This is a genomic window from Bacillus sp. CH_48 (assembly GCF_038008465.1).
In the GTDB taxonomy this organism is placed as follows: domain Bacteria; phylum Bacillota; class Bacilli; order Bacillales; family Bacillaceae_G; genus Bacillus_A; species Bacillus_A thuringiensis_S.
Genome location: NZ_JBBOZF010000001.1, coordinates 1,570,172 through 1,800,857 on the forward strand (window position 1 = coordinate 1,570,172; position 230,686 = coordinate 1,800,857).

Below are 230,686 nucleotides of genomic sequence, written 5' to 3' on the forward strand. Positions count from 1 at the left end.
CGCGCATTTCTTTAGACCATGTTTCTGTTACAATGGCCATTCCGATTCCGAATTCACCACCAACTCCCATTCCAACTAAAAAGCGAAGAATTAATAATTGCCAGTAGTCTGTTGCGAAATAAATGAGTGCGGTTGCTAGTGAAAACAGTAAGATTGTGAAGGCCATTGTACGAATACGGCCAAATAAATCAGCAATAAATCCAAATAAATAAGAACCAATTAACATCCCTATTGTGGTAGCTAATGTTAAGTTTCCACCTTCAACAGGACTTAAGTGAAACTCTTTTAAAATATAGACAAGTACGAAAGATAATAGCAACATATCTAAACCTTCTGCTGCATATCCTAGCGCAGAACCAAATAATGTTTTATACCTTTTCGCTTTCGTCTCCTCTGTTGTTTGTTGTACATCAGTAGTGACGTTCATTATTACTCCTCCTTATTTTCTACAGTCGCTATGGAAGAATAACAAAAGGCCTTCTCACCTGATATGATGAGAAGGCCAAAAAAGCATACGTATCCCCAAAAAAGAACATACGTATATTGTATTCCGACTTCCTTCTCAACCTCACGGGGTTGGGTTAAAGGACTGTATTATATTACTTTATTTTTAGCACTCTTCTATTGGATTGTCAAATAAAGAGGAAGTTATTATGTGTGAAATATTTCAAAAAACATTTCGTTCTTCTTGACGTCGGCTTCATTATTTTCCCATAATAAAACTAACTAAATAAAAAGGAATGAATCAAAGATGCTAAATTTAGTACTCATGATGATTGAACGAGTCGGACTTATAGTTATTTTAGGATTTTTACTCTCTCATATTAAAACTTTCAGGCGCCTCCTTCATAAACAGGATGGCTATGTAGATAAGCTTAAGCTTATTTGTATTTTTTCGGTATTTACAATTGTAAGCAATTACACTGGGATTGAAATAGCGGGAAATACAATTATGAATGAAAATTGGTTACAAGGTGTTTCTTCGTCAAGTACAATTGCGAATACGCGTATTATGGGTGTTGGTATTAGCGGCTTACTTGGTGGCCCTATCGTAGGGATTGGAGTAGGGTTTATTGCTGGTATTCATCGTTATATGCTTGGTGGTACGACAGCGCTAAGTTGCGCAATCTCTTCTATTTTAGCGGGGATTATAACTGGTTATATCGGATATATTTTCAAAAAATATAACCGTACAATTACTCCTAAGTTTTCAGCAGTTTTAAGTATTTTTATCGTATCTTTAGAAATGCTTATGATTTTATTAATTATAGAGGATGGAATTAGCGTTGTGAAAACAATAGCGATACCGATGATTCTTGTAAATAGTTTTGGAAGTTTTATTTTACTTTCTATGATACAAGCTATTTTGCGTCAGGAGGAGAATGCAAAAGCACTTCAGACTCATAAAGTATTGCGTATTGCTGATAAAACGTTACCGTATTTTCGTCAAGGCTTAACAGAAGAATCGTGTAAGCATGTGGCACAAATTATTCACCGCTTTACAGGAACAGATGCGGTATCTTTAACAGATACAGAGAAAATATTAGCACACGTTGGATTAGCATCAGATCACCATATTCCTTCACATAGTTTAATAACTGGTTTATCAAAAGAAGTTTTACATACAGGGCAAATAATGAAGGCGAAATCACGTGAGGTTATTAATTGCCAACATGAAGGCTGTCCCTTACAAGCCGCTATTGTTATTCCACTAACTTCACATGGAAATACGATAGGGACATTAAAACTGTATTTCAAAAATTCTAACCAGTTAAGTCGCGTTGAAGAAGAATTAGCAGAAGGGTTAGCAAAAATATTCTCCACGCAGTTAGAGTTAGGAGAAGCTGAGTTGCAAAGTAAATTACTTCAAGATGCGGAGATAAAAGCATTACAAGCGCAAATTAACCCGCACTTTTTATTTAATGCGATTAATACAGTATCAGCTTTATGCCGAACAGATGTAGAAAAAGCAAGGAAGTTATTATTACAGCTTAGCGTGTATTTCCGTTGTAATTTGCAAGGAGCACGTCAGTTATTGATTCCACTGGAACAAGAATTAAACCATGTACAGGCATACTTATCACTAGAACAAGCAAGGTTCCCAAATAAGTATGAGGTAAAGATGTATATTGAGGATGAGCTAAAGACAACTTTAGTACCACCATTTGTTCTTCAACTATTGGTTGAAAATGCATTGCGACATGCTTTTCCGAAGAAGCAACCAGTGTGTGAAGTGGAAGTGCATGTTTTTGAAAAAGAGGGTATGGTTCACTTTGAAGTAAAAGATAATGGACAGGGAATTGAGGAAGAACGTTTAGAACAATTAGGAAAGATGGTAGTTTCTTCAAAGAAAGGGACTGGAACAGCTTTATATAATATTAATGAACGTCTTATTGGGTTATTTGGGAAAAAAACGATGCTTCATATCGAAAGTGAATTAAATAAAGGGACGGAGATTACCTTTATTATTCCAAAAAAAGTAGGGGAGGAAGAGCCAGGTGTTAAAAGTATTAGTAGTTGACGATGAAATGTTAGCACGTGATGAACTAAAGTATTTATTAGAGAGAACGAAAGAAGTTGAGATAGTTGGTGAGGCTGATTGTGTGGAAGACGCATTAGAAGAACTAATGCAATGTAGACCAGATATTGTATTTTTAGATATTCAATTATCCGATGATAACGGATTTGAAATCGCGAATATATTAAAGAAGATGAAAAATCCACCTGCAATTGTATTTGCTACTGCCTATGATCAATATGCGTTGCAAGCATTTGAAGTAGATGCGTTAGACTACATTTTAAAACCATTTGATGAAGAGCGTATTGTGCAAACATTAAAGAAGTATAAAAAACAAAAACAAGCGCAAATAGAAACGAAGCACGAAATAAAGGGGACAGATGTAACAGCAGAGATGCATAAATTAGCATTACCAATTGAAGAATCAATCGTACTTGTGAATATTGAAGATATTATATATGTAGGGCTTGTAGATGGGAAAGTAACAGTAAAAACAATGAGGGAAACATATGTAACACATGATACACTTGTAATTTTAGAGAAGAAGTTACCACAAGCAAACTTCATGCGCGTCCATCGTAGCTTTATTGCAAATATTAATCATATTACTGAAATTCAGCCATGGTTCAATTCTACTTATAATTTAATCATGAAAGAAGGATCGAAAGTACCTGTTAGCCGTACATATGCCAAAGAACTCAAGAAGCTGCTTCGTATTTAAGAAGCAGCTTTTGTATTTCATCCTTTTATATTTGTAACTGATTCTGTATATTTGACGTTCTGTTATGTAAACGCTTACCTCGTTACTTACATCTTATACAATAAAGGTACCAAATCGAAAGAGGTGGCCAAAATGAGTACGAAAAAAGTATACAGTTTCTTATCACAAGCATTCATATTCTCAGCTATTATGTTAATTTCTAATATTATTGCAACACATTTACCAATTCCGATGCCTTCATCGGTAATCGGGTTAGTTATTTTATTTAGTCTATTATGTTTAAAAGTTATTAAATTGGAGCAAGTTGAATCACTTGGAACAGCTTTAACAGGTATTATCGGATTCCTTTTCGTCCCATCAGGTATTTCAGTTATTAATTCTCTTGGTGTAATGGGACAATATTTTGTACAAATTTTAACTGTAATTGTTGTAGCAACAGTTATTTTACTAGCTGTAACAGGATTATTTGCACAATTTATTTTAGGAAAAGATGAAAAAGAAACAGAAGATACAAAAGAATTGAAAGTAGTAAATAAAGGACGCAAGCACGGAAAGGTTGCGTAACCATTGCATTTATATATTGTTAGGAGGTAATGAATATGGCAAGCACAATGACTCCATATTTCGGAATCGTCGTTTCATTAATCGCATACGGGATCGGAACGTTATTATTCAAGCATTCAAAAGGATTCTTCTTATTTACACCATTATTTGTAGCGATGGTATTAGGGATTGTCTTTCTAAAGGTAGGTAACTTTACTTTTGAAGAATATAATACTGGCGGAAAAATGATTAGTTTCTTCTTAGAACCAGCAACAATTGCATTCGCTATCCCACTATACAAGCAAGTGGATAAGTTGAAAAAATATTGGTGGCAAATTTTATCGGCTATCGTGGTGGGATCTATTTGCTCAGTAATTGTCGTGTTCATTGTTGCAAAAGCAATCGGTTTAGATACAGCAGTAATGAATTCAATGCTACCACAAGCAGCAACAACAGCAATTGCGTTACCAATCTCAGAAAGTATTGGTGGTATTCCAGCAATTACATCGTTTGCAGTTATTTTCAACGCAGTTATCGTATACGCATTAGGGGCATTATTCTTAAAAACATTTAGAGTTAAGCATCCGATTGCAAAAGGTTTAGCACTTGGAACAGCGGGCCATGCATTAGGAGTTGCAGTAGGAATTGAAATGGGTGAGGTAGAGGCAGCGATGGCAAGTATTGCTGTAACGGTAGTTGGGGTTGTAACAGTAGTTGTCATCCCAATGTTTATGCCATTCATTGGATAGTAAAACTTACTTAAAAAATAAGAAAAGCAAGCTATTTGTAGGACAGATTTCTACTGATAGCTTGCTTTTTATGTTACAGTAGTGGTAAGACCTATTTAAAAAAATGTAAGTTTCCTTAAATCTTCATTAATACTATGTAGAATACGTTTTGAATTAGGTCATTGTATTGTAAAATAAGAAGTAATCTACTATATACCTGTTAAGATAGGCATATAATGAGTTTATAAAAATCTTAATATGAATGAATAATTTAAAAGTAGAAAAGAGAGAAATCTACTTATTAACGTTTTAGTTTATAGGACAGGAGAGAGTATTCGTCGATTATGCAAATAAAAAACCTGTTTCAAAGCAAAGGATTTCAGAGGTTACTCGTATTAGTAATACTTGCTCTCGTGTTATACGGGCTGCAAAGTATGTTGAATTTAATATTAATTACGTTTATTCTCACGTATTTAATGGATCGATTCCAAAAGTTTATTTCCCGCAAATTAGATCATTTCATGCCTATTAATCGAAAAATTATTATAGCATTTCTATATGTAATGTTAATTGGTGGAATTGCTATTACGCTATTTAAATATTTACCAGTATTAACGATACAAATTTCACAATTGATTTACCAATTCAATGTATTTTTAAGAAACCCACCAGATAGTGAACTAATTAAGTATGCAGTTAATGCTGTCAATCATATGGAGCTTTCTAAATATGTAGGACAAGGCGTAGACATTTTGTATAAATCGATTACGAATGTTGGTAAATTTGGCCTTCAAGTTTTACTTTCTTTAATTTTGAGTTTGTTTTTCTTACTAGAAAAATCTCGTATTGTTGGTTTTACTGTAAAGTTTAAAGAAAGCAGGCTTGCAATTTTCTATACTGAAATTGAGTACTTCGGAAAGAAATTTGCACGTTCATTTGGAAAGGTAATCGAAGCACAATTTTTAATTGCTGTTGTTAACTGTGTTCTTTCAGTTATCGCATTATGGATATTAGGATTCCCACAATTATTAGGTTTAGCGTTAATGATTTTCTTGCTTGGCTTAATTCCAGTAGCGGGGGTTATCATTTCGTTATTCCCACTTTGTATGATTGCTTACAATATTGGCGGTATTATGTACGTTGTTTATATTTTAGTTATCGTAACAGTTATTCATGCGCTTGAAAGTTACGTATTAAATCCGAAGTTTATGTCGCAAAAAACAAATTTACCGATTTTCTATACTTTTATGGTATTAATTTTCTCAGAGCACTTCTTAGGTGTATGGGGACTGATTATCGGTATTCCAATTTTCATTTTCTTATTAGATGTCTTAGATGTGACAAGTGATGAAATGGAGAAGGATGTTGGAACAAAATAAAGTGAAGTAGAGAAAAAGCATCGATGTTCGATGCTTTTTCTTTTATAACATTATGTTTCTTATGCCATACTGTAAGGAGAATATAGAATAGGGGTGAAGTAATGGCTGTAAATGAAAAGGTAGAATTGGCTACATTTGCTGGAGGGTGTTTTTGGTGTATGGTTTCTCCATTTGAAGAGATGGAGGGAATTATACAGGTTGTTTCAGGTTATACAGGCGGTCATAAAGAGGACCCAACGTATAAAGAAGTGTGCTCGGAAACAACAGGACATTATGAAGCGGTACAAATTACATTTGATGCAAATAAAATGCCGTATGAGGAATTGTTAAATATATATTGGAGACAAATTGATCCGACCGATATTGGGGGACAATTCCATGACCGCGGACAGTCTTATGAAACGGTGATTTTTTATCATAATGAAGAACAACATAAAAAAGCAGAAGCTTCAAAAGAAGAGCTTGAGCAGAGTGGGCGCTTTTCGAAACCAATTGCGACAAAAATACTACCAGCAGCTACATTTTATCCAGCTGAAGAATATCACCAAGGATATCATAAGAAAAACACATTCCGCTATGAGTTATATCGTAAAGGCTCAGGACGAGATGCTTTTATTAAGGAACATTGGCCAAAGGATAATGCTCATTTAAAAGAAAAACTCAATGAGATGCAGTTTTATGTAACACAGGAAAATGGTACAGAACCACCATTTCGAAATGAGTATTGGAACCATAAAGAGGAAGGTCTTTATGTAGATATCGTTTCAGGTGAGCCGTTGTTTACTTCTCTAGATAAATTTGATAGTGGATGTGGATGGCCTAGTTTTACAAAACCAGTTATGTCAGCAAGTGTGAAAGAAAAGATGGATGTGAGTCATAATATGACACGTACAGAAGTGAGAAGTAAAGAGGGAGATTCGCATCTTGGGCATGTATTTCCAGACGGTCCAGGACCGAATGGGCTTCGTTACTGCATTAATTCCGCAGCTCTTAGATTTATTCCAAAAGAGGAATTAGAGAAAGAAGGTTATGGCGATTTCTTAATCTTGTTTGGAAATAAAAAATAACCTCGCAGTTAGCGAGGTTATTTTTTTGCTATTTTGTTTTTTTCTTTTTAAATTTGCTTAATACTTCATAAACAATTGGAACAATAAGAAGTGTTAATAACGTTGAACTTGTTAATCCACCAATTACTGTTACACCAAGTCCTTTAGAAATTAAGCCGCTACCTTCAAATCCTAATGCAAGCGGGATAAGAGCTCCGATTGTTGCAATTGCAGTCATTAAAATTGGACGCAAGCGTGTTGCACCAGCTTCTAATAAAGCTTCACGTGTTGATAAACCTTCATTTTCTTGATGAATAACGCGGTCGATAAGCACGATTGCGTTTGTTACAACGATACCGATTAACATAAGCGCCCCAATCATTGCAGATACACTTAATGTTTCACCAGAGATTAATAAGGCAACAAGGGCCCCAATAATTGTGAATGGTAGCGAGAATAAAATTGCGAATGGTGCAAGGGCACCGCCAAATGTAACGACAAGAACGAAGTATACAATGGCAATCGCAGCTAACATCGCTAGGCCAAGTTGCTTGAATGATTCTTGAATATCTTTAGTAACACCGCCCATAGAAACATCTACCCCAGAAGGAAGATCCATTTTATCTACTTCTTTTTGTACTGCAGTAGATGCTTTTGAAACGTCATCAGATATTAATTTGGCACTAACCTCTGCATAAACACGTCCATCTCGGTGTGTTACTGTATTCGATGTTTCACCTTCTTTTACAGTCATAACATCTTTCACAGCTACTTCATTACCAAGTGGTGTTGTAATTTTGCGATTTGTTAAGTCATCGATTGTTTCATAATTTTGTTTTTCAGCTTCTACATATACATTGATATCTTTACCGTCTTTTTTAATTGTTGTCAGAACAGGGCGATCGTGTTGATTAGAAAGTCCCATTCCAATTTGAGCAGCCGTTAAGCCCATTTTACTTAGCTTTTCTTGATCTGCGACTAAAGTGTACTCTGCATATGTTTTTGCAATACTAGAATCTATATCTTTTAAGTCTTTATTTTTCTTCATGATATTTTGAATATCTTTTACGACAGGCTTAATGTCTTCTGAGCTATCTCCGTAAACGTATAGTTTAATTTCGTTACTACCGCCACTTGCTCCGAAGTCTTGGTTTTTCCATTCGCCTTTGCCAGACATCTTCTGTAAATCTTTAACGACTTGTTCTTTCTCTTTTTCAAAGTTTTTCGTGTCGTTATCATATTGAACGAAGAACATAGCTTGATTTGTTTGACCAGGGCTCATTGGGTTCTCTCCACCTAATGAGAACTGAATTGTTTTCACGTCTTTATTATCTTGGAAGTGCTTTTCAGCTTTCGTTGCAATTTTTTCAACGTCTTCCAATGTTTGACCTGGTTCAGGTTTGTATGTTGCGATAATCATTTTTTCTTCTTCAGAAGGTAAGAAACTTACACCGATAACTGGCACAAGTGCGAGACTACCAACTAATAGAAGGACAGCGATACTTGATGTAATAATTTTGTGATTTAAAGCCCATGCAAGTATGCGTTTATACCCATTTGCTAATTTACTTGGTTTTTCTTCATGATGTACTTCTTTTTCTCTCATACTCTCTTTCTTAAATAAAGAGTGAGCTAACATCGGTACGATTGTAACAGCTACTAGTAATGATGCTAATAAAGCGAAGACAATAGTTAAGGCGAATGGTAAGAACATTTCACCAATCATACCTTTTACAAGTCCTAGCGGTAAGAATACAGCGATTGTCACAATGGTAGAAGACATAATCGGAATAAACATTTCTTTCGTAGCTTCACGAATTAAATCTCTTCCGCGCAATTTCTCTTCTGATAACGACATACGTCGGTAAATATTTTCAATAACAACAATTGAGTCATCAACAACACGGCCTATAGCAACTGTCATTGCTCCAAGCGTCATAATGTTAAGCGTAATATCCATTTGCTTTATGACTAAAACAGCAATTAATAACGAAAGTGGTATTGAAACGACAGAGATTAACGTTGTTCGAATATTTCGTAGGAACAGCATAATAATAACAATCGCAAAGATAGCACCGAAAATTGCTTTGCTTAGCATTGTTTCAACTGACTTTTCAATAGGTGCACCTTGGTCGAATGTTGAAATGATCTCTAAATCTTTATATTTTTTCTCAAGATCTTTTACTTTATCTTTTACTGCATTTACAACATCAACTGTATTTGCATCAGAGGCCTTCACAATTTGAATTCCAATTGCTTCTTTTCCATTTGTTCGAGAAATGGATTCTGCTTTCCCAACTTCTTTAATTTCAGCAATTTCGTCTAATGTAACTGTTGGAATTCCGTTCATAGCAGCTGGATTCATTTGCGGCGTTTGTGCACCAGCGCCAGCATTTTGACTACCTTGACCGTTAGGTGATGAAGGTATAGCTGGGATTTTGAGTTCTTTTAATGCTTTAATCGTTGTAATATTGCCATCTACAACAACTGATTTTTCCGTGTCTTTAAACGTGTATAGGCCAAGTGGTAAAGATACATCCGATCCTTTAATTACATTTTTTACAGTATCTTCACTTAGTCCTAGTTCTTTCATTTTATCTTTCTTGAAGACGAGCTGTACTTCATCTACTTGTTGACCTGCAATTTGAACAGATGCAACACCATCAAGTCCTTTTAAGCCCGGTACAATATTTTTCTCTACATTTTCAGTTAAGGTAGCTAAAGATTCATTCTTGCTTGCTACGCTTAACGAAATAACAGGAAAAGCATTGAAGTTTACTCGTGAAACCTTAGGGTCTTTAACACCGTCAGGGAGCTTTACATTTGTGAGAGCTTCTTTAATTTCTGTTTCTGCTTTTTCCATATTTTTATCAAAATCGTATTCTACTTGAATAGAAGATGCGTTTTGAAAAGATGATGAGCTAACAACGTTAACACCACTTAAATTTTGTAGTTGTTCTTCCATCGGCTTTGAAACTTTATCGGCTACTTCTTCTGGTGTAGCACCAGGATAGACCGTAGTTACTGTCACAATCGGTGTTGTAATATCGGGAATTGTTTCCAGCTTCATATTGAGGCCAGAGTAAATTCCCGCAATAGTAACAATAATGGTTAGTAGCCAAACTGCGAACTTATTTTTTAACGAGAAATTGATGATTTTGTTCATGTTTGCGCTCCCTTTGTATTATATTGACCAACTGGTCAGTCTAATACATAATATAACTGACCAGTTGGTCAATCGTCAATAAAAAGAGATGGTATAATAAATCCATAATAAGATGCGAGATTAAATTTAGGAGAGAAGATATGAAAGAAAAAGAGCGTTTAATTATAGAATCGGCTATGAAGTTATTTGCTACTAAGGGTGTAAATGCGACATCAGTGCAGGAAATTGTGACAGCTAGTGGTATATCTAAGGGAGCTTTTTACTTATATTTTAAATCAAAAGATGAGCTTTTATTAGCGACACTTCGATATTATTATGACAAAATTCAAAAGAAAATGCTGGATATTGAGCAAGAGTCTTTGTTACCACGTGAAAAATTTGCAAAACAATTACATTGTCAGTTTAATGATATACAAAAGCATAAAGAGTTTATTATTATGCATGCGAGAGAAAATGCGATTCCGTTTAATAAAGAAGTGGAAGAATTTATGATGCGGATGAAGTTAGAGTCTCATGCATTTTATCGAAATAGTTTATTGTCCATTTATGGTGAAAAGATTATGCCATATTTATTGGATTTAGTAATTATGGTGGAAGGCATATGCCGTGGGTATTTAGAATTAATTATTTTACAAGCAACAGAAATTGATTTATCTTACGTCTCTGCTTTTATTTTAAAAAGAGTAGATAATTTAGTAGATGGCTTGGTAGAATCTTCGGAAGAACCTATTTTACACGAAGAAAAGCTTGGAGAATTTCTTTGTAAATCAGAGCTCATTAAGGAACAGGTTAAAGAGCATTTTTTAAAAGAAATTATTGGATTTAAGCGTACTCTAGCTGATCAATTAGAGGACGATGAGCTGCTAGTAACATTAGATGTTTTAGAGGCGGAAATGCGATTGCTTAATCCAAGAATTCCGGTAATTAGAGGTATGTTAGCAAATTTAGAGGTTTATCCGGAATTAAAAGAATTTCGCTTACGCCTTATAGGATACTACAATATAAAAAATTCTTAATAAAAAACTCCTTGTCTACACAAGGAGTTTTTTATTAAAGATTACTTACTATTTTGAGACCATTTTTCTACATCCCAAACCTTTGTGATCCAATCTTCATAGAATTCCGGTTCGTGACATACAAGGAGAATTGTTCCTTTATATGCTTTCATAGCCTTCTTAAGTTCTTCTTTTGCTGTAACATCAAGATGGTTTGTCGGCTCATCAAATAGTAGCCAGTTACTTTCTTCACCCATTAGCTTACATAAACGAACCTTTGCTTGTTCTCCACCACTTAATTGACTTAATGGACGAGAAATATGTTCATTTTTTAATCCGCATTTTGCTAACATCGCACGAATTTGATGCTGGTCTAGGCCAGGGAATGTATTCCATACATCATCAATTGGTGTTATATTATCAGCTTTAACTTCTTGCTCAAAGTATGCAGGCTCTAAGAAGTCACCAAGACTTGTTTTACCGTTTAAAGGTTTAATTTTACCTAAGATTGTTTTTAGTAGCGTTGATTTACCAACACCATTACATCCAACAATAGCAATTTTTTCACCACGCTCAATTGTCATTGATAACTTTGGTAGTAGCGGATGTGTATATCCGATTTCTACATTTTCACCTTCAAAGACGAAGCGACTACTTGCACGACTTTCTTTAAATGAGAATTCAGGTTTGATTGCTGTTTCCGGACGATCAATAAGTTCCATGCGATCAAGTTGTTTTTGACGACTCTTTGCACGACCTGTCGTTGAATAACGAGCCTTGTTCTTTGAAATGAAGTCTTCTTGCTTTTTGATAAACTCGCGCTGCTTTTCATAAGCGTTTATATGTTGATTTTTATTGATTTCTGCTAGTTCTAGGAATTTTTCATATGTCGCTGTATAGCGTGTCATTTTTGTGAATTCTAGATGGAAAATAACATCAACACATTTGTTCATAAATTCCGTATCATGAGAAATCAATAAGAATGCATGTGGGTATTCTTTTAAATAAGTTGTTAACCAATGAATATGTTCAACGTCTAAATAGTTAGTAGGTTCATCAAGCAATAACACTTCTGGTTGTTCAAGTAATAGCTTTGCAAGCAATACTTTTGTACGTTGTCCACCACTTAGTGCTGAAACATCACGATCTAAACCAATAGCATCAATTCCAAGACCACGTGCAGCCTCTTCAATTTTCATATCTAGTAAATAGAAACCACCTGCTTCAAGTGCATCTTGTATTTCTGCCATTTGCTCAAGAAGTTCTTCTAGTTCTTCTGGTGTAGCAGTTCCCATTTTTTCTGTAACTTCATTTAAAGCTGTTTCCTTTTCGAATAACGGTAAAAATGCATCCGCTAGTACGTCACGAATTGTACGTCCAGGCGTTAAAACCGTATGCTGATCTAAGTAACCGTAATGTGTGCCTGGTGTCCATTCTACACGACCTTCGTCATGAATAAGCTGACCAGTAATGATATTCATAAATGTTGATTTACCAACACCGTTTGCACCAACTAATCCAACGTGCTCACCTGCTAATAATCGCATAGATACATCTTTAAATAATGTACGATCGCCAAATGTATGTCCTAATTTTTCAACTGTTAATAAGCTCATAGTATCCTCCGTCCAACTTGAAATAGTACCTTGAATCATGATACTAAATTCTTTCATATAATGCCATCATTTCAAAATGTATATTTTTTCAAAAAAAGGGTTGCATTAATTTTCTGAAAATATATAATATAATTGAACAGTGGTTAATTATATGTGTGAGGTATGAAATATGTCGCCAAGGAAAGCAGTTAAACAAGAACTAACAAGAGAAATGATTATGAATGTAGCTAGGGAGCTATTTATAGCACAAGGATATCAACATACTTCAATGCGCAAAATTGCAACAGAACTTGGATATAGCCATGGTTCGATTTATTATCATTTTAAAAACAAAGCAGAGCTATTTTACGCAATGGTGGAACAGGATTTTCAATTATTAAACAAAAAGTTAGATGAAATTTGTAATCAAAAGTTATCGAGAGAAGAGCAACTAAGAGCAGTTTTATTCGGTTTTATTGAATTTGGTCTAAGAAATCAGAGTCATTATGAAATTATGTTTTTAATTAAAGATGCCGAATTAAAAGAGTGTTTGGCAAATAGTCCTAATGTTAGTTATGAAAAATTTGCGAAGGTTATTTCTTTTTTATGTGATGGGGAATTAAATGCGATGATAATATGGTCTGTTTTTTTATCATTACATGGATTTGTAGCACATTATTGCAGAAGTGGCCAAACGTTTGAAGAACTACAAGGTTTGGCTAAGGTACATGTAGAGTTTATTTCAAAATCGCTTCTTATGTAAGTGATTTTCTTTTTAATATTAATTGAACAGTGGTTAATTAATTTAGGAGGGGATTTATAATGAAAAAGGCTTTAGTATTAGGTGCTTCTGGTTCAATGGGTTATGCAATTGTAAACGAATTATGTGGCCGAGGGATTCATGTGGTTGCTTTTGCAAGAAATAAGGAGAGATTAGGTGCATTATTTTCTGGGAACAAACATGTAGAAGTTGTAGCCGGCGATGTATTTGTAAAAGAGGATATAATGAATGCTGCTAAAGATGTTGATATTATATTTCATGTTGTAAATATTCCGTATTCAGATTGGGAGAAACAGCAAGAGAAATTATTAATAAACATATTAGAGGTATCGAAACATTACGGTATCAAACTAGGGATAGTTGATAATATTTATGCGTATGGAAGGCAAGGGGAAGGGCTTGTAAAAGAAGAGGCTAAAAAAAGACCACACACAAAGAAAGGGAAGATTCGTTTACAACTTGAAGAGATGGCAAAACAAGCTAATGTACGAATGTTTATTGCTCATTTCCCAGACTTTTATGGTCCAAATGCAGAAAGCACACTTGTTCATCATACATTAAAGGGAATACTTGCAAATAAAATGTCTAGCTTTGTTGGAGATAAAAAGATTGCCCGTGAATATATTTTTACACCAGATGGTGCAAAAGCAATGGTTGAATTAGCTTTACATGATGAGGCCTATGGACAAAATTGGAACATACCAGGTTATGGTGTTATTACAGGTGAGGAAATGATTCAACACATACGGGAATTAACGGGATATACGAAACGAGTAATAACTGTAAAAAGAGGAATGATCCAGTTTATTGGTTTGTTTGATAAGCAGATGAAAGAATTTATGGAAATGCTATATTTGACGGAAAAACCAGTTGTATTAAGCGGGGAGAAATATGAGAGGTATATCGGGGATATACCAAAAACTTCGTATTATAATGGGCTAAAAGAAATGATTATATCTATGCAAAAAAAGGGTGTGTAAATGTTAGTATATAAAAAAGTTACTTCTACCTACAGAAGTAACTTTTTTGTTATGCCTTTTGTTTAACTTCACTAACTTTCTTTTCAGCTACAATAAAATGCGGTCTACGTTTTGTTTCATAATAAATACGACCGATATATTCACCAATAACACCTAGGAATATGAGTTGAATACCGCCAATAAATAGTATAGCGGAAATGAGAGTAAAGTAACCAGGAACTTCCACACCACCAAGGATAATTTGAACGAACGTAGTGATTACATATAAAAGTCCAAAAATGGTTGTTAGTAATCCAAGATATATAGATAGGCGTAACGGTTTATTATTGAATGAAATTACACCATCAATTCCGTAATTTAATAATTTCGAGAAGGTCCATTTACTTTCTCCATCAGAACGTAATACATTTTCATATTCAATAATTAATTCGTTATAACCAATCCAAGAGAATAAGCCCTTTGAAAATCGGTTGTACTCACTTAAGGATACTAATGAATCCACTGCTCTTCGACTTAAAAGTCTAAAGTCACCAATACCATCTACTAATTCAATATCTACAAACTTATTCATCACCTTATAGTAAAGACGAGAGACGAAAGAGCGAACGGGTGAATCACCAGTTCTTGTCCTTTTTGCAATGACTTGGTCGTAGCCATCGTTATATCCTTCTAACAGTTCTTTTATTAACGTAGGAGGGTGTTGTAAGTCAGCATCCATAATAACGATTGCATCGCCTGTAGCGTATTTTAAGCCAGCTAACATTGCAGCTTCTTTTCCGAAGTTTCGACTAAACGATATATAGTGTACTGATGAATCTGAACTAGCTAAATCACGTAAAATATTTAATGTATCATCTTTACTACCATCATTAACAAAAACAAATTCATAATCGGTAGTTAATTTATGAATTTCAAGAGAAGTCTCTGAATAAAAGGCTCGAAGCACCTTTTCTTCATTGTAGCATGGTACTACTATTGAAAGGGTCATGTTAGGACCTCCTTAGGTGTAATTTTAAACTGGGCATGAAGTAAAAGTGAAGCAATGATCTTCAACTTTTACTTCACTTTACTTTAATAACTTTTTTTAAAACGATTTTTTAATTTTGAATATCTTTTCGGATCTCCAAGAACTAGAAGCGAGATGCAAATGATAAATGAAATGATAGAAATAACGAGACCCATTTTGAAATAAGGTGTGACGTATTTCATTTCAACTATATGTTGCCCTTTGGAAATAGGAACGCCAATAAAGGCGGAATTAGCCTTCGTAAATTCTGTTTCTTTACCGTCAACTTTTATTGACCATCCTTTACTATACGGTACCGATAAATATAGCAATCCATCCTTAGTAGAATTAATATCACCTTTTAAGGAGTTACCTTCATAGTAAATATTTTGTAGACTATTTTCTTTTAAAGTATTTACTTTTTTCGGGATAGTCTGATAGTTAGTACTGTTGATTTGTAAGTCTTTCAACTCATATTGACCAGGAGTAGGAATAGAAATGATTAGCTCGGTTGGCTTCGCATCTTTTCCTAAGTTGTAAACAAATCTTTCTAAAGGATAAGCATAAGCTCCATCTTCATTACCTTTTATCATAGATTTGTCATTCACGGTAACCCCAAATGATTCCTTGTTTATATTTCTAATTTTAATTTCAACAAGAAGATCACCTAACATATCGTTATTATCAATAGGTACTATTATACGCCCATTTTCATGAACAGTGAGTATATCTTTCTCTTTCTCTATATTTTCCCACTTCATTTTATTTGGATTAATCTTAATTTGTTTTGAATCTAGCTGTTTTGTATTAAATTGTTTTAGTGGAAGACTTCCAACATCATTTACAACTACAGCATCTAATAAAAGTTGATCTTTCTCGGCAAAATTAAGTTTTGAAAATTCTTCATCACTTATTCCAGCTTCGTATACATAGCCTAATGGTAGTGCAAATTCATTTTTATAAATGTTGTAAGGACCTACTTGTTGTAAATGCTTATAGCCATAAGGAATTTCGGTTTTATTAGCACCGTCACTTAGTACATAATATTTTACCCCTAGCATGTTCTCAAGGAATAATCGTTTATCTAACTGGAAGAACATAGATGGGCTATCATATCCTTGGAAAACATTGTACTTATTCTTCATAAAGTCATGAATATGATAATTGACTAAGCTTTGATAAGTACTTGTACCATGATAACCTTGCAACATAGGCGTATTTTTATAATTATTGTTTGGATTGATAATTCGATAAAAATCTTTATCTTGATTTTGTATATAACGAATTGCTTCAATTTCATCCTTATTATCAAGACCTGGTCCATGTAATGATTCTTTTGTCACGCCTGCTTGATTAAAGTGTTTACTAAGAGCAAAATCTGAATAGAAGTAATTAATAAATATTACATTGACGAGTACATTTAATACAATGAAACATTGTAGGGCTACTTTTGATAAATAGCGCCATAGTAATATTGTAATAATGGATAATACAGTAGTGCAAATTAAAATTTTATCAATCGTTTGTAGCGGCTGTGCGTTTATATTTACTTTTCTATAGAATGCGTAAATAAATAGTGCTGTTGCCAGCAAAGGACCTATTAAAGAATTGACCTTCTTTTTGTGAAGCAGCATCCAATCTAAAATGTAGGCGACAGTTTGCGCAACCACAAATGCAAATAAGTAAAACCATCTGTATTGCATAGCAGAAAAGCCATTAAATATGGAATACGTATATGGAAGCATATATAGCACTAACATAAACCCAGTAAAGAGTAATTTATTTGTGACAAGTTTATTGCGTATTAGAAGCGCGCTAGTAATAAGGAAGAGGATGAAAACAGGGAATGCAAGCTGATAATCCTCTGTATTATTAATGAAAAAGATACTTTCCATTAAGTTTTTATAAAACGTATCTTCAAAAAATAACGGTATAGTAAATTTTGTAGCGAGTCGATCGGAACTAAATACACCATTTACAGATGGTATAAAGCAAACAGCAGATAAACCTAGTGATAAAGCATATAGAAAAGCAATTCTAATATAATAAATTATAAATGTTTTAATTGTTTTGTTCTGCTGTGTAGCGAAATATTGGAAAAAGGCATAAATATAGATAAAAATACTAGTAATGAAAGCGAAATAGAAATTTGATGCAAGCATAAGTGCTGTTGCAAACAGGAATAATCCCTTTTTTCGCTCTAAAATATATTTATCTAATCCCCATATTACTAAAGGTAAAAACACTATAGCATCTGCCATGAAATCCCATAATAAAGAATGGCGAATGAAAGTTACACATCCTCCATATATAATGGCAGAAATGAGAGAAGAAAAAATAGTTTTATTGTGATAACGTAAAGAACCATACATGAATAACATAGCTAATGTACTTTTTAAAATGCTCATATATAGTTTCATCTCAAAGATTTGGTCAAAATTTAGTTTAGGAAGTAGAAGCGTAAGCCAGAAAAATGGTGCTGTACTATAGTAATAACTAAATTCTCCGAATAAATCCCCACCTAAGCCATAATCCCAAGACCAAAATAAATTTCCATCTTTAAATGCGTGTTGTAAAAGGAATGTAAAGAAACTGAATTGTGATAATGCATCTCCCGTACTAGAAAATACACTGTCTGATTTTAGGAAAAAGTAATGAAAAGCAAATGCACATATTATTAATAATGGAATAATAATAAGTGTGCTTTTAGTGAAAAATGTTCTTTTATTTACTTCTGAAGTCATTAAATAAATAAGCCTCCTTAAATGCAATTGCCACATTCTTCACCTCTGGATATCGTTTTATGATGAAGAAAAACTATGTATGAATCGGCGATTTTTAATAGTATTAATAAAGTGTTCATTTGTGCAATTTGTGGAAAATTTAGGGCGTGAATAGTTAATATTTACATGAAGAATTAACTATGAATTACCTTAATAATAGGTGTTAGACATCTAGTGCTGTTCGTTTCCAAGTATAATCATTCCAGAAAGGCAAGTCAATTTAAGATATAGATTGAAAAAGGGCTCATTTTCTAAGTGAAGAAGATAAAAATAAAAACTTCAAATTTGATTTGAAGTTTTTATTTTTATTTATTTTCGAGCCAGCTTTTTATTTATAAATCCTAAAATCAATACGCGTATTTGTGGATCGATTGCAAGACCGATAATACCGTATAATATACCAGTAATTGTTAAAGCAACTAGTGGCGGTAAGGCAATTAATATTGTGCGGTATAAAATATAGCTGATTATAAAGGCTAAGGTATTGAATATAATCCCTTTAAATAGTAACGAGAAGCCTTTACGAACAAATAGAGTGAATCCGATTAGTAACGTAATCTCGGTAAGGATAGCAGCAATAGCGGCTCCCATCATTCCGAACTGACTACCTAAGGCGATGTAACTTATAACGGCAACAGCTAGTCCGATTCCCATTGTTGTTGCACGTTTCCATTGTTGACCAATGGTCGTTAAATTATCAGCAAGTGGGTAGTTAATAGATTGTAGAATGACCATAAAGGCTAAAATGGCAAGAGCATCACCAGCTGGCGCATATTCTTCACCTAATAAAGTAACAATCCAAAAGCTTGGATTAGCGATAAATGGAATGGAGATTCCCATTCCTAAGAAAGACATCAGTTTTAATTCAAACTGAGATAGTTTTCTATGTTCATCAATATTTTTTTCATTTCCAAACGCAAATAACTTTGGATAGAAGGCTGCTGCAATTACACCAGGTATTTGATAAAGGACTGCAGGTATTTTCGATGCAGCTCCAAAGAATCCAACTTGCTCATATGTCGAAACTTTTTCTAATATAATAGGGCCTAACTGCGGTAAAAGCATAATGATAATGCCATTGATTGTGAAAATCAGCAGTTGATCTAAAATCCCTTTGTCCCAGCCCTTATGAACTGTCGTATGGCGGAGTACCATTATGAAGGCAATGACTCCTGTTACAAGACTAGATATCCCGTACATGGCAGCGACTGTCATAAGTGACCATTTCAATGACATTCCTAGTAGAAGCGCAGCAGCGGCTGTTACACCTTGTAGTACAGAAATAATCGCTGTAAATTGCATACGTTCTGTTACTTGGAAATAAGCCATTCCAACGCCTTGTAAAGTTGCTCCAAACATTGTTGGTAATACAACCCAATATACCATGGCGCGTAAGTAGGCATCCGTATAGAAGAACTGAGCAAAAATAGCGAAGAGTACAGAAATTACGACAGCTAATACGAAACGAATGCGTAAATAACTACTGATTAGTACGCTAATATTTGCATCCTTTCTCGTTCCTTCACGCATAAACGTATGTGTCAAACCCGCATCTGTGAAATAACAAATAACAGCGGAAACTGCTAATGCAGTTGTAAACATTCCATACTCACCGGGAGACACGTATCTTGCAAAGAGAATCGTCGCGATAGCAAGTACAAATCGAACAGTAATATTTCCTACAAATAGGTAGGAGGCATTTTTAAGAATCTTATTTGTTTTCATGGGAAAAAACCTTTCTATTCTTTAGGACCTTTTTTGTCTGTCCTATTTGTAAATTTGATTTGTTTACGGAAAGAGAGGTGAGTACTATATTTTCAGTTTAAGAAAACAGAAATTTAATTCGTACAAACCAAAGCATTGCATATAGTTTTTTACTACGCTTTCCGTTTTTTGAATAGATTTTACGGCAATATTTCTTTATATCTTTTTTGATTAATTGAACTTGGGCATTATTTAATTGAGAGTTTTCTTTAATGTATATACAAGCATTATTGATAACCGTATAAGGGAATAAATAAGTCTCAAGAATCTCAATAAGTGACTGAGGGTCTTTCGTAATGAAGTCTTGAGATTTATTATGTACCCAGTCTTTCATACGATTGAATACTTCCAGTTCTTTAGTTGTTTTTAATTCGTAATCTTTATATTTAGAAGAAAGATTTCCTTCTGATAAGATTCTATAATATGTTAAATATTCATCGACATAGCATACATTTGTCACACTCATTAGTTTAAATAAAAACTCCAAGTCTTCTCCCCAGCTACATCCTGGTGTAAAACGGATATTATGATTCATTGCGATAGAGCGTTTGAAAATCCAAGTACTTGTTTGAGCAACAACTTGGTGTGTTAAGAATGCTTTTGCCATATCACCTTTAATAAAGTTTGTTGTATGCTCAATCTTTTCGCCTGTTTCTTCGTAGAAATTCATATAACCACAATAGCACGCGTCCATGTTGTTTTTATGCATACTCTCGATTTGTTTCTCAATTTTAGTTGGATGCCATAAGTCGTCACTATCAAGGAAAGCGACGTATTCTCCGCTAGCATTTTCAATCCCTGTATTACGAGCTACTGAAACACCTTGGTTTTTTTGGTGAACGTACTTTACTTGACCCGGATATTTTTCTGCAAGGTTTTTTACGATAGAAGGTGATTGATCTTTACTTCCATCATCTACAATTACAATTTCAATGTTTTTATATGTTTGATCCAGTATCGAATGCATCGTTTCTTCAATATATTTTTCTGTGTTATACAGGGGTATGACAACAGAAACAAGTTGTTTTTGTTCCATCATAGAATTTTTATCTCCTCAAATTTTTTATGTCTTGCACCATATATACAAGCCTTTTGAAAGGAAGAAGATTACAAGAACATCTGTATCAGTTTAACGCATATAAACTTTGTAAATCAACTTTCTATTATTGTACTTTGTATAAAAAGTATTTATTATAGAATATATTGTCTTGTAAAAATATAGAAATATAATTTGAAAATTATGTATTTGAAGGGAGAAGATGAGATGTTAAGGCGATTTACTCGCAAATCTAATGTAATCCTTTTAGGGATTATTATGATAGTCGGTTTTGCGCTTCGTTTTGCAACTTTACAAACACATGGTGCAGATTTGACTCTAGCTAGCGATGATCTAGGTTATCAAAAAACGGCAACTATTTTATTGGAAACAGGAATGTTAACATATCATGAGCCGGATAAACCAACTATTCATATTATGCCAGGTTTTCCAGCGTTTTTAGCTACTGTATTTTACTTTTTTGGAAATGGCAATGAAGGCCTTTTTGTAGCTAAATTAATTATTATCCTATTAGGGGTACTTAGTATTTTACTAACTTATAAGATTGGTACTTATTTATTGAATCCCGCTGCAGGATTAATAGGTGCTTTCTTATTAGCTGTGTATCCTCCAGAGATTGTTGTGGAAAATTTAACTTTAACTGAAGGACCGTTTCTATTCTTTTCATTAGGATTATTATATTGGAGTTTAAAATTAGCTGATACTCATAAAACGAAACATTTCCTAATTGTATTAATTTTCTACTTTTTAGCATTGTACTTACGCGTACAAGTTGCTTTATATCCAATACCATTATTTATATATCTCTTAATGAAGCGCTATCCATTCCGCATTATGATGAAGCAAGCGATTATAAGTGTAGGAATAGGACTTATCGTACTTGGACCATGGTGGGCCCGCAATTATATTCAATTTGATAAGTTTATTCCACTAACTGCTGGGGCAGGGAATCCGTTATTACTGGGAACGTATCAAGGGAAAGGTTACCCAGAAGGTAAGAATATGGCAGAACTTGAAGTAGAATTACACGCAAAGTACCCTAACCTAGAAGCACATGAATTTATGGAATTAGAAGAAAAAATAGCGAAAGATAAAATGAAAGAATGGTGGAACAGAGATAGGAATTCCATGATAGAGAGTTATTTAATCTTGAAGCCAGAAATTATGTGGAAAAAACCGTATTATTCTATAGAGCATAATATTGAAGTATTCAATGTTTCTGCAAAGGATATGAATGAAATACATAATTTTATTAAGACGATGTTTTTAATATGTACAATACTTTCATTTATCTTCCTTTTAAAAAGGTGGAGAGAGACTACATTTTTATGGTCAATCCTTTTACTGCAAACAGCTTTAACTTGTTTTTATGCCGCATATGAAAGATATGCATTACCATTAATTCCATTTTTATTTATTATAATTGGAGTAGGAACTGTAGCAACGGTTATGAAAATTAGTAAATTATTAATTAGAAACAAATAGTTTGCAATGAAAAAGTACCTTGATTCGTAGAAGAATTAAGGTACTTTTTTTGTATAATATAATATTTGAATGTAAAAAAATTATTCGCTATCTGTTTTAGTTTGCGTTCCTTTTAATTTTTGCTTTAATAATGCATAATCTTGCGTTAATGTTACAAGTTGATGGTGTAGCTTAGAAATTTTTCTTGTTAGGTCAAAAATTAAGATGAAACAGAATAATAATCCAAATAAGAATAAGATGGATGGTGGATATTCTACTTTTAATAGTTTTCCAATCCAATTTATAATTTTATCAGTAGAACTTAAAATAGCCATTGCAACACAAACAAAAATCCACAAAATAGCATATTTTGTTTCTAAAGCCCCGCGACGAATAGAATTAATAATTAAGAAGAATAATAACAAAATAAAGATGAATGAAAAGGTAATTATATGCATTCACTATCAACCTTTCACGATTTTTTGCATCAATATAGCAAGGCTTACTTTAATCATGTAATATGCAGATTTAAGAGGTGTGATGGAAGATTGTCCACCTTGTCGCTCTTGCATATTTACAGATATCTCATTAATGCGAAGTTTTTTCTTTTTTAAATGAATAAGAACTTCTGGTTCTGGATAATCTTTTGGATAATTGTGTGCAAAAATTGTAATTACTTCTCGATTGATAGCACGATATCCAGAAGTTGGATCCATAAATGTTTGTTTCGTTAACACTTTCAGTAGGGCAGTAAAATAAAAAATACCGATTCTTCTTGAAATACTACCTTTATAAGCTGTTTTTTCTGTAAAACGTGAACCTAGCACCATATCGCATTGGCCTTCAGCAATAGGCTGTATAATTTTGTATAAATCATCCGGATTATGTTGTCCATCAGCATCGAACTGAATTGCAATATCATATCCATTCTCATATGCGTATTTATAGCCAGTTTGTACAGCTGAACCGATGCCCAGATTATATGGTAGATTAATAAGATGAACAGGGAAATTTTTTACGATTTGAGCTGTTTTATCTTGTGAGCCATCATTAATAACGCAAATGCTTAACGCTGTAAAATGTTGTTTTAGTTCTAGTAATCTTGTTAATGTATCTGCAATTGCTTCTTCCTCATTATAGGCTGGAATAATAATCAAAGTTTTTGGTATTGAAATTGGTACCTCGATAGACATTACCGCACCACCCCTTACATATTTAACTATATTATGGTTATTTATAAACAACTTTACTTAATATACCATTAAAAGTATAAGAAAATAAAGGAAAAACTGATGGGTGATTTTAGGAGGAAGCCACTGATACAAAGGCAAGCGATAGTATTTTTTATAATAAAAAATACATGCAAGGAAGGACCTGTGCATGTATGATGAGAAGATTATGTTAAATATTCCAAGGCTTACTTAAAGTTAAAACTTCAGCCATCTCTTTACTTTTTAAACGTCCCTTTTTTCGGTTTTCCGCGCGTTCTAAACCGGTTGTGTGTAACCAATGTTCTTCCTGAGTTTCAGGGAGTACTTGTGGTACGGACGAAGGTTTTCCATCTTTTATCGCCACAAATGTAATGAAGCAAGTAGCAGCAATTCTACGCTCGCCTGCTAATAAATTTTCTGCGATTACTTTTACGAAAACTTCCATTGAAGATTTCCCTGTATAACATACAAATGCTTCATAACAAACAGAATCAGCTTGGTGAATTGGAGTTAAAAAATCAACTGAATCAATAGATGCTGTTACGCAATGTTTACGACTATGTCTTGCAGCCGCAATTGAAGCAATACTATCAATTTCTGCTAATAATTTCCCTCCAAAAAGTGTTTGGTGATTATTTAAATCGTTAGGAAAAACACGTGTTGTCTTAATTGCTTTAGATTCTCGCATGAATTTCTTTTCCATATATTCAGCCCCTATAGTCTGTTTTCAATCAGAATAATATGTGTAAGCGGAGTACTCATATTAGATATTTAATGAAGTAAAGTGTATTCCAAAAGAGAATGATTTAAACTTCTGTATTTGTATTCATATAACTGAAAGAAAATTTATTTTATCTAAAATGTAGTGTAAAAGAGGATTCGCTTACATTGCAAGTAAAAAAGTAATGACTATGTATTTATCATAGAAATTCCCTATCAGCCATGTACCCATTCATGATAGAATCGTTTTGTTATGAATGGAAATAGAGGTGCAATGGACATATGAATCATATACAAACAAATTTTTCATCTTTCTTCAATAAAATTACGATCGGTGCGATGCTCGCATTTTTTGTTTATAGTTGTTGGGCAGCATTTGAGACAAGTAAGCAATTTTTTGGAGGAAGTACAACAAGTGTAACAATCATACTGGCAATTTTCGTCATACTCATTTTGTTAGTGGCATCAATCCTACAATATCGTTTTACAGATAAACAATTTCTTATTTTTCTTATAAGTATATCTATAGTTGTGAGATTTAGTATGCTGTTATTTGTAGATGCTCCAATAATTGGTGATATGAAAGTGATGTATGAGTCTGCAAAGCAGATTGCAATTGGTAATAATATAGGGACTGTAACTCATTTGCCTTTTATTATATATGAGTCAGTAATTATTCGTATATTTGGTGATACATTATTCGCTTTACAACTATTTAATGTGTTATTTTGCGCAGGAACCGCATTTTTTATTTATCGTATTGCGGCAATGGTTTTTGGAGAAGAATGCGGGCGTATTGCTTCTATATTTTATGCTCTGTATATTCCAAATATATTCATGAGTTCCGTATCAACTCCTGAGTCACTTGCAATATTTTTATTTTATTTTGCTTGTTACATACTTTTATATAACGGATTAGATCATCCTTATATGTGGTTGTTTTCAGCGATTTTATTTGCATTTAGTAATATGATTTTCCCAATGGGATTATTTCTTCCTATTTTTATCACGGTATATATATTATTAATTGAAGTGTTTCAATCAGCAACGAAACAAAAAGTGTTACTAAAGATGATAGGGATACTTATTCTATTTTATAGTGCTCATTTTAGTGTGAATTATGGAATTAAGACAATGGGACTGTCACAATATACGATTGCGAATGAGACGTATGTTCAATCTGTCTTAATTGGAAAAACGCAACATGAGGAAAAAATATCGAAAAATCAAAGTGTAACAGAGCATATTGATCAAAAGTTAAAAGAGATTGAGGGAGAAAGATTTAAACTTTTAGAACCGATGATAAATCAGTTTTCAGAGGAGGGGATAAATTCTATTCTTTTCAAATGTGAAAAACTGATATATATAGCCGTAACATTGTTTATGACTATAGCTCTATTACACTTCCTAATTAAGAAACAACAAAATGAGGGATATATGTTGTTCTTATTTTTAATTAGTGGCTACGTATTGTTAAAGCTCTTCCAAGTAGATATGGCATATTACAATGTAATTATGCCGGCATTGTTTATTTTGCAGAGCTTTGGTGTTTATATGAGTTATGTGTATTGTCAAAAAATATTTTTCAGAAAGTAAAAAGAATCCATTCTGGATTCTTTTTTTGATGGAAGATGAAATTTAGTAGTCAGTGCAGATGAAAAGTATGCCTGACCTGAATTTTGTCTTATCGATTTAGTTCTAGTTGCAAATTATCGGCTGTTAGAGCCATTTGTGAGGAATCATCTTGAATTCCTTTCATGACTTGTGAAATAGCTTGTAGCTCATGTTCAATTTTCTTATTCTGTTCTTTTGAGTTAGACATATCTTTTACAATTTCTTGGAAGTATCGATCTGTTGCCGACATACTATCCGTTCCTTCCGATACGAGAGAGCTAATTTGTTTCACGGAAGACGAGACACGGGTAATTTGTTCATTTGTTTTTTCGACGAGCTTTGTAACGTTAAATATCGATTCTTTCGTTTGCTCTGATAATTTTCGGATTTCACCAGCAACAACAGAAAACCCCTTCCCAAATTCTCCAGCACGTGCAGACTCGATAGCAGCATTTAGTGCGAGTAAATTTGTTTGCTCCGCGATCGATTTAACGATATCTATGATTTCGTTAATTTTGTTAGAAATATCGAGAAGTTCATGAGTATCTGTAATAATCGTTTCCATATTCATTTGAATAGATCCCATTCGTTTGTTTTGCTGGTTTAATTGTTCTTTCCCTTTATTCGCTTTTTCTTCAGATGTTGTAGCTAATGATGTACCTGTTTTAGCAATCTCTACAATAGTTTCAGACTTAGCGGTTAGTTTTTGAATAGAAGAGCTTGTCTTTTCAGATACAGCAGCTAGTTCTGTTGCGATATGCGTAATTGTCATAGCAGTTAGTTCTTTTTCTTTCTCATGCTCTTTTTGCATTCTTTCATATTCAGATTCATAAGCTGCAAGAACAAGTTCTTGTTCAAGAGTGAATAATTTATTTATGACATTTATAGAATAGGAAAAATCATCGATTGTTGTTATTTTTGTTTGCAAAATCTTCATAATAGAGCGGAATAATTCTTGATAAGCAGCAGTATACCATTTTCGATGTAAGCCAATTTGTACATGTCGTTTGGCAATCCTAACACGCTGTTCAATAAAATCTTCATGCATATTGCCGCTGAATAATTCTTTAATATGTGTTTTTAAAGTTTGCTTTAGTTTTGGAATAGAGCTGTAACGTTCAATAATAGTAATTAAATTAGGTTGTTTTGTAATGTTGGCATAGAATTTTTCAGTAATCCAATCAATTTCTGCATAAATAAAAGGCTGTAGTACTTTTACAACTTGTAAATCTTCTTTTGAAATGTGTAGCATATCCATTTGAATTTTCAGTTCAGAATTAGTAGGTACATTAAAAGTTATTTGTTGGTCCTTACTTAATTCGATTATACTGGTGTTTGTTTTATTAATATTTTTTTTGAAAACCCCAAGCATCATTCTTCCCCCTGTGTATAAAACGTTTTCAATTTTAAAACTAATATAGAGTAATTATATATGCTTATATATAATTACTCTATATTAGTTCGTAGAATAGTATATAAATTAAGAGAATTCTAGATAGAATTCTCTTAATGGCCTTTATTAATTTTAGCATGTGTTTTAAAGAAAACAGGGAAATGCACATTATATATTACAGTGACGACACGAATAACGAATGTTACTAATAAACAAACATAGAAAGCTAATACGTGCGCGCCCATAGCGTGTGTGATTAGGAAGCTAATTGCTCCTAAGATAGAAGCGATTGCGTAAATCTCTTTTCGGAATACGTAAGGGATATCTTGAGCACAAATGTCACGCAAAATACCGCCTCCAATACCTGTAATGACTCCCATTGAAACAACTAGAAATGAGGCGTCAACATGATGTGACATTGCCGCATTTGCACCAATAGCTGTAAAAACGCCTAAGCCAACAGCATCAGAAAGCATAATAACGACTTGAAGTTTATTGATGCGCTCAAAAAACATACAAGTAAATAATGCTGATAATACACTTACGAAAAAGTAAATGGGTTTTACAAATGCGACAGGGGGCAGGTTACCAATCATGATATCACGAATAATACCGCCGCCGAGCGCAGTAGCTACAGCTAAACAAAGGACACCAAATAAATCTAAATCTTTTTTTAAACCAACTAATGTACCAGAAATGGCAGCGGCGATAATGCCAAGAAACGTAAATATATCGATTAATAACATGGCCTTAATCCCTTCCTCTTAAAGATGTTCCAGAGAAAAAATATACACTAAAGTATTGGAAATAACAATTACTTTTCGTTACATGTAGAAAAACGGATAAAATACATAAAGAAAGCGTTTGAAAATGTTTAGGGGAAAACGAAGCAAGGTTAATTTTTAGTTGTAGGGTAGCCGAGTGAATGTCATTTTTTAACCGTTAAATTTTATATATTAATAAAAGGATTAATAAATGTTTACTATAATGCTGATAATAAGTGAAAGAGTGTTAGATAGTTTTTATAGAGATAGGGAAGGATAGCTAAAGGATAATATTTTCTAGTTACTACTTACGATGGATTGGCTAGTTTCGGTATAAAAATAGTTCTCAATTTAAATATGAGTTATGTTATAATTGCTAGGTGTGTTTTAACGATAATAAATTATGATTAAAAGATAATGTTAAGATTTTGTATGGAGGTCTTGGAATGTTAGCAAATCAAGCTAGGGTTAGATTTGAGCATTTTTTGCTCTTTTTTATTATTTTACAGCCTGTTTTAGATTTATTAACGTCTCTTAGCATCACTTTATTAAAGTCAAATGCTACCGTTGGAATTTTAGTAAGATTCCTTATTATGGCTGTTGGTGGTATTTACATTTTAATTCAGGCAAAAGAGAAGGAAAATAGAAAGTTTTTAATTTATCTTATATTATTAGCCGGAGTTTTAGGGGTAGGATTTATTAATAATAAACTAGTTAAGGATCCTATTGTACTTAGTGAAGAAGTTAAATTCGTTGCGAAAGCATTATATATATATATTATGCTGGGGTCATACATTTTAGCTTTAAAATCATTGAAAAAGACAGTTAATATTAGTGATAAGGTTCGAAATAGTATTGTATATTCTACATTAATCATTAATGCAATTATGGTTATTTCTATTTCAACATCTACTGACTTTGGTAGTTATGAATGGATGAAGGTTGGTTCTCGAGGTTGGTTCTATGCAGGGAATGAACTAGGTTCAATCTTAGCTATTATTTTCCCTATTGTGGTACTATATTCTATTCAAAAAACAAAAAACGTGAAGCACGTTTTATATTGGATTCCATCAATTTTAATGATTTATTCTTTAATTCAAGTTGGTACGAAAGTAGGAATGGGTTCAATTGGTGTTACGTTAGCGGCAGCAATCGGAATCATTGTACTACAATTATTATTTGATAGAAAAAACCCGAATAAAAAAGCTCTTGCGCTTAACGCGGTAATTGCTATTATCCTATTAGCCGGTGTAGTTGGGACGTTTAAACAAACACCATTAGCGCAAAATATGGGTATTCACAATAACTATTTAACAGAGCAAAATGTAGCACAACAAGATCAAAAAGAACAAGAAATTAAAGATAAGCTGAAAAAAGAACAAGAACTTAAAGAAAAAGAAGAAAAGCACCATAAGGCTGAAAAACCAGAAGAAAAAGCGAAGATAGAAGTAGAAGTTAAGAAAGAACTTGAGAAAGAGCAAAAGAAAGAAAATCAAGAAAACCTTATTTTCAGTGGACGTCAAGTATATGAAGAAAGACATAAGCAGTTCTTTAAAGAAGCGCCAGTGTCACAAAAGTTATTAGGAATGGGTTATGCAGGTAACTTTAAATACAATGAACAAAAGCAACCAGATCCAAAATTAATTGAAATGGACTTCCATGATTGGTTTTATGATTTCGGGATTATTGGCTTTGTATTACTAATGATTCCATTTATTTATTACGGGCTAAGAATTCTACTAGCATTTGCTAAGAGATTTAAGGACATATTTAATATAAAATATGGAATGATTTCAGCAAGCTTATTGTTAGCGTTAGGTATTGCTTATATTGCAGGACATATTTTAACAGCACCAGGAGTTGGGATTTACTTTGTAGTGGTGCTAGCTTATCTAATAGTAGACCTAGAAATTGAATGATAAAAATAAAAGCTAACTTTTGTTAGCTTTTATTTTTTAGTACAGTAAAATAAAAATAGCTGGAAACGTAGCAAGGATTTAAAGGAGGAAAAAACATGAGAATATTGCATATGAATGCAGGAGCAGAAGATGGGGGAGGGAAAACACATATTATTTCACTTCTCGATCAGTTTCCAACTGGTGAAGTAGAATTAGCAGTATTTGAAGATGGAATTGTTGCGAAGGAAGCAAGGGAATTAGGGATAAAAGTCCATGTGTTTTCACAAAAATCGCGCTATGATTTATCCATTTTAAAGAATATAAGTGAATTTATTAATAAAGAAAAATTTGATGTAGTTCATACGCATGGTCCTAGGGCTAATTTCTATGTTTCTTTAATGAAAAAGAGAATAAAGGCAAAATGGGTAACGACTATTCATAGTGATCCATTTCAAGACTTTACTAAACAGGGCTTAAAAGGTTGGATTTTTACGAAATTAAATTTGAAAGCCTTAAAAAATATAGACTTATTTTTCGTAGTAACAAATAGATTGAAAAAAAGCCTGGCAGCATTAGGGATTTCAAATGAAAAGATGCATGTTATTTATAATGGAATTGAATACGATAAGGAAAAAGCAGAAGGCTATAATAAAAAAGAAATGTTCAATATTGCTGAAGATGTATTTACGGCAATCCAAGTAGCGCGATTACATCCTGTCAAAGGACATGAAGTTTTATTCGATGCGTTACAACAAACAAAATTGGAGAAAATTAAAGTATTATTAGTTGGCGATGGCCCATTAGAAGAAAATCTAAAGTCATTAGCTACTGAAAAAGGGATTAACGATAAAGTAGAGTTTTTAGGACATCGTCAAGATGTAAAACAATTATTTGCGTCGTCACATGTAAATTTATTAACTTCTCATAGTGAAGGGTTCCCACTAGTTTTATTAGAAGCGGCAAATCAACGCGTACCATCAATTGTGACTAGGGCTGGAGAAATTGAACCATTAATCGTAGATGAAACTTACGGATGGATTGTGCCAACAGATGATGGAAAGGCATTAGCATTAGCTTTAGAAGAAGCGTATGATAAGTGGAAAACTGGAGAATTAGCAGCAATGGGTAAACATATTTATGAGCATGCTACTATGAATTTCTCACTTCAAAAACTATATGAAGATACAAAGGAAACATATAAGCAATTAATAGCGAAAAACTTGTAATGATAGAGAGGATAGTTAACTATGGCAGTACAAACAGTTGATATTCTAGGCGTTCCTTTTTCTACAATGACAATGGATGAAACGGTCCAATATTTAAAAGAACAACTAGAAGCGGAGCGAACTCATACGTTTCAGGTAGTAACAGCAAACCCTGAAATTGTTATGTGCGCAAAAAAGGATGAAAAGTTCTATCAAACATTATTGAATACAGATTTAATTACACCTGATGGTATTGGGGTTGTAAAGGCAAGCGGCATGCTTGGTACACCTTTAAAAGAACGTGTAGCAGGTTTTGATTTAATGTGTAATTTACTTGCGAAGTTATCAGAAGATAGTAAACCAGTATCTGTTTTCTTATTAGGTGCAAAGCCGCATGTTGTACAAGCTGCAGCAGATCATTTAACAAAGACATATTCAGCTGTATCCATCGCCGGTACACAAGATGGTTATTTCAAACAAGAAGACGAAGAGAATATTATTTCTCGCATTCAAGAAGCAAAACCAGATTTATTACTTGTTGCACTCGGTTTCCCGAGACAAGAGAACTTTATCCAAAACAATAAGCATCGTTTAGAAACGAAAATGGCTGTTGGAGTGGGTGGAAGTTTAGACGTATGGGCTGGAGAGGTAAAACGTGCACCAAAATGGATTCAAGCGATTCATTTAGAGTGGTTTTATAGATTATGCAGTAATCCAACACGCTGGCGTCGTCAGTTAGTATTAGCGGAATTTTTAAAAGAAGTAATGCGTTCGAAAAAGTAGCGAAATATCGCTACTTTTTTTTATTTATTCATTTTTAATGAAGTGAAACTTTAATCAGTGAGTCATCCCTACTGATTATTAGCCCTCACCAATCGGGATAGACGTTTTACTTTTTGGGAATGATGAAGGAGAATTTTTTACACAAAAGTATTTTACTTATACAATTCACACATGTAAAATGATGTGTAAAGACACCTGTGTGAGGAGGACTTCTAGTGGGCAAGGTAAAAGAAATTTCGAAGCGCAAACTACTTGGTATAGCTGGACTTGGATGGCTATTTGATGCAATGGATGTTGGAATGCTTTCATTTGTAATGGTAGCCTTGCAAAAGGATTGGGGATTAACGAGCCAGGAAATGGGCTGGATAGGCAGTATTAACTCAATCGGTATGGCAGTAGGAGCGCTTATTTTTGGGATACTATCAGATAGAATAGGCCGAAAATCAGTCTTTATTATTACATTATTATTATTTTCTATCGGTAGTGGTTTAACTGCATTAACAACGACACTCGCGATGTTTCTCGTTTTACGCTTTTTAATTGGTATGGGGCTTGGCGGAGAGCTTCCGGTTGCCTCTACACTAGTATCAGAGAGTGTTGAAGCGCATGAGCGTGGGAAAATTGTTGTGTTATTAGAAAGTTTTTGGGCAGGTGGATGGCTAATTGCAGCCCTTATCTCGTATTTTGTTATTCCTAAATATGGTTGGGAAATTGCGATGGTATTGAGTGCAGTTCCAGCACTATATGCTTTATATTTAAGATGGAATTTACCGGATTCCCCAAGGTTCCAAAAAGTTGAAAAAAGACCATCTGTTATTGAAAATATAAAATCAGTTTGGTCTGGGGAATATCGTAAAGCAACAATTATGCTATGGATTCTATGGTTTTGTGTTGTCTTTTCTTATTATGGAATGTTCCTTTGGTTACCGAGTGTAATGGTGCTAAAAGGATTTAGTTTAATAAAAAGTTTCCAATACGTACTTATTATGACATTAGCTCAACTTCCAGGATATTTCACCGCTGCTTGGTTTATTGAACGTCTCGGTCGTAAATTTGTGTTGGTTACGTATTTAATCGGGACAGCTTGCAGTGCCTATTTGTTTGGGGTTGCGGATTCATTAACAGTATTAATCGTGGCAGGTATGTTACTATCCTTCTTTAACTTAGGTGCTTGGGGAGCATTATACGCCTATACACCTGAACAGTATCCGACGGTTATTCGTGGTACTGGTGCAGGAATGGCAGCAGCATTTGGGCGTATTGGTGGTATTCTTGGCCCACTATTAGTGGGGTATTTAGTTGCCTCAGAAGCTTCACTATCACTAATATTTACGATTTTCTGCGGATCAATTTTAATTGGTGTATTCGCTGTAGTAATACTTGGACAGGAAACGAAGCAACGAGAATTAGTATAAAGTGAAATTTTAAACGTAGCCCTGACCGTTTATTACCCTACACTACTCCGCTCTTTCTAGGCAGTTAATGTAGGATAAAGGGGGAGAGGAAACCGAAGTGGTTTCCTTTTTTCTGTTTTTTTAGATAAATAATGGTATAGTAAGAAAAAGGGATTATTTCTTATAAAAGCGAATGTATACAGCAGGACATATGGACAAAGAATTAGGTGGTTGAAGAAATGAAAATTTTACTGATCATGGAAGAGGCAGAAGAGAGAAGAGAGTTAGCTGAAAATTTCACTGAAAATATGAGAAATGTAGAATGTTTTGAAGCAAAGACAGGAACAGAATCTTTATTTATGATGAAAAAACATATACCAGACTTTGTTTTTTTAAGTTCCAAATTACTAGATGGTACTGGTTTTGAATATGCAAGTTTATTACGAGAAATAAATTGCTATACAAAATTTATTTTTGTAGGTGAAAACATAGAGGAATCTATTACAGCTTTTCGTTTCCAAGCATTTTATTATTTATTACGACCATTTCGTGAAGAAGATTTACAATTTCTTTTATATAAAATAGGTAAAGAACAAGGTGAGAAAGCAAAGAGTTATTTGCGGAAACTACCGATAGAAAGTCAAGAGGGTATACGATATATTCTTCCAGAAGATATCGTATATGTAAGTAAAAATAAAGAAAATAAAACTGTTTCAATTTACACAACGAATAATCAGTATATTTCAACATATACACTTCAGGAATTAGAAAATAAGCTAAATGCATATGATTTTTTACGTGTGCATAAAAGCTATTTAATTAATATGTCATATGTAAAAGAACTGAAACCTTATTATAATGGCACGTATAATTTGTATTTAGATAGGTATGATGAGCAACCGATTCCAGTCAGTCGTAATTATGTAAAACGCCTTCGAAATAACATTGAATTATAGTAGGTAATGAGAGTATTTTAACATGATAAACTGAAAATCCTTCATGATAGGGAGGATTCAAGTTAAATATTCAGAAAATTTAGTACAATCTCCACTAAGAAATAGTATTGGGGGAATTGTATGTGAAGACATTGAAATCGATCTTACTTTGGGGCGTTATTACAGCAGTAGGAGCAGGGGCTTTTGGGGTAATAGCTTTATCACAAGGTGAAACCATTAATGCTGTATGGCTCTTAGTAGCTGCTGTATGTGTATATGCAGTTGCTTATCGCTTTTATAGTAGATTTATAGCGAGAAAGGTTTTTAATTTAGATGATAATCGTCAAACACCAGCCCATACATTAAACGATGGGAAAGACTATGTTCCAACAAATAAGTGGGTATTGTTTGGACATCACTTTGCAGCGATTGCTGGGGCGGGACCTTTAGTAGGACCGATTTTAGCAGCACAAATGGGATATCTACCAGGGACCATTTGGATTATTGTTGGGGTAGTTGTTGCGGGGGCTGTCCAAGATTTTGTCATTTTATTTGCTTCGATGAGACGTAATGGTAAATCGTTAGGAGAAATGATTAAGGATGAGATTGGGCCTGTTACAGGACTAATTGCAATGATAGGTATTTTAGGAATTATGATTATTTTATTAGCAGTATTAGCGTTAGTCGTAGTAAAGGCACTGATTGGAAGTCCTTGGGGAATGTTTACGATAGCAGCAACGATTCCCATCGCTATTTTAATGGGAGTTTACATGCGCTATATTAGGCCTGGTCGTGTTGGAGAAGGGTCAGTAATTGGTATTATCCTACTTATTTTATCTCTTATTGGAGGACAGTATGTAGCAGAAAATCCAACACTTGCAAGTATGTTCACATTTAGTGGCGAAACAATTGCTATTATGCTTATTGTATATGGATTTATTGCATCTGCATTACCAGTTTGGATGTTATTAGCACCACGTGATTATTTAAGTACATTTTTAAAAGTTGGAACAATTGTTGGATTGGCGATTGGTATTTTAATTGTAGCACCTGATTTACAAATGCCAGCAGTTTCGCAATTTATTGATGGAACAGGTCCTGTTTTCTCCGGTAATTTATTCCCGTTCTTATTTATTACGATTGCCTGTGGTGCAGTCTCTGGATTCCATGCTCTTGTTTCATCAGGTACGACGCCAAAAATGATTGAACAAGAGGGACATGCACAGCCAATTGGTTACGGAGCAATGTTAATGGAGTCGTTTGTAGCTGCGATGGCAATGATTGCAGCTTGTGTATTAACACCAGGAACTTATTTTGCGATTAATAGTCCGGCAGCACTTATTGGTACGGATGTATCGCAGGCAGCTCAAGTTATTTCTTCATGGGGATTTGCTATTACACCAAATGAACTAAAAGAACTTGCTGTAAATGTTGGAGAGCAAACAATTTTATCACGTACAGGTGGCGCACCAACGTTAGCGATAGGTATGGCATATATTTTCTCACAAGTAATAGGTGGAACGGCGATGATGGCATTCTGGTATCATTTTGCTATTCTCTTTGAAGCCCTATTTATTTTAACAACGATTGACGCAGGAACGCGTGTAGGACGATTTATGATTCAAGATATTTTAGGGCATGTATATAAGCCGTTTGCGAAAACAGATTCTACATTAGCGAATGTAATAGCTACAACGTTATGTGTATTAGGATGGGGTTATTTTTTGTACCAAGGGGTAGTAGATCCGCTTGGTGGAATTAATACATTATGGCCACTTTTCGGTATTGCAAATCAAATGTTAGCAGGTATTGCATTATTACTTGGAACGACAATTTTGTTCAAAATGGGGAAAAAGGCATATGTTTGGGTGACACTTATTCCAACTGTTGGATTGCTTATTGTAACGATGACGGCGGGTTATCAAAAGCTATTTCATGAAAACCCTAAAATAGGATTTCTATCTCATGCAAAGGTGTTCCAGGGAGCATTAGATGAGGGGAAAGTGTTAGCACCAGCTAAAAATGTTGCTCAAATGAAGCAAATTATTTTCAATGATTATATTGATGCAGCGCTTTGCGGGATTTTTATGATAGTTGTAATCGCTGTATTAATTTCTGCAATTCGAATTTGGATTCAAGTATTAAGAAATAAGCCGATGCTGCTAAAAGAGGCAGCATATATTTCTAGAGATGAAAGTGAGTCGAGGAACTATTATGCTTAAACGACTACGGAAAGTATGGGGGGAAAGAAAACGCTTTATTAGTTTGCTCGTTGGGGTACCAAGTTATGAAGTATATGTGGAGCATATGAAAAAGCATCATCCTGAAGAAGAGGTTGTATGTCAAAAGCAATTTTTTGCTGAGGCACAAGAAGCAAGATTTAATGCAAAGGGTGGAAAAATATCACGCTGTTGTTAATGAAGAAGGGCGAGTTTTCGCCCTTTTTATTTTTTTTGCTGTTTCACGTGGAACAGCAAAAAATAAACAAAAAACTTTGGGAATTATAGGGATTTCGTATACAATAAAGTGGGGAAGGGGATAGATGGAAAAGTAGGGAGATTATTTTATGTTAAGGGACTTATTTGTAAATACAACAATTATTCTTTCCTTTATTTTTGTTGGAGGTCAGCTTTTAAGAGATAGGCCGTTAAAAGAAGAGTTTTCTCTTTGGCAGAAATGTGTAGTAGGTATTCTTACTGGAATATTAGGTATATTACTAATGTATTTCGGTGTTCATGTTGGTACCATCCTATTGGATTTGCGCTACTTAGCTGTTATTTTAGCTGTTATAATTGGAGGCCCGATAGCGAGTACTATAGCTGTTAGTATGATTTTAGTAACTAGGTTATTATTTATGGATTATTCATTAGCTTCTCAAGTAGCTTTTTATACAATTATTGCGATAGGAGTAGGTAGTATCTTTATTTCGCGTCTAAATATCTCTCTAGGAGAAAAGTGGGCATGGTTACATACATATATTTTATCTATTCTAATCCCCTCACTATATATATGGTTAATTAAAGATATTAACATAGTAGGATTATATTTAATTTCTAGTATTATTACAGGCTACATAACATTCATAAGTGCAAATTACGTTTTACAATCCAATGAGTTATTCCAAACGATGAAGCAATACGCAACGGTAGACGCATTGACAGGTCTAGGAAACGTAAGACAGTTTGATTTAGAGATGAATCGTCATATTAGTAATAAGAACATGAAAAATGATTCGCTTTGTTTACTACTTATAGATATTGACCACTTTAAGTATGTAAATGATACGTACGGGCATCCTGCAGGGGACGAAGTGTTAAAACAAGTAGGATGTATTTTACGAGAAACTTCACAATTTCCAGATTTGGCTTTTCGAAAGGGTGGAGAGGAGTTTGCGCTTTTGATACCGAATAAGGGATTAGCTTACGGAATTCGTATGGGCGAGCAAATTCGTATAGCTGTTGAAAGTCACCCATTTCAATTGTTAGATGGAACAAAAATAAAAATTACGGTTTCGGTAGGGGTTTCAGAGTATGAAGGGTCATCAGAGCAATTTATTCAAGCGGCGGATGATGCGTTATACTACTCGAAACGAAATGGTAGAAATAAGGTCAGCTCTGCATCTTAAAGATAAGATGACCAGAAGACATAAAGCTTATAAAAAACACTCACAGAGGCAATGTATGAACCTTGTGAGTGTTTTTATTTATATATTAGACAAGTTCTTTTGATACAACGAATTTACGATATGCACCATGGTGAGTTGGACCTACGTATTCGTTAATTTTGAATGAGTAACGAATAGCAGCTGTGATGAATTCTTTAGCAGTTTTTACTGCTTCTTTCACAGGTTTTCCTTTTGCAAGTTCTGCTGTAATTGCAGCAGAATATGTACAACCTGCACCGTGTGTATTGGTTGTATCGATTTTTTCTGATTCTAGAAGATCGAATGTTTCTCCATCATATAGGACGTCGATTGCAGTTTCCGTACCAAGTTTGCTTCCACCTTTAATTAGTACGTATTTGGCACCTAAAGCGTGGATTTTCTTCGCTGCTTCTTTCATGTCCTCAAGAGAATTAATTTTCACACCGCTTAATTGGTAAGCTTCAAATAAGTTTGGTGTTACAACTAATGCCTTTGGCACAAGAACGTCACGTAAGCAATCGTTCGTTTCAGGATGTAATGCTTCATCTGCACCTTTACATACCATAACAGGGTCAACTACTACATTTTTGAAATTGTGCTTTTCGATTGTTTCTGCAACCATTTCAATAATTTCTACTGATCCAAGCATACCTGTTTTTAAAGCGTCTACGCCAACACCTTCAATTGTTGTTTCTAATTGTGGTTTTAATGTAGAAGCTGGGATTGGAAATACGTTATGTGCCCAACCGTTATGTGGATCCATCGTTACGATTGTTGTAAGAGATGTCATTCCGTATACGCCAAGTTCTTGGAATGTTTTTAAATCTGCTTGTATACCAGCACCGCCACTTGTGTCAGAACCAGCGATAGTAAGTGCTTTATTTAATGTCATTATGAAAGCCCCCTCAAGTGATATAATGAAAACTATGTTTTCACCATTATATCAATGTTACGAATAAGTACAAAGTGAAAAGTAGATGATTTATTTTAAGAGCTATTTAAAATCTTGTATGCAGGAGACTGATTATGTTTCGAGATAATCGTACAAATGAATTAGTTATATTAAAGGAAATTGCAGAAACATTAAATACATCAAATGATACATATCATGTATTGCAAGCAGTACTAGAAAAATTGCTCAGTGTAACAGGTTTAACGACAGGCTGGATTTTTCTTGCGGATGAAAATGGGAAGTATACGAAGGTGATCGATTACCAGTTACCAGAGGCACTTAAATATGAAAATAAACGCCCGATGTGTGAAGGTGAGTGTTGGTGTTTACGCGGCTTCGTAGATGGGAAATTAGAGAGAGCCGTTAATATTATTGAATGTAAAAGAATTAATAATGCAATTGAATATAATTGGGGAGATACAGAAGGAATTCTTCATCATGCTACGGTTCCTTTAAAGGCTGGAGGAGAGAAATTTGGTGTTTTAAATGTAGCTAGCCCAGGTAAAACACATTTTTCGGAAGAAGAATTAGTATTGCTCCAATCAGTTGCTTTCCAAATCGGGACGGCTTTAAAGCGAACAAAATTATATGAAAATGAAAAGCGAAGAGCACATTACTATGTGAAATTGGAGCGGTTTATTCAAGCTTTAAAAACGATTCATAAGTTTAATGTATTATCTGAAAAGGTGGTAAATCACGTAGGTGAAGTATTTCAGTGGAATCAAGTGGCGTTTTTTATTAGGGAAGAAATAGAGTTATCTTTGCGAGCTTCTTATGGGCAGGAAGAGTTACAAGAGGATGTAAAAGAAGCGGCAAAGAAGGCGTTAGAACAAGGTGAGCTAGCTCTATTAAAACGTGTAAATGGAGTTGTTATTGCTACGCCAATACATATTCAAAATCATATATTTGGTGTTTTATGTGTTAGTTTAAATAATGGAGAATTTGATGTTAATACAATAGATATAATTCAAGCGTTATCGAATCACGTTTCATTAATAATAGAGAATCTAAGATTAAACGAACAGCGCCGTGAACTCGTACGACTGGAAGAAAGAAACCGATTAGCAAGGGATTTACATGATTCTGTTTCGCAAAAATTATTTTCATTAACCTTTATGACAAAAGGGGCTGAGGCCGTTTTAAAAGGTCAAAATGAAAAGGTTGACCAATCTTTGCATGAGATGCGGGAACTAGCGCAAGGAGCTTTAAAGGAAATGAGAACATTAATTTGGCAGCTTCGTCCGGCAGGATTAGAAAAAGGTTTATTACCAGCTTTAAAGCAGTACGGTGAAAACTTGGGACTGAAAATTCGGGAACAAGTTACAGGTGTTCGTGATTTACCGCGTGTAGTAGAGGAAGCGTTATGGAGAATTGGACAAGAAGCTTTGAATAACGTAAGTAAACATGCGAATGTCAGAGAATCAACGATTTATTTCAAAGTGACAGAGAAGAATGTATCATTAGAAATAGTCGATCAAGGAAACGGCTTTGTAGAAAAGGATATAAAAGAGAAGAAATCACTCGGCATGACTACGATGCGTGAAAGAGTAGAATTAGTTGGTGGAACAATTAAAATTGTAAGTAGTAAGAAGCGAACGAGCGTAAAAGTAAATGTACCATTATGATGTGAAAATGAGGGAAGTTTGTGAAAATAAAAGTATTGTTAGTCGATGATCATACAGTCGTTTTAAAAGGATTAGCATTTTTCTTAAGTACACAGGAAGATTTAACGTTAGTTGGAGAAGCAAATAATGGGAAAGAAGCGTTAGTGAAAGTAGGGGAGACGAATCCAGATGTTGTATTAATGGATTTATATATGCCCGAAATGGATGGTGTCGAGGCGACGGCGTGCATCAAAAAAGAATATCCGAATGTGAAAGTAATTGTATTAACTAGCTTTTCTGATCAGGCGCATGTTTTACCAGCGTTAAGGGCGGGGGCAAGTGGGTATATTTTAAAAGATGTAGAACCGGATCAGCTTGTTGAAGCTATTCGAAGCGCATATAAAGGTAATATTCAATTACATCCGGATATAGCAAATACTCTTCTCTCTCAAACACTACCTGTGGAAGAAAAGGAAGAAGAACCTTCTATTCAAGTGGATGTGCTAACGGCGAGAGAAAATGAAGTGCTGCAGCTATTAGCGAAAGGGATGAGTAATAAAGAGATCGCTTCTGTTTTAGTTATTACAGAAAAAACAGTAAAAGCTCATGTAAGTAGTATTTTGAGTAAGTTGAATTTATCTGATCGCACGCAAGCGGCGTTATATGCAGTGAAAAATGGAATTGTATAAGACAAAAGTCGTAAGACCTAGTTCGCCTTTAGAAGGTGGACTTTTTTTATGGAAAAATACGTCTATGTGAGGACGAAAATGTATTGATATAAAGATAAAATATGTTTGTAAGCAACAAAACAACAATTACAAGGGATACCTTTTTTGAAAGCATATAACAACATAAGAGTGAGTACTAGGAGGAAGAAATAATGGCAACAGTTTTATTTGTTAAAGCAAACAACCGTCCAGCGGAACAAGCAGTTAGTGTAAAATTATATGAGGCATTTTTAGCGAACTATAAAGAAGCACACCCAAATGATACAGTAGTAGAACTTGATTTATATAAAGAAGAATTACCATATGTAGGTGTAGACATGATCAATGGTACATTTAAGGCAGGTAAAGGATTTGATTTAACAGAAGAAGAGGCAAAAGCAGTAGCAGTTGCTGATAAGTATTTAAATCAATTTCTAGAAGCTGATAAAATTGTTTTCGGCTTCCCATTATGGAACTTAACGATTCCAGCAGTGTTACACACATATATTGATTATTTAAACCGTGCTGGTAAAACGTTCAAATATACACCAGAAGGTCCAGTTGGTTTAATTGGAGATAAGAAGATTGCATTATTAAACGCGCGCGGCGGCGTATATTCAGAAGGTCCAGCAGCTGAGGTAGAAATGGCTGTTAAATATGTAGCAAGCATGATGGGCTTCTTCGGTGCAACAAACATGGAAACAGTAGTTATTGAAGGACATAACCAATTCCCAGATAAAGCAGAAGAAATCATTGCTGCAGGTCTTGAAGAAGCAGCTAAAGTAGCAAGTAAATTTTAATTTAAATTATAATCGTCACTCAAAGAAACAGCATTAACGTTTATGTTAATGCTGTTTCTTTATATTTTCAGCTCGTCAGCAAGCTTTTCTAATGTATTTCGATCTTGTATATAATATGTTCGGCCTTCTTTTTTTAAATAATTTTGTTGGCAAAATTGGTTTAATACATATAAAAGATGACGATAGCTGACATTTAAGTATTCTGCAGCCTCAGTATGCTTTTCTATATAACAATTATTTTGTTCTGTTAATAAAATAAAAGCAGCTAATCGATTTTCGAAAGGATAACTATAGTTTTTTGCGTAATTTTCAGTGCGAGTAATTGTCTTTTCTCCAATAAATTTGCATAAGTGCTGTAAAAACGTTGCATCTTGTAATAAAAGTTGCTGACAATCTTTAAGAGGAAGTGCTAAACAAACACAATCTTCTAGTACTTCAACGGACTTGGTGATATTTTCTACTCCTATTAATCCTAATTCCCCGATAAAAGATGGTGCTTGAATAAAATTAATTAATGAAACTTTCCCGTTTTTATGATTCATATATATTTTTGCTTTCCCAGAAATTAAGTAATAGAGATAAGGGAGGGCGTTTCCTTCGCTACATATCATCTCTTTCGTTTGAAAAGAATGCAGCTCTACATATGGCAAGACATGAAATGAAAATAGGGTATGGAATTGATGGATTCGCATGTATTGATAAATTTCTTCTTCATTTTTGCTGATTTTCATATTTTCACCCCTATTTATAGTATGAGATATCTCCTATTATCTTTACAAGAAGGAATGATACGATTTATGTAAATTTGTTTTTGTAGAAAAGAGAGTGTGATGAATTTATGAAAAAATATAAAACATTGCTATTTGATGTAGATGATACATTATTAGATTTCCAAAAGGCTGAAAAAGTAGCTTTACAGGTGCTTTTTGAAGAGAAGGGAATCCCTTTAACAGAGGAGATAGGGGCTCGTTATAAAAAAATAAATAAAGGTCTTTGGAATGCTTTTGAAAAAGGTGAACTATCACGTAATGAAGTTGTAAATAAACGATTCTCTATGTTGTTTAAAGAGTATGGAGAAGAAGTAGACGGTATATTATTCGAAAATAATTATCGTAGCTACTTAGAAGAAGGAAATCAACTCATGCAAGGTGCGTTTGAATTTATAAATCAAATTCAAGGGGAGTATGAGTTGTATATAGTGACAAATGGTGTTTCTAAGACGCAAGATAAACGTTTGCGTAATGCAGGGTTACATTCATTATTTAAAGATGTTTTTGTTTCGGAAGATACAGGTTTTCAAAAGCCGATGAAAGAGTATTTTGATTATGTTTTTGAACGGATTCCTAACTTTGCACCTGAAGAAGGGCTGATTATTGGGGATTCATTAAGTGCCGATATTAAAGGTGGATATGTAGCGGGAATTGATACTTGTTGGTTTAATCCAGAAAGGAAATTAAATGATAGTGGGATTATACCGACATATGAAGTGCATAATTTTGAAGAATTATACGCTCTATTAAAACAGTTTGTTTAATGAAAATAGATGATTGGGGTTTATTTTACATGAATCATTTTTTCTAAAGGTCTTTTTCGAGTTAGTATGGAATATATTTCTTTTGTTGCTTTATATGAAATTGTTAATATTTATTTTAGAACATTCAGAAAAACTGTTTGACATTAGGAAATTATTGCTATAAAATCAACGGTAATTGCATAGTCTTATCAAGAAAAGGTGGAGGGACAGGCCCGATGAAACCTTGGCAACAGCCGTATAACGGAATTGTGCCAAATCCTGCAGGTAGTAATCCTGAGAGATAAGAAAGAGCCTTTAGAGCGTGTTTTCAAACTGCTCCTTTCTTGTTTTCAGGAAAGGGGCAGTTTTTTATTTTGTATAAAAGAAAGGAGAATGAGAGATGGGAGAATCATGGGGAAAAGGAACGATTTGTGTGCAAGGTGGCTATACGCCAAAGAATGGTGAACCACGTGTTTTACCACTTTATCAAAGTACAACGTATAAATACGATACTTCGGATGATTTAGCAGCCCTATTTAACTTAGAGGCAGAAGGATATATTTATACGCGTATTGGAAACCCTACTCTAGCTGCATTTGAGCAGAAGTTATCAGATTTAGAAGGCGGGGTAGGAGCTGTTGCAACGGCTTCTGGGCAAGCGGCTATTATGCTCGCAGTTTTAAATATTTGTAGTAGTGGAGACCATTTACTTTGCTCTTCAACTGTTTACGGGGGAACGTTTAATTTATTTGGGGTGAGTTTACGTAAGCTTGGCATTGATGTTACGTTCTTTAATCCCAATTTAACGGCAGATGAAATTGCGGCACTTGCTAACGATAAGACGAAGCTCATTTATGCAGAATCATTAGGAAATCCAGCGATGAACGTTTTGAATTTTAAAGAATTTTCAGATGCAGCGAAAGAGTTAGAAGTGCCTTTTATCGTGGATAATACATTAGCAACTCCTTATTTATGCCAAGCATTTGAGCACGGAGCAAATATTATCGTTCATTCTACGACGAAATATATTGATGGTCATGCAAGCTCTTTAGGCGGCATTGTCATTGACGGAGGGAACTTTGATTGGACAAATGGGAAATATCCTGAACTTGTTGAACCGGATCCAAGTTATCACGGCGTAAGTTACGTTCAAAATTTTGGTGCAGCAGCTTATATTGTGAAGGCGCGTGTTCAATTATTAAGGGACTACGGAAACTGTATGAGCCCATTCAATGCGTATATTAGCAATATCGGCTTAGAAACGCTGCATTTAAGAATGGAGCGTCATAGTGAAAATGCTCTCGTAGTTGCTAAGTGGCTTGCTAACCATGAACGTATTGAATGGGTGAATTATCCTGGATTAGATAGCAATGAAAATTACTCGTTAGCACAAACGTATTTGAAAAAAGGTGCTAGTGGTGTTTTAACATTCGGCATTAAGGGCGGATTAGAAGCGGCGAAAGAATTTATCGCAAATGTAAAACTAGCAACTCTTGTAACGCATGTAGCGGATGCACGAACTTGCGTTATACATCCTGCTAGCACAACGCATAGACAATTAAGTGCTGAAGATCAGCGTCTAGCTGGCGTTACATCAGATTTAATTCGTTTATCTGTTGGCATAGAAGATGTTTCTGATATTATTGCAGATTTAGAAGCGGCGCTAGTCGGAGGCAAAGAACATGCCGATCATAATTGATAAAGATTTACCAGCTCGCAAAGTGTTGCAGAAGGAAAATATATTTGTAATGACGAAGGAGCGAGCAGAAACACAAGATATTCGGGCATTGAAAATTGCTATCTTAAATTTAATGCCTACAAAGCAAGAAACAGAAGCGCAATTACTTCGTTTAATTGGCAACACACCGTTGCAATTAGATGTTCATTTGCTTCATATGGAATCACATTTCTCTCGCAATGTAGCGCAGGACCATTTAATGAGCTTTTATAAAACATTTCGTGATATTGAAAATGAAAAATTTGACGGGCTCATTATAACAGGAGCACCAGTTGAAACTCTTTCTTTTGAAGAGGTAGATTATTGGGAAGAGCTTAAACGTATTATGGAGTATTCAAAAACGAATGTAACATCTACGCTCCATATTTGCTGGGGGGCACAGGCTGGCTTGTATTATCATTATGGTGTTCCAAAGTATCCTCTTAAGGAAAAAATGTTCGGTGTATTTGAACATGAAGTTTGCGAGCAACATGTGAAATTGTTACAAGGGTTTGATGAATTGTTTTTTGCTCCCCATTCTCGTCATACAGAAGTACGAGAGAGTGATATTAGAGAGGTGACAGACTTAACATTATTAGCAAATTCTGAGGAAGCGGGTGTTCACCTGGTCATTGGGCAAGAAGGAAGGCAAGTGTTTGCCCTTGGGCATAGTGAATATAGTTGTGATACGTTAAAGCAAGAATACGAACGAGATCGTGACAAGGGATTAAATATTGATGTGCCAAAAAACTATTTTAAACATAATAATCCAGATGAAAAGCCCCTTGTTAGGTGGAGGAGTCATGGGAATTTATTGTTTTCTAATTGGTTGAATTATTACGTGTATCAAGAAACCCCTTATATATTGTAAAGAAAGATTGTGTAACACGTGGCAACGTTTTCCTTGTAAAGATTAACCTTTATTTTTCCGAATGTTCGAAATACATTGTTTTTCAGATTTTTTATTCATATAATTTCATCTAAACACAATTTTTGAGGGGTGGACAGTACTATGAAAGAAATTCAAGTTGGTTTATTAGGTCTTGGGACAGTTGGGAGTGGTGTAGTTCGTATTATTACGGATCATCAAGAAAGACTCATACACCAAGTAGGTTGTCCAGTGAAGGTAACGAAAGTATTAGTGCAAAACATTGAGAAAGAGAGAGAAGTAGAGGTACCTTCTACTCTATTAACACAAGATGCAAATGAAATTTTAGATAATCCAAATATTGATGTTGTCATCGAAGTAATGGGTGGCATTGATGATGCAAAATTATATATTTTACAAGCTTTAAAAAGCGGAAAGCATGTTGTAACTGCAAATAAAGACTTAATGGCATTACATGGAGCTGAATTATTAGCGACAGCAAAAGATAATAAAACTGATCTCTTCTATGAAGCGAGTGTGGCAGGGGGAATTCCAATTCTACGCAGTATTGTAGAAGGACTCTCTTCAGATCTTATTACGAAAGTCATGGGAATTGTAAATGGAACGACAAATTTTATTTTGACGAAAATGTCAGACGAAGGGAGAGCATATAACGACGTGTTAAAAGAAGCCCAACAACTTGGATTTGCAGAAGCAGATCCAACATCAGATGTAGAAGGTTTAGATGCAGCAAGAAAAATGACGATTTTAGCTACTCTCGGTTTCTCTACAAATGTAGAGCTTGGAGATGTGAACGTAAAAGGAATTACCTCTATTACAGAGGAAGATATTGAATACAGTAAGAGCTTAGGTTATACAATTAAATTAATCGGTCTTGCAAAACGAGATGGTGAAAAATTGGAGGTTACGGTTGAACCAACTTTACTTCCAAATACACACCCTCTTGCGGCAGTACAAAATGAATATAACGCTGTGTATGTGTACGGTGAAGCAGTTGGGGAAACGATGTTTTATGGACCAGGGGCAGGAAGTTTACCGACAGCGACAGCTGTTGTTTCGGATTTAGTTGCTGTAATGCAAAATATTAGATTAGGGGTAACAGGAAATAGTGCTGTAGTCCCACAGTATCAAAAAGTATTAAAAGAGCCAGACGAAATAGTCGTGAAAAAGTTTTTAAGACTGCATGTAAAAGACGAAATTGGTGTATTTGCAAAAATTACTTCATTGTTCTCTGAGCGCGGAGTTAGCTTTGAGAAAATTATTCAAATGCCGCTTGAAGAGAAAGGAAAGGCTGAAATTGTAATTGTAACGCATCGTGCGTCTCTTGCTGATTATGATTATATTCTACATACGTTGCAAGGGTATGAAGAAATAGATTGTTTGAAAGCGAACTATCGAATTGAAGGGGATGCTAAGTAGTATCTCTTACCATAAAACAGAAAGAGCCTATTAAGCAGCTTGCTTAATAGGTTCTTTTCTATTTAAAATCTGTGTACCAACTTGAATAAATGCTTGGATAATCCAGCCTGTTGTAAAGGATAAGATGATGGTTCCAAAATAGATAGGTCCATCTAATAAAAAGCTTAAAGTTAAAAATAAAAAGGCTAATGAAATCTCTGTTCTTTTAAACGTCCATTTTTTCTTCTCAGCAACGGTTAAAACGAAAGCTTCTTGAGGCGCTGCGCAAAGGTTTGTAGAGACGTAAAGACCAATTCCAGCTCCAACGAATAGATTTCCGCAAATAAGTGTTATATATTTTGGAAGAGAGCGGATAGCGTCCATAATAGTTATAATGGAACCAATCCAATCAACAAAAAGAGAAATAAGAACCATCGTTACAATTGTACCGATTGTAATTTGTTTTTTATTCCAAAAGAGTACGATAAGTGTAAAGGCAAAGTTAATCATGAAAATCCAAAAACCAATACTTATCCCAAAATTTTGATATAGTGCAATAAAGAAGGAATCATAAGGGCTAAGTCCAAAGGAAGTAATTGTCGTCATCATATTAATACCGATGGCAAGAATGAGTAAACCGCCAATGAAAAATATATATTCTAATTTGAATCGAAGCATAGTTGTATATCCTTTCTAAATGTATTTGCTAGGAAAGGATATATTGTGGAAAGCTTACCAGGTCAAGAGAGAATTTTTGTGAGAAGGGGAAAGTGAGATGACAAATATAAGAAAGATTGCTGAACTTGCTGGAGTATCTGTTTCAACTGTTTCACGTGTACTAAATAATCATCCGTACGTAAATGAACAGAAACGAAAAGAAATTTTAGCGATTATAGAAGAATTAAATTACACGCAAAACGTGAATGCAATTCATTTAGTGAAAGGAAAAACGAATGTAATTGGCGTTTTATTGCCACACGTAAATGATCAATATTATAGCGCTATTATTGAGGGGATATCAAAAGAAACGGCAAAGAATAATTATAATATGATGCTTTGCCAGACAAATTATAGCGAAGAAAGAGAACTAGAAATTTTAAATATGTTAAAAATGAAAAAGCTTGATGGGGTTATTATTTGTTCTCGGGCAAATAGTAAGGAGAAGCTTGAAGAATATACGAAATTCGGCCCGATTGTTATGTGTGAAGAAATAGATTCAAAATGCATTTCAAGTGTCCATATTGATTACTACAAAGTATTTTCACGTGGGATGAAAAGCTTAATAGATGCCGGTCATACAAGTATTGGATATTGTATTGGAAGAAGTAATAGCGTTAATAGCCAAAGACGAAAGAGGGCGTATGAAGATTCGCTTCAAAAGAGTATCGTAACACCGTTAGAGACCTGGAAATTTGAGGGGTGTTTTACAGTGGAAGATGGACGCAATGTAATTAGAGAATGGGCTCATATGTCAGTAAAACCGACGGCGTTCCTTGTATCTTGTAACCATATTGCAGCGGGGATGGTTACAGAAGCAAAAAAACAAGGAATTCGTATTCCAGAGGATATTACGATTATTGGGTGTGATGATCAAGAGGTGGCAGATATATTGGGTATAACGACGATTTCGCATTCTAGTAAAAACGTTGGATTGAAAGCGTTTGAATTATTATATGAAAAGATTAATGAAGAGAAATTAGATGTGAAGCATATAGAGTTATTACCAGAGTTAGTAGATAGAGAAACGACATAATTGAGAAGGTGTGAAAATCGCTTTTCAAAATTTCGTTTGGTATAATTATGGACAATCTATGAGGGCTAAAAGGGGTTTTGATATGAGATCAAAAGTAGTAAAAGTAATTCTACTCATTACAATTGCATCTTTCTGTTTATTTGCATATGGCTTTGTTTCAGGTGTAAATGATGTATTAAATCCGAAAGCTTCAAATTTAATTAAAAAGACCGATGTAGTGGCAAAAGAGAAAAAGAAAACGGGAACGTTACAAATCGTTAGTTTAGGTGATTCATTAACGCGTGGCGTTGGTGATAAAGAAGGAATTGGCTATGTTGGGCGAATGAAAGAGGATTTACAAAAAGATTATAAGCAAAAAATTGCATTAACAAATTTAGCAGTTAGTGGTGCAAAAATGCCCGATTTATTAAAACAAATTGAAAGTAATGGCGCTCAATATTCAATTAAGCAAGCAGATGTAATCGTGTTAACGATTGGTGGGAATGATTTGTTCCCAGGCTGGGAATCGCTTGGGAAGATAGATTTAGATACGTATCGTCCTGACACAGAAACGTTTCAAAATGAAGCAAAGAAAATTATAGAAGAAATTCGTAAATTAAATACAGATAGTCCAATTTTTTGGCTTGGTTTATACAATCCTTTTGAAGATGTAGAAGATTTAAAAGGGTCTTCAAACATTGTTGTGGACTGGAATGCATCTTTAGAGAAGTTAGCGCTAAACGATAAAAATGTGTATATTACACCGACATTTGATTTATTCCAAAACCGCGGAAAAGATTTATTATACTCTGATCATTTTCATCCGAACGAAGTAGGTTATACGTATATGGCAGAACGTTTAGTTCAAAATGTTGTAAGTAAATTAAAACTAGAACAAGGAGGGGTAAAATGACGACGATACTTTCCGTACGAGACTTGAAGAAGGTAATTGGAAAGAAGACTCTTGTAGAGGACATTTCCTTTGATGTAAAGCAAGGAGAAGTGTTCGGGTTCTTAGGACCAAATGGTGCTGGAAAGACGACTACCATTCGAATGTTAGTCGGATTGATTACGGCGACAGAAGGTACGATTTCTATCGGTGGTTATTCGATTAAGGACAATTTCAGAGAGGCGATGCGTCAAATTGGGAGTATCGTTGAAAACCCAGAGTTGTATACATATTTAACAGGATGGGAAAATTTAAAGCAATTTGCTCGTATGTTAGGTGATATATCAGATGAACGTATTATTGAAATTGCTGAAATGGTTCATTTAGATGAAAGAATTCATGACAAGGTAAAAACGTACTCACTTGGTATGAAACAACGCCTTGGAATTGCGCAGGCGCTCCTTGGGAATCCAAAATTGCTCATATTAGATGAGCCAACGAATGGTTTAGATCCAGCAGGGATTAGAGAACTTAGGGAATTTATACATAAGCTTGTAAAAGAAGAAAATATGAGCGTGTTTATTTCAAGTCACTTGCTAAGTGAAGTGCAAATGATATGCGATCGCGTTGCTATTATTCATAAAGGAAAGATGATAACAGTTGCCAAGGTTGAAGAATTAATTAAAACAGCAAGTGATCGTGTAGAATGGATTGTTACACCAATTTCTAAGGCGAAAGATATGTTAGAAGCAGCCGAAGAAGTAAGAGAAGTGAGTGTAGAAGGCGAGCGATTATTATGCCGCATGGATATTGCATCTATAAGTAGTTGGAATAAACACTTGGTAGAAAATGAAATAGATGTACATAGTGTTAAGGAGCTTGTATTTACGCTAGAAGATTTATTTATTGAACTCACAAGGGGTGAGCAGCATGCGTGAATTTGCGAATCTAGTTTTAAATGAATCAGAAAAGATTTACCGTAAGAAACGTATTTTTGTTGTTATGCTTATTTTAGCAATCTTAATCCCGCTTTTTGTGTATGCGCAGTATCGCGAAATAGAAACGACACAAAAAAGACTCGGTACAACTGATTGGAAGGTTTCATTGCAACAGCAAATTGTTGATTCTCAGAACCGGTTGAATAATTCTAGATTGCCAGAAGAATGGCGTGATTGGTTAAAGGTAAGAGTTGAACAACAACAATATTATTTAGATCATGATATTAATCCGATGGCGCCAGGTGCACCGACTTTTGTCAGAGCATTTATTGAACAAGGAATTACATTGTTTATTCCGCTTCTCGTAATGATTGTCGCCATTGATATCGTTTCTGGAGAACGAAGTGATGGGACGATGAAGATGTTACTTACGCGGCCGATTCGGCGCTGGAAAATACTCCTTAGTAAATACGTGACGATGTTATTTTTCATTTCGCTCATACTGCTCCTTGTAGGTTTGTTTGCTTACATATTATCAGGGCTTGTATTTGGATACTTGGGATGGAATTTACCTGTTTTAACAGGATTCGTCATTGATAAGGAAACGTTAAATACGAACTTTGTGCACCTTATTCCGCAGTGGCAATACATCTTAATGGCGTATGGACTAGCCTGGTTTGTTGCTATCGTTGTCGGAACTATATCATTTATGGTCTCTGTTTTAATTCGTAATACACCAGCTGGTATGGGCGTTATGCTAGCTGCATTAATTGCAGGCGGTATCTTAAGCTCATTCGCAACATCTTGGGAAGGCGCGAAATATATTTTTAGCGTGAATTTATCATTAACGGATTATTTATCAGGAAAATTACCTGCATTACAAGGCTTATCAATGGGATTTTCTTTGATGAATTTAACTGTTTGGGCAGTTGTTTCTCTTATTATTTCGTTCTTAGTATTTACAAAACAGGATATGTTGAATTAATTGGACAGGAAGTGAAAGCATGGAAAATGTTTTAAGAAATGATTGGGGACCATTACTGGCACCAGAATTTGAGAAAGAGTATTATCTTACTCTATCCAGTTTTTTGACAGAAGAATACAGCACGCATGTTGTTTATCCGAAGGTGGAAGATATTTTTAACGCTCTTCAGTATACAAGTTATGAAAATACAAAGGTTGTTATTTTAGGACAAGATCCGTATCATGGACCGAATCAAGCGCATGGTTTAAGCTTTTCTGTACAACCTGGTGTTAAAACACCACCATCATTGTTAAACATGTATAAAGAGCTTCGAGATGAATATGGTTATGAAATTCCGAATAACGGTTATTTAGTAAAATGGGCGGAGCAAGGAGTATTACTACTAAATACCGTATTAACAGTTCGTCAAAGTGAAGCAAATTCTCATAAGGGAAAAGGATGGGAGCACTTCACAGATCGTGTGATTCAACTGTTGAATGAACGTGAAAAGCCAGTTATTTTCATATTGTGGGGGCGCCATGCGCAGGCGAAGAAGAAGTTAATTACGAATCCGAATCATCATATTATCGAGTCTGTACATCCAAGTCCATTATCAGCAAGACGTGGTTTCTTTGGTAGTAAGCCATACTCTAAAGTAAATACGATTTTAGCTAATATGGGCGAAAGAGAAATTGATTGGGAAATTCCAAATTTATAAATAGAAAAGGTAGTTAACAGTCGTTAACTACCTTTTTATTATTATTGCTCGTTCTTTAATTTTGCATCTAGTACAAAAGTACCAAATGGGATAACTGATGAAACGAATGCTCCAAGTGCCCATAAAATTGATTTACGGTGTACGATTGTTACTTGAATTACTGCAAAGATGAATAGAATAAATAGAACACCATGAGCCATGCCTGTAATTTTAACAGCTGTTGCAAATCCTGCGAAATATTTCAATGGCATTGCTACAAATAATAGTAATAGGAAAGAAATACCCTCAACTAGTCCAATTGCTCTTAATCGTCCGATTGGTGTAGATAACATAAAGTAGCCTCCTTTAACGTATGCTTGTATATAGTAAATTTGTATTCTTTTTCAAAATAAAATAGTCTATTTTGTTTCATTATATACAAAAAGAAAGTTTACACTACGAGAATAGTGCAAAGTTCAAAATATAGTCACAAAAGCATGAGAATTTAAATAAAAACCTATTTGAAGTATTTGACTTCAAATAGGTTTTGTGAATGAAAATATTAAACAAGTACATCCGTTTTTAAAACAAATTTCTCTACAACTTTTGCAACACCATCGTTCATATTTGTATCTGTTACGTAATTTGCAATTTCTTTAATATCATCAGGTGCATTGCCCATTGCAACGCCAAGACCAGCAAATTCAATCATTGCTTGGTCGTTATAGCTATCGCCCATTGCGATAACTTCTTCACGCTTAATGCCAAGCTTTTGAATCAGTTTGTTTAAGCTCGTTCCTTTTGTAACACCGGCTTCAGTAAATTCTAAGAAGAATGGTTTCGAACGCATCACGCTTAATTGGCCTTCTAGTTGTTTTTGTAGTTTCTTTTCAACTTCAACAAGGCGTTCAGCTTCTTTATTCATTAATACTTTTACTACAGGCTCTTTAACTGCGGCTTTAAAGTCATCTACTACAACAATTGGCATACCAGTAATATCGCCCTCAATTTCAGTATAAGGATTATTTTCTTCCGTTACGATATCATCGCCCATATAAGTATGAATCCATACATCTTCAGTTTTACTAATTTCAAATAGGTTGTGAACGATTTCAGGAGATAGTGTACTACTAAAGATTTCTTCGTTTGTTTTACAGTTAATAATTTTTGCGCCATTAAAAGATAGAATGAAACTGCCGTATTCTTCTAAGCGAAGTTCTTTGGCTACATTGCGCATACCAAACGTTGGACGTCCAGAAGCAAGTACAACCTTTACCCCTTGCTCTTGTGCAGTCATTAACGCTTCTTTCGTACGAGGTGAAATAGTATGGTCATCACGTAATAAAGTATCATCTAAATCTAAAACAATCATTTTATAAGTCATATAGAAAATTCCTTTCTTTAATTGAAATCAAAATACATGTTCATGAAGATGTTGAGGAATAATAGTAAGACATCAAACCTCTTTGAAAAGAAGTAGATAAATCATTATGAGTGTGTTGCTCATAATATCGGTTAATAATCATTGGGGATGGATAAAACCCCAATGATTCAAGTTTGATTTTATCGTAACAACTCTAAAGGTAGAGTGCAATAATGGAAGTTTTCCAATTTACGATATTTGTTTTGCTGTGGAACGAGAAAATAGTATTTCTAGCAAAATGGCCATTACAGATCCAAGAACGAGACCGTTACTTAAAAACGATGCTAGAAATGGTGGAAGTGTGGAATATGCTCCTGCTGGAACAAACATAACTCCGACTCCTGTGAAGATTGAAAGACCGGCTACTTTAAATAATCGTTCTTTATCCTGGACAGTTTCGTATTCTCGAAAGGCAAGGCCAATCATGCTTGCGAATACAGGATAAATAGCGGCATAACCAACTGCAACAGGGATTGCTGCAAAGAATGAAGTGATCTTTGGAAATATACTAACGACAATAATAAAGCTTGACCCTAATATAAACGGGAGACGTTTATAAATATTAGTCGTTGCAATAAAACCTGCTGATCCAGAAATAGCGACAGGCCCAATAGCTGAAAATAGGCCGCCTAGCAATTGGTTGATTCCTGTTATAATGCCAGCTTGTTTAAAACGATCTGGTGCTGCATTCTTTTCATACTTAGAGACAATCCTTTGCACAACACGAATACTTGCTAACATATTTGTTAGAAGTAATAGTGTAACGAAAACGACCGTAATTGCCATGTTCCATTCAATACGAGGCATTCCGAAAACAAATAGAGACGGAAAACGGATTATATCTGTCACAGGCGTTACTGGATTTGATAACCCGAAGCATGCGAATAATATCCAGCCGCATACGATACTGAAAAGAACAGAATATTGTCCAATAATAGGTAGCTTCATGATGAAAAAGGATAGTAAAATAACAATGAGTGAAAGAATAAATACGTTAGGTTGTACTTCTGTATGTTTTCCATCAAGGCCAAACATTCCCTTTAAGAAGGAGCCACTAAGCTGCGCAACAAGAAGAAATAAATATGTTCCAATGACTGTCGGTGTAAAATAGCGAACGAGTTTATCAATAAGTCCAAAAGCGCTAAGAATAATACAAATAATACCGCTTAATAGGAAAGCATATTGAAGAACTTTAAGTGTCTCATTGTTTGATCCAAATAATACGACGCCTAAACTTGCGTAAAGGGAGAAAATTCCCCACCAAAGTCCAGCAGGACCTTCTTGAATAGGAAGTTTATGCCCAAATATAGCTTGCAAGAGACCAGCAAAGCCTAGAACAAATAATGTTCTTTGTACGAATGCGATAGCTTCAGCGCCATCAAGACCATAACTAGTTGCGACACTAATTGGTACAATAAGGCTTCCAGCTAAAATAAATAGTGCCCATTGTAAGGCGGAAAGAAATGTCTTCATTATATCAACCTCTTTCATAGATTCCGTATCTAGTATATACGTATTTTATTTCCACTGGCAAAGATTGTAGATAGAGAAAAGAGTTGAAATACGGTATGAATGCACGTAAGCAATTATGGATCGCAGTTATATGTATGACTTTTGTTGTAATTCTAGGAACGATAGGATTTATGACAATTGAAGAGATTAGTTTGTTTCAAGCATTTTGGATGACGATGATTACTGTATTGACTGTTGGATACGGAGATGCTGTTCCTGTAACGCAAGCGGGGAAAGTATTTGCGCTCCTTATTATTCCTGTTGGCGTAGGTATTGTTACGTATGCAATTGGGGTAGTGGCAGCTATGATTATTGAAGGGAATTTATTTCATGCAGTGCGGAGGAAGAAGATGGATAAACAAATAGCGCAGTTGAAAAATCATATTATAGTATGTGGTTGCGGTAGAGTGGGGCTTCAAGTTGTACATGAATTGCAAGAAAAGAAAATTCCATTTGTTGTTGTCGATAAAGATGAAAGTGTATTAGAGAAGGGAAAGCTTTTGTATATACATGGAGATGCGACGGAGGATCAAGTTTTACATCATGCTGGAATTTCAAAAGCGGCTGGTTTAGTTGCTATCGTAGCAAATGATGCTGAAAATGTATTTATTACATTAACAGCAAGAGGATTAAACGATGCAATTAAAATTGTGGCGAGATCTGAAAAGCCAGAAACTGAAGAGAAATTAAGGCGTGCGGGTGCAAATAAAGTTATTAATCCATCCAGTATGGCAGGAATTCATATTGCAAAAGGTATTGCGAATCCATTAACAGTTCATTATATTGATACAGTGCTGTATGGGATAGAACAGTCATTTGTCATTGAAGAAATTTTAGTTGGAAAAGATTCAATATTAGTTGGTAAATCGTTACTAGAGAGTGATGTGAGGAATCAGTTTGATGTAACGATATTAGCGATTTTGAGAAATGGGGATATTATACATAATCCAACGGGGCAGGAAAAACTGCAAGAACATGATATGATAATAGTATTTGGTTTAGTAGAGAAGCTGAAGCAATTTGAGAAAGAACTACAAAGTACGAGGTGATAAGGAATGCAAATATCGAGCGATAAGATTTTAAATAAAATGGCGAATGAAATTGCAAAGGCAAAAAGTAGTGAAGGACAAAAATCAAAAGATCATTTATTAGTTGTGCGTGCTTTATGCGATTTACTATTAGATGAACAGGTTGAATCTTCTACGTATAGGGAGCCGCAAATTCAATCGCAAGTAATTGGATCGCAGCCTATAAAGACAGTTCAACCAGTTATGCCAGTTTCTGGAGAACCTGTGTATATTAAAGAAGAAGGTGCAAATGGTAATTCTTTATTTGATTTTTAAGGATTAAATCGTTTGGCTTATATGAAAAAATTGCTTATGATAAAAGTAAAAAAGGGGAATTAAGATGAAAATTTTCTTTTTACTAGGTTGTATTGCAGCGGGGCTATCTGTTGCGTTAGGAGCCTTTGGAGCACACGGTTTAGAAAATAAAATTTCTGCGAAAATGTTAGAAGTTTGGAAAACAGGTGTTACATATCAAATGTTTCATGCAGGTGGACTATTCGTAGTTGCTTTATTGATGGATAAGGTTCAATCATCACTTTTAACTACTGCTGGTTGGCTTATGGTAGCTGGGATTATTATGTTTTCAGGCAGTTTGTATGCATTAAGTACGACAGGTATTAAGTTCTTTGGCCCAATTACGCCTCTTGGTGGCGTAGCGTTTATTGTAGCATGGATTTTAGTCGGAACTGCAGTTGTAAAAGGTTTATAAAAAAACAAAAGCTGGCATATGCCAGCTTTTTTTATGGTCTTGGAGCATAAGTTGCTTGTTGACTAGGTAAGTACGTAATTTCTTCGGGGAATTCCACATAATCTAAGTAAATCATTAATAGTAAAAAACGTTTCCCTGATTGTGGCTCACTAATTACAATATGATCGCGACCAGCTGCTTCGATAATACCTGTATACGATTGGGTACCGAGTGAGCTACCACGTTCATAAGTCATTACAACCGTAGCTTGCTTACCCTTGTTTAAACGAAGGATATTTTCAATATAGGATTGTTCTAATGGTAACATGCCTTGAGAAACGGCATATTGAGCTTGCGCCGCTTGTTGTTGCATTGCTTGCTGTTGTTGTGGAGTCATTTGCTGCGGTTGTACATAAGTTCCAGATGGTTGATAAAATCCAGTTCCGTAATACGGGTTTTGTTGCTGTGCCATTCAAAAATCCCTCCTTATTATCAATCCTTAATATACGCTAGGACAATCTTCGCCAGATGGCTGGAAGAAGCAGTGCTTTTTGAAGCGACCAGAGTTTTGTTGATTATACCAAGTTGACGGACAAGGGCCTTCAGGTCTAAAAAACCATAAGGAAAAATTTGCAGGCCAAAAGCGTTGTCCCTGAATCGTTCGCCTTGCTAAAGCAATATCTTGTTCCCTTGCACGTTGATAAAAATACCCTTTTTGTGTTGCCTCAAAACCACCAGGATTTTGATACACCATTTGACGTAAATTACGTATTTTTTTAAAATCTAAACAATTTCCACGGACACGATTTACCCCAACGTTCCCGACCATCAACATCCCCTGTTGTCCTTCTCCTTCGGCTTCAGCACGCATCAGTCTAGCTAATAACTTTACATCTTCTTCGTTATAAGCAATAACGCCCATTATGTGTCACCTCTCTTTTTGGAATACCTTGTGGAAAGAGGTTTATCCCGCATTAACGGGCAGTAAGACTCCCACCTTAAAATTGGGCTGGAGCAAAGAAGGTGGGTGGGAGATCAAACTGCCCGTAAAAGCCCGATTAGTTCAACTAATAATCAGTGGGAATGAACAAAACCCCCACTGATTAAAGTTTCACTTTATCTCTAGATGAAGTGTGTAACAATTACTAGTTCATACGTATGAGGAAAAGGACTCAGATATGACAACCAAACGAAGTTTTACATGGAGAGAAGAAAATAAAAAAAGCTAGCGTGAGCTAGCTTTTCATCATTATTAAAATACTTTAGACCATAAGTTTGAGAAGAAATCTCCAATAGAGCGCATTGATAATACAAACCAATTTGCTTTTTCAACTTCTTCTGTCGTTTTTGCAGTAGCTTTCATACTTTTACTACCGTCTAAGAAACCATATTTATCAGTTGATTCTAAAGTAATTGAGCCTACTTTGGTATCTTTCTTAACAGGAGCAACTAAATGTCCATCTTCAGCAAGGGATTTATCTAATTCAGTCCCAATTTTATAAGGCTCTTTGCTACCTTTTTTCGCAATTACTGTTATTTCTTTTTCGGGTGCAACAGTTACTTGGTCTTCTTTCCCTTTTACTACAGAGATTGTATTGTTTTTATTAACTTTTAATTTTTGTTTTTCAAAGTTATTAAATCCATGTTCGATTAATTCACGAGATTCTGTGAAGCGTTCATCCATTGATTTTGTTTTAATAATAACCGAGATAAGACGAACATCACCACGTTTCGCTGTAATAGTGAACCCATATCCAGCGGTATCAGAACTACCAGTTTTTAAACCGTCCGTTCCATCATAAGAGAAGGCAGCGCCTGGTAACATCCAGTTCCAGTTTTCCATACGAATTGGTTTTGGATGATTGTCTGGGAAGTTTCTAAATCTTTGTTTTGTATCCTCTAGCATTTCTGGATACTTTGTAATAATCGTTTTTGCAAGAATACCCATATCGCGAGCTGACATGGAGTTTTCTCCGGTCGGATCTGTTCCTTCAGGATGTTTTCCTTTTAAATCAGCATTATTTAACCCGGTAGAGTTTACAAATTTATATTTCTTTAACCCTAGCTTTTTTGCATGTTCATTTGCAAGATTTAAGAAGTTTTTCTCACTTCCTGCAAGAAGTTCTGCTAAAGCAATACTAGATCCATTTGCAGAGAATATAACAATAGAATGATATAATTCTCTTACAGTATATTGACGTCCTTTTTCGAACGGTACATTAGAGAATTCATTATTACGAGAGACTTCATAAGCGTAATCAGAAATATTTACTTTCGTATCCCAAGTGATTTTTCCTTCTTTAATTGCTTCTAAAACAGCGTAAACAACAATTAATTTTGACATACTAGCAATAGCTAGCAATTCATCTGGATTTTGCTCGTGAAGTATTTTTCCTGTATCTGCATCAAATAAAAGTGCAGCAGCAGCCTCAATATGTATTTTTTCTTCCGCATGGGATGTTGTTACTCCTAAGGAAGAAATTGACAATACAAGCAATAGTAAAATAGACAAGATTTTTTTCATATAGATTATCACCTTCGCATCGTTATTTAGCATATAGCTCGTATCATTTTAGCATAAATTTGGATATAGAAAGGTTACAATTTTGTAAGGTATTTGAAAGAGATTTGTCGATTTTTGTTCAAATTTGCGGAGAAAAGCAGTTTTTTGAGGAGAAATATGGAGGGTAATAAAAAAAGGAACGAATTTCGTTCCTTTTTTTACGATTTTATATGTGTAAAAATTTCTCTACCTTGTCGTCTGGTAAAATGTTTCCAACGAAAAATGTTCCGAATTCACCATAACGAGCACTTACTTCATCGAAGCGCATTTCATATATAAGTTTTTTAAATTGAAGAACATCGTCAGCGAATAATGTTACGCCCCACTCAAAATCGTCGAATCCAACTGACCCTGAAATAACTTGGCGTACTTTACCTGCGTATTGACGACCAATTTTACTATGACTGTACATCATTTTTTTACGCTCTTCCATAGGAAGCATGTACCAGTTGTCATCACCTTGGCGACGCTTATCCATTGGATAGAAGCAAATGTGATTTGCTTTTGGTAGTTCTGGATATAGGCGAGCTAAGATTTGTGGGTTTTGATATGGATCTTCATCAGCTGGAAGGTAGTTGCTTAGTTCAACAACAGATACGTAAGAGTATGCAGGAACCATATATTCAGCTAATGTTGTTTTATTCAATTCGGTCTCAATTTCATTTAACTCTTCCATTGTTGGACGTAAAATCATAAGCATAATATCAGCTTTTTGGCCAACAACTGTATACATTGCATGACTACCTTTTTTCGCAGTAGATACTTCGTTCCATTTTTCAACGACATTTAAAAATTCAGACACAGCTTGTCCGCGTTCGTCGCTAGATAATGTTTTCCATGCAGCCCAATCAATAGAACGTAAATCATGTAAACAATACCAGCCATCTAACGTTGTTGTTGTTTCACTCATTCTATTCACCTCAGTTAATGATAGTTTTACACGTTAACTATAGCATATATAGTTTTAAAATCATCTATATAAAGCTTTGGCGCATAAAATTGTCACATTTAAATTTACTTGAAAATAGGAGGAGATAAGGATTAAAGGGGATTTATTTTTAGGCTGAATTTTATGAAAATATAATCATTTTCATTTTATCTATTTTTTGGGAGCTATAAGTTTAAAATATAGAAGAAAAGCAGTATTCTTAAAGATAGAGTTTTTTTAACATATGTAGGAGGGTTTATTCGTGAGCAACTTATTTACAACAGTAAAAGAAAAAGTTCAAGGAAAAGGCATTTCTATCGTACTTCCTGAAGGAACTGATGAAAGAATTTTAGGCGCTGCAGAGCGTTTAGCAAAAGAAGAGTTAGTAAAACCAATCTTAGTTGGTAATAAGGAAGAAATTAGCGCAAAAGCTGCTAGCATGAATTTAACATTAGCAGGCGTTGATATTTATGACCCAGCTACATATGAAGAAATGGATGCAATGGTAGCATCTTTCGTTGAACGCCGTAAAGGTAAAGCAACTGAAGAAGACGCTCGCAAAATCCTTAAAGACGAAAACTACTTCGGTACAATGCTTGTATACATGGGCAAAGCACACGGTTTAGTAAGTGGTGCAGCTCACTCTACAGCTGATACAGTTCGTCCAGCACTTCAAATCATTAAAACAAAACCAGGCGTTACAAAAACTTCTGGCGTATTCATCATGGTACGTGAAGAAGAGAAATATGTATTCGCTGATTGCGCAATTAACATTGCACCAAACAGCCAAGATTTAGCTGAAATTGGTATCGAGAGTGCAAAAACTGCTGAATTATTCGGTATTGACCCACGCGTTGCTATGTTAAGCTTCTCTACAAAAGGTTCTGCGAAATCTCCAGAAACAGAAAAAGTTGTAGAAGCAACTCGCATTGCAAAAGAAATGGCTCCTGAATTAACTTTAGATGGAGAATTCCAATTCGATGCTGCATTCGTACCATCTGTAGCTGAGAAAAAAGCTCCAGGTTCTACAATTAAAGGTGATGCTAACGTATTCGTATTCCCAAGCTTAGAAGCTGGTAATATCGGTTACAAAATCGCTCAACGTTTAGGTAACTTCGAAGCAGTGGGACCAATCTTACAAGGTTTAAACATGCCTGTAAATGACCTATCTCGTGGATGTAACGAAGAAGAAGTGTACAAGTTAGCTTTAATTACAGCAGCTCAAGCACTTTAATTCTATAATGAATTGAAATAAAGACCGTCGCTATAATAGCGACGGTCTTTATTTTTCTAAGCCAAGTGCTTTATTGTTACGATCAATAATCCGTTGTAAATTCGTCTCATATAAAGGTATTTCATCTATTGTTAATTGAGATGGTGTTAACTTCGGAGCGAATTGCTGCAATGTTTTTAAAAGGCGCATCATTAAATCTTGTACTGTAATGGTTTCGCCAAGTAATTCTGAAAGTGAAGCCATCGTACTCGGTACAATTTCAGGATACGTAAAGCGTGTTTCTTCTCCTTGAATGGCTAGGTTATAGAAATCACGAACGAGTGCGGCACGCTCAGAGCCACTTCCTGTAGCACAAAGATAAATTTGGACAGCGACACCCCCGCGAATACGGCGCTGTGAAATGCCAGCGAATTTTTGATCGCGAATACTTAAGTCATAGCTACCAGGACAGTAAGAACCTACAATTTCTTTTGCCTCGATATTAACGTCGTAATCCTTTAACATCTCCTTAATTAAATGCCACATCGTATCGTATCCAAGATCAATATCGATACCTTTTTCTGTTTCTTGGAATAAAAGTGATACGTTTAAAACACCTTCATCAAGCACGACTGCAAGCCCGCCAGAATTACGAACAATAACATTGAAGTTGTTCTTTTTTAACAAGGAAATGCCTTCTTCTAAGTGTGGTAGGCGTGAATCTTGAATGCCAAGAACAATTGTATTGTGATGAACCCAAGAACGCATTGTTGCAGCTGATTGACCATTTCCAATGCTTGTGCACAGTGTGTCATCCATTGCGAATGACTGCAATGCATGGAATGTTGGTCCCAAACTAGATTGATCTACAATACGCCACTCTGGCTGAGATAAAATGGAACGGGAATTGCTCATATAACTAACCCCTTATCTTTAAAATGACAATCTCTATTATAGCAAAAAAATGAAGAATAGAGTTTTCTCATATATAAAGGGGAAGTTTAGATGTGAAAGAATAAAAAGGATGCATTATATGCATCCTTTTTATTCTGCAATTTTTTCTAAATTACCGTTTCGATCCATTCGGAAAGATGTTTGAGAACGTTCTTCGTCATCCATGACTGCCAACTTACGAGCTCGGTTCATAATGTTCATAAGTGTTTCGTAATCTTCTTGTACAGTATGAGATTGCTTTTCTAATTTTTCTAGTTTCTTTTCTAGTTCTTCATTTCGAAGGATTTGTGCTTTAATTTCTTGTTTCAATCTCGTATTCTCGTTTTCAAGAGCTGTTACTTTTATATTTGAGGATCCAACTGTTTGTAAGAAATAAATAACATCTTGCATTGTCATAGAGCTTTTTGCAACAGGAACGGTAGATTCTTGATATGGAATAGCTTCTTTATATTGTACAATTGATTCCTCTTGTACGAATTCTTCATAATCAGTTATCGAATCTGAAGCTGGTGGTGTATAAAGTAAACGTTTTTTCGCTTGCTCACCGCTTGCAGCGCGCATTTTATCTTTACGATGTTTTTTTGCTAGTTGAAGAGCTTGTTCATAGCTATAGCGAACGACAGCATTCCAGCGGAAACCACAAGCAGCGGATGTACGATTTAACTGATCCCCTACTTCCTCAAATGCATTTAATTGCGTACTTCCTTCTCGAACATGACGAAGTACCGTTTCAGCAAGTAATAAATCATCCTCATCTGTCCAAGCATCTTGTCTTACTTTCATAGATTCAACTCCCTTTCTTTTTATGAACTTCCTATTTTTATAATGGGCAAAAAAATAAACTTTTATACAAAGCTTTTAAAAATATGGTAGATTTCGATGAAAGGTAAAAATTTTCCCATGAATGGTGAGCGCTTCTGTAGGAGAGCATATAAATATGTAGCATTATGTAGAGAATAGGCCCTGTAGGGAAACTTGCAACGAGCTTCAAAGAACGGTAAAATACCATTTAGTGTTTATTTTTAAATGTACTTGAGAAAAGTTTAAAATAGAGGAAGTGTTATATAATGGGAAACGAATTTCGCGTGTGCGATGACTGTCAGGCAACGAACGTTAAAACGTTAGTTCCGAAGTTAAAAAAAGTAGATTCATGTGCAACGATTGAAGTTGGATGTCAGTCTTACTGTGGTCCTGGTCGTAAAAAATCATTCGCATTTGTAAATAACCGTCCAGTTGCGGCTCCAACAGAAGATGAGTTAATCGTAAAAATTGAAGCAAAGTTAAATAAGTAAGAAAAAGAAGAGTGAAAAGATTACTCTTCTTTTTTATGCCCATAAGAGGAACGATTTATTCTGCGAAAGTGCTCTTGTGTGGACGAACGTTTTCTAAAGGATGGATATAACTTTTGTATTAAAGTTCTAATTTATATAAATTTGTATTTCAAAATAATGGTTGACAGTCTTTTAAAGCGATAGGTAGAATAGAAGTGTCTGATTCTGAGAATCATTATCAGGAAAATAACAATTCACCTAATTTTTTTATTACTATTTGAGAATAAATTTCATTTTAATAAATATATGTTGTTGGTTAGGATGGTTGAGGGATGGAAGCGAGCGCAAGCAGTATAGAACAGCAAGAAGAGAATGTTAAAGAGATTAAGAGCAGACCGCTCATTGCTTCTATTATTTTAGTAGCGGGTACAGTTTTGTTAGCTTTAAGCATGGCAGTTTCTATTTCTTTTGGGGCTGCAGATATTAGTTTAAAGACTGTATGGCAAGCTGTATTTCAGTTTGATGGATCTATTACACATCATAACGTAATTCAAGAGCTTCGCATGCCTAGAGCAATAGGGGGCGTAGTTGCAGGTGCCTTTTTAGCGGTATCAGGAGCAATTATGCAAGGCATGACGCGAAATCCACTTGCTTCACCATCGTTAATGGGGATTACAGATGGTGCAGTATTTGGAATTGCAATTATGTATGCATTTTTTCCTAATTCACCTTATTTGATGTTTGTTATTGCATCTTTTATTGGAGCTGCGTTTGGTGCAAGCATTGTATATGGAATTGGGTCTTCTTCACCAGGTGGATTAACACCTGTGAAATTAGCTTTAGCAGGTGCAGCTATTAGTGCTCTATTAGGGGCAATTTCATCTGGAATTGCATTGTATTTTAATCTTGCTCAAGAGGTGAGCATGTGGAATGCAGGCGGAGTTGCTGGAGTGAAATGGCAAAGTATTAATATGTTAGTGCCAATTGGCCTTGTTTGTCTTTTTATCGCAATTATGATGTCGAGATATATTACAATTTTGAGCTTCGGTGAAGAAATTGCGATTGGACTTGGTCAAAATACGACATTAATTAAATTTATCGGAACAGTACTTGTTCTTGTTTTAACGGGTTCCGCAGTTTCCATGGCAGGATCAGTTGGATTTGTTGGTCTTGTAATCCCGCATATGACTCGTTTCCTTGTAGGCTCGGACTATAGATGGGTTATTCCATGTTCTGCGGTCTTAGGCGGGCTGTTAATTGAATGTGCAGATATGTTATCTCGCGTTATTAACCCGCCATTTGAAACGCCAATTGGAGCAATTACAGCGCTAATTGGGGTTCCATTCTTCCTCTACTTAGCACGTAATGAAGGGAGAGGAAAGATGTGAGGACGAGTGTCTTAACAAAAAAGAACATTTCTATATTAACGATTTTAGTAGGACTAATCGTTTCTATATTTCTTATTAGTTTAAATACAGGAACTTTTAAAATACCGCCAATGGACGTATTAAAGTCATTGGTTGGAATAGGGGCTGAAGATCAGTCTGTTATTTTATTTGAATTCCGCATGCCGCGTATGGTGATTGCTATACTAGTCGGATCTGCTTTAGCGATGTCAGGTGCGATTTTGCAAGGATTATCACGAAATCCACTTGCTGATCCAGGTATTATCGGTATTAACGCTGGAGCGGGATTAACAGTTGTTATATTCGTCTACTTTTTCTTTGGAAAAGTTGGGACTGGTACATTTTTATCTGTATTTATCCTTCCATTCTTCGCGTTGGTTGGTGCAATATTAGCGGCGGTTATTATTTATTTACTAGCATGGAAAGACGGCGTTTCATCAACGAGATTAATACTAGTTGGTATCGCTGTTGCAGCCGGGTTTGGTGCTGTTAGTTTAATTTTTTCTATGAAGATGACATCTAACGATTTTCGTTTTGCTACGATTTGGTTAGCAGGAAGTCTATGGGGCACAGATTGGAAGTTCGTGCTAAGTGTACTTCCATGGATGGTTATTTTCTTGCCACTTGCTATTAGTAAGGCGCACATATTAAATGTAATGAACCTAGGCGATTCTACAGCAGTTGGTCTTGGTTTAAATGTAGAAAAGGAAAGACGTAAATTATTATTTATTGCAGTTTGCTTAGCTGGTGCATCTGTCGCTGTTGCCGGAGGAATTGGTTTTATCGGTTTAATGGCTCCGCATTTAGCGAGGCACCTTGTTGGTGGTAAACATCAAATTATGCTGCCTACTGCTGCACTAATAGGGACGTTTTTACTCTTATTCGCAGACGTAATTTCAAGAAGCGTGTTAACAACTTCAGAAATACCGGTCGGTCTTGTTATTTCTGTAATTGGTGCACCATATTTCATATACTTACTTATGAGGACAAAATAAAGGGAGGCTTTTTGTATGGCAACTTTAGCAGTTGATGCGGTATCTGTTGGCTATAATGAAGGGTTAATTATTGATGGATTAACAGTTGAAATTCCGGAAGGGAAAATTACAACAATTATTGGACCAAATGGTTGTGGGAAGTCCACATTATTAAAAACGGCTTCTCGTATTTTGAAGGCGAAAAAAGGTACTGTTTATCTTGACGGAAAAGCAATCGAGAAACAACCAACAAAAGAAATCGCAAAGAAAATGGCGATTTTACCACAGACTGCAGAAGTGCCAACTGGCCTTACTGTGTTTGAACTTGTTTCATATGGACGTTTTCCTCATCAAAAAGGATTTGGAACGTTGAAAGAAGAGGATTATCGTTACATTCATTGGGCACTTGAAGTGACGGGAATGACAGAATTCGCAAATCGTTCAGCAGAGGCGTTATCAGGCGGGCAACGTCAACGTGTATGGATTGCGATGGCCCTTGCACAAGGAACAGAATTACTTGTATTGGATGAACCAACAACGTACTTAGATATGGCTCATCAATTAGAAGTATTAAACTTATTGAAAAAATTAAATGAAGAAGAAGGTAGAACGATTGTTATGGTTATCCATGACTTAAACCACGCTTCTCGTTTCTCAGATCATATGATTGCATTAAAAGCAGGTAAGTTAATGAAACAAGGAACGCCAGATGAAGTTATGACAAGTGAAACACTTCGCAGTGTATTTGAGATTGAAGCTCAAATCGTTCCTTGTCCAGTAAACTGTAAGCCAATTTGTTTAACATATGATTTAGCGATGATTAGTAATCAATTGCGTAAAAAAGCATAAGTAGAACCCCCTCGTGAAGAGGGGGGACTTCTAATGGACGTTGAGCTTCTTATATAAGAATGGGAAGTTGAACGCCCGTTAGAAGGGGTTATTAACAACAATTAATAAATATATATAAATTAATTAATTGTTATATTTGTTTCTTATAGTTCATTGTAACTTATAAGATAAATACAGCTAGAAGGAGTGGGAACATGAAGAATTTTAAAATGGCACTATTAGCAATGGTACTAGTTGTGACTTCTGTACTATTTGCAGCTTGTTCTAACAAAGAAGAAGAAAAGAAAGCAGATGCAAAGACTGAAGAGCGCACTGTAAAACATGCAAAAGGGGAAATTAAAATTCCTGCAAATCCAAAGAAAATTGCTGACCTTAGTGGTTCAACAGAAGAATTATTAATTTTCGGTATGAAACCGGTTATTACTGCTAATACATCTCAAGAAAAAATTGATGCACATATTGAAAAGAAACTAAAAGACGTTAAACCAGTTGGTTCTGCTTGGGGCGATAAAATTAACATCGAAGCAGTAGCTGCTGCAAAACCAGATTTAATTCTTGTAAATAATCGTCAAGAAAAGATTTATGATCAATTATCTAAAATTGCACCAACAGTTATGTTAAACACTCCATTAGATCAATGGCGTCCAAAATTCCAAGAAGTAGGTCAAATCTTCGGTAAAGAAAAAGAAACAAAAGAATGGTTCAAAAAGTATGATGAAAAAGCAAGCAAATTACATGACAAAATCGTCGCTAAAACTGGTGAAGCAACATTTATGAAAATGGCTGCATATCCAAATGCTTTCCGCGTATACGGTGACTACGGTTACGGTAGCGTAATCTTTAATGATTTAAAACTACCAGCAGTTAAAGGTACACCAACTGATAAACCGTTAGTACAAGTACAAAAAGAAGCTTTAATCGACTACAACCCAGATTACTTATTCGTATTTACAACTGGTGACGGTTCTCAGCGCTTAAAAGAATTCCAAGAAGAATCAATTTGGAAAAACATGAACGCTGTTAAAAACAACCACGTATTTACAATTAAAAATGAAGACTTAAACAAAGGTTACTTCCCATTAGGGAAAGATATGATCTTAGACGAAGTTGCTGAATTCGTTTTAGGTAAATAATGTATAAAGGAAATCACTTTTACTTCGGTAAAGGTGATTTTTTCTTTTTATAAAGGGAATTAATACAGTCTTTCATTTCTTTCTGTTTCTCATTTCGTTTATAATATAAAGTAAGAATGTAGTAAAGAAAGGGGGATGTCGGAAAGTGGTATATTTAAACGACAAACTCAGCGAAACAAAAGTGTTTAAAGACCCAGTACATAAATATGTGCACGTGCGTGATCGTGTTATTTGGGATTTAATCGGAACGAAAGAATTTCAACGCTTGCGCCGTATTAAGCAGCTTGGAACGACATTTTTTACATTTCACGGTGCAGAGCATAGTCGCTTTACTCATTCGTTAGGTGTATACGAAATTATTCGTCGTATGATTGATGATGTGTTTGATGGCAGACCAAATTGGAATGCTGAAGATAGATTGTTATGTTTATGTGCGGCATTACTTCATGATGTCGGCCACGGCCCATTTTCTCACTCGTTTGAAAAAGTATTTTCATTAGATCATGAGAAATTTACGCAAAAGATTATCGTTGGCAATACGGAGATTAATGATGTATTAAGTCGTGTTGATAAGGAGTTTCCACAAAAGGTAGCAGATGTAATTGCAAAAACGTCTACTAATAAATTAGCGATTAGTATGATTTCGAGTCAAATTGATGCGGATCGTATGGATTATTTATTAAGAGATGCTTATTTTACAGGCGTAAAGTACGGAAACTTCGATATGGAACGTATACTGCGTGTAATGCGTCCGTATGGGAATCAAGTAGTCATTAAAAATAGTGGTATGCATGCTGTTGAGCATTACATTATGAGTCGTTATCAAATGTATTGGCAAGTATATTTCCATCCGGTAACGCGAAGTGCAGAAGTTATTTTAACGAAGATTTTACACCGTGCGAAATCACTGCACGAGAAGTATTACACATTTAAAAATCATCCTGTTCATTTCTATTCTTTATTTGAAGAAGAAGTAACAGTAGAGGATTATTTAAAGTTAGACGAGAACGTTATGTATTACTACTTCCAAGTATGGCAGGAAGAAGAAGATCCAATTTTAAGCGATTTATGTCGCCGTTTTATGAATCGAAATCTATTTAAATATGTAGAGTTTACAGATAAACACGGTTTAGATAATTGGATGGAGTTAAGTAGTTTATTTAAAAAGATTGGACTTGATCCGGAGTATTATTTAGTAGTTGATTCAACATCGGACTTACCGTATGACTTTTATCGTGCAGGAGAAGAAGAAGAGCGTCTGCCAATCCTGCTTCTTATGCCAAACGGAGAGCTTAGAGAGCTTTCACGTGAATCGGATATTGTTGAGGCGATTACAGGTAAGAAAAGAACGGATCAAAAGTTATTCTATCCACATGATTTAATCTATGAAGATGGAAGAAAAGGAAAATATAAAGAGAGAATTATTGAGTTGTTAGAAGGAAAGAAATAAGAAGCAGCTAATGGCTACTTCTTATGAAAAAACTTGAAATTATTTGTCGCTTAAGCGTTTTCCGCCAACTGCATAATGGTTTTTAGACATTTCTTCGATGAAAACAACGATGTTTTCTTCAGGAGCACCAGTTGTTTCGCTTACTGCTGCTGTTACTTTCTCAGCAAGAGCTTTCTTTTGTTCTTCTGTGCGTCCTTCTAGCATTTTCACTGTTACGTATGGCATGTACAATCGCTCCTTTTATGTAAGTTACACTCTTATTATAGCGGATTATGGGGAAGAACAATCGAAAAAACAAATAATTTCTTTTTTTGACATATGGAAGAGGAGATGAAGTATGGATCAGTTATTTAGATATCCATTGCACGAAATTCCGTTGGTAGCAATGGCGATTATTATTGCATTATCCGTTCATGAATTTGCACATGCATATGTTGCATATAAATTTGGGGACGATACAGCAAAGAGACAAGGGCGTTTAACGTTATCACCGATGGCTCATTTAGACCCTATCGGTTTGATTGCAGTATTAATTCTTGGATTCGGTTGGGCAAGACCGGTTCCTGTTAACCCATATAACTTTAAAAGACCGCGTCTTGCAGGCATATTAGTTTCAATTGCAGGGCCGATTAGTAACTTAATTTTAAGTGCAATTGGTTTAATTATTTGGTATAGCTTATTAAAATTTGGTGTATTATACTCAATTCCATCTGCAGTAGCAGATACGTTAGCTCAATTTTTCCAGATTTTTATTATGCTGAATATCGTTTTACTTGTATTTAACTTATTACCGATCCCACCACTTGATGGGTATCGCGTAGTGGAAGATTTAGCACCAGCAAATATTCGCGCGAAAATGACACAGTATGAAAAATACGGGGCAATTGCGTTATTAATTCTCGTTATTACACCGCTTAGTAATTACACAATTCAACCTATTTTTCAGGTAGTTATTCCGCATGTATTTGTATTTTTAGATAGCATCATTGCGCCTATTTTTGGCCTTTTATAATTTTTAAGTGAGGAGGATTTTACATATGACAGAGAAAAAGAAAAAAATCGGTTTTAATATCGTGAAAAATGATTCAACAGATGGACATGGTGGATTTGGTGTTGGGGCATTAAGCTTAGAAAACATTTCACCTGTATTTGTTGATGTACTAGAGAAGACTGCATTCGTTGATATCGGTGCGATGCATGCGCGTAGTACAGTAGAAAAAGGTATTAAGTTTTTAACAAATAAAGATGAAGTTCCAAACGGAAAACCATTTTGGCTTGTTTGGGTAACGATTGAAAGAACTGCGACAGGTGCGTATTACGCAGGTGTAACAGCTTGTGAAATGACAGTTGACCGTGAGATTCGCCGCGGATATAAATCACTTCCAGAACACGTAAACAAAATGGATAAATCAATGAAGCGTCACATTATGGTTGACCATATGGATGAATCATCTAAAAAAGTACTTGGTACGTTCTTGAAAGAACATAATGAAGCGATTTGGAACGAATCTGGTGAAGAATTGCGCCGTGCATTATTAAGTGAATAAAAAATAGCTGACGGATGCCCGTCAGCTATTTTTTTTACCAAGGAAGATATTTTTTCCACCAACTTGTTTTTTTCTTTTCTTCAGTCGTTTTTTCAAATTCTTCTTTATCATCGACGTGATCCATACAATATTCAGTCGGTTCGGTACCTTTAGCGAAGTACATTTTCACAGAAATAGGACAATTTTTTGTAGCAATTTTACCGTTCTCTGGGTTGATATTAACCGCTACGACGTCACCTGGTTGTTTAAATTCTTTTTTTGGCTGTCCATCTAAGCCTTTCTCCATCGTATCAGTCCATATTTTCTTTGCATATCCTTGTTCTGCTACGTTTGAAATAGATTTAGGTTGATCGTATCCGACCCATACACCAGTTACGATTTGCGGAGTAAATCCGATCATCCAACTATCCGTTTCAGTAGAACCAGATTTTCCGGCATATGTTCTTGATAATTTTGATAACATCGATTGGCCAGTTACAGCAGCATAACTGCTTAGTTTCTTATTAAACATACCAGTCATCATTTCTTCCATTACAAACGCTTTGCTCTTGTCGAGAACTTGTTTACTCTCTAAATGAGCATCGTATAATATATTTCCTTCATGATCCATAATGCGGCGAATGAAAGTAGGTTTTACTTCTTTTCCACCGTTTGCGAACATGCTATAAGCGTTGACCATTTCAATTGGTTTTACTGGTGATGTACCGAGAGCTAGAGAAGGCACATCTTTTAATGCACTTGTAATTCCAAATTGTTTCGCTGTTTTTGCAAGCGCGTCATCTCCTAAAAATAAATTCGTTTTCACAGCATATATGTTATCAGAGACTGCGAGAGCTTGTGCCATCGTTACGAAATCATCGGCATAATAATCTTTATAGTTCTTCGGTTTATACTTTGAAACACCGTCACCTAAGGTGAATACAGTATATTCGCTTTTTAAGCGCGTAGCAGGTGTGAATCCTCGTTCTAATGCCGCATAATATAGAAATGGCTTAAATGTAGAACCAGGCTGACGGATGGCTTGTGTAGCCCTGTTAAATTGACTCGTAGTATAATCAGTTCCGCCAACAAGAGCAGCCACTTCACCTGTCGTTGGATTCATAGAGACGAGAGCAGTTTGTATGTTTGTTGTGTCAGGTATATGATCTTTTACAGCTTGTTCTGCTACAGCTTGTAGTTTAGGGTCTAGCGTTGTATAAATTCGCAAGCCACCTCGTTGTAAAGCTTGTTCGTCTAATCCAACATCACGAAGAAGTGAAGCTTGTACAGCATCTTGGAAATATGGTGCGACCTCTGCTACTTTTTTCGTATCTAATGAGGCAAAAGTTAGTGGCTCTTTCTTCGCTAAGGCTGCTTGTTGCTTCGTAATATATCCTTGTTCTACCATTTCATCTAATATGAGGGCTTGTCGTCCTTTAGCACGATCCTCTTTCAAAAAGGGAGAATAGACACTTGGTCCTTTTGGGATACCTGCGAGCATACTAGCTTCTGCTAATGTTAACTCTTTTGCTGTTTTATCGAAATATAGACGGGACGCAGCTTCGATGCCATAAGCGCCATGTCCGTAATAAATTGTATTTAAATATCCTTCTAAAATATGATTTTTATTATAGTTTACTTCAAGGCGGACAGTGTACATTGCCTCTAATAATTTCCGTTTCCACGTTTTATCATGATCTAAATACAGATTACGCGCGTATTGTTGTGTAATTGTACTAGCTCCTTGTACCTTTGCCATTGCTTTTAAATCAGCAACAATTGCACCTGCAATCCGTTTTAAATCGAAGCCGTGATGTTTATAAAATCTTTGATCTTCAATAGAAAGGGTCGCTTCTTTTACATAAGGTGAAATTTCATTAAGAGAGACATTGTAACGTTTTTGAATTTCGTTACTTTGTCCAATAACGGTATCATCGTTTGCGTAAAAGACGCTTGTTTGCGGGACCGCAACAGGAGGAGGTCCCATAATTTTTGCAACTATAATAATAACAAAAAAAGAAAAAACGAAGAAAAGGACGCAAGAAAACATTGCGGTGAAGAAAAGACGTTTATATTTTTTAAGTTTTGGATTCATAGTTTGATCCATCTTTTTTCAGCCCCTCATTAATACAAGCGTTATTGTATTAGTATTGAGGGTTTTCGTTTATTTTAAACAATGAAATTTCGAAAATAAAAAAGCCCCTTCCATTAAGAAAGGAGCTCAAAGGCACGTGCTGGCCAATCGGTAATGATGACATCTACACCATAATCAATCATAGTTTGTAAATCTTTGTATTCGTTAATTGTATATGGACGGAAAACATATCCTTGCTCTTGTGCTAACTGCACAAATTCTTTCGTTAATAGCTGGAAGTTTGGATGTAATCCACTTGCTTCTCTATGTTTTGCTTCGGCAATTGGATCAGCAATCGGTGTATCATATAAAATTGCTCTTGGAATTTCAGGAGCAATTTCTGCTAATAATGAAACAGAGTCATGGTTAAATGATGAAAATACAATTTGATTTGAAAGATGATATTCACGCACAAGTGCAACAACTTTTTCCTCAATATTTGGGTAATGAATAACATCTGTTTTTAATTCAATATTTAGTTGTAAGTTCGTTGTGGAAAGCCAAATGAAAACCTCGCGCAACGTTGGAATTTTTGCTTCTTGGAAAGAAGGGGCTTTATGGCTACCAGCGTCCAATGATTGTAATTCCTCTACCGTTTTTTCAGAAACAAGTCCAACGTCATTTGTTGTACGATCGACGGTTTCATCGTGAATTACGACAAGTTCACCATCTTTTGATAGGTGGACATCGAGTTCAATTCCGTGAGCGCCAATGCGTTCAGCTTCTTGGAAGGCAATCATCGTATTTTCGGGATGTGTTCCTTTTACTCCGCGGTGAGCAAAAATAAGTGGTTTACTCATATGAAAATCTCCTTATTATCTCTTTTCTTTCATTATGAAACTGCTTTAGGGAAAATACAATTGAATATGACAAACATTTACAAAAGTCTAACAGTTGCAGAAAAGTTAACGTTAACGTAAAATGTAATAATTGAGTGAAGGGAGGAATAAACATGTATAAAATTGATGAAGTAACAAAGCAAGTCGGTTTAACAAAACGTACACTTCGTTATTATGAGGAAATTGGTTTAATTCATCCCCCAGAACGTAGTGAGGGGAATATTCGTCTGTATACGGATGAGGATATTGCCAGAATTAAAAGAATTGTAGAAGCGAAAGAAGTGCTAGGAATCACACTTCAAGAAATGCAACATTTCTTATCACTAAAAGAAAGAATGGAGCAAAGAAGAAATAGCGAGAACCCTCGTGATCGTGAAGTGATTCAAGAAATTAAAGATATGCTTGAAAAACAAGTGCAAACGTTAGACGAAAAAATGGAGCAAATGCAACGTGTAAAGGCAGAACTCGAAGATAGTTTACATCGTGCAGTAACATTTTTAGAGAGCACAAAAGGAGAGTAATCAAAATGGAGAGCAAACAAAAACTAGGGAGATTGATTACAGTGGTAGCTACCTTTCTTGCCTTTTCGGGTATAGGGGTAGTTGACCCAATCTTGCCGATTATTGCTGAGAAAATTGGTGCAACGCATTGGCAAGTTGAAATGTTATTTACCGCTTATATTTTAACGATGGCAATCATGATGTTACCAGCTGGTATATTTGCATCGAGATTTGGTGATAAACGAATGATGACAATCGGTCTTGCGATTGTGACTGTATTTGCGTTTATATGCGGTATATCGCAAACGATTGCTCAATTATCTCTTTTCCGTGCTGGATGGGGATTAGGAAATGCGATGTTTTTTGCGACAGCAATGACACTGTTAATAGCATTAAGTAAAGAAGTTCATGAAGCAGTAGGATTATACGAAGCAGCTATCGGCTTAGGTATGGCTGGGGGGCCGTTATTGGGTGGAATACTAGGTGGACATTCTTGGCGTTATCCGTTTTTCGCGACGAGTATTTTAATTTTCTTAGCATTTATTTTAGTATTCTTTTTTGTAAAAGAACCAGAGCGAAAGGTGAAGCGTAAGGCTGCTGGCGTAGGGGAATTACTTAACTTGGTGAAGTATAAACCATTTATGCAAGGTGCTATTTCAGGGATGCTATACTACTACGGATTTTTTGTTGTGTTAGCATATTCACCACTTATTATGCATTTATCAGCTATTCAATTAGGCTTTGTATTTTGCGGATGGGGACTGGCGTTAGCTTACGGTTCTGCAATTTTAGCACATAAGCTAGAAGGGAAATATGAACCAAAAACATTATTGAAGGGGAGTTTACTCGTATTTGCGATTTTCTTAATTGCACTATTCTTTGTGAAAATTATGTGGTTACAAATTACTCTTATCGTTTTATCAGGATTGGCATCTGGCTTAAACAATGCATTATATACAAGTTATGTAATGGATATTTCACCTTATGAAAGATCTGTTACGTCAGGTGTTTATAACTTTGTTCGTTGGTTAGGTGGTGCGATTGCTCCAATTTTATCAGGAGTTATCGGGCACACAGTTTCACCACAAAGCCCATTTTTAGTTGGGGGAATTGTTGTGTTAGTTGGTTGTATTATGATCTTAATTCCAATTCGTAAACCAGTAGAACTAGAGACGAAAACCCTTTCTTAAGAAAGGGTTTTCTTTATACACATATGTTAGAACCCTCTGACTAAAATATATTTTCGGTATTTTTGTACTTTTAACTATACATTTTGGATGTTTTGTTTTATTTTTGTTAGGGGACATTAATGATGTCCCTATTATAAATTTGCATTGAAAGGCGTGATTGTACGATGGAACTATGGTTCACTGAAAAACAAACAAAACATTTTGGGATTACGGCGCGTATTAACCGCACATTACATACGGAGCAAACAGAATTCCAGAAACTTGATATGGTTGAAACGGAAGAGTTCGGAAACATGCTTATTTTAGACGGCATGGTTATGACAACAGAAAAGGACGAGTTCGTTTATCACGAAATGGTAGCGCACGTACCTTTATTTACACATCCAAACCCTGAAAACGTATTAGTTGTTGGCGGCGGCGATGGCGGTGTTATTCGCGAAGTGTTAAAACACCCAAGTGTAAAGAAAGCAACTCTTGTTGAAATCGATGGAAAAGTAATTGAGTACTCTAAACAATACTTACCATCAATTGCAGGCGCATTAGATAATGAGCGTGTAGAAGTAAAAGTAGGAGACGGTTTCCTACACATCGCAGAAAGCGAAAATGAATACGACGTAATTATGGTAGATTCTACTGAGCCAGTAGGCCCAGCAGTAAACTTATTTACGAAAGGTTTCTACGCTGGAATCTCTAAAGCGTTAAAAGAAGATGGTATTTTCGTTGCACAAACGGACAACCCTTGGTTCACACCAGAACTAATTACAACTGTGTTTAAAGACGTAAAAGAGATTTTCCCAATTACTCGTTTATACACAGCGAACATCCCAACTTACCCAAGTGGTCTTTGGACGTTCACAATTGGATCTAAAAAACATGATCCATTAGAAGTAAGTGAAGAGCGTTTCCACGAAATCGAAACGAAATACTACACAAAAGAATTACACAATGCAGCATTCGCATTACCGAAATTTGTTGGCGATTTAATTAAGTAAGAAATCGAGTTTGAACAAATAAAGTGTAGGTAGCTCATTTAAGGTGTTTGTCCAGAAGACTTGAACATGCTAGCTACTTACACTCCTGTAAAGAAAATCGTCTTCTTATTGTTAAAAAAGAAGACACCGGTAAATCGAGAAAGAGGAGCAGTTCGCTCCAAATTTGAGAAATAATGAAAGGTTGGGATACCTTAAGTTCCACATAAGGAGGAAAAGAATATGCGTTTTGATGAAGCTTATTCAGGTAAAGTATTTATTAAAAGTCATCCAAGTTTTGAAGAGTCAAAGGTAGTTATTTACGGGATGCCTATGGATTGGACAGTAAGTTACCGTCCAGGTTCTCGCTTTGGTCCTGCACGTATTCGTGAAGTATCAATCGGTCTTGAAGAATATAGCCCATATTTAGATCGTGAATTAGAAGAGGTAAAATATTTTGATGCGGGTGATATCCCATTACCATTCGGAAACGCACAACGCAGTTTAGACATGATTGAAGAGTATGTATCAAAACTTTTAGATGCCGATAAGTTTCCACTAGGTCTCGGCGGTGAGCACCTAGTGTCTTGGCCAATTTTTAAGGCAATGGCAAAAAAATATCCGGATTTAGCAATCATCCACATGGATGCTCATACTGATTTACGTGAATCGTATGAAGGGGAGCCTTTATCCCACTCTACACCAATTCGTAAAGTGTGTGATTTAATTGGTCCGGAAAACGTATATTCTTTCGGAATTCGTTCTGGAATGAAGGAAGAATTTGAATGGGCGAAAGAAGTAGGTATGAACTTATATAAATTTGACGTATTAGAACCGTTAAAAGAAGTATTACCGAAACTTGCTGGACGCCCAGTCTATGTCACAATCGACATTGATGTATTAGACCCAGCTCACGCTCCAGGAACAGGAACGTTAGAAGCTGGCGGTATTACATCTAAAGAATTATTAGATTCCATCGTAGCAATTGCAAATTCAAATATAAATGTAGTTGGAGCAGACTTAGTAGAAGTAGCTCCGGTCTACGACCATAGTGATCAAACACCAGTCGCAGCAAGCAAATTCGTGCGGGAAATGCTGCTCGGTTGGGTGAAGTAAAAGTGAAGCCGACTGTTTAGACCCGGTGAATAAGGTTCTTCCCTGCAAAAGGTGCTTTTTACCTTTTAGCAGGGAAGGTTCTTAGACGCAAGGGTCTAGGAGGCGTAACTGGATAGAAATAAAAGCGGAAGCGGCTCGCTCAGAATGTGTCGGTAAGTCGATATATAAAAAAATCGTCGATATAATCTTATTTACCATGGCAAGACATGAAAAAAAGAGTTATTCTCAAAAGGTGAGAATAACTCTTTTTCTTATGCAACTTTCTCTTCCGAATTAACGCCGCGAATTTCATCAGCAGAGCGGATCGGATATTTGCGGAACACAATAGATCCGATGTATCCGATAATAGTGGTAACGATTCCACATAGTACAGCAGCAATCGTTACTTTTATAACGTCATTAAATCCGAATAGGACGAGAAGACCTGGAATTGGTGATGCTGTTCCTGGTGCATTATTAACAAGCTGGAATAGCGATGTAATAATACCGGCAAGTGCACCGCCAACGAAATTTGTCATATAAATTGGAATTGGATTTGCTGAGACAACATCGGCTTGTGTTAAAGGCTCGATTGCTACAGCAATTGTATCTTTCTTTGAACAAATTTTTAATCGTTTAAAGAAAATAAAGTTCATCGGGGCTGAAGCTGCTACGGCAAGACTACCAATTGCCATTGGTAAACCTGTTAATCCAAGCATTGCAGTTAGTGCCATAGAACTCAGTGGAGAGGTAGAAATAACTGTTATTAATCCACCAAGCATAATACCCATAATGATAGGACTTTCTGTAGTTGCAACTGATATCATAGAACCGATTTTACCAAGTGTTGCGTTAACGAGCGGATCCATAAGCATTGCCATTCCACGTGAGATTGGTGCAGCGATAAATAGGATTGCTAAAAATTCCACACCAGCCGGTAATTTCTTTTCGAGAAATTTCACGACGAAGGCACAAACGTATCCGGCGAAAAATCCTGGTAAAATACCGAATCCACTAGTAGCGATACCAATTAAAACAGCGTATACGGGGGAAACACCGATTGCTAATGCGACTAAAATCGCTGCTGCAACACCGCTCATACTACCAGAAGCTTCTCCTACTGATTGTAAAAAGTCATTGTGAAACATTTCTCCACCTATATAACGGTGAAATGCTTCAATAAGAAAACTTGCGATTGCTGCATTAGCTAAAGCACCCATCGCCTTCATTCCGTAAGGCGCACGGTAACTGAAAAGTGTAAATAGACAAAGTACAACAAGTAATAGTGCTAAACCTTGCAAGATAGCCATTTGAAAACTGTCTCCTTTGATTTTTGTAATAAAAATTCGTATCATTCAATAATAATATAAAAGTGTATGAAACGGAAAAATTTTTTCTTGGGAACTTGCTGTAAGAAAAAATCCCTTACAATAATGTAAGGATTGTGTAAGACTTTTAGATAGAGTATAGTATGCTCTTTTCCGTATAATACAAGTATAGATATAATACTAGTGAGAAAGAAGTGCAAACAGGAGGCGCATGTATGAAATTGGTAATTAAAGTTTTAGCTGTATTCGCCATCATTTTAGGGGGAACAGCATATTATTTAAACACAAAAACAGAAGGTGTACATGCTTTTGTAGACAACTTCTTTTCAAATAAAGAAATACAAGATTATTATGCGGTTGTAGATAAAGGTGAGAAAAAAGACGGTGAATATTTGTATACATTTAAAGGGTATACAGAGGACGGAAAGCAACAAATTATTAAAAGAATGGTAAATCGTGAATTGCATGCAGGTGCTTTTATAAAAATTTATGCAAAAGGTATGCAAGGAAAAGGATGGGCTGAAATAACGAAAGAGTCAATCCCGCAAAAAGCGTTGCAAAAAATAGAAAAATCATAAAAGGAGCGAATCGTTCGCTCCTTTTTTAGTGCGTTAAAATAGTGATAGATGTATTTTCTTTGTTAGAAATGATTTTGGCATGTCCACCAATTGGAAAAGTAAAAATTGGAGTTGTATGTCCAAAATTTGCATTTGCAATAATAGGAATATGTGCAAGTTCAGGTTTTGAAGCAATCATTTCTTGAATGTCCGCTATCGTACATTCTGCTTCTTTTTGCATTCTTCCTATTACAATACCTGTTATATGTTCAAAATTAGGTTGCTGCATAAGGGAATGTAGATAGCGATCAAAAGTTTTAAGTGTCGATTTTCCTGTTAAACTGTCTTCTTCAAGGAATAAAATTTTGCCCTTTAAGTTTGGCATATATGGTGTGCCTTGTAGTAAATTAAGTGTGCTCATATTGCCACCGATAATTTCTCCTGTCGCTTCCCCCTTTTGAATTGGAACATACCCTTCATTTTTAATAAATTCTCGATTTTCCTGATCCATATACCAAGAATCATCGCTCCACGTTTCCGCTGGAATGATTTCAATAGGCTCATTAGCGGTTAAGCATTGTAAAAAGTAATCAGCCGTGTAATGGAGTCCTTTTTCCATTCCAAATGAAGAGAAGTGGGGACCTGAATATGTAACGAGACCCGTTTTTGCGTAAATTGCATTATTTAAGGCAGTAATATCAGAATAACCACAGAAAAATTTTGGGTTTTCACGAATTAAATCAAAATCGAGATATTTCAATAAACCATTCGAGTTGTATCCGCCAAGTGTAGTTAAAATAGCTTTTACATTAGGGTCTCTAAATGCTTCATGGAGGTCTTGGACGCGGGAAGAAATAGAAGAGGAAGCAAATCGATCTATCTCATCGGCATATTTTGAGAATGTCACTTGAAAGCCCATGTCAGTTAATCTTTTTATAGCAAGTTTTCTATTTTCATTTGAAACAATAATTAAACTACAGGATGGTGAAATCACGCGTATTTCATCACCCTTTTTTAACTTTGTTGGTATCAATGAATTCACCTCTATAATTAAAAGAATATTTAGATTTAAAAAATATTTTATCATATGAAATAAAGTAGAAGGGAATTATTTTTTGAAATGGAGTTTTCCTGATTTTTCAGCAGACAGACAGCGTCTTTTTTTGATATGATAGGAAAAGTGATTTATTATAAGTAGTATTTAATATCTATAACATTTGAAAGGTGTGCAAGACGTGAAGAAACAACTTGCAGGCTTGCCGGTACACGTTCATTTCGTAACAGAAATCCGTGAAGGGGCGAGGAAGGAAACCGTTGCTTTTGAAGCAAATGGTCAATACTATGTAAAAGGTCAAGGTACATATGTAACATTCCAGGAGCCGAACGAACAAGGCGAAGTGAAAACAATTATTAAAATTCAAGATGAACAAGTTCTCATTATGCGTTCAGGTGCTATTTCTATGCGTCAGACGCATGTGAAAGGTGAATGGACAACGGGTACGTATACGAGTGAACTTGGTACGTTTGCACTGCAAACGAAAACTGATAACGTTCTTTTTAAATGGTCGGATGAAAAGAAAAAAGGACAACTCTTCTTAACGTACGCATTGCTTCTAAGTGAACAAGAAGCTGGCAGATATACAATTACAATTAATTTGAAGGAGGCAAAATAATGAATTCCTTAGAACAGGTAAAAGGATTGATTAAAGAAGAAATTCAAGCTGCTGTATTAAAGGCAGAATTAGCGACAGAAGAACAGATTCCAAACGTTGTATTAGAATCTCCAAAAGATAAAACAAATGGTGACTTCTCTACAAACATGGCAATGCAACTTGCACGCGTTGCGAAAAAAGCACCTCGTATGATTGCAGAAGAACTAGTTGCAAACTTCGATAAAGCAAAAGCTTCTATTGAAAAAATCGAAATCGCTGGTCCTGGTTTTATTAACTTCTATATGGATAATAGCTACTTAACAGATTTAATTCCAACAATCGTAAACGCTGGTGAAGCTTACGGTGAAACGAACACTGGTAAAGGTGAAAAAGTACAAGTTGAGTTCGTATCTGCGAATCCAACAGGTGACCTTCACTTAGGACATGCACGTGGTGCGGCAGTGGGTGACACTTTATGTAACGTATTAGCAAAAGCAGGATACGATGTATCTCGTGAGTACTACATTAATGATGCCGGTAACCAAATTCATAATTTAGCTCTTTCTGTTGAAGCTCGTTACATGCAAGCTTTAGGTTTAGATAAAGAAATGCCAGAAGACGGTTACCATGGTGCGGATATCATTGGAATCGGTAAACGTTTAGCTGAAGAGTTTGGCGATCGTTACGCAAAAGCTGATGCTGAAGAAAGCTATGAATTCTACCGTTCATACGGTTTGAAATATGAGTTAGCAAAACTTCAAAAAGACTTAGAGAGCTTCCGTGTTAAATTTGATGTATGGTTCTCAGAAACATCATTATACAAAAACGGAAAAATCGATGCTGCACTTACTGTATTAAAAGAGCGTGACGAAATCTTTGAAGAAGGCGGAGCAACTTGGTTCCGTTCAATGACTTACGGTGATGACAAAAACCGTGTATTAATTAAAAATGACGGTTCTTACACATACTTAACGCCAGATATTGCTTACCATCGCGATAAATTAGAGCGTGGTTTCGATAAGCTAATCAACATTTGGGGTGCTGACCACCACGGTTACATTCCTCGTATGAAAGCTGCTATTCAAGCGCTAGGTTACGATAAAGAAACACTTGAAGTAGAAATCATCCAAATGGTACAACTATACCAAAATGGTGAAAAAATGAAAATGAGTAAGCGTACAGGTAAAGCAGTTACACTTCGTGAGCTTATGGAAGAAGTAGGCGTGGACGCAATGCGATACTTCTTCGCAATGCGTAGTGGTGATTCTCATTTGGACTTCGATATGGACTTAGCTGTATCAAAATCTAATGAAAACCCAGTATACTATGCACAATATGCTCATGCTCGTGTATGCAGTATCCTTCGTCAAGGTGAAGAGTTAGGATTAGCTGCAGATGGAGATGTGAATTACAAACTTGTTACTTCTGAGAAAGAAGTAGAGTTACTGAAAAAGCTTGGTGAATTCCCAGCTGTAGTTGCGGATGCAGCACAAAAACGTCTGCCACACCGCATTACAAGCTATGCATTTGAATTAGCAGCAGCATTACACAGCTTCTACAATGCAGAAAAAGTATTAAACCAAGATAACTTAGAATTAAGTAAAGCTCGTTACGAGTTAATGAAAGCAGTACGCACTACGCTTCAAAATGCATTAGCAATCGTAGGAGTATCTGCACCAGAAAAAATGTAATGAAGAAAAGCGGAGCCGACTGTTTAGTCCCGAAGGCTAAGGTTCTTTCCCACAGAAGATGCATTTTATCTTCTCGTGGGGAAGGTTCTTAGACAGAAGGGGCTAGGAGGCAGAGCTGGACATAAAGAAAAGCGGAAGCGGCTCGTTCAGAATAGGAGGGGGATGGAGCTCCTGACAGAGAGGCGTACTTTGCCTCGGAGGAAGGCGCGAAGCCACCGAGTATTCTAGCCGCTGGAGCTAGACAATAAAGAAAAGCGGAAGCGGACTTTCGTTTTTAAATAAAAGGCAATCACATGATGTTGTGATTGCCTTTTTGTATGGAGATAATAAAAAAATAAAATTTTATCAAACAAAAGGATAATTTGCGTCGTCTTATATAAATGACAGGAGGCTTATGATGGAAGAAAAGGTAGAAGAATTAATTGATATATATAAGCAGCAAATATATTCCTTATGCTATAAGTTAGCGAAAACGAAAGAAGATGCGGAAGATATTTTTCAAGAGACGTGGATAAAGGTTTTTTCATCAAGGCATCAACTTTCCTATGTGGATAATTATAAAAAATGGATTGCTACAATTTGTGTTCGTACGTTTTATGATTTTTATCGTAAGAAAAAAAGGTGGAAAGATCGAATATTGGATTTGTTTCATAAAGAAGATGGTGGAGAAATAGATTTCGCAGATGAAGTAAATATATCAGAAGAATGTATTCAAAAAGTGGAAGCGGAAATGATACGGGAAGTTATACAGTTATTGAATGAAAAGTATAAAACTGTGCTCGTACTCTACTATTATGAACAATATTCTTATAAAGAAATTAGTGAAATATTAAATATACCGATTGGTACAGTGAAATACCGCCTTAATTATGCGAAGAAGCAAATTCGAGAACATTTGGAGGGGTTCGTTTATGACGGAAGATAAGTTTGATCAGAAGATAAAAAGTAGCTTAGCGGGAGAGATGGTTCCTAACGAAGAGCTAATAAACCATACGAAACAGAGCGTGCGAAATGCTCGAAAATTAGAAAAGAGATGGGTTGTTTTCATTCATGCTATTTGGATGATTGTATTAACAGTCACCCTAGAGCAGTTTGTTAGTCATTTGGATCATAAAATATCTGTCATTATAACGATAGTTATTATGATGCACATATACATTCCTATATATGTTGTCATACAGGCATTTTTAAAGAAGGAGTATAAATTACATGATAGGGTTCGCTAATCCATTTGTAGTATTTGAGATAGCTGGGATTACAATGTTTTTGGCTTTTATAGCACTTTTAGTATGTGTAGCATCATGGGTATATACAGATGCGAAAACGCGTGGAATAAGTAAGTGGTGGAGTGTTATAGCGATTATATTGCCATTTTTTATTGGAGTTTTGTTATATATGACACGCAGAAATAGCCGGAAAGTAGAAGGAGAATATACGATGAAGAGTATGAAAAAGCAAAAGGTAACATTAGTTGTTATATTTGCAAGTGCGATGTTTGTATTACTTAGCGGCTTTGCTTTCGTTCAAACGTTAGATGATATGTGGAGAGCTGGTGATATATATTTAGAAAATGAAAAGAAAGGGGAGACAAGTTACGAGGCAAAATTCTCATCATGGGATATTGCTGGGAAAGATATTGAACTTGAGTATGCAAAAGATACAGAAGTAACATTTTCTTATGAAACAGATGCAAAGCGTGGTAACTTATGCTTTAGCTTGTATGAAAGACAAGGAGAAGGGATAAAGGAATTAAAGGAGATTTGTGAATCGAAAAAAGGTACTTTTAAAGCTACATTAAAAGCAAATGAAAAGTATGTATTCAATATAAGTGGTTTAATGGTGAAAGATGGTTTTGTAAAAGTGAATTGGGAAGCAAAATAAAGGGCCCCTGAGAAAGGCCCCTTATTTTATTGGATTGTATAAGTAACAGAAAAACTAACAGGACTATAGTAAACGTAAGGTGCATGAAATTGAACATACATATTTCCATCTGTTTTTGCAGTGAAAATTCGGCCGTAACCATCAGAATAACGCCCAATAAGGTTATGATTTGAGTCATAAACACTGTAACTAGGAGTTTTGCTGTTAGGATGAATTGTTAGTTCTTGTCCTTTTTGAAGGAAAATAGGTTCTTGTTCAGAACTACCTCCAGTTTGCAAAGAATAAAATTTTGTAAAGCTTTGTTCTTGAGCGGCAGCAGCGACTTTTGTTTCAGGAATAAACGCGGTAGCTCCGGTAATTCCTGCTAAAGTTAACGCACCTACTAAAATCATTTTTTTCATAATAGAAAAAGCCTCCTTATTAGTTGTAATCGGTATTGTTACAGTTAATATTGTATACGATAATGAGTAGGATAAAATATGCTTTTATGCATATATATTTTTTCTCAATAAAAGACCACTGATTTTTATCAGTGGTCTTTTATTGATTAAGCAGCTTTCTGCTCAGTTTGAGTAATAGGTTTTTGAAGCGAGTTATAAACTCCTGTTCCGATAACGTCTAATGCCATTTTCATTCGTTCAGGTGAAATGTTTTCTAATACGTTATCTTGGGGTGTATGGTATACCTTCTCGATATGATAGATTAATGGATTCCAACTATCGACACCCATCCAAATAAATAGAGCAGCAGGAATACCAGCTTCAGCAAACGGTACGTGATCACTGGAGCCAAATTTCCCTTGAAGAACGAGGTCATTATTTAATTGTTTACCTGCTTGCAAGGCAGCATCTGTTACAAAGTTTGTAGAGCCATCAGGTGTCATAGCGTATAAATTCTTTGCTTTATCATAATTTGTTGCAACCATATCAGCATTAAAGACGCCTAAAATACGATCACGTTCTTTTTGGGATAGACTATTAACGTAATAATCCGAACCAAGTAATCCAGTTTCTTCAGAACCAAAGGTAATAAAGCGAATTTCTTTATCAGTTTCTACATTTTGAAAAGCACGAGCTAGTTCTAATACTAATCCAGTTCCAGAAGCATTATCATTTGCGCCAGGTGCTCCAACAACACTATCATAGTGCGAGCTTACAACGACTGCTTTTTCATTACCCGTACTCTTTTTTGGTTTCTTTTTTGCGATAACATTTAGAGATGTTAATTTAGATTCATGTCTCGCTTTTAGGGAAAGAATTGTTGTCTCTTTTTTAGCGATTTCTTCTTTAAATGCATTTCCTTGCGCATAAGCAAGACCAAAGACAGGGATAGATTGCTTTTTCGTTAGGCGGGGATTGAAGGTTTGTCCATAATTTCCGCGTCCGCCAATTAAACTGTATAAAAGAACACCTTTTGCACCTTTGCTAACAGCATTTTCAACTTGTTTATTATAATCTGTAACTGTCGTTCCTCTTTCAAATAAAACAATTTTACCGTTTACTTCATTTGGAATATCTTCTAATTTTGTCCCACCTTGAACAAAGATAAGGGGAGCTGTAATAGCTTCTGTAGATATTAGTGCATTAGGAGCAGCACCAGCTTGCCAATTACGTTTTGTTGATAGTGGTGATTCAATGAATCCAACGTATTGATCGGGCACCTGAAATGGCTGATATTCTACGTCATAACCCATTGATTTAAGCTGCATACCAATGTAACGAGAAGCCCATTCTTCGGATTTTGTTCCACCGGGTCGAGGCCCAATTGTTTCAGATAAGAAACGAACATGTTCAATGGCGCGGTTTGGATCAATTTGTTTTGTAATAGATGGAGTTTGTGGAACTTCTGAAGTGGAATCCGCTTTTGCTTGCCCAATTGGAGCTAAGCTAACAGCAAGTGATATAGCAAGCAAAGAGCTTACTATTTTTTGTTTCAATGATTTGCTCATTTTTTCCTCTCCTATTCTTCTATTCTCTCTGACTGACAAAAGAAGACGGATAATGACTTTATTTTACCTTTGCGTCTTTTGTTTTTCAATATTCTGACATTGAGAAATAAAAACAATATATGCATATTTGCATATTTTTGAGGGAGATATGTATGCTATCATTTTAAACGAAGGTTCGCTTTCTACTCTGAAAGCCCCTACATTGCATGAATCTAGTGTACCCAAACTTTAGATTATGTAGAGGAATGGAACCACTGTAGGGTTTCATTCCTCATGTTTGAATCAGTTGATGGTAATTATGTTTCCGCATTTCATAATTATTATCAGTGATATATGTAAGGCATCCATATGAAAATACGAGGCTGTTCAAAGGTTTTCCGTACTTTTGGGCAGCCTCACCCCGTTAAAAGGACGATACTTTATGTATCGTCCTTTTTGTATAAAAAAACACCCAATCAATTGAGAGATTGATTGGGTGTGAAAAAATTATTAATAATTTTTTTTGCGTTTTTTAGCTAAAATACTTAATAATCCAGCTAGTAGAAGAACGATACCTACTGTTTGTGTAGGATCTTCTTTATGACCTGTATTTGGAAGGTGCTTATCCGTATTTCGATCATCTTGCTGTTTGTTATCTGTTTCATTCGATGTTTCTTCGGAAGTTCCGTTTTCGTGTTTCTCAGATGTTTCAGTGCCTTTGTTTTCTTCTTTATTTGGCGGAGTAACGGGCTTGTCATCTCCACCTGAAGAAGATTCAATCTTTTTATTTGAAACTGTAATTTGTAGTGGCGTAGCTTGGGCTTTATCAATTGTAAAGTTTATTGGTGATGCATCTAATTGATAGCCTTTAGGAGCCTTTGTTTCTACTAATTGATAATTACCAGGTTTCAAATCATTTATGATTACTTTTCCTTGTTGATCTGTTTTTAAACCTTCTCGGATGACGTTTCCATCTTGGTCTAAAATATTGAAAATGGCACCTTCAAGTGTTCCATGGTGATCAATATCAACTTTAGTTAACTCAATTGAACCTGTTGTTAAACTATTTAAAGCTGTAACAGAGGTAACCTGAGTTTGTCCTTTCGTAATTGTGAAAGGAATTGGTTTAACGTTTAAATCATAGCCAGTTGGAGCTTTCATTTCAATGAACTGATAGTCTCCCGGACGCAAATCAGAAACAGAAATCTTACCATCTTTATCAGTAGTTAAATCAGAACGAACATCCTTGCCGTCCGTATCCACAATTTTAAAGATAGCCCCTTCAAGAATAGTGCCGTCGATGTCATCAACTTTAGTTAATTCAACAGCACCTTTCGTTAAGCTGTTAGTAGCAGTAACAGAAGTTTTAGCAGTTTGACTCTTTTCAACAGTAAACTTGATAGGATTTTGATTTAAGTCGTAATGCTTAGGAGCTTTCATTTCAATGAACTGATAGTCACCCGGACGTAAATCAGAAACAGAAATCTTACCATCTTTATCAGTAGCTAAATCAGAACGAACATCCTTGCCATCCATATCCACAATTTTAAAGATAGCCCCTTCAAGAGTAGTGCCGTCGATGTCATCGACCTTAATTAATTCAACTGCACCTTTCGTTAAGCTATTCGTAGCAGTAACAGAGGTGATTTTTTCTTGGCCTTTTTTAACTGTGAACTTAATAGGTATTTCGTTTAAGTCATAGTGTTCAGGAGCTTTTGTTTCGATAAACTCATAGTCTCCTGGTGGTAATTCATCCACAACTAAACGGCCGTTTTTATCAGTAGTTAAATCGGTACGGACGTCGTGTCCATCCTTGTTAACAATTTTAAATACTGCCCCTTCAAGTGTTGTGTTTTTCTTGGCATCATCCACTTTAATTAACTCCACACTACCTTTCGTTAAGCTATTAATAGCTGTAACGAAGACATGCTTTGTTTGACTTCTTTCGATTGTGAACTTAATTGGTTCTTCATTTAGGTCGTAATGTTTAGGAGCTTTCGTTTCGATAAACTCATAGTCTCCTGGTTGTAAGTTTTTAGCGATGATTTTACCATCTTTATTCGTAACTAAATTCGTGCGAATGTCGTTACCATTCATATCAGTAATTTTAAATACAGCACCTTCTAGCATTTCTTTCTTATCTATAGAGTCAACTTTCGTTAATTCCACGCCACCTTTTGTTAGGCCATTCTTGGCAGTAACAGAAACGTGAGTTAGTTGACTTTTCTCGATAGTGAAATCGATAGGTGTTTTATTTAAATCGTAATGCTTCGGAGCTTTCGTTTCAATGAATTGATAGTCTCCTGGGCGTAAGTTCGTAGCAGTAATTTTACCATCTTTATCAGTAGTTAAATCAGTGCGAACAATTTTACCTTTCGCATCGATGATGTTAAACACTGCATCAGAAAGTTTTGTATCTGGATTTATATCATCCACTTTTATTAATTCTACAGCACCCTCAGTTAAGCTATTTGTAGCAGTAACTTGGAGCTTTTCTTTTTGGCTTTTCTTAATTGTAAACTTAATAGGTGTACTATCTAATTTATAGTGTTCAGGAGCCTTCGTTTCAATAAATTGATAGTCCCCAGGACGTAAATCAGAAACAGAAATTTTTCCATGTACATCTGTTGTAAGCTCAGTGCGAATGTCATTACCATTCATATCAGTAATTTTAAATATCGCATCTTTAAGAGCGGTACCATCAACATCATCCACTTTAGAAAGCTCCACAGTGCCTTTCGTTAAGCTATTTGTAGCTGTAACAGAGACAGGCTCAGCTTGGCTCTGTGTGATTGTGAATGGAATTGGCTCTTTGTTTAAATCGTAGTGTTTCGGAGCCGTTGTCTCGATGAATTGATAATCACCAGGACGTAGGTCAGAAACGCTAATTTTACCTTGTTGATTCGTAACAAGATCTTTGCGAATTACAGTACCATTCATATCTGCAATTTTAAATACTGCGCCTTCAAGAGTAGTGCCATCAACGTCATCTACTTTAGAAAGTTCCACGCCGCCTTTTGTTAAACTATTTTTCATAGTAACGGTAGCGATATCTTTTTGGCTTTTTTCAATTGTAAATATAATTGGTTTTTTGTCTAAATCATAGTGTTCAGGAGCCGTTGTTTCAACGAATTGATACGTACCAGGACGTAAGTTTTCGACAACGATTTTACCTTCACTGTTTGTTTTTAAATCTGTTTTAAGTACCTTGCCATTTTGATCTAGTAAATTAAATACCGCATCGGCAAGTTTTGTTTGATCGTTTAAATCATCAACTTTAAGTAATTCGATACTACCTTGTTTTAAGCTATTTGTAGCAGTTAAAGAAATAGATTTCTTCTGTCCTTTTTCAATAGTGAATTTGATTGGTGTTTCATCTAAAACGTAATCCTTAGGAGCTTTCGTTTCGATGAATTGGTAATCACCAGGACGTAGGTCGTTAATTTCGATTAGTCCTTGTTCATTTGTAACAAGGTCTTTATGAACTACATCACCGTTCATATTAACAATTTTAAATACTGCATCTTTAAGAACAGTGGCATCAACATCATCTACTTTAGAAAGTTTAACAGCACCCTTTGTTAAAGCATTTGTAGCAGTGACATGAAGAGCTTCAGTTTGGCTCTTTTTAATTGTAAATACGATAGGTTTTTTATCTAAAACGTAATGTTCAGGAGCAATTGTTTCAACGAATTGATACGTACCAGGACGTAGATTTTCAACAACAATTTTACCTTCATCATTTGTTTTTAAGCCTTCTTCAACTAGCTCTCCGTCTGCATCTAATAAATCAAATACGGCGTTAGCAAGTTTTGTATTTATATCAATATCGTCAATCTTTGTTAGTTCAACGCTACCTTTTTTCAAAGCATTTTTACCTGTAACATTGATCTCTTTCGTTTGACTTCTTTCAATTGTAAACGGAATTTGTGTTTCTTCTAATACATAGTGCTCAGGAGCTTTTGTTTCAATGAACTGATAGTCTCCAGGGCGTAAATCAGAAACAGAAATTTTTCCGTTTTTATCTGTAACAAGATTCGTATGAACTTCCTTACCGTTCATATCAACAATCTTAAAGATTGCACCTTCGAGCATCGTACGATCGATGTCATCGATTTTTGTTAATGTTACTGCACCTTTCTTTAAACTGTTAGTAGCAGTAACAGTAATATTCTCTTTTTGACTTTTTTCGATAGTGAACGGAATAGGCTCTTTGCTTAAGGTATAGTCTTTTGGAGCTTTTACTTCAACAAATTGATAGTCTCCAGGACGTAAATCAGAAGCAGTAATTTTACCGTTTTTATCAGTCGTTAAACCTTTGCGAATTACCTTTTTAGTATCATGAGCGTCAACGATTATAAATTCTCCACCTTCAAGAGTAGTGCCATCAACATCATCAACTTTTGTTAAAGTGACGCCACCTGTAAGTAAACTGTTTTTTACAGTAACAGGGATAGGAAGATCTTCCTTACTACCTTTTTTAATTGTGAACTTAATAGGTGTTTGATCTAATTTATAATGTTCAGGAGCTTTCACTTCAATAAATTGATAATCGCCTGGTGCTAAATCAGGGATGACTAATACTCCGTGTGCATCTGTTATTAAATCTTTCATAATTTCTTTGCCAGTTGCGTCTTGTAATGTGAATACAGCGCCAGCAAGAGCTTTCGCGCTCTCCACGTCATCTTCTTTAATTAATTTGACCTTTCCTTTCGTCAAACTATTTTTGAAAGTAATAGGGATGAGTTTTTGTTGACTCTTTTCAATTATAAATTCAATTGGTTCTTCATTTACATCGTAATAAGTAGGAGCCTTCGTCTCGATTAGCTTATAATTACCCGGACGTAAGTCTTGTACTACTAATTTACCGTCTTTATCAGTAGTAAGTTCCGTACGAACATCCTCACCTTTGTCATTAACAATTTTAAATACTGCACCTTCAAGGGTTTCCTTAGCATTTACAGAATCAACTTTTGTTAATTCAATACCACCTTTTGTTAAGCTGTTAGTAGCTGTAACGTTAATAGCAGTCGCTTGGCTCTCCTTAATTGTAAATTCAATAGGTGTTTTATTTAAGGCATAATGCTCAGGAGCTTTCATTTCGATAAATTTATAGTTACCTGGACGTAAACCAGTAGCAATAATTTTACCTTCCTGATTCGTAACTAATTCTGTACGGACATCTTCATTTTTATTATTAACGATTTTGAATACGGCACCTATAAGTGCAGTGCCATCAGTATCATCGAGTTTTGTTAGTTCAACATCGCCTGGTAGTAGACCATTTTCAGCTGTAATAACAATCGGTGTTTTTTGACCTTTCTCAATTGTAAATTCAATTGGTGTTGATCGCAGTTCATAATGTTCAGGAGCTTTTGTTTCAATAAATTTGTATTTGCCTGGACGTAAGTCAGAAGCTTTAACAGTTCCGTTTGTGTCGGTAGTTAATTCTGTACGAACGTCTTCGTTCTTATCATTCACGATTTTGAACATAGCTCCAGCAAGAGGAGTCTTTTTATCAAATTCGTCGACTTTTAATAGCTCAACAGCACCTGTAGTTAAACTGTTTTTTGCAGTAATTGAGATAATGCTTGTTTGACTTTTCTCGATTGTAAACGGAATTGGTTCTTTATTTAAGTCATAGTATTTAGGTGGTGTTGTCTCAATAAATTGATAATCACCAGGATCTAAATCTTTAACGGTCAAAGTTCCATCTTTTTCTGTTTTTAAGTTTGTACGGACATCTTCATTTTTGTCGTTAACAATTTTGAATACCGCACCTTCAAGGGTAGTGCCATCAGTATCATCCACTTTTGTTAACGTAATGTCACCTTTAATTAAAGCGTTTTTTGCTGTAACAGAAGCGACTGTAGTTTGGCTTTTTTCTATTTCAAATAGAATAGGCGTTTTGTCTAATTCATAATGCTCAGGAGCTTTTGTTTCGACAAATTGGTATTTACCCGGACGTAAATCTTTTGCTTCTATTTGTCCATGTTCATTTGTTGTTAATTTTTCATATCCAGGAATATTTTTTCCGTTGCGATCTTGAACAGTAAACTCTGCCCCTGCTAAAGTTTTATTATAATTATCCACTTTTGTTAAAAGAGCAGATCCTTTAGTTAAACTATTTGTCGCAGTTAGATTTACTACTGTTGTTTGATCTATAGAGATAGTAAACGGAATAAGTTTGCTATCTAATTGATAATGCTCAGGAGCCTTCGTTTCTTGTAAGTAGTAAGTTCCTGGTTTTAGTTTATCTATAATAATTTGTCCGTTATTATTTGTTGTTAATTCTTTGTGTTCTGGAATTACTTTTTTATCTTTATCCAGTAGTGTGAAAATAGCGCCTTGTAGTGTTGCATTTTTGTTCAGGTCATCAGATTTTGTTAAAACTACTTTCCCGACAAATTTCTTATTTGCAAGTTTATATGTTGTAGTCTCTTGTGTACCAAGTTCAACAATTTTCCCTTGTTTTAAATCCCAGCTAATTACATAGCCTTCAGGAGCCTTTGTTTCTTTTAATAAATATTTATCACGTTTTAAATTATTAAATTTAGCGATACCGTCTTTGTCTGTTGTAATTTTACGGATAACAGTTTTACCTGTACGATCGTATAAAGTAAATTCTGCCCCAGCTAATAGTACGTTCTTATTGTCGTTATCTACCTTTATAATTTCAAGGTTTCCACGACCTTTGGTAGCAGATCCTCCACCTGAACCAGAAGACATTCTCACTTCAATTGTTTCAGTAGTTTCTGTGTTTTTAACTGTCAACTTATTGCCTGTGATTTTCGCTTTATTACTTACTTTTTCTTTATCGTCTGCATTAATAAGTGAGCGATATTCTAAAATATAAGCTCGATCAATTTTTTTCAAGAAGGCAATTTCGAAATGTTGCTTTCCGGTAGTATTGTCTGTTGTTATTTTGAGTTTATAGTCTGTTCCTTCTTTTAATTCGTTTACTTTATCTTTTGTTAAATTTCCATATGGATCAACAGTTGTAGGATATAAGTGGAATGAATCTTCCACAATTACCTGATTTTCGGTTGGGTCATCTGTTACAACCGCATCCGCAATGGTTGATTGGCTTTCGTTAATTGCGATACTCCAATTAATATAGTTGTCGTCTTGCACAGCTTTTTTAGTAACGAAGCTGCCACCTTTATTTACTTGAGTATCACCTGTAAGGGTGTTAACAATTTTAGAGCCATCTTTTAAATCTGCCTCGTTTTTGTAAGTGCCTTGGATAAGTTCACCATCAAGGCTTGTTTTAAAGATAATATAGTAAGGTGAATTAATTGATTGTTTGAAATGAACCTTTAGGGTGTTTTTATTTTTCTCTGTAGGTTCTTCAAGTTCATATTTCTCAGTTGGTACAGCATTACCAGGTTGTGCATTATCAGGATTTCCATTTAAAATCATATCGCGTACTTCAATGGATCCAGGAACTAATTTTTGTTTATCTTGTATTACGTCTATAACAGAAGGATCTTTAATCTCAACATTATTATAGTTAAAGCCTATTATCCAAGTAATTTCCTTCGTTTGAGCGTTATAAGAACCGTACTTATAACCATTTGCCTTTGTGAAAGTATCAGGATCGAAATTAGCTTCAACTTTATTTGATTGTGGCTTAGAATCCGTATCTATCCAAGATAGGTTACCTGTATTTTTAAATGAAGTTTTACCACTTTCTAGCTTTGTATAATCAAAGTCTGTCGTATATTTTACAACTAATGTCTTTGTCATATTAGACTGATATGTACCTATAAGAGTAATTTTGAAGCCTTTATCTGTTGCATCTAAAACATAGTCAGTCCCAGCTTGAAGGGTATAATTTCCATCTTTAATTTCTAGTTTTTTATCTTTTAATTGTAATCCACCATGATCAAAGGTGTCCGTAATGATCGCGTTGTTTAATGGGTAGTTGTTATTATTTACTATAATTGTCCAAGTTGTTGTTTTGTCTTTATAATTTGTTTCAGCTTTATTATTAGATTTAATAATATTTTGCTGCTTGAAGCTAGCTTCATTTTCTTTACTTGAATCATTATCAGCTGTAACTTTATTTTTTACTTTTCCATCTTCTATAACTTTATTAGTTGGCTTGGTTTTATAGGTAATCACATAAGCACTATTAATATCATCGTTAAACTGTAAATCGAATCCATTCTTCTTGTTATTTACAGTGTAATTATTCACAGCGTCACCTGTTACAAGCGTTCCCTTTTCATTATATGAAGCGTTTTTCACAACAATAGAATTTGCATCTAGTTCGTGTGTATCGTCAAAAATATCTTTTAAAATCGCGTCTGCTTTTTTGATCTCTCTTTGATCACCATTGTAAGTAATTGTCCACTCAATTGTTTGCGTCTTTGGATCATATTTACTTGTTTTATTTAAGTGTGTACCACGAGAAACCGTTACAGTAGAGCTTGCGTTTTGTTGCTTTTGATTATCACTCGTTATCGTAACGTTATTTCGAAAACTTTTAATATTTTCATCAGTAATTTTTGTGGCATATTCGATTTGATATGCTTTATTGATAGAATCTTTAAAAGCAATCTCCAATTTTGAGCCATCTGATGAAATAATATTGTAATCTGTTGGCTCAGCTTTTGCACCACGCATTACATTTCCATTAACATCAACTTCTAAATAATAAACTTTAATAGAATCTTTATTTAAGCTTGTACCCTGTGGGATGTTATCTTTAAAAACAGCATTTTTAAGGGTTTCTTTCGTTTTGTTCATCTCTACTTTCCAATTAATTTCATTTGTATTAATTGGTCTATCAGGTACCCCTTTTTTATTCGTAGCTGTTTGTACATTAGGCTTAAAGTCAACTGTAATAGAAACATCCTTATCTTTAATTGGGAAAGGAATTTCTTGTGTTGTTGTACCTTTAATTTCAGCTTTATTAAATTCTGTCTTTAATTGTAGGTTACCAGCAACATCTGGATGCTCTTCAACATAATCGTTGAATGTCATCGTGACTTTTCCGTCTTTTGTAACAGTAAAATTACCAATTTGATTGTTTTCACTATCATATAAAGGACTGTTAATTGTATTGTAAATCTTAAAATGTTTAGGAAGATCAAAAATATAGTAATCTCCGCTTTTCACATTCATTGATTTTAAAAGCTCCCATGTAAACTCAATATTGGCAGGGGAATCTGTGCTTGGACGGTTATCCTCTGTAAATGGTTTTCCGTCTTTATCCGTCAACTTTACACCGGTTAAAATGTTTGTTGTTATTTGCTTTGGACCTGAATTTGTATTCTCAACAGGGCTGCTTGCTAGCTTATGTTCTGGATTGCCAGTAGCAATTTTAGCTACTGGGTTTTGTTCCGGATTATCGGTAACAGGTTTAGTTGCTGGGTTTTGTTCCAGATTATCGGTAACAGGTTTAGTTGCTGGGTTCTGTTCCGGATTATCGGTAACAGGTTTAGTTGCTGGGTTTTGTTCCGGATTATCAGTAACAGGTTTAGTTGCTGGATCTTGCTCCGGATTGTCAGTAACAGTTTTAGTTGTTGGATCTTGCTCCGGATTGTCAGTAACAGGTTTAGCTACTGGATCTTGCACTTGTTTATTAGTATCCTGTTTGGTGCCATCTTCTTTAGAGTCTTCTACCTGAACAGGAACTGATATAGGTTGAACGATTGTTCCTAAAGGAAAAGCGATTTGAACTGATTTTTCTCCAGTTTTTAAAGTTGAGTTAAACACGGTATCAACTTTAATTTTTCCTTTAGCGTCTTTCAAATTTTCTACTTGATCATTAAATATCAATTTTAATTTATTATCTTTAGCTGTTATAAAATATTGACCAATATTTTTTTGATCTGTGACTAAATCCCCTTGCAAATCTTTAGATACTTTTAATGCAAGTGGTATTTGGACTACTGCTGTATCATTTGCATGTGCAACTTGTTGATCCTTTATTGACCAAGCGTATTCTACTTGAATGGTTGATCCTATCTTTATTAAGTTGTTAGGATTTTTTGCTTCGTCAATAATATGATTCGTTGCATCTTTCATTTCAACAGTGTCAAATAAGGAATCTCCTGTTAAGGTTTCCGCTTTTACTTGATTGTATGGAAAACTAGCAAGCTGCGAAAATAGTACGAATACAATTAAACATACATTGAAAAGTTTTTTCATTTTTCCTCCTCTGAACATTCATTTGTCCATTGGGGACTTATTCCACATGAACAAATGGAATATTAAAAGTATTTGTTATAAGCTATTTGTTTTTGCTATCCCTCCGTTTCTATACGCGTTCTCAGACAAACTGGGTTATGTTCAAAGTAATATTATTTAACGTAAAACAAAATGTATATTTACACAGTTATTTGGAAATATACACAATTCGACAAAAAATGTCGAAAAAAATACTGATATAAAGAATGATATCAGACCTTTATATGTGAGATAGTTTTCATGTATATCTAGTAAAAAAGAATGGTTATAAAGGTAAGTTTTACGATACATACTAACCAAGGTAGTGTATCCCCTTGTGAAGGCTTATTTTTGCCTTAAAGTTATGTGGAAATAAAAATCTAGATAGGGTTGTTTTTGGTCAGAATGAAGACAATATGTACTTTGAAAATAGTCATCTATTTTGTCTAAAGAGAGTTGTACGATTAGTGGACCGAAGTTGAAAGACGATAGTTTCTTACATTGTTAGAGGAATATAAGGATTACAGAATATTCGACTAACCCGTTACTACGGTCATTTTTGAGACTGTTTAAACAATAAAAAAGAAGGTATTTTCCTCCTTAGCTACAATATCTTTTTAGTAAAGATAAGCTTAAGTAACCTCCGCTAAAGATTATATACTTAAATGATAAAGAGTTCAACAATAGTTCACATATTTTCCCAAAATTAAAAAACGGCTGTTTTATGTGGAATAAATCTACAAAACAGCCGTTTTTTTATATTAGATTTCTGTTAAGATTATTGGTTCGCCGCGTGTTACGACAACGGTATGTTCACATTGTGCAACAAGACTTTTATCAGGTGTAATGAATGTCCAACCGTCGTCACCACGCTCAATAATATGATCAGCTTTCATAGATATGAACGGTTCTACAGCGATAACAAGACCGTCTTTTAGAAGCGTATTATCCATTGGATCATAGTAGCTTAAAATGTGATTTGGTGCTTCATGTAAGCTAAGACCAATGCCGTGACCAGTTAAGTTTTGAATAACATTGTATCCACTTTTATGTGCGAAGTTTGAAACAGCACGACCAATTTGATTTTGTTTTGAGCCAGCTTTAACCTTTTTCATTGCTGCCCAAAATGCATCAACCGCTGCTTGGCAAAGCTTTTCTTTTGCCTCGTCTTCTCCAAGTACAAATGAAATACCTGTATCAGCATAATAGCCATCAAGTGCAGCAGATACATCGACGTTTACTAAATCGCCTTCTTTTAATACACGATCTCCTGGAATACCATGAGCAACTTCTTCATTTACACTAATGCAAGTTACACCTGGAAAATCATATTCTTTTTCAGGTGCAGAAATAGCACCATGCTCATCTAATACTTTTTTACCGATCAAATCAAGCTCTTTCGTTGTCATACCTGGCTTCGCTTGTTTTTTCATTTCTTCACGTGCAAGCGCAACGATGCGGCCGATTTTTCGTAAGCCTTCTAAATCTTGTTCATTACGAATAATCATGAAAACCACTGTCCTTCCTCGAATATATATCTTATCCGATTGTATCATGTTTATTTTCGTCCTGCTACTTGCTTGCGGTATGCGGGCTGATTCCTCTCACAAGGAATATATGACAATTGTCATATCGATGTCATGACGTATCATACTGTTTCCTAAGTTTTCCAGGTAATACAATGTAAATATAAGAAACAGTGGGGGTGGAGAGATGGAAAAGATTATTGAAGTAAATGGTGTTTCTAAAACATTTAAACATAAAAACGCAGTAAATAACGTTTCATTTCACGTGGATAAAGGAGAAATAGTAGCATTACTTGGACCAAATGGTGCGGGGAAGACGACGATAATTTCGATGATGCTTGGATTAAAAGATCCTACAGAAGGTACGGTTTCTATATTTGGAAAGAGTCCAAAGCAGAGAGGCGTTCGTAATAATCTTGGGGCAATGTTACAAGAAGTAAGTGTGATTGATAGCATTACAGTGGAAGAGGCAATAGAGCTATTCCGCAGTTATTATAAGAATCCTGTAGCGAAAGAAACGTTACTGCAGTTATCAAATTTAGAATCAGAGCGAAAGCAAAGATGTGAGAAATTATCAGGTGGGCAAAAAAGAAGGTTAAACTTTGCGCTTGCACTTGCGGGAAATCCGGATTTGTTATTTTTAGATGAGCCGACAGTCGGAATGGATATTACGTCTCGAAGAACGTTTTGGGAAACGATTCGAAAGTTAGCAAGTGAAGGGAAAACAATTATTTTAACGACGCATTATTTAGAAGAAGCAGATGCTTTAGCAAATCGTATCTTATTATTTGCGAACGGAAAGATTATCGCAGATGGTACACCAGACGAAATGAAAGCAACGATTTCGAGAAAAACAATCACATTTTATTCGAAGGAAAGCATTCCTACAAAATTACTAAAGGAATTACCAAATGTAACAGAAGTAAAGTCAAACGAAGGACGCTTCATTTTAACAACGGAGGATACGGATGCAACTTTAAAAGCCATTTATCAAAGGAGTTTACCTGTAACAGATGTTTCAGTTGAACGTGGAAGCCTTGATGAGGCATTTGAACAGTTTGTCGCAAATCAGAAGGGGGAAATCGCATGAGAGCGTTATGGATGCAATGCAAAATAGAAATTTTACGTACATTCCGCAATAAATTATTTGTTTTTTTCTCATTATTAATGCCTGTTATGTTTTACTACATTTTTACAAATGTTGTTCAAGTACCACAAAACGGAGATGCGTGGAAAGCACACTATTTAATTTCGATGGCAACTTTCAGCATTGTAGGGACTGCACTCTTTAGTTTCGGTGTGAGACTTTCTCAGGAAAGAGGGCAAGGATGGACACATCTTCTAAAAATTACACCGCTTCCAGAGGGAGCATATTTAACAGCAAAAATTATCGCTCAAACAGTAGTAAATGCTTTTTCAATATTAGTTATCTTTATTGCAGGGATACTAATTAATCATGTTGAGTTAACGGTAGGGCAATGGATTGGTGCGGGGTTATGGTTATTGTTAGGGGTAACACCATTTTTAGCATTAGGAACAGTAATAGGTTCCATTAAGAAGGCGGACGCAGCTGCTGGCTTAGCAAATATTTTAAATATGAGTTTAGCTATAGTTGGCGGGTTATGGATGCCGATTGAAGTATTCCCCAAAATATTAAGAACGATTGGTGAGTGGACACCGACATACCATTTCGGAAGTGGTGCGTGGGATATTGTAGCTGGAAAATCAATTGGATGGGAAAATATCGCGGTATTAGGAGGTTATTTCCTTATATTTGTTGTAGTATCAATATATATAAGAAAAAGACAGGAAGCGGTATAAATGATAGAGAAAAAGAGGATTGAGGTTTTTCCGAAACATATGGGGTTCTTTCCGTATATGTGGTTTGTTTATCTATTATTTCCAATTTATCACTTAGCGCAGGCATCAGGATGGAAGCTTGTAATAGGAAGCGGTATGTTGATAATTTTTATCGTCACATACCGTCAGCTTTATTTTGTTCAGAGAACGTTTGTTTTTTGGGCTTGTATTCAAATGGTACTCATCTTTTTATTTGCTTTATTTTATAATCCTTTTATGATATTTTTTGGCTTTTTCACAGCAAGTGCGATGGGATTTGCGCCAAATAAGAAAGTATTTCGAGTGCTGTTATGTTCGTTAGTTATAATGCTTGGAGCATTTTTATTTGTAAATATGAATCAACTAACAACTACAAGTTTAGTAAATATCGTTCCGATGTTTATTTTAATGCTTCTTACGCCATTTGGTATGCGCAATTTTAATCAGAAAAAGATGTTAAAGAACCAACTGAATGAAGCAAACGAGCAAATTAAAGACTTAGTAAAGCGTGAAGAACGGCAGCGGATTGCGAGAGATCTTCATGACACATTAGGGCATACGTTATCTCTTATTACTTTGAAAAGCCAGCTTGTAGAGAAGTTAATTGTGAAAAATCCAGAGCGTGCAAGTGTGGAAGCGAAGGAAATTACACAAACGTCTCGTACAGCCTTAAAGCAGCTGAGAGAATTAATTTCTGATATGCGTATGATTACGGTAGAAGAAGAGCTAGAGCAAATAAAGGCAATCTTACAAGCAGCTAATATTGAATTAGAAGTGAGGCAAGAAGCAAGCTCGAGCTCGTTATCACCAATTGAACAAAATATTGTCGGGATGTGTTTACGTGAGGCCGTTACAAATGTTGTAAAACATAGTAAGGCAAAGCGGTGTGCAGTTTCTGTATTAGAATCGCAAGGTGAGCTGATTTTGAAAGTAGAAGATAACGGAATTGGTTTAACAGATCAAAATCATGATGGAAATGGTATCCGCGGCATGAAAGAACGAATTGCTCTTATTGATGGATTTGTTGAACTAGGTACAATCAATCCAGGGACGTTGTTAACAGTAAAAGTTCCAGTTGTTATTAGAACAGGAAAAGATGAGGTGAGGGCATGATTCGAATTATTATTGCAGAAGATCAACGGATGCTTCGTGGTGCATTAGGTGCCTTACTTGATCTAGAAGATGATATCGAAGTAATTGGGCAAGCGGCAAACGGGGAAGAGGCGCTAAAATTAATTGAATCGTTAAAACCGGATATCAGTATTATGGATATTGAAATGCCAATTCAAAGTGGATTAGATGTTGCTGAAGCGTTAAAGAAAGAAAAATCACCATGTAAAGTTATGATTTTAACAACATTTGCACGGCCGGGATATTTTGAAAGAGCAATGAAAGCTGGCGTGCACGGCTATTTATTAAAAGATAGCCCAAGTGAAGATTTAGCAGCAGCAATTCGTAATGTAATGAAGGGGAAACGAGAGGTCTCCCAAGAGTTAATGTTCGGTCTATGGCAGGAGCAAAATCCGTTGTCAGATCGCGAAAAGGAAGTATTGTTGCTTGCGAAAGAAGGAAAGACGGCAAACGAAATTGCGAAGGCACTTTATCTTTCACCGGGTACAGTACGTAATTATATTTCTGAAGTATTAACGAAGCTCGATGCGAAAAATAGAATTGAGGCAATTACAATTGCGGAAGAAAAGGGTTGGATATAAGAAGAAGTTTACCTAAGAGGAGTAAACTTCTTCTTCTTTGTTATTGTACTTCTATTACCTTATTTACTTTTTGTAACGACTTGTAACCATGTGCTTCAAATGCCTTTGCAAATTCATTTGATACGGCAGTGCCATATAAATCTTTTGCAGCTTGTACGATGTGAGATTGAAGTGATTCAAAGTCTTCAGCGGAAGTTGCATAATTTTGCAATGCACGCATAACAACTTTGCTTACTTTTTCATTGCCTTGTTTTTGAACAGCAACACCGTTATATGTTTTACCTTCAGCTAATTGATATAATACGTGACTGATAATACCAGAATTCACGTGTGATTCTTGATTATTACCATCATTATAGAAATCTTTTAAATTTGTATATAATTTATGACCGCCGTCACCAATTTCCCTTGGGATATCACGAATTGTTAGGCCACCTAATGTATCGCCCATAATCCAGTTTCCTTTATCTTTCTTTACGTAATATTCGATTTGTGTACCCCAGAAATCCGCTAATCCCTCGTTTAGTGCAGATGTTTCAGCGCTTGGATATCTCACGACTTTATTTTTCGTCGTGCCACTGAATACAGCATGTCCAAATTCATGAGCTGTTACATCAAGAGCTGATGTTAGTTTGCCGTCTAAACCATCACCAAATACCATTTGGTTCCAAGCGGGATGCCAAAATGCATTTACATAGTCTTCTTTTATACCATCACTAACTTCAGTAGAATCAAAACCGTGTACACTAGCAACAACTTTTGAATCTTTATTATCGTAACTTTTTAGATTATGTTCTTTCTTAAAGTAATCATAAATATCACTCATGTTCTTCATAGCGCCCGCGGCTTCTTTATCTGCAAAATTAGGAGTGCTACTTGAAATTAGTGTCCCTGGATAACCAGCTTGACTATATCCCCCGAGGGAATCGGCGTAGTTTGCATTATAAATATAAATACCATTTCCGCGTGATAAATCCGCTAAATAAAATTTCCCATCAGTTCCTTTGGCAATATTGAAAGAGATGTTTTCTTGAAGTGCATTTTTCCCAGTTCCTTGCTCACTTGCAGTGGATAATCTAGGTGATGTTACTTGATTTATAGTCTTATTCTCTTTGTTTTTAATGAATTTTTCTTGGAAAAGTACTTCGCCAGTTTTTAGATCAACGATAGCATTGCCATTTATAATTTGTTCATTGTTTTCATAAGTAAATGTAATAACAGTTGCGAATGTATAATAGCCATCTTTTTTCTTATAAACAACGGTTTCGCTAGAGAATTCTGTCTCAACCGCATCACTTGGAATTTGAACTATATCGCGTAATTTAGATTTCACTTCATTTTTCGACAAAAAATTTGTTATAGTAAGATTAGGTTGTTGATTTAAATTTTGAACAACTTTACCACTAACAGTTGTGATCACTCCATTTTTATCTACTTTTACAATGAGATCTTGGCCATATACTTTATAGTTTTTATATGTTTGTGCAAGGCGAACTTCGGTTTGATTTTCTTTGGTTTCTTTATTTGTAGGTTGGAAATCTACATTTTTTTCAGTAGTGACTTGTTCTTGTTGAGCTTTAGCCCCATCTACCTCACCTTTTAAATACTTTTTAGCAATATTTTCTTTCGTATCATTTTGAGGTTGTGTTAATTTCCCGATTGTTAAACCAGGCTGAGCAATTTCAACTTTGACTGCACTTTTGTCTAATTCTTGAGCATGAATAGCTTCTGTTGATAAAGGGTAAAGAAGACCGAATGTAACGAAAGCACTGGCAAGTTTTCTATAATTCATCTATAACACTCCTAATCTATTATTGTATGTGAGATGAATTGTATGAAAAATTTGCCGAATTTTATATATATTATGCATTATTTCATATCAAAAATTGTCGAATGCACATTATTGTAGTGGTATGACAACTTAAAAAATTAGATTGTTATAATGGGATGGTGAGTAAGTATGCAAGCAGAGAAATTAGGAAGTGAAATTAAAAAAATTAGAGTGTTAAGAGGACTAACACAAAAACAGTTATCCGAGAACATATGTCATCAATCGGAAGTAAGCAGAATTGAATCGGGTGCAGTATACCCAAGTATGGATATATTGCAAGGTATTGCAGCGAAATTACAAATTCCCATTATTCATTTTTATGAGGTACTCATTTATTCGGATATTGAAAGAAAAAAACAGTTTAAAGATCAAGTCATTATGCTTTGTAAGCAAAAAAGATATAAAGAAATTTATAATAAAGTATGGAATGAGCTGAAAAAGGAAGAATATCATCCTGAATTCCAGCAATTTCTTCAATGGCAATATTATGTAGCTGCTTACGTGTTGAAAAAAGTTGATTACGAATATTGTATTTTAGAATTAAAGAAATTGCTCAATCAACAATTGACAGGAATTGATGTATATCAGAATCTTTATATTGAAAACGCAATTGCAAACATTTATGCTGAAAATGGCTATTTGAAGAAGGGTATTGATTTATTTGAACAAATATTAAAACAATTAGAGGCATTGCATGATAATGAAGAATTTGACGTGAAGGTAAGGTATAATCATGCAAAAGCATTATACTTAGATAGTCGATATGAAGAATCACTTTATCAAGTAAATAAAGCGATTGAAATATCATGCCGAATTAATAGTATGGCATTAATTGGACAGCTATATTATCAAAGAGGTGAATGCCTAAGGAAGTTGGAGTATGAAGAGGCAGAGATTGAAGATGCATATAAGAAGGCAAGTTTCTTTTTTGATATATTAGAAATGCATGCATATAAAGAAGCGCTCGTAAATAAAATCAGCAGATAAACAACCTAAAAAGTGGATATGCATAATTGCATACAATGTGAATAAATTTTCATGATATATTAAAAGTAAAAAATGTGGGTGATGGAATATGAAGAAATTACTTATTGGTAGTTTATTAACGTTAGCAATGGCATGGGGTATTTCATTAGGTGATACAACATTAGAGAAAAGTCAAATAATTTCTCATAATGATCAAGAGGTACAAGTAGCTGCAGATTTACCTTTTGAGTTTTAAAAAACAACCGCCTTATTTAGACGGTTGTTTTTTTATGGAGTAACATCCAAACGTCTTTACTAGAAACAGGTTTGCTAATAAAGAATCCTTGAATGTGATCACAATTTTGTCTATGTAAAAATTCCCATTCTTCTTCCGTTTCTACACCTTCTGCAATCACTTCTAAATTTAGTTCTTTTGATAGTGTAATAATGGAAGAGACAATTGCTTCTTCTAAAGGACTATTTGTAATTCCACAAATAAACTCTCGAGCAATTTTTAATGTGTTGATTGGATATTTTGTTAAATAAGCTAAAGAACTATAACCAGTTCCAAAGTCATCGATTGAAATTTGAATGCCGAGATTTTGAAGCTGTTCTAGTTTTGCAACTACAGATTGATTTTGATTAATTGCGATGCTTTCCGTAATTTCAATATCTAGTGCTTCTGGTTTCAGTTCTGTTTCTTCTAACACCTTTGAAATAGTTGGGATTAAATCAGCATGGTTAAATTGAACAACAGATAAATTCACACCAACTTTTAAGTGAGAAAAACCTTGATTATGCCATCTTTTTGCCTCTAAACAGGCAGTACGTAAAATCCAATTACCAAGTTCAATAATAAAACCAGTTTCCTCTGCTAGAGGAATAAATTGGGCAGGAGATACGATACCGAGTTTTGGATGCTTCCAACGTATTAATGCTTCAAAACCGATAATTTCTTTTGTTTTTGTGCTTACTTGTGGTTGGTATTCAAGGAAAAATTCATTTTGTTGTAATGCTTTTGAAAGTTCACCTTCTAAGAATTGAATTTCATTTTGAGCGATACTCATTTCTTTTGAGAAGAAAACAAATCTGTTTTTTCCATTTGCCTTCGCACGGTACATAGCCATATCAGCATTTTTCATTAACTCATTTACATCAGTTCCATAATCAGGATACATCGCAATTCCGATACTCGGTGTAATAGAGAGTTCTTCGCCTTGAATGAAGAATGGTTTGTTTAAAATAGTTAAAATCTGTTCAGCTATAAAAATTGCACTTTTTTCTGAGTACATTTCTGGTAATAGAATGGTAAACTCATCTCCACCTTGGCGAGCGACGACATCTTTTGAACGCAAGCAACCGCGTAGTCTGTTTGCTACTTCAATTAATAATAAATCTCCGACGTCATGACCAAGTCTATCGTTAATTTTTTTAAATCGATCTAAATCAAGGAACATGACGGCGACATCATTTGCGTTAGTTTGGGCTGTATTCAAAATGGCTTTTAAATCTTTTTCGAACTTTCGGCGATTTGGTAATCCAGTAAGTGCATCGTGAAAGGCTAAATGTTCTACTTGTTTTTGTTTTTCATATAAAGTGGTAATATCACGCGCTATCCCAAACATTCCGACCACTTCTTTGTTTATAAAAGTAGGGATAAGTGTAATATGGAGATAATAATAATAGCCTTCTTGTTCTTTTGTACGAACTTCTAACGTTTGTGGCTTACCTTCCTTTGTAATTTGTAAAGCCTTCTTAAGTAGTTCGTGGTCTTTTGAATCAATGAAGTGTACCAGAGAATAGCTTGCCACTTCGCAATAATAGGCAGTAAATAAGCTTTCGCATGCCTTATTAGATTGTTGAAAAATGCCATTCATATTTAAAGAGAAAACGGCATCGGGATGATCTTCGAATAAAGATTTATAGCGTTGTTCACTTTTTGATAATGCAAATGCACCTTCTTCAACTTCGCCCTCTAGTTGTGTAGTCAACTGTTCATATGTATGGATTAGTGCTTGATTATCTTTCCACATGTAAAGTTGCCGCAAGAATAACAAAATAAGTGATAACACGAGGCCGATTAACATGAATTTATCATCCCAAGGTTGAATGATAATAAAAGAAAAAGTAATAATTATACTAAAATAAGGTAGTATAAAACGTATATAATCGAATCGATAATATTTTGCTTTCGTTTCATGCTGCATTGGTTTATCCAAAATATATAGTATGGAAGAAAGTCCAATTAATAAAATAGAAGCAGTGTGTATTAAATAATTAATTTCAGCGGAAGTTTTCATCCCAAAATTCAATTGAAACAGATGAATATAACCGTATACGAGTATAATAGTGAAACCGATAATTAATGCGATTCTACTAGAAGAATATTGTTCTCTTCTATATAGGCTAATAACGGCGTAAATTACTAATGATTGTGCAATAAAATACCCAATTAAAATCCAAGTGTCCTTTGTTAACATGCGGAAGCTTGAAATATCTAAGATAAAAGTTAAGGTGAAATAAATGTTCATAATAATAATAAAGATGCTATCGAATGAGAATTGAGAAAGTCCCTTAATAGAGTAATTTTTTATAAACTTTATAGCAAATCCAACAAAGAGCAAAATATATTGTATGATAAAAAAAGGTAATGCTTTATATGAAAATATAGATTGATTATGCATGGAAATCGAACTAAGAAATAGGGTTATCTCCATAACTAATCCACATAGGCAAGTGCATAGTAATAAAATCCAAAATAGTTTATCACTGCGTTTCATTTTTTTAATAGCTTTATATAAACAGTGGCAAGAAAAAAGTGCAGCAAAACAGAATAAGAAAAGAATCCCAATTTCCTTTATATGCGACTCATTTGGAATAAAGAGTATCCAAAGAGCAAATATAGATATGTATATTATGACAAATTGTACATACTTTTTTTGATTAATCATATTATGACTCCGTTTCAATAAAGTTGAATCTCGGGGGAATGCTAATTTAAATAATAGCATATAAAATAGGATGTTTTTTACTATAAAAATTACTTTTTTGAAAAAATGGTGCAAAGTTACAATTTACCACTGTAACATTGCACCACTTATTCTTTTAATGCCTCTTATAGCAGAAAGTTCATCTATTAATCGGAATAGTGCTAAGTCTTTTTGTTTACTTTCAATCATAATATCGAAATTATGATTGTTTTTTTTTGCAACGTGTAAGAAGGGCTTAATAAACTCTAAATCGATATATTCAGCATGAGCCCTAAATTCTTTTTCCGATCTTGGGGAGGAAATGTGAACTTTAGGAGAGATATTTGTATGTGACCAAGTTTCAAAAATTGCAGGAAGCAACTCTTCTAGTGGTTCCTCGCAAAGATTGGCCATATGATGATGATAATCAAATACAAATGGGATATTTTCTTTTTGGCAAATTGATAAAGTTTCAGAAGTTGTATACGTTTTATCATCGTTTTCAAGGGTCATTTGTTTTTTTATATGTGCAGGAAGTTTTTTTATGTTTTCATGGAAGCGCTCAATTGCCTTTTCTTTATTTCCATAGGCTCCACCTACATGAATATTAATGTAAGAAGAATCTGCAATGCCTATAGCATCCAATATTTTATAATGATAAGTCATATCCGTAATAGCGTTAGTAGTAATATGTGGCTTGTCACTTGTAAATAAAGTAAATTGATTTGGATGAAAACTTATTCGTAAATTGTGTTCTTTAATTAAAGCCCCTATTTTACGCCAAAGTGGTGTGAATACCCCAATATAGTCAAACTCGACTTCGGGATGTGTTGCAAGTGGGACGATGGAAGACGATAGGCGATATAGCGGGATTTCATGCGCTATATTGTAATGAAGGATACGTATTGTGTGCTCTAAATTTTTCCTTATAACATGGTACAATTTGTCTTCTCGCTCTTGTTTGCTGAGTTTCTTAAAGCTTGTAAACGTCATTGTTTTGGCAGGAGAACAGTCCCAGAGTGCCATTGCATGTGAGACATATCCAAACCGCATAATCATATGAGATACACCTCTTTTATTCATTGTCTTTCCTATAAAAAGAAAGCAAGCATTGTTCCAATCCATTCTTTTCCTCTATCGATAAGAGAAGGTGGGTTTACATCGCTATAGGAAAGTACGGATGCATTCTCTAGATCTTCATGGAATTTATTTTTTACTGTTCGAATGAAATGTTTATTATATAACAGGCAGTTTATTTCATGGTTAATATATAAACTTCTCATATCAAAGTTTGCTGTTCCAATATCACAAATATCATCATCCACTATAATAATTTTGGCGTGAAAAAAACCTTGTTGAAATGCGTAAATATTGCAACCAGCCTGTATTAATTTTCGGCAGTACGGGAATTTTGCTTCTCGAACGAGAGGGTGATCAGCTTTTTCTGGAACGAGAATTGTGATTTGAACCCCTCTCTCTCTTGCTTTTAATAAGGCATTCATAATTTTTTTTCCAGGAATGAAATATGGTGTACCAATACAGATTTCTTTTTTTGCTCCGTTAATTAAATGTAAAAAAGTATGCTGTAAATAAGCACCATCAGTCGGAATAAATTGATGCATTATGGTACCTGGGTTTTGTTTTGGAAAATAAAGAGAAACATCCAATAAATTCTGTTTCGTATCATCAAACCAGTCATGCAAAAATTGCTTTTGTAAATCTTGAACCCCTTCTCCTGTAAGACGTAAATGATAGTCTCGCCATAATCCTAAATATTCATTATGCCCTAGATACTCTTCGCCGATATTAAAGCCCCCGATATAGCCAGTTTTCCCATCAATCACTGTAATTTTTCTATGATTTCTTTGATTGGCAGAAAAGAAAAGTAGAGGGAATTTTATCTTATGACAAAATGAAAAAGATACACCATGTTTTCGCAGGGAGCGAATAGCTTCGTTTGATAAATAATGGCTGCCAAATCGATCAAGTAAAAGTCGTACTTCAATTCCTTCCTGAGCCTTATCAATCAGCAACTTTAAAAATTCACGACTGATTTTATCGTTTTTTACAATGAAGAATAAAATATGAATGTGGTGCTGTGCTTGTTTTATATCAGTAAATAAGGCGTCATACAAATCTTTCCCGTATGTATAAAGGTGAAAATCACTTTGACGTAAAGGGAAAGTGCGAGAGCTTACCCGCTTTAAATGAAGAAGTCTCCCGTATGAAAGGTCAATTGTAATCCAAAGAGCAACGGATATTAACAAAAGAGATAAGTAGAGCATCAGTGAATTCCCTCCTTCGCATTCTTTTCACCTTCAGTGTGTTACAAATGATACGGGTAGCGCGGTTGTTATTATAAATTTCATCAGAGGATAGTATGTTGCACTGATTAAAGTTTCACTTTATCCCGCTTTAACGGGCAGTAAGCTTCCTACTTCAAAAACTGATGAATAAGTAGAAGTTAGTTTGGAAATCAACTGCCCGTAAAAGCCCGATTGGTTCAACTAATAATCAGTGGGGGATGAACCACCCCTATTGATTAAAGTTTCACTTTATCCCGCTTTAACGGGCAGTAAGCTTCCTGCTTCAAAAATTGATGAATAAGTAGAAATTAGTTTGGAAATCAACTGCCCGTAAAAGCCCGATTGGTTCAACTAATAATCAGTGGGGGATGAACCACCCCTACAGATTAAAGTTTCACTTTATAGTTTCACCGAAATAAACAGCTTTATGAAAAAATGTGTTGTTCTATAACAAAAAACTGTTGACTGAATGCTCACTCATTATATAATGGGGGTAGGGGATATAATTCAGAAAATTATATATTTTTGAAGATTCTAAAAAGAAAGAGGGCTTACAAAGAGAGGGGTAGCATAAAAATGAATAGCTTACTGATCATTAATTGGCTGGCTGCCATTGCTGTTATTGCTTATGCAGGATATTTGTTTGTATATCTTATACGGACGAGAATAGCCTACATACAATTAGGAAAAAAAATTGAATTTGACCGTCGTTTTAAAGAGCGTTGGGATCTTCTTAAGGTCAATGTTTTCGGTCAGAAAAAGCTGCTGAAAGATAAGAAAAGCGGCATCATTCACGTTATGTTCTTTTACGGATTTATTCTTGTCCAATTTGGAGCAATTGACTTCGTTTGGAAAGGACTCGCACCAGGATCACATCTTCCACTTGGACCACTATACCCTGCATTTACATTCTTCCAGGAAATTGTCACACTTGTTATTTTAATTGCAGTATTTTGGGCTTTTCATAGACGTTATGTAGAAAAGCTTGTTCGTTTAAAACGTAACTTCAAATCAGGTCTTGTTCTTATCTTTATCGGTGGTTTAATGATCTCTGTGCTACTTGGTAACGGTATGGGACTTATATGGCATGGCGAGGAGCTTTCATGGAGTGAACCAATTGCTTCTGCAATCGCTTACGTTTTTAGCGGGATAAATGAAACCGTAGCCATTTCAGTGTTCTATTTCTCTTGGTGGGTGCATTTACTAATTTTGTTAACGTTTTTAGTGTATGTTCCACAATCAAAACATGCGCATTTAATTGCGGGACCAGCTAATGTATTTTTCGGTCGTATTTCAAATCCAGGGAAGCTTGAAAAGATTGATTTTGAAGATGAAACACAAGAAACATTTGGTGTTGGTAAAATTGAAGACTTTAGACAAAATCAACTTATTGACTTATACGCTTGTGTAGAGTGTGGCCGTTGTACAAATATGTGTCCAGCAACAGGCACAGGAAAAATGTTATCGCCGATGGACTTAATATTAAAACTTCGCGATCATTTAACTGATAAAGGGGCTGCGGTAACATCAAAGGCACCGTGGGTTCCAGTAGTTGCCTTCAATAATACACAAGGAAATCAGTTAGCGATGATGGCAGCTGGAAAAGGACAACAAGAATCAGCGGCTACAACGCTCGCTTACGATCCGAGTTTAATCGGAGATGTTATTACAGAAGAAGAGATTTGGGCATGTACAACGTGTCGTAACTGTGAAGATCAATGTCCAGTTATGAATGAGCATGTTGACAAAATTATTGATTTACGTCGATATCTCGTTTTAACAGAAGGAAAAATGGACGCGGAAGCACAACGCGCGATGACAAACATCGAGCGTCAAGGAAATCCGTGGGGTCTGAACCGTAAAGAGCGTGAAACATGGCGCCAAGGTGATGACGAAGTAATAGTTCCAACTGTAAAAGAAAAATCAAAAGCTGGTGAGGAATTCGAGTATTTATTCTGGGTTGGTTCAATGGGATCATACGACAACCGTAGTCAGAAGATTGCAATATCATTTGCGAAGTTAATGAACGAAGCAGGCATTTCATTCGCAATTCTCGGTAATAAAGAAAAGAATTCTGGAGATACACCACGTCGCCTCGGAAATGAATTTGTATTCCAAGAGATGGCGACAAAGAATATCGAAGAATTTGAAAAGGCAGGAGTGAAGAAAATCGTTACGATTGATCCTCATGCTTATAACACATTTAAAAATGAGTATCCGGACTTTGGCTTGCAAGCAGAAGTCTATCATCATACAGAATTGTTAGCCCAGTGGGTGAAAGAAGGGCGCTTAAAGCCTGTTCATGCTATTGAAGAAACAGTTACGTACCATGATTCCTGTTATTTAGGAAGATACAACGAAGTGTACGAAGCGCCACGTGATATTTTGAAAGCGATTCCTGGAGTGAATCTTGTAGAAATGGCACGTAACCGTGAGACTGGAATGTGTTGTGGCGCAGGTGGTGGCTTAATGTGGATGGAAGAAACAACAGGCTCTCGTATTAACGTTGCTCGTACAGAACAAGCATTAGCTGTACAGCCATCCATTATCGGTACAGGTTGTCCATATTGCTTAACGATGATCAGTGATGGCACGAAAGCGAAAGAGGTAGAAGAAAAAGTTCAAACTCTTGATGTGACAGAGATTTTAGAACGATCTGTTATCGGACAGAAAAAAGAAGCGATGTAGTTTATAAGAATGTATACAACTTTAGAAAGAGGTGCAATGATTGCACCTCTTCTCAACGTAGGGATACCGAGCGAGCGCTCAGTGTTAAAAAATGAAATGGGGGAAAGAAACATGAGTAAAACAGTTATTTTAAGTGCTGCAAGAACACCAGTTGGAAAATTCGGAGGATCTTTAAAAGATGTAAAAGCGACGGAACTTGGAGGAATTGCAATTAAAGCAGCGCTTGAAAGAGCAAATGTTGCAGCTAGTGATGTTGAAGAAGTTATATTTGGAACGGTTATTCAAGGTGGACAGGGACAAATTCCATCGCGCCAAGCTGCAAGGGCTGCAGGAATCCCTTGGGAAGTGCAGACGGAAACAGTCAATAAAGTTTGTGCATCAGGCCTTCGTGCGGTTACGTTAGCGGATCAGATTATTCGTACTGGCGATCAATCACTGATTGTAGCTGGTGGTATGGAGTCGATGAGTAACAGTCCTTACATTTTACGCGGAGCAAGATGGGGATACAGAATGGGCAACAACGAAGTTATTGATTTAAACGTTGCTGACGGTTTAACATGCGCATTTTCAGGTACACACATGGGTGTTTATGGCGGAGAAGTTGCGAAGGAAGATGGAATTTCTCGCGAAGCGCAAGATGAATGGGCATATCGTAGCCATCAGCGTGCGGTTTCAGCGCATAAAGAAGGACGTTTTGAAGAGGAGATCGTTCCAGTAACGATCCCGCAAAGAAAAGGCGATTCTATTGTCGTTGCAAAGGATGAGGCGCCACGTGAAGATACAACGATTGAAAAGTTAGCAAAGTTAAAACCTGTATTTGATAAGACAGCGGCGGTGACAGCGGGTAATGCGCCAGGCTTGAACGATGGTGGTGCCGCACTTGTATTAATGAGCGAAGACAGAGCGAAGCAAGAAGGAAGAAAGCCATTAGCGACAATTTTGGCGCATACAGCAATTGCAGTGGAATCTAAAGATTTCCCAAGAACGCCAGGTTATGCAATTAACGCATTGCTTGAAAAAACAGGCAAGACAATTGAAGATATCGATTTATTCGAGATTAATGAAGCATTTGCAGCGGTAGCAATTGCAAGTACAGAAATCGCAGGAATTGATCCAGAAAAATTGAATGTAAATGGCGGCGCAGTAGCGATGGGACATCCAATTGGAGCAAGCGGAGCGCGCATTATCGTTACACTAATCCATGCGCTTAAGCAGCGCGGCGGCGGAATTGGAATTGCTTCGATTTGTAGCGGTGGCGGTCAAGGGGACGCAGTGATGATTGAAGTTCACTAATTAAAGTTCGAGGGTATAAAATTTATTAACAATTAAGGGGGAAGAAAAAATGGGTGTACAAAACATTGTTGTAATTGGTGCAGGGCAAATGGGATCAGGAATTGCACAAGTATGTGCAATGGCAGGATATGACGTGAAGGTACAAGATTTAAAACAAGAGCAATTAGATAGAGGTTTGGTTATCATTACGAAAAACTTAGCGCGCCAAGTAGAAAAAGGACGCATGAAGGAAGAAGAGAAGGAAGCGACATTAAATCGTCTTACAGTAACGCTTGATTTAGATTGTGTGAAAGAAGCGGATCTTATTATTGAAGCAGCTGTTGAGAAAATGGATATTAAAAAGAAAATCTTTGCGAATCTAGATGAAATTGCTCCAGAACACGCAATTTTAGCGACGAATACGTCATCTCTGCCAATTACAGAAATTGCAGCGGTAACGAAGCGTCCGGAAAAAGTAATCGGTATGCACTTTATGAATCCAGTTCCAGTTATGAAGCTTGTTGAGATTATTCGTGGTTTGGCTACAGATGATGCGGTATATGAAGCAATTGAAGATATTACGAAAAAAATTGGGAAAGTACCAGTTGAAGTAAATGATTTCCCAGGTTTTGTATCAAACCGCATTTTGTTACCGATGATTAACGAAGCAATTTATACGTTATATGAAGGTGTAGCGACGAAAGAAGCAATTGATGAAGTAATGAAGCTGGGTATGAACCATCCGATGGGGCCTTTGACGCTCGCTGATTTTATCGGTTTAGATACGTGTTTATACATTATGGAAGTGTTGCATGAAGGATTAGGAGATAGTAAATATCGCCCATGTCCGTTATTACGTAAGTATGTGAATGCAGGATGGTTAGGTCGTAAAACAGGTCGTGGATTCTACGTTTACGAATAAATTCCCCCTTTGTTACAAAATAGTGGTCTTACCAAATTGTTAAAAGGATATATAGCAAATGGAGGCGGAGTATATGAACTTTCGTTTTAATGAAGAGCAGCAAATGATGAGGAAAATGGTTCGGGATTTTGCACAGAAGGAAATAGCTCCCTTTGTTCCTAGTATGGAACAAGGGGTGTTCCCAAAAGAGGTTTTACAAAAGATGGGTAATCTTGGATTAATGGGGATTCCAGCGCCTGCAAAATACGGCGGGGCAGAAATGGATTTTATTTCTTACATTCTAGCAATTGAGGAAATCTCAAAGGTAAGTGCAACAGTTGGTGTAATTTTAGCTGTACATACGTCAGTTGGAATGAATCCGATTTTATATTTCGGAACAGAAGAACAGAAGAAAAAATATGTTTCTAAACTTGCAACCGGGGAATATTTAGGCGCATTTGCTTTAACAGAGCCAAATGCAGGATCGGATGCAGGGAGTTTGAAATCAAGAGCTGTAAAAAAAGGCGATCATTATATTATTAATGGATCGAAAGTGTTTATTACAAATGGTGGTGAAGCAAGTACGTACATTGTATTCGCTTCTACAAATCCAGATGCAGGAAAAAGTGGTATTTCTGCATTTATAGTAGAGAAAGATACACCTGGTTTAATCATCGGAAAAGATGAACATAAGATGGGGCTTCTCGGTTCTCGTACGGTACAACTTACTTTTGAAGATATGAAAGTGCCAGCTGAGAATTTACTTGGGGAAGAAGGACAAGGATTCAAGGTGGCAATGGCGAATTTAGATGTTGGGCGAATTGGAATCGGTGCACAGGCGTTAGGAATTGCTGAAGCGGCGCTTGCATGTGCGATTGATTATGCAAAAGAACGAGAGCAATTTGGGAAACCAATTGCGGCGCAGCAAGGGATTGGCTTCAAGCTTGCAGATATGGCAACAAGTGTCGAAGCAGCAAGGTTACTCGTATATAGAGCGGCGTCTCTTAGGGCGCAAGGATTACCATGCGGTAAAGAAGCATCTATTGCGAAATTATTTGCTTCTAAGACAGCGGTTGAAGTCGCGATTGAAGCGGTGCAAGTATTTGGTGGTTACGGTTATACGAAAGACTATCCAGTAGAACGATTTTTCCGTGATGCGAAAATCACGCAAATATATGAAGGAACAAGTGAAATACAGAAACTTGTTATTAGCCGTGCTTTATAAAAGGGCGAGGGGGAGACGGAGATGCATTTTAAACTATCAGAAGAACATGAAATGATAAGAAAAATGGTTCGAGATTTTGCTAAAAATGAAGTAGCACCAACAGCAGCTGAGCGTGATGAGGAAGAGAGATTTGATCGAGAGTTATTTGATCAAATGGCAGAGCTTGGTTTAACCGGTATTCCGTGGCCTGAAGAATACGGCGGAATTGGAAGCGATTACTTAGCGTACGTAATTGCTATTGAAGAATTATCTCGAGTTTGTGCTTCAACAGGTGTAACACTATCTGCACATACTTCACTTGCGGGATGGCCAATTTTTAAATTTGGGACAGAAGAACAAAAGCAAAAGTTTTTACGACCGATGGCTGAAGGGAAGAAAATTGGTGCATACGGCTTAACGGAGCCAGGATCTGGATCGGATGCTGGTGGAATGAAGACAATCGCAAAGAGAGATGGCGACCATTATATTTTAAATGGATCAAAAATTTTCATTACAAATGGCGGTATTGCTGATATTTATGTTGTTTTTGCGCTAACTGATCCTGAATCGAAGCAGCGCGGTACGAGTGCATTTATTGTAGAAAGTGATACACCGGGATTTTCAGTTGGGAAGAAGGAGAGCAAGCTAGGGATTCGCTCTTCACCAACGACTGAAATTATGTTTGAAGATTGCCGTATTCCTGTAGAGAATCTACTTGGAGAAGAGGGGCAAGGATTTAAAGTTGCGATGCAAACATTAGATGGAGGTCGTAACGGTATTGCGGCGCAAGCTGTTGGTATTGCACAAGGGGCTTTAGATGCTTCTGTAGAATATGCAAGGGAGCGCCATCAATTTGGAAAGCCAATTGCGGCGCAGCAAGGGATTGGCTTTAAACTTGCGGATATGGCAACAGATGTAGAAGCGGCACGCCTTTTAACATATCAAGCGGCTTGGCTTGAATCAGAAGGGCTTCCGTATGGAAAAGAATCAGCGATGTCAAAAGTATTTGCGGGGGATACAGCGATGAAGGTGACGACTGAAGCGGTGCAAGTATTTGGTGGTTACGGTTATACGAAAGATTATCCAGTAGAGCGTTATATGCGAGATGCAAAGATTACACAAATATATGAAGGAACACAAGAGATTCAGAGGCTTGTAATTTCTCGTATGTTAACGAAGTAGGAACGAAAGCGTAGGTATTTTCCTACGCTTTTTCCTTCCAAAAAATAATAGAGAGAGGTGAAGGTAATGGTTAAACATAATGTACATGCATCGGTGAAAGATGAAAAATTAGTTGCGTTAAGACGTGAACAAATGATTAAAGGTGCGGTGCAACTGTTTAAACAAAAAGGATTTCCGCGTACAACAACGAGAGAGATTGCAAAAGCGGCGGGATTTAGTATAGGGACACTTTATGAGTACATTCGTACAAAAGATGATGTTTTGTATTTAGTTTGTGATAGTATATATGAACATGTAAAAGAACGATTAGAGGAAGTAGTATGTACAGAAAAAGGGAGTATAGAAAGTTTAAAGATAGCGATAACGAATTACTTTAAAGTGATGGACGAATTACAAGAAGAAGTATTAATTATGTATCAAGAAGTACGTTTTTTACCGAAAGAATCTCTCCCATATGTATTAGAAAAAGAGTTTCAAATGGTAGGAATGTTTGAGGATATTTTAGAACAGTGTACGGAAAATGGAACGTTTATATTAAATAAAAAAGAAATACAGCTTCTTGCACATAATATTTTTATACAAGGACAAATGTGGGGGTTTAGACGCTGGGCGCTGCAAAAACTGTATACGCTTGAAGAATATACAGAAATGCAAATTAGGTATGTGTTGCAAGGTGCCCATATGCTTCCGAAATAAGGAACAGACAAATTATTAATTTTATTACCATATAAAAGTTTCCCGTTTTTTTTGTAGCATATTTGTGCGACTTTTGTTTATAATGAATAGTATGGATTTTTTTAAGCAGACCGTTATATATAAGGTTATATTTGATGAAAGGAAGTGCCGCATAAGTGAATTTTAAGCAATATTCACCAGAAGAGCTAAAAGAATGTTCAATGATTGAAGTTGTACATAGCGTTTTAGGGGATAAAAGACAAGCAACGACATTCAACGAGTTGGTTCAAGAAATCGCTCAAGTGCTGGGACTATCTCAAGAGCAAGTTAATGCGAAACTCGCACAATTTTATACAGACTTAAACATCGATGGACGTTTCATTAATTTAGGAGAAAATCGTTGGGGACTACGCAGCTGGTACCCATATGAGCAAATTGATGAAGAAATCTTACCGCAGCCAAAACCGAAGAAGAAACGTAAAGTTGAAGAAGACGGTTTTGACGACTACATTGAAGAAGATGAAGATGACTTTGACGATGCAGACGGAAATGCAGACGAAGAAGATGATGTAGAAGATTTGGACAAGGTTCTTGAAGAAGAAGACGGAGATGACGACGATCTTGATGATTTAGAAGAAGATGAAGAAGACGACTTCGCTGAAGAAGAACTTGAGTATGATGAAACTGAAGAAGAAGAGGAAGAACTGTAGTTCTTGACTTTTCATTATCGTCCATGTAGAATCATTTTTGGGCTCTTTAAAAAAGGACGATAATACTTTTAAAGTGTAAATATAAAAGAAAATTGCTCCCTACTTATTACTTTATGTGATGAGGGGAGCAATTTTCTTTTTTGTTTTTTGTTTAGAAAATAAAAAGAGTCTAACAATAAGATGGATACAGTGTTATCTACATACGTTGCGCTTTGCAACGGTGATTATATAACAGCAAAATAGAAGGGAGCTTTTTCATGACTAAGTATATTTTTGTAACAGGCGGTGTAGTATCGTCTTTAGGAAAAGGTATTACAGCAGCATCTCTTGGAAGACTTTTAAAAAATCGTGGTTTAAATGTAACGATTCAAAAGTTTGATCCATACATTAACGTAGACCCAGGGACTATGAGCCCATACCAACACGGTGAGGTATTCGTAACAGATGATGGCGCAGAAACTGACTTAGACCTTGGTCACTATGAGCGTTTTATCGACATTAACTTAAACAAATACAGCAACGTAACAACAGGTAAAATTTACTCTTCAGTTCTTCAAAAAGAGCGTCGCGGTGAATATTTAGGAGGAACAGTTCAAGTTATTCCTCACATTACTAACGAAATTAAAGAGCGCGTATATCGTTCTGGCCGTGAAACAAATGCGGATGTTGTTATTACAGAAATCGGCGGAACTGTTGGTGATATCGAGTCTCTACCATTCTTAGAAGCAATCCGTCAAATTAAGAGCGACATCGGTCGTGACAATGTAATGTACATTCACTGTACGTTAATCCCGTACTTAAAAGCAGCGGGTGAAATGAAAACAAAACCAACACAACATAGTGTTAAAGAACTTCGTAGCTTAGGTATTCAACCAAATATTATCGTTGTTCGTACAGAACTTCCTGTTTCTCAAGATATGAAAGACAAGCTTGCATTATTCTGTGACATCGATACAAAAGCAGTTATCGAAGCTCGCGATGCAGATACTTTATATGCGGTTCCATTATCTCTTCAAGAACAAAACATGGACCAAATCGTTTGTGATCACTTAAAATTAGACAATCCAGCTGCAGATATGACAGAGTGGACTGCGCTAGTTAACAAGGTACGTAACCTTTCTAAGAAAACAAAAATCGCTCTTGTTGGTAAATATGTAGAACTTCAAGATGCATATATTTCTGTTGTAGAAGCACTTCGTCATGCTGGTTACTCATTCGATACAGATGTAGAAGTAAAATGGGTAAATGCTGAGCACGTAACAGCAGAAAATGTACAAGAATTAGTAGGAGACACAGATGGTATCCTTGTACCAGGTGGCTTCGGCGATCGTGGTGTAGAAGGTAAAATCGTTGCGATTCAATATGCTCGTGAAAACAAAGTTCCATTCTTAGGAATTTGCTTAGGTATGCAACTTGCATCAATCGAATTCGCACGTAATGTATTAGGTTTAGAAGGTGCTAACTCTTCTGAAATTAACCCTGATACACCATACGCAATCATTGACCTATTACCAGAACAAAAAGATGTAGAGGACCTAGGTGGTACACTTCGTCTTGGTCTATACCCATGTAAGCTTTCTGAAGAAACAAATGCTTACAATGCTTATAATGAGCCGGTTGTATATGAGCGTCATCGTCATCGTTATGAGTTCAACAACCAGTTCCGTCCGGATATGGAAAAAGAAGGATTCGTATTCTCTGGTACAAGCCCAGACGGTCGTCTAGTTGAAATCATTGAATTAAAAGACCACCCTTGGTTCGTAGCAGCACAGTTCCACCCAGAACTTGTTTCTCGTCCAAACCGTCCACAACCATTGTTCCATGACTTCGTAAGAGCTTCTATTACGAATAAAGAGAGCAAGTAATAAAAAAAGCGCCGTCACTTTAAAGTGACGGCGCTTTTTTTTAATATTCGTTTAACATTTCATCGATTGTAAATTTGATTCCGTGATAAGCAAATAAAGCTACTATTAAGCTTGGGAACCCGTAGCGATTACCTTCATCGTCTGGAATAAGGCCTTTTAACAGTTTTGTATCAATATGTACGTCTGTATATTGTTCCAGTGATTTCGTACCTTCTTGAAGAGCAGAAATGCCGACAATAGAGTGTCCCTCTTCTTGTAGTTTTTTTGCAATTTCTACAACTGCTTCATCTGTTGAAAAACGGCTAATAAGAAGTACACGATCCGCAGAGGTTACTTCTGCTTCTTTACCATTTTCAAATAAGCGTTTTGCTTGCTTCATTGGTTCAGCACCGAATAGTGCTTCGGTAACAACACCATCCATTTCATTTGTACCATATAAATAAATGAAACCATCGCCAATTAGTGCTTGAGCAAGTAAACGAGCGCTATCTTCTATATTCATTTCTTCTTTTTGAGAAACTCTGGAGAAATAACCACTTAATTGAGTTGAAAAAATTTTTAACATAATGTTACTCCCTTCGTACGTGTTTGCCGGCTTTCATTATAGTTTATTTTTTTAGAAAGGTGAAATCGTAGGGTAGCATAACAAAATAGGAAACGGTAAAATAAGAAAGAATAGGAAGGAATTTGCCAAAGAATAGCGAAAATAAATCGTTAAGATATAAGAAGCTTTAAATCTTGTACTTACACAGAAAGGTTGGGAATTATGGAAGGTAAAATTTTAATCGTTGATGATCAATATGGGATTCGTGTGTTATTACATGAAGTGTTCCAAAAAGAAGGTTATCAGACATTCCAAGCAGCGAATGGATTTCAAGCTTTAGATATCGTGAAAAAAGATAATCCGGATTTAGTAGTATTAGATATGAAAATTCCAGGCATGGATGGTATAGAGATTTTAAAGCATGTAAAAGAAATTGATGAGAGTATTAAAGTCATTTTAATGACTGCTTATGGAGAGCTTGATATGATCCAAGAAGCAAAAGATTTAGGTGCTTTAATGCATTTTGCTAAACCATTTGATATTGATGAAATTCGTCAAGCTGTGAGAAATGAGCTCGCTGTAGAGGCGTAAAAATGAATTTTTTATAAAAAATATGGAAAAAAGCGTTTACATGGACTATTGTGCAGGTGAATACGGTTGAGTTTTTGAGTACAAGTTGTTATCCTATTGAGTGTAGAAAAAAGTCCGGTATGTAGATATACATATTTTACCTTATTCTGGTCATACTACCAGCGATAAGAACTTATCGGATACAAAAAACGTTTTTTAGGAGGATTCACCATGCCTTTAGTTTCTATGAAAGAAATGCTAAACAAAGCACTAGAAGGAAAATACGCAGTTGGTCAATTCAACATGAACAACTTAGAGTGGACTCAAGCTATCTTAGCTGCTGCGGAAGAAGAAAAATCTCCTGTAATCCTAGGTGTATCTGAGGGTGCAGCTCGTCATATGACTGGTTTCAAAACAGTTGTAGCTATGGTTAAAGCTTTAATCGAAGAAATGAACATCACTGTTCCTGTAGCGATTCACCTTGACCATGGTTCAAGCTTCGAAAAATGTAAAGAAGCAATTGATGCAGGTTTCACATCTGTAATGATCGACGCTTCTCACCACCCATTCGAAGAAAACGTTGAAACTACTAAACAAGTAGTAGAATACGCACACGCTCGTAACGTATCTGTTGAAGCTGAGCTTGGAACAGTTGGCGGACAAGAAGACGACGTAATCGCTGAAGGCGTAATTTACGCTGATCCAGCAGAGTGTAAGCACCTTGTTGAAGCAACAGGTATCGATTGCCTAGCTCCAGCTTTAGGTTCTGTACACGGTCCTTACAAAGGTGAGCCTAACTTAGGATTCGCTGAAATGGAACAAGTTCGTGACTTCACTGGCGTACCTTTAGTATTACACGGTGGTACTGGTATCCCAACTGCTGATATCGTAAAAGCTATCTCTTTAGGTACTTCAAAAATCAACGTAAACACTGAGAACCAAATCGAGTTTACAAAAGCTGTTCGTGAAGTATTAAACAAAGACCAAGAAGTTTACGATCCTCGTAAATTTATCGGACCTGGCCGCGACGCTATTAAAGCAACTGTTGCTGGTAAAATGCGTGAGTTCGGTTCTAACGGTAAAGCGTAAGAATAAAATTCCGTTTTGGAAACCGTCTAGTCTTTTAGACGGTTTCCTTTCGTTGTATAATGAAAGCGTGAACAAGTCGAAAGATTTTATCATTTTTGGTTTTTAAATAGAAAATAATGTGCATAGTCCTATTAATAAATGTGATAACGTATCTAAATTGATAAAGTGAATTCGATGAATAGTTGATCTTTATCTATTCGTGCTACAGGAGAAATGAAGATAATGGTTTCCTATTTATCCCGCATTAAAGGGCAGTAAGACCCCCACCTCAAAATTTAGTGGAAGCAAAGAAGTTAGGTGGGGGTCAACTGCCCGTAAAAGCCCGATTGGTTCAACTAATAACCAGTGGGGGATAAACACCCCCGACTAATTAAAGTTTCACTTTATTGAGTTTTGGGATGGAAAGAGTAATTGAGATTCTTAAGGGGAGCTTTCTATAAAAATATAGAAAGTAAATACATTCACAAGAAGGGAGCTCAATATGGAAAAATTGCTAATTGAAGGCGGAAGAGCTTTAAATGGAACAATTCGAGTAAGCGGTGCAAAGAACAGTGCCGTTGCATTAATTCCAGCGACAATTTTAGCAGATACTCCAGTAACTATTGGTGGTGTCCCTAATATTTCGGACGTGAAAATGTTAGGAGACTTACTAGAGGAAATTGGAGGGAAAGTAACTTATGGACAGGAGGAAGAGATGGTAGTCGATCCTTCTAACATGGTTGCAATGCCTTTGCCAAATGGAAAAGTGAAAAAGTTGCGCGCTTCTTATTATTTAATGGGTGCGATGCTTGGCCGTTTTAAAAAAGCTGTTATTGGGCTTCCGGGTGGATGTCATTTAGGACCGAGGCCAATTGATCAGCATATTAAAGGGTTTGAAGCGCTGGGTGCACATGTTACAAATGAACAAGGTGCCATCTATTTAAGGGCAGATGAACTACATGGAGCACGTATTTATTTAGATGTTGTTAGTGTGGGAGCTACGATTAATATTATGCTAGCAGCTGTACGAGCGAAAGGTAGAACTGTTATTGAAAATGCAGCGAAAGAGCCCGAGATTATTGATGTAGCTACATTGTTAACAAGCATGGGAGCACGTATTAAAGGTGCTGGTACAGATGTAATCCGAATAGATGGTGTGGACTCTTTACATGGTTGTCACCATACTATCATCCCAGATCGTATCGAAGCTGGTACGTATATGATTCTAGGAGCTGCATCAGGAGGAGAAGTAACGGTTGATAACGTTATTCCTCAGCACTTAGAATCAGTTACTGCAAAGCTAAGAGAAGCTGGTGTTCAAGTTGAAACGAACGATGATCAAATTACGGTGAACGGTAATAGAAAGTTAAAAGTAGTTGATATCAAAACGCTTGTATATCCAGGTTTTCCAACAGATTTACAACAGCCGTTTACGACGCTTTTAACAAAAGCGCACGGGACGGGAGTTGTAACAGATACAATTTACGGTGCCCGTTTCAAACACATTGATGAATTACGTCGTATGAATGCTCAAATTAAAGTAGAAGGTCGTTCGGCAATTGTAACTGGTCCTGTGTTACTGCAAGGTGCAAAAGTGAAGGCGAGTGATTTACGAGCGGGAGCGGCACTTGTTATTGCAGGGTTAATGGCAGATGGAATTACAGAAGTAACAGGACTTGAGCATATTGATCGAGGTTATGAGAATATAGTGGACAAGCTTAAAGGGCTTGGAGCAAACATTTGGCGAGAACAAATGACAAAACAAGAAATTGAAGAGATGAAGAACGCATAAGTGATACTTCCGCAAGGGGGAAGCGAAGCATCACTACTTGCGGAAGTACACTTTATAGAAAAACACGGTTCACAAAATACGGCAGAAATATAAAGACTTAAAGGAGAGGGATTATTGTGGAAAGAAGTTTATCTATGGAGTTAGTACGTGTAACAGAGGCTGCAGCATTATCATCAGCGCGTTGGATGGGGCGCGGGAAAAAAGATGAAGCAGACGGTGCAGCAACATCAGCTATGCGTGATGTATTTGATACAATTCCGATGAAAGGTACAGTTGTAATTGGTGAAGGTGAGATGGATGAAGCACCAATGCTATATATCGGAGAGAAATTAGGTACAGGATATGGACCACGTGTAGACGTTGCAGTTGATCCTTTAGAAGGGACAAACATCGTAGCAGCTGGTGGCTGGAATGCTCTTGCTGTTATTGCAATTGCAGACCATGGTAATTTGTTACATGCTCCTGACATGTACATGGATAAAATCGCGGTTGGCCCAGAAGCAGTTGGGGCGGTCGACATTGATGCGCCTATTATTGATAACTTACGTGCAGTTGCGAAAGCGAAAAATAAAGATATTGAAGATGTTGTAGCGACAGTTTTAAATCGCCCACGTCATCAAGAAATTATCGAAGAAATTCGTAAAGCTGGTGCTCGTATTAAATTAATTAATGATGGAGATGTAGCTGGAGCGATTAATACAGCGTTTGATCGTACAGGTGTAGATATTTTATTTGGATCTGGTGGAGCACCTGAAGGTGTATTAGCAGCAGTTGCTTTAAAATGTTTAGGTGGAGAAATTCACGGAAAACTATTGCCACAAAACGAAGCTGAATTAGCGCGTTGTAAAAAAATGGGCATAGAAGACATTAATCGTATCCTTCGTATGGAGGACTTAGTAAAAGGTGACGATGCAATCTTTGCAGCAACAGGTGTAACAGATGGAGAACTATTACGCGGTGTTCAATTTAAAGGTAGCGTAGGAACAACGCAATCTCTTGTTATGCGTGCGAAATCAGGCACAGTTCGCTTCGTAGATGGTCGTCATAGCTTAAATAAAAAACCGAACTTGGTTATTAAGTAAAAGGTGGAAGCGGCTCGCTCAGAATCGCAGGACATTGGAACTCTCGACCTTGAAGCGCTCTTTGCTTCGAGTGAGAGAGTGAAATGACCGGAGATTCTAGCCGCTGGAACTGGATTTAAGTAAAAAGCGTAAGCAGCTTGCTCAGAAGGGGAAGGCATTGGAACTCCTGACGAAGAGGCGTTTTGTGCCTCGCAGGAAGGGGTGAAATGACTGACCCTTCTAGCCACCGGAGCTGGATTAAATAAAAAGCGTAAGCGGCTCGTTCAGAAAGGTTAAAATGGTCGATCTTTTTAACTATCGGAGCTGGAACTAAACTAAATAAGAAGCGAAGACAAATTTTCTTGTCTTCGCTTCTTGTATTTGTGTTCCAACGTATTGATTAAAACTAGATAAAAGGGTTACAATAGTGAATATTACCCTACTTGAACTTATTGCCTTTCATTATTAATTATTTGCCTTCCGTATTTTTCCCTTTACCCATGAAAAAAGAGAATAACGTTAAAGTGTGGTGTCTGAATGAATTTGTCAATTGCAGCATTAGAAAACATGAAATTAAAAGAGTTATACGAGCTTGCGAAAGAATTTAAGATTTCGTATTATAGCAAGTTAACGAAAAAAGAGTTAATCTTTTCTATTTTGAAAGCTCGAGCAGAAAAAGAAGGTTTCTTTTTCATGGAAGGCGTATTAGAAATTATTCAATCAGAAGGATTTGGATTCCTACGTCCTATCAACTATTCTCCAAGCTCAGAAGATATTTATATCTCAGCTTCGCAAATTCGTCGTTTCGATTTACGTAATGGAGACAAAGTTTCTGGTAAAGTACGACCTCCGAAAGAAAATGAACGCTATTTTGGGTTATTACAAGTTGAAGCTGTAAACGGAGATGATCCAGATTCAGCAAAAGAGCGTGTGCATTTCCCTGCATTAACACCATTATACCCAGATCGCCAAATGAAATTGGAAACGGAACCGAAAAAGTTACCGACACGTATCATGGATTTAATCGCACCAGTTGGATTTGGACAACGTGGTTTAATTGTTGCGCCTCCAAAGGCTGGTAAAACAAGTCTATTAAAAGAAATTGCACACAGTGTTACAACAAATCATCCAGAAGCAGAATTAATTGTTCTTTTAATTGATGAGCGTCCAGAGGAAGTAACAGACATTGAACGTTCTGTTAAGGGTGACGTTGTAAGTTCTACTTTTGATGAAGTACCAGAAAATCATATTAAAGTAGCTGAACTTGTGTTAGAACGTGCAATGCGTCTTGTAGAGCACAAAAAAGATGTTATCATTTTAATGGATAGTATTACCCGTTTAGCGCGAGCTTACAACCTCGTTATTCCGCCAAGTGGTAGAACATTATCGGGTGGTATCGACCCAGCGGCTTTCCATAGACCGAAGCGTTTCTTTGGAGCTGCACGTAATATTGAAGAAGGCGGTAGCTTAACGATTTTAGCAACAGCCCTTGTTGATACAGGATCTCGTATGGACGATGTTATTTACGAGGAATTTAAAGGAACTGGAAATATGGAACTTCACTTAGATCGTTCGTTAGCTGAACGTCGTATCTTCCCAGCGATTGATATTCGTCGTTCTGGTACACGTAAAGAAGATCTATTAATTCCAAAAGAGCATTTAGACAAGTTATGGGGCATTCGTAAAACAATGCGTGATACACCAGACTTTGTTGAAAGTTTCTTACGTAAGCTTCGTCAAACGAAGACAAACGAAGAATTTTTACAAAACATTGTTGCAGACTCTAAAAGGTATGTAACAACTAAGTAAAGGGAAAAGATTGGGACTCGCTTATTTTATAGTAAGCGAGTTTTCTTATGCCTTTTAGGTGATATTAAAGAGAGAAATAAGTGGGAGAACCTTAGCTGGTCAGAGCTGAGCGAGCCCAAGCCACTTTAAATTTCAAAAGACAAAAACAGGTAGTTGCAAAATGAAGTTAGCCTTGTTATAATTTCATCATATGTGTTTCATCAATATAGTTGTGTATGCAGCTGAAGATGAAAAACTCTGTTTCGAAAATGATTCAGGGCGGAAGGAGATGAAAAGAATGAAAGCAGGAATTCACCCAGATTACAAGAAAGTTGTATTCATGGACACAAACACAGGCTTCAAATTCTTAAGCGGGTCTACTAAAGGCTCTAGCGAAACTGTTGAGTGGGAAGATGGTAACACTTATCCATTACTAAAAGTTGAGATCAGTTCTGATTCTCACCCATTCTACACTGGACGTCAGAAGTTTGCTACTGCAGACGGACGCGTTGATCGCTTCAATAAGAAATACGGTATCAAGTAATAAAAACATAAAACAGGCAAGTGTATGTATTCGCTTGTCTGTTTTTTTTGTGAAAATATTATACCTTTACCCTACTTTTAACTAAAAAGTAGATGAAAGGAGAGCTTCATGTACTTAATAAATCAAAATGGCTGGATTGAAGTGATTTGCGGTAGTATGTTTTCTGGTAAATCAGAAGAGTTAATCCGCCGTGTGCGCCGTACGCAATTTGCAAAACAACATGCAATTGTATTTAAACCATGTATTGATAATCGCTATAGTGAAGAAGACGTTGTATCACATAACGGATTAAAGGTAAAAGCAGTTCCTGTTTCAGCTTCAAAAGATATATTTGAACATATCACTGAAGATATGGATGTAATTGCAATCGATGAGGTACAATTCTTTGATGGGGACATTGTGGAAGTGGTGCAAGTATTGGCAAATCGTGGCTATCGTGTCATTGTAGCTGGTTTAGACCAAGATTTCCGTGGTCTACCATTTGGACAAGTTCCTCAGCTGATGGCAATTGCTGAACATGTAACAAAGCTACAAGCAGTATGTTCTGCATGTGGATCTCCGGCAAGTCGTACACAACGATTAATTGATGGAGAACCAGCGGCATTTGATGATCCGATTATTTTAGTTGGGGCTTCAGAATCGTATGAACCACGATGTCGTCATTGTCATGCAGTTCCTACAAACAAAGACAAGTAAAACTCGCTGCGCAAGGCGGGTTTTTTTCAGAATGGAGAGTGTGGGTGGTGTGAGCCACTTATGCTTTTAAATATTATCTAGCTCCAGCGGCTAGAATCTCCGGCCATTTCACTCTCTCGCTTGAAGCAAAAAGCGCTTCAAGGTCGAGAGCTCCAATGGCCTGCGATTCTGAGCAAGCCGCTTACGCTTTTAAATATAATTTGCGTTTTTTTGAGTAAGTACCATATACTATTTGTATTAGATACTAGGATGTAGAGGTGAATGATGTGTTAGATCGTTTGCAAGCTGTAGAAAATCGTTATGAGAAGTTAAATGAATTGTTAAGTGACCCAGAGGTTATTAGCGATACAAATAAGCTTCGTGAATATTCAAAGGAACAGTCTGATATACAGGAAACGGTAGAGGTGTATCGTGAGTATAAGGATGTTCGTGAGCAATTAAAAGATGCGAAAGCAATGTTAGAAGAGAAGTTAGACGCAGAAATGCGTGACATGGTAAAAGAAGAGGTTTCTGAGTTAGAATCACAAGAAAAAACGTTATCAGAACGTCTGAAAATTTTACTAGTTCCAAAGGACCCTAATGATGATAAGAACGTTATCGTTGAGGTTCGTGGGGCTGCTGGTGGCGACGAGGCCGCTTTATTTGCTGGTGACTTATACCGCATGTATAGCCGTTATGCTGAGGTTCAAGGTTGGAAAACAGAAATTATCGAGGCTAGCTATACAGAGTTAGGTGGATATAAAGAGATTATCTTTATGATTAACGGTAAAGGTGCTTTCGCGAAGCTGAAATTCGAGAATGGTGCTCACCGTGTACAACGTGTTCCTGAAACGGAATCTGGTGGACGTATTCATACATCTACAGCAACTGTAGCTGTATTACCAGAGGCAGAAGAAGTAGAAATCGACATTCACGAGAAAGATGTTCGTGTTGATACATTTGCTTCTAGTGGTCCTGGTGGACAAAGTGTTAATACAACGATGTCAGCGGTACGTTTAACACATTTACCGACTGGTGTAGTTGTATCTTGTCAGGATGAGAAATCACAAATTAAGAATAAAGAAAAAGCGATGAAAGTATTACGCGCACGTGTTTATGATAAGTTTAGACAAGAAGCACAAGCTGAATATGATCAAAACCGTAAACAAGCTGTTGGTACGGGCGATCGTTCAGAGCGTATTCGTACGTATAACTTCCCGCAAAACCGTGTTACAGACCATCGAATCGGTTTAACGATTCAAAAGCTAGATCAAATCTTACAAGGTAAGTTAGATGATTTCATCAATGCCTTAGTGATGGAAGATCAGGCTCAAAGGATGGAGGCAGCTGAGTAATGCGTGTCTATGAAGCCCTGAAATGGGCTTCTTCTTTTTTACAGGAAAATGGACGAGATGAAAATGCGGGAGAAATTGTCCTTTGTCATGTATTAAAGATGAACAGAACAGGATTACTTATGAATATGCGTGAAGAAATAAATGAGGAACAAGAGGCAAGCTTTACGGAGTTTATCCACAAGCATGTAGAAGGTATTCCTATTCAATATATGATTGGTTATGAAATGTTTTATGGCCGGTCGTTCTTTGTGAATGAAGAAGTATTAATACCAAGACCGGAAACAGAAGAGCTTATAGTAGGAGTATTAGAAAGAATTGAGCGCCATTTTGGCGACAAGGAACTACATGTAGCAGATATAGGCACAGGTAGTGGAGCGATTTCTATTACGCTTGCTTTAGAAAATAAAAATCTCCACGTGTATACAGTAGATATTGCACAAGAGTCGATTGAAGTTGCAAAAGAAAATGCAAAAGCTTTAGGTGCAGAAGTAACGTTCTATCACGGTGATTTATTGTCACCATTTCATAAAACGGGTCAAAAGCTAGATGTTGTTGTTTCAAATCCTCCATATATACCGGAAGAGGATTGGCGTGGTCTTTCTCCTGTTGTGAAAGAGCATGAGCCGAAGAGAGCGCTTGTTGGTGGAGAAGACGGATTAGATTTTTATCGCCGTTTTATGGAAGAATTGCCGAATGTGTTGCAGGAGAAAGCAATTGTAGCGTTTGAAATTGGAGTAGGACAAGGTGAGGATGTAAAAAGATTGTTACAACAAGCTTTTCCACATGCCCATGTTGAGGTTGTTTTTGATATTAACGGAAAAGACCGTATGGTATTTGCAGAGATGGAGTAAGGTTCACACCTTACTCCATTTTTTTGTGGGAAAATTCATATAGATTTTGAATTTAATAGTTTAGAAATATGAAAGTCTGTCCACACTGTTTGTAGAGGGGACGGTGGAGGAAATGAAAAAACAAGTTATTGCTTATCTTCTTATATTATTAATTGGTGCACAGTTACTTGTGCAGTTTGGATATATGAAAGCTGATGCAAAAGGGCCTTCAGTTATTCCGAAAGAGGCCGTTCGATTACGAATTTTAGCAAATAGTGATTCAGATAAAGACCAGGCATTAAAGCGTAAAGTGCGTGATGAAGTAAAAGCACAAATTGATGGATGGGTAGCGGATTTAACTTCATTTGAAGAGGCGCGCAAAGTAATTCAAAGTCATATTCCAGAAATCGAGAAAACGGTGGAAAATACGTTAAAAAGAGAAGGAAGTAAAGAATCATTTCAAGTGAAATTTAGTAAGAATGTAAAGTTTCCTACAAAGGTATATGGGAATTTTATTTATCCAGCAGGAGAATATGAAGCGGTATTGATTACAATTGGAGAAGGTGAAGGGGCGAACTGGTGGTGTGTATTATTTCCACCAATGTGTTTCTTAGATTTTTCGAGTGGGACAGCTGTAAGAAAAGAAGAGCACGTTGTGAAGGCGGAATCTCCTGAAGAGGAGCAGGTGAAACAACTAGATGAGGAAGTAGTAAATACAGAAGAGAAGAAAGTGGATAAGGTTAAAGAAACGAAAGTTGTAAAACAGGAAGTAGTAAAAGAAGTAACAGCTTCTGAAAAGAAAGTAGTAAAAAATGAAACAAAAGTCGAAGAGCAGCCTGTAAGTAAAGAAGAAACAAAAACGGTGGAAAAAGTGGAGAAACCTGTGGAGAAAAAACAAGAAAAGCAAAATGAGTATGTAAAAGTAGAAGAGGAAGAAAAAAAGCCAGAAGTTAAATTGTTTATTGTAGAAGCTTTTACATCTTTATTCTCTAAATAGTACTATTAATAAATCCCTCCTCATATATAAAAATGAGGAGGGATTTATTATGAAGAAAGTGTATTTTGCTACGAAAGCAGATGTGGAAAGATTACATTCTTTTTTCGGACAAGCTAATAAAAAAGATGATAAAATAAATGAGTTGTACGCACAATTTATGATTTTGGAAGAGGCGGAAGAAATAAGAGCTGTAATTGGTTATGAACAAAGTGGGGAAGATGTACTTATTCGTTCTTGTTTATTCACACCTCATGTGGATAAACAGACTTTCTTATATTTTTTTGAAATGTTTTTGCAGTATATGAAAGAAAAAAGTGTTCAACAATTGTACTTACTAACAAACCATCCACAATCTGTACCGATCTTTCAGTTCTTTGACTTTTTTACTATAGAAAAGGATGAGGTTCCAGAGGGTATTCAACAGTTAGAACATTTTTGTAAAAATATAAAAGAGCAGAATGCAATAATACTAAATTGTCAGCTATTCACAAAGTTATCCACGGATTAATTGGGTTTATCCACATTTTGTGGATAAACCTTGTTTGTCTTTTGGATAAATCTCATAGTAAACTAAAAATAGACAAGTATTTAAGGGTAGAAAAGGACGTGGAAAAAAATGCATACAAATATGTGGGTTGTGGATAATGTTGTGGAAAGAAAAAAATATTATCCACAGTTACAAGAAGCAGCAAAATTATTAAGAGAAAATGAGGCGGTTGCTTTCCCTACGGAAACAGTATATGGGTTAGGTGCAAATGCGATGGATGATGAAGCAATCGCGAAAATTTTCGAAGCGAAAGGAAGACCGAGTGATAATCCACTCATTGTCCACATAGGTACAAAATCTCAGTTAGATGGGATTGTGAAAGAAATCCCACCAGTTGCAGAGAAGTTAATGGCGCATTTTTGGCCAGGACCATTAACAATTATTTTGCCGAGAAAAGAAGGGATTTCAGAGAGGGTGACGGCGGGACTTAATACGGTTGGGGTAAGAATGCCTGATCATCCAGTTGCACTTGCTCTTATTGAAGAGGCGAATGTACCTGTTGCGGCACCAAGTGCGAATCGTTCAGGGCGTCCAAGTCCAACACTAGCTTCTCACGTATATGAAGATTTGAATGGGAAGATTGCAGGTATTGTTGATGGTGGTGCAACTGGAGTAGGCGTTGAATCAACTGTAATTGATTGTACAAGCACGGTTCCAACAATATTACGTCCAGGTGGGATTACGAAAGAACAATTAGAAGCGGTGATAGGTACCGTTTCTTTAGATCCAGCTTTAAAGGATGAGAAGGAAAAACCGAAATCACCTGGAATGAAATACACACATTATGCGCCGAAAGCACCACTTAGTATTGTTGAGGGCTCGCGTGAGTTTATTCAGCAACTTGTGGATGAGAAAAAGGAAGAAGGATTTAAAGTAGGCGTATTAACGACGGAAGAGTATCAGCATGTATATAACGCAGATGTTATATTGTCTTGTGGTGTTAGAAGTGACTTAGCTAGCGTTGCGACTAAATTATATGATGTACTTAGAACATTTGATGCAAGTGAAGTGGATGTTATTTTTAGTGAGTCGTTCCCTAATGAAGGAATAGGAAATGCTATTATGAATCGTTTAACAAAAGCGGCAGGACATCATATTATTATTGAATGATAAGGTAAGGTTAGCAAACAGAATATTTCTCCTTGGATAAGCATATTGTGAAGTAGCACGTCCAAGGAGGGGCATGAATGACGTTTGAACAGCTAATACCTTTAATAATTATGGCATTCGCCTTAGGGATGGATGCGTTCTCGGTGAGTCTTGGTATGGGGATGATGCCCCTAAAGTTAAGACAAATCCTGTATATTGGTATGACGATAGGGATATTTCATATTATTATGCCATTTATAGGGATGGTACTAGGTCGTTTTTTATCAGAGAAGTATGGAGATATTGCACATTTTGCGGGTGCTATTTTATTAATCGGACTAGGTTTTTATATCGTATATTCGACCATTTTACAAAATGGAGAGACTAGAACTGTCCCTATTGGAATTAGCTTATTCGTATTTGCATTTGGCGTTAGTATAGATAGTTTCTCAGTAGGGCTTAGTCTTGGTATTTATGGGGCACAAACAATCATTACGATATTACTTTTTGGATTTGTTAGCATGTTGTTAGCGTGGATTGGTTTATTAATTGGTAGACATGCGAAAGATATGCTCGGTACATATGGCGAGATAGTAGGTGGCATCATTCTAGTTGGATTTGGATTATATATCCTTTTTCCTATATAATTTTATGTAGGAGGGAATTATGAACAAGCTATTGGGATGGTATGTTAAGTTTTTAACCTTCTTTCCTCGATGGCTAAGAAGGCTTATAATTTGGGGTATTATTTTGCAAATTGCAATTTTAGGTTGGATTAAGTTAATTCGCGAATAGTAAGATAGCTCCTTTCTGTGCATAGTTTTGTTTGTACTATATTGATTGCGCTAAAAAATTACACATATAGAAAGGATGAGATGAATGACAAGATTGAAGCAAGTTTTTGGTATTATTATTAGTTTTTTTGTTTTTTGGTTTAGTATGCTCGGTGTACAAATGTTTGCTGAGTTTTTAGATATTGAGTCATTGAAATTTGTTGCGGGAAAGACTGAGGCGGCGCGTGCTTTTTACTCTCCGTACCCGTTTTTAATTGTTTTTCTTATTACACTGCTTTCCCTATACTTCTTCGTAATTAAGCTAGGGAAACCGAAAAAAGAAAAACTGCCTACTTTAGAGGAAAAGAAGGAAGAATTACAATGATAAAAATCCCCTGCTAAAAAGCAGGGGATTTTTATGTTTGAGTGATGGCAGGAATCGATTCTGAACGAGCCGCTTCCGCTTTTAGATATATATCCAGCTCCAGCGGCTAGAATGGTCGGTGGCTTCGCGTCTTCCTATGAGGCAAAAAGCGCCTCTGCGTCAGAAGCTCCATCCCCCTCTCATTCTGAGCGAGCCGCTTCTGCTTTTAAACTGGCCTAACCAGTTCAAATTGTTCTCCTAATTTTGCATAGTTGTGTCCTGCTAGGCGGCTTATTGGTTTGAGTCCTTCTGCGTGAATGCGCCCTTTTTCATATAGATGCTCGGCAACGTGGAAACGAACGACGCGTCCAATTAGTAGATCACAAGCTGGTGAGTCTTCTGTTCCACCAAGTGGAATTGCACGTTCTAATATACATTCCATTCGAATATTTGCTTCTTTTACACCTGGAACAGAGATGACTTCACTTTCAATTGGTGTTAGTTTTGCTAGTTCAATTTCACTTTCATTTGGCGGGAGATTAGCTGCTGTTTCGTTAATTGCTGCTACATATGATTCGTCAGAAATATGTACGACAAATTCACCTTTTTCAATTGCGTTTCGGGAAGTGTCCTTTCTTTCTCCGGCTTTTCGTTGTACAGAAACAGAGATAAGTGGTGGATTAGCAGCGACAATATTGAAATAACTATATGGTGCGCCGTTTAATACACCGTCTTTTGTTACAGAAGTAACGAATGCGACAGGGCGAGGGATGATACTTCCAGTAAGTAATTTGTAATTATCTTTTTCAGTTTGTTCATTTGGATTAATGGATAACATGCTTGTAATCCCCTTTCTAAATATGAATACTTATTGTTTGTTTACAAGATATCGGTGAGAAAATCCTGCTGGAAATAATATTTTGTTTCATAAAAAGAACTTACTTCAATTGTAATGAAGTAAGTTCTTTTTCAAGAATCTCAAGATTGAGATGAAAATTAAAGTAAAACGTATGCGCCAGGTCCGATTAAAGCTACACCAACAGCAACAGCGATTAACATTAAATTATATTCATATCCGTTTTGTGTCACCCAGTAACCATTTTTCCCGTGAACAGTGAAGATAGCCATTAACATTGTTCCAACGATAAATAATGAGCCAACTATAATGAAAATACCTGATGCGAATAAGAAACCACCTAGTAATTCAGTTGCACCAGCCATAAATGCCATAAATACACCAGGACGTAAACCGATTGATTCCATCCAGCCACCTGTTCCTTTTAAACCGTAACCGCCGAACCAACCAAATAATTTCTGAGCACCATGACCCATGAATGTAATTCCTATAATAAGACGAATAATAAGAAGACCGAAATCCATCATTTTTAAAAACCTCCTAAAAGTTATCAACTTACCTTATGTAAGTAATAATAAAATAGTTACTTACTTTAGTCAAGCAGATTTTGAAAAAAGTTTGAATTAAATTTTACAAATTAACAACAAAAAACAAAATGTAGTAAAGACCTCTAGACAAGTTGGGCAAAAAAAGAGAAAATATAAATAGAAGTTAACTTCTTATTGTTATTCAGACAATCAGAATTGACTGGAATTTTGTGAAGCGCTACAATAAGAGTCTATTAGTAATGACGTAATTTATTTCGAAAGCGTTTTTACAGTATAATATTCGAAGTATGAAGTCTTACATGTATCCCGAGCTTTACTAGGGATTGCCCTATAAACTTTTAGGTAAATTATAAGGAGGACTATCCTATGTTTAAAAAATTATTTGGTCTTGGTTCAAAAACAAATGAAGAAACAATCGTAGCTCCATTAACTGGAGCAGTGAAAAATATTGAAGAAGTACCAGATCCAGTATTCGCTGGTCGTATGATGGGTGACGGTGTTGCAATCGATCCTACTGAAGGTGTAGTTGTATCTCCAGTTGATGGTGAAATCGTACAATTATTCCACACAAAACATGCTATCGGAATTAAAGCGAAAAACGGCACAGAAATTTTAATCCACGTTGGATTAGAAACTGTAAAAATGGAAGGCGAAGGTTTCGAAGCTCACGTTTCTGAAGGCCAAGCTGTAAAAGCTGGAGATAAATTAATCTCATTCGACTTAGAATTAATCCGTGAAAAAGCGAAAAGCACAATTACTCCAATCGTTATTACAAACACAGATGCAGCTGAGTCTATTAAGACAACTGTAGGCGTAACAGCTACAAAAGGTTCAACAGAAGTAATGAAAGTTACAATGAAATAATTGCTGTATAAGAGGAATCCGTTTCGTATGAAATGGATTCCTTATTTTTGTTGCATATTCAGTAGGTATGTTAAAATACTCTGGGCACTTGGAAATAGGGTTTCACATATATGTGGATAAGGCGCATTTTTCTTAGAAAAAATATAAGAGAACTGCGCTTTTTGTATATTCACATTTCTTTTGTTCTATTCTAATGTAAGTTATGATGAGTGGTAAGAAATCGAATATAGGGGTGGGGTTGGATGAAACGAGTGTTATTTGTTTGTACTGGCAATACATGTCGTAGTCCGATGGCTGAGGCGTTGCTTCGTCATCACGGAGGAGATAGGTTTGAAGTGCAATCTGCCGGTGTTTTCGCCTATCCTGGGAGCGATGCATCGGTATATGCGAAGGAAGCTTTAGCTGAAAAAGGGATTTCAATTAATCATGCCGCGCAGCAAGTAAACGAAACTTTGCTTGATTGGGCTGATATTGTCGTAACGATGACAGAAAATCATAAACACATTGTACTTGGGCATTATCCGAGTGTTGAAAAGAAATTGAATACGTTATATGGATTAACTGAAGGTATAGGTAAGGACATTTCAGATCCATTTGGAGGCTCGCTTTCTATTTATAAAAAAACGTTAGATGAGATGGAAAAACTTGTACAAACTTTACTGAAAAAACATTCAGTAGGTTGATGTTTCGTGTATAATACGATATTGGAGATCACTTCGTCCTATTGAGGTAGCGAGTGTGAAATGAAGATAATTGATTGAAACTTTGGAGGGGTAAAAATGAAAGTAGTAATAGCATCTGATCACGGCGGTATGAATATCCGCAAAGAACTTGTAAGTTTATTAGAAGAGTTAAATATTGAATATATTGATTTAGGTTGTGAATGTGAAGCTGGTTCTGTTGATTACCCTGACTTTGCGTTTCCGGCAGCTGAAATGGTAGCAAACGGTGAAGTAGATCGTGGTATTTTAGTTTGTGGGACAGGCATTGGTATGTCAATCGCAGCAAACAAAGTAAATGGTATCCGTTGTGCGTTAGTTCATGATACTTTCAGTGCGAAAGCAACGAGAGAGCATAATGACACTAACATGCTAGCAATGGGCGAGCGTGTAATTGGTGCTGGTCTAGCGCGTGATATCGCAAAAATCTGGTTAACAACTGACTATGAAGGTGGTCGTCACGAAAACCGCGTAGGAAAAATTAAAACATACGAAACAAAGTAATAGATTCTAACTATTGGTAGTGTGAAATATAATTTGGTGAACCAACCTGTGAAAGGAAGAGGCGTAATGACAGAAATCGTAAAAGTAAGAGAACAGCTACAAATGTCGCTTTCTGATTTCCAAGAACAAGCTTCATTACAAAGCGGTCAAATTTTTGTAGTGGGTTGTAGCACGAGCGAAGTGCTAGGCGAAAGAATTGGAACATCAGGAACGATGGAAGTAGCAGAGGCGATTTTTTCTGAGTTAAAACAATTTCAAGAGCGAACAGGTATTGAATTAGCGTTTCAATGTTGTGAGCATTTAAACCGTGCTTTAGTAGTTGAGAGAGAAGTAGCGATAAAATATCAATTTGAAATTGTAACAGTTACGCCTGTTAGATCAGCAGGTGGTGCATTGGGGACATATGCGTATCACAATTTGAAAGATCCGGTAGTAGTTGAGTTTATTAAAGCAGATGCAGGAATGGATATTGGTGATACATTTATTGGTATGCATTTAAAACATGTAGCTGTTCCGGTTCGTACAAGTGTGAAGGCAATTGGAAGTGCGCATGTAACGATGGCCAAAACACGTGGAAAACTAATTGGCGGAGCACGTGCTGTTTACGCGGTGACGGAAGAGACTACCACTTGCCGTTAAATATGAGAAATTAGGAAGTCATATAGTAGCTGTTTATCATAAGATAAAAGGTATGTTGTCTGACTTTATAGTAGAAGAAAGAAAAGACCGATTTTCGGTCTTTTTTTTCTTTTATGATATAGAAAGTCATGTTAGAATGTAGTTGAAAACATGAAGGTTCGAAAGAATTACAACCTGAATTTTCGTTTTTTCTGAATAAATGAGAAAAAACTGTTGGGAATCGATGTAATTCGTTCAGAAAAGGGGGATTTTGGTGGATCATTTAAAACGTCAAGATGAAAAGGTATTTGCTGCAATTGAGGCAGAACTAGGAAGACAGCGTTCAAAGATTGAGTTAATTGCTTCGGAAAACTTTGTAAGTGAAGCGGTAATGGAGGCGCAAGGTTCTGTTTTAACAAATAAGTATGCTGAAGGATATCCTGGAAAACGTTACTATGGTGGCTGTGAACACGTAGACGTAGTAGAAGATATCGCACGTGATCGCGTAAAAGAAATTTTTGGCGCAGAGCACGTAAACGTTCAACCACACTCTGGTGCACAAGCGAACATGGCAGTATACTTCACAATTTTAGAGCAAGGCGATACAGTACTTGGTATGAATTTATCTCATGGTGGTCACTTAACACACGGAAGCCCTGTTAACTTCAGTGGAGTACAATATAATTTCGTAGAATATGGCGTGGATGCTGACTCTCACCGTATTAATTACGATGATGTATTAGCAAAAGCGAAAGAACATAAACCAAAATTAATCGTTGCAGGTGCAAGTGCATACCCTCGTGTTATCGATTTCAAACGATTCCGTGAGATTGCAGATGAAGTGGGTGCATACTTAATGGTGGATATGGCACATATCGCTGGTTTAGTAGCTGCTGGCTTACATCCAAATCCAGTACCACATGCACATTTCGTTACAACGACAACACATAAAACGTTACGTGGTCCGCGCGGTGGTATGATTTTATGTGAAGAGAAGTTTGCAAAACAAATTGATAAATCAATCTTCCCTGGTATTCAAGGTGGTCCACTTATGCACGTAATCGCTGCAAAAGCTGTTGCGTTTGGTGAGACACTTCAAGAGGATTTCAAAACGTATGCACAAAATATCATTAACAATGCGAACCGCTTAGCTGAAGGTCTTCAAAAAGAAGGACTTACACTTGTTTCTGGCGGAACAGACAATCACTTAATCTTGATTGATGTTCGTAACCTAGAAATCACAGGTAAAGTAGCAGAGCACGTATTAGATGAAGTTGGTATTACAGTGAACAAAAATACAATTCCATTTGAAACAGCAAGCCCATTTGTAACAAGTGGTGTACGTATCGGTACAGCAGCTGTAACATCTCGTGGTTTCGGTTTAGAAGAAATGGATGAAATTGCGTCACTTATTGCTTATACATTAAAAAATCATGAAAATGAAGCTGCATTAGAAGAAGCACGTAAGCGTGTAGAAGCGTTAACGAGCAAATTCTCAATGTATCCAAATCTATAATAGATTGAAGAAGACTGCTGAAACGTAATTGTTTTGGCAGTCTTTTTTGTGGACATATATTATTTTTAAAGTATGTATACAAATGATGAATAAATTTTGGCGATATAATGAAGGATACAGCTCCCATAATTGGTAAAGATACTAGATAGATTCATCGTAAAATCATGATTTTGCCAAATTTGCCCTTGAATATTAGTAGCGTTTTCTTTACAATCGTAAATAGTGTAAAAAAGCGTGCAAACGCATGAATATCATCTAAAGGAGAGATTCACATGGGAAAACTGTATGTATTTGATCACCCGTTAATTCAACATAAGATTACATATATTCGCGATAAGAATACAGGTACGAAAGATTTTCGTGAATTAGTGGACGAAGTAGCAAGCTTAATGGCTTTCGAAATTACTCGCGACCTTCCGCTTAAGGATATTGAAATTGAAACGCCTGTAAGCAAAGCGACAACAAAAGTGATCGCTGGTAAAAAACTTGGTTTAATTCCGATTTTACGTGCAGGTTTAGGAATGGTTGATGGAATTCTGAAATTAATTCCAGCAGCAAAAGTAGGACACGTTGGTTTATACCGTGACCCTAAAACATTGCAACCGGTAGAATACTATGTGAAACTTCCAACGGATGTAGAAGAGCGTGACTTTATCGTACTAGATCCGATGCTAGCAACAGGTGGTTCTGCGGCTGAAGCAATTAACTCTCTGAAAAAGCGCGGTGCGAAACAAATTAAATTAATGTGTATCGTTGCAGCTCCAGAAGGGGTAAAAGTAGTACAAGAAGAACATCCCGATGTTGATATTTATGTAGCAGCATTAGATGAGAAATTAAATGACCACGGATATGTAGTACCAGGTCTTGGTGATGCTGGTGACCGTTTATTCGGAACGAAGTAAGACAACTGACGAGCAGGGGAGATTCCCCTGCTCGTTTTTTTTTGCTGTAAGCAAGTAGGGGAGGGGAGAGGATAAATATACATCGTATATACAACATAAGTTGCATACACATCACATATAATATAGAAGTCTTACGTCTGAGGAACACTATATTATGGAAGAAAAGCGTTATATCTCGAAAATATAATAGTGACAAACTTGTGAACATTTCCTTCTATTATAAAGAGAAAACTGTTAGAAATTGCATATATGTAACCAGTATTTAGAAGGGGAACGTTTTCATTTTTGGGAGGAAATGCCTAATACTCAAATTTTTAGATTTTTTACGATTTCTCGTTGACACTGTTAATACCCTATTGTATGCTAACAACGGGGATAGATGGTAGGGCTTTCAGTGACAAAAATACATCTATTCCGTGACGAAAATGTAAACTTTTTGTTTTGTATAGGATTTATGCAAAAAAATGAGTTATTATTAACACATCGTGAATGAGGGTTACATATTGGAGGGATGAATCCTTGCAAAAAAACGATCGCAGCCATATAAAAGCATATGCTTTAATGTCAGGAATTCTTGCTCAATTAGTCGGTTCTATACTTGTTGGAATCTTTGGTGGGCAGTGGATTGATAATAAGGTTGGAACGTTTCCATTGTTTCTTATTATAGGGTTATTACTCGGGTTAGGAACAGGGGTATACGCAATGATTCGACTCATTCGACATTACTATTCGGGAGAGCAATGATGATAGACGTACATGGACTTGTCCAAAGACAAAAGAAATATATGTACTACTTGCTTGCGCTTCTAGTGCTAGGATGGGGATTTACCTCTTACAAGGATGTATTTCTTGGGCTGATTATCGGAACGATTTTCAGTTTTCTTAGTTTGCGCATCATTGCACGTAGAACAGACAAGCTGTTAGATCGCGTAACAAATGGAGAAAACGTGAAGTTTAAGGCGACAGCTGTAAGTACATATTCAAGATTCGCCACGATTGGGTTATTAATTTTATTTGCAGCCAAATATCAAGAGTTAATTGCGATGTGGGGCTTAGGTGTAGGATTGCTGACAGGATACCTTGTCATGATCATAGATTTTCTTTATTTAGAGTATAAGAGCAGGGAAGAGAGGTGAATTACTAGTGGAACACGGTAAATTAGTTGAATTTCTAGGTTTAACGTTCGATTTGTCATCAGTTATGATGGTTACTGTAGCAGCAGTTATTGTTTTCTTAATCGCTGTTATCGGAACTCGCAGCTTAGCCCTTCGCCCAACCGGGATGCAAAACTTCATGGAATGGGTGTTTGACTTCGTGAAAGGGATTATCAATAGTACGATGGACTGGAAAACAGGTGGACGTTTCTTAACGCTTGGCGTTACGCTTATCATGTTTATCATCGTATCGAACTTCCTTGGTTTACCATTCATGTATTCAGCAACTGAAGCTGGCGAACATATTGCATGGTGGAGGTCACCAACGTCTGATCCAGCAGTTACATTAACATTAGCCGTGATGGTAGTTACCCTCACCCATTATTATGGAATTAAGATGAAGGGTACGAAAGAGTATGTTAAAGGTTATTTCCAACCTATGAAATTCTTATTCCCATTAAAGGTTATTGAGGAGTTTGCTAACACATTAACGTTAGGTCTTCGTTTATTCGGTAACATTTATGCAGGTGAGATCTTATTAGGATTACTTGCTAAGTTAGGCGGGGCATCATTCCTTGGAGCATTAGGTGCGCTTGTACCGATGTTAGCATGGATGGGATTCAGTGTATTCGTTGGATCAATCCAAGCATTTATTTTCGTTATGTTAACGATGGTTTATATGGCTCATAAAGTAAGTCATGACCATTAATATAATTTAAGTAAGAAAAAATTTATTTTTTTATAATACAAAGGAGGACAAATTAAATGAGTTTAGGTGTAATCGCAGCTGCAATTGCAATTGGTTTATCAGCATTAGGTGCAGGTATTGGTAACGGTCTTATCGTATCACGTACAATCGAAGGTGTTGCTCGTCAACCAGAATTAAAAGGCGCACTTCAAACAATTATGTTCATCGGGGTTGCTTTAGTTGAGGCACTTCCAATCATCGGTGTAGTTATTGCATTCATCGTAATGAACAAATAAGGGAGACTCCCCTTACATAGATGGCGAAGAGTGTTTTTCCGAACTTTCTTCGCCATTGCTTTATGAACGAAACGTATGTCTTTTTTTTTCATATGATCAATTTAGATATTTTGAAGGGAGTGAATCCTTGTGCCAACTTTATTATTAGGAGCTGCCATTCCATTTGGAACGATTGCTTATACATTGTTCATTTTCTTAATTCTATTAGTAATGCTACGCAAATTTGCGTGGGGTCCTTTAATGGGAATTATGAAAGAACGTGAAGAGCATGTTACTAATGAAATCGACGCTGCAGAAAGAAGTAACGCTGAAGCGAAGAAGTTAGTAGAAGAACAACGTGAAATGTTAAAACAATCGCGTGTTGAAGCACAAGAGTTAATCGAAAGAGCGAAAAAACAAGCTGTAGATCAAAAAGATGTGATTGTTGCTGCTGCGAAAGAAGAAGCAGAATCAATTAAAGCATCTGCTGTACAAGAAATTCAACGCGAAAAAGAGCAAGCAATTGCTGCTTTACAAGAACAAGTCGCTTCTTTATCTGTTCAAATTGCTTCTAAAGTAATTGAAAAAGAATTAAAAGAAGAAGATCAAGTTAAGTTAATTCGCGATTATATTAAAGAAGTAGGAGAAGCGCGATGAGCAATGGGATTGTAGCAAAACGTTATGCTGTCGCTCTTTTTAAAATTGCAAAAGAAAAACACGTATTAGAAATGTTTGAAGAAGAATTACGCCTTGTACAAAACGTTTATGTAAAGAACGGGGAACTACATAGCTTTTTAACGCAACCAAACATTTCAAAAGAGCAGAAGAAAACGTTTCTTGCAAACGTATTCGGATCTGTTTCTGAATCAATTTTAAATACGTTATATATTTTAATTGATAACAAGCGTATTGATATCTTACCTGAAATTGCAGATGAATATGTTGTTCTTGCTAATGAAGAACGTAACGTAGCGGATGCAACTGTATATTCTATTCGTCTTCTATCTGAAGAAGAGAAGCTTAACATTGCAGAAGCATTTGCAAAGAGAACGGGAAAAGATGCAATTCGCGTGAAAAATGTTGTAGATGAAGATTTACTAGGCGGAATTAAAGTACGTATTGGAAATCGCATTTATGACGGAAGTTTACAAGGAAAATTAGCACGTATTCAGCGTGAATTAATGAAGAATAGATAGGGGTGAAGCACATGAGCATCAGAGCTGAAGAAATTAGCGCACTGATAAAGCAACAAATCGAGAACTATCAGTCTGAAATCGAAGTTAGTGATGTTGGTACAGTTATCCAAGTTGGTGACGGTATTGCGCGTGCTCATGGTCTTGATAACGTTATGGCTGGTGAACTTGTAGAGTTCTCTAACGGCGTTATGGGACTAGCACAAAACTTAGAGGAAAACAACGTAGGTATTATCATTTTAGGACCTTACACAGAAATCCGTGAAGGTGACGAAGTTCGTCGTACTGGTCGCATCATGCAAGTACCAGTAGGAAAAGAACTAATTGGTCGTGTTGTAAACCCATTAGGTCAACCAGTTGATGGTTTAGGCCCAATCAATACAACAAACACTCGTCCAATCGAAAGTCCAGCACCAGGTGTAATGGATCGTAAATCTGTTCATGAGCCACTTCAAACAGGTATTAAAGCGATCGATGCTCTTGTACCAATTGGCCGTGGTCAACGTGAGTTAATCATCGGTGACCGTCAAACTGGTAAAACAGCAGTTGCACTTGATACAATCATTAACCAAAAAGATGAAGATATGATTTGTATCTATGTAGCTATCGGACAAAAAGAATCAACTGTACGTAACGTAGTAGAAACACTACGTAAGCACGGTGCATTAGAGTACACAATCGTTGTAACTGCATCTGCTTCTCAACCAGCTCCATTATTATACTTAGCTCCTTATGCTGGTGTAACAATGGGTGAAGAGTTCATGTACAATGGTAAACACGTATTAGTAGTATATGATGACTTATCAAAACAAGCAGCGGCTTACCGTGAGCTGTCATTACTATTACGTCGTCCTCCAGGTCGTGAAGCTTATCCAGGGGATGTATTCTACTTACATTCTCGCTTATTAGAGCGTGCAGCAAAATTAAGTGATGCAAGAGGCGGCGGTTCTTTAACTGCACTACCTTTCATCGAAACACAGGCAGGGGACGTATCAGCTTACATCCCAACAAACGTAATTTCTATTACGGATGGACAAATCTTCTTACAATCTGACCTATTCTTCTCTGGCGTACGTCCAGCGATCGATGCGGGTACTTCTGTATCTCGTGTTGGTGGATCTGCTCAGATTAAAGCAATGAGTAAAGTATCAGGTACACTTCGTCTTGACCTTGCATCTTACCGTGAGTTAGAAGCGTTCGCTCAGTTCGGCTCTGACCTTGATAAAGCAACTCAAGCGAAACTAAACCGTGGTGCTCGTACTGTTGAGGTATTAAAACAAGGATTACACAAACCGTTACGTGTAGAGAAACAAGTTATCATTCTTTACGCTTTAACACGTGGATTCCTAGATGATATCCCAGTAGTAGATATCACTCGTTTCGAAGAAGAATTCCATGCTTGGTTAGATTCTAATGCGACTGACTTATTAGAAGAAATCCGCACAACTAAGAAACTTGCGGATGACGACAAATTTGCAGCAGCAATTAACGGATTTAAAAAAGTATTCGTAGCTTCTGAGTAATAAAAGCGGAAGCGGCTCGTCCTGAATGTGAGGGGGAAGAAGTGAAGCCACCGAACATTCAAGCCGCTGGAGCTAGATAATAATATATATAGGCATCTCAATCTTTGAGATTGCTGACGGTTATGTAAAGGAAAAGAGTAGGTGCACCTATTCTTTTCCTTCAATCATGAGCAAGAATATCTTGCAACGTAGATTAGGAAGAGGATTCTTACTAATCGTGCCAACTTCCGGAAAAAAGGTGGTGAAAACCTGTGGCATCTTTACGCGATATAAAAGCGAAGATTACCTCGACAAAGAAAACGAGTCAAATTACGAAAGCGATGGAGATGGTATCTGCATCTAAGTTAAACCGTGCAGAACAAAATGCTAAATCTTTCGTTCCGTATATGGAAAAGATTCAAGAAGTAGTAGCGAGCATTGCGCAAGGAAGTAAAGGAATTAATCATCCGATGCTAAATGCGCGTCCTGTAAAGCGTACAGGATATATCGTTATTACATCTGATCGCGGACTAGCAGGTGGTTATAACAGTAACGTATTACGTACAGTGAGTAACGTAATTCGTGAACGTCATAATATGGATTCAAACCAATATTCAATTATTGTGCTTGGACGACTAGGACGTGATTATTTAAAACGTCGCGGCTTTAACATCATTGATGAAGTAGTTGGATTATCTGACCACCCATCATTTACTGATATTAAAGATCTTGCTTCTCGAGCAATTGCGATGTTTGCAGATGGTGCTTATGATGAGCTGTATATTTACTACAACCATTACGTAAGTAAAATTTCACAAGAAGTAACGGAAAATAAAATTTTACCGCTTACTGATGTGGCGTCTGATAAACCGACGACAGCTTATGAATTCGAACCTTCTGAAGAAGAGATTTTAAAAGTACTATTGCCACAATACGCAGAAAGCTTAGTGTACGGTGCATTACTAGATGGTAAAGCAAGTGAGCACGCAGCGCGTATGACAGCAATGAAGAGTGCTACAGACAACGCAATGGAAGTTATCGATTCACTTACACTTTCATTCAACCGTGCGCGTCAGGCAGCGATTACGCAAGAAATTACGGAAATCGTTGGTGGAGCAGCAGCGTTAGAATAGTATTAAAAAGCGTAGGCGGTTCGTTCAGAATGAGAGGGAGATGGAGCTTTTGACGTAGAGGCGATTTGTGCCTCGTAGGAAAAAGCGAAGCCACCGAACATTCTAACCGCCGGAGCTAGATTCAATAAAAAGCGTAGGTGACTTGCTCAGAAGGGAAGGGCATTGGAACTCCTGACAAAGAGGCGTTCTTTGCCTCGTAGGAAGGGGTGAAATGACCGACCCTTCTAGCCACCGGAGCTAGATTCAATAAAAAGCGGAAGCGGCTCTTTCAAAAGAGTCGCGTAAGCTAAACTAATAAAAAATTAAAAGCCAACTTCTCTTAGAAAGCTGGCTAATTAAAAGAAAGCTAGGAGGGAACCCGATGAATAAAGGGCGCGTTACGCAAATCATGGGTCCGGTTGTAGACGTTAAGTTTGATGGCGGAAAGCTACCAGAAATCTACAACGCCCTTACGGTAAAACAAAGCAACGAAAACGGAAGCATGAACTTAACATTTGAAGTTGCACTTCATTTAGGTGATGATACAGTTCGTACAGTTGCGATGTCTTCCACAGATGGACTTGTTCGTGGCACAGAAGTAGAAGATACTGGTAAAGCAATTTCTGTACCAGTTGGTGATGTAACACTTGGACGTGTATTCAACGTATTAGGTGATGCAATTGACTTAGATGGTGAACTTCCTGCGGATGTACACCGTGATCCAATTCACCGTCAAGCACCTGCATTCGAAGAATTATCTACTAAAGTAGAAATTCTTGAAACTGGTATTAAAGTAGTAGACTTACTTGCTCCTTACATTAAGGGTGGTAAGATCGGCCTATTCGGTGGTGCCGGTGTAGGTAAAACAGTATTAATTCAGGAATTAATTAACAACATCGCACAAGAGCACGGTGGTATCTCTGTATTCGCTGGTGTAGGTGAGCGTACTCGTGAGGGTAATGACTTATACCACGAAATGAGCGATTCTGGCGTAATCAAGAAAACTGCGATGGTATTCGGACAAATGAACGAGCCACCTGGAGCACGTCAACGTGTTGCATTAACAGGTTTAACAATGGCTGAGCATTTCCGTGATGAGCAAGGACAAGACGTACTTCTGTTCATCGATAACATCTTCCGTTTCACGCAAGCGGGTTCTGAAGTATCTGCCCTTCTTGGTCGTATGCCATCTGCGGTAGGTTACCAACCAACACTTGCAACAGAAATGGGTCAATTACAAGAGCGTATTACATCTACAAATAAAGGGTCTATCACGTCTATCCAAGCGGTATATGTACCAGCCGATGACTATACTGACCCAGCACCAGCTACAACGTTCGCTCACTTAGATGCAACAACAAACTTAGAGCGTCGTTTAACACAAATGGGTATTTACCCAGCCGTAGATCCATTAGCATCTACATCTCGTGCACTGTCTCCAGAAATCGTAGGAGAAGAACATTATGAAGTAGCTCGTCAAGTACAACAAACTTTACAACGTTATAAAGAACTTCAAGATATCATCGCTATCTTAGGTATGGATGAGTTATCTGAAGAAGATAAGTTAGTTGTACATCGTGCTCGTCGTATTCAATTCTTCTTATCTCAAAACTTCCACGTAGCTGAGCAGTTTACAGGTCAAAAAGGTTCTTACGTACCTGTAAAAAATACAGTTAGTGGTTTCAAAGAAATTCTAGAAGGAAAATATGATGACCTTCCAGAAGATGCATTCCGCTTAGTAGGTGGCATTGAAGAAGTTATTGAAAACGCGAAGAAAATGATGGCGTAAGGCCTTAGGAGGGACGAAGTATGAAGACATTTCCAGTCAGTATTGTAACTCCTGATGGACCGGTTTACGAAAAAGAAGTAGAAATGGTAAGTGTAAAAGCAGAGAGTGGGGAAATGGGGATCTTACCAGGTCACATTCCAACTGTTGCACCATTAAAAATTAGTGCAGTTCGTCTGAAAAATGGTGGACACACTGATTATGTAGCAGTAAGCGGTGGCTTTATCGAAGTTCGTCCAGATAAAGTGACTGTATTATCATCATCTGCTGAAGAAGCAAACCATATCGATATCCATCGTGCAAATGAAGCGAAGCGTCGCGCTGAGCAACGTATGCAAGATAAACAAGCACATGTTGACTTTAAACGTGCAGAAATGGCCTTGCAACGTGCCGTGAACCGTTTAAACGTTTCTGATATGAAGTAAAAAAAATCCGTAAGGGCCCTTGCCTTTACGGATTTTTTTGTCTATTTTATGGAGAATTTTACAAAACTGGTATAATTATATTGATGCTTGTATAAGTAGAAGTGTACAACAATTTATATTTTATTAAGGGGATGAATCAATGATTGGTGAAATGAAACGAGAAGCATTGTACTCTTTAAAGGGAAAATGGGGACTAGGTGTTGGGTCAACAATTTTATATTTTATTTTAAGTTATGTCGTTTCGATGGCTGCAATGCTTATACTATTAATTCCAGGAATTATTATATTTCTCTCAGTTGTAAGTTTAACTGGATCATTTGAAGAGGAAACGATGTCAATTGGAGCAGGTATTACCTTTGGGATTTTTTATTGCATTATGATAATTTTGAGTAACGCATCGTATGGGATTACATCATATGGTTATACAAATGTATTTTTACAGATTAGTAAACGAGAAGATGCTAAAGTAGATCACTTATTTGAAGGATTTCGCGGTTTTAAAAGAATGATGAAAACAATGTGGGCAATGCTTGCAATTTTGTTATATACAGGTACATGGATTCCGATGCTGTTAATAGGCTTATTTGCATTGTTAGGTGAAGAAGGGAATACGTCATTTGCAATAGCTTTCTTCGTGCTATTAGCGATTTCAATTGTTGGTATGATTGTGATGTATTTTTCTTATGCGCTGACGTACTATGTAATGATTGAAAATCCAGAATATAGTGTTTCGCAGGCGATGAAGGAATGTAAGAATCTTATGAAGGGGCATAAGTTAGATTTGTTTCTTTTATGGCTGAGCTTCATAGGATGGGCTATTTTAGCGCTTCTTACTTTTGGAATAGGCTTTCTTTGGCTTAGTCCGTATATGAGTACAACGACAGCACACTTTTATCGCTACATCTCAAAAGGTGAATTGCAATAGAAACATGCTATACTAATAGAATTATTGTGTATAGGAGGCTAAATATGATTAGTGATCTAAAAGGAGAAGCACTAGATTCATTAGAAGGGAAATGGGGATTAGCAGTCGGAGCCACATTACTTATTTCTGTTATAATGATCACTTTTAACTTTATTGTTGATTTTTCGTTTACACAAATTTTGGGTTGGGAAGATATGAAAAACTCCATGATAGTAGATATTATTACAACTTTTATGGTAGGTCCATTAACGTTAGGTGGCTATTATTTAGCGCTACATATAATTCGAGAAAAAGACGCGCGTATTGGGCATATATTTAGATGGTTTACAGCAGGAAGTAAGTTTATAAAGTCATTTTTATTATATATAGTAGTGAACATTTATATTTTCTTATGGTTTTTATTATTTATTATTCCAGGCATCATTAAATCATTCTCTTATGCGATGACGTACTTTATAATAAATGATCATCCTGAGTATTCCATAAATCAAGCTATTACAGAAAGCCGTCGTATGATGGATGGGCATAAGATGGAGTATTTCATTTTATGTTTAAGTTTTATCGGTTGGTTTATATTGAGTTGTATTACGTTAGGGATTGGATTCTTATGGTTAATTCCATATTTCTACACAACATCTGCGGCTTTTTACGAAGAAATCGCAGAAGAATATTATGAGAAAAAAATTTAGCACTATAAAACCCCCAGTATGAATTATTTGTTCATACTGGGGGTTTTTTGTAGAAACTTTATAAATTGATTACTAGTAAGTGGTTTACTGAAATAGTAACCTTGCATATATTTACAGTTATGTTTTTGCAGAAAATTAAGCTGTTTTTCGGTTTCAATTCCTTCGGCAACGACTGAAAGATTTAAAGTATTTGCGAGGGAAAGGATTGTAGAAACGATGGCTCGTTCTTCAGGACGATGATCGGCTAATTGTGTGAATTCTCTCGGTACTTTTAATGTGTCGATTGGAAAAATTGATAAATAAGCAAGAGAAGAATACCCAGTACCGAAGTCATCAATGGAAGTTTGGATACCGTATTCTTTTAATTGCTTCAGTCTTAATAACGTTTCTTTCTCGTCAATCATTGCAATTCTTTCTGTTAACTCAAGTGTGACATATTTTGGGTCGACGCTTATGTTGTTTAATATTTGTGAAATGTTTTCGATTAATTGATCTTGCCGGAACTCTTTTGCGGATAAATTAACACTTATTTTTAAATTTTGGTAGCCAAGGATATGCCATATTTTTAATTGGAGACAAGCTTCTTGTAATACCCAATGTCCAAGTGGGACTACTTGTGGCGTCTCTTCTACAATTGGAATAAACTCACATGGTGAAATATCACCTAATAGTGGGTGTTTCCAACGTATTAAAGCTTCAGCGCCGATGATTTTATTTGTTGTCGTATCAATTTGTGGTTGATAGACGAGATGAAATTCTTTGTTTACTAAAGCAATTGGCAGATCTTTTTCAATTCGAGCTTTTCGTTCCATTTTTTTATATAGTTCTTTCGTGTAAAGAGAGCTACCGTTTTTTCCTTTATTTTTTGCTTCGTACATGGCCATATCAGCATGCTGCAAAATGGATAGCGGATCTTCACCTGCTTCAGGATATATTGCAATTCCGATACTCGGTGAGATTTGTAAATGTTGATTTTCGATTTCAAATGGCTCATTCATGGCCGCTACAATTATATCAGCCATTTTTTGGACATCTGGCTTTTTTTTGTAATTTTCGATAAGGATTGTGAACTCATCTCCAGCTAGCCGCGCGAGTTTCATATTTGATGTTGATATTCTTTCGAGCCTTTTTGCTACTGCGATGAGCAATAGGTCTCCTACTCGATGACCGAGGGTATCATTAATAACTTTAAAACGGTCTAGGTCGAGAAACATAACAGCAAAAGGCTTTTTCGATATTTTTGCTCGTGCAATTGCCTGTTCCAAATGTTGATGAAATGCACGACGATTTGCAAGCTCTGTTAAAGTATCATGGTATGCTAGAAAATTAATCTGTTCTTGCTGTTGTTTGCTTTCCGTAATATCTTTAATCATTAAATAAACCCCAGAAATTTTCTCTTTTAAAAAGATCGGTACGGCGGTAACGTGCAAGTAGTAAATATCTCTGTTTTTATGATACGCCCGTATTTCTAAAGAGATAGAATGTCCCTTTTTTACACGATGAAAGGAATTAATCATTTCTTCTAAATCTTCTTCGTATATGAGTGAATAGTAAGGCTGGTTTAATAATTCATTCGTTTGATAACCGAGTAAAGTAGTACCAGCGTTATTTACTTTGAGAAAATTGCCGTATAAATCTAATGTGAAGATTGGATCTGGATGATGCTCGTATAAAGATTTAAACATTTGTTGATTATGATAGAGTTCATTTTTCTGTTCTACTAAATCTTCTGTACGTAGTTTAATTTGTTTCTCGAGTTCTGAGTTGAATTGCATTTGAGCTAGCAATAATATTTTATTTTGTTTTCGAACTAAACTATGACGTATGAGAACGAAAGAGAAAGTTATTATAAGACCAATTACTATAATAGGCCCAAAGACGTATTCAACTAATATAAAAAGAATAAGTGTTATTACTGAAATATAAGGCAATGATAATCGGATTGATTCACCAATTTTAGGTGTTAGTAGTACTTGCTCTTGTTTTTCAGGTTCTTTTGTATGGAGAATACAGGCGATTGCTACTAGTACTAAGGTTACTTGATAGAAAGGAGTAACTGTAAACATAGAATACTCTGGTATGAAGTATTTTATATAAGCATAAATCGCATCTGTAGTAGCATATAAAATTAAAGCACTGCTAAGAAGCGCACCAACCTTTTTAGGTAATAAGGATAGTGGTTTGAATAAAAGATTGATTCCTATTAAGAGAAAGAGTAAATCAACCATTGGATAGGTAAGTTGAACAAATATGTCGATATAGGATGTTGTAAAAACGTGAATGGTTCGTTCAATAAGTAAGTAGTAACTTAAAGTAAATTGGGCTGTAACGATAATACAAATATCACATAGCATAAAAAGTTTTTCTAATAAATCTCGGTTATAAATGATTTCGTATAGAAAGGCAAATGCAAAAGTAACTAAAAAAAGTAAGTAAAAAAGGTCAGATGGATCAACGAACGTATAGAAGTCCTTTACAATTAAACGCTGATAGGCAACGACTATATCACCGATAAAATAAGAGAGAGCTCCAACAGATAATATAATCCAAAATAAACGAGATAGCCCTTCTTTCATGTTTGAAAAGTAAAGTATATAACTACAAGCGATAATATCAATTAATAGGGTACTCATTCCGATTAATAGCTGAAAAGGAAATGAATATTCATATAGAAAAAGCATCGCTACGTAGTGAATCGTTATAGACAGCAATACAATGCTTATAAGAATACTTACATGTGTTTGTTTTTTCATTTATATCACCTACGGTTTCTTGAAAAGCGTATATAAGTTTTATATTTATTTTGCACAGTTATAGCGAGTTGTAAAAATAGATTTTAATAATTCTTGTTTCTGTCTCCCAACATATCGACATAGGAATTTGAAGTTTGTTATAATGATTAGAATAGTTGCATTATTTAGAAAAATTTAAAAATAATAATTACTGCAACTAGGACATATTGTTTACTATGTGAACTTGTTCTTAATTTAGGGGGGAGGGTTTCACAATGGCAAGTGTATATGAAAATAGTTATATGATCGTTTTGATTTTCTTGCTATTAGGTATATTGCTGCCGGTAGTGGCTCTTACATTAGGAAGGATGCTGCGCCCAAATAAGCCAAGTGCAGCAAAGGCGACGACGTATGAGAGTGGAATTGAGCCGTTTCATGATGCAAATATTCGGTTTCATGCTCGTTATTATATTTTCGCTTTATTGTTTGTGATCTTTGATGTAGAAACTTTATTTTTATATCCTTGGGCTGTTGCGTATGACAAGCTAGGTTTATTTGCATTAATTGAAATGCTCATCTTTGTTGTAATGTTGCTAGTTGGATTAGCGTATGCTTGGAAAAAGAAGGTGTTACAATGGTTATAAATTTTGAGGAATTACATCCAAATGAGCGAGCAGAATTAGAACGAAATATCTTTTTTTCTACATTGGAGCAGTTGAAAGGATGGGCGAGGAGCAATTCTTTATGGCCGATGACATTCGGACTGGCGTGCTGTGCAATTGAAATGATGGGAGTAGGCTCATCACATTACGATTTAGATCGATTTGGGTCATTTTTTCGGACTTCACCAAGACAATCGGACGTCATGATTGTATCGGGAACAGTAACGAAGAAGATGGCTCCTATTGTTCGGCGCTTATATGATCAAATGCCCGAACCGAAATGGGTTATTGCGATGGGATCTTGTGCGACAGCAGGTGGTCCGTATGTAAATTCATATGCTGTTGTGAAAGGTGTAGACCAAATCGTACCAGTTGATGTGTATATTCCTGGTTGTCCCCCAAATCCGGCTGCTTTAATTTATGGAATTAATAAATTAAAAGAAAAAATTCGTTACGAAGCAAAGACCGGGAAGCAGGTGACGAATAAATGAGTAATCCAAACAAAGACTTAGAGGATCTGAAAAAAGAAGCAGCTAGGCGTGCAAAAGAAGAAGCGAGAAAACGCCTTGTAGCGAAACACGAGGCGGAAATAAGTGAGCTTGAGGCAGAAAATCAAGAAAAAGAGAAAGCGCTACCAAAAAATAATGATATTACTATAGAAGAAGCAAAACGACGTGCAGAAGCAAAAGCAAAAGCGGCGGCGTTAGCGAAGCAGAAAAGAGAAGGAACAGAAGAAGTAACGGAAGAAGAAAAAGCGAAAGCGAAGGCAAAGGCAGCGGCAGCAGCAAAAGCAAAAGCGGCGGCGTTAGCGAAGCAGAAAAGAGAAGGAACAGAAGAAGTAACGGAAGAAGAAAAAGCGAAGGCAAAGGCGGTGGCAGCAGCCAAGGCAAAAGCGGCAGCATTAGCGAAGCAGAAAGCTTCGCAAGGTGATGGGGATTCGGGAGATGAAAAGGCAAAGGCAATTGCAGCAGCAAAAGCGAAAGCAGCAGCGGCTGCAAGAGCGAAGACAAAGGGAGCTGAAGGTAAGAAAGAGGATGAGCCGAAGCGGGAAGAAACGTCCGTAAATCAGCCGTATTTAAATCAGTATGTTGAGGCTATTAGGGAGAAGGTAGGAGAGGGTGCATTAGTAGATTCCTACATTAATAAACTGTCAAAGGATGTGCCGACTCTTGTGGTGGATCAAGAAAAATATTATGAAGTGATGGAGTCACTGCGATTCCATGAAGGACTTGCTTTTGATTATATGTCAGAGCTACATGCGACGGATTTTGTGACACATATGGAAGTATATGTTCATTTGTTTTCATATGGTAAGAAACAATCGGTAGCGGTGAAGGTAAAGCTAGACCGGGAAGAACCGCAAGTTGAATCTGTGACAGCGCTTTGGAAAGGGGCTGACTGGCCGGAGCGAGAAGCATACGATTTGCTCGGCATTATATTTAAAGGGCATCCGAATTTAACGCGTATTTTAATGCCAGATGATTGGGTAGGACATCCGCTTAGAAAAGACTATGAACCGTATGATGTGGAGGTGTAGCTATGATCCGTACGGAAGAGATGCTTTTGAATGTAGGACCTCAGCATCCGAGTACACATGGTGTGTTCAGGCTCGTAATTAAGATTGACGGGGAAATTATTAGAGAAGCTACACCGGTTATTGGGTATTTGCATCGCGGGACGGAAAAAATCGCTGAGAGCTTACAGTATACGCAAATTATCCCTTATACAGATCGAATGGACTATTTATCAGCCATGACGAATAATTACGTCATTTGCCATGCTGTAGAGACGATGATGGGGCTTGAAATTCCGGAGCGTGCCGAATACTTGCGAGTACTTGCGATGGAGCTAGGGAGAATTGCAAGCCATCTCGTTTGGTGGGGGACGAATCTTCTTGATATAGGAGCGGTCAGCCCGTTTTTGTACGCGTTTCGTGAACGAGAGATGATTATAAATTTATTAAATGAATTATGCGGGGCACGGCTTACTTTTAACTATATGAGAGTTGGCGGTGTGAAGTGGGATGCGCCAGATGGTTGGATTGAAAAGGTGGAAGAGTTTGTTCCGTATATGAGAGAGCAATTGGCAGGTTATCATGATCTTGTTAGCGGTAATGAGATTTTCTTAAATCGTGTGAAAGGCGTTGGTATATATAGCGCGGAAGAAGCGATCTCGTATTCTTTAAGCGGAGCAAATTTGCGGTGCACTGGAGTAAACTGGGATCTTCGCAAAGACGAGCCGTATTCGATTTATGATCGTTTTGATTTTGATATTCCTGTTGGAAGCGTGGGAGATGCTTGGGATCGCTACGTTTGCCGAATGCAAGAAATCGAGGAGTCTTTAAAGATTGTTGAGCAAGCAGTTCAGCAGTTCCCAAAAGATGGAGCAGTGCTGGCAAAAGTACCGAAAATTATTAAGGCACCTAAGGGAGAAGCGTTTGTACGTATCGAATCGCCGCGCGGAGAGATTGGTTGTTACATCGCTAGTGACGGAAAGAAAGAGCCGTACCGTTTGAAGTTTCGTAGGCCATCTTTTTATAACTTGCAAATTTTACCGAAGTTATTGAAAGGTGAAAACATCGCTAATTTAATTACGATTTTAGGTGGAGTTGATATTGTACTTGGGGAGGTTGATGGCTAATGATTGAGACGCTCTTACAATCACCTTCAAGCTGGACGAATTTCTTCATTTTTTTCGGATTAGCGGTGCTTCTACTATTTGCAGTCCTTGGCTTCGTTACATATGGAATTTTGGCAGAACGGAAAGTGATGGGATTTATGCAAGGGCGGATTGGACCAAACCAGGTTGGAGGCCGATTCGGTTTACTGCAAACGGTAGCTGATGTTTTAAAACTATTATTGAAAGAAGATAGTATTCCGAAAGCAGCAGATAAACCACTGTTTATATTAGCACCTGTCATTGCATTTGCGCCAGCATTTATGGTGCTGGCAGTTATACCGTTCACTGATAAATTTCAATTTGCCGATATTGGAGTCGGGCTACTTTATTATATCGCTGTTTCCGGTATTACGACGATAGGTGTTGTAACTGGGGGATGGGCATCGAATAATAAATATTCCCTTTTAGGAGGGATGCGTGCGGCGGCGCAAATGATTTCTTATGAGATTCCGCTCGTAATGAGTGTAATTGGTATCGTGTTGTTGGCTGGTAGCCTGAATTTAAATGAGATTGTAGCGGCGCAGGAGAAGGTTTGGTACATTTTCGTGCAGCCAATTGGCTTCGTCGTTTTCTTAATTGCAGCAGTTGCAGAGTTAAATCGGACGCCATTCGATTTGCCAGAAGCGGAGTCAGAACTTGTTTCTGGATATCATACGGAATACTCAGGTTTTCGCTGGGCGTTTTTCATGCTTTCAGAGTACGTATATTTCTTCGGGATGGCATCGTTAATTACAGTGCTCTTTTTAGGCGGATGGAATCCAGTCATGTTTCTTGGATTTATCCCAGGTGCCGTATGGTTTGCTTTGAAATTTAGCAGTGTAGTCTTTCTATTAATTTGGTTCCGCGTTACGTTCCCGCGTATAAGAGGTGACCAGTTAATGGAGTTTGGATGGAAAGTATTATTGCCGATTGCACTTGCAAATATTTTCTTAACGGCATTGATTAAGGAGTTATTCTTCTAATCTATGAGGGGGGTGCCAGTAAGAGATGAAGGGACTATTTAAAGGATTAAAATATACACTAAGTAATTTGAGCAAGAAGAAGGTAACGTATGATTATCCAAATCAACCGTTGCCGTTGCCAGACCGTTTTCGGGGGATTCAAAAATTCTATCCGGAGAAATGTATTGTTTGTAATCAATGCTCTAACATTTGTCCGACAGACTGTATTCAGTTAACAGGAAAGAAACATCCGGATCCTACGAAAAAAGGAAAAATTATCGACACGTATGATATTAATTTTGAAATTTGTATTCTTTGTGATTTATGTACAGAAGTTTGTCCGACAGAGGCGATTGTCATGACAAATAACTTTGAGCTCGCGGAATATTCACGTGATGACTTATTTAAAAATTTGCAGTGGCTTGACGAAAACGACGAAAACGTCAGGAAGGAGAATAAGGCATGAATGGCGAGTTTGTAGCATTCTTTATACTATCCTTGTCTGCAATTATCGGCGGTGTTCTTATGTTGAACTTAACGAAAGTTATGCACATGATGCTAGCTCTCGTTCTAACATTTCTCAGCATTGCAGGTTTGTATTTTCTTTTATCAGCCGAATTTATAGGCGTTGCACAAATTTTACTTTACTCTGGTGCAATCACAATTATTATGATTTTCGGCATTATGTTAACGAAACATAACGCCGAAAATGAATCGCGTCTTACTCTTCGAAAATGGATTATCTTCTTTGCGGTTGTAGCATTTGGAGCGGTTATGTATTTCGCTGTTAATAATATTGATTTTGCAAATGAGAGCACACAAGGAAGTTTACCTCTCCATGAAAACAACACACTTCAAATCGGTACGCTTCTCTATTCAAAATATATTATCCCATTTGAACTAACTTCAGTTATTTTACTTGTAGCACTCGTTGGCGCGATTATACTTGCGAAAAAGGACGAGAAAGAGGAGGATTCCAATGAGTAGCGTTCCGGCTTCTGCATATTTAACACTTGCGATTATTTTGTTTTGCATCGGCCTATTTGGAGCTTTAACAAAGCGGAATACAGTAATCGTATTAGTTTGTATCGAATTAATGCTAAATGCTGCCAATTTAAACTTAGTGGCGTTTAGTAAATTAGGCTTATTTCCGAATTTAACAGGTCAAATTTTCTCACTGTTTACGATGGCTGTAGCGGCAGCGGAAGCGGCGGTAGGACTCGCTATTTTAATTGCTTTATATCGTAATCGTACGACAGTTCAGGTGGATGAAATGGATACGCTCAAAGGATAGCATTGTGACCGAAAAAGGGGGAAGGAAACAATGATCGATTATGCATGGCTCATACCGCTTTTCCCACTCGTTTCGTTTTTGTTACTTATTATATTCGGGAAGAAAATTAGAGAAGGAAGCAGTGTACTTAGTATTTTTTTCGTCTTTCTCTCCTTTATACTTGCGGTACTTGTGTTAATAGAAAGATTTTCAGAAGCAAGCGTGAAGCATAAGTGGGTGTGGCTTAGAGCTGGAGATGTGGATATATCATTTGGCTTTGAAGTGACTGCATTAGGAGCTTTAATGTTGTTTATCGTTACGCTTGTGAGTCTGCTTGTACATGTGTATTCGAAAGGTTATATGAAAGGTGATGAACGATTACCAACCTTTTACGCATATTTAGGACTCTTTACATTTGCGATGTTAGGGCTTGTTATATCAACGAATTTATTACAGCTTTATATATTTTGGGAATTAGTTGGCCTTGGCTCATTTTTACTTATCGGTTTTTATTTCTTTAAAGAAGAAGCGAAGGCTGCTGCAAAAAAGGCTTTTATTATGACCCGTATTGGGGATGTTGGTTTATTTATCGGGATGATTTTAATTTTTTGGTACGCAGGTAGTTTTGAATATGACGCAATATTTAGGGCGATTTATACAGGGGATCTACCTCCTTACATGATTACAATAACGGCGATATTAATTTTTATCGGGGCGATGGGGAAATCAGGTCAGTTCCCGCTTCACACGTGGTTGCCAGATGCAATGGAGGGGCCAACGCCCGTGTCGGCACTTATTCACGCGGCGACGATGGTTGCAGCGGGCGTATATTTAGTAGCGACGATGTTTCCATTATTTTCGGCAAGTGCGGTAGCGATGCAGACAGTGGCAATTGTCGGAGCTTTCACTGCAATCTTTGCGGCCTCTATCGGCCTTGTACAAACAGATATAAAGAGAGTACTTGCTTATTCTACAGTTAGCCAGCTCGGGTATATGATGCTCGCGTTAGGTTCTGCTGGTTATGTAGCTGGTATATTCCATTTGACGACACATGCTTTTTTTAAAGCACTACTATTTTTGGCAGCAGGAAGTGTAATTCATGCCGTGCATACGCAAAACATTAACAAAATGGGCGGTTTACAGAAGAAGATGAAAGTAACTGGTACGCTATTTTTGATAGGTACACTTGCAATTAGTGGGGTTCCACTCCTTTCTGGGTTCTTTAGTAAAGATGAAATTTTGGCTGCGACTTGGATGAATGGTAATTACTTTTTATTCGTATTAGCAGTAATTGCGGCATTCTTAACGGCATTTTACATGTTTCGTCTATACTTCCTTGTCTTTACTGGGGAAGCGAAGACGAAGGAAGATGTGCATGAGTCGCCCCGCGTTATGACGTATCCAATGATTGTTCTCGGCGTTCTCGCAGTAGTGGCAGGATATATAAATACACCATGGTTTGGGACGTTTCTCGGAGATTGGTTGACGAAAGATGTAGGGTTTAAGGTTGAAGAAGCGCATGGACCAGTTTGGATTATGATTGTTGCGACGCTCGTTTCATTTGCGGGAATCGCTCTTGCATATTTCATATATGGCAAGAAATCAATTTCTAGAGAGTGGGCTGGGGGTACGGGAACCTCGCTTTATAATCTTTTGAAAGAAAAATATTATGTGGATGAACTATACAACATGACGGTGATCCCTATTACGAAAGGAATCGCTCGTGTGCTTCGCTTATTTGAAGTGTATGTAGTCGAAGGAATTGCAGTTTTAATTGGAAGTGTAGTTAAAGGAACAAGTAATCTTGGATCGAAGCTTCAAAACGGGAATGTACAAGTGTACGGTACTGTAACGGCTGTTTCGCTCGCTGTACTCGTCATTATTTTGCTCTATACGGGAGGGGATTTACGATGAATGATTTGTTGTTAACGTTCTTCATTTTTTCCCCGCTTTTAGGAATTTTATTGCTTGTATTAACACCGAAAAAGGAATTGCGTACAGTGCGGGCGCTTGGCTTATTTGGGACGGCACTTCCATTTGGAATCGCCATCGTCCTCGCTTGTACATATGCTTCTGGAAAGAGCTTGTCACTATTTGATGAAAAGGTGAAATGGATTAAGTTCGGAGATTTTACAGCGGTGGATAAAAGGTGGTTTTCTATTTATTACGAGCTCGGTATTGATGGTTTGTCGCTTGTCATGATGGTACTGACGGCTCTTCTAGCGATGCTTGCAGCAATTGCAGCCTTTTCTATTAAAAGCAATTTAAAAGCATTTTATATGCTGTTACTCATGCTAGAAATAGGGATGCTCGGCGTCTTTGCTGCTCAAAATTTAATGTTGTTTTTTATCTTCTTTGAAATTACGTTGCCACCCATGTTCTTATTAATTGGGAAGTGGGGAAAATTGTCGAGTGAAAAGGCTGCTTATAGTTATTTAATATATAACGGTATTGGCTCAGCTATTTTGCTCATTGTTTTCTCAATTTTGTTCGCGAAAACAGGTACAACAAATATTGTGGAGCTGAAAGAGATATTAAGAAGCGTAAGCGCAGGGGGAGAACTCGTCATCCCAAGTAGCTTGCAGCTTGGTGTATTTATTGCCATAATGATTGCCTTTGCAATTAAACTACCTGTTTTTCCGTTGCACCGCTGGATGGTCAATGTACACATAGAAGCGCATCCAGCTGTAGTTATGCTTCATGCGGGTGTTTTGTTAAAGATTGGAGCGTACGGTATTATTCGCTTCGGGAAAGGGTTATTCCCGGAATATTTTCACGATGTTGCAACGCTAATTGCGATATTAGGCGTAATTAATTTATTATACGGTGCCTTTTTAGCGCTCATCCAAACGGACTTTAGGAAAGTACTCGCTTACTCTAGTATTTCGCATATGGGAATTGTATTAATGGGACTTGCGTCACTTAATGCACCTGGTACACAAGGAGCGCTATTCCAAGTTGTATCACATGGTTTAATTGCAGCCTTGCTCTTCTTCTTACTAGGTGTTATAGAACAACGATTTGGAACTTCGGATATTATGGTGCTAGGCGGACTTGCGAAAAGTGTACCGATACTTAGCGGATTCTTTTTAGCAGGAGGAATGGCATCGCTTGGACTACCAGGGATGTCTGGGTTTGTTAGTGAATTTCTTGCCTTTCTTGGTTTATTTCAAGGAGAGCCCGTCATTGCTGCAGTCGGTGTGATTGGCATCATTTTAACCGCTGTATACGTATTAAGAGCGACACTTCAAGTGACATTTGGAAAGAAAGAATGGGAAGCAAAATCTGATATACACGGATGGGAGTACGTCCCTGTTTTACTACTTATCTTTTGTATTATTGCAATTGGAGTTATGCCAGAGATACTAGGGGATCCGCTTCAAAATACATTGAAAACATTGGGGGTGAAGTAGGATGGATATGAATACGTTACTTAGCTTATCGTGGCATCTAATGGTGCCAGAATTTATTATTCTCGGGGCCGCCATCCTTCTTTCCATATGTGATTTGTTTTTTAAGCTGAACCATAGATATGTAGCTCTTGGTGCGATCGCTGCCATCGTATTAGCAATTGTTTCATTAATTACGCTATATAGCGAACCAGCTGGAGATATTTTAAATGGATCGTTTGTGTTAGATGGATTTTCAAAAGGGTTTAAAACGTTGTTATTAGGCGCCTCATCTCTCATTTTATGCATCGCAATGAGCGATGATAAGAAGAATCCGATTGAAGATAAGGGCGAATATTATTACTTATTTTTAATGGCACTTCTTGGCGCGATGTTCATGGCTTCTAGTGTTGACTTTATCACCCTTTTCGTTGGTTTAGAGTTACTTTCACTTTCTTCTTATATTTTAGTCGGAATACGAAAAAAGAACCGTGCATCAAATGAAGCGGCAATGAAATATGTCATTAGCGGAGGAATTGGAACGGCGATCACGCTCTTCGGAATGAGTTATTTATACGGTATTACAGGTTCAACTAACATTGTAGATATGCAAAAGGTACTCACTGGGGAGCTCGCTAGTGGTATTCAGTTATTGCTAGCTCTCGCATTTCTTTTATTGCTAGTTGGTCTCTCATTTAAAATTGCCACAGTGCCGTTTCATATGTGGGCACCTGATGTGTATGAAGGAGCGACTACACCTGTTACCGCTTTTCTTGGAACGATTTCTAAAATTGCTGGGTTCCTACTCATTATTCGTTTGTTCCTTATGGTTTTTGCAAGTGTATTAATACAAGGAGATATGCAATCTTTATATGGGCATATGAGTATATATATTGCGGTGCTAGCAAGTATTACGATGATTGTTGGGAATGTAGTCGCGTTAAAACAATACAACATAAAACGTTTATTTGCTTATTCAGGTATTGCGCATGCTGGGTATTTGCTCGTTCCACTTGTGGCATTATCACCATTTACGCTGGATAGCATGTGGTTTTATATGCTGGCATACATGCTTATGAATATAGGCGCGTTTGCCATTATCCACGGCTTAATCTTACAAAACGATAAGGAAAATATAACGATTTTCACCGGATTATATAAGAAATCACCATTTGCAGCGATCATGATGACAATCTTTATTTTATCGCTGGCCGGGATACCAGGGACGGCTGGCTTCATTGGAAAGATTAACATCTTTTTAGGCGCGCTTCATGTAGAGCCAGCACATTACGTACTAGCTTCGATTATGATGGGTACGACAGTTGTTTCATTCGTATATTATTTCCGTATTTTACAACAAATGTTTTTCCGCACCGGAGAGACAGAAGAGAGGATACGGTTACCGTTAAATATAAAGGTTGTTATGAGTCTTTGTGCAATTTCGATTGTAATACTAGGGATTATGCCGATGATTGGGTACAATTTCTTTTATGAATATTTTCCATTAATGAAAGATTTCTTCTTCTTAGGGAACGTGGTACAATAGTGAAAATAAAAGGTGTGGAGTCAGTACTCTGCGCTTTTTATTTTGTGTTAACTTGTAATGTAGATATACGTTTTTTGAAAGAAAATCACAATGTAAAATGTAAGATGTCTATTTGCATTTGAAAAAGTGTGGCTCCTACTTATTATGGTATCGTTTTTATATTCTTTCATAAGTAGTAGCTGAGTAAAAAGGGGTCGATTTTTTGGCACAACTTTTAGGGCAACAAGCACTGATTGCCATTGTTTCGCATTTATTGTTTATTACCATTACGTGGTGGGCTTTGCAAGGCATTCACATTGAGCGTTTAATGAAGTCCGGAAAAGTGCTGCAGACGCGAGTATTACTCATCTTAATTACAATTGCAATTGGGACATCTGTAAGTAACTTTTTCCTTGATTATTTAGGCTATTCGAAGAGTTTAACGTATTTAGTAAAGTAAGTGTATAGAACCTCAAATCTCCGTTAACAATGGGGATAGGAGGGGATGAAATTGAAGCTTAAAGCCATTCTTATTGTTGCACTTAGTGTTGTTTTATTTTTGGTTGGATATAGAGAGATGAAACCGATAAGCGATGAACAGAAAATGGAGAGCATGATTAAGGCTTTAGAGAAAAATGATGCTAAAGTAGAAAAATGGTCATGGTTAGCTAGAGAAACAAAAACAATTTCTAATATACATACGTTTCAAAAGTTGTTAAACGATGTGAAGGACAAGGCAAATATTCAAAAGTGGGAAGTAGAGCAATCTCCAGATGGATATAAAGCTACATCCTATAAAAAGTTTGCTTCTCATGAAGAACGAGTAGTAGTAACTTGGAGTAAAGAAAATACTAAAGAAAACACTTTCATTATCTTTGAAGTAAGTGGGGCGAAATGGGACCCGAAGTATGTTCAAAAAGTGAATAAAATTTTTAGTGAAAAACCTATAATTTACACTTGTGTTCAAGGTGTACTGAATGATAAGATTGAAGGTGTTTTGCAAAATAAAACCAATCAGGTTTTGAAAGATCTTTCAGCAAGAGCGATCGAACAAGTAGAAGAAAGAGCATTTGTGTCAGTCTCCGCATACAATAAAAAGTGGGATGACGCTCTTTCAACAAATAGAGAGAAAATAAATGTGCAAATAGCAATACGTTCTACAGACAACAAAGATACAATTGTGGTTGGCACACCGATCATAACTTCTGAGTATTGAGTGAATAGATACTGAAAAAAGGACACGGAGGGGAATAATTTGGAAAAGATCATCGTCCGTGGCGGAAAGCGGTTAAACGGCACAGTGCGTGTTGAGGGCGCAAAAAATGCTGTATTACCTATAATCGCTGCAGCCCTATTAGCGAGTGATGGAAAGAATGTACTATCTGAAGTACCAGTTTTGTCTGATGTATACACAATTAATGAGGTATTACGTCATTTAAATGCTGAAGTCGTATTTGAAAATAATCAAGTAACAATCGATTCTTCTAAAGAACTAAACATTGAAGCACCATTTGAATATGTACGTAAAATGCGTGCATCTGTTCAAGTAATGGGACCATTATTAGCACGTAATGGTCGTGCTCGTATTGCACTTCCTGGTGGATGTGCAATCGGTTCACGTCCAATTGACCAACATTTAAAAGGCTTCGAAGCAATGGGAGCAAAAGTACAGGTTGGTAACGGTTTTGTTGAGGCATATGTTGAGGGAGAACTAAAAGGAGCTAAAATCTACTTAGACTTCCCAAGCGTAGGCGCGACAGAAAACATTATGTCTGCAGCTACATTAGCAAAAGGGACAACAATTCTTGAAAACGCAGCGAAAGAACCAGAAATCGTTGACTTAGCTAACTTCTTAAATGCAATGGGAGCGAAAGTACGCGGAGCTGGAACTGGAACGATTCGTATCGAAGGCGTTGATAAATTATATGGTGCAAACCACTCTATTATTCCTGACCGTATTGAAGCGGGAACATTCATGGTTGCAGCAGCAATTACTGGTGGAGACATCTTAATTGAAAATGCTGTACCTGAACATTTACGCTCAATTACAGCGAAAATGGAAGAAATGGGTGTTAAAATTATTGAGGAAAACGAAGGTGTACGTGTTATCGGCCCAGATAAGTTAAAAGCGGTTGATATTAAAACTATGCCTCACCCAGGTTTCCCAACAGACATGCAATCACAAATGATGGCATTATTACTACAAGCTGATGGAACAAGCATGATTACAGAAACGGTATTCGAAAACCGCTTTATGCACGTTGAAGAATTCCGTCGTATGAATGCTGATATTAAAATTGAAGGTCGTTCTGTTATTATGAACGGTCCAAACAGCTTACAAGGTGCTGAAGTAGGCGCAACTGATTTACGTGCTGCAGCTGCATTAATCTTAGCTGGTTTAGTATCAGAAGGTTATACTCGTGTAACTGAGTTAAAACATCTTGACCGTGGTTATGTAGATTTCCATAAGAAATTAGCTGCATTAGGTGCAACTATTGAACGTGTAAACGAAAAAGTAGAAGAAGTGAAAGAACAAGAAGTTTCTGATCTTCACGCTTAATTGAAATAGTCTCTATGTCTTTTGACATAGGGGCTATTTTTTTGGGTTATTACTGTTATAGTCAATAAATTCTATACTTATGCACGTACCAGTAAAAATATTTAGAAAATTTCCGTTTTATGCTCTTCCTCCTTAAGTATGTTCTAAAAGAAAGAGTTGTTCCATAAGAATGAATGGAGTAAAGCTTTTATATTGGGGGAAAATAGGATGAAATTTTCAAAGCCACTTTTTATTACAGTAGCGCTCTTAATAGCGCTCGTTATCATTGTACCTGCAGCCCTTGTTATCCCATTTGCGAAAGCAAAAGTAGGGGAAGAAACGGCCTCTAAAACTCCTCCAGCGATAGAAAGTATACCAGCTCCAGGAAAAGTAGATACAGCGGTTCAAGTTGCTGTATATCGTGAGAAACAGAAGAAGGTAGAATCATTGCCTATGGAGGAGTATGTGACCGGTGTAGTAGCTTCTGAGATGAATGCCAGTTTTGAAATAGAGGCACTGAAGGCACAGGCATTAGCAGCGAGAACATTTGTAGTACAACGTATGCTAAGCGGAGGAAAGAAGAATAATGCGGACGTGACAGATACGGTGAAAGATCAAGTGTACAAAAGTAAAGAAGAATTGAAGAAACAATGGGGTAATAACTACGAAAATAATTTGAAGAAAATCGAAGAAGCCGTTTCGAAAACAGCAGGACAAGTTTTAACATATGATGGAAAACCAATTTCAGCATCCTTCTTCTCAACGAGTAATGGCCGGACAGAAAATGCAGCTGACTATTGGGGAAATGATTATCCGTACTTGAAAAGTGTAGATAGTCCGTGGGATCAAGCCTCTCCAAAGTTTACGAGCGAGCAAACATTTACAGTAGCTGATTTTCAAAAGCGCCTCGGTGTGAAAGTGCTAGCAGACGGGAAGGTTGGAAATATTAAAGACCTTACGGAAGGAAAGCGCGTAAAGGATGTAGCTTTTCAAGGAAAAACATTAACAGGAAAAGAAGTTCGTGAAAAGTTAGATTTACGTTCTTCTGATTTCACGTGGAAACAACAAGGGGATAAAATCATCATTACAACGAAAGGCTTCGGCCACGGAGTTGGTATGAGTCAATACGGGGCGAACGGTATGGCAGCAGAAGGAAAGAAATATACAGATATCGTCGCTCATTACTATAAAGGCGTTGAAATAAAGACGATGAATGATTATGAAGGAAAATTGATGGTGAAGAAATAGGTGTCAGAACTCTGGCACTTATTTTTTGTTTAAAATATCATAATTTTCCATTAACTGTTTGATATAATAGGATAAAAAGGCATTTGGGGGAGATGAAATGGTGCTACTGGAGTTGAAACAGTTAGGGAAAACGAACCAATTACCGGTAATTGACCTAAAAGTCGCGAAAGGACAATGTGTTGTTTTGCAATGCAATAATCATACAGCTAAAGTGTTGCACCGCATCATTATAGGCGAAGAAGAAGCGTCGACTGGCAATGTACTGTTTGAAGGGGGAGCAATTGGAAAGAAAAATTATCCACGCATCGGCTTTTGTTTTTTGAAAGATGAGGCATATGATCGTTTGAAGGTGAAGGAATACTTTAAGTTTTTAATAGGGCTTTATGAATCAAAGATAAGCATAGAAGAAGTTGTGCAGTCTGTTGGTCTCCTAGATAAACTAAACGTTAAAATAGAAAAACTATTGTTTTCAGAGAAGCGTCGTCTTCATATTGGACGAGTGATGATTCATAATCCGGATTTAGTTGTTTTGGAAGAACCGGAGCAAAATGTAGATATAGAGAGTACGATCATTATTCGAAAAGCAATCATGAAAATGAAAGAACAAGGAAAGGCGATTTTTATTACGTCATCATTTCTATCGGATGCCCTTTCGTTAACAGAGGATGTATACATATTAAACAACGATGGTGTGAAAAAGATAGAAATTGAGCAAGAGGAAGTGGAAGAAGTCGGTGAAGAAAAAGTCATTCAAATGATTCCGCAAATGAAATTAGAAAGAATACCAGCGAAAGTGAACGATAAAATCATTTTACTTGATCCGATGGAAATCCATTTCATTGAAACGCAAAACGGAGTAACGCATATTCACGTTCGTGAAGGTGATTTCGTATGTGCATTAACATTAAGTGAACTAGAAATGAGATTAACAGGTTTTGGTTTCTTTAGATGTCATCGCTCGTATCTTGTGAATTTACAAAGAGTACGAGAAGTGATTACGTGGACTCGTAATAGTTTTAGCTTAATTTTGGATGACGAAAGAAAAAGTTCAATTCCGCTTTCAAAAGGACGCATGGATGAATTAAAAGGCGTGATTGGGCTATAAAAAGTGCTCCAATAAGCTTAACATGCGATTCATTCACCGGTAAAAATACTCCTTTTACCGGTATTTTACTGCGTAAACCCTTTGTTTTTCATATGATTGAGTCAAGAAAAGCGAAACAAACGAACGAAAAGCGCTAAAGCGACTTTCATCTATAAAGAAGAAAAACAAAGGGGATGACGAAATGACATTGGCAATTGAAATGAAAGATGTAATGAAAAGTTTCGGCGGAAAAACGGCACTTCGAAATGTAAATATTGAGGTAAAGCAAGGAGAGATTTTCGGATTCCTCGGACCGAGTGGATCTGGTAAGACGACAACGGTAAAAATTTTAACTTCTCAATTGCTTCATAGTGTTGGAACAGTAAGAGTATTAGGGAAAGATATTACAGGACCAAGTAGCATCAATTACAAACGAATTGGTATTTTAACAGATAACAGCGGCTTATATGAAAGACTTAGTATTTATGATAACTTACTATTATTTTGTGACCTATACGATTGTAAAAAAGAACGAATCGATGAAGTACTAGCACAAGTAAATTTATTAGATGATAAAAAAACACCAGTAAAGAAACTATCAAAGGGAATGAAGCAACGCGTCACACTAGCAAGAGCAATCCTTCATAAACCAGATATCCTCTTCTTAGACGAACCAACATCTGCACTCGATCCAGTAAACGTACAAAACATTCATAAAATCTTAAAAGACTTAAATGAAGAAGGAACGACCATTTTCTTAACGACTCACAACATGGATGAAGCAGAAACGCTTTGTAACCGTATTGCCTTCCTTTGTGGCGGAGAAATTGTAGCGCTTGATACGCCAGAGAACCTGCGCTTACAATACGCTAAGGATCAAATAGAGGTCGTATTAAAAGATAACCAAAAAGAAGTAGTGCAAAAAGATGAATTAGGCGCAAAACGTATTTCAGAATGGATGAAAAAGGGCGAACTGTTATCTATTCATTCACACGAACCAACGCTAGGCGATATCTTTATTGAAGTTACTGGGAGGGGATTATAATGACATTTTCAATGAAACGGTTTTCGGCTATTGTAAGAAAAGAAATAAATGATGCAGGTAAAAACTCACAAGTTATATTAATGGCGCTATTACCTATTCTACTTGCTGTATTCTATAGTAATATGGATTCTATAAAAGAGTTCTTTGCAGGTTTTGTTATTGTAATGACGATTACCATGGTGGGAAGTTATGTGCAAGCAATTATTATTGCAGAGGAGAAGGAAAAACACACGTTACGAGTATTGATGTTGTCTCCAGCAAGTCCAATAGAAGTTATTTTAGGTAAAAGTGTATTAACTGTATTTTTTGTACTAGCATCTAGTTTTATTAGTTTAGTGATTTTAGATACTTTTAAAGGAAATATTGGTATGCTAGTTATTATTATTTTAATAGGAACATTGTTATGTGTCGTTTTAGGTACTATAGTTGGCTTACTATCCCAAAATATAGCACAAACATCTATATTGGGGCTTCCGATTTTTATAATATTCATAATGGGGCCGATGCTACAAGAAATGGTTAAGAATGAATTTATTATAAAAGTAGTTAATCTTCTTCCGACAAATCATGTTATGGAGGCATTGCAAAAAGTTATAAAGGGAGAAGGGTTTATTGCGATTCAAGAACATATTTTAAACAATACAATTTGGACTATATGTCTTATCATTCTTTATATTATTGTGTACAAAAAGAAACAATTAGACTAAAAACTGAGCCGAAACGCTCAGTTTTTTCTTTTTTTCTATCATTTCCTCGGAAATTTTACAATTCTTATACATATTTTTACATATTTTGTCGAAAAGTAATTAGTTATACGTTGTATAGGATACATGAATATTGTTCAAAATGATTGCTGAGGTGATGATGGAATGCGAGGAAGAAATAATAAAAAGTCGCAAAAGGTAGTACATTTATTTCAGAAAAGATGGGTGTTTCCGGCACTATACATTGCTTGTGCAGCGGTAATCTTAATGGTTGCGCTATGGTTCCAAGGAGCTAATCCGAAGAAGACTCCAAACCACGATCAAGCAACACCGTATACACAATCGGAAGATCCAGCAGTACCAGTAACGAAATCTTCAGAAGTAGTGAAAATGCCAGCTGCCGCGAATGCGGAAGTAGTCGTACAGAAGAAATTCTATGAAGATGCAGCAACTGAGGCGGAACAAGAAAAAGCACTTGTCTTTTATAACAACACATATTCCCCAAACAAAGGAATTGACATTGCTGCGAAGAATGGAAAAGAATTCAATGTTGCTGCTGCTTTAAGTGGTACAGTAACGAAAGCAGAAAAAGATTCACTTCTTGGTTATGTTGTAACAGTTGATAGTGGAAATGGTGTAGCGGTATCTTATCAAAGCTTAGGCAGTGTGAAAGTAGAAAAAGGTGCAAGAGTTGCACAAGGTGAAGTATTAGGAACATCCGGTCTAAGTGCAATGAATAAAGAGGCAGGCTCTCACGTTCACTTTGAAGTACGTAAAGACAATGTGGCTGTGAATCCTGAACGTTACTTAAATAAATCAGTAACAGAAATTAAAGCTGATGCAGGTGCTGCAAAAGCTACGAATGCTTCTGGTAAAAAAGCTGACGACAAATCTCAAAAAGAAGAGAAGTCAACGAGCACGAAACCAGAAAATAAAACAGAAGACAAGTCTCAAAAAGAAGAGAAATCAACAAGCGGTTCAACTAGTGACAAAAAAGAAGAACCTAAGAAAGAAGAAAAATCAACAAATGGTTCTACAGAATCATCTAACGATTCTTCTTCACAAGAATAAGAAAGTGAAAAAATCAGTTCTCATTAGGAGAGCTGATTTTTTTATTTCTATATAAAAATAATCAATTTCGAGAAAAAAGTTGCAAAAACAAGGAAAAATGACGAGATTCTCGAATATATATTACAAAAGGGAGGGGATACTGTGTCATTTTTATTTGTTCTGTCGACTGCTATTATTTTATTGTTTGTTTTATTCACTTTATATTATTATATTGCCGGTAAGAAAGAGGTTCCCCACCATCAGTTGTTAGAAGAAGAATTGGAACGAGAAGAATGACGCCTTTTATACAAGGTGTCATTTTTTTTGGCCATAATAGTCAGTTTTAACGTATTTCTCACAAAAAAATGTAATTTTTCTTAACTTAGTCCGCAAAAATAGTGAACATGTAGCATATATCAGTAGTGCGGGCAATACAATGGTATAAACCAAAGCAAAGAGAGTGTTTGAGGTGAGAAATCGTGAATCATTTCATTATAAATCCAAGAATGTTTAACGCTTACAAACAGCACTCACACTTACTTCTTAGTCGTATGCAGCGAGGCTCATTTCACCCTTCTCACATCCAAATTAGGGAGGCGAGTGGTGTGCACGATTACATCAAAGAGAGAACTATCAAGATTGGTAAGTATATCGTGGAGACAAGAAAGACAGTGCGTGTCATTGCAAAGGAATTTGGGGTATCAAAGAGTACAGTTCATAAAGATTTAACAGAACGTCTACCAGAGATTAATCCAGAGCTCGCAAATGAAGTAAAAGAAATTCTTGATTATCATAAGTCTATTCGTCATTTAAGAGGTGGAGAAGCAACAAAACAAAAGTATAGAAAAGAAGATGTAGAGAAGCCTGTACGTCAATAATGTTACAGTAGCAAACATTCCGTTCACATTCGGTAATATTTTTCAGAAGAATTCTTTTTGCGAATATTACGTTTCTGTTAAATTTATGATAAAATCAGAAATTAGGTGAAAAGAATTCGGGTGTAACCTGATTTTGAATATCGAGGAGGAAAAAACGGGAATGTTTGCGCGAGATATCGGAATTGACCTAGGTACGGCTAATGTATTAATTCATGTTAAAGGTAAGGGTATTGTATTAAACGAGCCATCTGTTGTGGCAATTGATCGTAATAGTGGTAAAGTATTAGCAGTCGGTGAAGAAGCGAGAAGTATGGTGGGACGTACGCCTGGTAATATTGTAGCAATTCGTCCGCTTAAAGATGGTGTAATAGCAGATTTCGAAATTACAGAAGCAATGTTAAAGTATTTCATTAACAAATTGGACGTAAAGAGCTTCTTTTCAAAACCTCGTATTTTAATTTGTTGTCCAACAAATATTACATCAGTAGAACAAAAAGCAATTCGTGAAGCTGCTGAACGTTCAGGTGGTAAAACAGTATTTTTAGAAGAAGAACCAAAAGTAGCTGCAGTTGGTGCTGGTATGGAAATCTTCCAACCAAGCGGTAACATGGTTGTTGATATTGGTGGAGGTACAACAGATATCGCTGTACTATCTATGGGTGATATTGTTACCTCTTCCTCTATCAAAATGGCTGGCGATAAGTTTGATATGGAGATCTTAAACTATATTAAACGTAAGTATAAGCTATTAATCGGAGAACGTACTTCAGAAGATATTAAAATTAAAGTTGGTACAGTATTCCCAGGTGCACGTAGCGAAGAACTTGAAATTCGCGGACGTGACATGGTAACAGGCTTACCACGTACAATTACAGTATGCTCTGAAGAAATTACAGAAGCATTAAAAGAAAATGCAGCTGTTATTGTACAAGCTGCAAAAGGCGTATTAGAGCGCACACCACCAGAATTATCTGCAGATATTATCGACCGCGGTGTTATTCTAACAGGCGGTGGAGCTTTACTACACGGTATCGACATGCTTCTAGCAGAAGAACTAAAAGTACCAGTATTAATTGCTGAAAACCCAATGCACTGCGTTGCGGTTGGTACAGGTATTATGTTAGAGAATATCGACAGATTACCAAAGCGTGCTTTGAGATAATTTGAAAGAACTAAGGCTAATGCCTTAGTTCTTTTTTTCGTTTTTGTATTTTTTTATTTTGATTTTTTGCGAAAATGGAAGGAAAATAGAGAAATATGAAGGAAACAGGTAAAATATTCATATATATGGTTAAATTTAATATTTCCTTATTTGAAAACGTTTATAATATAATGAGTCGAATACGACATTAAGGCAAATAATGTTTCAATACATATTGCCTTTCCCTAATTTGGGCATACACTCTTTTCCACCTCCGTGTCAGTTGCAAAAATGTGCAACTATTTTAATGGAATAGAGTGTGTGCATTTTTTTTAGGAAGCTGTGCTAAATATAAAATGTTACTTTGTAATGACAAACAATAAACAAAATGGGATAATAGCAATATGTCCGAGTGGTAAGACCAATATTACAAAAGGGGCGATTGTTACATGCTAAATATAGAACAAATTAAAGAAATCATTCCTCACCGCTATCCATTTTTGCTTGTTGATAAAATATTAGAAGTAGATGAAGGAAAAAGAGCGGTTGGGATTAAAAATGTATCCGCAAACGAAGAATTCTTTAACGGACACTTCCCTGACTATGCAGTTATGCCTGGTGTACTTATTGTAGAAGCATTAGCGCAAGTTGGAGCAGTTGCAGTATTAAAGAAAGAAGAAAACCGCGGAAGACTTGCTTTCTTTGCAGGTATCGACAATTGCCGTTTCAAAAAACAAGTACGACCAGGTGATCAGCTTCGTCTAGAAGTAGAAATGACACGCGTACGCGGCCCGATTGGAAAAGGAAAAGCAATCGCAACAGTAGATGGTGAAGTTGCATGTGAGGCAGAAATTACATTTGCGATTGGTGATAAAAAAGAATAGAAATTAAAAAATCTCCTTGTGAAAAGACAAGGAGATTTTTTAATTTCTGCTATATAACGATGAAACGATAATTTACAAACTAATCAGAAAATAACTTGTAAATAGATGGAAATTACCATATACTTACTTTATTATTTATCTAGAAAACAGGATAAGTGATAAAGGTAATAAAGAAATAAGGGCATTGTCATATTGTTAAGGTACTTAAATAAGACAAAGTAGAATGTTATTGATTATGATGAAATGTGGGGAACTCAGCAAGAATATTAATTAGACGTATGAAATCGAGCATAAAAGAGAGAAAAGGGAAATGTCGCATTTCACAAAAGGAGATTATGAATATGTTCGGGAGAAAGAAAAGAAAACCATTACGACAATTAATTACACATAAAGAGCCTAAATCGCGTATTACAGAACAATACCGTAACATTCGTACAAACATTGAGTTTACATCTGTAGATAATCATGTTCGTTCTATCATTGTTACTTCAGCAGATCCAGGTGATGGGAAAACAACAACAATCGCAAACTTAGCAGTTGTTTTCGGACAGCAAGGAAAGAAAGTTTTATTAATTGGAGCTGACTTGCGTAAGCCGACGATACAAAACTTATTTGCCATTCATAGTTCAAATGGGTTAACGAACTTATTATCAGGACAAGCAAAACTTATGCAATGCATTCAAAAAACAGATATAGAGAACGTATACTTAATGGCAGCAGGTCCAATCCCGCCAAACCCAGCAGAACTATTAGGAAGCCGGGCAATGGACGAGGCGTTGCTAGAAGCATATAACATGTTTGATATTATATTAATTGACACACCACCTGTCCTTGCGGTTACGGATGCACAAATACTTGCGAATAAATGTGATGGAATCGTACTCGTTGTACGCAGTGAAAAGACAGAAAAAGATAAAATCGTAAAAGCGAAACAAATATTAGATAAAGCATCAGGAAAAATACTTGGAGTCGTTTTAAACGATAAAAGAGAAGAAAAAGAGCAGTATGGTTATTACTAAAATAGAAAAAAGCCAATAAGGAATACTTGTTGGCTTTTTTCTCATTTTGAAATTTATTTCTCAAGTTACATAGCATAAAAAACATGATATGATAAATAATTTGGAAAATCATTGGAATGTGTTGTCATATTTAAGATTATTTTGTAAGATTAAACTTGTTTCTTGTGAACAAATATAGAACTGAATTATTAAAAATAAAAAATGTAAGATTTATATGTTATAATTTTTCCTATGTGTAAATTTTAGAAAGTTGGAGGAACTTATGGAAGAAACAATTAGTTTAAAAGAGTTATTTCATATCTTAAAAAAACGTTTAGCAATGATCCTCGTAATCGCATTTGGTGCAGCTATAGTAAGTGCTATCATTAGCTTCTTCTTTATGACACCAATCTATCAATCTTCGACGCAGATTCTTGTTAACCAGAAGAAGCAAGAAGGGGCAGCTATTCAATACAATGAGGTACAAACAAATATTCAATTAACAAATACATACAAGGTTATCATTAAAAGCCCTGTTATTTTGGATCAAGTGAAAGAAAAGCTAGGTTTAAATATAACAGTACAAGAGCTAAACAATAAAATTGAAGTAGCTAATGAGAAAGACTCACAAGTAGTGGCGGTAACTGCGCAAGATAAAGACCCAAAACTAGCTCGTGATATTGCTAATACAACTGCAGAAGTGTTTAAAGGTGAAGTTGCTAAAATTATGAGTGTTGATAACGTAACAGTGTTATCAAAAGCAGAAGTTGCAGAAAATCTATCTCCAATTAAACCACGTCCAATGCTAAATGTAGCAATCGCTTTCGTTATTGGTTTAATGGTTTCAATTGGTCTTGCATTCTTACTAGAATACTTAGATAACACAGTGAAAAAAGAAGAAGATGTTGAGAACTTACTTGGATTACCAGTGTTAGGTATCGTTGCTCGTATGGATGAAGAAACAATGAACGTGAAATCGCACGCTCCATCATCAAGAAAAGTGAGGGGACAAACAATTGGCTCTTAATTTATTTAAAAAGAAACAGAATCATCGTCAGCGTCGTCAATTAATTGCTCATCAACAACCGAAATCACCAATTTCAGAGCAATATCGTAATATTCGAACCAATATTGAATTTGCAGCTGTTGATACGAATTTACATTCACTAATGGTAACATCTGCGAACCCAAGTGAAGGGAAAACGACAACGACAGCAAATATGGCAGTTGTGTTTGCTCAACAAGGGAAAAAAGTATTATTAATTGATGCGGATATGCGTAAACCGGCAATGCATCAAATGTTCCAAGTAGATAATATTTTTGGACTAACGAACGTATTAACACATAGTGAACGTTTAGAGAAATGTGTGCAAACAACATTAGTAGATAATCTACACTTTTTAGCCTGTGGTCCAATCCCACCAAACCCGGCCGAATTGTTAGGCTCAAAGTCAATGAAAGAACTTCTTGGACAAGCATACAGTATGTACGATCTAGTTATTTTTGATATGCCACCAATTTTAGCTGTAACTGATGCGCAAATTATGGCAAATGTATGTGATGCTTCTATTCTTGTTGTTCGTAGTGAATCAACAGAGAAAGAAACAGCAGTAAAAGCAAAAGGATTGTTAGAATCGGCTAAAGGTAAATTGTTAGGTGTTGTTCTGAACGATCGTGAACGTGAAGAAGGCTTATATTATTACTACGGTGCAAACTAATTAAAAGAGTGAGATATGGTTGAAACATATCTCCTTTTTTCCCTTGAATATGAGATTTCTCATATTCAAGGGAAAAAAGATTTTTATATGAGAGAGGGAGGATAAAATAAATGATTGATTTACATTGTCACATTTTACATGGCATCGATGACGGTGCACAGACAGTAACAGATAGTTTAGCAATGGCGCAACAAGCCGTAGCAGAAGGAATACATACCATTGTTGCTACACCACATCATCAAAATGGCAAATATGTAAATGAACGTACCTCAATTATTCATCACGTAAAACAACTAAATGATGAACTACAACAATATAATATTCCACTTACTATTTTACCGGGGCAAGAGGTCAGGTTATATGGTGATTTATTAGAAGACTATGAAGCTGGTAAAATCGTTACTTTAAATGAAACAAATAAATATATATTCATTGAATTTCCATCGAATCACGTACCTCGTTATGCTGAACAATTATTATACGAATTACGTGTAAAGGGAATGATTCCAATTATTGTTCATCCAGAACGTAATGCCGAGTTAATCGAGCGGCCAGATAAGTTATATAACCTTGTAAATAAAGGGGCATTAACGCAAGTAACGGCGGGTAGTTTATTAGGGAAATTCGGTAAAAAAATTAAAAAGTTTTCACTTCAACTTGTAGAACATAATTTAACACATATGGTCGCTTCAGATGCACATAACACAACGTCAAGAGGATTTCATTTAGCGGAAAGCTATGAATTAATTGAGAAAGAATTCGGGATGAATGTTATGAGTGATTTAAAAGAAAATCCGTATTTATTAATTAGCGGGAAGGCAATTTACAAAGAAGATCCAGAACAAATCCGTCGTAAAAGATTGTTCGGTATTTTTTAAATAAGGAACTGGTGATGTCTCCTAACCGTTATCAATGGAGGCACTCGGTCGTGCTGTGGGTAGAAAATTTATTTTCGAACCTACCTTAGACGCTTGTCGTCGGGAGTATGACGTGAGGATGGGTTGGATGCCCATAATTTATTTCTAATAGAAACTCTACCTATGGAGTTATAAGTATGACTCTATAGGTAGGGTTTTTGTTATTGTTACATGTTAATAAATAGATTTATAGGGGGCCTATAATTGAAAAAAGTAAGAAAAGCGATTATCCCAGCTGCTGGTCTTGGGACAAGATTTTTACCAGTGACGAAAGCAATGCCGAAAGAAATGTTACCTATCGTCGATAAACCGACAATTCAATACATAGTAGAAGAAGCGATAGAATCAGGTATTGAAGATATCATTATTGTGACTGGAAAAGGAAAACGTGCCATTGAAGATCATTTCGATCATTCTTTTGAACTAGAACAAAACCTTTTAGAAAAAGGGAAGTATGAAATGCTTGAAAAAGTACAAGCATCTTCAAAAATTAATATTCATTACATAAGACAAAAGGAACCAAAAGGTTTAGGGCATGCAGTATGGTGCGCGCGTAAATTTATTGGAAATGAGCCATTTGCCGTGTTACTTGGTGATGATATTGTCCAAGGCGAAACACCATGTTTACGTCAATTAATGGACCAATACGAGGAAACACAATCATCTGTTATTGGTGTAAAAACAGTACCAGAAAATGAGACACATCGTTACGGTATCATTGATCCAATCGAACAAAATGACCGTCGTTATCAAGTGCGTCAATTTGTAGAGAAACCAGCTCAAGGAACAGCACCATCAAATTTAGCAATTATGGGTCGTTACATATTAACACCGGAGATTTTTACATTTCTTGAGAACCAGCAAACAGGTGCCGGTGGAGAGATTCAATTAACGGATACAATTCAACAATTAAATGAGATTCAACGAGTATTCGCGTATGACTTTGAAGGAATACGTTATGATGTTGGGGAGAAGTTGGGTTTTATTACTACAAACCTAGAGTTTGGGTTGCAGAATGCTCAATTAAGAGAAGAACTTATAGAGTATATTAGCAATTTATTTCAAAACAGATTGGATAATTTTAGATAGAATAAGAGGTGCAGCATTATATGGCTATGAGAGAAATGAAAAAATATCCCCTAGATGAAACAATTGAAACTAATATTAACCTTCCTAATCATTACATTTATTTTACTTTAAAAAATACGGCTGATTTTCTTATGGCATTACTGGGTCTTGTAATTCTTTCGCCGATATTGTTACTTTTTGTTTTAGCTATAAAACTTGAGTCAAATGGCCCGGCTTTTTTTCTTCAAGAGCGTGTGGGATTAAACGGAAGAGTGTTTAATATAATAAAATTAAGGTCAATGTATATTGATGCTGAGAAAAATGGAGCACAATGGGCGAAGAAAAATGATGCTCGTGTTACAAAGATAGGTGCTTTTATTAGAAGAACTAGAATTGATGAGATACCGCAACTAATTAATATGCTAAAAGGTGATATGAGTTTGGTAGGACCTCGTCCAGAAAGACCAATATTTACTGAACAATTTAATAAAGAAATCCCTGGATTTAAAAATCGTATAGTTGTAAAACCAGGGATTACTGGGTGGGCACAAGTAAATGGTGGATATGATATTTCACCAAAGGAAAAATTAGAGTTTGATATTTACTACATAAAAAATTTAAGCCTATTTATGGACGTAAAAATAATATTTAAAACTATTAAGGTTATTTTTACTGGAGAGGGCGCTAGGTAAGAAGAGTAGAGGGTACCTTATAGAAAAACTAAAAAGTTAAATAACATTTTATATTAGAATGTTAATAGTTAAAAAAGATATATTTTAGAGGTGTAATGTATATGAGAGAATTGGTTTCAATTATTACTCCAGTCTATAATGCTGAAAAGTATTTGAGAAATACCATTGAATCTGTGATAAATCAGAATTATTCTAATTGGGAATTAATAATTGTTGATGATTGCTCCAAAGATAGCAGTCGATTAATTATTGAACAATATATGGAGTCCGAGAAAAGGATTAGGCTAATAGCTCTAGATGAAAATAGGGGAGTTACTTTTGCTAGAAATACAGCCATAAAGGCCGCTAATGGGAAATATATTGCTTTTTTAGATAGTGACGATTTGTGGCATCCTAATAAATTATCAATTCAGTTAAGTTTTATGCAGAAAAACAATTATGTTTTCTCCTTTTCAAGTTATGAATGGATGAATGAAGATGGGACAACGTTTAATAAAATAATCGAGGCGCCTAGTGTTGTTGACTATCATAGGTTATTAAGAGGTGGTAACCCAATAGGGTGTTTGACAGTTATGATTGATAAAGAACAGGTTGGAGATATCGAAATGCCAGATTTAAGACATGAGGACTATGCAACGTGGTTGAGTATCATGAAAAGTGGAGTTATAGCTTATGGAGTAAATGAAAATTTAGCTTCATATAGAAAATCAAATAATTCGCTAAGTTCAAATAAATTCAAAACCATTATATGGACTTGGAATATATATAGGAAAAATCAAAAACTTAGTTTTTTAAAATCAATGCAATGTTTAGTGATGTATATTTGTAATACATCACTAAAATATTTGAGGAAATAAATGTAAAATAAAAACCTTATTGGAGAAAAGCATATCCATTAGGGATATAAAAGAAAAAATATATCAATGTTTATGGTAGTATGTACTGCTTATTTGGTATGTACTTTTTAACAATTATGTTAGGGATAAATTATTAAGAGTTTAATATGTAAAATTGGAATGGTACCTAATAAAAAAGGAGTAATTATGAATATAGAAATGTTAGTATCCACGATGAATCAAACAAATTATAATTTGATTCATCGTATGAATATAAAAGATAGAGCAGTGATTATAAATCAGTTGACAGATAATAACATCCAAATCCCACGGAATTTGGATGAGGAAAAACTTAAATTTATTAATGTGCATGATAAAGGATTGAGTAAAAGCAGAAATATGGCAATTAAAAATTCAAGTGGCGATATTTGTGTGATTTGTGATGATGATTTATTTTATCATGATGATTATACAAATAAAATAAAAACAGCATATGAAGAAAATGCAGAAGCAGATGTAATAATTTTTTGTTACGATACAGATGGAAGACATAAGAAAAAATTTTACAAAGAAGCGAAAAGCCTTGGATATATAGATGTGATGAAAGTATCTTCAGTACAAATTACTTTTAGAAGAAAATCCATAATAGAGAATGACATCTATTTTGATGAGTTATTTGGAACTGGTTCTTCTTATTATCAGTGTGGAGAAGAGAACATTTTTCTTTTTGAATGTCTAAAAAAAGGGTTGAAAATTCATTTTGAACCTGTATCTATATTATCTATTGATAATAGTGATGAATCAACTTGGTTTAATGGTTTTAATGATAAGTTGTTTTGGGATAAAGGAGCAATGTTTACTGCATTAAGTAATAAATTTTATCACTTTCTAATATGGCAGTTTGCTATTCGTAAGTATAAGTTATATCGACATGAAACAAATTTCATTAAGGCAATTAACAGTATGTATAAAGGTCATAAAAATTATCTCAGTATCCATAGATAGAAGAATGCTAGATAATGTTAGGTAGGCAAGGGTATAAAAATTATATATTTTTATTAAGTATAATATATAATTTTTATGAAGTAATCGACATAATTTAAGCAAGTATTTGGAGTGAAGCAAATTGAAGTTATTTTTTGTAGGTGATTTTGATAGTGACAATGGGCCAGCTAGTGTTAACAAAGCGTTAAAAAAATATATGCCTAATAATACATTATATTCAATGGAAACTAAATTGTATAAAAGGATAATAGAATTGTATTCAAAGATAAGGAAGTCTGATGCAGTCCTTTTTTCAGGTTTGTCAAAAATTAATATTATTGGATTCAAAATTGCAAAATTACTGGGAAAAAAATCAGCATATTTAATGCATGGGAGCGCGTTGTTAGAAGGTAAAATAAATCAAAATTCTAACTCTAAATTGATTAATGTGGAGAAACAAACATTAAAAGTGGCACCGATTACTATTTGTGTATCAGAAAATTTTATGGAATCCATAAAGGTTAGTTATCCTCAGTGGATTGACAAATTAACTTTTGTAAATAATGGAATTGATTGGGGGATGATCGAAGCATCGGATTATGAGAATGTAAAAAGGGAACCTAAAACATTATTATGTGTAGGTGGAGGTGTCCCTTTAAAAAAAATTAAAGTAGTTTGTGAAGCTATTGATTATTTGAATACACATAAGAATTCTAATTTAAAGCTAATAGTTATAGGGGCTGTTGGAAAAGATACTAATAAAATTAAGTCATATCCTTTTGTGCAGTATATTGAAAAGGTAGCAAAAAAAGATATGGAATCTTATTACAAAAAATCATATTTGTATATTCAAAATAGTGAATTTGAAACGTTTGGCCTTGCAACAATGGAAGCCTTAATAGGCGGTTGTAATTTGCTCATTTCACAGAATGTTGGGGCAAAAGCGATTATTAATGGTTTAGAAGCAAATGATTTGATTAATGATGTCGATAATATAAAAGAGATTTCAAACAAAATAATGCATAATTTATTTAATAGTAACAATAATAGGTTGATCAATAGTATAAAAAAAGATCAAACATCAGTAGAAAGTTCTTATAAAAAAATAATGCATATTTTAGCAGAAGCAGAGTAGAAGTTAATTGTTATTTTTAGAGGAATTACTTGTAATTAGAATATCAGAGAAAAATAATTAATAAGGAAAATCTTTGGTGAAATATATGTCTATAAGAGTCGATAATACTGCAGTTTTAAAAATAAATAGTTTCATAATATCATTGATTGTCTTTTTAAATATTTATCAAATAGGTTTGAATTGGTTATTTGGTATCTCTTTTAACATGGCAATAGAGTATTTGTTCATTCCATTATTGTTCATGATAAATAAATTTCAATTGAAGATTTTTAGAAACTATAAACTTGTGTTTTATATGTATTTTATGATACTTTCATTTACTATTACATTTTATTTGAATAATAATGCCATGTTATCATATTATTTCAATCACTTTGTTTTATATGGATTGATATTATTAATTGTCTTCTTGTTCCCTATCAGTCATGAATACTTATATAAGTATATTTTATGGCATTCCTATGCTATAACGTTGATATATATGTCTGCATTATTTATGGGAAAAGTCAGCATTATACATGATTACATGACATGGGGATATTATTGTGTATTTGGTTTAAGCTTTATTTTAGGTGACGCAATTATAAATAAAAAGTTTTTTAAATTAATATGTTTAATTCCCTTGCTAGGAATAGCTTTTATTAATGGTCCTAAGGGAGCTTTTATTATAATAGCAGCTCTTCTAATAATCTGTTTTTATCAATTGACAAATAGTTGGTTAAAAAGGGTTTCAATGTTAATAATACTTTCGGTTTTAGCATTAAATTTTGTTGGCTTATTAAATGGATTAATAAAGATTCTTGAAAATATTAGTTTTACTGCAAATAGTTATTTCATTAATAGTTTAAAAAGTGTTTTATCAGTAGATAAAATTTCAGGCGTCTTTGATAATCGTGATTTCATTTATGGATATGGTATACATACGATAGAGGAGAATGTCTTTGGTATTGGAATAGGTAAATTTCAATCGACATATGGAGTCTTCCCACATAATATATTTTTAGACATATTTTCAACCTATGGTATTCTTCTGGGTGGTTTAATAGTTGTCTTTTTAGTATATGAAATAGTTACTTGTTTTATGGTTGTAAAAAATAAAAAACAATTAATAATATTTATAGTTGTTTTAAGTAATTCATTTAAGTTGTTAGTGTCAAAAACTTTTATTTATGATCCTGTATTTTGGCTTTTGATTTGTATTATGGCAGTTATAAAAGGGAAGAAGGATAGCTTAAGTAATAATAAGGTGTCTAATTGAGATTTTTTATATATTACATGAATATGGCTTTAGAAGGGATGAAAGATGGAGAACCTAACAATTTTTACACCTACATATAATAGAGGATATCTTATACAGCGATGCTATGAGAGTTTATGTCGGCAATCTAATAAAAATTTTGTTTGGCTTATTGTAGATGATGGTTCTATCGATAATACTGAACAAATAGTTAATTCTTTTATTAAGGAAAAGAAAATCAAAATAATTTATTCTAAACAAAAAAATAGTGGTAAACAAGTGGCACATAATACTGGTGTATTAATGTGTACAACAAAGATATTTGTTTGTGTAGATTCAGACGATTACTTGTCAGATAATGCAGTACAATTGATTTATGATACTTGGGATAAGATTGAAAGTGATAGAAAATTAGCTGGTATAATTGCTTTAAAAGGAAACACCTTTAGTGAAGTAGTAGGTACAGAGATGCCGAATAATATTGAAAGATCGTCTATCTTTAATCTCTATGAGAAGTATAAATTTAAAGGTGACGCAATGTTGGTATTTAAAACAGATATTTTAAAAAAGCATTTGTTTCCTGTTTTTGAAGGAGAAAAATTTATTACGGAAGCTGTTGTCTATGATCAGATAAGCCAGAAATATGAGATGAAATTATTAAATAAAGTCTTGTATTTCTGTGAATATTTAGATGACGGATATTCGAAAAATATACAGTCAATTCATAAGAAAAATCCTAAAGGATATATGTATTTTTTAGAGCAAAGAATTGAAAACGCAAGAGATTTAAAAAGTAAATATAAAGCAGTTTCATATTATATTGCAGGGTGTTTAGAAATAAAAAGTATATCAGCCTATATAAATTGTGATTTTGGTTTCTTAAAATTTATTTCGCTCCCAAAAGGTTTAATTATATATATAAAGCCAATTATAAAGAATAAATTAGTTAAGTATAACATAATAAAATTCTAATACATTGAGGTGAAAGCATTGAATAATGCTAAGGTAAGTATAGTAATTCCAACTTACAAAAGGGCGGATAAAATTGTAAGAGCTGTGGAGAGTTGTATTAACCAAGATTATAAAAATATAGAAATAATAGTTGTGGATGATAATGGAGATGGTTCGGAATTTAGAGCCAAGACCAAATCTTTAGTCAGTCCATATATTGAAAAGTACGGGGTTAGATATATAGAACATGAAGAAAATAAGGGTGGAGCAGGCGCTAGAAATACGGGAATCAGGGAGGCAACGGGAATTCTGATTTCTTTTTTAGATGATGACGATGAGATATTACCTAACAAAATTTCAGAACAAGTTGAATTATATAATCGACATAAAAATGAAAATGTAGGACTAATATATTGTTATTGTGAAGCAGTAAATGCAAAAGGTGCGCATAAACAGTACTACAATAATGATTTGCAAGGAAATCCCTTATATGAAAACATGTTGGGATGTATCGCTGGAACTTCATTATGGCTTTGTCCGAAACACGTATTAGAAGATGTGGGGTATTTTGAGAATACACCTTCTAAGCAAGATACAATATTATTATTGAAAATTTTAGCTGCAGGATATAATGTTTTTAGAGTTGATCAACCATTAGTTAAATATTATGAATATAATGATGGGAAAATTAGTGGTATAGGTTTAAATAATATTAAAGGAGAATGTAATGCACGGGTATTTAGTAGAAAATATTACTATAAGTTGAACAATGTAAATAAAATGTTAAATGTAGAATATGCATTCTCTAAAAAATTATTAACTTTATATTTATTAAATGGACTAAATGATTTGGCTAAGGAAGAATTAAAAAATATGATTACCCTTAAACGTTATTCTTTTAATACTTTAAAAGGAGTATTAAAATACAACTTTAAAACTATTTATAAAATATTTATAAATAATAAAAATAAAAGGCTTACTTAAAATGAATAATGTAAAAAAGTTTAAAGTTAATAAATTCACCAGTAATACAATTTGGTTAATATTAGAGAAAATTTTTCAATTAATTTTAGGTTTAGTTGTAGGAATCTGGACAGCTAGATATTTAGGGCCTTCAAATTATGGAATATTAAATTATGGCGCCTCATTTATCGCTTTTTTTTCTGTAATATGTAGCTTAGGGTTAGAAAATGTAATCATTAAGTATTTTGTTGATTATCCAAGGAAAAATAATATAATTCTCTTTTCCGCTATAATAATTAGATTTGTTACCTCGATAATATCTATATTAGTGATTTGTTTGATAGTTTCAATAACTCATTATGATGAAAAACTAGTTATTGCTGTTATAACATTACAATCATTAGCTTTAATATTTAATTCCCTTGATACAATTGATTATTGGTTTCAATCGAGATTAATGTCCATGTATGTGGTAATAGCAAAGTCAGTCACGAGGTTTATTGTTAGCATTTGGAAAGTGTATTTACTAATTTCAAATGCTTCATTACAACTTTTTGCCTTATCAAGTTCAATTGAAGCTATGATTCTAGGTGTGATTTTATTAGTAGTCTATTTTAAAAAAAATCCCATTAACTTCTCTTTTTCCAAATATTATTCAAAAGAGCTGTTTTTGAATGGCTATCATTTTATTTTATCAGGTCTTTTAGTAACTCTCTTTACTCAGATGGATAGAATTATGTTGGGAAATTTGATTGGACAAGAAAGTGTTGGGATATATTCTGTTGCATCAAACATAGCGACTTTGTGGTATTTTGTTCCATTAGCTGTGATTAACTCTGCTAGACCAATTATATTAAAAATGAAACAAATATCTATAGTAGAATACCAAGAGAAATTAAAGCAATTGTATGCATTTATTTTCTGGTTAGGGTTACTAGTATCTTTATTTATTACAGTATGCTCTAATTTGATAATACAAACATTATACGGACAACAATATATTGAAGCAGCTATTCCACTTGCGATTTTAATATGGGCGAGTGTTTTTTCTTTGTTAGGAACTGCTCGAAATATTTGGATAGTAAGTGAAGGAGTTAACAAGTATACAAAATATTATTTTTTAATAGGTATGTTTGTGAATTTTGTACTTAATTACATCTTTATAAATTACTTTGGTGTAGTAGGTTCTGCTGTAGCAACTTTAATTGCCCAAATCATTACTACAATTGTGGCCCCATTGTTTTTTGCAAAAACAAGAGAATCTACATATTTAATGAGTCAAGCAATGATGTTAAAGGGTGTAATACCAAAACGAAAAGCGGAGAAATAATTAAGAATTTTTACGATAGATAAAATATACTCTATAGTGTTAAATTAATACTATTTATAGTAATTATAAGCAGTTAAAATATAGTAGTAAAACTTATTTTTTAGGATCTTAAAAGAAATTTTAAGGATAATTTTACTATTTTAGTAGATTAGTGCAAAAATTATTGATAGATAAGGAAGATAATAATGAAAATAGCTGTAGCTGGAACTGGATATGTTGGATTAGTAACTGGTGTGTGTCTTGCAGAACATGGACATTTCGTTTCTTGTGTAGATATGAATGAAGACAAAATACAACTCTTAAAATCTGGAAAATCTCCAATTTATGAGCCAGGGCTTGAAGAGTTAATGGTTAAAAATATGGATAAAATTAAATTTACTACAAATTATAAAAAGGCTTATAAAGATGCTGATGTTATTTTTATAGGTGTGGGGACCCCTGAGAAAGCAGATGGTTCAGCTGATTTACAGTATCTTTATTCGGTAGCGGTTCAAATTGCAGAAAGTGTTGAAAAAGATTGTATTGTAGTGGTGAAATCAACAGTTCCTATTGGTACTAATGAACGGTTAGAATACATTATCAAAAATAATCTTATGAATGATGTGGTTATACATGTTGCATCAAATCCAGAGTTTTTATCACAAGGTTCGGCAGTTAGGGATACATTACATTCTTCAAGAATTATTATCGGGGCAGAAGAAGAAAGTGTAGCGGATATTTTAAAAGAAGTATATAAAGATTTTGGTGCACCTATATTGGTAACGAGAAGACGAAGTGCAGAAATGATTAAGTATGCATCTAATGATTTCCTTGCGCTTAAGATTTCATATATTAATGAAATTGCTAACCTATGTGAAATTGTCGGTGCTGATATTGATGATGTAGCTAAAGGCATGGGATATGATAGTAGAATAGGGAATAAATTTTTGAATTCAGGTATAGGTTATGGTGGTTCCTGTTTCCCAAAAGATACTAAAGCGTTACATTGGTTAGCTAATTTCCATGACTATGAATTAAAAACGATTAAAGCAGCTATAGATGTTAATGAGAATCAAAAAATAAAATTAATCAAAAAATCACGTAAATACTTTGAAAGTTTAAACGATGTAACAATTGCTGTTTTAGGTTTAACCTTTAAACCAGGGACAGACGATTTAAGAGAGGCACCATCTTTAGTTAATATACCTATTATGTTAGACGCTGGAGCGAATGTGAGGGTTTGGGATCCGGTTGCTTTTGATAGGTTTAAGGAAATGTACCCTAATGAAATAACATATTGTGCAACTATTGAAGATGCATTATTAGGAGCAGATATATGTTTTATTTTTACTGAATGGGAAGAAATAAAAGATTTTGAAATATCTAAGTATGGGGATTTAATGAAAAATCCAATAATTATAGATGGAAGGAATTGTTATGAATTAGATATTATCAAAAAGGATAATGTTATTTATGATTCCATTGGAAGAGAGACGATTAATAATTTAAAATATAGCATGTCCTAAAATCTAGAATATGTATAACGGTTAATGATAGTTGAATAAGTATGAGGGAATTTTTCTATATTAGTTTAGTTTGGTAAAATAGGGTTTTTATTTCTATGCAATAAAAACCCTATTTTAATTTGGAATCTTCATACTCTATACGTCAGTGTTATTTGGGATTTGGGGTATAGGAGAGAAAACTGCATATGCTTTTGTTTATACAGTTTCATGTAGAATGTAATTATTGTTTTTTTCTTTGAATTTTGCACTAGCTGGTATAAGAAAAAAGTTTTGTTTTGGATACTTGGTATTACCTTATTTGTTGGTGGCCTAGATATGTCGATAGCAACTGTAGAAAAACTCTTAAATATCCCTAGCAATTATTGTATCGAAGTGAATATGGAGGGATTTAGAGATATTGTAGCTGTAGTAGATATTAATAATGTCTTAGAGTTTTCCTTGGAAGAAAAGTGTTTTAAAAAAGGAATATTCACTTAACTGATGATTAAGCTTTAGCTTATGCATGCATAGAGAAGAGCCACATGGTGACTTTGGTCATCAAATGCGTCAATGTCAAGTTATGCAAACTTATCTTCGTTAGCTCATTATGTAGAGATGCTTATAGCAATTCAACAAAATGTGAAAATAAACTTAATGCAAGATTAAAATACTTAGTATGCAAAAGAATCATAAAGATTGCTTGAAAAAAAGTGAAGATATTCAAATCCCAGGTGATGGTCATAAAGCATCTGATAGTATCTACTATTATGTTTCAGATTTAGCGAAACAAAATTTAACAAATAAATTACGAACACATCTTGACTTAAATAAGTGAAAAAAACAATTCCTTTGGAAGGAGTTGTTTTTTTGTAGGCTTATATTGTGAGATAAATAGATAAGTCGAATTAATGAATAAGAAAGTAGTACTTGCCTTATTTGTTTTTATGTTGTTTGTCACTTCAATTGTGAACGATAAATTATATTGAGATAAGAAACTCGCTAATGCAACGGGAAAAATGAGTGAATTAAAAAAGACAACGCATTGAAGCAGAAGATGGTGGAGGAAAGAAGATAGTAAAAAGAGAAAAAAACAAGATAAAAAGGTAATGAATCCTGTTATTGTTGGTGATCAAGTTTTTTTTCTGAGAAAGATGCCTGAATATCTAATTTGATTTTATTATAGGTACTATTTATTACCTATAATAAGGGACATGATAATTCTGTAGCTAATACCTAGAAAATGCAGAAGGTAATACGATTATAATTCATCCATCAAAGAAGAATTTAGCTTCCCTAGTGAGAAAAGATATGATATTTAGGCATAATATGTAACAAATTATTTTGTGTCTACATAAAAAATAGTTTAAAGAGGAGATTGTAAATTAAATAATTTCTGCTTTTTTTAATAAATTATAGCAATGGAGGTTTAATTATGAGAATACTTGTAACAGGTGGAGCAGGATATATTGGTAGTCATACATGTGTAGAATTACTAAATAGCGGTTACGAAATTATAGTAGTGGATAATCTTTCGAATAGCTCGGTAGAATCTATAAATCGAGTGAAAGAAATAACAGGAAAACAATTTAAGTTTTATAAAGAAGATGTTTTAAATCGCGAAGCGCTTGACGCAATTTTTGAAGAAAATGCAATTGAAGCAGTTATTCACTTTGCAGGATTTAAAGCTGTAGGGGAGTCAGTAGCAATTCCATTAACATATTATCATAACAACATTACAAGCACGTTAGTGCTATGTGAAGTAATGCAGAAACATAATGTAAAGAAGATAATCTTTAGTTCATCTGCAACTGTATATGGTATCCCGGAAACGTCACCGATTACGGAGGAGTTTCCATTAAGTGCAACAAATCCATATGGTCAAACGAAATTAATGATTGAGCAAATTATGCGTGATGTGGCATTTGCAGATGCAGAATGGAGTATCGCATTACTTCGCTATTTCAATCCATTTGGTGCACACGAAAGTGGGCGTATCGGAGAAGATCCAAATGGAATCCCAAATAACTTAATGCCATATGTAACGCAAGTAGCAGTAGGTAAGTTAAAAGAATTAAGTGTATTCGGAAATGACTATCCAACGAGAGATGGAACAGGAGTCCGTGATTACATCCATGTTGTGGACTTAGCAAATGGTCACGTAAAGGCGCTTGAGAAAGTACTGAGTACAACAGGAGTAGATGCTTATAACCTGGGCACAGGCATGGGCTATAGTGTATTAGAGATGGTTGAAGCGTTTGAAAAAGTTTCGGGCAAGAAAGTCCCTTATAAAATTACAGAACGTCGCCCAGGTGATGTGGCAGTATGTTTTGCTGATGCATCGAAAGCAAAGCGTGAATTAGGCTGGGAGGCAAAACGCGGATTAGAAGAAATGTGTGCAGATTCTTGGAGATGGCAGTCTGAAAATAAGACTGGATATCAGAAAGTTAGTAACTAGAGAATAGGTTATAGGTGCTAAAACTTTCATTGAGTTATTAATATAGTTTGGCTTAAAAATTGAATTACATGTATAATGTATTTTATATTTTGTAGTCATAATAATTTGATAGCGGTACCTGAAGAAAGAAGGTTAAAAGCATGAAAAAGAAAATCTTATTTTGGATATTAGGAATCATAGGAGTATTAATTATAGGTGGAGGAGCTTACGCTTATAATATATATTCTTCTGTTTCAAAAACATTAGATGAAGTTCATAAACCATTAAAACGTGATCAAGGTAATAAACAAGAAGAAAAAATCAATAAATCTGAACCTGTTTCAATTTTACTATTAGGTGCAGATGAGCGTGGTGGAGATAAAGGACGTTCAGATTCTTTAATGGTCATTACATTAAACCCTAAAAACAATTCAATGAAAACAGTAAGTATTCCTCGTGATACATATACAGAAATTGTTGGAAAAGGTAAAAGTGATAAAATTAATCATGCGTATGCATTTGGTGGCGTAGACATGTCTGTAGCGACAGTAGAAAAATTCTTAAATGTTCCAATCAATTACTATATTGAAGTAAACATGGAAGGATTTAAAGATATTGTAGATGCAGTAGGCGGGGTCGATGTTAATAATGATTTAGAATTCTCCCTGGAAGGGAAACACTTCCAGAAAGGGAATATTCACTTAACGGGTGACCAAGCTCTAGCATATACACGCATGCGCAAAGAGGACCCACGAGGCGACTTCGGTCGTCAAATGCGTCAACGCCAAGTGATGCAAGCTGTTATTAAGAAAGGCGCAACTTTCTCTTCTTTAACAAGTTATGGTGATGTGTTAACAGCAATTCAAAAGAATGTGAAGACAAACTTAACGCAAGATCAAATGTTTGATATGCAAAAGAATTATAAAGATTGTCTGCAGAATAGTGAAGATATTCAAATCCCAGGTGACGGCCACAAAGCTGCTGATGGTATTTGGTATTACTACGTTCCAGATGCTGCAAAACAAGATTTAACGAATAAATTAAGAGCGCATCTTGAAGTGACTAAGTAGTATGTAATAACCCAACTCCTTTGGAAGGAGTTGGGTTTATTTTTGCGTGAATTTATATTAGTATTATATATTGTGAGATTAATAGATGAGGTGAATCGATGAATAAGAAAGCGATACTTGTCCTTGTTATTTTTGTATTGTTTGTTGCTTCGATTGTGAGCGGTAAATTGTACTGGAATAAGAAAGTTGCAAATGCAACGGGACAAACGAGTGAAGTAACGAAAACAAAGGCTGAAGTGAAAGATAGCGGAGCGAAGAAAGAAGAGAAAAAGGAAGAGAAAAAAGAAGAGAAAAAACAAGATACGAAGTCATCTTTTAATGAAGCATATGCGAAGAATTTGCCAGATGCAGTGAAAGAGAAGTTAAAGAAAGCTGCGGAGGATAAAAAGGCAGTAAATCTTGTTATTGTTGGTGATGAAGGTTCTTCATCTGAAAAAGGTGCTTGGGCAGCTAAGTTAACGGCTAATTTAGAAGCTGCTTACGGTAAAGGTTTATGGAATGTGGCTGTAAAGGAATATAAGGGTGAAAGCACAGAAGAGTTAATCGTGAATAAGCGTGATAAAGAGATCGCGAAAGAGAATCCAGATGTGATTTTATTTGAACCACCATTTATTACTGATAACGGTAAAACTGGTAATGGGAACTCTGTTGCGAGTACACAGAAGTTTGTTCAAGCACTTTCTACTAGTGCAAAGGGTGCTACGATTATGATTCAACCATCAAATCCAGTGTATGGTGCGAAAAATTATCCGAAAGCGATCGAAGCATTAAAACAATTTGCGACGCAAAATAATTATACATATATTGATCATTGGGGAGCATGGCCGGATGCATCGACAAAGGCTATTTTACCATACTTAAAAGAAGAGTTTGGTTTCCCAACTGCTAAAGGTCATGAAGTTTGGGCACAATATGTAACGGATTATTTTGTAGCTAAATAATAAAAGGGGAGAGGGTATCGTCGACAAAATATGTTCGACAATACCCTCTCTTTTTTTGTACGATTTTTGCTATACTAAACTGTACTATAATACATGATGGAAGGAGGAGAATGATGAAAATACTTGTGGTTGATGATGAATCGAGTATTCGTAATTTGATTCGGATGCAGTTGGAGATGGAAGGTTATGAAGTATTGGCAGCGGCTGATGGGCGAGAAGCTTTAGAGCGATGGAATGAAGGGCCGGATGTATTGATTTTGGATGTTATGCTTCCGGATACGGATGGGTATGAGTTGCTTCGTTTGTTCCGTGAGAGGGATAGGGATATTCCGGTGCTTATGTTAACGGCAAAGAGTCAGATGAATGATAAGTTGCTTGGCTTGCAGCTTGGTGCTGATGATTATGTGACGAAGCCGTTTAATTATGCGGAACTTATTCTTCGGGTTAAGAATATGGCGCGGCGTGTAAAGAAGACGGAGACGGCTGTAAGTCATGAAGTAATTGAGGCTGGAGAGATAGTGATTTGTCCTAAGGAAAGAAAGGTACATGTGAGTGGACAAGAGATTCAGTTAACGTACCGAGAGTTTAATTTATGTCAGTTGTTTGTTTCAAATCCGCAGCGTGTGTTTATGAGGGATGAGTTGCTTGAGAAAGTATGGGGGTTTGAGTATATCGGAAATACGAGAGCAGTTGATATTATGGTGCAGAGACTTCGAAAGAAGCTTGGGACGAGCGGAGAATATATTAAGACAATTTATGGCGTTGGCTATAAACTGGATTGTTAAGTGGTGATGGTATGTCTTTAAAGCGAAATATGGTGTTTGGAATAGTTGGGCTGTTAATTCCGATTTTTGTTCTTTTATATGCAGTTGTTTATATTACGTTAGAAAAGAATATGTATCATAACGCAGCAGATTCTTTAGAAAAGTTAAGTGTAGAAGCACAAATTTATACGATGAATTATTTAGAGAAGGAAGCAGAAGTGGATACGCTTGGTCCTAATTCACTTTTAATTGCGTCGTATTTAGCGAAGCGTATGGATGTCCGTGTGCAGATGATCGGGAAGAATGGCGATGTTGTTGCAGATACACAAAAAGGAGCATTGCTTCACCGTAACATCGACATTGAGAGTTCCTTGAAGGGAAAGAAGTCTTATGTTTTTGAGGAGGCGGATCCAGCTCCCATTCTTTTGTTTTCAAGCCCGGTTTATTATGGAAACGATGTCATTGGAAGTATTCGTTTTATAAATGAGTTAACGGGTGAGAAGGAAGTTTTAACAAATGTGAGCTGGACATTCTTAATGGCGTCCCTTTGTTTAGTAGCTGCGGGTATTTTCTTTGCGATTCGTTTGGCGAAGTCTCTTCATAAACCAATTGATCAGTTGAGACAAATGGCACAGCGGCTCGCGAATGGTGATTATAAGAGTAAGATTGAGTTAAATGAGTACGTGGAAATCGCTCAGCTTTCAGCATCTTTTAACGCGATGGCCGATGGAATTGAGCTGCATATTAAGCAATTGCAGGAGGAGAAAGAGAAGCAGAAAGATTTCCTAGACCGCATTACGCATGAGCTGAAAACACCGCTAACGGCAATTATCGGTTATGTTGATTTAATTCCGAAGTTACAATCGAAAGAAGATGTACAGGAAAGTCTTCGTTATGTGGCTGTGGAAAGTGAGCGTTTATTATCACTTGTAGAGGAACTGCTTAAGTCTTCGAAATATGGGAAGAGTACGTTTGAAGTGTCTCCTACAGTTGTGAATATAAAGGAATTGGCAGAAGAAGCAGTTTCAATTGTGAAGCCTCGCCTAAATCAATTTGAAATTGAAGTGATAAATGAGTTAACGGGTGTACATGTTGTTGCGGATTTTGATAAGACGAAGCAAATTTTCTTAAATGTGCTTGATAATGCAATTAAATATAGTGATGCTTCGCACATTCGTATGAATGTAATTGTAAATGAGCATGAGGCGAAGGTTTTTGTTCATGATGATGGGATCGGTATAGATGAAATGGTGCTTGCAGAGTGGAATGAGTCTCCGAAAGGAAAGGCACTTCCGTCTAGTTACGGGAATGGTTATGGTTTGTATATTTGTCAGGAGATTATGAATAAGCAGGGCGGAAGCATGCGGATTGAGAGTAGTGAAGAAATAGGTACTACAATATTCATTACATTTTTGCTTCCGAGAAGGATGGAAGACATAAAAAACTTGAAAGCGGTTAAATGATACATTTATGAAACAATTATGCGGTATTTTCGAAACAACGTTTTTTTATCTTGGAGGTAGGCAGAAATGAAAAGGCTATCATTTCAAATTCTTATGTTTGTCATTTGTATGATTGTTTCTCTTGTTTTGTTTTATGTTATGGAGAAGCAAATATATAATCGAATCAACATTGTAAATGATAAACAAGCCGTTTTACAAAGGGTGAATGAATCTCTTCCAATTGAAGTGAAAGTAAGACATGAAAAGTGGGGAGAAATTGTTGTAACGGATGAAGTTCGTTTGCATACGATTGTTTCATTCTTTGACCGAATTCGAATAGAGCCTGAGGGCGTTAAGAGCCAAGAACAAGTATTTACTGGAGAAGTAACGTACTTGAATGGACATAAGCGTACTTTTGCAGTAGGTGACTTGTTCCAGTATGGGGAAAATGTATACGGAAAGAATGGCATGGATCCGATGATTTCAGCACTTCAAACGTATTTATTAAGCCTGTATTACACGCCAGAGCGTATTAGTGATTTCTTTGCTTCGGCAAAGGATGTCGTAGTACGTCAAGGTGATGTGGTACGTACTATCAATCTTACGCACATACTTGATTCTATTCGGTACGCAAAGCAAATTACAGATTACGGAGAAATTCAGAAGTTATTACAATCGCAGAATGAACCGATTGCTTATATTACAGCTTATAAAACAGGTAAGCGTGTAAAGAATGATCGTGAAGATATTCTTACGATTTCTGTGTATCCATCGTACTTTGTGGTGCAATATCTCGGTGATAATAACGGAAACGTCATGTATATGAAAGGCTCTCTAGCAGAGTTATTCGTAAAGGAGAATGCGTCATGAGAAAGATAGCCTTTTTCTTCTTTTTGCTAGTAATTGGAGGAGCGATGTCTAGTTGCTCTCGAGATACAACCTCTATTAAATATAGTAAAAATGGTCTCCCTATTTTGGATGATCGTCATATTGTTGCGTATGTAGCGGCTCGTGAGGAAGTTGGTGAAGCGTTACTTTCATCATTTTGTAAGCCACGCAGATGTACGTATGAATTTATTCGTCTTTCAACAGAAGAACTTCTTCGTAGAGTGGAAGAAGAAGCTGGCAATCCGAAGGCGGATATTATTATTGGCGGTACAGTAGATGCGCATCAAATGATGAAGCAAAAAAATCTTTCTATTCCTGTGATAAGCCAACATGCAAATCGTATTTCGAAAACCGTTAAAGATAAAGATGGTTATTGGTACGGTTATGAAGTGGAGAAGCTGGCAATTGCGATTAATAAAGAGCGGTGGAACGAGGAAATAGCGCCGCTCGGTCTCTCGTATCCGTTAAGATGGAAAGATTTATTGAATCCAGTATATAAGGGAAAGATTGTCATGCCCGATCCAAATGTTTCAGGTACAGCATATACGTTTTTTCAATCACTTATTGATACATTAGGTGAAGAGGAAGCGAAGGAATATGTGAAGAATCTGGCAGAACAAGTTGGAGAAGTAACAGTGAATGGTTACATCCCAGCAGAACTTGTTGCGAGCGGTGAATATATGATAGGCATCAACTTTATGGGAGATCAGAGAATGCTTCAAAAACAAGGCTTTCCTATTTTAAGTAACGAACCTGAGCAAACAGGGTTATCCGTTAATGCGATTTCTAAACTAAAACGTGCACCGAGTGGTATTATTGCGGATTTATTTATTGATTATTGTTTATCAGAAGAAGCGGGTCACATTTTAGAAAAAGTGTCGTTTGGCGTACCAACGATGTTTGCGAAGAATGAGAAAGAAATAGAAGGACAGCCGGTTAGAAGGACGAACCAAAATATATCAAATAGCGGGATAATCGAGATATGGAATAGACAGCGTCTCTCTCTGAAGTGAGAAAAGGAGACGAAAATATATGTTTAAATGGCTCAAGCCAGCACCTGCAATTGAAAGATTGCCAGCGGATATGATCGACCGTGTATATCGATTACTACGTATTCGTGTGTTAATCGGGATTTCAGTTGGATATGCTGCTTATTATTTAGTTCGTAGTAACTTTACGTTATCAAGTACGTACTTAGTACAAGAATATGGTTTTAGTACAGCTGAAATTGGTCTACTAGGTTCAATAATGGCAATTGTTTATGGATTTAGTAAGTTCTTTATGGGGAATTTATCAGATAAAGCTTTCGCCCAGCGCTTTATTGCAGTCGGTTTATTCTTATCAGGGCTTGTAAATATTTGTTTTGGCTTTGCATCTTCATTTGGGATGATTGTTACATTACTTGTTGTTAACGGTATTGTACAAGGTATGGGAGCACCACCTTGTAGTATTGTTATGACGAAATGGTTCTCGAAGAAAGAACGCGGTACGAAAACAGGTCTTTGGAATATTTCACATAACGTTGGTGGAATGCTTGTGCCACCACTTGTCGGAATTGGTGTAGGTATTTTTGGTGAAAACCATTGGCAAGGCGGCGTGTTTATTTTCCCTGCAATTATCGCAATGGTAATTTCAGTTCTTGTTTGGATTAATGCGAAGGATACACCAGAATCTGAAGGTCTTCCTCCAATTGATGAGTATCGTAATGACTATGAAAATCTTGAAAAAGCAGATAATGCTAACAAGATGTCACCAAAAGAAATTTTAATGAAGTATGTAGTGAAAAATAAATTTGTATGGTTCTTATGTATTGCAAATGCATTTGTTTATTTAATTCGTTTCGGTGTTATTAACTGGGTTCCACTTTATTTAACGACAGTTAAAGGATTTTCAAAAGCAGAAGCGCATGCGGCATATGCAATCTTTGAAGGTATGGCAATTCCAAGTTCATTAATCGTTGGTTTTTTAAGTGATAAATTATTTAAAGGAAAACGTATGCCATTATGTATTATTAGTATGGTTGGGGTTGTTATTGGTACGTTTATATATTGGCAAGCAACTAGCGTACTTGTTGTAAGTATTGCAGTTTCTATTATCGGTTGTTTAATTTATGTACCACAGTTCTTAATCGGTTTAAGTGCAATGGAATTAGTACCGAAATTTGCAGTAGGTACGACAGTTGGTATGTGTGGTTTATTCGGTTATGTAGGCGGAAGTCTTGTAGCTAACGCAGCAATTGGTGTTATTGTTGATCGTTCTGGCTGGGATGGTTGTTTCATCTTACTATTAACAGGAGCGGTTTTATCAACAATCTTCTTATTTATTGTTCAACGTGGACATGAGAGAAAAGATCCTAAAGTAGCGTAATATTTTGTTTGAAAAAGCTATCCAATTATTATTTTGGATGGCTTTTTCTATATAATATAATCTTTCCTTAAATCTATCTTAAAAGATATAATGTCATATTTCTAATCATTGGAATTTTTGTTACAATATAAATGGATGTGTAAAACTTTGTAAAAATAATGTAATAATATGTAATCTGTTTTCAGAAAGTTTTATACAATTTTTATATTAAACTATTAAGTTATAAAAGGGAGCGAGAATATGTTACCAAATACGGTTCGTACTCCAAACAAGAAGAAGAAATGGATTATTATTGGGGTTATTGCACTAATTGCTATTGTAGCGGCAATTAATATTTTTGTTATGCAAGGTAAGAAGAAGGGGGCATCAACAACGTCTGATGCTGTAAGTTTTGAGAAAGTGACAGAGCGTAAGCTGAATAATACGAAGTTAATTTCTGGTCAGGTGAAGCCTGGTAATATTGAAAGCTTCTATGCAGATCCGGCTAAAGGGAAAGTGAAAGATATTGAGGTAAAAGAAGGGCAAGAGGTAGAGAAAGGTACGAAGTTATTCTCTTATGATAATGAAGAGATTAACCTTCAAATGAAGCAAGCTGAGCTTGATCAGAAGATGGCAGATATGCGTTATGATCAAGGGAAAAAGAAGATTGATTCGCTCAAGAAAGAAATTAAGAAGGCGAAAGATAGCGGAGCTGGGAAAGAAGTAACGGATCCGATGGACGAGCAAGTAAGTGAGCTGGAGATTGCTCAAAAGACAACTGATCTTGAGAAAGAAAAAGGGAAGTTGCAGAAAGAAGAGTTAAGTAAGAAGCAGAAAGAGCTTACGATTTATAGTAATTTCGCTGGTGTTGTTCAAAAGTTAGATAAAGATGCGGCACAAAGTTCATCTCAAGCGTTAGGTGGTCAAGGAAAATCGTTTTTACAAGTAGCTTCTAAAGACCCATTCCAAGTTCAAGGTACGTTAACTGAGCTTCAGAAGTCACAAATTCAAAAGGATCAAACATTCACTGTAACAGCGAAAGCAAATAATAAGAAGAAGTGGACAGGTAAGATTACAGAGGTAAGTGAGTTCCCAACGAGTGCAGAGATGGCGCAAGCTGGCGGCATGGGTGAAGCAACTCAAAATATGTCTCAGTATACATATAAAGCAAGTCTTGATAATCAAGATGGTTTATCTCCAGGTTACCACGTTTCTCTGCAAGTAAACTTAGAGAATAAGACGATGATTGCTGTTCCAAGTAAAAGCATTGTAGAAAAAGGCGATGATGCATTTGTTTATGTTGAGGAAAAAGGGAAGCTTCGTAAACAAAATGTGAAAAAAGGTTCTACTGATGGAGACTGGACAGAGGTTGTAGAAGGCGTAACAGTGGGGCAAAAGGTGGTTAAAAATCCTTCCGACGATGTGTATGACGGAATGGAAGTGAAAGAGAAATGATTACGTTAAATAATATTGCCAAAACATATTATCAAGGAAAATTGGCGGTGCCGATTTTGCATGGTATTAGTTTAACGATTCAGAGCGGTGAGTTCGTTTCGATTATGGGACCGTCTGGTTCTGGTAAGTCAACGCTTATGAATATTATTGGTTGCTTAGATCGTCCAACAGAAGGCGAATATAAGCTGAATGACGTGAATATCTTAACAGCAGACGAGTCAAAGCTTGCTTTAATTCGTAATGAATATATTGGGTTTGTATTTCAGCACTTTAATTTACTGCCTCGTCTTTCCGCGGTGGAAAATGTTGAGCTTCCGCTCGTATATGGTGGTGTGAAGAAAGCGGAGCGTCGTAAGCGCGCTTTGGAGGCGTTAGGTAAAGTTGGATTGGCAGATCGCGTGCATCATTTACCGAATGAGTTATCAGGTGGACAGAAGCAGCGTGTAGCGATTGCAAGAGCGATTGCAAATAATCCAACGTTCATTATGGCCGATGAACCGACTGGTGCACTTGATACGAAGTCTGGTGAGCAAGTTATGGATATTTTCACGAAGCTTAATGCAGAAGGCACAACAATTGTTATGGTTACGCATGAAGAGGAAGTAGCAGCGTATTCTTCCCGCCGCATTGTACTGCGGGACGGGAAAGTTACAGAAGATAGAAGGTGTGCGGTATGAGTTTACTAGATAGTATAAAAATTGCCCTCTCTTCTATTTTAGCTCATAAATTGCGTTCAGCTCTTACGATGCTCGGTATTATTATCGGGGTAGGTTCAATTATTACTGTCGTTGCGATTGGGCAAGGCGGGGAAGCTGCATTGAAATCGCAGTTTGTTGGGGCAGGTAATCAAACGGTTCCGATTCATTATAGTGCAGATATAAACGATCCTTTCGGTATGGGAATGGTAGAAGCACCGAAGATAACTGAAGAAGACATTTTTGAAATTAAAAAAATTCCAGAGATCGCACATGTGGTAACAACAAATTCCAGCATGGAACCACTTGATATTGAAGATAAAAAAGAAATGGTGAGTATTACTGGATTAGATAGCGAGTACTTTGCAGTAAATAAAGTAAAGTTGTTAAAGGGACGTTCTTTACAAGAATCAGATGTGGATCAAGGTAATAACGTTGTTATGATTAGTAAACAAATGGAAGAAAAGGTGTTTAAGGATGCCAATCCAGTCGGTAAAATTATTGAAATGAAAGGTCAACCGATGCAAATTATCGGTGTCTACAAATCAGATAATGAGTTTATGGGAATGGGACCATCAGAAGCACTAGTTCCAATTTCATTATGGCCGACACTGTATGGAAAAGATGAAATTCAAAATATTTCTGTTCAAGCAAAAAATGTAGATAATCTAGAAAAAGCAGGTAAAAAAGCTGCAGATGTCTTAAACAGTCGTAAACCGACTGATGCAACTGGTAAATATGAAGTTATGAATTTAAAAGAAATTCAAGAAGGTATTTCGAAGATGACCGGTATTATGACAATGATCATCGGTGGTATTGCTGGTATTTCATTAGTCGTTGGTGGAATTGGTGTTATGAACATCATGCTTGTATCTGTAACGGAGCGTACACGTGAAATTGGTGTACGTAAAGCACTCGGGGCAACACGTAGTAAAATTTTATTACAGTTTTTAATTGAAGCTGTTATGTTAACACTTCTAGGTGGTTTAATCGGAATTGGTCTTGGATACGGCGGAGCATATATCGTTTCCACATTCGCAAAATGGCCACCGCTCGTTTCGTGGGAAGTTGTCGTTGGAGGCGTACTGTTCTCGATGACACTCGGTATTATTTTCGGATTAATTCCAGCAAATAAAGCTGCGAAATTAGATCCAATTGAAGCATTGCGTTATGAGTAATTAATAGTGTAGTAGAACTACACATTACCGTTCTAATGGGCGGTTCGTAGCCTCTTGCGTGAGGAAGTGAACCGCCCGTTAGAACGGGTTATATAAATAGAAGGAGGCGTTATAATGGAAGCAAATATTAATACGCAAGATGTGGGTGCGAAGAAGCCATCATTATTAGGAATGATTACTTCTCCAGGTGAGCAATTTGAGAGAATGAAGACGAAAAGTCCGGTTTGGGGGGCATTTTTCTTATTTGTTATATTAGGAACGATTATAGCAACAGCAGTGTCTTACTTAACATTAATTAGTACTCCAGAATTGGCAAAAGAATTAAATGGTGAAGCAGGGGCAATGGTAAAAGGATTTACCCTTGGTGGAGGCGCACTTGTTGGTCTATTAGGAACACCTATAGGTCTCTTTATTGCGGCAGGTTTTTATAAAATTATTATGATGTTTATGAGCAATGATACACCGTACATGAAAATATTGTCGATTTACTTATATGCTAATCTGGTTTATTATATCGGCGGATTGTTAAATGCAGGATTAGGCTTTATTTTTGATGGAAATGGCACTGATGTTTATACAAGTTTAGCTCCTTTATTTGAACAAGGGACAGTAGCACATGGAATTGCCTCTTCAATTGAAATTTTTAATATTTGGAGCCTCATTCTAACAGGACTAGGCTTACATATTGTAGCTGGTTTAAGTAAGAAACAAGCTACGATTTTAATTGTAATCTTCTTTATCCTAACAATTGCATTAGGCGTTGTAAGAGGTTTAGTAAGCGGCTTTGGTGCATAACATATTATTTAAAAAAGGTGACTCTTCAAAGGAGTCACCTTTTTTATTTTTACCCTTACTTCAAATACCACCAACAAAATTTCAAATACTATCTAGTGTAATTTCAAATTCCATCGGTAGTATTTGAAATTACTCACAGTGAAATCTTTCCCTTATTTTTATATTGTGAAGGTACCGCGGAATAATAGAAAGGTATACCTTTTAGAAACGGGTACTGTGTGAAGCCAGCGACTTTTAAAGAGGCAGTTGTTTTGTATGAAGGGATGATTGTAAATCAAATAAAGAAATTAGGTATTCGTAAAGATTATGAAGAGTATTATCAATGTGGTTTAATTGGCCTTTGGCATGCGTATGAAAGGTTTGATGCAGAGAAAGGGAGTTTTCCTGCATATGCAGTTGTAACAGTACGTGGCTATATATTAGAGAGGTTGAAGAAAGAGTTCACAGTGCAAGAAAGGTGTGTATGTGTAGGAGAGTATGAGGATATCTTTCATTTTGAAGATGTTGAAATGAAAGTGAAGGATTTTATGAGCGTGCTAGATGAGAAGGAGAAGTATATTATTTTTGAACGCTTTTTTGTAGGAAAGACGATGGGGGAAATCGCTTTAGAGACGGAAATGACATATTATCAAGTAAGATGGATGTATCGGCAAGCACTCGAGAAAATGCGAGATAGTGTAAGGGGATAAATATTAATATAAGAATGGAAGGCAAGAGATGTTGCTTTCCATTCTACTTGTTAGTTTAATGTAGTAAATGCAACAAGGGGTTTTTAAATTGTAGTGAATCTTGCATGTTCATACGAGATAGTATGTATCCAGCTTTTAATAATTGTTGCTGCAATTTATGGGGACTAATAGATATTGTTGTAGTAGTGCCATTTGAAAAATGTATTTTAGCCTCTTTAATCTTTTGGCAAAACTCTATATCATGTATGTGGTTATAAAATAGCCATATACAGTTTGGAGATGAAGGAGATTCTGTTGGAAAAGTACAAATGTATTCCCGATGATTAATTGGAATTGGGACGTTTTGTTTGAATCTAAAATTTGTTTGGACTGCATTACGCCTGCCTTGATAAGTAGAATGAATCTGGGTTAAGCAAGATTTCTTGATGAGTTGTAGTGCGGTTTGGCAGGAACAAAGATCATTTCCGCTACTGTCAATAATTTTTGTACGGTAATAAGGGTGATTGTATGGAACAAGCATCATAGTAGAACTAGAAATAATAATGTTATTTTCATCATTCATGATTTTAAGTCCTCCCTTATAAAATTTATATTTCGAATATAATTATATACGGAATAAGTAAATTAATTGTTAATATTTTGTTTTGTATTGTAAATCTTGGCTATTCGTTTACAATCAATAGGTGATAGTCTTTCTAATTTGCATCGCTTGTACATATATATGAAAATAGAAAAGAGTAGGCGGTGATATAGTATGAAGAAAAAGTATATTATTATGGCTTTAGTTGTCATTCTCTTAGTATATTTAGCAAACAGCAATCCGAGTAAAGGCGAATATACAGAATGGGCAGCGAAGCAGTTTATGAAGCGTAATGATGTGAGTAAGAAGCTAGATGAAGTTCAAAAAGAGAATGAAGAGGGTCTCCTTGGCGACTTGGCATCGGCCGGTAAAAAGTTAGCGAAAAAGTATGTTGAGCCACAAGTTGGATTATTAATTGATCATTATACGAAGCGAAATGATTATATATTCTTCTCAACATATACGACTGAGTTTGATATAGGTGAAGAACATTATAAGTACGTATGCGTCGGTTTTTCAAAGATTTTTATTCCGATTGAAATGCCGAAGAAAAAAGACGAATCTGCAAAATGATGCAGATTCGTCTTTTTCATTTTATAGAGTAATTGGAATTTCAGATACATTTTTTTCTACAAGGCGAGCTCCCTTTTTTCTTGTATTTTCATCAATGGATGAAAATACAGATGAGGCAAGGATTGTATCCATTACTTGATTTACGACTTGTGCATCAATTGGTGTGATGGGCGTATCGATAGAAAAAACGACTGTTTTTCCATCTTCTTTCGCGAAAATCAACTCTAGTACTTGCATGTGTTATTCCCTCCTTTGTATTTATCAAGCTATTTACGGGATTCGGGTCTGCCGGTTAAATTGCGGGCTAATAATCAGTGGGGATGAATAAAATCCCCACTGATCTGAGTTTTACTTTATAGTTTAGAAAGATCTGATGTGCTTACAAGTTGTACAGCGTGAAGTGGTGATGCCTGTAAGGAAGCAAGAGCATGAGCTGCGTTGTGTACTTGATCTAAGCTCGCATTTGTTTTAACACGTTTAAATTGTTTGCTCTTGAAAACTGTTTTGCCATTCTTATCTAATCCGTTGTTTAAGACAAGACGTAAAGTTAAATCCATTACGATTGTTTCAATTGCCATGTGTATCACCTCCTTTCACTTTATAAATAGGGTACAAATGTCATGTTTTGGCGTGAAATTTTTTCTTTTTTTTGGTACCCTTAAAAGATTAAGAGAGGAGAATTCTGGATAATGAATCGTAAATGGTTATTTTGGATTCCTGTATTACTATGGATGGGGCTGATTTTCTATTCTTCGGCACAACCATATAAAAAGCAGGATATGCGTTCAGATATTGAACAATATGTAAATGTTGAATTTGTGAAAGAGCATTTTTCATGGGTATCTATCGATTATGGTGGAGGAACCCCTGTTAGTATTGCGAATAAAGGTGTAGGCGGATTTATTGAGTTTTTCCTTCGTAAAGGTGCTCATTTTACGGTGTTCTTTATGCTAGGTTCATTGATTTATTACGCTTTTCATCGATCAGGTCATTCGAGGAAAAGATGTTTTATATATGCCCTTCTTTTCGTTGCGGGTTATGCAACATTTGATGAAATTCACCAATGGTATACGGGAGACCGTACACCAATGTGGCAAGATTCATTGCTTGATACGTGCGGCGGGTTAACGGGAATTATAATAAGTAATTGGTTTTGGAATAGAAAAAAGCGCTAATCTTATTTTGAGATTAGCGCTTTTTTGCGGGTAGTAAAACTCCCCGTAACTGGCCTGATTAAAGTTTCACTTTATACACCAAGTAATTCTTTTAGTTCGTCTGTTGATAGTTCAGTCATCCAGCTATCGCTTGTGATGACCGCATTGTTTAGAGATTGTTTTCTTTCTAGCATTTCATCAATTTTTTCTTCTAATGTTCCTGTTGTAATGAGTTTGTGAACATGAACAAATCGTTTTTGACCGATACGATATGCGCGGTCTGTTGCTTGATTTTCCACAGCTGGATTCCACCAACGATCGTAGTGAATGACATGGTTGGCAGCGGTTAAGTTTAGTCCTGTTCCGCCAGCTTTTAAGGATAAGATGAAAATGTCATACGTTCCATTTTGGAACTCCTCAATCATCTTGTCGCGATCTTTTTTTGGTACACTACCGTTTAAGAAGAGGACACGCTGGCCGAATTTTTCTTCTAGCACACGTTTTAGCATGTTCCCCATACCGATGTATTGAGTGAAGATGAGGCAACTTTCATTTTGATCTTTTATATTTTCGATGAGCTCCATTAACGTTTTTGTTTTCATAGAGCGTTCAACGACATTTTGTGGCTCTTCTTCTTTTAAATAAAGAGCTGGATGATTACAAATTTGTTTTAGCTTGTTCAACATAAGTAATATAAAGCCGCGTCTTTCAATTCCGCTTAATCCTTCTACATTTTGCAGTGTATCTTGAACAAGTTGTTCATATAAGGAAGCTTGTTCACCAGTAAGAGGACAGTAAGCTTTTTGTTCTTGTTTATCTGGTAAATTTAATGCGACTGTTTGATCTTTCTTCGTTCGGCGCAGTAAAAATGGTGAGATAAACCGTTGAACTTGCTGGATTTTTCCTTCATCACGATCTTTTTCAATCGGTGTGACGAAGCGGCGTTGGAATTGTCCTAAGCTTCCGAGATATCCATGATTAATAAAGTCGAAAATGGACCAAAGTTCAGCGAGGCGATTTTCCATTGGTGTACCAGTTAAAGCGATTTTGTGATTTGCCTGCAAGTTTCGTACTGCTTTCGACTGTTTCGTATGTGGGTTCTTAATATTTTGTGCTTCATCCAAAATAACAGCATCCCAGCATAATGAAGTCAGTTCTTCCTCATCGAGTTGAGCCAATGCATAAGATGTTAATACAACATCTGCTGATTGAAGGAAATCTTCAAATGAATTGCCCTTCTCTCTATTACTTCCGTAATGTAATTGGACACGTAAATTCGGTGCGAAACGCTCAAATTCTTTTTGCCAATTTCCAAGAACAGATGTCGGCGCTACGATTAATGCAGGGCCTGTTTTGAGATTGTTTTCTTTTATATATAGTAAGTAAGAGATTGTTTGAATACTTTTCCCGAGTCCCATATCGTCAGCTAGCAATGCTCCAAATCCAAGCTTTCGTAAATATAATAACCATTCAATACCATGTTGTTGATACGGACGAAGTGTTGCGTTTAGTGAAGTAGGGACATCTACCTTTGGAATATCTCCAATATGAAGCAGCTTTTGGAATAGTTCCTCATAATATCCATCTAGTTCGATTTCAATATCAGTAAACGGACTATCATCTTCTATAATTTCTGTTTCAGCCGTATTTGATAAATGTTGCTGCAGGACATCTTTCATCTCTAGTCCGTATTTATCGGCACGGTTCATGAGTTTCCTTACTTCTTCGATAAAGGCTGGATCTAGTCGCATCCATTGACCATTTATATTAAATAGGCGTTTGTTTTGTTCAACGAGCTCGAAAAATTCGCTTTCTGATAAATCAATGCCGTTCGTCGAAATGCGCCAGTCAAAATTAACGAGCGTATTCATACCGAAGAACGATTGTGTTTGTGCTGTATTTTGCTTCAACTGGACACGTAATTTCGGTTTTGTTGCTTTTAAATTTTGCCACCATGATGGTAGTAAAATTGTAATGCCGGCTGCAAGTAATTCGTTGCTTGCATCTGTTAAGAAGTTCCAAGCTTCTGTTTCAAAGAGCTCATTTCGGAATGTATCTCCTTCTTTTAACCACGGTATGAGCTTACTAAAACCTTCTTGTGTTTCTGTAATCCGTTCTTCGTAATCGTGCCATCTTTTCGGTAAGGAATCGATGTTTTCATATACATATATGCGATGAGCCCCGCGCTTTGGTGTCACAATTGTTTCAAGCTTCCACATTTCAAATTCTTCTTGTGGTTCTTGTAGTCTTAGTCCGATTGTAAACGGAAGATCATCTTCAATATAACCGATTTTTCGAAGCCAATCTTCTTCATGTAGTGCTGTTTCCAATTGTCTTTTCGTAAAGTCGTAATGTTCATATAGCCTTTTAGCATCTTCCCAGCCGTCATTTGAGCGATTATCTTGTAATATGCTTTCATTAACTGCTGCTGAGAAAAGAGATGCTAATGTGTCATCTTCAATTGGTGTATTTTGAACTTTCCAAGATGGCTGTTTAGGCCAATGATTCATATCTGGTACGAAGCTACCACTCGTAAAGGCGTCCCATAATTCATTTGCATCTTTCGTAAGTGCTGTAATAGGTCCGTTTATTTGTATATGTGCAAAGGAATTCATCGGTTTGTTTGCAATGTATTCAAAGGCTTGTGCATTTGTTAGGAGCACACCTTGTTTCCCTTCGAAGGTTGCTTCTTTTAGAGAAGTACCGTAGAAAGAAGTGGAGTGCCATGTGAATGCATTTCGTTTCCAACTTGTTACGGATAATGGAGTACCGCTGTCATCTTCTCCCCAAAGGAACCAACCTTGACTAACATGCTGGAGCCTAATTGTTACTTCAGTTTGATTGATCATCGATTAATTTTCCTTTCCGTAATTCCTCTTGTAGTGCACGCAGACGTGAATGGAGATTGGCGATGTGAATAATGAAAGCATCCCATTCATCGGTGCGTTTTAATCGTTTATACAATGTACGTAATTTCTTTAAGTAACGAACTGCGCGTTTATATGATTTACGATTTCGTTCTTCAATCGCCTCTACAGCAGCAAGATGGTAAAGAGGAAGTGCCACTTCTGGCGCTTCTTTTTCAATATCTTTCAGTGGCTCTTTCAACAGCTCAATTGCTTCAAATCCATATAGGAGATGAAGCTCTGCCCATGTACGATACTGTTTTTTCGCGAGTACGTACTGTTCATAGTTTGTGAAACTATACGGTAATAGTTCTTGTAAGATCATTTCGAAACCAGCTTGTTCATTTGTATGTGTTGCATATGTTTCATACATGATTACAAATAGCCGAACGACATCTTTTATGAAAATCGTATTTTCGTGATCTTGGATCGTTTTCTTTACTTGTTTATACGTAAAGGAAAGCCAGTTTTTTGCACGATCCCAATGCATGGCACTTAATAGTTCTTCTAACCAATAGAAGTATAGACTCACAACAGAAGCAGGCTGTTTTTTTAGTAAGTCCATCGCTAGTAGATCTTCGTCATTTAAAAAGAGAAGATGAGAAGACGCTAACGCTTTAGATAGTGGATTGATTTTCGTATCGATTCGTTTTTCTTCTTCTTGTATTTTCTCTTTATTGTTTAAAAGTTCACTCCATATGTGACGATAAATGAAAAATCGCTCTTGCGTATAAGCGTCGGTAGAGAAGAATACTTCATGAACGAGACGAGCTGTTTCTTGTAAAATTATTTCAGACTCTGAAGGAATCGCTTCTGATTGTAAGTCCCGAACGATGGATTCCACTTTGTCTACAAATAGGCGAATGACATTAACAGGTTGGTGATAAGAATATGTTTTGTTTGCTTCGAATGCCTGAATTTCTTCTAATAATTTTTGAAAGCAGTAAAGTGCTGCGTGTAACCTGAATAATTCATGTATCGCAATGACACGCGGAGCTTTCCGCTCAAGTTTCGTATAGAAATCTGTAAAGATACTCATAAGAAAATACATTTGTTTATAAGTAAGCCGAGCTTGTTCTTTTTTAAAGGAATCATATTCTTTTTCAAAATATGATTCCCAACTTTTATAGTCAGTTTCTTCAAAAGCTGATGATTGTAATACTTGTCTTGCAGTTCGAATAGGGGGAAGGGAAGGTTTCGTATTATTTTTAAATAAAGTTAATACATCTCCTACTTGCCCAAAACTAGACGCTGCAGATAGTAATACAGCGAGCATATGCTCACATTGTGTTGGTGCGAAGCAATCACAATAGCTTTCAGCGACGTTACGAATCGGAATATGAACGCTATATACGTTGCCTTCCGCATCTACAGTTCCTGATAGTGTATAACCATCAAAGTCAACGTTATAGACAACACCACTACGATATAGGTGCCGAGCTGTAGCGACATGTTCCTGATCAGCTGTTTGCTGTGGATCTAGTCCTTGAACGAACTCATTCGCAATCATCATAATTTCATCTTTCGTAATTGAGTGTTGCAGCATAATATTCCTCCGTACACATATTTCTTTCCTTTACCATTATAAACAAAAAATGCTCAAAACAGAAAAAATGAAATTTGGATTACATAACTTGAAAATCATGGTAATATATAAAATGTTAATTTCGTATATTACTATATATTTATAGGAGGGGAAGTTGTGTCAGATTTACAAGCGAAGTTTGGGAATGGTATGAACAAGTTGCAAGAGGGAATTGAGCAAGGAAAGATGAAGTTGCAAGTTGCACAAGAGGTTGCACAACTAAAGAAAATTACGCAGGAGAAGTTACAAGCGAAAACTGAAATTTTGTTGGAGCTTGGTCAAACTACATATATGCAACTGCGCAATGATGAAGTTCGAATAGAGGTATTGAAAGGAATTGTAGAACCGGTACAAGAGCTTGATATTGCTATTTATAACATACGTAAGCAAATTGCTAATTTGCAGAATCAAGGTCAGAAAGGGCAGTGTAGCTGTGGTGGCTCATTATCATTAAATGATAAATTTTGTGGACAGTGCGGGAAAGAAAATGAGTTACTCCTTCAAACAAACAATGTTGAAAATGAATCATGTTCTTCGTGTAGTGAACAAATCGCAACAGAAGCTATATTCTGTCCAGTTTGTGGTATGAAGCAAAGTAAGGAGTGAGGAACATGTATTGTAAAACTTGTGGTTTAGAACAGTCTGATGTATCAAATTATTGTACGCATGATGGGTCTAGTACAGGTGGTGTAGCGAGTCATATTATATTAGCGCCTAAAGACTCAAAATATTGCCGAACTTGTGGAGTGGAAAGTAAAGAAACTGCTACATATTGTGAGAAATGCGGCGATTCCTTACTAGTAGGTATTACGAAAAAAGAAATGAAAACGAAATTACCAGACCAGGGTGTACAACTAAATGTGGGTTCATCTGGAATTGCTTTGAAAAAAGGCTTACTTGGTGGTGGTCTGGCAATTATATGCATGTTTTTGGCTGGCTGGATTAGTAGTTTAATTATCGATGCAGCGATGAATGATTTAATGAGAACGATGGTTACAAATACGAACGGTATGCTGGATATGACTACCATTAATCAATCTTTCATTGGCATAGCGCCATTAATTTTAATGTATCATTTAGCGGGTCTTGAAGTCAGTGGAAGTGGTACATACATAATGTCATTTATTCTTCATGTCCCATTGTTCATTTTATTAACTATTCCAGCACTTATATTAGGTGGAATTGGCTTTTTTGTAGAGAAAAAAACCCCGTCTATTGTTTGGCGTGAGAAGCTAGTAACAGCATGTATTATCGGTATTGTATATGGAATTTTCTTATGTATTATAAGTTTTGTAGCAAGTTCTTCTACGACGATTTCTCAATTCTATGAAACAATGACAATTAATGTTAGTTATTCTCATATTATTAGTTTGTTGTACGGTATTATATTTGGTTTATTATTTAGCTTTATTGGCATGAGTATTGCAGCGGGACCACATCGTATGCTTTCCGCAATTAGTCAAAGTGTTCCATATGCAGCATCTATTTATTATAGTGTAGTGACTGTTTTAAAAGGATTAATCATTACATTTGGTATTATACTTATTACGATTTTATTTAGTAGTTCAAAATCAATGGGACCAATTGATTTCCCTGAGAAAACATATAAAGCATTAATTTCATTAGAAGCAACACCGTATATGTGGAATATGGCTCACTTTGCTCCAACTGCAATTGAATGGGCGAACATGGAGAAAGAAATACAGAACTATCCAGGAGGAAAAGGGCCGTTACATTTATCATATACATCAGGCATATCATTAAATGGTACGTCTTTAAAAGATGTGGCAATTGCTAATGGTGCTTCTGCTAAAGAAATTAAATATATGGATGAGTTCAATTCCTACATGCATTGGTGGGGTTTATTAATTTTAATACCATGTATCTTACTATTTAGAGCTGGAATGAAATTAGCTCAATATCCAATTAAAAATATATATGTAACGATTGCGATGTTTAGTGCGGTTTATACTGTGATGATGCTTTGTGTAAATGGATTAGCAAAAATCCAAATCGAAGCTTCAGGTAGTAAGGAAATTATGAAGGAATTTACGGGGATTTCTGGTCCGCTATTATCGATTCAAAGTAGCACGATGTATTTAATAGTAGGTAGCTTTATTCTTTCTTACGTATTAGTGTTTGCTGGGATGAAGTTGGTAAAAAAATAAGGGGGAGAATCGCTTGAAGTTTTGTGGAATATGTAATGAAAAAGTTGCAGACCATTTAAATTTTTGTCCAGAGTGTGGAAGTAAGATAGAAGAAATAGCTGATCAAACAGCTTCTTCTCGTTCAGAAATACAACGGGAAACAAAGCCTGTGAAAAGTAAGAAGAACATATTTTTACTGCTAGGTTTTCTTGTTATTTTTGCTATATTGTTCGGAGCATATAAATTTGGTGCAAGCAAGTTTTCAAAGGAAAAACAAGTAAACGTTATGATTGAGGCGTTTCAAAAGAAAGATGCGAATGCAATTGATGAGTTTGTAAAGGTAGATGATCCGAGCTTAAAGATTAAGGCAGAGGATATTAAGGCATATATCCGTTATTTAAAAGACAACCCTTCATATAATAAAGAGCTGCTGTCTTATTTACAAAGAGAGACAGTGGATCAAAAACTAGCAAGTGATAAAGCATCGTTTAAAGATGGACAAATTATAGAAGACGGAAAAGAATGGTTTTTATATCCGAAGTATAAATTTAGCATGAAATCGTATTATATGAATGTAAGTACAACTGCGAAGAATGCAGAAATATATGTGAATGATAAGAAAGAAGTAGAATTGTCTAATGACAAAACTTCAAAAGAAATTGGTCCATATTTTCCGGGTTCTTACGTTGTAAAGGCAAAAGCAAAGTCAGAGTTAACTGAGTTAGAAACAGAAAAAGAAGTAGATTTAGCAGATGAAAAAAGTGCGAAGGTAGATGTAAATTTATCATTAGAAGGCAATTATGTAACAATTTCCTCTGATGAAAATGATGCAAATGTAGTTGTGAATGGTAAGAAGCGTGGGAAGTTAAGCCGCGGAAGTTATAAACTTGGTCCTGTACCAACAGATGAAACGGTAGAAGTGCATTTAGAGAAAAATGCTGAGTTTGGCTTAATTAAATCAGAAAGCGTTAAAGTTGGAGACCAAAGCACCTATTACTTAAAATTCCCGAAAGAAACATCAAGTTCAGCAGTGGGCGAATTTGTAAAAAATCATATTTATGATAACGTACGTGCAATTTCATTAAATGATTTTAGTTTAATTGAAAATAATTATGATAAGAGCGGGAAATCGTATAAGGAAGACCGTGATTATATACAGTATTTACACAAAAAAGGAATTACAGAAGACTTATTAACGATGGAAGTTCGTAATGTAGAGCGTCAAAGTGATACGAAATATAAAGTAACGACATATGAAGAGTATCATATTCGTTACGGTGATGGATCTGTGAAGTTCAAAAGTTTTAACAACGAACATATTGTAACTGTGAATGGAAATGGAAAGATGTTGTATCATTCTCTTGGTGCAAATAATACGTTGAAATCAGAAGATGTATCTGGTCCAACTCGTTAATATGAGAGAGGCTGTTCAATATTTGAACAGCCTCTTTTTGTAGCTAAATCGATATTTCGTGTCAAACCGTTGATATATCGTAAGTTATGATAGATATAATTGAAAAATCGTTGATATCTTGCGATTTATGATAGATATATTCGGAAAATCGTTGATATCTTTTTTTACAATTATGAGTGCGTTTCCTTTAATATCGCTTGTACATATGGATCATGTAATATTTGCTCTATAATTGGTAACATGTTTTGTTCAAATGGAATGTCGATAGGAAATGGCTTTTGAGAGCCTGGTTTTATTCCATATTGCACAATTTTGTAATGTGTATTTTTTTCTGACTTGAGCACAATTAGCTTATAGCGATTATCATCGCCAGCGAGTGAGAAATCAATAGAAGTAGCGTTATATGTTACTTCATCTTTATATATGTACGGTTTTGGCGTACCAATCCAGTCTACTTTTGCTTGTACATTCATGGGCATAGCCTCCTTATATGTATTATAAATAAATAAAAGCCAGCTCTCAATAAAGAGAACCGGCTTGTAATTTAGCAGTCATTGGTTATTTTAAAATTTTCACTTTAACAGTTTTGCGTCCCCATTTTTGAGCAGCGCTATCTGATCCAAGTAAGATATCGATACGGTTACCTTTAATTGCACCACCAGTATCTCCAGCGATAGCTTCTCCGTAACCTTCTACCCATACTTTAGATCCTAATGGGATTACTTTCGGGTCAACAGCAATCATTTTCATGTTTGGATTCGCAGTTAAATCATGACCCATTGCAGTTAATACACGGCCGCCATATGTGCCACCGTTTTCGCTCGGATGAGCTGTATATGCTGTAGCTACAACTGTTAACTCACGACCACCAGATGGTTCGCTAGTTTCAGCAGCTTTCACAGCAGGCTTAGCAGCTGGTTTTGCTTGTGCTGCAGGTGTTTGAGCCTTAGCTGGTGCTTCAACTTTAGCTTTAGCAGGAGCAGTTGTTTCTTGTTTCTCAATTACAGGTGCTGTACCTGTTAAGAAAGGAACATGAACATAAGCTGTTTTCCCGTTATATTCAAATTGTAACCACTCATTTTGTACTTGGCTCGTTGTTTCGATTACATCGTCTTTCTTCAACTTTCCAAGAATTTCTGAGTTTGTGTTCGCTTCAGCACGTACGTTTAATACGTTAGCTGTTACGTAGTAGATGCTTTTTGTGAACTCTGCACTTACGAATGCGTCTTTACCGTCTAAAGTAACTTTTGACCATCCGTTCTCTGTATTTTGAACATCTATTTTATTACCGTTTAGTAATTTACCGACAACTTTTGATTCAGTAGTAGGGTTTTCGCGTACGTTTAGTACGTCTGTTGTTACAACAGTTTCTGCATTAGCAGATGATGTGAAAATCCCAAGACCAAAAACTGCTGCTGTTGCTATTCCAATTAATTTTTTCATGATAGCCTCCATTGCGTTTGTTTTCGTGTCCTCATTATAGCAACAGATTTTTTCGGATTTGGGGAAAACACACAATTACAAACCATTCGTAATCAGTCGTTAACATCCTGTAATATAACAAAAAATATAGGAAAGCGTTTTTCATTCTATATGACTCATAGGTTGCTGGTTATATTCAAAATATTTAATACAACATATTTTTTTCGACGTAAATAAAAATATTACAGGAATGTTACATGATGTTTACTAAACGATTACATTCCTTGAGTATTTTACCGTTTTATGGGTAATATAGTTATATAAACATAAACATTTTGTTTGTGAAGCTATAAACACGTGCTATATACTAGCAAAAAAACCGCATAATTGTTACAAAACGAAAGGGTTGCAAGGAAGAAATTCGCCCTTTTTTACATATGTAACACATCCTTTTTTAGGAAAATACATTCCTATCCGCGTTTTTCTCACACAATTTGACAGCAGTATTTCTAACTTGTAGCTCTTGCAGAGTGAAAAGGTTATACGAAAGGTAAGGCTGTCTATAAGAATTCGAATTGGTGAAGGTGAAAGTAAGAAAATCACCGCAAAATTATAGTTTTCTATCCGATTTTACATATCGGAATTTATGTTATTTACAAAAGCGAAACCTACGAAGGGGGATTTGATGAGGAAACTGACAAAAACATTCATCGTTTCATTAACATTATGTATTGCATTTACAATTTGGGGGATTATTCCCGAATCTATTATTGGAAAAGGTAGCTTAGGAAATGTAACAACTGCAATTCAAACTGCATTAGTTAGTAAGTTTGGGTGGTTTTATATTATTTCCGTTTCTATTATTTTAGGTGTGTCTATCTTTTTAATTGTTTCGAAATACGGTTCTATTCGTTTAGGTAAAGATGATGACGAACCTGATTATAGTTATATGACATGGTTTGCTATGCTATTTAGTGCCGGTATGGGTATCGGCTTAGTTTTCTGGGGCGTTGCTGAACCATTAAACCATTTGTACGCACCTCCGTTTGGAGAAGGTGCAACTGAGGAAAGTGCGCGCCTTGCATTGCGTTTTTCATTTTTCCATTGGGGATTACATCCTTGGGGACTATATGCATTTGTAGCGTTATGTATTGCTTATTTTACCTTTAGAAAAGGAAAAGCAAGTACGATTAGTGCGACGGTAGGTCCGTTATTTAAGGGCGGGGAACACGGGCGTATTGCTCATTCATTTGATGTGTTAGCTGTTTTCGCAACTGTGTTTGGTGTTGCAACTTCATTAGGTCTCGGTGCAAAACAAATTGCAGGTGGTGTTAGCTATTTAACATCTATTCCGAATTCATTAACGACACAGTTAGTTATTATTGCAATCGTAACAGTTCTTTTCATGTTATCTGCACAAACAGGTCTTGATAAAGGAATTAAATATTTAAGTAATACGAACATTATTTTTGCATTTGCACTTATGATCATTGTATTATTTGCAGGTCCAACAAACTTTATTATGAATTACTTCACTTCAACAATAGGTTCTTATATTCAGGAATTGCCAAGTATGAGTTTCCGTTTAAGTCCATTGGATGAAGGCGGAAATCAATGGATTCAGTCATGGACAATTTTCTATTGGGCATGGTGGATTGCATGGTCACCGTTCGTAGGTACGTTTATTGCTCGTGTTTCACGAGGTCGTACAATTCGTGAGTTTGTTATCGGTGTGTTACTTGTACCGACCGTAATCGGTGCGCTTTGGTTCTCCGTTTTCGGCGGGACTGGTATTCACATGGAGCTGTTTGGTGATGCACATATCTTTGAAAAAATTAAAGAGATGGGAACAGAAGTAGGATTGTTTGCTATGTTCGATCAGATGGGAAGCTTTGGATCAGCTTTATCTGTTTTAGCGATTCTTCTTATTTCTACATTCTTTATTACATCGGCAGACTCTGCAACATTTGTTTTAGGAATGTTAACGACACATGGTAGTTTAAACCCACCAAATCGTATTAAAATGATTTGGGGTATCGTTCTAGCCGCGATAGCTTCTACCTTATTATATATTGGCGGATTAGAAGCCTTACAAACGGCAGCTATCATTGCAGCATTCCCATTCGTCTTTGTTATTTTCTTTATGATGGCAGCATTATTTAAAGAGTTACAAAAAGAAGGACGTATGAAGCGTCATTAATAATAGAAGGAAAAGAGCTGATTTTATATCAGCTCTTTTTTTATCCCTCTATTTGTTGGCTGATTAAAGTTTCACTTTATATAGAAGGAATTTGAAATGCGGGTAAGGGAAATAAAATACTTTACTATATAAGTAGTATGCCTTTTATACGAAGAAAAAACGATGGGTTTCGACAATATTCGATATCTTACGAATTCTATTCGTATTTTTGTCAAAAATATGTCGGAAATGTGTTGTCACTTTTATGTATATGTGCTATATTATTTCCTGTAAGCGATTTCAAATAGTTTTAAAGCGCATTCAAGGGGGACATCTAGAATAATGAAACGTTACGAAAGAAAGTGGAAGCATATTTGTTTGAAACGTGTGGCACATCGTAGTGTCCAAGAAAGCACGGAACCTAAGACTGAAACGCGCAAAGAACAGCAAGAGAAGCAATTGGTTCTACAAAAATAGCAATCACTTTTTCGTATATAAATGAAGGTCGATCGTTCGTTGGGGGATGGACGTGAAATTACTTTCAGCTAAGGGGTATTGTCTGATATATAATTTATACGGCAATAAATAAGCACAGAGCATACGGCGCTCTGTGCTTATTTTTATTTATCTTTTTTAAATCGAACTGTCTTATCCCAGCCGATGACTTGTTTCTTGCTCTTTGCACGTAAATATAAGATTAAGCTGCGAATAAATAAGTACGTAAAGAGCTGTGCATACGTAAAGTACATAATAACGCTAATAAAAATATTAGTCGGTGTAAAGGTTCGTTCGACACTCTGGGCACTAAATAATTGTGAAACATATGTAATATATGCTACATACCACATAAATAGTAGCGGAATGCTATATTGAATTTGGAATATCCCGAGTAGCCCAATTACAAACCAAACGTTTGAAATGATTAGGAATAGCCAAAATACAACATACACTAGAACTTGTTGTAAGGAATGAACGAGCAGTTTTCCTTTAAAGAAACTTAATGACGAGAACATTTTTTCTAAAATGTATAAATTTCCTTGGAGCCAACGTGTACGTTGTTTAATAAGAATTTTTAAATGCTCTGGTTCTTGTTCCCAAGTAACTGATTCTGGGACGATTGGTAAGAGATAACCTTTTTGTGTAATTCGCAATGTTAATTCAGCATCTTCTGCAATTGCATAAGGGTCATAGCCACCAAGCTCTTCTAGTGCTGAGCGACGAAGAAGCATATTTGTTCCTGTTAGTGAACCCGTTTGGAATAGTAACCAGCGTCCAGATTGCATAAGGAGCTGGAAGATTTGAAATTCTAGCGAAATCATTCGCGTCAACCAGTTTCTTTTTTCATTTACAGTACGAACGTGTCCAACTGCTCCAACCGCATCTTCAGTTGTTTCAGCGTGCTCTACAAGCATTCGCAGTGCGTGTGGTTCAGGTTGGTTATCTGCATCGTAAACACAGAAGTATTCACCATCTGAAATACTAAGCCCATAGTTTAGTACACGTGATTTACCCTTCGGTTCACCGGAGGGAACACGAATGTGGCGAATATGAGCATAAGCTTTGTCGAAATCATCGCCGATTTCAGGTGTTTCATCTTGAGAGTTATCATTTAATAAATAAATAGTTAGCTTTCCTGGATATTCAATCTTCGCCATCGCCTCTAAAGTATCTTTAATAACGACCCCTTCATTATGGGCAGGTATGAAAATATCGACGCTAGGATAATGTTCTAGTGTACGATCTTTTCGTTTGCTATTTCGGTGAATTAGGCCCGCGATTGTTAAGAAAGAGTAGTAAACGAGTAAGCCAGAGAATAGAAAGGCCGTAAAAATAAGTACATATTTAATTGAAAATGTGATACTGATCCAAAAAACGAGTACGCAAAACAGAAGAAATAAAAGAAGTATAACGAGAGTCATCATAACAATGTCTGTCCTTTGTTTCCAATTTGCTCGCGTGAAATTTTTATATCTTGGATTGCTTCAGCTGCAAGCCATTTTTCTAATTTTGGCTGTAGACGGTTCATTACTATATCTGCACCAGCCTCATTTGTGTTCTGTAATAAAATAACTAATGTACTCTCATCATATTCAGCAGCAAGGTCAAAATCATTCCTTACCGTTTCAACTAATAAGGAAGCTACACGATCCATAACACTTTCCTTCGTATATTTACTAAAGGAAGTGAAATCAAAGTAAACGATAACGCCTGTTTCATTACGACGATTCATTGCAGTCGTTAATAACGCTTGGCGTCTCTCGAATTCTTGTCTAGTTAATAATTTTGATTGTCCAATATATTGTTCCAACGTTCTCACACGCTCAGTTAAAGTTTTATTTTCATGAATCACTTTTTTCAATAGGTGAGTTGTTATATATACAATGAAGAAGTTAGCTACCATCAGGAAGTGGGTAATCATATATTGCCATTGATCTGATGTACTCCATAAATGAAGCCATGCTTGATAAAATAAATAAAATACGGAAATAATGGTTCCTAGTATGAAGAAAATAAATGCTGTTTTATCAGCTAAAAATAAGAATAGTACATTTACGATTACGTATATTATTGTAAAAATGAGCGCATGCTCATAATTCGTCACATGTACAGTAGTAAAATAAAATACAATTTGTAGAATCCACATAGAGAGGATTTTATAGAACTTATCTTTCACAAAACTTTCCTCCTTAAAGCTATTTCATCCATAGATACTTGTAGTATGCGCAATTATTAAGAAATTGACTATGTCGTTAAATTCTTTTGAAGGGCAACAACAAGTAGTATCTCTATTTTCATAAGAAAAATAAAAAGACTTAAACATTATTGTATCATAATGTCCTCATATTTGGGATAAGGTGATTGATAGATACATAAAAGGCGTTTGGAGTGCATGAAAAAAGTCTTCTCTTGGAGAAAGAGAAGACTCTATATAAGTTTATAGGAACATCATACCTGCAACTGCTGCATTTAAGAAGTTAGCTAATGTACCAGCGATAACTGCTTTAATCCCTAATTGTGCAATTTGTTTACGGCGAGTAGGAGCTAGCGTTCCTGTTACACCTAATTGAATTGCAATAGAAGAGAAGTTTGCGAATCCACAGATTGCGAATGTTAAAATTAGATTTGTTTTGTCAGAGAACTCTGCCATATGTGGTCCTAAGTTTGCGTATGCAACGAATTCGTTGATTGCAAGTTTTTGACCGATAAAGCTTGCTGCTTGTACAGCTTCACCTGGAGAAACCCCGATTAAGATTGCAAATGGTGATAATAAGTAACCGAAGATTAAATCAAGGCTAAGTTTAATATGGAATAAAGACCCAACTAATCCTAATAGACCATTTAATAAAGCGATTAATGCAATGAAAGCCATTAACATTGCTGCTACGTTAATAACAAGTTGCATACCTTCAGATGCACCACGTGCAGCTGCGTCGATAACGTTTGCGTCTTCACGTTCTGTAGAAAGTTCAACGTTATTATCTACTTTTTCTGTCTCTGGCATGATTAGTTTCGCAATTAATAAGCTTGATGGAGCTGCCATAATTGCAGCTGCTAATAAGTGCTCTAACGGAATACCCATTGCTGCATAGCCGACAAGAACTGATCCGGCAACAGCTGTCATACCGCTTACCATAATAGTGAAGAATTCACTATTTGTTAAGCGTGCTAAGTAAGGTTTAATTAAGATTGGAGCTTCAGTTTGTCCTAAAAATACAGTCGTTACTGAGTTTAAGCTTTCTGCTTTAGAAGTTCCAAGAAGTTTACTTAATGCACCACCAACGACGCTAACAAATTTCTGCATAATACCGAAATGATATAAGATTGCTACTAATGAACTAATAAATACGATTGGAAGTAGTGCTTGAATAAAGAATACAAATCCCCAAGGTCCTTTTGCGTTGACTAAATCCCCAGCAACGAACTTAATTCCCTCGTAAGAAAAATTAATTAATCCTTGAACACCGTCAGCAGCGTGTTTTAAACCTGCTTTACCAGCATCCCATCGTAATACGATAAATGAAAATGACATTTGTAATGCTAGCGCAATTAAAATTGTGCGCCAATTAATAGCTTTGCGGTTGGAAGATAGTAAGAAAGCAATTGCTAATACTCCAATCACGCCGCCAATTCCCCATAAAAGATTCATGCAGTGTATGCTCCTTCCTCATAGTAAAAACAGTGTATAAACCAGTTGTCTATACATTTACGAATATAACATCTTAAGTAACTTATCATAATGGACATCGGAGGTCAAACGTCTAATGAAAAGTTTAAATAAAAAGAAAATTCTTCAAAAAAACACATATAAAATAAATAGACATGAAATAGGTTATGTTTTTTATGAAAATATATACATTATGATAACGTTATGCATTGTTTTTGCAGAATAAAGTGTATGAAATAGAAGAATGGATACATTATTTTTGTAGAGAGAAACTAGGGGAAAGGGAGTAATGTGTTGAACTTGTAACAAAAAAGCCTTCTAGTAAACTAGAAGGCTTTGAAACTATTAATTAAGGTGCTTTCGTGTATCCTAAGAAGTGGCTCTTCCAATAAGAGTTACTTAATGAAGCGATTGCTACACCTTTATCTCCAGCTTGGATAAATGATCCGCCCCCAAGGTAAATACCCATGTGAGAAGGACCAGATTTATAAGTGTTTTGGAAATAAATTAAGTCACCAGGTTGTGGACTTGAAGTTTTTGGTAGGCTACTCCAATATCCCGCAACACTTTGACGGCTAATGTTATGACCAAATTTCTTAAATACATGGTAGATGTAGCCACTGCAGTCTACGCCGTTAGCAGAAGTTCCGCCCCAAACGTATGGTACACCTTGCATTGATTTTGCATATGCAAGTACGGAAGAACTGTCGCCACTATTATTGCCTGTATTATTATTGTTGTTATTGTTTTGATTGTTATTTTGGTTATTGTTAGGCTTATTATCTACTGCGCCTCCAACTGGTGTTTTAGATAGGTAACGTGTTCCGATATAACCAGTTTGACCGTTGTAGTTAATTTTGCTCCATCCAGAGTTTTCAGAGATTACTTGAACCTTCTGTCCTTGTGGAAGTGCACCTATGATTCTATAATTTGTACCTTCGCCGCTACGTACATTTAGTGCAGAAGCATTAATGTAGTAGTCGCCAATTGCACCTTGGTTAGGTTTTTCAGGTTGTTTTGGTTGCTCAGGAGTAGTAGTGCCACCTTTAACGAATTTTACAAATTCGCTACTAACAAAGCCTGTTTTTCCTTGGTAATTTACTTTAAACCAACCGTTTTCAGATCCAACTACGTTTAATGTTGTACCGTTTAAAACACCACCAATTACACTATGGTAAGCAGCAGGGCCTGTACGAACACGTAAAGATGTAGCGTTAACCACGTAAGAACCGCCAGTTTGAATAGTTCCATTATTATTGTTTTGCTCTTGTTTGTTGCCTTCTGTAACGTTATCGTTAGAACCGCCTTTTGTTACGTAGTCTTTGCTTATATAAGCAGTTTGTCCTGCGTAATTGATTTTGAACCAATCTTGAACTTCCCCAACAACTTGTACTACTTGTCCTTTTGTAACAGAACCTACAGTTGTGTGAGAAGTACTAGGACCTGTACGAACACGAAGGGAAGATACATTTACTGTATAGTTTCCGCTTGCTGGTTTTACTTCTTGGTTGTTATTGTTATTATTCGTATTGTTGTTTGAAGAACCCGCATTAGAAGAAACGCCAGATACGAATTCGCCACTTACATAACCTACTTGTCCATTATGGTTAATTTTCACCCAACCATTTTCTTGTCCAATTACGTTTAATGTTTGTCCTGCATATACACGTCCAGAAACAGAACTAGAAGTGTTAGGAGCTGTACGTACACGTAATACATCAGCAGTAACTTTATTGTTTCCGCCTGTGCTTACATTGTTGTTTGTTGCTCCACTTTTTGATACAAATTCGCCACTAACAAAGCCTGTTTTTCCGTTAATGTTAATTTTGAACCAACCATTTTCTTCGCCAATCACGTTTAGTGATTGACCGTTATAAACGCGTGAGATGATGTCGTGAGAAGTGCTTGATCCCGCACGAACATGTAATACGCTCGCGTTTACCTTATAAGATGAGTCGTTTGATGCAGAAGCTTGGACAGTTGTAGCAGCTTTTTGTGTATTTTGTTCAGGTGCAGCTTGAACACTATCAAGTGTAGGTGCTGCTCCTCCTGCTACAGACACTGCCGCAAGACCGGCAAGATACTTTTTCATAATTTGTCGATTCCTTTCTGTCTGTAATGTAGTGAAGAAATATTTACCAACTGTTAAAAATTCTAAAGAGCATGTCGATTACTGTCAAGACTTATGTAGGAATCTGAATATGACAAAAAGATTACAAAAAAAATCAAGGCATAAATTTACACCTTGATTTCCATTTAAATGTATATATTGAATATAAAAGGACAGAAATTATTCGTGTTTAAGAAGATGCCATATTGGATTGTAACAAGATTTGATTAAAAGATTTTTGCAGTTTTTTGGTGATAGGCCCAACTTGCCCATCTTGAATCGCGGTTCCATCAAGGTGGGTCATTGGTAAAATTTCAATCGTTGTGCCTGTAAAAAAGCATTCATCTGCTTGATAAACGTCACGAACGCTGAAAAGTTCTTCCTGTACAGGAATGTGAAGAGTATTCGCTAAAGAAAGGACATATTGACGAATAATGCCATTTAGAATAAGGTGATTGGCTGGATGTGTGTAAAGAGTTCTGTTTTTAATTAAAAAGAAGTTGGAATGGCTTCCTTCCGTTACGATACCATTCCTTATGAGAAGTGCCTCTTTACAGCCTTTACGTTCAGCTTTCGTAGCAGCTAGTACGTTTGGTAATAAATTTAATGATTTAATGTCACAGCGTAGCCATCGAGTATCAGGTTCTGATATAGCGCGTATACCATATTCAATCCATAATGCTGGTCTTTCTTTTTTTGTAATATAGGCATAAATTGTCGGAGGGGTGTCATATGAAAATACATGTGTGCGAGCTTGTACACCGCGAGATACTTGCAAATAAATTGTGCCATCTTCGTGGAAATGGTTTCGTTCAATTAATTTGTAAAGTAAAGTGATGAGTTCAGCTTTTGAGAAAGGAAGCGATAATTCTACTTCTTCCATGGATCGATATAATCTTGTTATGTGCGGATCTAATAAGTGAAAGTTCCCTTTATATAGGCGAATAACCTCGTAGACACCATCTCCGAATTGCAAACCTCTTTCTTCAAGTTCTATGTACGTTTGTTGTTTTGTTGTATCAATAACTTCATCATTCCAAAGTACAAATTTTTCGTATGCCAATTTCCGTCCCATCCTTTCGTAAGTACGTAAATAACGTGAAACTTTCATTCATGCGAGATAAAAATCACTATAGTAATTTTTATGTAAGCAATTCTCTATATATGACCGTATATGTATTTGTAAATCATAGAGAAGTAAGGACGATTTCCCCCGCATTAACGGGCTGATTAAAGTTTCACTTTACAGCATTTTGTATATACAAATTCGAAAATAAGAAATGAGAATCCTGCTTTTAAATAAAAAAAAGCAACATTCTTATGGAATGCTGCACAAGGAGGGTAGCTATCTTTCATAGGGACATTGTCTCGTTGAATGCTTTGTGTATGGAAACAAAGCATGTTGAAAGACAATTATAAGAAAGTAGAAACAAAAGATTTACACATTTCTTTAAGGGATCTTACGAAAGATGAGAGGTAAGAAATATGTAGAACCTTGTTTACATATTTTATTATAGAGATTCTTCATTAACCCTATGTGAATATTTGGTAAAGGTTATGTAATTTTAAAGTTAATGAATATAAGCAGTTGTATGGAAGAAAATAAAAAAAGAGGCTGAGATTACTCAGCGCTCTTCTTTTCTTCTTTAATAGCTGTTTTTACTTCACCAGTTTTGATCTTATTACTTTCAGAGAAGCGAAGTAAGTCACCTTCAATGATTTTATCAGACATGTGCAATTCATTTTGGGCACGATCAATTAGTGGTTGAGATTCTTCTTTCGGTAATTGTAAAACTTCGCCAGTAGCACGGTCGTAGAATGTACTGTTTGTGTACATGTATTTATCTGTAATGAAGCTACCGTCACGAAGAACAACAAATCCTTTATTATCAGGTGAGAATACATCATGACCGAATCGAACGTCATTTGTAGAATCTACACCAAGTAAGTTTAGAATAGTTGGTTTAATATCAATTTCACCAGTTGGTTTCGAAATTGTTTTACCTTCTTTTTGACCTGGAACGTGAATAAACATCGGTGTTTTTTGTAAGTTCATATGGTCAAATGCAGTGATTTCTTCTTTTCCTAAGAACTGTGCCATTGCACGGTTATGGTTTTCAGAAATACCGTAGTGGTCACCGTAGAATACGATTACTGAGTTGTCGTAAATACCTTCTGCTTTTAGACGCTCAATAAAGTGTTTCATTGCTTCGTCTAAGTAACGAGCAGTTACCATGTAACGGTCAAATACTCCATCACCAGAATTATATTCGTCGATTAATTTTGTACTGTCATCGTAAGTGAATGGGTAATGATTCGTTAAAGTAAGGAAGCGAGTATAGAATGGTTGCTTCACTTCTTTCAACATATCAATAGATTGATCGAAGTATTCGATATCTTTTAATCCCCAGTTTAATTTTGTTTCCGGCGTAATCTTGTAATCAAGCTCGTTGTAGTAACGATCATAACCAAGTGCTGGATACATAATGTTACGGTTCCAGAATGTTGCGTTGTTTGCGTGGAATACCGACGTGTGATACCCTTGCTGACGTAAAATTTCTGGAGTTGCTGTATATTCATTGTTACCGTGTGTGAAGAATACAGCACCGCGGTCTAGTGGATATAAAGAAGTATCTACTAGGAATTCAGCATCAGATGTTTTACCTTGCCCAGTTTGATGGAAGAAGTTATCAAAGTAATAACTTTCTTTCGTAAATTGGTTTAAGAACGGTGTAACTTCTTGTCCGTTAACTGTTGCGCCAATTAAGAATGTTTGTAATGACTCAAGAGAGACAACAATTACGTTTTTCCCTTTTGCAGTACCGAACATATTTGGATCTGGTTTACTTTGTGTTGTTTTCACGTAGTTTTCTGTTTCTTGTAATTTACTACCGTCAGCGAATGCTTTTTGTGAACTTGATTTCGCTTGTAAGCCAAGATCGTATACTTGGTGTACATATAATCCTAAGTTTTTAACAAGCATAACGCGGTCGAATGAACGTGTTAATAGTTCTGGGCGTTCAGCTTCTGCAAGTCCTAAGTTTGCGAAGAAAATAGCAACTGTTGATACGAAGTATAGAGAACGCATCGGGCGTGCTACACGCTCTGTAGGTGCAAAGTTTTTCATTTTCTTCAATAGAACGAAGAATACGATAATGTCTGCGAATGCAAGAATAATTTTGTAGTTAAATAATTCTTTCACACTAGAACCTAAACTTCCGAAGTTAGATGTTTGTCCGAGTACTGGTAAAGTAACGAAGTCATTGTAGAATCCGTAGAACATTACGTTACCAACAAGAACGATTGTTAAGACAAAATTAATTCCAAGTGCTATATAGTTACGTTTTTTCCCTTTTGCAAATAATGCAAGACCAACAAGCAGTAATGATGCTGCTAATGGGCTAAGGAATAAAATGAATTCTTGCATGAAAGATTCAAGTTTTAAATCAAAGCTTGTGCGTGTAATAATGTAAGTTTTCAGCCATAAGGCTAAAGCTACGAATACAGTGAAACGCACATTTTGAAATTGCGATTTCAAGGTTTCTTTCATTCATTTCCACCCTTTCTCTATCAGGCTTGGTCGATTTTGGAGCGAAAAATGCTAAAATAAAAAATACATAGTTTTCTTGGCCATAATTAAAGGTTCTATATTCACCCATATACGACTATAACTATGCATACCCTTTTGGTTTCTTTTGTTGCTCATAAGCATAACGTCATTTCTGTATTATACAACAAAATTCATTTCTGAGAAACACTATAACATTTTACATTTTTTGTATAAGGTTTGTCACTACCAGAGAAAACTTTAACATTCGTTTATATGTCCGTCAACTAGAAAATATAACAAAGATAGAGCAGAATGTTAAGTGGAAGTGAAAATTTCTTTGTTGAGAAATAAGAAACGAAGATGGATAAGGGTTATCTAGAAATCTATTATATGAAGGAAATCGTGTAAAAATTAACGAACACTTGTTCTTTTTTGGTTTGTTTGTTACAATGAAAGTTCATTGATAGGTTTTGTGTAATTTCCATGAACTTTTACTGATAACATATTGTAGCTTATTTCTTTTTAAAAATAGGGAGGCTTTTACATGAAACAAAAATTTTCAGTTGAAGCGTTTTGGAAGAAAGTAAAACATGTTGCAAAGCAAGCAGGGCAGTCGGTCATTTATACAAGTTTATTACTGTTTTACGTTTTGCAAAGACCCGATGTTCCAAAACGAGTGAAAATTATTGTAATTGGAGCACTTGCTTATTTTATTGCACCGATTGATGCGATTCCAGATTTCATTGCTGGAATTGGCTATACGGATGATTTAGGGGCGTTAACGGCCGCACTAATACAGGTGTCGTTATACGTCAATGAAGATGTGAAAGATAAGGCACGAGTGAAGTTGGCAGAATGGTTTGGTTCGGATATAGACACAACATTTATCGATCAGAAATTAGGTCAATAGGTGAAATCTGTCATAAGGTGACAGGACGAACGTAAGCGAGGAAGTGCATTATGCCATCAGGAAGAACGCATACGAAAATAAACTTAATATCCCTTCCGGTTGTTTTGTTTTTGCTCTTTTCGTATGGATTAACAAATTTTGATTTTTTATTAACTTTTGCAATTGGTTTTTTAGTAGGTACTTCATTTTTAACACCAGATTTAGATACGTACAGTAATGCTTATAACAAATGGGGTTTCTTACGTATATTTTGGTATCCTTATAAGAAAGTAATGCCACATCGATCTTTCTTTACGCATACGATTATACTTGGTGATGTGATTCGTATTGCGTACATGTTAATCGTCTTTTCTCCATTTTTATTCCTATTAAATGTAATCGCACTGGATGGTAATTTAATAGAAATTGCGAAGAAACATGAGGTTGAAATTGTAACGTTCTTAATGGGAATTGTTGTGGCAAGTACGCTCCACATTATAGCGGATAAGGTGAATACGCGCCGAAAGAAAATGATGAGAAAAAAGAAGAAACGCAGAAGATAAAGTAACTAATCGGGAAAAGGACCCTTGCAATTTGCAAGGGTCCTTTTTTAAACAAACGTTTGTTTAAAATTAAGCTTTCAGTACTTTAATTCCTTTTACAATGTTCCAGATGAAGTAGTATAAGCTGATGATTCCGCAAATAGCTAAGACAATCATTGCTCCAATTCCAAGTGTTACATCTGGTTGGTCAGATCCTATGCCCATAATTCCTAAAATGGTTAAGCCGATAAATGTAGCGATACTTGGAATGATGTGTGTCCATAGAGCACGTTTTGCGTGTGGCTTTGTTTCAGCGTCTCCTACAATCCAAACGATAATAGGGAATAAGATAGGGGCAAATAGTACACTAAAGTATGATAACGCAGCTAATATTTTATTTCCGTTCATATATATCACCTCATGAATAATGTCTGTTGTTATACTATTATTATGCAATAATTTAGGTAAGCTTTCTATCGATGAACATTACAAGAACATGACGATTTTGTAAGATTTTTTTGTTAAATGATAAAATTTTCAAAAAAATCTTTTTTAATGGAAATTGTTATGGTACAGTATAAATGGAAGTTGTTGAAAACGTTTTCTTGAACGTTTTTTTATTTTTAGGCTTAAAGGTATGATGACCTGATAGTCTATTGATAAGATTGTATTTATTTAAAAGGGGATTCTTTAGGGGGAGAGGACAATGAACACATGGACACAAGTTTATGATCCGTTCGGTAATATTTGGATTTCAGCAGCAGTAGCACTTATTCCGATTATCTTTTTTTTCTTAGCTTTAGCGGTTTTTCGCATGAAGGGGTATGTGGCAGGATTTATTACAGTTGTACTTACAGTTTTAGTAGCATTATTCGCTTATAAAATGCCGTTCACGATGGCAATGGCAGCAACCGGGTACGGTTTTTTGTACGGGTTATGGCCAATTGCTTGGATTATCATTATGTCGGTATTTTTATATAAAA

General features: G+C 35.9%; 215 protein-coding genes, 2 pseudogenes and 1 riboswitch (2 of these 218 cut by a window edge). Of the genes and pseudogenes, 161 read left to right on the forward strand and 56 right to left on the reverse strand.

Annotation, left to right across the window (positions count from 1 at the left end):
- Positions 1 to 427 carry the beginning of an MFS transporter gene (locus tag N2V92_RS07760; RefSeq protein WP_016078229.1) on the reverse strand. It extends 872 nt beyond the left edge of the window, so 427 of the gene's 1,299 nt are visible here — the first part of the coding sequence; its start codon is at positions 425 to 427; the stop codon falls past the left edge of the window.
- 324 nt (positions 428 to 751) lie between these two features.
- Between N2V92_RS07760 and lytS the strand changes: the two genes are divergently transcribed.
- The 6 genes from lytS to msrB all read left to right on the forward strand — a co-directional run bounded on the left by lytS (position 752) and on the right by msrB (position 6,956).
- Positions 752 to 2,521, forward strand: a complete 1,770-nt coding sequence (lytS, locus tag N2V92_RS07765; RefSeq protein WP_016078228.1) for a two-component system sensor histidine kinase LytS — start codon at positions 752 to 754, stop codon at positions 2,519 to 2,521.
- On the forward strand, positions 2,499 to 3,239 hold the full coding sequence (locus tag N2V92_RS07770; RefSeq protein WP_000921846.1) for a LytR/AlgR family response regulator transcription factor: 741 nt from the start codon (positions 2,499 to 2,501) through the stop codon (positions 3,237 to 3,239). Before lytS ends, N2V92_RS07770 begins: the two co-directional genes overlap by 23 nt.
- Before the next feature lie 132 nt (positions 3,240 to 3,371).
- Entirely contained in the window at positions 3,372 to 3,803 is a 432-nt protein-coding gene (gene lrgA, locus N2V92_RS07775; RefSeq protein WP_000104901.1) for an antiholin-like murein hydrolase modulator LrgA, read from the forward strand.
- Between the two features lie 35 nt (positions 3,804 to 3,838).
- Positions 3,839 to 4,531, forward strand: a complete 693-nt coding sequence (gene lrgB / locus N2V92_RS07780; protein WP_000168869.1) for an antiholin-like protein LrgB — start codon at positions 3,839 to 3,841, stop codon at positions 4,529 to 4,531.
- 323 nt (positions 4,532 to 4,854) lie between these two features.
- A complete protein-coding gene (locus N2V92_RS07785) occupies positions 4,855 to 5,889 on the forward strand; it encodes an AI-2E family transporter (protein WP_001166012.1) in 1,035 nt (344 codons plus the stop codon).
- 101 nt (positions 5,890 to 5,990) lie between these two features.
- Positions 5,991 to 6,956, forward strand: a complete 966-nt coding sequence (gene msrB / locus N2V92_RS07790; RefSeq protein ID WP_016099345.1) for a peptide-methionine (R)-S-oxide reductase MsrB — start codon at positions 5,991 to 5,993, stop codon at positions 6,954 to 6,956.
- 28 nt (positions 6,957 to 6,984) lie between these two features.
- Here the strand turns inward: msrB and N2V92_RS07795 are convergent, their stop codons facing one another.
- The gene (locus N2V92_RS07795; protein WP_016078226.1) at positions 6,985 to 10,101 is read right to left on the reverse strand and encodes an efflux RND transporter permease subunit; all 3,117 of its coding nucleotides are present in this window, start codon (positions 10,099 to 10,101) and stop codon (positions 6,985 to 6,987) included.
- A 140-nt stretch (positions 10,102 to 10,241) separates the two neighbouring features.
- Between N2V92_RS07795 and N2V92_RS07800 the strand changes: the two genes are divergently transcribed.
- Positions 10,242 to 11,117, forward strand: coding sequence for a TetR/AcrR family transcriptional regulator (locus N2V92_RS07800; RefSeq protein WP_000659642.1), 876 nt, complete (start codon positions 10,242 to 10,244; stop codon positions 11,115 to 11,117).
- 41 nt (positions 11,118 to 11,158) lie between these two features.
- On the opposite strand, the gene N2V92_RS07805 is transcribed toward N2V92_RS07800, so the two are convergent.
- A complete protein-coding gene (locus tag N2V92_RS07805) occupies positions 11,159 to 12,712 on the reverse strand; it encodes an ABC-F family ATP-binding cassette domain-containing protein (protein WP_016078225.1) in 1,554 nt (517 codons plus the stop codon).
- 169 nt (positions 12,713 to 12,881) lie between these two features.
- Here N2V92_RS07805 and N2V92_RS07810 point away from each other — a divergent pair, with 169 nt between their 5' ends.
- Together N2V92_RS07810 and N2V92_RS07815 are read left to right on the forward strand one after the other, a co-directional pair.
- The gene (locus tag N2V92_RS07810; protein ID WP_000074952.1) at positions 12,882 to 13,454 is read left to right on the forward strand and encodes a TetR/AcrR family transcriptional regulator; all 573 of its coding nucleotides are present in this window, start codon (positions 12,882 to 12,884) and stop codon (positions 13,452 to 13,454) included.
- A gap of 59 nt (positions 13,455 to 13,513) precedes the next feature.
- A complete protein-coding gene (locus tag N2V92_RS07815; protein WP_000709952.1) occupies positions 13,514 to 14,452 on the forward strand; it encodes an NAD-dependent epimerase/dehydratase family protein in 939 nt (312 codons plus the stop codon).
- Positions 14,453 to 14,501: 49 nt separating this feature from the next.
- On the opposite strand, the gene N2V92_RS07820 is transcribed toward N2V92_RS07815, so the two are convergent.
- From N2V92_RS07820 to N2V92_RS07835, 4 genes are all read right to left on the reverse strand, one after another.
- A complete protein-coding gene (locus N2V92_RS07820) occupies positions 14,502 to 15,440 on the reverse strand; it encodes a glycosyltransferase family 2 protein (protein ID WP_000175828.1) in 939 nt (312 codons plus the stop codon).
- An 83-nt stretch (positions 15,441 to 15,523) separates the two neighbouring features.
- Positions 15,524 to 18,202: a YfhO family protein gene (locus N2V92_RS07825; protein WP_016078224.1), complete on the reverse strand. Its 2,679-nt coding sequence runs from the start codon at positions 18,200 to 18,202 to the stop codon at positions 15,524 to 15,526.
- 348 nt (positions 18,203 to 18,550) lie between these two features.
- Entirely contained in the window at positions 18,551 to 19,966 is a 1,416-nt protein-coding gene (locus N2V92_RS07830) for an oligosaccharide flippase family protein (RefSeq protein WP_000856150.1), read from the reverse strand.
- 97 nt (positions 19,967 to 20,063) lie between these two features.
- Positions 20,064 to 21,044 carry a glycosyltransferase family 2 protein gene (locus tag N2V92_RS07835; protein WP_016078223.1) on the reverse strand — a complete coding sequence of 327 codons (981 nt, stop codon included), beginning with the start codon at positions 21,042 to 21,044 and terminating at the stop codon, positions 20,064 to 20,066.
- Between the two features lie 225 nt (positions 21,045 to 21,269).
- Between N2V92_RS07835 and N2V92_RS07840 the strand changes: the two genes are divergently transcribed.
- Complete coding sequence (locus N2V92_RS07840) at positions 21,270 to 22,547, forward strand: glycosyltransferase family 39 protein (protein WP_000946117.1); 1,278 nt, start codon at positions 21,270 to 21,272, stop codon at positions 22,545 to 22,547.
- A gap of 80 nt (positions 22,548 to 22,627) precedes the next feature.
- On the opposite strand, the gene N2V92_RS07845 is transcribed toward N2V92_RS07840, so the two are convergent.
- The 3 genes from N2V92_RS07845 to N2V92_RS07855 form a co-directional block, all read right to left on the reverse strand.
- Complete coding sequence (locus N2V92_RS07845) at positions 22,628 to 22,984, reverse strand: DUF2304 domain-containing protein (RefSeq protein ID WP_000547569.1); 357 nt, start codon at positions 22,982 to 22,984, stop codon at positions 22,628 to 22,630.
- A 6-nt stretch (positions 22,985 to 22,990) separates the two neighbouring features.
- Entirely contained in the window at positions 22,991 to 23,719 is a 729-nt protein-coding gene (locus tag N2V92_RS07850; protein ID WP_000021473.1) for a glycosyltransferase family 2 protein, read from the reverse strand.
- 208 nt (positions 23,720 to 23,927) lie between these two features.
- Positions 23,928 to 24,440: an acyl-CoA thioesterase gene (locus N2V92_RS07855; protein ID WP_000412126.1), complete on the reverse strand. Its 513-nt coding sequence runs from the start codon at positions 24,438 to 24,440 to the stop codon at positions 23,928 to 23,930.
- Positions 24,441 to 24,739: 299 nt separating this feature from the next.
- Here N2V92_RS07855 and N2V92_RS07860 point away from each other — a divergent pair, with 299 nt between their 5' ends.
- Entirely contained in the window at positions 24,740 to 26,053 is a 1,314-nt protein-coding gene (locus tag N2V92_RS07860) for an ArnT family glycosyltransferase (RefSeq protein ID WP_042596791.1), read from the forward strand.
- A gap of 88 nt (positions 26,054 to 26,141) precedes the next feature.
- Here N2V92_RS07860 and N2V92_RS30005 read toward each other — a convergent pair whose 3' ends face one another.
- From N2V92_RS30005 to N2V92_RS07870, 3 genes and pseudogenes are all read right to left on the reverse strand, one after another.
- Positions 26,142 to 26,882, reverse strand: coding sequence for a methyl-accepting chemotaxis protein (locus N2V92_RS30005; protein ID WP_372464371.1), 741 nt, complete (start codon positions 26,880 to 26,882; stop codon positions 26,142 to 26,144).
- 15 nt (positions 26,883 to 26,897) lie between these two features.
- Positions 26,898 to 27,446 (reverse strand): annotated as a pseudogene (locus N2V92_RS30010) (protoglobin family protein); the annotation flags it as partial.
- Between the two features lie 131 nt (positions 27,447 to 27,577).
- Entirely contained in the window at positions 27,578 to 28,210 is a 633-nt protein-coding gene (locus N2V92_RS07870) for a trimeric intracellular cation channel family protein (RefSeq protein ID WP_000924371.1), read from the reverse strand.
- Positions 28,211 to 28,674: 464 nt separating this feature from the next.
- On the opposite strand from N2V92_RS07870, the gene N2V92_RS07875 reads away from it, so the two are divergent.
- The 8 genes from N2V92_RS07875 (at position 28,675) to N2V92_RS07910 (ending at position 38,068) form a co-directional block, all read left to right on the forward strand.
- On the forward strand, positions 28,675 to 30,147 hold the full coding sequence (locus N2V92_RS07875) for an O-antigen ligase family protein (RefSeq protein ID WP_016078222.1): 1,473 nt from the start codon (positions 28,675 to 28,677) through the stop codon (positions 30,145 to 30,147).
- A gap of 95 nt (positions 30,148 to 30,242) precedes the next feature.
- Complete coding sequence (locus N2V92_RS07880) at positions 30,243 to 31,352, forward strand: glycosyltransferase family 4 protein (RefSeq protein WP_016078221.1); 1,110 nt, start codon at positions 30,243 to 30,245, stop codon at positions 31,350 to 31,352.
- A gap of 21 nt (positions 31,353 to 31,373) precedes the next feature.
- Positions 31,374 to 32,114, forward strand: coding sequence for a WecB/TagA/CpsF family glycosyltransferase (locus tag N2V92_RS07885; RefSeq protein WP_000290751.1), 741 nt, complete (start codon positions 31,374 to 31,376; stop codon positions 32,112 to 32,114).
- A gap of 215 nt (positions 32,115 to 32,329) precedes the next feature.
- A complete protein-coding gene (locus tag N2V92_RS07890; protein WP_000521109.1) occupies positions 32,330 to 33,529 on the forward strand; it encodes an MFS transporter in 1,200 nt (399 codons plus the stop codon).
- 218 nt (positions 33,530 to 33,747) lie between these two features.
- Positions 33,748 to 34,464: a LytR/AlgR family response regulator transcription factor gene (locus N2V92_RS07895; protein WP_000698256.1), complete on the forward strand. Its 717-nt coding sequence runs from the start codon at positions 33,748 to 33,750 to the stop codon at positions 34,462 to 34,464.
- 122 nt (positions 34,465 to 34,586) lie between these two features.
- On the forward strand, positions 34,587 to 36,665 hold the full coding sequence (cstA, locus tag N2V92_RS07900; protein ID WP_000854306.1) for a carbon starvation protein CstA: 2,079 nt from the start codon (positions 34,587 to 34,589) through the stop codon (positions 36,663 to 36,665).
- Positions 36,658 to 36,861 (forward strand): YbdD/YjiX family protein, encoded by a 204-nt coding sequence (locus N2V92_RS07905; protein WP_000919819.1) that lies wholly within the window; start codon positions 36,658 to 36,660, stop codon positions 36,859 to 36,861. The genes cstA and N2V92_RS07905 overlap by 8 nt, the downstream gene beginning before the upstream one ends.
- 148 nt (positions 36,862 to 37,009) lie before the next feature.
- The gene (locus tag N2V92_RS07910) at positions 37,010 to 38,068 is read left to right on the forward strand and encodes a GGDEF domain-containing protein (RefSeq protein WP_000942921.1); all 1,059 of its coding nucleotides are present in this window, start codon (positions 37,010 to 37,012) and stop codon (positions 38,066 to 38,068) included.
- 85 nt (positions 38,069 to 38,153) lie between these two features.
- Here the strand turns inward: N2V92_RS07910 and pdxK are convergent, their stop codons facing one another.
- On the reverse strand, positions 38,154 to 38,978 hold the full coding sequence (gene pdxK / locus N2V92_RS07915; RefSeq protein ID WP_000174252.1) for a pyridoxine/pyridoxal/pyridoxamine kinase: 825 nt from the start codon (positions 38,976 to 38,978) through the stop codon (positions 38,154 to 38,156).
- Positions 38,979 to 39,112: 134 nt separating this feature from the next.
- Here pdxK and N2V92_RS07920 point away from each other — a divergent pair, with 134 nt between their 5' ends.
- From N2V92_RS07920 to N2V92_RS07930, 3 genes are all read left to right on the forward strand, one after another.
- Positions 39,113 to 40,663, forward strand: a complete 1,551-nt coding sequence (locus N2V92_RS07920; RefSeq protein WP_000488150.1) for a GAF domain-containing sensor histidine kinase — start codon at positions 39,113 to 39,115, stop codon at positions 40,661 to 40,663.
- Positions 40,664 to 40,683: 20 nt separating this feature from the next.
- Entirely contained in the window at positions 40,684 to 41,331 is a 648-nt protein-coding gene (locus tag N2V92_RS07925; RefSeq protein ID WP_000695816.1) for a response regulator, read from the forward strand.
- Between the two features lie 191 nt (positions 41,332 to 41,522).
- Entirely contained in the window at positions 41,523 to 42,149 is a 627-nt protein-coding gene (locus N2V92_RS07930; protein WP_000246718.1) for an FMN-dependent NADH-azoreductase, read from the forward strand.
- 59 nt (positions 42,150 to 42,208) lie between these two features.
- Here N2V92_RS07930 and N2V92_RS07935 read toward each other — a convergent pair whose 3' ends face one another.
- Positions 42,209 to 42,880 (reverse strand): transcriptional regulator YeiL, encoded by a 672-nt coding sequence (locus N2V92_RS07935; protein ID WP_000703316.1) that lies wholly within the window; start codon positions 42,878 to 42,880, stop codon positions 42,209 to 42,211.
- A 107-nt stretch (positions 42,881 to 42,987) separates the two neighbouring features.
- On the opposite strand from N2V92_RS07935, the gene N2V92_RS07940 reads away from it, so the two are divergent.
- From N2V92_RS07940 to N2V92_RS07955, 4 genes are all read left to right on the forward strand, one after another.
- Complete coding sequence (locus tag N2V92_RS07940; protein ID WP_000760178.1) at positions 42,988 to 43,683, forward strand: YjjG family noncanonical pyrimidine nucleotidase; 696 nt, start codon at positions 42,988 to 42,990, stop codon at positions 43,681 to 43,683.
- Between the two features lie 182 nt (positions 43,684 to 43,865).
- A riboswitch (SAM riboswitch) is annotated at positions 43,866 to 43,970 on the forward strand.
- A 92-nt stretch (positions 43,971 to 44,062) separates the two neighbouring features.
- Positions 44,063 to 45,361 carry a bifunctional O-acetylhomoserine aminocarboxypropyltransferase/cysteine synthase gene (locus tag N2V92_RS07945; protein WP_000504772.1) on the forward strand — a complete coding sequence of 433 codons (1,299 nt, stop codon included), beginning with the start codon at positions 44,063 to 44,065 and terminating at the stop codon, positions 45,359 to 45,361.
- On the forward strand, positions 45,345 to 46,250 hold the full coding sequence (gene metA / locus N2V92_RS07950; protein WP_001121542.1) for a homoserine O-acetyltransferase MetA: 906 nt from the start codon (positions 45,345 to 45,347) through the stop codon (positions 46,248 to 46,250). Before N2V92_RS07945 ends, metA begins: the two co-directional genes overlap by 17 nt.
- A gap of 141 nt (positions 46,251 to 46,391) precedes the next feature.
- Entirely contained in the window at positions 46,392 to 47,687 is a 1,296-nt protein-coding gene (locus N2V92_RS07955; protein ID WP_000659105.1) for a homoserine dehydrogenase, read from the forward strand.
- Between the two features lie 30 nt (positions 47,688 to 47,717).
- Here N2V92_RS07955 and N2V92_RS07960 read toward each other — a convergent pair whose 3' ends face one another.
- Positions 47,718 to 48,344 (reverse strand): YczE/YyaS/YitT family protein, encoded by a 627-nt coding sequence (locus tag N2V92_RS07960; RefSeq protein ID WP_016078220.1) that lies wholly within the window; start codon positions 48,342 to 48,344, stop codon positions 47,718 to 47,720.
- Between the two features lie 97 nt (positions 48,345 to 48,441).
- On the opposite strand from N2V92_RS07960, the gene N2V92_RS07965 reads away from it, so the two are divergent.
- Genes N2V92_RS07965 through N2V92_RS07985 form a run of 5 tightly spaced genes read left to right on the forward strand, consistent with a single transcriptional unit; the run spans position 48,442 to position 52,907 of the window.
- Positions 48,442 to 49,419 (forward strand): LacI family DNA-binding transcriptional regulator, encoded by a 978-nt coding sequence (locus N2V92_RS07965; RefSeq protein ID WP_000181962.1) that lies wholly within the window; start codon positions 48,442 to 48,444, stop codon positions 49,417 to 49,419.
- 10 nt (positions 49,420 to 49,429) lie between these two features.
- The gene (locus N2V92_RS07970) at positions 49,430 to 50,311 is read left to right on the forward strand and encodes an SGNH/GDSL hydrolase family protein (RefSeq protein WP_002083539.1); all 882 of its coding nucleotides are present in this window, start codon (positions 49,430 to 49,432) and stop codon (positions 50,309 to 50,311) included.
- Positions 50,308 to 51,225 (forward strand): ABC transporter ATP-binding protein, encoded by a 918-nt coding sequence (locus N2V92_RS07975; RefSeq protein ID WP_000207706.1) that lies wholly within the window; start codon positions 50,308 to 50,310, stop codon positions 51,223 to 51,225. The genes N2V92_RS07970 and N2V92_RS07975 overlap by 4 nt, the downstream gene beginning before the upstream one ends.
- Positions 51,218 to 52,210: an ABC transporter permease subunit gene (locus N2V92_RS07980; protein ID WP_016078219.1), complete on the forward strand. Its 993-nt coding sequence runs from the start codon at positions 51,218 to 51,220 to the stop codon at positions 52,208 to 52,210. Before N2V92_RS07975 ends, N2V92_RS07980 begins: the two co-directional genes overlap by 8 nt.
- A gap of 19 nt (positions 52,211 to 52,229) precedes the next feature.
- On the forward strand, positions 52,230 to 52,907 hold the full coding sequence (locus tag N2V92_RS07985) for a uracil-DNA glycosylase (protein ID WP_000432545.1): 678 nt from the start codon (positions 52,230 to 52,232) through the stop codon (positions 52,905 to 52,907).
- Between the two features lie 41 nt (positions 52,908 to 52,948).
- Here the strand turns inward: N2V92_RS07985 and N2V92_RS07990 are convergent, their stop codons facing one another.
- The 3 genes from N2V92_RS07990 to N2V92_RS08000 form a co-directional block, all read right to left on the reverse strand.
- Entirely contained in the window at positions 52,949 to 53,239 is a 291-nt protein-coding gene (locus N2V92_RS07990) for a DUF3817 domain-containing protein (protein ID WP_000953395.1), read from the reverse strand.
- Between the two features lie 209 nt (positions 53,240 to 53,448).
- Positions 53,449 to 54,270 carry a Cof-type HAD-IIB family hydrolase gene (locus tag N2V92_RS07995; RefSeq protein ID WP_000221382.1) on the reverse strand — a complete coding sequence of 274 codons (822 nt, stop codon included), beginning with the start codon at positions 54,268 to 54,270 and terminating at the stop codon, positions 53,449 to 53,451.
- 228 nt (positions 54,271 to 54,498) lie between these two features.
- Entirely contained in the window at positions 54,499 to 55,782 is a 1,284-nt protein-coding gene (locus tag N2V92_RS08000; protein WP_000847020.1) for a purine/pyrimidine permease, read from the reverse strand.
- Between the two features lie 95 nt (positions 55,783 to 55,877).
- Between N2V92_RS08000 and N2V92_RS08005 the strand changes: the two genes are divergently transcribed.
- From N2V92_RS08005 to N2V92_RS08015, 3 genes are all read left to right on the forward strand, one after another.
- Positions 55,878 to 56,870, forward strand: coding sequence for a potassium channel family protein (locus N2V92_RS08005; protein ID WP_000993978.1), 993 nt, complete (start codon positions 55,878 to 55,880; stop codon positions 56,868 to 56,870).
- A gap of 6 nt (positions 56,871 to 56,876) precedes the next feature.
- Positions 56,877 to 57,164, forward strand: a complete 288-nt coding sequence (locus N2V92_RS08010; protein ID WP_001167339.1) for a YwdI family protein — start codon at positions 56,877 to 56,879, stop codon at positions 57,162 to 57,164.
- 64 nt (positions 57,165 to 57,228) lie between these two features.
- Positions 57,229 to 57,597: a DUF423 domain-containing protein gene (locus N2V92_RS08015; protein ID WP_000688315.1), complete on the forward strand. Its 369-nt coding sequence runs from the start codon at positions 57,229 to 57,231 to the stop codon at positions 57,595 to 57,597.
- Between the two features lie 31 nt (positions 57,598 to 57,628).
- Here N2V92_RS08015 and gerQ read toward each other — a convergent pair whose 3' ends face one another.
- The 4 genes from gerQ to hemQ form a co-directional block, all read right to left on the reverse strand.
- The gene (gene gerQ, locus N2V92_RS08020; protein WP_000068643.1) at positions 57,629 to 58,048 is read right to left on the reverse strand and encodes a spore coat protein GerQ; all 420 of its coding nucleotides are present in this window, start codon (positions 58,046 to 58,048) and stop codon (positions 57,629 to 57,631) included.
- Positions 58,049 to 58,075: 27 nt separating this feature from the next.
- Positions 58,076 to 58,498: a cell wall hydrolase CwlJ gene (cwlJ, locus tag N2V92_RS08025; RefSeq protein ID WP_000538164.1), complete on the reverse strand. Its 423-nt coding sequence runs from the start codon at positions 58,496 to 58,498 to the stop codon at positions 58,076 to 58,078.
- 330 nt (positions 58,499 to 58,828) lie between these two features.
- Positions 58,829 to 60,100 carry a serine hydrolase gene (locus tag N2V92_RS08030; RefSeq protein WP_000722876.1) on the reverse strand — a complete coding sequence of 424 codons (1,272 nt, stop codon included), beginning with the start codon at positions 60,098 to 60,100 and terminating at the stop codon, positions 58,829 to 58,831.
- 205 nt (positions 60,101 to 60,305) lie between these two features.
- Entirely contained in the window at positions 60,306 to 61,049 is a 744-nt protein-coding gene (gene hemQ, locus N2V92_RS08035) for a hydrogen peroxide-dependent heme synthase (protein ID WP_016078218.1), read from the reverse strand.
- Between the two features lie 280 nt (positions 61,050 to 61,329).
- Between hemQ and pta the strand changes: the two genes are divergently transcribed.
- Positions 61,330 to 62,301, forward strand: a complete 972-nt coding sequence (pta, locus tag N2V92_RS08040; RefSeq protein ID WP_000067215.1) for a phosphate acetyltransferase — start codon at positions 61,330 to 61,332, stop codon at positions 62,299 to 62,301.
- Between the two features lie 48 nt (positions 62,302 to 62,349).
- On the opposite strand, the gene N2V92_RS08045 is transcribed toward pta, so the two are convergent.
- Positions 62,350 to 63,195: a lipoate--protein ligase family protein gene (locus N2V92_RS08045; protein ID WP_016078217.1), complete on the reverse strand. Its 846-nt coding sequence runs from the start codon at positions 63,193 to 63,195 to the stop codon at positions 62,350 to 62,352.
- 129 nt (positions 63,196 to 63,324) lie between these two features.
- The gene (locus N2V92_RS08050) at positions 63,325 to 64,017 is read right to left on the reverse strand and encodes an RsfA family transcriptional regulator (RefSeq protein WP_000868355.1); all 693 of its coding nucleotides are present in this window, start codon (positions 64,015 to 64,017) and stop codon (positions 63,325 to 63,327) included.
- 284 nt (positions 64,018 to 64,301) lie between these two features.
- On the opposite strand from N2V92_RS08050, the gene N2V92_RS08055 reads away from it, so the two are divergent.
- The 6 genes from N2V92_RS08055 to N2V92_RS08080 all read left to right on the forward strand — a co-directional run bounded on the left by N2V92_RS08055 (position 64,302) and on the right by N2V92_RS08080 (position 70,317).
- Positions 64,302 to 64,526 carry a DUF1450 domain-containing protein gene (locus tag N2V92_RS08055; protein ID WP_000526079.1) on the forward strand — a complete coding sequence of 75 codons (225 nt, stop codon included), beginning with the start codon at positions 64,302 to 64,304 and terminating at the stop codon, positions 64,524 to 64,526.
- Positions 64,527 to 64,837: 311 nt separating this feature from the next.
- On the forward strand, positions 64,838 to 65,893 hold the full coding sequence (locus N2V92_RS08060; protein ID WP_000388296.1) for a FecCD family ABC transporter permease: 1,056 nt from the start codon (positions 64,838 to 64,840) through the stop codon (positions 65,891 to 65,893).
- Positions 65,890 to 66,906 carry a FecCD family ABC transporter permease gene (locus N2V92_RS08065; protein WP_016078216.1) on the forward strand — a complete coding sequence of 339 codons (1,017 nt, stop codon included), beginning with the start codon at positions 65,890 to 65,892 and terminating at the stop codon, positions 66,904 to 66,906. Before N2V92_RS08060 ends, N2V92_RS08065 begins: the two co-directional genes overlap by 4 nt.
- Positions 66,907 to 66,921: 15 nt before the next feature.
- Positions 66,922 to 67,734 (forward strand): ABC transporter ATP-binding protein, encoded by an 813-nt coding sequence (locus N2V92_RS08070; RefSeq protein WP_000212066.1) that lies wholly within the window; start codon positions 66,922 to 66,924, stop codon positions 67,732 to 67,734.
- 194 nt (positions 67,735 to 67,928) lie between these two features.
- Positions 67,929 to 68,867 (forward strand): ABC transporter substrate-binding protein, encoded by a 939-nt coding sequence (locus N2V92_RS08075; RefSeq protein ID WP_000787726.1) that lies wholly within the window; start codon positions 67,929 to 67,931, stop codon positions 68,865 to 68,867.
- Between the two features lie 145 nt (positions 68,868 to 69,012).
- Positions 69,013 to 70,317 (forward strand): HD domain-containing protein, encoded by a 1,305-nt coding sequence (locus N2V92_RS08080; RefSeq protein WP_000262742.1) that lies wholly within the window; start codon positions 69,013 to 69,015, stop codon positions 70,315 to 70,317.
- 39 nt (positions 70,318 to 70,356) lie between these two features.
- Here N2V92_RS08080 and N2V92_RS08085 read toward each other — a convergent pair whose 3' ends face one another.
- Entirely contained in the window at positions 70,357 to 70,542 is a 186-nt protein-coding gene (locus N2V92_RS08085; protein WP_001147171.1) for a 2-hydroxymuconate tautomerase, read from the reverse strand.
- 112 nt (positions 70,543 to 70,654) lie between these two features.
- Here N2V92_RS08085 and N2V92_RS08090 point away from each other — a divergent pair, with 112 nt between their 5' ends.
- Positions 70,655 to 71,329 (forward strand): site-2 protease family protein, encoded by a 675-nt coding sequence (locus tag N2V92_RS08090; RefSeq protein ID WP_000372445.1) that lies wholly within the window; start codon positions 70,655 to 70,657, stop codon positions 71,327 to 71,329.
- A gap of 25 nt (positions 71,330 to 71,354) precedes the next feature.
- A complete protein-coding gene (locus tag N2V92_RS08095; RefSeq protein ID WP_000136681.1) occupies positions 71,355 to 71,864 on the forward strand; it encodes a YwhD family protein in 510 nt (169 codons plus the stop codon).
- A gap of 34 nt (positions 71,865 to 71,898) precedes the next feature.
- Here N2V92_RS08095 and N2V92_RS08100 read toward each other — a convergent pair whose 3' ends face one another.
- Positions 71,899 to 73,950 carry a transglycosylase domain-containing protein gene (locus tag N2V92_RS08100; RefSeq protein WP_000372951.1) on the reverse strand — a complete coding sequence of 684 codons (2,052 nt, stop codon included), beginning with the start codon at positions 73,948 to 73,950 and terminating at the stop codon, positions 71,899 to 71,901.
- 101 nt (positions 73,951 to 74,051) lie between these two features.
- Positions 74,052 to 74,777: a glycerophosphodiester phosphodiesterase gene (locus N2V92_RS08105; RefSeq protein ID WP_016078215.1), complete on the reverse strand. Its 726-nt coding sequence runs from the start codon at positions 74,775 to 74,777 to the stop codon at positions 74,052 to 74,054.
- 152 nt (positions 74,778 to 74,929) lie between these two features.
- On the opposite strand from N2V92_RS08105, the gene N2V92_RS08110 reads away from it, so the two are divergent.
- The 4 genes from N2V92_RS08110 (at position 74,930) to speB (ending at position 78,590) form a co-directional block, all read left to right on the forward strand.
- The gene (locus N2V92_RS08110; RefSeq protein ID WP_000276560.1) at positions 74,930 to 75,337 is read left to right on the forward strand and encodes a MerR family transcriptional regulator; all 408 of its coding nucleotides are present in this window, start codon (positions 74,930 to 74,932) and stop codon (positions 75,335 to 75,337) included.
- 5 nt (positions 75,338 to 75,342) lie between these two features.
- Positions 75,343 to 76,506, forward strand: coding sequence for an MFS transporter (locus N2V92_RS08115; protein ID WP_000444236.1), 1,164 nt, complete (start codon positions 75,343 to 75,345; stop codon positions 76,504 to 76,506).
- 164 nt (positions 76,507 to 76,670) lie between these two features.
- Positions 76,671 to 77,498, forward strand: a complete 828-nt coding sequence (speE, locus tag N2V92_RS08120) for a polyamine aminopropyltransferase (protein ID WP_000424696.1) — start codon at positions 76,671 to 76,673, stop codon at positions 77,496 to 77,498.
- 219 nt (positions 77,499 to 77,717) lie between these two features.
- A complete protein-coding gene (gene speB, locus N2V92_RS08125; protein WP_001209831.1) occupies positions 77,718 to 78,590 on the forward strand; it encodes an agmatinase in 873 nt (290 codons plus the stop codon).
- 251 nt (positions 78,591 to 78,841) lie between these two features.
- Here speB and N2V92_RS08130 read toward each other — a convergent pair whose 3' ends face one another.
- Positions 78,842 to 79,879 (reverse strand): PTS sugar transporter subunit IIC, encoded by a 1,038-nt coding sequence (locus N2V92_RS08130; protein WP_000996325.1) that lies wholly within the window; start codon positions 79,877 to 79,879, stop codon positions 78,842 to 78,844.
- Positions 79,880 to 80,112: 233 nt separating this feature from the next.
- On the opposite strand from N2V92_RS08130, the gene N2V92_RS08135 reads away from it, so the two are divergent.
- Entirely contained in the window at positions 80,113 to 80,475 is a 363-nt protein-coding gene (locus N2V92_RS08135) for a YxeA family protein (RefSeq protein ID WP_000779932.1), read from the forward strand.
- A 25-nt stretch (positions 80,476 to 80,500) separates the two neighbouring features.
- Here the strand turns inward: N2V92_RS08135 and N2V92_RS08140 are convergent, their stop codons facing one another.
- Positions 80,501 to 81,487, reverse strand: a complete 987-nt coding sequence (locus N2V92_RS08140; RefSeq protein WP_016078213.1) for a S66 family peptidase — start codon at positions 81,485 to 81,487, stop codon at positions 80,501 to 80,503.
- 202 nt (positions 81,488 to 81,689) lie between these two features.
- Here N2V92_RS08140 and N2V92_RS08145 point away from each other — a divergent pair, with 202 nt between their 5' ends.
- The 5 genes from N2V92_RS08145 (at position 81,690) to N2V92_RS08165 (ending at position 85,678) form a co-directional block, all read left to right on the forward strand.
- On the forward strand, positions 81,690 to 82,127 hold the full coding sequence (locus N2V92_RS08145) for a DUF1934 domain-containing protein (RefSeq protein ID WP_000744343.1): 438 nt from the start codon (positions 81,690 to 81,692) through the stop codon (positions 82,125 to 82,127).
- Positions 82,127 to 83,797, forward strand: a complete 1,671-nt coding sequence (gene argS / locus N2V92_RS08150; RefSeq protein WP_001086463.1) for an arginine--tRNA ligase — start codon at positions 82,127 to 82,129, stop codon at positions 83,795 to 83,797. The genes N2V92_RS08145 and argS overlap by 1 nt, the downstream gene beginning before the upstream one ends.
- A gap of 397 nt (positions 83,798 to 84,194) precedes the next feature.
- Positions 84,195 to 84,722, forward strand: a complete 528-nt coding sequence (locus N2V92_RS08155) for an RNA polymerase sigma factor (RefSeq protein WP_000391647.1) — start codon at positions 84,195 to 84,197, stop codon at positions 84,720 to 84,722.
- Positions 84,709 to 85,023: a hypothetical protein gene (locus tag N2V92_RS08160; protein ID WP_000133816.1), complete on the forward strand. Its 315-nt coding sequence runs from the start codon at positions 84,709 to 84,711 to the stop codon at positions 85,021 to 85,023. Before N2V92_RS08155 ends, N2V92_RS08160 begins: the two co-directional genes overlap by 14 nt.
- Entirely contained in the window at positions 85,007 to 85,678 is a 672-nt protein-coding gene (locus N2V92_RS08165; RefSeq protein ID WP_042596781.1) for an ECF-type sigma factor negative effector, read from the forward strand. The genes N2V92_RS08160 and N2V92_RS08165 overlap by 17 nt, the downstream gene beginning before the upstream one ends.
- Positions 85,679 to 85,704: 26 nt before the next feature.
- Here N2V92_RS08165 and N2V92_RS08170 read toward each other — a convergent pair whose 3' ends face one another.
- The 4 genes from N2V92_RS08170 to map all read right to left on the reverse strand — a co-directional run bounded on the left by N2V92_RS08170 (position 85,705) and on the right by map (position 99,340).
- Positions 85,705 to 86,079: a hypothetical protein gene (locus N2V92_RS08170; RefSeq protein WP_000738257.1), complete on the reverse strand. Its 375-nt coding sequence runs from the start codon at positions 86,077 to 86,079 to the stop codon at positions 85,705 to 85,707.
- A 146-nt stretch (positions 86,080 to 86,225) separates the two neighbouring features.
- Positions 86,226 to 87,626: a M28 family metallopeptidase gene (locus tag N2V92_RS08175; protein ID WP_000045708.1), complete on the reverse strand. Its 1,401-nt coding sequence runs from the start codon at positions 87,624 to 87,626 to the stop codon at positions 86,226 to 86,228.
- A 489-nt stretch (positions 87,627 to 88,115) separates the two neighbouring features.
- On the reverse strand, positions 88,116 to 97,766 hold the full coding sequence (locus N2V92_RS08180) for a SpaA isopeptide-forming pilin-related protein (RefSeq protein ID WP_044798201.1): 9,651 nt from the start codon (positions 97,764 to 97,766) through the stop codon (positions 88,116 to 88,118).
- Between the two features lie 779 nt (positions 97,767 to 98,545).
- Positions 98,546 to 99,340 (reverse strand): type I methionyl aminopeptidase, encoded by a 795-nt coding sequence (gene map, locus N2V92_RS08185; RefSeq protein WP_002083543.1) that lies wholly within the window; start codon positions 99,338 to 99,340, stop codon positions 98,546 to 98,548.
- Between the two features lie 157 nt (positions 99,341 to 99,497).
- Between map and N2V92_RS08190 the strand changes: the two genes are divergently transcribed.
- From N2V92_RS08190 to N2V92_RS08205, 4 genes are read left to right on the forward strand one after another with little or no spacing between them, the layout of a single operon-like run.
- Positions 99,498 to 100,400, forward strand: a complete 903-nt coding sequence (locus N2V92_RS08190; protein WP_000411122.1) for an ABC transporter ATP-binding protein — start codon at positions 99,498 to 99,500, stop codon at positions 100,398 to 100,400.
- Complete coding sequence (locus tag N2V92_RS08195; protein WP_001202435.1) at positions 100,397 to 101,131, forward strand: ABC transporter permease; 735 nt, start codon at positions 100,397 to 100,399, stop codon at positions 101,129 to 101,131. The genes N2V92_RS08190 and N2V92_RS08195 overlap by 4 nt, the downstream gene beginning before the upstream one ends.
- Positions 101,132 to 102,262: a sensor histidine kinase gene (locus N2V92_RS08200; RefSeq protein ID WP_000570631.1), complete on the forward strand. Its 1,131-nt coding sequence runs from the start codon at positions 101,132 to 101,134 to the stop codon at positions 102,260 to 102,262.
- Positions 102,259 to 102,861 carry a response regulator transcription factor gene (locus N2V92_RS08205; RefSeq protein ID WP_000619243.1) on the forward strand — a complete coding sequence of 201 codons (603 nt, stop codon included), beginning with the start codon at positions 102,259 to 102,261 and terminating at the stop codon, positions 102,859 to 102,861. The genes N2V92_RS08200 and N2V92_RS08205 overlap by 4 nt, the downstream gene beginning before the upstream one ends.
- A gap of 40 nt (positions 102,862 to 102,901) precedes the next feature.
- On the opposite strand, the gene N2V92_RS08210 is transcribed toward N2V92_RS08205, so the two are convergent.
- A complete protein-coding gene (locus N2V92_RS08210; RefSeq protein ID WP_001109525.1) occupies positions 102,902 to 104,653 on the reverse strand; it encodes a M4 family metallopeptidase in 1,752 nt (583 codons plus the stop codon).
- A gap of 168 nt (positions 104,654 to 104,821) precedes the next feature.
- Here N2V92_RS08210 and N2V92_RS08215 point away from each other — a divergent pair, with 168 nt between their 5' ends.
- Together N2V92_RS08215 and N2V92_RS08220 are read left to right on the forward strand one after the other, a co-directional pair.
- The gene (locus N2V92_RS08215; RefSeq protein ID WP_001147494.1) at positions 104,822 to 105,679 is read left to right on the forward strand and encodes a helix-turn-helix domain-containing protein; all 858 of its coding nucleotides are present in this window, start codon (positions 104,822 to 104,824) and stop codon (positions 105,677 to 105,679) included.
- 88 nt (positions 105,680 to 105,767) lie between these two features.
- Positions 105,768 to 105,914, forward strand: a complete 147-nt coding sequence (locus N2V92_RS08220; protein WP_000734733.1) for a quorum-sensing peptide PapR — start codon at positions 105,768 to 105,770, stop codon at positions 105,912 to 105,914.
- 16 nt (positions 105,915 to 105,930) lie between these two features.
- Here N2V92_RS08220 and N2V92_RS08225 read toward each other — a convergent pair whose 3' ends face one another.
- From N2V92_RS08225 to cls, 3 genes are all read right to left on the reverse strand, one after another.
- The gene (locus tag N2V92_RS08225) at positions 105,931 to 108,609 is read right to left on the reverse strand and encodes a DUF4084 domain-containing protein (RefSeq protein WP_002162962.1); all 2,679 of its coding nucleotides are present in this window, start codon (positions 108,607 to 108,609) and stop codon (positions 105,931 to 105,933) included.
- A 123-nt stretch (positions 108,610 to 108,732) separates the two neighbouring features.
- A complete protein-coding gene (gene uvsE / locus N2V92_RS08230; protein WP_002083552.1) occupies positions 108,733 to 109,686 on the reverse strand; it encodes a UV DNA damage repair endonuclease UvsE in 954 nt (317 codons plus the stop codon).
- A gap of 32 nt (positions 109,687 to 109,718) precedes the next feature.
- Positions 109,719 to 110,912, reverse strand: a complete 1,194-nt coding sequence (gene cls / locus N2V92_RS08235; RefSeq protein ID WP_000966425.1) for a cardiolipin synthase — start codon at positions 110,910 to 110,912, stop codon at positions 109,719 to 109,721.
- 597 nt (positions 110,913 to 111,509) lie between these two features.
- Here cls and N2V92_RS08240 point away from each other — a divergent pair.
- From N2V92_RS08240 to pyrG, 8 genes are all read left to right on the forward strand, one after another.
- The gene (locus tag N2V92_RS08240) at positions 111,510 to 113,621 is read left to right on the forward strand and encodes a heterodisulfide reductase-related iron-sulfur binding cluster (RefSeq protein WP_001086752.1); all 2,112 of its coding nucleotides are present in this window, start codon (positions 111,510 to 111,512) and stop codon (positions 113,619 to 113,621) included.
- 9 nt (positions 113,622 to 113,630) lie between these two features.
- Positions 113,631 to 114,914: an acetyl-CoA C-acetyltransferase gene (locus N2V92_RS08245; protein ID WP_002083553.1), complete on the forward strand. Its 1,284-nt coding sequence runs from the start codon at positions 113,631 to 113,633 to the stop codon at positions 114,912 to 114,914.
- Positions 114,915 to 114,963: 49 nt separating this feature from the next.
- Positions 114,964 to 115,815, forward strand: a complete 852-nt coding sequence (locus tag N2V92_RS08250) for a 3-hydroxybutyryl-CoA dehydrogenase (protein ID WP_000538876.1) — start codon at positions 114,964 to 114,966, stop codon at positions 115,813 to 115,815.
- Positions 115,816 to 115,888: 73 nt separating this feature from the next.
- Entirely contained in the window at positions 115,889 to 117,019 is a 1,131-nt protein-coding gene (locus N2V92_RS08255; RefSeq protein ID WP_001011191.1) for an acyl-CoA dehydrogenase, read from the forward strand.
- Positions 117,020 to 117,040: 21 nt separating this feature from the next.
- Entirely contained in the window at positions 117,041 to 118,180 is a 1,140-nt protein-coding gene (gene acdA / locus N2V92_RS08260) for an acyl-CoA dehydrogenase AcdA (protein WP_000545543.1), read from the forward strand.
- A gap of 66 nt (positions 118,181 to 118,246) precedes the next feature.
- Complete coding sequence (locus tag N2V92_RS08265) at positions 118,247 to 118,876, forward strand: TetR/AcrR family transcriptional regulator (RefSeq protein WP_000238594.1); 630 nt, start codon at positions 118,247 to 118,249, stop codon at positions 118,874 to 118,876.
- A 155-nt stretch (positions 118,877 to 119,031) separates the two neighbouring features.
- Positions 119,032 to 119,565, forward strand: coding sequence for a DNA-directed RNA polymerase subunit delta (rpoE, locus tag N2V92_RS08270; protein ID WP_001009774.1), 534 nt, complete (start codon positions 119,032 to 119,034; stop codon positions 119,563 to 119,565).
- Positions 119,566 to 119,822: 257 nt separating this feature from the next.
- Complete coding sequence (pyrG, locus tag N2V92_RS08275; RefSeq protein ID WP_000170448.1) at positions 119,823 to 121,430, forward strand: CTP synthase; 1,608 nt, start codon at positions 119,823 to 119,825, stop codon at positions 121,428 to 121,430.
- Between the two features lie 40 nt (positions 121,431 to 121,470).
- On the opposite strand, the gene N2V92_RS08280 is transcribed toward pyrG, so the two are convergent.
- Positions 121,471 to 121,995, reverse strand: coding sequence for a DUF2529 domain-containing protein (locus N2V92_RS08280; protein ID WP_000912391.1), 525 nt, complete (start codon positions 121,993 to 121,995; stop codon positions 121,471 to 121,473).
- A gap of 201 nt (positions 121,996 to 122,196) precedes the next feature.
- Between N2V92_RS08280 and spo0F the strand changes: the two genes are divergently transcribed.
- The 15 genes from spo0F (at position 122,197) to N2V92_RS08355 (ending at position 135,448) form a co-directional block, all read left to right on the forward strand.
- Complete coding sequence (spo0F, locus tag N2V92_RS08285; RefSeq protein WP_000398594.1) at positions 122,197 to 122,565, forward strand: sporulation initiation phosphotransferase Spo0F; 369 nt, start codon at positions 122,197 to 122,199, stop codon at positions 122,563 to 122,565.
- A gap of 210 nt (positions 122,566 to 122,775) precedes the next feature.
- The gene (locus N2V92_RS08290; RefSeq protein WP_001131856.1) at positions 122,776 to 123,633 is read left to right on the forward strand and encodes a class II fructose-bisphosphate aldolase; all 858 of its coding nucleotides are present in this window, start codon (positions 122,776 to 122,778) and stop codon (positions 123,631 to 123,633) included.
- A 481-nt stretch (positions 123,634 to 124,114) separates the two neighbouring features.
- Complete coding sequence (murA, locus tag N2V92_RS08295) at positions 124,115 to 125,404, forward strand: UDP-N-acetylglucosamine 1-carboxyvinyltransferase (RefSeq protein WP_000413248.1); 1,290 nt, start codon at positions 124,115 to 124,117, stop codon at positions 125,402 to 125,404.
- A 116-nt stretch (positions 125,405 to 125,520) separates the two neighbouring features.
- On the forward strand, positions 125,521 to 126,486 hold the full coding sequence (glpX, locus tag N2V92_RS08300) for a class II fructose-bisphosphatase (protein ID WP_000442340.1): 966 nt from the start codon (positions 125,521 to 125,523) through the stop codon (positions 126,484 to 126,486).
- Between the two features lie 516 nt (positions 126,487 to 127,002).
- Positions 127,003 to 128,274 (forward strand): transcription termination factor Rho, encoded by a 1,272-nt coding sequence (gene rho / locus N2V92_RS08305; RefSeq protein ID WP_001053903.1) that lies wholly within the window; start codon positions 127,003 to 127,005, stop codon positions 128,272 to 128,274.
- A gap of 277 nt (positions 128,275 to 128,551) precedes the next feature.
- A complete protein-coding gene (locus tag N2V92_RS08310; RefSeq protein WP_000643435.1) occupies positions 128,552 to 128,797 on the forward strand; it encodes a type B 50S ribosomal protein L31 in 246 nt (81 codons plus the stop codon).
- A gap of 108 nt (positions 128,798 to 128,905) precedes the next feature.
- On the forward strand, positions 128,906 to 129,493 hold the full coding sequence (locus N2V92_RS08315) for a thymidine kinase (RefSeq protein WP_000280851.1): 588 nt from the start codon (positions 128,906 to 128,908) through the stop codon (positions 129,491 to 129,493).
- A 266-nt stretch (positions 129,494 to 129,759) separates the two neighbouring features.
- Complete coding sequence (gene prfA / locus N2V92_RS08320) at positions 129,760 to 130,827, forward strand: peptide chain release factor 1 (protein WP_000887066.1); 1,068 nt, start codon at positions 129,760 to 129,762, stop codon at positions 130,825 to 130,827.
- Positions 130,827 to 131,678: a peptide chain release factor N(5)-glutamine methyltransferase gene (prmC, locus tag N2V92_RS08325; protein WP_001267024.1), complete on the forward strand. Its 852-nt coding sequence runs from the start codon at positions 130,827 to 130,829 to the stop codon at positions 131,676 to 131,678. Before prfA ends, prmC begins: the two co-directional genes overlap by 1 nt.
- A gap of 112 nt (positions 131,679 to 131,790) precedes the next feature.
- On the forward strand, positions 131,791 to 132,654 hold the full coding sequence (gene spoIIR / locus N2V92_RS08330) for a stage II sporulation protein R (RefSeq protein WP_016078210.1): 864 nt from the start codon (positions 131,791 to 131,793) through the stop codon (positions 132,652 to 132,654).
- Positions 132,655 to 132,703: 49 nt separating this feature from the next.
- Positions 132,704 to 133,162, forward strand: a complete 459-nt coding sequence (locus N2V92_RS08335; RefSeq protein WP_000758437.1) for a mechanosensitive ion channel protein — start codon at positions 132,704 to 132,706, stop codon at positions 133,160 to 133,162.
- 108 nt (positions 133,163 to 133,270) lie between these two features.
- Positions 133,271 to 134,311, forward strand: a complete 1,041-nt coding sequence (locus tag N2V92_RS08340; RefSeq protein ID WP_000557357.1) for an L-threonylcarbamoyladenylate synthase — start codon at positions 133,271 to 133,273, stop codon at positions 134,309 to 134,311.
- A gap of 77 nt (positions 134,312 to 134,388) precedes the next feature.
- Positions 134,389 to 134,937 (forward strand): manganese efflux pump MntP, encoded by a 549-nt coding sequence (locus N2V92_RS08345; protein WP_000142476.1) that lies wholly within the window; start codon positions 134,389 to 134,391, stop codon positions 134,935 to 134,937.
- Between the two features lie 19 nt (positions 134,938 to 134,956).
- Positions 134,957 to 135,085, forward strand: a complete 129-nt coding sequence (locus N2V92_RS08350; RefSeq protein ID WP_001037654.1) for a hypothetical protein — start codon at positions 134,957 to 134,959, stop codon at positions 135,083 to 135,085.
- Positions 135,086 to 135,169: 84 nt separating this feature from the next.
- On the forward strand, positions 135,170 to 135,448 hold the full coding sequence (locus N2V92_RS08355) for a DUF3935 domain-containing protein (protein ID WP_000197471.1): 279 nt from the start codon (positions 135,170 to 135,172) through the stop codon (positions 135,446 to 135,448).
- Positions 135,449 to 135,653: 205 nt separating this feature from the next.
- Here the strand turns inward: N2V92_RS08355 and N2V92_RS08360 are convergent, their stop codons facing one another.
- Both N2V92_RS08360 and N2V92_RS08365 read right to left on the reverse strand, forming a co-directional pair.
- Entirely contained in the window at positions 135,654 to 136,265 is a 612-nt protein-coding gene (locus N2V92_RS08360; RefSeq protein ID WP_000949048.1) for a flavin reductase family protein, read from the reverse strand.
- Between the two features lie 158 nt (positions 136,266 to 136,423).
- A complete protein-coding gene (locus tag N2V92_RS08365; RefSeq protein WP_000968613.1) occupies positions 136,424 to 136,810 on the reverse strand; it encodes a DoxX family protein in 387 nt (128 codons plus the stop codon).
- A gap of 387 nt (positions 136,811 to 137,197) precedes the next feature.
- Here N2V92_RS08365 and N2V92_RS08370 point away from each other — a divergent pair, with 387 nt between their 5' ends.
- The 19 genes from N2V92_RS08370 to N2V92_RS08460 all read left to right on the forward strand — a co-directional run bounded on the left by N2V92_RS08370 (position 137,198) and on the right by N2V92_RS08460 (position 151,703).
- The gene (locus N2V92_RS08370; protein WP_000473666.1) at positions 137,198 to 137,695 is read left to right on the forward strand and encodes a PTS sugar transporter subunit IIA; all 498 of its coding nucleotides are present in this window, start codon (positions 137,198 to 137,200) and stop codon (positions 137,693 to 137,695) included.
- A gap of 242 nt (positions 137,696 to 137,937) precedes the next feature.
- Complete coding sequence (locus N2V92_RS08375) at positions 137,938 to 138,378, forward strand: low molecular weight protein arginine phosphatase (RefSeq protein WP_000832378.1); 441 nt, start codon at positions 137,938 to 137,940, stop codon at positions 138,376 to 138,378.
- A gap of 96 nt (positions 138,379 to 138,474) precedes the next feature.
- On the forward strand, positions 138,475 to 138,918 hold the full coding sequence (rpiB, locus tag N2V92_RS08380; RefSeq protein WP_000869542.1) for a ribose 5-phosphate isomerase B: 444 nt from the start codon (positions 138,475 to 138,477) through the stop codon (positions 138,916 to 138,918).
- A gap of 66 nt (positions 138,919 to 138,984) precedes the next feature.
- Positions 138,985 to 139,557 carry a TIGR01440 family protein gene (locus N2V92_RS08385; protein WP_000136383.1) on the forward strand — a complete coding sequence of 191 codons (573 nt, stop codon included), beginning with the start codon at positions 138,985 to 138,987 and terminating at the stop codon, positions 139,555 to 139,557.
- Between the two features lie 253 nt (positions 139,558 to 139,810).
- Positions 139,811 to 141,052, forward strand: a complete 1,242-nt coding sequence (glyA, locus tag N2V92_RS08390; RefSeq protein ID WP_000349800.1) for a serine hydroxymethyltransferase — start codon at positions 139,811 to 139,813, stop codon at positions 141,050 to 141,052.
- 272 nt (positions 141,053 to 141,324) lie between these two features.
- Entirely contained in the window at positions 141,325 to 141,954 is a 630-nt protein-coding gene (upp, locus tag N2V92_RS08395) for a uracil phosphoribosyltransferase (RefSeq protein ID WP_000517539.1), read from the forward strand.
- A 379-nt stretch (positions 141,955 to 142,333) separates the two neighbouring features.
- Positions 142,334 to 142,447 carry a DUF4024 domain-containing protein gene (locus N2V92_RS08400; RefSeq protein WP_000232961.1) on the forward strand — a complete coding sequence of 38 codons (114 nt, stop codon included), beginning with the start codon at positions 142,334 to 142,336 and terminating at the stop codon, positions 142,445 to 142,447.
- A gap of 26 nt (positions 142,448 to 142,473) precedes the next feature.
- Positions 142,474 to 142,698, forward strand: a complete 225-nt coding sequence (locus N2V92_RS08405) for an AtpZ/AtpI family protein (RefSeq protein ID WP_001171223.1) — start codon at positions 142,474 to 142,476, stop codon at positions 142,696 to 142,698.
- On the forward strand, positions 142,698 to 143,090 hold the full coding sequence (locus tag N2V92_RS08410) for an ATP synthase subunit I (protein WP_000567600.1): 393 nt from the start codon (positions 142,698 to 142,700) through the stop codon (positions 143,088 to 143,090). The genes N2V92_RS08405 and N2V92_RS08410 overlap by 1 nt, the downstream gene beginning before the upstream one ends.
- 7 nt (positions 143,091 to 143,097) lie before the next feature.
- Positions 143,098 to 143,817 carry a F0F1 ATP synthase subunit A gene (gene atpB / locus N2V92_RS08415; protein WP_000399870.1) on the forward strand — a complete coding sequence of 240 codons (720 nt, stop codon included), beginning with the start codon at positions 143,098 to 143,100 and terminating at the stop codon, positions 143,815 to 143,817.
- Between the two features lie 56 nt (positions 143,818 to 143,873).
- Complete coding sequence (atpE, locus tag N2V92_RS08420) at positions 143,874 to 144,092, forward strand: F0F1 ATP synthase subunit C (protein WP_000052064.1); 219 nt, start codon at positions 143,874 to 143,876, stop codon at positions 144,090 to 144,092.
- A gap of 129 nt (positions 144,093 to 144,221) precedes the next feature.
- Complete coding sequence (gene atpF, locus N2V92_RS08425) at positions 144,222 to 144,728, forward strand: F0F1 ATP synthase subunit B (protein WP_001142615.1); 507 nt, start codon at positions 144,222 to 144,224, stop codon at positions 144,726 to 144,728.
- A complete protein-coding gene (atpH, locus tag N2V92_RS08430; RefSeq protein ID WP_000064682.1) occupies positions 144,725 to 145,267 on the forward strand; it encodes a F0F1 ATP synthase subunit delta in 543 nt (180 codons plus the stop codon). The genes atpF and atpH overlap by 4 nt, the downstream gene beginning before the upstream one ends.
- An 11-nt stretch (positions 145,268 to 145,278) precedes the next feature.
- Positions 145,279 to 146,787 (forward strand): F0F1 ATP synthase subunit alpha, encoded by a 1,509-nt coding sequence (gene atpA / locus N2V92_RS08435; RefSeq protein WP_000027521.1) that lies wholly within the window; start codon positions 145,279 to 145,281, stop codon positions 146,785 to 146,787.
- Positions 146,788 to 147,038: 251 nt separating this feature from the next.
- Positions 147,039 to 147,899 (forward strand): F0F1 ATP synthase subunit gamma, encoded by an 861-nt coding sequence (gene atpG, locus N2V92_RS08440; protein WP_000157703.1) that lies wholly within the window; start codon positions 147,039 to 147,041, stop codon positions 147,897 to 147,899.
- A gap of 361 nt (positions 147,900 to 148,260) precedes the next feature.
- A complete protein-coding gene (gene atpD / locus N2V92_RS08445) occupies positions 148,261 to 149,667 on the forward strand; it encodes a F0F1 ATP synthase subunit beta (RefSeq protein ID WP_001032597.1) in 1,407 nt (468 codons plus the stop codon).
- A 20-nt stretch (positions 149,668 to 149,687) separates the two neighbouring features.
- Positions 149,688 to 150,089 (forward strand): F0F1 ATP synthase subunit epsilon, encoded by a 402-nt coding sequence (gene atpC / locus N2V92_RS08450; protein ID WP_000847214.1) that lies wholly within the window; start codon positions 149,688 to 149,690, stop codon positions 150,087 to 150,089.
- Positions 150,090 to 150,228: 139 nt separating this feature from the next.
- Positions 150,229 to 151,014, forward strand: coding sequence for a DUF975 family protein (locus N2V92_RS08455; RefSeq protein ID WP_000578833.1), 786 nt, complete (start codon positions 150,229 to 150,231; stop codon positions 151,012 to 151,014).
- Positions 151,015 to 151,058: 44 nt separating this feature from the next.
- Positions 151,059 to 151,703, forward strand: coding sequence for a DUF975 family protein (locus tag N2V92_RS08460; RefSeq protein WP_000622478.1), 645 nt, complete (start codon positions 151,059 to 151,061; stop codon positions 151,701 to 151,703).
- Positions 151,704 to 151,726: 23 nt separating this feature from the next.
- Here N2V92_RS08460 and N2V92_RS08465 read toward each other — a convergent pair whose 3' ends face one another.
- Positions 151,727 to 154,456, reverse strand: a complete 2,730-nt coding sequence (locus N2V92_RS08465; protein WP_016078208.1) for a putative bifunctional diguanylate cyclase/phosphodiesterase — start codon at positions 154,454 to 154,456, stop codon at positions 151,727 to 151,729.
- Between the two features lie 254 nt (positions 154,457 to 154,710).
- Here N2V92_RS08465 and nuoA point away from each other — a divergent pair, with 254 nt between their 5' ends.
- The 51 genes and pseudogenes from nuoA (at position 154,711) to N2V92_RS08720 (ending at position 204,487) form a co-directional block, all read left to right on the forward strand.
- Positions 154,711 to 155,079: an NADH-quinone oxidoreductase subunit NuoA gene (nuoA, locus tag N2V92_RS08470; RefSeq protein ID WP_000179273.1), complete on the forward strand. Its 369-nt coding sequence runs from the start codon at positions 154,711 to 154,713 to the stop codon at positions 155,077 to 155,079.
- The gene (nuoB, locus tag N2V92_RS08475) at positions 155,070 to 155,588 is read left to right on the forward strand and encodes an NADH-quinone oxidoreductase subunit NuoB (RefSeq protein WP_000236331.1); all 519 of its coding nucleotides are present in this window, start codon (positions 155,070 to 155,072) and stop codon (positions 155,586 to 155,588) included. Before nuoA ends, nuoB begins: the two co-directional genes overlap by 10 nt.
- Positions 155,585 to 156,634 carry an NADH-quinone oxidoreductase subunit C gene (locus tag N2V92_RS08480; protein ID WP_016078206.1) on the forward strand — a complete coding sequence of 350 codons (1,050 nt, stop codon included), beginning with the start codon at positions 155,585 to 155,587 and terminating at the stop codon, positions 156,632 to 156,634. Before nuoB ends, N2V92_RS08480 begins: the two co-directional genes overlap by 4 nt.
- A 2-nt stretch (positions 156,635 to 156,636) precedes the next feature.
- The gene (gene nuoD / locus N2V92_RS08485) at positions 156,637 to 157,737 is read left to right on the forward strand and encodes an NADH-quinone oxidoreductase subunit NuoD (protein ID WP_000621463.1); all 1,101 of its coding nucleotides are present in this window, start codon (positions 156,637 to 156,639) and stop codon (positions 157,735 to 157,737) included.
- The gene (gene nuoH / locus N2V92_RS08490) at positions 157,737 to 158,738 is read left to right on the forward strand and encodes an NADH-quinone oxidoreductase subunit NuoH (protein WP_000573426.1); all 1,002 of its coding nucleotides are present in this window, start codon (positions 157,737 to 157,739) and stop codon (positions 158,736 to 158,738) included. The genes nuoD and nuoH overlap by 1 nt, the downstream gene beginning before the upstream one ends.
- A 25-nt stretch (positions 158,739 to 158,763) precedes the next feature.
- Positions 158,764 to 159,183, forward strand: coding sequence for an NADH-quinone oxidoreductase subunit NuoI (nuoI, locus tag N2V92_RS08495; protein ID WP_000677191.1), 420 nt, complete (start codon positions 158,764 to 158,766; stop codon positions 159,181 to 159,183).
- Positions 159,180 to 159,704 (forward strand): NADH-quinone oxidoreductase subunit J, encoded by a 525-nt coding sequence (locus N2V92_RS08500; RefSeq protein WP_001012810.1) that lies wholly within the window; start codon positions 159,180 to 159,182, stop codon positions 159,702 to 159,704. Before nuoI ends, N2V92_RS08500 begins: the two co-directional genes overlap by 4 nt.
- A complete protein-coding gene (gene nuoK / locus N2V92_RS08505) occupies positions 159,697 to 160,011 on the forward strand; it encodes an NADH-quinone oxidoreductase subunit NuoK (protein WP_000100079.1) in 315 nt (104 codons plus the stop codon). Before N2V92_RS08500 ends, nuoK begins: the two co-directional genes overlap by 8 nt.
- 30 nt (positions 160,012 to 160,041) lie before the next feature.
- A complete protein-coding gene (nuoL, locus tag N2V92_RS08510) occupies positions 160,042 to 161,904 on the forward strand; it encodes an NADH-quinone oxidoreductase subunit L (RefSeq protein WP_016078205.1) in 1,863 nt (620 codons plus the stop codon).
- Positions 161,901 to 163,403, forward strand: a complete 1,503-nt coding sequence (locus N2V92_RS08515; RefSeq protein ID WP_017763801.1) for an NADH-quinone oxidoreductase subunit M — start codon at positions 161,901 to 161,903, stop codon at positions 163,401 to 163,403. The genes nuoL and N2V92_RS08515 overlap by 4 nt, the downstream gene beginning before the upstream one ends.
- Before the next feature lie 7 nt (positions 163,404 to 163,410).
- On the forward strand, positions 163,411 to 164,925 hold the full coding sequence (gene nuoN / locus N2V92_RS08520; protein WP_025989110.1) for an NADH-quinone oxidoreductase subunit NuoN: 1,515 nt from the start codon (positions 163,411 to 163,413) through the stop codon (positions 164,923 to 164,925).
- Positions 164,926 to 165,127: 202 nt separating this feature from the next.
- Positions 165,128 to 165,364, forward strand: coding sequence for a DUF1146 family protein (locus N2V92_RS08525; protein WP_000057889.1), 237 nt, complete (start codon positions 165,128 to 165,130; stop codon positions 165,362 to 165,364).
- A gap of 51 nt (positions 165,365 to 165,415) precedes the next feature.
- Entirely contained in the window at positions 165,416 to 166,120 is a 705-nt protein-coding gene (locus tag N2V92_RS08530) for a YwmB family TATA-box binding protein (RefSeq protein WP_000767913.1), read from the forward strand.
- Positions 166,121 to 166,159: 39 nt separating this feature from the next.
- Positions 166,160 to 167,464 carry a UDP-N-acetylglucosamine 1-carboxyvinyltransferase gene (murA, locus tag N2V92_RS08535; protein WP_000411275.1) on the forward strand — a complete coding sequence of 435 codons (1,305 nt, stop codon included), beginning with the start codon at positions 166,160 to 166,162 and terminating at the stop codon, positions 167,462 to 167,464.
- 207 nt (positions 167,465 to 167,671) lie between these two features.
- The gene (gene spoIID, locus N2V92_RS08540; RefSeq protein WP_016079662.1) at positions 167,672 to 168,691 is read left to right on the forward strand and encodes a stage II sporulation protein D; all 1,020 of its coding nucleotides are present in this window, start codon (positions 167,672 to 167,674) and stop codon (positions 168,689 to 168,691) included.
- A 97-nt stretch (positions 168,692 to 168,788) separates the two neighbouring features.
- Positions 168,789 to 169,796, forward strand: coding sequence for a LytTR family transcriptional regulator DNA-binding domain-containing protein (locus N2V92_RS08545; protein WP_042596765.1), 1,008 nt, complete (start codon positions 168,789 to 168,791; stop codon positions 169,794 to 169,796).
- Between the two features lie 181 nt (positions 169,797 to 169,977).
- Positions 169,978 to 170,820, forward strand: coding sequence for an ABC transporter ATP-binding protein (locus N2V92_RS08550; protein ID WP_170264810.1), 843 nt, complete (start codon positions 169,978 to 169,980; stop codon positions 170,818 to 170,820).
- Positions 170,820 to 171,527, forward strand: coding sequence for an ABC transporter permease (locus N2V92_RS08555; RefSeq protein WP_042596761.1), 708 nt, complete (start codon positions 170,820 to 170,822; stop codon positions 171,525 to 171,527). The genes N2V92_RS08550 and N2V92_RS08555 overlap by 1 nt, the downstream gene beginning before the upstream one ends.
- 162 nt (positions 171,528 to 171,689) lie before the next feature.
- The gene (locus tag N2V92_RS08560; RefSeq protein ID WP_001214922.1) at positions 171,690 to 172,595 is read left to right on the forward strand and encodes a M23 family metallopeptidase; all 906 of its coding nucleotides are present in this window, start codon (positions 171,690 to 171,692) and stop codon (positions 172,593 to 172,595) included.
- Between the two features lie 141 nt (positions 172,596 to 172,736).
- Positions 172,737 to 172,871 (forward strand): hypothetical protein, encoded by a 135-nt coding sequence (locus tag N2V92_RS08565; RefSeq protein WP_000008903.1) that lies wholly within the window; start codon positions 172,737 to 172,739, stop codon positions 172,869 to 172,871.
- 308 nt (positions 172,872 to 173,179) lie between these two features.
- Positions 173,180 to 173,452, forward strand: a complete 273-nt coding sequence (spoIIID, locus tag N2V92_RS08570; RefSeq protein WP_000544012.1) for a sporulation transcriptional regulator SpoIIID — start codon at positions 173,180 to 173,182, stop codon at positions 173,450 to 173,452.
- A gap of 160 nt (positions 173,453 to 173,612) precedes the next feature.
- Positions 173,613 to 174,614, forward strand: a complete 1,002-nt coding sequence (locus N2V92_RS08575) for a rod shape-determining protein (RefSeq protein WP_000457978.1) — start codon at positions 173,613 to 173,615, stop codon at positions 174,612 to 174,614.
- Between the two features lie 428 nt (positions 174,615 to 175,042).
- Positions 175,043 to 175,477 (forward strand): 3-hydroxyacyl-ACP dehydratase FabZ, encoded by a 435-nt coding sequence (gene fabZ / locus N2V92_RS08580; RefSeq protein WP_000931959.1) that lies wholly within the window; start codon positions 175,043 to 175,045, stop codon positions 175,475 to 175,477.
- Between the two features lie 341 nt (positions 175,478 to 175,818).
- A complete protein-coding gene (locus N2V92_RS08585) occupies positions 175,819 to 176,496 on the forward strand; it encodes a CpsD/CapB family tyrosine-protein kinase (RefSeq protein ID WP_000467944.1) in 678 nt (225 codons plus the stop codon).
- 262 nt (positions 176,497 to 176,758) lie between these two features.
- Positions 176,759 to 177,502 carry a YveK family protein gene (locus N2V92_RS08590; protein ID WP_042596756.1) on the forward strand — a complete coding sequence of 248 codons (744 nt, stop codon included), beginning with the start codon at positions 176,759 to 176,761 and terminating at the stop codon, positions 177,500 to 177,502.
- A complete protein-coding gene (locus N2V92_RS08595) occupies positions 177,492 to 178,193 on the forward strand; it encodes a CpsD/CapB family tyrosine-protein kinase (protein ID WP_042596754.1) in 702 nt (233 codons plus the stop codon). The genes N2V92_RS08590 and N2V92_RS08595 overlap by 11 nt, the downstream gene beginning before the upstream one ends.
- A 110-nt stretch (positions 178,194 to 178,303) precedes the next feature.
- Positions 178,304 to 179,071 carry a tyrosine-protein phosphatase gene (locus N2V92_RS08600; protein WP_042596752.1) on the forward strand — a complete coding sequence of 256 codons (768 nt, stop codon included), beginning with the start codon at positions 178,304 to 178,306 and terminating at the stop codon, positions 179,069 to 179,071.
- A 243-nt stretch (positions 179,072 to 179,314) separates the two neighbouring features.
- Entirely contained in the window at positions 179,315 to 180,199 is an 885-nt protein-coding gene (gene galU, locus N2V92_RS08605; protein WP_016079672.1) for a UTP--glucose-1-phosphate uridylyltransferase GalU, read from the forward strand.
- 20 nt (positions 180,200 to 180,219) lie between these two features.
- The gene (locus N2V92_RS08610; RefSeq protein WP_016079673.1) at positions 180,220 to 180,870 is read left to right on the forward strand and encodes a sugar transferase; all 651 of its coding nucleotides are present in this window, start codon (positions 180,220 to 180,222) and stop codon (positions 180,868 to 180,870) included.
- Positions 180,871 to 180,971: 101 nt separating this feature from the next.
- Positions 180,972 to 181,727 (forward strand): glycosyltransferase family 2 protein, encoded by a 756-nt coding sequence (locus N2V92_RS08615; RefSeq protein ID WP_042596749.1) that lies wholly within the window; start codon positions 180,972 to 180,974, stop codon positions 181,725 to 181,727.
- Positions 181,728 to 181,913: 186 nt separating this feature from the next.
- Complete coding sequence (locus tag N2V92_RS08620) at positions 181,914 to 182,711, forward strand: glycosyltransferase family A protein (protein WP_016079675.1); 798 nt, start codon at positions 181,914 to 181,916, stop codon at positions 182,709 to 182,711.
- Positions 182,712 to 182,832: 121 nt separating this feature from the next.
- Entirely contained in the window at positions 182,833 to 183,825 is a 993-nt protein-coding gene (locus tag N2V92_RS08625; RefSeq protein ID WP_042596747.1) for a glycosyltransferase family 4 protein, read from the forward strand.
- Positions 183,826 to 184,306: 481 nt separating this feature from the next.
- Positions 184,307 to 185,083 (forward strand): O-antigen ligase family protein, encoded by a 777-nt coding sequence (locus tag N2V92_RS08630; RefSeq protein ID WP_223285820.1) that lies wholly within the window; start codon positions 184,307 to 184,309, stop codon positions 185,081 to 185,083.
- Positions 185,084 to 185,128: 45 nt separating this feature from the next.
- Positions 185,129 to 186,034, forward strand: a complete 906-nt coding sequence (locus N2V92_RS08635; RefSeq protein ID WP_042596743.1) for a glycosyltransferase family 2 protein — start codon at positions 185,129 to 185,131, stop codon at positions 186,032 to 186,034.
- A gap of 9 nt (positions 186,035 to 186,043) precedes the next feature.
- Positions 186,044 to 186,997: a glycosyltransferase family 2 protein gene (locus tag N2V92_RS08640; RefSeq protein WP_223697992.1), complete on the forward strand. Its 954-nt coding sequence runs from the start codon at positions 186,044 to 186,046 to the stop codon at positions 186,995 to 186,997.
- Position 186,998: 1 nt separating this feature from the next.
- Positions 186,999 to 188,306 (forward strand): flippase, encoded by a 1,308-nt coding sequence (locus N2V92_RS08645; RefSeq protein ID WP_044798200.1) that lies wholly within the window; start codon positions 186,999 to 187,001, stop codon positions 188,304 to 188,306.
- 185 nt (positions 188,307 to 188,491) lie between these two features.
- Entirely contained in the window at positions 188,492 to 189,811 is a 1,320-nt protein-coding gene (locus N2V92_RS08650) for a UDP-glucose dehydrogenase family protein (RefSeq protein WP_042596738.1), read from the forward strand.
- A gap of 303 nt (positions 189,812 to 190,114) precedes the next feature.
- Positions 190,115 to 190,625 (forward strand): annotated as a pseudogene (locus N2V92_RS08655) (LCP family glycopolymer transferase); the annotation flags it as partial.
- 597 nt (positions 190,626 to 191,222) lie between these two features.
- Positions 191,223 to 192,245, forward strand: a complete 1,023-nt coding sequence (galE, locus tag N2V92_RS08660) for a UDP-glucose 4-epimerase GalE (RefSeq protein WP_042596736.1) — start codon at positions 191,223 to 191,225, stop codon at positions 192,243 to 192,245.
- A gap of 140 nt (positions 192,246 to 192,385) precedes the next feature.
- Positions 192,386 to 193,294 (forward strand): polyisoprenyl-teichoic acid--peptidoglycan teichoic acid transferase TagU, encoded by a 909-nt coding sequence (gene tagU / locus N2V92_RS08665; RefSeq protein WP_000727054.1) that lies wholly within the window; start codon positions 192,386 to 192,388, stop codon positions 193,292 to 193,294.
- Positions 193,295 to 193,392: 98 nt separating this feature from the next.
- Positions 193,393 to 194,235, forward strand: coding sequence for an SGNH/GDSL hydrolase family protein (locus tag N2V92_RS08670; protein ID WP_042596735.1), 843 nt, complete (start codon positions 193,393 to 193,395; stop codon positions 194,233 to 194,235).
- Positions 194,236 to 194,348: 113 nt separating this feature from the next.
- Entirely contained in the window at positions 194,349 to 195,020 is a 672-nt protein-coding gene (locus N2V92_RS08675; RefSeq protein WP_000699556.1) for a response regulator transcription factor, read from the forward strand.
- A gap of 11 nt (positions 195,021 to 195,031) precedes the next feature.
- The gene (locus N2V92_RS08680; RefSeq protein ID WP_042596733.1) at positions 195,032 to 196,462 is read left to right on the forward strand and encodes a HAMP domain-containing sensor histidine kinase; all 1,431 of its coding nucleotides are present in this window, start codon (positions 195,032 to 195,034) and stop codon (positions 196,460 to 196,462) included.
- A gap of 66 nt (positions 196,463 to 196,528) precedes the next feature.
- Entirely contained in the window at positions 196,529 to 197,311 is a 783-nt protein-coding gene (locus N2V92_RS08685; RefSeq protein ID WP_000826618.1) for a DUF3919 family protein, read from the forward strand.
- Positions 197,308 to 198,342, forward strand: coding sequence for an ABC transporter substrate-binding protein (locus N2V92_RS08690; RefSeq protein ID WP_042596732.1), 1,035 nt, complete (start codon positions 197,308 to 197,310; stop codon positions 198,340 to 198,342). The genes N2V92_RS08685 and N2V92_RS08690 overlap by 4 nt, the downstream gene beginning before the upstream one ends.
- 19 nt (positions 198,343 to 198,361) lie before the next feature.
- Positions 198,362 to 199,696 (forward strand): MFS transporter, encoded by a 1,335-nt coding sequence (locus N2V92_RS08695; RefSeq protein WP_042596730.1) that lies wholly within the window; start codon positions 198,362 to 198,364, stop codon positions 199,694 to 199,696.
- A 240-nt stretch (positions 199,697 to 199,936) separates the two neighbouring features.
- Complete coding sequence (locus tag N2V92_RS08700; protein ID WP_042596728.1) at positions 199,937 to 201,130, forward strand: efflux RND transporter periplasmic adaptor subunit; 1,194 nt, start codon at positions 199,937 to 199,939, stop codon at positions 201,128 to 201,130.
- Positions 201,127 to 201,807, forward strand: a complete 681-nt coding sequence (locus tag N2V92_RS08705) for an ABC transporter ATP-binding protein (RefSeq protein ID WP_000631619.1) — start codon at positions 201,127 to 201,129, stop codon at positions 201,805 to 201,807. Before N2V92_RS08700 ends, N2V92_RS08705 begins: the two co-directional genes overlap by 4 nt.
- A complete protein-coding gene (locus N2V92_RS08710; protein WP_000054346.1) occupies positions 201,804 to 203,003 on the forward strand; it encodes an ABC transporter permease in 1,200 nt (399 codons plus the stop codon). The genes N2V92_RS08705 and N2V92_RS08710 overlap by 4 nt, the downstream gene beginning before the upstream one ends.
- 114 nt (positions 203,004 to 203,117) lie before the next feature.
- A complete protein-coding gene (locus N2V92_RS08715; RefSeq protein WP_016078178.1) occupies positions 203,118 to 203,798 on the forward strand; it encodes a Yip1 family protein in 681 nt (226 codons plus the stop codon).
- 218 nt (positions 203,799 to 204,016) lie between these two features.
- Positions 204,017 to 204,487 (forward strand): sigma-70 family RNA polymerase sigma factor, encoded by a 471-nt coding sequence (locus N2V92_RS08720; RefSeq protein ID WP_033669089.1) that lies wholly within the window; start codon positions 204,017 to 204,019, stop codon positions 204,485 to 204,487.
- A 55-nt stretch (positions 204,488 to 204,542) separates the two neighbouring features.
- On the opposite strand, the gene N2V92_RS08725 is transcribed toward N2V92_RS08720, so the two are convergent.
- Positions 204,543 to 205,049 carry a competence protein ComK gene (locus N2V92_RS08725; RefSeq protein ID WP_000997457.1) on the reverse strand — a complete coding sequence of 169 codons (507 nt, stop codon included), beginning with the start codon at positions 205,047 to 205,049 and terminating at the stop codon, positions 204,543 to 204,545.
- 192 nt (positions 205,050 to 205,241) lie between these two features.
- Here N2V92_RS08725 and N2V92_RS08730 point away from each other — a divergent pair, with 192 nt between their 5' ends.
- The gene (locus tag N2V92_RS08730; protein ID WP_000731400.1) at positions 205,242 to 205,640 is read left to right on the forward strand and encodes a DUF4359 domain-containing protein; all 399 of its coding nucleotides are present in this window, start codon (positions 205,242 to 205,244) and stop codon (positions 205,638 to 205,640) included.
- A gap of 21 nt (positions 205,641 to 205,661) precedes the next feature.
- Here N2V92_RS08730 and N2V92_RS08735 read toward each other — a convergent pair whose 3' ends face one another.
- Positions 205,662 to 205,877 (reverse strand): DUF2922 domain-containing protein, encoded by a 216-nt coding sequence (locus N2V92_RS08735; RefSeq protein WP_001197592.1) that lies wholly within the window; start codon positions 205,875 to 205,877, stop codon positions 205,662 to 205,664.
- 116 nt (positions 205,878 to 205,993) lie between these two features.
- On the reverse strand, positions 205,994 to 206,218 hold the full coding sequence (locus N2V92_RS08740; RefSeq protein WP_042596726.1) for a DUF1659 domain-containing protein: 225 nt from the start codon (positions 206,216 to 206,218) through the stop codon (positions 205,994 to 205,996).
- 111 nt (positions 206,219 to 206,329) lie between these two features.
- Between N2V92_RS08740 and N2V92_RS08745 the strand changes: the two genes are divergently transcribed.
- Entirely contained in the window at positions 206,330 to 206,815 is a 486-nt protein-coding gene (locus N2V92_RS08745) for a VanZ family protein (protein ID WP_042596724.1), read from the forward strand.
- Positions 206,816 to 206,886: 71 nt separating this feature from the next.
- Here the strand turns inward: N2V92_RS08745 and N2V92_RS08750 are convergent, their stop codons facing one another.
- Both N2V92_RS08750 and N2V92_RS08755 read right to left on the reverse strand, forming a co-directional pair.
- Positions 206,887 to 209,643: a DEAD/DEAH box helicase gene (locus N2V92_RS08750; RefSeq protein WP_042596722.1), complete on the reverse strand. Its 2,757-nt coding sequence runs from the start codon at positions 209,641 to 209,643 to the stop codon at positions 206,887 to 206,889.
- Positions 209,627 to 211,246, reverse strand: coding sequence for an SWIM zinc finger family protein (locus N2V92_RS08755; protein WP_000939132.1), 1,620 nt, complete (start codon positions 211,244 to 211,246; stop codon positions 209,627 to 209,629). The genes N2V92_RS08750 and N2V92_RS08755 overlap by 17 nt, the downstream gene beginning before the upstream one ends.
- Positions 211,247 to 211,402: 156 nt before the next feature.
- On the opposite strand from N2V92_RS08755, the gene N2V92_RS08760 reads away from it, so the two are divergent.
- From N2V92_RS08760 to N2V92_RS08770, 3 genes are read left to right on the forward strand one after another with little or no spacing between them, the layout of a single operon-like run.
- Entirely contained in the window at positions 211,403 to 211,891 is a 489-nt protein-coding gene (locus N2V92_RS08760) for a zinc ribbon domain-containing protein (protein ID WP_044798197.1), read from the forward strand.
- Between the two features lie 5 nt (positions 211,892 to 211,896).
- Positions 211,897 to 213,453: a zinc ribbon domain-containing protein gene (locus N2V92_RS08765; protein WP_042596721.1), complete on the forward strand. Its 1,557-nt coding sequence runs from the start codon at positions 211,897 to 211,899 to the stop codon at positions 213,451 to 213,453.
- A 13-nt stretch (positions 213,454 to 213,466) separates the two neighbouring features.
- Positions 213,467 to 214,846, forward strand: a complete 1,380-nt coding sequence (locus N2V92_RS08770) for a zinc ribbon domain-containing protein (RefSeq protein WP_000666859.1) — start codon at positions 213,467 to 213,469, stop codon at positions 214,844 to 214,846.
- A 170-nt stretch (positions 214,847 to 215,016) separates the two neighbouring features.
- On the opposite strand, the gene N2V92_RS08775 is transcribed toward N2V92_RS08770, so the two are convergent.
- A complete protein-coding gene (locus N2V92_RS08775) occupies positions 215,017 to 215,319 on the reverse strand; it encodes a DUF3910 family protein (protein WP_001102538.1) in 303 nt (100 codons plus the stop codon).
- Between the two features lie 85 nt (positions 215,320 to 215,404).
- The gene (locus N2V92_RS08780) at positions 215,405 to 216,289 is read right to left on the reverse strand and encodes a cell wall-binding protein EntA (RefSeq protein WP_000733345.1); all 885 of its coding nucleotides are present in this window, start codon (positions 216,287 to 216,289) and stop codon (positions 215,405 to 215,407) included.
- A 664-nt stretch (positions 216,290 to 216,953) separates the two neighbouring features.
- Here N2V92_RS08780 and opuD point away from each other — a divergent pair.
- The gene (opuD, locus tag N2V92_RS08785; RefSeq protein ID WP_001230116.1) at positions 216,954 to 218,468 is read left to right on the forward strand and encodes a glycine betaine transporter OpuD; all 1,515 of its coding nucleotides are present in this window, start codon (positions 216,954 to 216,956) and stop codon (positions 218,466 to 218,468) included.
- A 599-nt stretch (positions 218,469 to 219,067) separates the two neighbouring features.
- On the opposite strand, the gene N2V92_RS08790 is transcribed toward opuD, so the two are convergent.
- The 6 genes from N2V92_RS08790 to N2V92_RS08815 form a co-directional block, all read right to left on the reverse strand.
- The gene (locus N2V92_RS08790; protein WP_000988755.1) at positions 219,068 to 220,369 is read right to left on the reverse strand and encodes a glycosyltransferase family 2 protein; all 1,302 of its coding nucleotides are present in this window, start codon (positions 220,367 to 220,369) and stop codon (positions 219,068 to 219,070) included.
- On the reverse strand, positions 220,366 to 221,121 hold the full coding sequence (locus N2V92_RS08795) for a diguanylate cyclase domain-containing protein (RefSeq protein ID WP_016078172.1): 756 nt from the start codon (positions 221,119 to 221,121) through the stop codon (positions 220,366 to 220,368). Before N2V92_RS08795 ends, N2V92_RS08790 begins: the two co-directional genes overlap by 4 nt.
- 261 nt (positions 221,122 to 221,382) lie before the next feature.
- A complete protein-coding gene (locus tag N2V92_RS08800; protein ID WP_001051018.1) occupies positions 221,383 to 222,594 on the reverse strand; it encodes a NupC/NupG family nucleoside CNT transporter in 1,212 nt (403 codons plus the stop codon).
- A 367-nt stretch (positions 222,595 to 222,961) separates the two neighbouring features.
- Positions 222,962 to 224,704 (reverse strand): C40 family peptidase, encoded by a 1,743-nt coding sequence (locus N2V92_RS08805; RefSeq protein WP_042596720.1) that lies wholly within the window; start codon positions 224,702 to 224,704, stop codon positions 222,962 to 222,964.
- Between the two features lie 208 nt (positions 224,705 to 224,912).
- Positions 224,913 to 225,797, reverse strand: coding sequence for a D-amino-acid transaminase (locus tag N2V92_RS08810; protein ID WP_079997269.1), 885 nt, complete (start codon positions 225,795 to 225,797; stop codon positions 224,913 to 224,915).
- Between the two features lie 546 nt (positions 225,798 to 226,343).
- Positions 226,344 to 228,272, reverse strand: a complete 1,929-nt coding sequence (locus tag N2V92_RS08815; RefSeq protein ID WP_042596717.1) for an LTA synthase family protein — start codon at positions 228,270 to 228,272, stop codon at positions 226,344 to 226,346.
- A gap of 544 nt (positions 228,273 to 228,816) precedes the next feature.
- Here N2V92_RS08815 and N2V92_RS08820 point away from each other — a divergent pair.
- Together N2V92_RS08820 and N2V92_RS08825 are read left to right on the forward strand one after the other, a co-directional pair.
- Positions 228,817 to 229,182, forward strand: coding sequence for a YkvA family protein (locus N2V92_RS08820; protein ID WP_000810378.1), 366 nt, complete (start codon positions 228,817 to 228,819; stop codon positions 229,180 to 229,182).
- A 50-nt stretch (positions 229,183 to 229,232) separates the two neighbouring features.
- On the forward strand, positions 229,233 to 229,724 hold the full coding sequence (locus tag N2V92_RS08825) for a metal-binding protein (RefSeq protein WP_001139059.1): 492 nt from the start codon (positions 229,233 to 229,235) through the stop codon (positions 229,722 to 229,724).
- Positions 229,725 to 229,793: 69 nt separating this feature from the next.
- Here N2V92_RS08825 and N2V92_RS08830 read toward each other — a convergent pair whose 3' ends face one another.
- A complete protein-coding gene (locus N2V92_RS08830) occupies positions 229,794 to 230,111 on the reverse strand; it encodes a DUF4870 domain-containing protein (protein ID WP_001014091.1) in 318 nt (105 codons plus the stop codon).
- A gap of 298 nt (positions 230,112 to 230,409) precedes the next feature.
- Between N2V92_RS08830 and lldP the strand changes: the two genes are divergently transcribed.
- Positions 230,410 to 230,686, forward strand: the 5' portion of a protein-coding gene (gene lldP, locus N2V92_RS08835) for an L-lactate permease (protein ID WP_042596715.1). It continues 1,388 nt past the right edge of the window; the window shows 277 of its 1,665 coding nt (coding positions 1-277); it begins with the start codon at positions 230,410 to 230,412; its stop codon lies off the right edge, out of view.

What these genes read in the sequence shown, in the direction of transcription:
- lytS (WP_016078228.1), top strand. Translation starts at nt 752, where the DNA reads ATGCTAAATTTAGTACTCATGATGATTGAACGAGTCGGACTTATAGTT.
- lrgA (WP_000104901.1), top strand. Translation starts at nt 3,372, where the DNA reads ATGAGTACGAAAAAAGTATACAGTTTCTTATCACAAGCATTCATATTC.
- lrgB (WP_000168869.1), top strand. Translation starts at nt 3,839, where the DNA reads ATGGCAAGCACAATGACTCCATATTTCGGAATCGTCGTTTCATTAATC.
- N2V92_RS07785 (WP_001166012.1), top strand. Translation starts at nt 4,855, where the DNA reads ATGCAAATAAAAAACCTGTTTCAAAGCAAAGGATTTCAGAGGTTACTC.
- msrB (WP_016099345.1), top strand. Translation starts at nt 5,991, where the DNA reads ATGGCTGTAAATGAAAAGGTAGAATTGGCTACATTTGCTGGAGGGTGT.
- N2V92_RS07795 (WP_016078226.1), bottom strand. Translation starts at nt 10,101, where the DNA reads ATGAACAAAATCATCAATTTCTCGTTAAAAAATAAGTTCGCAGTTTGG.
- N2V92_RS07800 (WP_000659642.1), top strand. Translation starts at nt 10,242, where the DNA reads ATGAAAGAAAAAGAGCGTTTAATTATAGAATCGGCTATGAAGTTATTT.
- N2V92_RS07805 (WP_016078225.1), bottom strand. Translation starts at nt 12,712, where the DNA reads ATGAGCTTATTAACAGTTGAAAAATTAGGACATACATTTGGCGATCGT.
- N2V92_RS07810 (WP_000074952.1), top strand. Translation starts at nt 12,882, where the DNA reads ATGTCGCCAAGGAAAGCAGTTAAACAAGAACTAACAAGAGAAATGATT.
- N2V92_RS07815 (WP_000709952.1), top strand. Translation starts at nt 13,514, where the DNA reads ATGAAAAAGGCTTTAGTATTAGGTGCTTCTGGTTCAATGGGTTATGCA.
- N2V92_RS07820 (WP_000175828.1), bottom strand. Translation starts at nt 15,440, where the DNA reads ATGACCCTTTCAATAGTAGTACCATGCTACAATGAAGAAAAGGTGCTT.
- N2V92_RS07825 (WP_016078224.1), bottom strand. Translation starts at nt 18,202, where the DNA reads ATGACTTCAGAAGTAAATAAAAGAACATTTTTCACTAAAAGCACACTT.
- N2V92_RS07830 (WP_000856150.1), bottom strand. Translation starts at nt 19,966, where the DNA reads ATGAAAACAAATAAGATTCTTAAAAATGCCTCCTACCTATTTGTAGGA.
- N2V92_RS07835 (WP_016078223.1), bottom strand. Translation starts at nt 21,044, where the DNA reads ATGATGGAACAAAAACAACTTGTTTCTGTTGTCATACCCCTGTATAAC.
- N2V92_RS07840 (WP_000946117.1), top strand. Translation starts at nt 21,270, where the DNA reads ATGTTAAGGCGATTTACTCGCAAATCTAATGTAATCCTTTTAGGGATT.
- N2V92_RS07845 (WP_000547569.1), bottom strand. Translation starts at nt 22,984, where the DNA reads ATGCATATAATTACCTTTTCATTCATCTTTATTTTGTTATTATTCTTC.
- N2V92_RS07850 (WP_000021473.1), bottom strand. Translation starts at nt 23,719, where the DNA reads ATGTCTATCGAGGTACCAATTTCAATACCAAAAACTTTGATTATTATT.
- N2V92_RS07855 (WP_000412126.1), bottom strand. Translation starts at nt 24,440, where the DNA reads ATGGAAAAGAAATTCATGCGAGAATCTAAAGCAATTAAGACAACACGT.
- N2V92_RS07860 (WP_042596791.1), top strand. Translation starts at nt 24,740, where the DNA reads ATGAATCATATACAAACAAATTTTTCATCTTTCTTCAATAAAATTACG.
- N2V92_RS30005 (WP_372464371.1), bottom strand. Translation starts at nt 26,882, where the DNA reads ATGCAAAAAGAGCATGAGAAAGAAAAAGAACTAACTGCTATGACAATT.
- N2V92_RS07870 (WP_000924371.1), bottom strand. Translation starts at nt 28,210, where the DNA reads ATGTTATTAATCGATATATTTACGTTTCTTGGCATTATCGCCGCTGCC.
- N2V92_RS07875 (WP_016078222.1), top strand. Translation starts at nt 28,675, where the DNA reads ATGTTAGCAAATCAAGCTAGGGTTAGATTTGAGCATTTTTTGCTCTTT.
- N2V92_RS07880 (WP_016078221.1), top strand. Translation starts at nt 30,243, where the DNA reads ATGAGAATATTGCATATGAATGCAGGAGCAGAAGATGGGGGAGGGAAA.
- N2V92_RS07885 (WP_000290751.1), top strand. Translation starts at nt 31,374, where the DNA reads ATGGCAGTACAAACAGTTGATATTCTAGGCGTTCCTTTTTCTACAATG.
- N2V92_RS07895 (WP_000698256.1), top strand. Translation starts at nt 33,748, where the DNA reads ATGAAAATTTTACTGATCATGGAAGAGGCAGAAGAGAGAAGAGAGTTA.
- N2V92_RS07905 (WP_000919819.1), top strand. Translation starts at nt 36,658, where the DNA reads ATGCTTAAACGACTACGGAAAGTATGGGGGGAAAGAAAACGCTTTATT.
- N2V92_RS07910 (WP_000942921.1), top strand. Translation starts at nt 37,010, where the DNA reads ATGTTAAGGGACTTATTTGTAAATACAACAATTATTCTTTCCTTTATT.
- pdxK (WP_000174252.1), bottom strand. Translation starts at nt 38,978, where the DNA reads ATGACATTAAATAAAGCACTTACTATCGCTGGTTCTGACACAAGTGGC.
- N2V92_RS07920 (WP_000488150.1), top strand. Translation starts at nt 39,113, where the DNA reads ATGTTTCGAGATAATCGTACAAATGAATTAGTTATATTAAAGGAAATT.
- N2V92_RS07930 (WP_000246718.1), top strand. Translation starts at nt 41,523, where the DNA reads ATGGCAACAGTTTTATTTGTTAAAGCAAACAACCGTCCAGCGGAACAA.
- N2V92_RS07935 (WP_000703316.1), bottom strand. Translation starts at nt 42,880, where the DNA reads ATGAAAATCAGCAAAAATGAAGAAGAAATTTATCAATACATGCGAATC.
- N2V92_RS07940 (WP_000760178.1), top strand. Translation starts at nt 42,988, where the DNA reads ATGAAAAAATATAAAACATTGCTATTTGATGTAGATGATACATTATTA.
- N2V92_RS07945 (WP_000504772.1), top strand. Translation starts at nt 44,063, where the DNA reads ATGGGAGAATCATGGGGAAAAGGAACGATTTGTGTGCAAGGTGGCTAT.
- metA (WP_001121542.1), top strand. Translation starts at nt 45,345, where the DNA reads ATGCCGATCATAATTGATAAAGATTTACCAGCTCGCAAAGTGTTGCAG.
- N2V92_RS07955 (WP_000659105.1), top strand. Translation starts at nt 46,392, where the DNA reads ATGAAAGAAATTCAAGTTGGTTTATTAGGTCTTGGGACAGTTGGGAGT.
- N2V92_RS07960 (WP_016078220.1), bottom strand. Translation starts at nt 48,344, where the DNA reads ATGCTTCGATTCAAATTAGAATATATATTTTTCATTGGCGGTTTACTC.
- N2V92_RS07965 (WP_000181962.1), top strand. Translation starts at nt 48,442, where the DNA reads ATGACAAATATAAGAAAGATTGCTGAACTTGCTGGAGTATCTGTTTCA.
- N2V92_RS07975 (WP_000207706.1), top strand. Translation starts at nt 50,308, where the DNA reads ATGACGACGATACTTTCCGTACGAGACTTGAAGAAGGTAATTGGAAAG.
- N2V92_RS07980 (WP_016078219.1), top strand. Translation starts at nt 51,218, where the DNA reads ATGCGTGAATTTGCGAATCTAGTTTTAAATGAATCAGAAAAGATTTAC.
- N2V92_RS07985 (WP_000432545.1), top strand. Translation starts at nt 52,230, where the DNA reads ATGGAAAATGTTTTAAGAAATGATTGGGGACCATTACTGGCACCAGAA.
- N2V92_RS07990 (WP_000953395.1), bottom strand. Translation starts at nt 53,239, where the DNA reads ATGTTATCTACACCAATCGGACGATTAAGAGCAATTGGACTAGTTGAG.
- N2V92_RS07995 (WP_000221382.1), bottom strand. Translation starts at nt 54,270, where the DNA reads ATGACTTATAAAATGATTGTTTTAGATTTAGATGATACTTTATTACGT.
- N2V92_RS08000 (WP_000847020.1), bottom strand. Translation starts at nt 55,782, where the DNA reads ATGAAGACATTTCTTTCCGCCTTACAATGGGCACTATTTATTTTAGCT.
- N2V92_RS08005 (WP_000993978.1), top strand. Translation starts at nt 55,878, where the DNA reads ATGAATGCACGTAAGCAATTATGGATCGCAGTTATATGTATGACTTTT.
- N2V92_RS08010 (WP_001167339.1), top strand. Translation starts at nt 56,877, where the DNA reads ATGCAAATATCGAGCGATAAGATTTTAAATAAAATGGCGAATGAAATT.
- N2V92_RS08015 (WP_000688315.1), top strand. Translation starts at nt 57,229, where the DNA reads ATGAAAATTTTCTTTTTACTAGGTTGTATTGCAGCGGGGCTATCTGTT.
- gerQ (WP_000068643.1), bottom strand. Translation starts at nt 58,048, where the DNA reads ATGGCACAGCAACAAAACCCGTATTACGGAACTGGATTTTATCAACCA.
- cwlJ (WP_000538164.1), bottom strand. Translation starts at nt 58,498, where the DNA reads ATGGGCGTTATTGCTTATAACGAAGAAGATGTAAAGTTATTAGCTAGA.
- N2V92_RS08030 (WP_000722876.1), bottom strand. Translation starts at nt 60,100, where the DNA reads ATGAAAAAAATCTTGTCTATTTTACTATTGCTTGTATTGTCAATTTCT.
- hemQ (WP_016078218.1), bottom strand. Translation starts at nt 61,049, where the DNA reads ATGAGTGAAACAACAACAACGTTAGATGGCTGGTATTGTTTACATGAT.
- N2V92_RS08045 (WP_016078217.1), bottom strand. Translation starts at nt 63,195, where the DNA reads ATGAGCAATTCCCGTTCCATTTTATCTCAGCCAGAGTGGCGTATTGTA.
- N2V92_RS08050 (WP_000868355.1), bottom strand. Translation starts at nt 64,017, where the DNA reads ATGAAAGTAAGACAAGATGCTTGGACAGATGAGGATGATTTATTACTT.
- N2V92_RS08055 (WP_000526079.1), top strand. Translation starts at nt 64,302, where the DNA reads ATGGGAAACGAATTTCGCGTGTGCGATGACTGTCAGGCAACGAACGTT.
- N2V92_RS08060 (WP_000388296.1), top strand. Translation starts at nt 64,838, where the DNA reads ATGGAAGCGAGCGCAAGCAGTATAGAACAGCAAGAAGAGAATGTTAAA.
- N2V92_RS08070 (WP_000212066.1), top strand. Translation starts at nt 66,922, where the DNA reads ATGGCAACTTTAGCAGTTGATGCGGTATCTGTTGGCTATAATGAAGGG.
- N2V92_RS08075 (WP_000787726.1), top strand. Translation starts at nt 67,929, where the DNA reads ATGAAGAATTTTAAAATGGCACTATTAGCAATGGTACTAGTTGTGACT.
- N2V92_RS08085 (WP_001147171.1), bottom strand. Translation starts at nt 70,542, where the DNA reads ATGCCATACGTAACAGTGAAAATGCTAGAAGGACGCACAGAAGAACAA.
- N2V92_RS08090 (WP_000372445.1), top strand. Translation starts at nt 70,655, where the DNA reads ATGGATCAGTTATTTAGATATCCATTGCACGAAATTCCGTTGGTAGCA.
- N2V92_RS08095 (WP_000136681.1), top strand. Translation starts at nt 71,355, where the DNA reads ATGACAGAGAAAAAGAAAAAAATCGGTTTTAATATCGTGAAAAATGAT.
- N2V92_RS08100 (WP_000372951.1), bottom strand. Translation starts at nt 73,950, where the DNA reads ATGGATCAAACTATGAATCCAAAACTTAAAAAATATAAACGTCTTTTC.
- N2V92_RS08105 (WP_016078215.1), bottom strand. Translation starts at nt 74,777, where the DNA reads ATGAGTAAACCACTTATTTTTGCTCACCGCGGAGTAAAAGGAACACAT.
- N2V92_RS08110 (WP_000276560.1), top strand. Translation starts at nt 74,930, where the DNA reads ATGTATAAAATTGATGAAGTAACAAAGCAAGTCGGTTTAACAAAACGT.
- N2V92_RS08115 (WP_000444236.1), top strand. Translation starts at nt 75,343, where the DNA reads ATGGAGAGCAAACAAAAACTAGGGAGATTGATTACAGTGGTAGCTACC.
- speE (WP_000424696.1), top strand. Translation starts at nt 76,671, where the DNA reads ATGGAACTATGGTTCACTGAAAAACAAACAAAACATTTTGGGATTACG.
- speB (WP_001209831.1), top strand. Translation starts at nt 77,718, where the DNA reads ATGCGTTTTGATGAAGCTTATTCAGGTAAAGTATTTATTAAAAGTCAT.
- N2V92_RS08130 (WP_000996325.1), bottom strand. Translation starts at nt 79,879, where the DNA reads ATGGCTATCTTGCAAGGTTTAGCACTATTACTTGTTGTACTTTGTCTA.
- N2V92_RS08135 (WP_000779932.1), top strand. Translation starts at nt 80,113, where the DNA reads ATGAAATTGGTAATTAAAGTTTTAGCTGTATTCGCCATCATTTTAGGG.
- argS (WP_001086463.1), top strand. Translation starts at nt 82,127, where the DNA reads ATGAATTCCTTAGAACAGGTAAAAGGATTGATTAAAGAAGAAATTCAA.
- N2V92_RS08155 (WP_000391647.1), top strand. Translation starts at nt 84,195, where the DNA reads ATGGAAGAAAAGGTAGAAGAATTAATTGATATATATAAGCAGCAAATA.
- N2V92_RS08160 (WP_000133816.1), top strand. Translation starts at nt 84,709, where the DNA reads ATGACGGAAGATAAGTTTGATCAGAAGATAAAAAGTAGCTTAGCGGGA.
- N2V92_RS08165 (WP_042596781.1), top strand. Translation starts at nt 85,007, where the DNA reads ATGATAGGGTTCGCTAATCCATTTGTAGTATTTGAGATAGCTGGGATT.
- N2V92_RS08170 (WP_000738257.1), bottom strand. Translation starts at nt 86,079, where the DNA reads ATGAAAAAAATGATTTTAGTAGGTGCGTTAACTTTAGCAGGAATTACC.
- N2V92_RS08175 (WP_000045708.1), bottom strand. Translation starts at nt 87,626, where the DNA reads ATGAGCAAATCATTGAAACAAAAAATAGTAAGCTCTTTGCTTGCTATA.
- N2V92_RS08180 (WP_044798201.1), bottom strand. Translation starts at nt 97,766, where the DNA reads ATGAAAAAACTTTTCAATGTATGTTTAATTGTATTCGTACTATTTTCG.
- map (WP_002083543.1), bottom strand. Translation starts at nt 99,340, where the DNA reads ATGATACAATCGGATAAGATATATATTCGAGGAAGGACAGTGGTTTTC.
- N2V92_RS08190 (WP_000411122.1), top strand. Translation starts at nt 99,498, where the DNA reads ATGGAAAAGATTATTGAAGTAAATGGTGTTTCTAAAACATTTAAACAT.
- N2V92_RS08195 (WP_001202435.1), top strand. Translation starts at nt 100,397, where the DNA reads ATGAGAGCGTTATGGATGCAATGCAAAATAGAAATTTTACGTACATTC.
- N2V92_RS08200 (WP_000570631.1), top strand. Translation starts at nt 101,132, where the DNA reads ATGATAGAGAAAAAGAGGATTGAGGTTTTTCCGAAACATATGGGGTTC.
- N2V92_RS08205 (WP_000619243.1), top strand. Translation starts at nt 102,259, where the DNA reads ATGATTCGAATTATTATTGCAGAAGATCAACGGATGCTTCGTGGTGCA.
- N2V92_RS08210 (WP_001109525.1), bottom strand. Translation starts at nt 104,653, where the DNA reads ATGAATTATAGAAAACTTGCCAGTGCTTTCGTTACATTCGGTCTTCTT.
- N2V92_RS08215 (WP_001147494.1), top strand. Translation starts at nt 104,822, where the DNA reads ATGCAAGCAGAGAAATTAGGAAGTGAAATTAAAAAAATTAGAGTGTTA.
- N2V92_RS08220 (WP_000734733.1), top strand. Translation starts at nt 105,768, where the DNA reads ATGAAGAAATTACTTATTGGTAGTTTATTAACGTTAGCAATGGCATGG.
- N2V92_RS08225 (WP_002162962.1), bottom strand. Translation starts at nt 108,609, where the DNA reads ATGATTAATCAAAAAAAGTATGTACAATTTGTCATAATATACATATCT.
- uvsE (WP_002083552.1), bottom strand. Translation starts at nt 109,686, where the DNA reads ATGATTATGCGGTTTGGATATGTCTCACATGCAATGGCACTCTGGGAC.
- cls (WP_000966425.1), bottom strand. Translation starts at nt 110,912, where the DNA reads ATGCTCTACTTATCTCTTTTGTTAATATCCGTTGCTCTTTGGATTACA.
- N2V92_RS08240 (WP_001086752.1), top strand. Translation starts at nt 111,510, where the DNA reads ATGAATAGCTTACTGATCATTAATTGGCTGGCTGCCATTGCTGTTATT.
- N2V92_RS08245 (WP_002083553.1), top strand. Translation starts at nt 113,631, where the DNA reads ATGTATACAACTTTAGAAAGAGGTGCAATGATTGCACCTCTTCTCAAC.
- N2V92_RS08250 (WP_000538876.1), top strand. Translation starts at nt 114,964, where the DNA reads ATGGGTGTACAAAACATTGTTGTAATTGGTGCAGGGCAAATGGGATCA.
- N2V92_RS08255 (WP_001011191.1), top strand. Translation starts at nt 115,889, where the DNA reads ATGAACTTTCGTTTTAATGAAGAGCAGCAAATGATGAGGAAAATGGTT.
- acdA (WP_000545543.1), top strand. Translation starts at nt 117,041, where the DNA reads ATGCATTTTAAACTATCAGAAGAACATGAAATGATAAGAAAAATGGTT.
- N2V92_RS08265 (WP_000238594.1), top strand. Translation starts at nt 118,247, where the DNA reads ATGGTTAAACATAATGTACATGCATCGGTGAAAGATGAAAAATTAGTT.
- pyrG (WP_000170448.1), top strand. Translation starts at nt 119,823, where the DNA reads ATGACTAAGTATATTTTTGTAACAGGCGGTGTAGTATCGTCTTTAGGA.
- N2V92_RS08280 (WP_000912391.1), bottom strand. Translation starts at nt 121,995, where the DNA reads ATGTTAAAAATTTTTTCAACTCAATTAAGTGGTTATTTCTCCAGAGTT.
- spo0F (WP_000398594.1), top strand. Translation starts at nt 122,197, where the DNA reads ATGGAAGGTAAAATTTTAATCGTTGATGATCAATATGGGATTCGTGTG.
- N2V92_RS08290 (WP_001131856.1), top strand. Translation starts at nt 122,776, where the DNA reads ATGCCTTTAGTTTCTATGAAAGAAATGCTAAACAAAGCACTAGAAGGA.
- murA (WP_000413248.1), top strand. Translation starts at nt 124,115, where the DNA reads ATGGAAAAATTGCTAATTGAAGGCGGAAGAGCTTTAAATGGAACAATT.
- rho (WP_001053903.1), top strand. Translation starts at nt 127,003, where the DNA reads ATGAATTTGTCAATTGCAGCATTAGAAAACATGAAATTAAAAGAGTTA.
- N2V92_RS08310 (WP_000643435.1), top strand. Translation starts at nt 128,552, where the DNA reads ATGAAAGCAGGAATTCACCCAGATTACAAGAAAGTTGTATTCATGGAC.
- N2V92_RS08315 (WP_000280851.1), top strand. Translation starts at nt 128,906, where the DNA reads ATGTACTTAATAAATCAAAATGGCTGGATTGAAGTGATTTGCGGTAGT.
- prmC (WP_001267024.1), top strand. Translation starts at nt 130,827, where the DNA reads ATGCGTGTCTATGAAGCCCTGAAATGGGCTTCTTCTTTTTTACAGGAA.
- spoIIR (WP_016078210.1), top strand. Translation starts at nt 131,791, where the DNA reads ATGAAAAAACAAGTTATTGCTTATCTTCTTATATTATTAATTGGTGCA.
- N2V92_RS08335 (WP_000758437.1), top strand. Translation starts at nt 132,704, where the DNA reads ATGAAGAAAGTGTATTTTGCTACGAAAGCAGATGTGGAAAGATTACAT.
- N2V92_RS08340 (WP_000557357.1), top strand. Translation starts at nt 133,271, where the DNA reads ATGCATACAAATATGTGGGTTGTGGATAATGTTGTGGAAAGAAAAAAA.
- N2V92_RS08345 (WP_000142476.1), top strand. Translation starts at nt 134,389, where the DNA reads ATGACGTTTGAACAGCTAATACCTTTAATAATTATGGCATTCGCCTTA.
- N2V92_RS08350 (WP_001037654.1), top strand. Translation starts at nt 134,957, where the DNA reads ATGAACAAGCTATTGGGATGGTATGTTAAGTTTTTAACCTTCTTTCCT.
- N2V92_RS08355 (WP_000197471.1), top strand. Translation starts at nt 135,170, where the DNA reads ATGACAAGATTGAAGCAAGTTTTTGGTATTATTATTAGTTTTTTTGTT.
- N2V92_RS08360 (WP_000949048.1), bottom strand. Translation starts at nt 136,265, where the DNA reads ATGTTATCCATTAATCCAAATGAACAAACTGAAAAAGATAATTACAAA.
- N2V92_RS08365 (WP_000968613.1), bottom strand. Translation starts at nt 136,810, where the DNA reads ATGATGGATTTCGGTCTTCTTATTATTCGTCTTATTATAGGAATTACA.
- N2V92_RS08370 (WP_000473666.1), top strand. Translation starts at nt 137,198, where the DNA reads ATGTTTAAAAAATTATTTGGTCTTGGTTCAAAAACAAATGAAGAAACA.
- N2V92_RS08375 (WP_000832378.1), top strand. Translation starts at nt 137,938, where the DNA reads ATGAAACGAGTGTTATTTGTTTGTACTGGCAATACATGTCGTAGTCCG.
- rpiB (WP_000869542.1), top strand. Translation starts at nt 138,475, where the DNA reads ATGAAAGTAGTAATAGCATCTGATCACGGCGGTATGAATATCCGCAAA.
- N2V92_RS08385 (WP_000136383.1), top strand. Translation starts at nt 138,985, where the DNA reads ATGACAGAAATCGTAAAAGTAAGAGAACAGCTACAAATGTCGCTTTCT.
- upp (WP_000517539.1), top strand. Translation starts at nt 141,325, where the DNA reads ATGGGAAAACTGTATGTATTTGATCACCCGTTAATTCAACATAAGATT.
- N2V92_RS08400 (WP_000232961.1), top strand. Translation starts at nt 142,334, where the DNA reads ATGGTAGGGCTTTCAGTGACAAAAATACATCTATTCCGTGACGAAAAT.
- N2V92_RS08410 (WP_000567600.1), top strand. Translation starts at nt 142,698, where the DNA reads ATGATAGACGTACATGGACTTGTCCAAAGACAAAAGAAATATATGTAC.
- atpE (WP_000052064.1), top strand. Translation starts at nt 143,874, where the DNA reads ATGAGTTTAGGTGTAATCGCAGCTGCAATTGCAATTGGTTTATCAGCA.
- atpH (WP_000064682.1), top strand. Translation starts at nt 144,725, where the DNA reads ATGAGCAATGGGATTGTAGCAAAACGTTATGCTGTCGCTCTTTTTAAA.
- atpA (WP_000027521.1), top strand. Translation starts at nt 145,279, where the DNA reads ATGAGCATCAGAGCTGAAGAAATTAGCGCACTGATAAAGCAACAAATC.
- atpD (WP_001032597.1), top strand. Translation starts at nt 148,261, where the DNA reads ATGAATAAAGGGCGCGTTACGCAAATCATGGGTCCGGTTGTAGACGTT.
- atpC (WP_000847214.1), top strand. Translation starts at nt 149,688, where the DNA reads ATGAAGACATTTCCAGTCAGTATTGTAACTCCTGATGGACCGGTTTAC.
- N2V92_RS08455 (WP_000578833.1), top strand. Translation starts at nt 150,229, where the DNA reads ATGATTGGTGAAATGAAACGAGAAGCATTGTACTCTTTAAAGGGAAAA.
- N2V92_RS08460 (WP_000622478.1), top strand. Translation starts at nt 151,059, where the DNA reads ATGATTAGTGATCTAAAAGGAGAAGCACTAGATTCATTAGAAGGGAAA.
- N2V92_RS08465 (WP_016078208.1), bottom strand. Translation starts at nt 154,456, where the DNA reads ATGAAAAAACAAACACATGTAAGTATTCTTATAAGCATTGTATTGCTG.
- nuoA (WP_000179273.1), top strand. Translation starts at nt 154,711, where the DNA reads ATGGCAAGTGTATATGAAAATAGTTATATGATCGTTTTGATTTTCTTG.
- nuoB (WP_000236331.1), top strand. Translation starts at nt 155,070, where the DNA reads ATGGTTATAAATTTTGAGGAATTACATCCAAATGAGCGAGCAGAATTA.
- N2V92_RS08480 (WP_016078206.1), top strand. Translation starts at nt 155,585, where the DNA reads ATGAGTAATCCAAACAAAGACTTAGAGGATCTGAAAAAAGAAGCAGCT.
- nuoD (WP_000621463.1), top strand. Translation starts at nt 156,637, where the DNA reads ATGATCCGTACGGAAGAGATGCTTTTGAATGTAGGACCTCAGCATCCG.
- nuoH (WP_000573426.1), top strand. Translation starts at nt 157,737, where the DNA reads ATGATTGAGACGCTCTTACAATCACCTTCAAGCTGGACGAATTTCTTC.
- nuoI (WP_000677191.1), top strand. Translation starts at nt 158,764, where the DNA reads ATGAAGGGACTATTTAAAGGATTAAAATATACACTAAGTAATTTGAGC.
- N2V92_RS08500 (WP_001012810.1), top strand. Translation starts at nt 159,180, where the DNA reads ATGAATGGCGAGTTTGTAGCATTCTTTATACTATCCTTGTCTGCAATT.
- nuoK (WP_000100079.1), top strand. Translation starts at nt 159,697, where the DNA reads ATGAGTAGCGTTCCGGCTTCTGCATATTTAACACTTGCGATTATTTTG.
- nuoL (WP_016078205.1), top strand. Translation starts at nt 160,042, where the DNA reads ATGATCGATTATGCATGGCTCATACCGCTTTTCCCACTCGTTTCGTTT.
- N2V92_RS08515 (WP_017763801.1), top strand. Translation starts at nt 161,901, where the DNA reads ATGAATGATTTGTTGTTAACGTTCTTCATTTTTTCCCCGCTTTTAGGA.
- nuoN (WP_025989110.1), top strand. Translation starts at nt 163,411, where the DNA reads ATGAATACGTTACTTAGCTTATCGTGGCATCTAATGGTGCCAGAATTT.
- spoIID (WP_016079662.1), top strand. Translation starts at nt 167,672, where the DNA reads ATGAAATTTTCAAAGCCACTTTTTATTACAGTAGCGCTCTTAATAGCG.
- N2V92_RS08545 (WP_042596765.1), top strand. Translation starts at nt 168,789, where the DNA reads ATGGTGCTACTGGAGTTGAAACAGTTAGGGAAAACGAACCAATTACCG.
- N2V92_RS08550 (WP_170264810.1), top strand. Translation starts at nt 169,978, where the DNA reads ATGACATTGGCAATTGAAATGAAAGATGTAATGAAAAGTTTCGGCGGA.
- N2V92_RS08555 (WP_042596761.1), top strand. Translation starts at nt 170,820, where the DNA reads ATGACATTTTCAATGAAACGGTTTTCGGCTATTGTAAGAAAAGAAATA.
- N2V92_RS08560 (WP_001214922.1), top strand. Translation starts at nt 171,690, where the DNA reads ATGCGAGGAAGAAATAATAAAAAGTCGCAAAAGGTAGTACATTTATTT.
- N2V92_RS08575 (WP_000457978.1), top strand. Translation starts at nt 173,613, where the DNA reads ATGTTTGCGCGAGATATCGGAATTGACCTAGGTACGGCTAATGTATTA.
- fabZ (WP_000931959.1), top strand. Translation starts at nt 175,043, where the DNA reads ATGCTAAATATAGAACAAATTAAAGAAATCATTCCTCACCGCTATCCA.
- N2V92_RS08585 (WP_000467944.1), top strand. Translation starts at nt 175,819, where the DNA reads ATGTTCGGGAGAAAGAAAAGAAAACCATTACGACAATTAATTACACAT.
- N2V92_RS08590 (WP_042596756.1), top strand. Translation starts at nt 176,759, where the DNA reads ATGGAAGAAACAATTAGTTTAAAAGAGTTATTTCATATCTTAAAAAAA.
- N2V92_RS08600 (WP_042596752.1), top strand. Translation starts at nt 178,304, where the DNA reads ATGATTGATTTACATTGTCACATTTTACATGGCATCGATGACGGTGCA.
- N2V92_RS08610 (WP_016079673.1), top strand. Translation starts at nt 180,220, where the DNA reads ATGGCTATGAGAGAAATGAAAAAATATCCCCTAGATGAAACAATTGAA.
- N2V92_RS08615 (WP_042596749.1), top strand. Translation starts at nt 180,972, where the DNA reads ATGAGAGAATTGGTTTCAATTATTACTCCAGTCTATAATGCTGAAAAG.
- N2V92_RS08620 (WP_016079675.1), top strand. Translation starts at nt 181,914, where the DNA reads ATGAATATAGAAATGTTAGTATCCACGATGAATCAAACAAATTATAAT.
- N2V92_RS08630 (WP_223285820.1), top strand. Translation starts at nt 184,307, where the DNA reads ATGTCTGCATTATTTATGGGAAAAGTCAGCATTATACATGATTACATG.
- N2V92_RS08635 (WP_042596743.1), top strand. Translation starts at nt 185,129, where the DNA reads ATGGAGAACCTAACAATTTTTACACCTACATATAATAGAGGATATCTT.
- N2V92_RS08645 (WP_044798200.1), top strand. Translation starts at nt 186,999, where the DNA reads ATGAATAATGTAAAAAAGTTTAAAGTTAATAAATTCACCAGTAATACA.
- N2V92_RS08650 (WP_042596738.1), top strand. Translation starts at nt 188,492, where the DNA reads ATGAAAATAGCTGTAGCTGGAACTGGATATGTTGGATTAGTAACTGGT.
- galE (WP_042596736.1), top strand. Translation starts at nt 191,223, where the DNA reads ATGAGAATACTTGTAACAGGTGGAGCAGGATATATTGGTAGTCATACA.
- tagU (WP_000727054.1), top strand. Translation starts at nt 192,386, where the DNA reads ATGAAAAAGAAAATCTTATTTTGGATATTAGGAATCATAGGAGTATTA.
- N2V92_RS08670 (WP_042596735.1), top strand. Translation starts at nt 193,393, where the DNA reads ATGAATAAGAAAGCGATACTTGTCCTTGTTATTTTTGTATTGTTTGTT.
- N2V92_RS08675 (WP_000699556.1), top strand. Translation starts at nt 194,349, where the DNA reads ATGAAAATACTTGTGGTTGATGATGAATCGAGTATTCGTAATTTGATT.
- N2V92_RS08680 (WP_042596733.1), top strand. Translation starts at nt 195,032, where the DNA reads ATGTCTTTAAAGCGAAATATGGTGTTTGGAATAGTTGGGCTGTTAATT.
- N2V92_RS08685 (WP_000826618.1), top strand. Translation starts at nt 196,529, where the DNA reads ATGAAAAGGCTATCATTTCAAATTCTTATGTTTGTCATTTGTATGATT.
- N2V92_RS08690 (WP_042596732.1), top strand. Translation starts at nt 197,308, where the DNA reads ATGAGAAAGATAGCCTTTTTCTTCTTTTTGCTAGTAATTGGAGGAGCG.
- N2V92_RS08695 (WP_042596730.1), top strand. Translation starts at nt 198,362, where the DNA reads ATGTTTAAATGGCTCAAGCCAGCACCTGCAATTGAAAGATTGCCAGCG.
- N2V92_RS08700 (WP_042596728.1), top strand. Translation starts at nt 199,937, where the DNA reads ATGTTACCAAATACGGTTCGTACTCCAAACAAGAAGAAGAAATGGATT.
- N2V92_RS08705 (WP_000631619.1), top strand. Translation starts at nt 201,127, where the DNA reads ATGATTACGTTAAATAATATTGCCAAAACATATTATCAAGGAAAATTG.
- N2V92_RS08710 (WP_000054346.1), top strand. Translation starts at nt 201,804, where the DNA reads ATGAGTTTACTAGATAGTATAAAAATTGCCCTCTCTTCTATTTTAGCT.
- N2V92_RS08715 (WP_016078178.1), top strand. Translation starts at nt 203,118, where the DNA reads ATGGAAGCAAATATTAATACGCAAGATGTGGGTGCGAAGAAGCCATCA.
- N2V92_RS08725 (WP_000997457.1), bottom strand. Translation starts at nt 205,049, where the DNA reads ATGAATGATGAAAATAACATTATTATTTCTAGTTCTACTATGATGCTT.
- N2V92_RS08730 (WP_000731400.1), top strand. Translation starts at nt 205,242, where the DNA reads ATGAAGAAAAAGTATATTATTATGGCTTTAGTTGTCATTCTCTTAGTA.
- N2V92_RS08735 (WP_001197592.1), bottom strand. Translation starts at nt 205,877, where the DNA reads ATGCAAGTACTAGAGTTGATTTTCGCGAAAGAAGATGGAAAAACAGTC.
- N2V92_RS08740 (WP_042596726.1), bottom strand. Translation starts at nt 206,218, where the DNA reads ATGGCAATTGAAACAATCGTAATGGATTTAACTTTACGTCTTGTCTTA.
- N2V92_RS08745 (WP_042596724.1), top strand. Translation starts at nt 206,330, where the DNA reads ATGAATCGTAAATGGTTATTTTGGATTCCTGTATTACTATGGATGGGG.
- N2V92_RS08750 (WP_042596722.1), bottom strand. Translation starts at nt 209,643, where the DNA reads ATGATCAATCAAACTGAAGTAACAATTAGGCTCCAGCATGTTAGTCAA.
- N2V92_RS08755 (WP_000939132.1), bottom strand. Translation starts at nt 211,246, where the DNA reads ATGCTGCAACACTCAATTACGAAAGATGAAATTATGATGATTGCGAAT.
- N2V92_RS08765 (WP_042596721.1), top strand. Translation starts at nt 211,897, where the DNA reads ATGTATTGTAAAACTTGTGGTTTAGAACAGTCTGATGTATCAAATTAT.
- N2V92_RS08775 (WP_001102538.1), bottom strand. Translation starts at nt 215,319, where the DNA reads ATGAATGTACAAGCAAAAGTAGACTGGATTGGTACGCCAAAACCGTAC.
- N2V92_RS08780 (WP_000733345.1), bottom strand. Translation starts at nt 216,289, where the DNA reads ATGAAAAAATTAATTGGAATAGCAACAGCAGCAGTTTTTGGTCTTGGG.
- opuD (WP_001230116.1), top strand. Translation starts at nt 216,954, where the DNA reads ATGAGGAAACTGACAAAAACATTCATCGTTTCATTAACATTATGTATT.
- N2V92_RS08790 (WP_000988755.1), bottom strand. Translation starts at nt 220,369, where the DNA reads ATGATGACTCTCGTTATACTTCTTTTATTTCTTCTGTTTTGCGTACTC.
- N2V92_RS08800 (WP_001051018.1), bottom strand. Translation starts at nt 222,594, where the DNA reads ATGAATCTTTTATGGGGAATTGGCGGCGTGATTGGAGTATTAGCAATT.
- N2V92_RS08805 (WP_042596720.1), bottom strand. Translation starts at nt 224,704, where the DNA reads ATGAAAAAGTATCTTGCCGGTCTTGCGGCAGTGTCTGTAGCAGGAGGA.
- N2V92_RS08810 (WP_079997269.1), bottom strand. Translation starts at nt 225,797, where the DNA reads ATGGGACGGAAATTGGCATACGAAAAATTTGTACTTTGGAATGATGAA.
- N2V92_RS08815 (WP_042596717.1), bottom strand. Translation starts at nt 228,272, where the DNA reads ATGAAAGAAACCTTGAAATCGCAATTTCAAAATGTGCGTTTCACTGTA.
- N2V92_RS08820 (WP_000810378.1), top strand. Translation starts at nt 228,817, where the DNA reads ATGAAACAAAAATTTTCAGTTGAAGCGTTTTGGAAGAAAGTAAAACAT.
- N2V92_RS08825 (WP_001139059.1), top strand. Translation starts at nt 229,233, where the DNA reads ATGCCATCAGGAAGAACGCATACGAAAATAAACTTAATATCCCTTCCG.
- N2V92_RS08830 (WP_001014091.1), bottom strand. Translation starts at nt 230,111, where the DNA reads ATGAACGGAAATAAAATATTAGCTGCGTTATCATACTTTAGTGTACTA.